This window comes from Micrococcus antarcticus (genome assembly GCF_044872765.1).
In the GTDB taxonomy this organism is placed as follows: Bacteria; Actinomycetota; Actinomycetes; order Actinomycetales; family Micrococcaceae; genus Micrococcus.
On record NZ_CP085253.1, the window covers coordinates 1,423,631 to 1,646,792 of the forward strand.

At 72.5% G+C, this 223,162-nt stretch carries 215 protein-coding genes, 6 pseudogenes and 1 other annotated feature (2 of these 222 cut by a window edge); of the genes and pseudogenes, 108 read left to right on the forward strand and 113 right to left on the reverse strand.

All coding sequences use genetic code 11. From position 1 onward, the window contains the following. Positions 1–748, forward strand: partial view of an alanine dehydrogenase gene (ald, locus tag LG274_RS06590; RefSeq protein ID WP_404463507.1) — the 3' portion only. The gene continues 395 nt to the left of window position 1, outside the view; the window shows 748 of its 1,143 coding nt (coding positions 396–1,143); the start codon falls outside the window, past its left edge; it ends in the stop codon at positions 746–748. 80 nt (positions 749–828) lie between these two features. Here ald and pdxT read toward each other — a convergent pair whose 3' ends face one another. From pdxT to LG274_RS06610, 4 genes are all read right to left on the reverse strand, one after another. Further along, positions 829–1,494, reverse strand: a complete 666-nt coding sequence (gene pdxT, locus LG274_RS06595; protein WP_298985209.1) for a pyridoxal 5'-phosphate synthase glutaminase subunit PdxT — start codon at positions 1,492–1,494, stop codon at positions 829–831. A gap of 39 nt (positions 1,495–1,533) precedes the next feature. Then, a complete protein-coding gene (locus LG274_RS06600; protein ID WP_404463509.1) occupies positions 1,534–2,646 on the reverse strand; it encodes a hypothetical protein in 1,113 nt (370 codons plus the stop codon). A 228-nt stretch (positions 2,647–2,874) separates the two neighbouring features. Further along, positions 2,875–3,819, reverse strand: a complete 945-nt coding sequence (gene pdxS, locus LG274_RS06605; protein WP_298712252.1) for a pyridoxal 5'-phosphate synthase lyase subunit PdxS — start codon at positions 3,817–3,819, stop codon at positions 2,875–2,877. A gap of 133 nt (positions 3,820–3,952) precedes the next feature. Next, positions 3,953–4,798: a CoA ester lyase gene (locus LG274_RS06610; RefSeq protein ID WP_248117393.1), complete on the reverse strand. Its 846-nt coding sequence runs from the start codon at positions 4,796–4,798 to the stop codon at positions 3,953–3,955. A gap of 93 nt (positions 4,799–4,891) precedes the next feature. Between LG274_RS06610 and LG274_RS06615 the strand changes: the two genes are divergently transcribed. The 10 genes from LG274_RS06615 to LG274_RS06660 all read left to right on the forward strand — a co-directional run bounded on the left by LG274_RS06615 (position 4,892) and on the right by LG274_RS06660 (position 16,627). Continuing rightward, positions 4,892–5,995 carry a hypothetical protein gene (locus tag LG274_RS06615; RefSeq protein WP_404463512.1) on the forward strand — a complete coding sequence of 368 codons (1,104 nt, stop codon included), beginning with the start codon at positions 4,892–4,894 and terminating at the stop codon, positions 5,993–5,995. A gap of 67 nt (positions 5,996–6,062) precedes the next feature. After that, on the forward strand, positions 6,063–7,283 hold the full coding sequence (locus LG274_RS06620; protein ID WP_404463514.1) for a PLP-dependent aminotransferase family protein: 1,221 nt from the start codon (positions 6,063–6,065) through the stop codon (positions 7,281–7,283). A gap of 53 nt (positions 7,284–7,336) precedes the next feature. Next, a complete protein-coding gene (locus LG274_RS06625; RefSeq protein ID WP_404463516.1) occupies positions 7,337–8,986 on the forward strand; it encodes a fumarylacetoacetate hydrolase family protein in 1,650 nt (549 codons plus the stop codon). Between the two features lie 19 nt (positions 8,987–9,005). Further along, complete coding sequence (locus LG274_RS06630) at positions 9,006–9,707, forward strand: GntR family transcriptional regulator (protein WP_404466023.1); 702 nt, start codon at positions 9,006–9,008, stop codon at positions 9,705–9,707. Next, positions 9,704–11,245 carry a 5-carboxymethyl-2-hydroxymuconate semialdehyde dehydrogenase gene (gene hpaE, locus LG274_RS06635; protein ID WP_404463518.1) on the forward strand — a complete coding sequence of 514 codons (1,542 nt, stop codon included), beginning with the start codon at positions 9,704–9,706 and terminating at the stop codon, positions 11,243–11,245. Before LG274_RS06630 ends, hpaE begins: the two co-directional genes overlap by 4 nt. Positions 11,246–11,540: 295 nt before the next feature. After that, the gene (gene hpaD / locus LG274_RS06640; protein ID WP_298712238.1) at positions 11,541–12,707 is read left to right on the forward strand and encodes a 3,4-dihydroxyphenylacetate 2,3-dioxygenase; all 1,167 of its coding nucleotides are present in this window, start codon (positions 11,541–11,543) and stop codon (positions 12,705–12,707) included. A 227-nt stretch (positions 12,708–12,934) separates the two neighbouring features. Beyond that, positions 12,935–13,321, forward strand: coding sequence for a cupin domain-containing protein (locus LG274_RS06645; RefSeq protein ID WP_319074424.1), 387 nt, complete (start codon positions 12,935–12,937; stop codon positions 13,319–13,321). 91 nt (positions 13,322–13,412) lie between these two features. Then, complete coding sequence (gene hpaH, locus LG274_RS06650; RefSeq protein ID WP_298712230.1) at positions 13,413–14,198, forward strand: 2-oxo-hept-4-ene-1,7-dioate hydratase; 786 nt, start codon at positions 13,413–13,415, stop codon at positions 14,196–14,198. A 15-nt stretch (positions 14,199–14,213) separates the two neighbouring features. Next, positions 14,214–15,065, forward strand: coding sequence for an HpcH/HpaI aldolase/citrate lyase family protein (locus tag LG274_RS06655; RefSeq protein ID WP_404463521.1), 852 nt, complete (start codon positions 14,214–14,216; stop codon positions 15,063–15,065). 50 nt (positions 15,066–15,115) lie between these two features. Next, positions 15,116–16,627, forward strand: coding sequence for a YdiU family protein (locus LG274_RS06660; protein ID WP_404463523.1), 1,512 nt, complete (start codon positions 15,116–15,118; stop codon positions 16,625–16,627). 6 nt (positions 16,628–16,633) lie between these two features. On the opposite strand, the gene LG274_RS06665 is transcribed toward LG274_RS06660, so the two are convergent. From LG274_RS06665 to LG274_RS06680, 4 genes are all read right to left on the reverse strand, one after another. Then, positions 16,634–17,938, reverse strand: a complete 1,305-nt coding sequence (locus tag LG274_RS06665; protein ID WP_404463525.1) for an NAD(P)/FAD-dependent oxidoreductase — start codon at positions 17,936–17,938, stop codon at positions 16,634–16,636. Continuing rightward, on the reverse strand, positions 17,935–18,264 hold the full coding sequence (locus LG274_RS06670; RefSeq protein ID WP_298712694.1) for a bifunctional 3-phenylpropionate/cinnamic acid dioxygenase ferredoxin subunit: 330 nt from the start codon (positions 18,262–18,264) through the stop codon (positions 17,935–17,937). The genes LG274_RS06665 and LG274_RS06670 overlap by 4 nt, the downstream gene beginning before the upstream one ends. Positions 18,265–18,766: 502 nt before the next feature. Next, positions 18,767–19,897, reverse strand: coding sequence for a histidinol-phosphate transaminase (locus LG274_RS06675; protein ID WP_404463527.1), 1,131 nt, complete (start codon positions 19,895–19,897; stop codon positions 18,767–18,769). A 30-nt stretch (positions 19,898–19,927) separates the two neighbouring features. Next, positions 19,928–20,698, reverse strand: a complete 771-nt coding sequence (locus tag LG274_RS06680) for an IclR family transcriptional regulator (RefSeq protein WP_404463529.1) — start codon at positions 20,696–20,698, stop codon at positions 19,928–19,930. Positions 20,699–20,909: 211 nt separating this feature from the next. Between LG274_RS06680 and LG274_RS06685 the strand changes: the two genes are divergently transcribed. Continuing rightward, entirely contained in the window at positions 20,910–22,823 is a 1,914-nt protein-coding gene (locus LG274_RS06685; protein ID WP_298712210.1) for an FAD-dependent monooxygenase, read from the forward strand. A 10-nt stretch (positions 22,824–22,833) separates the two neighbouring features. On the opposite strand, the gene LG274_RS06690 is transcribed toward LG274_RS06685, so the two are convergent. After that, positions 22,834–24,507 (reverse strand): hypothetical protein, encoded by a 1,674-nt coding sequence (locus LG274_RS06690; RefSeq protein WP_404463531.1) that lies wholly within the window; start codon positions 24,505–24,507, stop codon positions 22,834–22,836. Then, on the reverse strand, positions 24,504–24,956 hold the full coding sequence (locus LG274_RS06695; protein ID WP_298985243.1) for a hypothetical protein: 453 nt from the start codon (positions 24,954–24,956) through the stop codon (positions 24,504–24,506). The genes LG274_RS06690 and LG274_RS06695 overlap by 4 nt, the downstream gene beginning before the upstream one ends. Before the next feature lie 223 nt (positions 24,957–25,179). Between LG274_RS06695 and paaA the strand changes: the two genes are divergently transcribed. From paaA to LG274_RS06745, 10 genes are all read left to right on the forward strand, one after another. Then, entirely contained in the window at positions 25,180–26,187 is a 1,008-nt protein-coding gene (gene paaA, locus LG274_RS06700; protein ID WP_298985245.1) for a 1,2-phenylacetyl-CoA epoxidase subunit PaaA, read from the forward strand. 3 nt (positions 26,188–26,190) lie between these two features. Then, positions 26,191–26,493, forward strand: coding sequence for a 1,2-phenylacetyl-CoA epoxidase subunit PaaB (gene paaB, locus LG274_RS06705; RefSeq protein WP_248117358.1), 303 nt, complete (start codon positions 26,191–26,193; stop codon positions 26,491–26,493). After that, positions 26,490–27,323 (forward strand): 1,2-phenylacetyl-CoA epoxidase subunit PaaC, encoded by an 834-nt coding sequence (paaC, locus tag LG274_RS06710; RefSeq protein ID WP_404463535.1) that lies wholly within the window; start codon positions 26,490–26,492, stop codon positions 27,321–27,323. Before paaB ends, paaC begins: the two co-directional genes overlap by 4 nt. After that, positions 27,320–27,829 (forward strand): 1,2-phenylacetyl-CoA epoxidase subunit PaaD, encoded by a 510-nt coding sequence (gene paaD, locus LG274_RS06715; protein ID WP_298712201.1) that lies wholly within the window; start codon positions 27,320–27,322, stop codon positions 27,827–27,829. Before paaC ends, paaD begins: the two co-directional genes overlap by 4 nt. Further along, positions 27,829–28,998 carry a 1,2-phenylacetyl-CoA epoxidase subunit PaaE gene (gene paaE, locus LG274_RS06720; protein ID WP_404463537.1) on the forward strand — a complete coding sequence of 390 codons (1,170 nt, stop codon included), beginning with the start codon at positions 27,829–27,831 and terminating at the stop codon, positions 28,996–28,998. The genes paaD and paaE overlap by 1 nt, the downstream gene beginning before the upstream one ends. A 49-nt stretch (positions 28,999–29,047) precedes the next feature. Further along, positions 29,048–29,833 carry an enoyl-CoA hydratase/isomerase family protein gene (locus LG274_RS06725; RefSeq protein WP_404463539.1) on the forward strand — a complete coding sequence of 262 codons (786 nt, stop codon included), beginning with the start codon at positions 29,048–29,050 and terminating at the stop codon, positions 29,831–29,833. Between the two features lie 251 nt (positions 29,834–30,084). Beyond that, positions 30,085–31,440, forward strand: coding sequence for an MFS transporter (locus LG274_RS06730; RefSeq protein WP_298985255.1), 1,356 nt, complete (start codon positions 30,085–30,087; stop codon positions 31,438–31,440). 374 nt (positions 31,441–31,814) lie between these two features. Further along, entirely contained in the window at positions 31,815–33,032 is a 1,218-nt protein-coding gene (locus LG274_RS06735) for a thiolase family protein (RefSeq protein ID WP_298985257.1), read from the forward strand. 2 nt (positions 33,033–33,034) lie between these two features. Further along, on the forward strand, positions 33,035–33,877 hold the full coding sequence (locus LG274_RS06740; protein WP_298712193.1) for an enoyl-CoA hydratase/isomerase family protein: 843 nt from the start codon (positions 33,035–33,037) through the stop codon (positions 33,875–33,877). Positions 33,878–33,885: 8 nt separating this feature from the next. Next, complete coding sequence (locus LG274_RS06745) at positions 33,886–34,773, forward strand: 3-hydroxyacyl-CoA dehydrogenase family protein (protein ID WP_404463542.1); 888 nt, start codon at positions 33,886–33,888, stop codon at positions 34,771–34,773. 120 nt (positions 34,774–34,893) lie between these two features. Here LG274_RS06745 and LG274_RS06750 read toward each other — a convergent pair whose 3' ends face one another. Beyond that, a complete protein-coding gene (locus LG274_RS06750) occupies positions 34,894–35,154 on the reverse strand; it encodes a hypothetical protein (RefSeq protein WP_298985261.1) in 261 nt (86 codons plus the stop codon). Then, positions 35,141–35,440 (reverse strand): helix-turn-helix transcriptional regulator, encoded by a 300-nt coding sequence (locus tag LG274_RS06755; protein ID WP_298985262.1) that lies wholly within the window; start codon positions 35,438–35,440, stop codon positions 35,141–35,143. The genes LG274_RS06750 and LG274_RS06755 overlap by 14 nt, the downstream gene beginning before the upstream one ends. A gap of 177 nt (positions 35,441–35,617) precedes the next feature. On the opposite strand from LG274_RS06755, the gene LG274_RS06760 reads away from it, so the two are divergent. After that, positions 35,618–36,136 (forward strand): SRPBCC family protein, encoded by a 519-nt coding sequence (locus LG274_RS06760; protein ID WP_298985264.1) that lies wholly within the window; start codon positions 35,618–35,620, stop codon positions 36,134–36,136. 131 nt (positions 36,137–36,267) lie between these two features. On the opposite strand, the gene LG274_RS06765 is transcribed toward LG274_RS06760, so the two are convergent. The 3 genes from LG274_RS06765 to LG274_RS06775 form a co-directional block, all read right to left on the reverse strand. After that, on the reverse strand, positions 36,268–37,158 hold the full coding sequence (locus tag LG274_RS06765) for an SDR family NAD(P)-dependent oxidoreductase (protein WP_404463545.1): 891 nt from the start codon (positions 37,156–37,158) through the stop codon (positions 36,268–36,270). 156 nt (positions 37,159–37,314) lie between these two features. Further along, positions 37,315–37,752, reverse strand: a complete 438-nt coding sequence (panD, locus tag LG274_RS06770; RefSeq protein WP_404463547.1) for an aspartate 1-decarboxylase — start codon at positions 37,750–37,752, stop codon at positions 37,315–37,317. Between the two features lie 194 nt (positions 37,753–37,946). Then, positions 37,947–38,930 (reverse strand): endonuclease domain-containing protein, encoded by a 984-nt coding sequence (locus tag LG274_RS06775; RefSeq protein ID WP_404463549.1) that lies wholly within the window; start codon positions 38,928–38,930, stop codon positions 37,947–37,949. Between the two features lie 325 nt (positions 38,931–39,255). Between LG274_RS06775 and paaZ the strand changes: the two genes are divergently transcribed. The 4 genes from paaZ (at position 39,256) to LG274_RS06795 (ending at position 44,578) form a co-directional block, all read left to right on the forward strand. Continuing rightward, entirely contained in the window at positions 39,256–41,394 is a 2,139-nt protein-coding gene (gene paaZ / locus LG274_RS06780; protein WP_404463551.1) for a phenylacetic acid degradation bifunctional protein PaaZ, read from the forward strand. A 133-nt stretch (positions 41,395–41,527) separates the two neighbouring features. Next, entirely contained in the window at positions 41,528–42,460 is a 933-nt protein-coding gene (locus LG274_RS06785; protein ID WP_298712171.1) for a 3-hydroxyacyl-CoA dehydrogenase, read from the forward strand. Positions 42,461–42,538: 78 nt separating this feature from the next. Further along, on the forward strand, positions 42,539–43,585 hold the full coding sequence (locus LG274_RS06790; protein ID WP_298712169.1) for a hypothetical protein: 1,047 nt from the start codon (positions 42,539–42,541) through the stop codon (positions 43,583–43,585). Positions 43,586–43,669: 84 nt separating this feature from the next. Continuing rightward, positions 43,670–44,578 (forward strand): hypothetical protein, encoded by a 909-nt coding sequence (locus LG274_RS06795; protein ID WP_298712167.1) that lies wholly within the window; start codon positions 43,670–43,672, stop codon positions 44,576–44,578. A gap of 21 nt (positions 44,579–44,599) precedes the next feature. On the opposite strand, the gene LG274_RS06800 is transcribed toward LG274_RS06795, so the two are convergent. From LG274_RS06800 to LG274_RS06810, 3 genes are all read right to left on the reverse strand, one after another. Further along, complete coding sequence (locus tag LG274_RS06800; protein WP_298712165.1) at positions 44,600–45,229, reverse strand: TetR/AcrR family transcriptional regulator; 630 nt, start codon at positions 45,227–45,229, stop codon at positions 44,600–44,602. 126 nt (positions 45,230–45,355) lie between these two features. Next, positions 45,356–46,708: a phenylacetate--CoA ligase family protein gene (locus LG274_RS06805; protein ID WP_298712163.1), complete on the reverse strand. Its 1,353-nt coding sequence runs from the start codon at positions 46,706–46,708 to the stop codon at positions 45,356–45,358. Between the two features lie 35 nt (positions 46,709–46,743). Then, positions 46,744–47,142, reverse strand: coding sequence for a PaaI family thioesterase (locus LG274_RS06810; protein ID WP_298712691.1), 399 nt, complete (start codon positions 47,140–47,142; stop codon positions 46,744–46,746). 381 nt (positions 47,143–47,523) lie between these two features. Between LG274_RS06810 and purB the strand changes: the two genes are divergently transcribed. The 5 genes from purB to LG274_RS06835 are packed head-to-tail and all read left to right on the forward strand — an operon-like array spanning position 47,524 to position 53,754. Further along, positions 47,524–48,966 (forward strand): adenylosuccinate lyase, encoded by a 1,443-nt coding sequence (purB, locus tag LG274_RS06815; RefSeq protein ID WP_404463555.1) that lies wholly within the window; start codon positions 47,524–47,526, stop codon positions 48,964–48,966. Positions 48,967–49,004: 38 nt separating this feature from the next. After that, positions 49,005–50,186, forward strand: a complete 1,182-nt coding sequence (locus LG274_RS06820; RefSeq protein WP_298712159.1) for an ATP-binding protein — start codon at positions 49,005–49,007, stop codon at positions 50,184–50,186. 57 nt (positions 50,187–50,243) lie between these two features. Further along, positions 50,244–51,155 (forward strand): trimeric intracellular cation channel family protein, encoded by a 912-nt coding sequence (locus LG274_RS06825; protein WP_298712157.1) that lies wholly within the window; start codon positions 50,244–50,246, stop codon positions 51,153–51,155. Between the two features lie 28 nt (positions 51,156–51,183). After that, complete coding sequence (locus LG274_RS06830; protein ID WP_298712155.1) at positions 51,184–52,185, forward strand: trimeric intracellular cation channel family protein; 1,002 nt, start codon at positions 51,184–51,186, stop codon at positions 52,183–52,185. Between the two features lie 21 nt (positions 52,186–52,206). Further along, positions 52,207–53,754, forward strand: a complete 1,548-nt coding sequence (locus tag LG274_RS06835) for a DUF1846 domain-containing protein (RefSeq protein ID WP_404463558.1) — start codon at positions 52,207–52,209, stop codon at positions 53,752–53,754. Between the two features lie 170 nt (positions 53,755–53,924). Here LG274_RS06835 and LG274_RS06840 read toward each other — a convergent pair whose 3' ends face one another. The 4 genes from LG274_RS06840 to LG274_RS06855 all read right to left on the reverse strand — a co-directional run bounded on the left by LG274_RS06840 (position 53,925) and on the right by LG274_RS06855 (position 58,538). After that, a complete protein-coding gene (locus LG274_RS06840; protein WP_404463560.1) occupies positions 53,925–54,866 on the reverse strand; it encodes an HNH endonuclease in 942 nt (313 codons plus the stop codon). Positions 54,867–54,930: 64 nt separating this feature from the next. Then, positions 54,931–56,025, reverse strand: coding sequence for an LD-carboxypeptidase (locus LG274_RS06845; protein ID WP_404463562.1), 1,095 nt, complete (start codon positions 56,023–56,025; stop codon positions 54,931–54,933). A gap of 29 nt (positions 56,026–56,054) precedes the next feature. Beyond that, positions 56,055–57,602, reverse strand: a complete 1,548-nt coding sequence (locus tag LG274_RS06850; RefSeq protein WP_404463564.1) for a long-chain fatty acid--CoA ligase — start codon at positions 57,600–57,602, stop codon at positions 56,055–56,057. A 186-nt stretch (positions 57,603–57,788) separates the two neighbouring features. Then, positions 57,789–58,538, reverse strand: coding sequence for an SDR family NAD(P)-dependent oxidoreductase (locus LG274_RS06855; protein ID WP_404463566.1), 750 nt, complete (start codon positions 58,536–58,538; stop codon positions 57,789–57,791). A gap of 129 nt (positions 58,539–58,667) precedes the next feature. On the opposite strand from LG274_RS06855, the gene LG274_RS06860 reads away from it, so the two are divergent. Continuing rightward, positions 58,668–59,231 carry a DinB family protein gene (locus LG274_RS06860; protein ID WP_404463568.1) on the forward strand — a complete coding sequence of 188 codons (564 nt, stop codon included), beginning with the start codon at positions 58,668–58,670 and terminating at the stop codon, positions 59,229–59,231. Between the two features lie 40 nt (positions 59,232–59,271). Here the strand turns inward: LG274_RS06860 and LG274_RS06865 are convergent, their stop codons facing one another. The 6 genes from LG274_RS06865 to LG274_RS06890 all read right to left on the reverse strand — a co-directional run bounded on the left by LG274_RS06865 (position 59,272) and on the right by LG274_RS06890 (position 68,340). Then, positions 59,272–60,825: a long-chain fatty acid--CoA ligase gene (locus LG274_RS06865; protein ID WP_404466026.1), complete on the reverse strand. Its 1,554-nt coding sequence runs from the start codon at positions 60,823–60,825 to the stop codon at positions 59,272–59,274. Between the two features lie 66 nt (positions 60,826–60,891). Beyond that, complete coding sequence (locus LG274_RS06870; RefSeq protein ID WP_248117293.1) at positions 60,892–62,073, reverse strand: acyl-CoA dehydrogenase family protein; 1,182 nt, start codon at positions 62,071–62,073, stop codon at positions 60,892–60,894. Positions 62,074–62,153: 80 nt separating this feature from the next. Continuing rightward, entirely contained in the window at positions 62,154–63,053 is a 900-nt protein-coding gene (locus LG274_RS06875) for a CoA transferase (protein WP_404463571.1), read from the reverse strand. Further along, positions 63,050–65,278 (reverse strand): 3-hydroxyacyl-CoA dehydrogenase NAD-binding domain-containing protein, encoded by a 2,229-nt coding sequence (locus LG274_RS06880; RefSeq protein ID WP_404463573.1) that lies wholly within the window; start codon positions 65,276–65,278, stop codon positions 63,050–63,052. Before LG274_RS06880 ends, LG274_RS06875 begins: the two co-directional genes overlap by 4 nt. 49 nt (positions 65,279–65,327) lie before the next feature. Further along, on the reverse strand, positions 65,328–66,542 hold the full coding sequence (locus tag LG274_RS06885) for an acetyl-CoA C-acetyltransferase (RefSeq protein WP_248117288.1): 1,215 nt from the start codon (positions 66,540–66,542) through the stop codon (positions 65,328–65,330). 94 nt (positions 66,543–66,636) lie between these two features. After that, positions 66,637–68,340, reverse strand: coding sequence for a long-chain-fatty-acid--CoA ligase (locus LG274_RS06890; RefSeq protein ID WP_248117286.1), 1,704 nt, complete (start codon positions 68,338–68,340; stop codon positions 66,637–66,639). Between the two features lie 111 nt (positions 68,341–68,451). On the opposite strand from LG274_RS06890, the gene LG274_RS06895 reads away from it, so the two are divergent. Together LG274_RS06895 and LG274_RS06900 are read left to right on the forward strand one after the other, a co-directional pair. Continuing rightward, positions 68,452–69,075: a TetR/AcrR family transcriptional regulator gene (locus LG274_RS06895; RefSeq protein WP_248117285.1), complete on the forward strand. Its 624-nt coding sequence runs from the start codon at positions 68,452–68,454 to the stop codon at positions 69,073–69,075. Between the two features lie 76 nt (positions 69,076–69,151). Continuing rightward, on the forward strand, positions 69,152–69,607 hold the full coding sequence (locus LG274_RS06900) for a luciferase family protein (protein WP_319075834.1): 456 nt from the start codon (positions 69,152–69,154) through the stop codon (positions 69,605–69,607). Between the two features lie 79 nt (positions 69,608–69,686). Here LG274_RS06900 and LG274_RS06905 read toward each other — a convergent pair whose 3' ends face one another. The 4 genes from LG274_RS06905 to LG274_RS06920 form a co-directional block, all read right to left on the reverse strand. Then, on the reverse strand, positions 69,687–70,334 hold the full coding sequence (locus LG274_RS06905; RefSeq protein ID WP_404463576.1) for a helix-turn-helix domain-containing protein: 648 nt from the start codon (positions 70,332–70,334) through the stop codon (positions 69,687–69,689). After that, positions 70,318–70,701, reverse strand: a complete 384-nt coding sequence (locus tag LG274_RS06910; RefSeq protein ID WP_404463578.1) for a hypothetical protein — start codon at positions 70,699–70,701, stop codon at positions 70,318–70,320. Before LG274_RS06910 ends, LG274_RS06905 begins: the two co-directional genes overlap by 17 nt. A 192-nt stretch (positions 70,702–70,893) precedes the next feature. After that, a complete protein-coding gene (locus tag LG274_RS06915) occupies positions 70,894–71,529 on the reverse strand; it encodes an energy-coupling factor transporter transmembrane component T family protein (protein WP_404463580.1) in 636 nt (211 codons plus the stop codon). Continuing rightward, positions 71,526–72,302 (reverse strand): energy-coupling factor ABC transporter ATP-binding protein, encoded by a 777-nt coding sequence (locus LG274_RS06920; protein WP_404463582.1) that lies wholly within the window; start codon positions 72,300–72,302, stop codon positions 71,526–71,528. Before LG274_RS06920 ends, LG274_RS06915 begins: the two co-directional genes overlap by 4 nt. A 39-nt stretch (positions 72,303–72,341) precedes the next feature. On the opposite strand from LG274_RS06920, the gene LG274_RS06925 reads away from it, so the two are divergent. Next, complete coding sequence (locus LG274_RS06925; protein ID WP_298712132.1) at positions 72,342–72,800, forward strand: acyl-CoA thioesterase; 459 nt, start codon at positions 72,342–72,344, stop codon at positions 72,798–72,800. 37 nt (positions 72,801–72,837) lie between these two features. On the opposite strand, the gene LG274_RS06930 is transcribed toward LG274_RS06925, so the two are convergent. Beyond that, positions 72,838–73,479, reverse strand: coding sequence for a biotin transporter BioY (locus LG274_RS06930; protein WP_298712130.1), 642 nt, complete (start codon positions 73,477–73,479; stop codon positions 72,838–72,840). A gap of 269 nt (positions 73,480–73,748) precedes the next feature. Here LG274_RS06930 and LG274_RS06935 point away from each other — a divergent pair, with 269 nt between their 5' ends. Then, positions 73,749–74,282, forward strand: coding sequence for a GNAT family N-acetyltransferase (locus tag LG274_RS06935; protein WP_298985339.1), 534 nt, complete (start codon positions 73,749–73,751; stop codon positions 74,280–74,282). Next, positions 74,279–74,896: a bifunctional 2-polyprenyl-6-hydroxyphenol methylase/3-demethylubiquinol 3-O-methyltransferase UbiG gene (locus LG274_RS06940; protein WP_298985341.1), complete on the forward strand. Its 618-nt coding sequence runs from the start codon at positions 74,279–74,281 to the stop codon at positions 74,894–74,896. Before LG274_RS06935 ends, LG274_RS06940 begins: the two co-directional genes overlap by 4 nt. Before the next feature lie 544 nt (positions 74,897–75,440). Here the strand turns inward: LG274_RS06940 and LG274_RS06945 are convergent. Next, positions 75,441–76,106: an HNH endonuclease family protein gene (locus LG274_RS06945; protein WP_298985343.1), complete on the reverse strand. Its 666-nt coding sequence runs from the start codon at positions 76,104–76,106 to the stop codon at positions 75,441–75,443. 163 nt (positions 76,107–76,269) lie between these two features. Between LG274_RS06945 and LG274_RS06950 the strand changes: the two genes are divergently transcribed. Both LG274_RS06950 and LG274_RS06955 read left to right on the forward strand, forming a co-directional pair. Next, on the forward strand, positions 76,270–78,414 hold the full coding sequence (locus LG274_RS06950) for a site-specific DNA-methyltransferase (protein ID WP_298985345.1): 2,145 nt from the start codon (positions 76,270–76,272) through the stop codon (positions 78,412–78,414). Between the two features lie 5 nt (positions 78,415–78,419). Then, the gene (locus LG274_RS06955; protein WP_298985347.1) at positions 78,420–81,005 is read left to right on the forward strand and encodes a DEAD/DEAH box helicase; all 2,586 of its coding nucleotides are present in this window, start codon (positions 78,420–78,422) and stop codon (positions 81,003–81,005) included. 39 nt (positions 81,006–81,044) lie between these two features. Here the strand turns inward: LG274_RS06955 and LG274_RS06960 are convergent, their stop codons facing one another. The 5 genes and pseudogenes from LG274_RS06960 to LG274_RS06980 form a co-directional block, all read right to left on the reverse strand. Beyond that, entirely contained in the window at positions 81,045–81,143 is a 99-nt protein-coding gene (locus LG274_RS06960) for a helix-turn-helix domain-containing protein (protein ID WP_350749962.1), read from the reverse strand. 109 nt (positions 81,144–81,252) lie between these two features. Continuing rightward, a pseudogene (locus tag LG274_RS06965) lies at positions 81,253–81,618 on the reverse strand (recombinase family protein); the annotation flags it as partial. Positions 81,619–81,823: 205 nt separating this feature from the next. After that, entirely contained in the window at positions 81,824–82,300 is a 477-nt protein-coding gene (locus LG274_RS06970; protein WP_101966244.1) for a hypothetical protein, read from the reverse strand. Positions 82,301–82,435: 135 nt separating this feature from the next. Then, on the reverse strand, positions 82,436–82,759 hold the full coding sequence (locus LG274_RS06975) for a multidrug efflux SMR transporter (RefSeq protein WP_144819320.1): 324 nt from the start codon (positions 82,757–82,759) through the stop codon (positions 82,436–82,438). Beyond that, on the reverse strand, positions 82,759–83,115 hold the full coding sequence (locus LG274_RS06980) for a multidrug efflux SMR transporter (RefSeq protein ID WP_020626388.1): 357 nt from the start codon (positions 83,113–83,115) through the stop codon (positions 82,759–82,761). The genes LG274_RS06975 and LG274_RS06980 overlap by 1 nt, the downstream gene beginning before the upstream one ends. Positions 83,116–83,366: 251 nt before the next feature. Between LG274_RS06980 and LG274_RS06985 the strand changes: the two genes are divergently transcribed. Beyond that, the gene (locus tag LG274_RS06985; protein ID WP_020626389.1) at positions 83,367–83,603 is read left to right on the forward strand and encodes a type II toxin-antitoxin system RelE/ParE family toxin; all 237 of its coding nucleotides are present in this window, start codon (positions 83,367–83,369) and stop codon (positions 83,601–83,603) included. Positions 83,604–84,351: 748 nt separating this feature from the next. Here LG274_RS06985 and LG274_RS06990 read toward each other — a convergent pair. The 3 genes from LG274_RS06990 to LG274_RS07000 all read right to left on the reverse strand — a co-directional run bounded on the left by LG274_RS06990 (position 84,352) and on the right by LG274_RS07000 (position 86,975). Continuing rightward, positions 84,352–84,753, reverse strand: a complete 402-nt coding sequence (locus tag LG274_RS06990) for an L-lactate permease (RefSeq protein ID WP_298714757.1) — start codon at positions 84,751–84,753, stop codon at positions 84,352–84,354. Between the two features lie 678 nt (positions 84,754–85,431). Next, positions 85,432–86,358, reverse strand: a complete 927-nt coding sequence (locus LG274_RS06995; RefSeq protein WP_298714754.1) for an AraC family transcriptional regulator — start codon at positions 86,356–86,358, stop codon at positions 85,432–85,434. Between the two features lie 143 nt (positions 86,359–86,501). Further along, positions 86,502–86,975 (reverse strand): MarR family winged helix-turn-helix transcriptional regulator, encoded by a 474-nt coding sequence (locus LG274_RS07000; RefSeq protein WP_184241636.1) that lies wholly within the window; start codon positions 86,973–86,975, stop codon positions 86,502–86,504. Between the two features lie 60 nt (positions 86,976–87,035). Here LG274_RS07000 and LG274_RS07005 point away from each other — a divergent pair, with 60 nt between their 5' ends. Then, the gene (locus LG274_RS07005) at positions 87,036–88,283 is read left to right on the forward strand and encodes a multidrug effflux MFS transporter (RefSeq protein ID WP_200969764.1); all 1,248 of its coding nucleotides are present in this window, start codon (positions 87,036–87,038) and stop codon (positions 88,281–88,283) included. Positions 88,284–88,333: 50 nt separating this feature from the next. Continuing rightward, a complete protein-coding gene (locus tag LG274_RS07010) occupies positions 88,334–88,987 on the forward strand; it encodes an NAD(P)-dependent oxidoreductase (protein ID WP_184241647.1) in 654 nt (217 codons plus the stop codon). Here the strand turns inward: LG274_RS07010 and LG274_RS07015 are convergent. After that, the gene (locus tag LG274_RS07015) at positions 88,929–89,348 is read right to left on the reverse strand and encodes a hypothetical protein (protein ID WP_298714751.1); all 420 of its coding nucleotides are present in this window, start codon (positions 89,346–89,348) and stop codon (positions 88,929–88,931) included. The two genes, LG274_RS07010 and LG274_RS07015, sit on opposite strands and share 59 nt — an antisense overlap. A 416-nt stretch (positions 89,349–89,764) precedes the next feature. On the opposite strand from LG274_RS07015, the gene LG274_RS07020 reads away from it, so the two are divergent. Next, positions 89,765–90,664, forward strand: a complete 900-nt coding sequence (locus LG274_RS07020) for a GNAT family N-acetyltransferase (RefSeq protein WP_023190123.1) — start codon at positions 89,765–89,767, stop codon at positions 90,662–90,664. A 418-nt stretch (positions 90,665–91,082) separates the two neighbouring features. On the opposite strand, the gene LG274_RS07025 is transcribed toward LG274_RS07020, so the two are convergent. Continuing rightward, positions 91,083–91,718, reverse strand: coding sequence for a hypothetical protein (locus tag LG274_RS07025; RefSeq protein WP_404463590.1), 636 nt, complete (start codon positions 91,716–91,718; stop codon positions 91,083–91,085). A 17-nt stretch (positions 91,719–91,735) separates the two neighbouring features. Here LG274_RS07025 and LG274_RS07030 point away from each other — a divergent pair, with 17 nt between their 5' ends. Further along, entirely contained in the window at positions 91,736–92,731 is a 996-nt protein-coding gene (locus LG274_RS07030; protein ID WP_404463592.1) for an IS481 family transposase, read from the forward strand. Positions 92,732–93,050: 319 nt separating this feature from the next. Next, positions 93,051–94,409 (forward strand): hypothetical protein, encoded by a 1,359-nt coding sequence (locus tag LG274_RS07035; RefSeq protein WP_271438102.1) that lies wholly within the window; start codon positions 93,051–93,053, stop codon positions 94,407–94,409. 397 nt (positions 94,410–94,806) lie between these two features. On the opposite strand, the gene LG274_RS07040 is transcribed toward LG274_RS07035, so the two are convergent. Both LG274_RS07040 and LG274_RS07045 read right to left on the reverse strand, forming a co-directional pair. Then, on the reverse strand, positions 94,807–96,039 hold the full coding sequence (locus LG274_RS07040; protein WP_023190119.1) for an MFS transporter: 1,233 nt from the start codon (positions 96,037–96,039) through the stop codon (positions 94,807–94,809). Then, positions 96,036–97,688: an ABC-F family ATP-binding cassette domain-containing protein gene (locus LG274_RS07045; RefSeq protein ID WP_248194529.1), complete on the reverse strand. Its 1,653-nt coding sequence runs from the start codon at positions 97,686–97,688 to the stop codon at positions 96,036–96,038. The genes LG274_RS07040 and LG274_RS07045 overlap by 4 nt, the downstream gene beginning before the upstream one ends. A gap of 427 nt (positions 97,689–98,115) precedes the next feature. On the opposite strand from LG274_RS07045, the gene LG274_RS07050 reads away from it, so the two are divergent. Continuing rightward, positions 98,116–99,054, forward strand: a complete 939-nt coding sequence (locus tag LG274_RS07050) for a hypothetical protein (protein ID WP_404463595.1) — start codon at positions 98,116–98,118, stop codon at positions 99,052–99,054. A 41-nt stretch (positions 99,055–99,095) separates the two neighbouring features. Here the strand turns inward: LG274_RS07050 and LG274_RS07055 are convergent. Beyond that, a pseudogene (locus tag LG274_RS07055) lies at positions 99,096–99,993 on the reverse strand (IS5 family transposase). Positions 99,994–100,482: 489 nt separating this feature from the next. Between LG274_RS07055 and LG274_RS07060 the strand changes: the two are divergent. From LG274_RS07060 to LG274_RS07085, 6 genes are all read left to right on the forward strand, one after another. Then, on the forward strand, positions 100,483–101,016 hold the full coding sequence (locus LG274_RS07060) for a GNAT family N-acetyltransferase (protein ID WP_404463597.1): 534 nt from the start codon (positions 100,483–100,485) through the stop codon (positions 101,014–101,016). Positions 101,017–101,075: 59 nt separating this feature from the next. After that, positions 101,076–101,630 (forward strand): class I SAM-dependent methyltransferase, encoded by a 555-nt coding sequence (locus tag LG274_RS07065; RefSeq protein WP_404463599.1) that lies wholly within the window; start codon positions 101,076–101,078, stop codon positions 101,628–101,630. 357 nt (positions 101,631–101,987) lie between these two features. Continuing rightward, positions 101,988–103,237 (forward strand): IS3 family transposase gene (locus LG274_RS07070; RefSeq protein ID WP_144862608.1). Its coding sequence is split into 2 segments (ribosomal slippage): positions 101,988–102,297 and positions 102,297–103,237, totalling 1,251 coding nucleotides; the frame shifts between segments, so codons are not numbered across the junction. Positions 103,238–103,433: 196 nt separating this feature from the next. Further along, a complete protein-coding gene (locus LG274_RS07075; RefSeq protein ID WP_400345810.1) occupies positions 103,434–103,721 on the forward strand; it encodes a hypothetical protein in 288 nt (95 codons plus the stop codon). Between the two features lie 275 nt (positions 103,722–103,996). Further along, positions 103,997–104,464, forward strand: coding sequence for a hypothetical protein (locus LG274_RS07080; RefSeq protein ID WP_404463601.1), 468 nt, complete (start codon positions 103,997–103,999; stop codon positions 104,462–104,464). A 543-nt stretch (positions 104,465–105,007) separates the two neighbouring features. Continuing rightward, positions 105,008–106,078: a GNAT family N-acetyltransferase gene (locus tag LG274_RS07085; protein ID WP_298986032.1), complete on the forward strand. Its 1,071-nt coding sequence runs from the start codon at positions 105,008–105,010 to the stop codon at positions 106,076–106,078. A 23-nt stretch (positions 106,079–106,101) separates the two neighbouring features. Here LG274_RS07085 and LG274_RS07090 read toward each other — a convergent pair whose 3' ends face one another. Then, positions 106,102–106,722: a LysR family transcriptional regulator gene (locus tag LG274_RS07090; RefSeq protein ID WP_404466029.1), complete on the reverse strand. Its 621-nt coding sequence runs from the start codon at positions 106,720–106,722 to the stop codon at positions 106,102–106,104. Between the two features lie 71 nt (positions 106,723–106,793). On the opposite strand from LG274_RS07090, the gene lysE reads away from it, so the two are divergent. After that, complete coding sequence (lysE, locus tag LG274_RS07095) at positions 106,794–107,408, forward strand: L-lysine exporter (protein ID WP_404463604.1); 615 nt, start codon at positions 106,794–106,796, stop codon at positions 107,406–107,408. 15 nt (positions 107,409–107,423) lie between these two features. Here lysE and LG274_RS07100 read toward each other — a convergent pair whose 3' ends face one another. The 4 genes from LG274_RS07100 to LG274_RS07115 are packed head-to-tail and all read right to left on the reverse strand — an operon-like array spanning position 107,424 to position 112,156. Beyond that, entirely contained in the window at positions 107,424–108,455 is a 1,032-nt protein-coding gene (locus LG274_RS07100; protein WP_298714542.1) for a methionine synthase, read from the reverse strand. Then, positions 108,452–109,498 carry a DUF1852 domain-containing protein gene (locus tag LG274_RS07105; protein WP_404463606.1) on the reverse strand — a complete coding sequence of 349 codons (1,047 nt, stop codon included), beginning with the start codon at positions 109,496–109,498 and terminating at the stop codon, positions 108,452–108,454. The genes LG274_RS07100 and LG274_RS07105 overlap by 4 nt, the downstream gene beginning before the upstream one ends. Next, positions 109,495–110,805 (reverse strand): cystathionine gamma-synthase, encoded by a 1,311-nt coding sequence (locus LG274_RS07110; RefSeq protein WP_362324170.1) that lies wholly within the window; start codon positions 110,803–110,805, stop codon positions 109,495–109,497. Before LG274_RS07110 ends, LG274_RS07105 begins: the two co-directional genes overlap by 4 nt. A gap of 1 nt (position 110,806) precedes the next feature. Next, on the reverse strand, positions 110,807–112,156 hold the full coding sequence (locus LG274_RS07115) for an O-acetylhomoserine aminocarboxypropyltransferase/cysteine synthase family protein (protein WP_404463609.1): 1,350 nt from the start codon (positions 112,154–112,156) through the stop codon (positions 110,807–110,809). A 293-nt stretch (positions 112,157–112,449) separates the two neighbouring features. Between LG274_RS07115 and LG274_RS07120 the strand changes: the two genes are divergently transcribed. From LG274_RS07120 to LG274_RS07145, 6 genes are all read left to right on the forward strand, one after another. Beyond that, positions 112,450–113,178, forward strand: a complete 729-nt coding sequence (locus LG274_RS07120; protein ID WP_404463611.1) for a class I SAM-dependent methyltransferase — start codon at positions 112,450–112,452, stop codon at positions 113,176–113,178. 188 nt (positions 113,179–113,366) lie between these two features. Continuing rightward, on the forward strand, positions 113,367–113,780 hold the full coding sequence (locus tag LG274_RS07125; protein ID WP_135101203.1) for a VOC family protein: 414 nt from the start codon (positions 113,367–113,369) through the stop codon (positions 113,778–113,780). A 144-nt stretch (positions 113,781–113,924) separates the two neighbouring features. After that, the gene (locus LG274_RS07130) at positions 113,925–114,398 is read left to right on the forward strand and encodes a GNAT family N-acetyltransferase (protein ID WP_404463614.1); all 474 of its coding nucleotides are present in this window, start codon (positions 113,925–113,927) and stop codon (positions 114,396–114,398) included. Between the two features lie 211 nt (positions 114,399–114,609). Further along, complete coding sequence (locus LG274_RS07135) at positions 114,610–114,822, forward strand: hypothetical protein (protein WP_298986007.1); 213 nt, start codon at positions 114,610–114,612, stop codon at positions 114,820–114,822. Between the two features lie 56 nt (positions 114,823–114,878). Further along, positions 114,879–115,484: a hypothetical protein gene (locus LG274_RS07140; protein ID WP_404463616.1), complete on the forward strand. Its 606-nt coding sequence runs from the start codon at positions 114,879–114,881 to the stop codon at positions 115,482–115,484. 10 nt (positions 115,485–115,494) lie between these two features. Beyond that, positions 115,495–115,908 carry a DUF805 domain-containing protein gene (locus LG274_RS07145; protein WP_298986003.1) on the forward strand — a complete coding sequence of 138 codons (414 nt, stop codon included), beginning with the start codon at positions 115,495–115,497 and terminating at the stop codon, positions 115,906–115,908. A gap of 24 nt (positions 115,909–115,932) precedes the next feature. Here LG274_RS07145 and LG274_RS07150 read toward each other — a convergent pair whose 3' ends face one another. Then, positions 115,933–116,448, reverse strand: a complete 516-nt coding sequence (locus tag LG274_RS07150; protein WP_404463619.1) for a hypothetical protein — start codon at positions 116,446–116,448, stop codon at positions 115,933–115,935. A gap of 80 nt (positions 116,449–116,528) precedes the next feature. Between LG274_RS07150 and LG274_RS07155 the strand changes: the two genes are divergently transcribed. The 7 genes from LG274_RS07155 (at position 116,529) to LG274_RS07185 (ending at position 120,797) form a co-directional block, all read left to right on the forward strand. Next, positions 116,529–117,491: an endonuclease/exonuclease/phosphatase family protein gene (locus LG274_RS07155; RefSeq protein WP_404463621.1), complete on the forward strand. Its 963-nt coding sequence runs from the start codon at positions 116,529–116,531 to the stop codon at positions 117,489–117,491. Positions 117,492–117,656: 165 nt separating this feature from the next. Then, positions 117,657–118,766 (forward strand): NAD(P)H-binding protein, encoded by a 1,110-nt coding sequence (locus LG274_RS07160; protein WP_404463623.1) that lies wholly within the window; start codon positions 117,657–117,659, stop codon positions 118,764–118,766. 146 nt (positions 118,767–118,912) lie between these two features. After that, the gene (locus tag LG274_RS07165) at positions 118,913–119,074 is read left to right on the forward strand and encodes a hypothetical protein (protein WP_153239435.1); all 162 of its coding nucleotides are present in this window, start codon (positions 118,913–118,915) and stop codon (positions 119,072–119,074) included. A gap of 136 nt (positions 119,075–119,210) precedes the next feature. Further along, on the forward strand, positions 119,211–119,390 hold the full coding sequence (locus LG274_RS07170; protein WP_158184041.1) for a hypothetical protein: 180 nt from the start codon (positions 119,211–119,213) through the stop codon (positions 119,388–119,390). A gap of 61 nt (positions 119,391–119,451) precedes the next feature. Continuing rightward, positions 119,452–119,982, forward strand: coding sequence for a DUF2812 domain-containing protein (locus LG274_RS07175; RefSeq protein ID WP_404463625.1), 531 nt, complete (start codon positions 119,452–119,454; stop codon positions 119,980–119,982). 69 nt (positions 119,983–120,051) lie between these two features. Beyond that, on the forward strand, positions 120,052–120,249 hold the full coding sequence (locus tag LG274_RS07180; protein WP_404463627.1) for a hypothetical protein: 198 nt from the start codon (positions 120,052–120,054) through the stop codon (positions 120,247–120,249). Continuing rightward, on the forward strand, positions 120,246–120,797 hold the full coding sequence (locus LG274_RS07185; protein ID WP_404463629.1) for a hypothetical protein: 552 nt from the start codon (positions 120,246–120,248) through the stop codon (positions 120,795–120,797). The genes LG274_RS07180 and LG274_RS07185 overlap by 4 nt, the downstream gene beginning before the upstream one ends. 52 nt (positions 120,798–120,849) lie before the next feature. On the opposite strand, the gene LG274_RS07190 is transcribed toward LG274_RS07185, so the two are convergent. The 3 genes from LG274_RS07190 to LG274_RS07200 all read right to left on the reverse strand — a co-directional run bounded on the left by LG274_RS07190 (position 120,850) and on the right by LG274_RS07200 (position 122,640). Then, the gene (locus tag LG274_RS07190) at positions 120,850–121,365 is read right to left on the reverse strand and encodes a GNAT family N-acetyltransferase (protein WP_404463631.1); all 516 of its coding nucleotides are present in this window, start codon (positions 121,363–121,365) and stop codon (positions 120,850–120,852) included. Positions 121,366–121,505: 140 nt separating this feature from the next. Further along, a complete protein-coding gene (locus LG274_RS07195; protein ID WP_098094167.1) occupies positions 121,506–121,946 on the reverse strand; it encodes a hypothetical protein in 441 nt (146 codons plus the stop codon). A 124-nt stretch (positions 121,947–122,070) separates the two neighbouring features. Then, positions 122,071–122,640, reverse strand: a complete 570-nt coding sequence (locus LG274_RS07200; RefSeq protein WP_298985973.1) for an adenylate kinase — start codon at positions 122,638–122,640, stop codon at positions 122,071–122,073. A gap of 59 nt (positions 122,641–122,699) precedes the next feature. Here LG274_RS07200 and LG274_RS07205 point away from each other — a divergent pair, with 59 nt between their 5' ends. Then, a complete protein-coding gene (locus LG274_RS07205; RefSeq protein ID WP_404463634.1) occupies positions 122,700–123,317 on the forward strand; it encodes a hypothetical protein in 618 nt (205 codons plus the stop codon). Further along, positions 123,314–124,087 (forward strand): class I SAM-dependent methyltransferase, encoded by a 774-nt coding sequence (locus LG274_RS07210; protein WP_404463636.1) that lies wholly within the window; start codon positions 123,314–123,316, stop codon positions 124,085–124,087. The genes LG274_RS07205 and LG274_RS07210 overlap by 4 nt, the downstream gene beginning before the upstream one ends. Positions 124,088–124,118: 31 nt before the next feature. Here the strand turns inward: LG274_RS07210 and LG274_RS07215 are convergent, their stop codons facing one another. Next, a complete protein-coding gene (locus tag LG274_RS07215) occupies positions 124,119–124,583 on the reverse strand; it encodes an NUDIX domain-containing protein (protein ID WP_010080015.1) in 465 nt (154 codons plus the stop codon). Positions 124,584–124,682: 99 nt separating this feature from the next. Between LG274_RS07215 and LG274_RS07220 the strand changes: the two genes are divergently transcribed. Both LG274_RS07220 and LG274_RS07225 read left to right on the forward strand, forming a co-directional pair. Further along, positions 124,683–125,219, forward strand: coding sequence for a DUF2243 domain-containing protein (locus LG274_RS07220; RefSeq protein WP_404463638.1), 537 nt, complete (start codon positions 124,683–124,685; stop codon positions 125,217–125,219). After that, positions 125,212–126,045, forward strand: coding sequence for a cytochrome c oxidase assembly protein (locus LG274_RS07225; protein ID WP_404463640.1), 834 nt, complete (start codon positions 125,212–125,214; stop codon positions 126,043–126,045). Before LG274_RS07220 ends, LG274_RS07225 begins: the two co-directional genes overlap by 8 nt. A gap of 97 nt (positions 126,046–126,142) precedes the next feature. On the opposite strand, the gene LG274_RS07230 is transcribed toward LG274_RS07225, so the two are convergent. Next, entirely contained in the window at positions 126,143–126,574 is a 432-nt protein-coding gene (locus LG274_RS07230) for a MarR family winged helix-turn-helix transcriptional regulator (RefSeq protein WP_298710198.1), read from the reverse strand. Positions 126,575–126,695: 121 nt separating this feature from the next. Here LG274_RS07230 and LG274_RS07235 point away from each other — a divergent pair, with 121 nt between their 5' ends. Then, a complete protein-coding gene (locus LG274_RS07235; protein ID WP_404463642.1) occupies positions 126,696–127,124 on the forward strand; it encodes an organic hydroperoxide resistance protein in 429 nt (142 codons plus the stop codon). Here LG274_RS07235 and LG274_RS07240 read toward each other — a convergent pair. Then, positions 127,106–127,567 (reverse strand): DUF805 domain-containing protein, encoded by a 462-nt coding sequence (locus tag LG274_RS07240; protein ID WP_298710196.1) that lies wholly within the window; start codon positions 127,565–127,567, stop codon positions 127,106–127,108. The two genes, LG274_RS07235 and LG274_RS07240, sit on opposite strands and share 19 nt — an antisense overlap. 82 nt (positions 127,568–127,649) lie before the next feature. Here LG274_RS07240 and LG274_RS07245 point away from each other — a divergent pair, with 82 nt between their 5' ends. Further along, positions 127,650–128,321: an SGNH/GDSL hydrolase family protein gene (locus LG274_RS07245; RefSeq protein WP_404463645.1), complete on the forward strand. Its 672-nt coding sequence runs from the start codon at positions 127,650–127,652 to the stop codon at positions 128,319–128,321. 160 nt (positions 128,322–128,481) lie between these two features. Next, positions 128,482–129,276: a hypothetical protein gene (locus LG274_RS07250; RefSeq protein WP_404463647.1), complete on the forward strand. Its 795-nt coding sequence runs from the start codon at positions 128,482–128,484 to the stop codon at positions 129,274–129,276. Between the two features lie 123 nt (positions 129,277–129,399). Here the strand turns inward: LG274_RS07250 and LG274_RS07255 are convergent, their stop codons facing one another. Next, on the reverse strand, positions 129,400–130,881 hold the full coding sequence (locus LG274_RS07255) for a hypothetical protein (protein ID WP_404463649.1): 1,482 nt from the start codon (positions 130,879–130,881) through the stop codon (positions 129,400–129,402). A gap of 219 nt (positions 130,882–131,100) precedes the next feature. Here LG274_RS07255 and LG274_RS07260 point away from each other — a divergent pair, with 219 nt between their 5' ends. After that, complete coding sequence (locus LG274_RS07260) at positions 131,101–132,468, forward strand: acyl-CoA dehydrogenase family protein (protein WP_404463651.1); 1,368 nt, start codon at positions 131,101–131,103, stop codon at positions 132,466–132,468. A 1-nt stretch (position 132,469) separates the two neighbouring features. Further along, on the forward strand, positions 132,470–133,765 hold the full coding sequence (locus LG274_RS07265; protein ID WP_404463653.1) for an acyl-CoA dehydrogenase family protein: 1,296 nt from the start codon (positions 132,470–132,472) through the stop codon (positions 133,763–133,765). 33 nt (positions 133,766–133,798) lie between these two features. Here LG274_RS07265 and LG274_RS07270 read toward each other — a convergent pair whose 3' ends face one another. Together LG274_RS07270 and LG274_RS07275 are read right to left on the reverse strand one after the other, a co-directional pair. Continuing rightward, complete coding sequence (locus tag LG274_RS07270) at positions 133,799–135,055, reverse strand: aminotransferase class I/II-fold pyridoxal phosphate-dependent enzyme (protein ID WP_404463655.1); 1,257 nt, start codon at positions 135,053–135,055, stop codon at positions 133,799–133,801. A 156-nt stretch (positions 135,056–135,211) separates the two neighbouring features. Then, complete coding sequence (locus tag LG274_RS07275; protein WP_298710182.1) at positions 135,212–138,613, reverse strand: SNF2-related protein; 3,402 nt, start codon at positions 138,611–138,613, stop codon at positions 135,212–135,214. A 127-nt stretch (positions 138,614–138,740) separates the two neighbouring features. Here LG274_RS07275 and LG274_RS07280 point away from each other — a divergent pair, with 127 nt between their 5' ends. Continuing rightward, the gene (locus tag LG274_RS07280; protein ID WP_298710180.1) at positions 138,741–140,474 is read left to right on the forward strand and encodes an SDR family oxidoreductase; all 1,734 of its coding nucleotides are present in this window, start codon (positions 138,741–138,743) and stop codon (positions 140,472–140,474) included. Here LG274_RS07280 and LG274_RS07285 read toward each other — a convergent pair. From LG274_RS07285 to LG274_RS07325, 9 genes are all read right to left on the reverse strand, one after another. Further along, positions 140,471–141,229 (reverse strand): glycosyltransferase family 2 protein, encoded by a 759-nt coding sequence (locus LG274_RS07285; RefSeq protein WP_298710178.1) that lies wholly within the window; start codon positions 141,227–141,229, stop codon positions 140,471–140,473. The two genes, LG274_RS07280 and LG274_RS07285, sit on opposite strands and share 4 nt — an antisense overlap. Beyond that, positions 141,226–141,891 carry a hypothetical protein gene (locus tag LG274_RS07290; protein ID WP_298710176.1) on the reverse strand — a complete coding sequence of 222 codons (666 nt, stop codon included), beginning with the start codon at positions 141,889–141,891 and terminating at the stop codon, positions 141,226–141,228. The genes LG274_RS07285 and LG274_RS07290 overlap by 4 nt, the downstream gene beginning before the upstream one ends. 1 nt (position 141,892) lies before the next feature. Next, complete coding sequence (locus LG274_RS07295; protein WP_298710174.1) at positions 141,893–142,228, reverse strand: lycopene cyclase domain-containing protein; 336 nt, start codon at positions 142,226–142,228, stop codon at positions 141,893–141,895. Beyond that, positions 142,225–142,548: a lycopene cyclase domain-containing protein gene (locus LG274_RS07300; RefSeq protein WP_298710172.1), complete on the reverse strand. Its 324-nt coding sequence runs from the start codon at positions 142,546–142,548 to the stop codon at positions 142,225–142,227. Before LG274_RS07300 ends, LG274_RS07295 begins: the two co-directional genes overlap by 4 nt. Next, positions 142,545–143,426, reverse strand: coding sequence for a prenyltransferase (locus LG274_RS07305; protein WP_298710170.1), 882 nt, complete (start codon positions 143,424–143,426; stop codon positions 142,545–142,547). The genes LG274_RS07300 and LG274_RS07305 overlap by 4 nt, the downstream gene beginning before the upstream one ends. Next, complete coding sequence (gene crtI / locus LG274_RS07310; protein ID WP_298710168.1) at positions 143,423–145,078, reverse strand: phytoene desaturase family protein; 1,656 nt, start codon at positions 145,076–145,078, stop codon at positions 143,423–143,425. The genes LG274_RS07305 and crtI overlap by 4 nt, the downstream gene beginning before the upstream one ends. Next, entirely contained in the window at positions 145,075–146,037 is a 963-nt protein-coding gene (locus LG274_RS07315) for a squalene/phytoene synthase family protein (protein ID WP_298710166.1), read from the reverse strand. Before LG274_RS07315 ends, crtI begins: the two co-directional genes overlap by 4 nt. Further along, positions 146,034–147,245 (reverse strand): polyprenyl synthetase family protein, encoded by a 1,212-nt coding sequence (locus tag LG274_RS07320; RefSeq protein ID WP_404463660.1) that lies wholly within the window; start codon positions 147,243–147,245, stop codon positions 146,034–146,036. Before LG274_RS07320 ends, LG274_RS07315 begins: the two co-directional genes overlap by 4 nt. Positions 147,246–147,480: 235 nt before the next feature. Further along, entirely contained in the window at positions 147,481–148,074 is a 594-nt protein-coding gene (locus LG274_RS07325; RefSeq protein WP_298985948.1) for a hypothetical protein, read from the reverse strand. A gap of 152 nt (positions 148,075–148,226) precedes the next feature. On the opposite strand from LG274_RS07325, the gene idi reads away from it, so the two are divergent. Beyond that, positions 148,227–148,799, forward strand: coding sequence for an isopentenyl-diphosphate Delta-isomerase (gene idi, locus LG274_RS07330; protein WP_298710159.1), 573 nt, complete (start codon positions 148,227–148,229; stop codon positions 148,797–148,799). Positions 148,800–148,826: 27 nt separating this feature from the next. On the opposite strand, the gene trxA is transcribed toward idi, so the two are convergent. Both trxA and LG274_RS07340 read right to left on the reverse strand, forming a co-directional pair. Next, the gene (trxA, locus tag LG274_RS07335) at positions 148,827–149,243 is read right to left on the reverse strand and encodes a thioredoxin (RefSeq protein ID WP_404463663.1); all 417 of its coding nucleotides are present in this window, start codon (positions 149,241–149,243) and stop codon (positions 148,827–148,829) included. A 154-nt stretch (positions 149,244–149,397) separates the two neighbouring features. Then, the gene (locus LG274_RS07340) at positions 149,398–150,216 is read right to left on the reverse strand and encodes an aldo/keto reductase (protein ID WP_404463665.1); all 819 of its coding nucleotides are present in this window, start codon (positions 150,214–150,216) and stop codon (positions 149,398–149,400) included. 181 nt (positions 150,217–150,397) lie between these two features. Between LG274_RS07340 and aroQ the strand changes: the two genes are divergently transcribed. Then, on the forward strand, positions 150,398–150,853 hold the full coding sequence (gene aroQ, locus LG274_RS07345) for a type II 3-dehydroquinate dehydratase (RefSeq protein WP_298710155.1): 456 nt from the start codon (positions 150,398–150,400) through the stop codon (positions 150,851–150,853). A gap of 107 nt (positions 150,854–150,960) precedes the next feature. Next, positions 150,961–151,443, forward strand: coding sequence for a pyridoxamine 5'-phosphate oxidase family protein (locus LG274_RS07350; RefSeq protein WP_298710153.1), 483 nt, complete (start codon positions 150,961–150,963; stop codon positions 151,441–151,443). Between the two features lie 160 nt (positions 151,444–151,603). Here the strand turns inward: LG274_RS07350 and rlmN are convergent, their stop codons facing one another. Further along, positions 151,604–153,001, reverse strand: coding sequence for a 23S rRNA (adenine(2503)-C(2))-methyltransferase RlmN (rlmN, locus tag LG274_RS07355; protein ID WP_404463668.1), 1,398 nt, complete (start codon positions 152,999–153,001; stop codon positions 151,604–151,606). A 411-nt stretch (positions 153,002–153,412) separates the two neighbouring features. Here rlmN and LG274_RS07360 point away from each other — a divergent pair, with 411 nt between their 5' ends. Then, positions 153,413–153,688, forward strand: a complete 276-nt coding sequence (locus LG274_RS07360; RefSeq protein WP_366371540.1) for a three-helix bundle dimerization domain-containing protein — start codon at positions 153,413–153,415, stop codon at positions 153,686–153,688. 12 nt (positions 153,689–153,700) lie between these two features. Here LG274_RS07360 and LG274_RS07365 read toward each other — a convergent pair whose 3' ends face one another. Then, entirely contained in the window at positions 153,701–154,954 is a 1,254-nt protein-coding gene (locus LG274_RS07365) for an isochorismate synthase MenF (RefSeq protein WP_404463670.1), read from the reverse strand. 146 nt (positions 154,955–155,100) lie between these two features. On the opposite strand from LG274_RS07365, the gene LG274_RS07370 reads away from it, so the two are divergent. From LG274_RS07370 to LG274_RS07385, 4 genes are all read left to right on the forward strand, one after another. Further along, complete coding sequence (locus LG274_RS07370; RefSeq protein ID WP_404463672.1) at positions 155,101–155,826, forward strand: low molecular weight phosphatase family protein; 726 nt, start codon at positions 155,101–155,103, stop codon at positions 155,824–155,826. Between the two features lie 181 nt (positions 155,827–156,007). Beyond that, the gene (locus tag LG274_RS07375; RefSeq protein ID WP_248115718.1) at positions 156,008–156,367 is read left to right on the forward strand and encodes a metal-sensitive transcriptional regulator; all 360 of its coding nucleotides are present in this window, start codon (positions 156,008–156,010) and stop codon (positions 156,365–156,367) included. A gap of 92 nt (positions 156,368–156,459) precedes the next feature. Next, the gene (locus LG274_RS07380) at positions 156,460–156,678 is read left to right on the forward strand and encodes a heavy-metal-associated domain-containing protein (RefSeq protein ID WP_404463675.1); all 219 of its coding nucleotides are present in this window, start codon (positions 156,460–156,462) and stop codon (positions 156,676–156,678) included. Positions 156,679–156,681: 3 nt separating this feature from the next. Then, the gene (locus LG274_RS07385; protein WP_404463677.1) at positions 156,682–159,213 is read left to right on the forward strand and encodes a heavy metal translocating P-type ATPase; all 2,532 of its coding nucleotides are present in this window, start codon (positions 156,682–156,684) and stop codon (positions 159,211–159,213) included. 8 nt (positions 159,214–159,221) lie between these two features. Here LG274_RS07385 and LG274_RS07390 read toward each other — a convergent pair whose 3' ends face one another. Then, positions 159,222–159,641, reverse strand: coding sequence for a DUF4259 domain-containing protein (locus LG274_RS07390; protein WP_248115720.1), 420 nt, complete (start codon positions 159,639–159,641; stop codon positions 159,222–159,224). A gap of 74 nt (positions 159,642–159,715) precedes the next feature. On the opposite strand from LG274_RS07390, the gene LG274_RS07395 reads away from it, so the two are divergent. Continuing rightward, on the forward strand, positions 159,716–160,297 hold the full coding sequence (locus LG274_RS07395) for an SRPBCC family protein (RefSeq protein ID WP_404463679.1): 582 nt from the start codon (positions 159,716–159,718) through the stop codon (positions 160,295–160,297). Between the two features lie 31 nt (positions 160,298–160,328). Here the strand turns inward: LG274_RS07395 and LG274_RS07400 are convergent, their stop codons facing one another. Both LG274_RS07400 and LG274_RS07405 read right to left on the reverse strand, forming a co-directional pair. Then, the gene (locus LG274_RS07400) at positions 160,329–160,649 is read right to left on the reverse strand and encodes a putative quinol monooxygenase (RefSeq protein WP_248115722.1); all 321 of its coding nucleotides are present in this window, start codon (positions 160,647–160,649) and stop codon (positions 160,329–160,331) included. After that, positions 160,646–161,086 (reverse strand): hotdog fold thioesterase, encoded by a 441-nt coding sequence (locus LG274_RS07405; protein ID WP_248115723.1) that lies wholly within the window; start codon positions 161,084–161,086, stop codon positions 160,646–160,648. The genes LG274_RS07400 and LG274_RS07405 overlap by 4 nt, the downstream gene beginning before the upstream one ends. A 49-nt stretch (positions 161,087–161,135) precedes the next feature. Between LG274_RS07405 and LG274_RS07410 the strand changes: the two genes are divergently transcribed. After that, the gene (locus tag LG274_RS07410; protein ID WP_404463680.1) at positions 161,136–162,038 is read left to right on the forward strand and encodes an alpha/beta fold hydrolase; all 903 of its coding nucleotides are present in this window, start codon (positions 161,136–161,138) and stop codon (positions 162,036–162,038) included. Between the two features lie 154 nt (positions 162,039–162,192). Here LG274_RS07410 and adhP read toward each other — a convergent pair whose 3' ends face one another. The 4 genes from adhP to LG274_RS07430 all read right to left on the reverse strand — a co-directional run bounded on the left by adhP (position 162,193) and on the right by LG274_RS07430 (position 166,826). Beyond that, positions 162,193–163,224, reverse strand: coding sequence for an alcohol dehydrogenase AdhP (adhP, locus tag LG274_RS07415; protein ID WP_404463682.1), 1,032 nt, complete (start codon positions 163,222–163,224; stop codon positions 162,193–162,195). 52 nt (positions 163,225–163,276) lie between these two features. Next, positions 163,277–164,800: an aldehyde dehydrogenase family protein gene (locus tag LG274_RS07420; protein ID WP_404463684.1), complete on the reverse strand. Its 1,524-nt coding sequence runs from the start codon at positions 164,798–164,800 to the stop codon at positions 163,277–163,279. 122 nt (positions 164,801–164,922) lie between these two features. Further along, positions 164,923–166,392 carry a GAF domain-containing protein gene (locus LG274_RS07425; protein ID WP_404463686.1) on the reverse strand — a complete coding sequence of 490 codons (1,470 nt, stop codon included), beginning with the start codon at positions 166,390–166,392 and terminating at the stop codon, positions 164,923–164,925. Next, on the reverse strand, positions 166,389–166,826 hold the full coding sequence (locus LG274_RS07430; RefSeq protein ID WP_336265240.1) for a DUF779 domain-containing protein: 438 nt from the start codon (positions 166,824–166,826) through the stop codon (positions 166,389–166,391). The genes LG274_RS07425 and LG274_RS07430 overlap by 4 nt, the downstream gene beginning before the upstream one ends. Positions 166,827–167,121: 295 nt before the next feature. Between LG274_RS07430 and LG274_RS07435 the strand changes: the two genes are divergently transcribed. Then, positions 167,122–167,682 carry a GNAT family N-acetyltransferase gene (locus LG274_RS07435; protein WP_404463688.1) on the forward strand — a complete coding sequence of 187 codons (561 nt, stop codon included), beginning with the start codon at positions 167,122–167,124 and terminating at the stop codon, positions 167,680–167,682. 37 nt (positions 167,683–167,719) lie between these two features. Here LG274_RS07435 and LG274_RS07440 read toward each other — a convergent pair whose 3' ends face one another. Then, positions 167,720–169,375 (reverse strand): thiamine pyrophosphate-dependent enzyme, encoded by a 1,656-nt coding sequence (locus LG274_RS07440; protein WP_404463690.1) that lies wholly within the window; start codon positions 169,373–169,375, stop codon positions 167,720–167,722. Between the two features lie 159 nt (positions 169,376–169,534). Here LG274_RS07440 and LG274_RS07445 point away from each other — a divergent pair, with 159 nt between their 5' ends. Continuing rightward, positions 169,535–170,368: a CGNR zinc finger domain-containing protein gene (locus tag LG274_RS07445; RefSeq protein ID WP_319075927.1), complete on the forward strand. Its 834-nt coding sequence runs from the start codon at positions 169,535–169,537 to the stop codon at positions 170,366–170,368. A 75-nt stretch (positions 170,369–170,443) separates the two neighbouring features. Further along, on the forward strand, positions 170,444–171,457 hold the full coding sequence (locus LG274_RS07450) for an L-lactate dehydrogenase (RefSeq protein WP_248115728.1): 1,014 nt from the start codon (positions 170,444–170,446) through the stop codon (positions 171,455–171,457). A 50-nt stretch (positions 171,458–171,507) separates the two neighbouring features. Here LG274_RS07450 and LG274_RS07455 read toward each other — a convergent pair whose 3' ends face one another. From LG274_RS07455 to LG274_RS07470, 4 genes are all read right to left on the reverse strand, one after another. Further along, the gene (locus LG274_RS07455) at positions 171,508–171,903 is read right to left on the reverse strand and encodes a hypothetical protein (RefSeq protein WP_248115729.1); all 396 of its coding nucleotides are present in this window, start codon (positions 171,901–171,903) and stop codon (positions 171,508–171,510) included. 133 nt (positions 171,904–172,036) lie between these two features. Beyond that, positions 172,037–172,618, reverse strand: a complete 582-nt coding sequence (locus LG274_RS07460) for a hypothetical protein (protein WP_248115730.1) — start codon at positions 172,616–172,618, stop codon at positions 172,037–172,039. An 84-nt stretch (positions 172,619–172,702) separates the two neighbouring features. Next, positions 172,703–174,043 carry an MATE family efflux transporter gene (locus LG274_RS07465; RefSeq protein ID WP_404463694.1) on the reverse strand — a complete coding sequence of 447 codons (1,341 nt, stop codon included), beginning with the start codon at positions 174,041–174,043 and terminating at the stop codon, positions 172,703–172,705. Next, positions 174,040–174,897, reverse strand: coding sequence for a CPBP family intramembrane glutamic endopeptidase (locus LG274_RS07470; RefSeq protein WP_298985900.1), 858 nt, complete (start codon positions 174,895–174,897; stop codon positions 174,040–174,042). The genes LG274_RS07465 and LG274_RS07470 overlap by 4 nt, the downstream gene beginning before the upstream one ends. A gap of 137 nt (positions 174,898–175,034) precedes the next feature. Between LG274_RS07470 and LG274_RS07475 the strand changes: the two genes are divergently transcribed. Together LG274_RS07475 and LG274_RS07480 are read left to right on the forward strand one after the other, a co-directional pair. Next, a complete protein-coding gene (locus LG274_RS07475) occupies positions 175,035–175,448 on the forward strand; it encodes a VOC family protein (protein WP_248115733.1) in 414 nt (137 codons plus the stop codon). Positions 175,449–175,612: 164 nt separating this feature from the next. Beyond that, positions 175,613–176,710, forward strand: a complete 1,098-nt coding sequence (locus LG274_RS07480; RefSeq protein WP_404463697.1) for a metallophosphoesterase family protein — start codon at positions 175,613–175,615, stop codon at positions 176,708–176,710. Between the two features lie 234 nt (positions 176,711–176,944). Here the strand turns inward: LG274_RS07480 and LG274_RS07485 are convergent, their stop codons facing one another. The 12 genes and pseudogenes from LG274_RS07485 to LG274_RS07540 all read right to left on the reverse strand — a co-directional run bounded on the left by LG274_RS07485 (position 176,945) and on the right by LG274_RS07540 (position 189,432). After that, on the reverse strand, positions 176,945–178,462 hold the full coding sequence (locus LG274_RS07485; RefSeq protein ID WP_404463699.1) for a SulP family inorganic anion transporter: 1,518 nt from the start codon (positions 178,460–178,462) through the stop codon (positions 176,945–176,947). Between the two features lie 73 nt (positions 178,463–178,535). Then, a complete protein-coding gene (locus LG274_RS07490) occupies positions 178,536–179,630 on the reverse strand; it encodes a permease (protein WP_404463701.1) in 1,095 nt (364 codons plus the stop codon). 16 nt (positions 179,631–179,646) lie between these two features. Further along, positions 179,647–180,291 (reverse strand): ABC transporter ATP-binding protein, encoded by a 645-nt coding sequence (locus tag LG274_RS07495; protein WP_404463703.1) that lies wholly within the window; start codon positions 180,289–180,291, stop codon positions 179,647–179,649. Next, on the reverse strand, positions 180,288–181,343 hold the full coding sequence (locus LG274_RS07500; protein WP_404463705.1) for a hypothetical protein: 1,056 nt from the start codon (positions 181,341–181,343) through the stop codon (positions 180,288–180,290). The genes LG274_RS07495 and LG274_RS07500 overlap by 4 nt, the downstream gene beginning before the upstream one ends. After that, on the reverse strand, positions 181,340–182,068 hold the full coding sequence (locus LG274_RS07505) for a hypothetical protein (RefSeq protein WP_135030879.1): 729 nt from the start codon (positions 182,066–182,068) through the stop codon (positions 181,340–181,342). The genes LG274_RS07500 and LG274_RS07505 overlap by 4 nt, the downstream gene beginning before the upstream one ends. A 13-nt stretch (positions 182,069–182,081) precedes the next feature. Then, positions 182,082–182,408, reverse strand: a complete 327-nt coding sequence (locus LG274_RS07510; RefSeq protein WP_135030880.1) for a hypothetical protein — start codon at positions 182,406–182,408, stop codon at positions 182,082–182,084. Positions 182,409–182,700: 292 nt separating this feature from the next. Next, positions 182,701–182,949, reverse strand: a pseudogene (locus tag LG274_RS07515) (integrase core domain-containing protein); the annotation flags it as partial. Next, positions 182,933–184,003, reverse strand: coding sequence for an IS110 family transposase (locus tag LG274_RS07520; RefSeq protein WP_371506737.1), 1,071 nt, complete (start codon positions 184,001–184,003; stop codon positions 182,933–182,935). The pseudogene LG274_RS07515 and the gene LG274_RS07520, both read right to left, overlap by 17 nt. 262 nt (positions 184,004–184,265) lie before the next feature. Beyond that, a pseudogene (locus LG274_RS07525) lies at positions 184,266–185,056 on the reverse strand (IS3 family transposase); the annotation flags it as partial. Continuing rightward, positions 184,866–184,997 (reverse strand) — a sequence feature (AL1L pseudoknot). Its footprint overlaps the pseudogene before it by 132 nt. Positions 185,057–185,095: 39 nt before the next feature. Then, a pseudogene (locus LG274_RS07530) lies at positions 185,096–185,269 on the reverse strand (transposase); the annotation flags it as partial. A 411-nt stretch (positions 185,270–185,680) separates the two neighbouring features. Beyond that, positions 185,681–187,669: an ABC transporter ATP-binding protein gene (locus LG274_RS07535; RefSeq protein WP_404463708.1), complete on the reverse strand. Its 1,989-nt coding sequence runs from the start codon at positions 187,667–187,669 to the stop codon at positions 185,681–185,683. Then, positions 187,666–189,432, reverse strand: a complete 1,767-nt coding sequence (locus LG274_RS07540; RefSeq protein ID WP_404463710.1) for an ABC transporter ATP-binding protein — start codon at positions 189,430–189,432, stop codon at positions 187,666–187,668. The genes LG274_RS07535 and LG274_RS07540 overlap by 4 nt, the downstream gene beginning before the upstream one ends. Positions 189,433–189,870: 438 nt before the next feature. Here LG274_RS07540 and LG274_RS07545 point away from each other — a divergent pair. After that, positions 189,871–190,717, forward strand: a pseudogene (locus LG274_RS07545) (acyl-CoA thioesterase). A gap of 131 nt (positions 190,718–190,848) precedes the next feature. On the opposite strand, the gene LG274_RS07550 reads toward LG274_RS07545, so the two are convergent. The 7 genes from LG274_RS07550 to LG274_RS07580 all read right to left on the reverse strand — a co-directional run bounded on the left by LG274_RS07550 (position 190,849) and on the right by LG274_RS07580 (position 197,043). Continuing rightward, on the reverse strand, positions 190,849–191,040 hold the full coding sequence (locus LG274_RS07550; RefSeq protein WP_404463712.1) for a hypothetical protein: 192 nt from the start codon (positions 191,038–191,040) through the stop codon (positions 190,849–190,851). A gap of 133 nt (positions 191,041–191,173) precedes the next feature. Further along, positions 191,174–191,452 carry a metal-sensitive transcriptional regulator gene (locus tag LG274_RS07555; RefSeq protein ID WP_248115742.1) on the reverse strand — a complete coding sequence of 93 codons (279 nt, stop codon included), beginning with the start codon at positions 191,450–191,452 and terminating at the stop codon, positions 191,174–191,176. Positions 191,453–191,563: 111 nt separating this feature from the next. Beyond that, a complete protein-coding gene (locus LG274_RS07560) occupies positions 191,564–192,322 on the reverse strand; it encodes a sulfite exporter TauE/SafE family protein (protein ID WP_404463714.1) in 759 nt (252 codons plus the stop codon). Between the two features lie 3 nt (positions 192,323–192,325). After that, positions 192,326–192,979, reverse strand: a complete 654-nt coding sequence (locus LG274_RS07565; RefSeq protein WP_404463716.1) for a rhodanese-like domain-containing protein — start codon at positions 192,977–192,979, stop codon at positions 192,326–192,328. Positions 192,980–193,027: 48 nt separating this feature from the next. Next, positions 193,028–194,503, reverse strand: a complete 1,476-nt coding sequence (locus LG274_RS07570; protein ID WP_404463718.1) for a rhodanese-like domain-containing protein — start codon at positions 194,501–194,503, stop codon at positions 193,028–193,030. Positions 194,504–194,811: 308 nt separating this feature from the next. Then, positions 194,812–196,074 (reverse strand): phosphatidylserine/phosphatidylglycerophosphate/cardiolipin synthase family protein, encoded by a 1,263-nt coding sequence (locus LG274_RS07575; RefSeq protein ID WP_298985865.1) that lies wholly within the window; start codon positions 196,072–196,074, stop codon positions 194,812–194,814. Between the two features lie 9 nt (positions 196,075–196,083). After that, the gene (locus LG274_RS07580) at positions 196,084–197,043 is read right to left on the reverse strand and encodes an acyl-CoA thioesterase (protein ID WP_298985863.1); all 960 of its coding nucleotides are present in this window, start codon (positions 197,041–197,043) and stop codon (positions 196,084–196,086) included. A 44-nt stretch (positions 197,044–197,087) separates the two neighbouring features. On the opposite strand from LG274_RS07580, the gene LG274_RS07585 reads away from it, so the two are divergent. The 3 genes from LG274_RS07585 (at position 197,088) to LG274_RS07595 (ending at position 202,480) form a co-directional block, all read left to right on the forward strand. After that, complete coding sequence (locus LG274_RS07585; RefSeq protein WP_298985861.1) at positions 197,088–197,696, forward strand: hypothetical protein; 609 nt, start codon at positions 197,088–197,090, stop codon at positions 197,694–197,696. A gap of 8 nt (positions 197,697–197,704) precedes the next feature. Then, positions 197,705–198,958 carry a methyltransferase domain-containing protein gene (locus LG274_RS07590; RefSeq protein WP_298985859.1) on the forward strand — a complete coding sequence of 418 codons (1,254 nt, stop codon included), beginning with the start codon at positions 197,705–197,707 and terminating at the stop codon, positions 198,956–198,958. A gap of 141 nt (positions 198,959–199,099) precedes the next feature. Continuing rightward, complete coding sequence (locus LG274_RS07595) at positions 199,100–202,480, forward strand: HAD-IA family hydrolase (RefSeq protein WP_404463722.1); 3,381 nt, start codon at positions 199,100–199,102, stop codon at positions 202,478–202,480. A gap of 128 nt (positions 202,481–202,608) precedes the next feature. On the opposite strand, the gene LG274_RS07600 is transcribed toward LG274_RS07595, so the two are convergent. Together LG274_RS07600 and LG274_RS07605 are read right to left on the reverse strand one after the other, a co-directional pair. Then, entirely contained in the window at positions 202,609–203,349 is a 741-nt protein-coding gene (locus LG274_RS07600; RefSeq protein ID WP_404463724.1) for a histidine kinase, read from the reverse strand. Between the two features lie 71 nt (positions 203,350–203,420). Continuing rightward, positions 203,421–204,875 (reverse strand): L-lactate permease, encoded by a 1,455-nt coding sequence (locus LG274_RS07605; RefSeq protein ID WP_404463726.1) that lies wholly within the window; start codon positions 204,873–204,875, stop codon positions 203,421–203,423. Between the two features lie 63 nt (positions 204,876–204,938). Here LG274_RS07605 and LG274_RS07610 point away from each other — a divergent pair, with 63 nt between their 5' ends. From LG274_RS07610 to LG274_RS07625, 4 genes are all read left to right on the forward strand, one after another. Then, positions 204,939–206,090 carry a nitronate monooxygenase gene (locus tag LG274_RS07610; protein WP_404463728.1) on the forward strand — a complete coding sequence of 384 codons (1,152 nt, stop codon included), beginning with the start codon at positions 204,939–204,941 and terminating at the stop codon, positions 206,088–206,090. Between the two features lie 94 nt (positions 206,091–206,184). Then, on the forward strand, positions 206,185–207,546 hold the full coding sequence (locus LG274_RS07615; protein ID WP_404463730.1) for a sensor histidine kinase: 1,362 nt from the start codon (positions 206,185–206,187) through the stop codon (positions 207,544–207,546). 135 nt (positions 207,547–207,681) lie between these two features. Beyond that, entirely contained in the window at positions 207,682–208,392 is a 711-nt protein-coding gene (locus LG274_RS07620; RefSeq protein WP_298714293.1) for a response regulator transcription factor, read from the forward strand. 191 nt (positions 208,393–208,583) lie between these two features. Further along, a complete protein-coding gene (locus tag LG274_RS07625) occupies positions 208,584–208,880 on the forward strand; it encodes a hypothetical protein (RefSeq protein ID WP_404463732.1) in 297 nt (98 codons plus the stop codon). A 7-nt stretch (positions 208,881–208,887) separates the two neighbouring features. Here LG274_RS07625 and LG274_RS07630 read toward each other — a convergent pair whose 3' ends face one another. Next, the gene (locus tag LG274_RS07630) at positions 208,888–209,454 is read right to left on the reverse strand and encodes a TetR/AcrR family transcriptional regulator (protein ID WP_404463734.1); all 567 of its coding nucleotides are present in this window, start codon (positions 209,452–209,454) and stop codon (positions 208,888–208,890) included. A gap of 122 nt (positions 209,455–209,576) precedes the next feature. On the opposite strand from LG274_RS07630, the gene LG274_RS07635 reads away from it, so the two are divergent. The 7 genes from LG274_RS07635 to LG274_RS07665 all read left to right on the forward strand — a co-directional run bounded on the left by LG274_RS07635 (position 209,577) and on the right by LG274_RS07665 (position 218,434). Beyond that, complete coding sequence (locus tag LG274_RS07635) at positions 209,577–210,458, forward strand: ABC transporter ATP-binding protein (protein WP_404463736.1); 882 nt, start codon at positions 209,577–209,579, stop codon at positions 210,456–210,458. Between the two features lie 2 nt (positions 210,459–210,460). Continuing rightward, positions 210,461–213,037 (forward strand): FtsX-like permease family protein, encoded by a 2,577-nt coding sequence (locus tag LG274_RS07640; RefSeq protein ID WP_404463738.1) that lies wholly within the window; start codon positions 210,461–210,463, stop codon positions 213,035–213,037. 125 nt (positions 213,038–213,162) lie between these two features. Next, positions 213,163–214,035, forward strand: a complete 873-nt coding sequence (locus tag LG274_RS07645; protein ID WP_404463740.1) for a VOC family protein — start codon at positions 213,163–213,165, stop codon at positions 214,033–214,035. A gap of 144 nt (positions 214,036–214,179) precedes the next feature. After that, positions 214,180–215,493 (forward strand): histidine kinase, encoded by a 1,314-nt coding sequence (locus LG274_RS07650; RefSeq protein WP_404463742.1) that lies wholly within the window; start codon positions 214,180–214,182, stop codon positions 215,491–215,493. Further along, positions 215,490–216,221, forward strand: coding sequence for a response regulator (locus LG274_RS07655; protein ID WP_404463744.1), 732 nt, complete (start codon positions 215,490–215,492; stop codon positions 216,219–216,221). The genes LG274_RS07650 and LG274_RS07655 overlap by 4 nt, the downstream gene beginning before the upstream one ends. Positions 216,222–216,368: 147 nt before the next feature. After that, positions 216,369–217,253, forward strand: a complete 885-nt coding sequence (locus LG274_RS07660) for an ABC transporter ATP-binding protein (RefSeq protein ID WP_298985836.1) — start codon at positions 216,369–216,371, stop codon at positions 217,251–217,253. Beyond that, the gene (locus tag LG274_RS07665; RefSeq protein ID WP_404463746.1) at positions 217,250–218,434 is read left to right on the forward strand and encodes an ABC transporter permease; all 1,185 of its coding nucleotides are present in this window, start codon (positions 217,250–217,252) and stop codon (positions 218,432–218,434) included. Before LG274_RS07660 ends, LG274_RS07665 begins: the two co-directional genes overlap by 4 nt. Before the next feature lie 84 nt (positions 218,435–218,518). On the opposite strand, the gene LG274_RS07670 is transcribed toward LG274_RS07665, so the two are convergent. The 3 genes from LG274_RS07670 to LG274_RS07680 are packed head-to-tail and all read right to left on the reverse strand — an operon-like array spanning position 218,519 to position 221,772. Continuing rightward, entirely contained in the window at positions 218,519–220,387 is a 1,869-nt protein-coding gene (locus tag LG274_RS07670) for an ABC transporter ATP-binding protein (RefSeq protein ID WP_404463748.1), read from the reverse strand. 58 nt (positions 220,388–220,445) lie between these two features. Further along, entirely contained in the window at positions 220,446–220,916 is a 471-nt protein-coding gene (locus LG274_RS07675) for an NUDIX domain-containing protein (RefSeq protein ID WP_298714325.1), read from the reverse strand. Positions 220,917–220,941: 25 nt separating this feature from the next. Further along, positions 220,942–221,772, reverse strand: coding sequence for a LysE/ArgO family amino acid transporter (locus LG274_RS07680; RefSeq protein WP_404463750.1), 831 nt, complete (start codon positions 221,770–221,772; stop codon positions 220,942–220,944). Between the two features lie 69 nt (positions 221,773–221,841). On the opposite strand from LG274_RS07680, the gene LG274_RS07685 reads away from it, so the two are divergent. After that, positions 221,842–222,765: an ArgP/LysG family DNA-binding transcriptional regulator gene (locus tag LG274_RS07685; protein WP_298714331.1), complete on the forward strand. Its 924-nt coding sequence runs from the start codon at positions 221,842–221,844 to the stop codon at positions 222,763–222,765. A 93-nt stretch (positions 222,766–222,858) separates the two neighbouring features. Here LG274_RS07685 and LG274_RS07690 read toward each other — a convergent pair whose 3' ends face one another. Then, positions 222,859–223,162: the 3' portion of a WGxxGxxG family protein gene (locus tag LG274_RS07690; RefSeq protein WP_404463752.1), read on the reverse strand. The gene runs 83 nt beyond the window's last position; only the last 304 of its 387 coding nucleotides appear in the window; its start codon lies off the right edge, out of view; its stop codon occupies positions 222,859–222,861.

Below are 223,162 nucleotides of genomic sequence, written 5' to 3' on the forward strand. Positions count from 1 at the left end.
GTCCCAGGTGGCCGGTCGCCTCGCCCCCACGGCCGGCGCCTACCACCTCACCCAGGCGCAGGGCGGCTCGGGCGTGCTGCTCGGCGGCGTGCCCGGCACCCGCCGCGGACGCGTGGCCGTGATCGGCGCGGGCGTCGCGGGCGAGAACGCGGCCGTCGTCGCCGCGGGCATGGGCGCGGACGTGACCGTGCTGGACATCAACCTGGAGCGCCTCGCTCAGCTGGACGCCACCCACAACGGGCGCTTCCGCACGCTGGCCTCCTCCCACCTGTCCATCGCCGAGACCGTGGCGGACGCGGACCTCGTGATCGGCTCCGTGTTGATCCCCGGCGCGACGGCCCCCAAGCTGGTCACGGCGGAGATGGTGGAGGCGATGCGCCCGGGCACCGTGCTCGTGGACATCGCGATCGACCAGGGCGGCTGCTTCGAGAACTCCCGCGCCACCACGCACCAGGACCCCACGTACCGCGTGGGCGAGCAGGTCTACTACTGCGTGGCCAACATGCCCGGTGCCGTGCCGCAGACCTCCACGGCCGCCCTCACGAACGCGACCCTGCCCTACATCCTGAAGATCGCCGACGCCGGCTGGCGCGCCGCCCTCTCCTCCGACGAGGGATTCGCCGCGGGGCTCAACGCCCACGAGGGCTCCCTCACCCTGCGCTCCGTGGCCGAGGCGCTCGCCGACCCGCTCGGGCTGGACGCGGACAGGGACGTGCACGCGACGTCCGAGGTGCTGGCCGGGGCCTGACCCTCGACCACGCGGGGCCAGGATGGTCTGATCCGTCCGGGCCCCGCGCCGTCCAGGCTCACTGCCCGAGAGCGTCCGGCTCAGAGCCCAGCGAGGAACTCCCGGTGGAAGGACCAGTCGCCGGTGACCTCGGGGTGGAAGCTCGTGGCGAGCAGGCGCCCCTGGCGCACGGCCACGGGCAGGCGCGCGTCGTCGTCGAGCCCCAGCCCCGCAGGGTCCACGGACAGGCGCGAGGCCGGCACGCTCGCCAGGACCTCGACGTCGGCGCCGGCGGCCAGCACTGCGGGCGCGCGGATGAACACGGCATGCACCGGGTCCGCCGAGACGGCGGGGACGGCGAGGTCCTCCTCGAACGAGTCCACCTGCGCGCCGAACGCGTTGCGCCGCACCGTGACGTCCAGGACGCCGAGACTGCCCTGGCCCGGGGCAGGGTTCTGGATCCCGTCCGCCAGCATGATGAGGCCGGCGCACGTGCCGTAGGCCGGCAGGCCGGCGCGGAGGGCCGCGGCGAGCGCGTCCTTGAGCGCCATGATCCGCGCGAGCCGGTCCATCACGGACGACTCCCCTCCGGGCAGGACGATCCCGTCGAGCCCCTCGAGGTCGGCGGGGCGCCGCACCAGCCGGGTCTGCGCGCCGAGCGCCTCGAGGACGTGCACGTGCTCGCGGACGTCGCCCTGGAGCGCGAACACCCCGACGAGCCTCCCGTTGCTGGAACCCTGGTCGCCGTCCGGCCGCGTCGTCGTCATTCCCCTGATGCTAGCCCGCCCCCTCCCCCGAACGAGGTGTCACGAATCGTTGGCATCCGGGCCGCATTCCAACGATTCGTGACAATTCGTCTGCGCGGAGAGGACGGCGCCGCGGCGGAGGAGGGCGGCGCGCAGGTCGGCCGCCATCCGCTCGAACCCCGACGGCGTCCACACGTCCCCGGCCACCCGCAGACAGGTCCAGTCCGACGCCTCGAGACGGCGCACGCGGCTGATGTCCTCCCGGAACTGGGCGACGTCCGTGCGGTGGTGGTCGCCCTCGTACTCGAGGCACACGCGCGACTCCTCCCACACCAGGTCCGGCATGATCCACGACCCGCCCCGGAGCGTGACCCGCACGTTCATCCGCGGCTCCGGGAAGCCGGCCCCCACCAGCCGCAGCCGCAGCCGGCTCTCCGCGGGCGATCCGCTGCCGTCCCGCAGCAGCGGCAGCGCTGCCCGCATCAGGCGCACCCCGCGCACGTTCCGCCGCTTCCCGACGACGGCGGCCAGTTCCGCTCGCGTGCATCGCGGGTGCTCGCCGGGCTCCTCCCTGGCGGCCGCCCCGTGCGCGGACTGGAGCAGCGACTCCCCCGCCACCACGAGGTCCTCGAGGGCACGCTCCTCCACGAGGGGCGGGACGGACCGTGGGTCACCCCACGGGACGAGCTGTGTGGCCAGGTCAGTCCAGGTCCATGCCGCCGACGTCACGGGGACGCCCGCGAGACGGGTGACGGGGGCGGCCGGGGGAAGCGTGTGGGGACGGACGCCGCGAGGACGGGGGCGGCCGCCGGCGTCGATGCGCTTGGACAGATGGAGCGGGGAGAGCGGGTCCAGCGCCGACGGCAGCCAGATCCCCCAGACCCACGCGGCGGTGGCGTGAGTGACCACGGCGTCCCCGGGCGTGAGGTCCGTCAGCGCTCGCAGGTGACCGATCCGGTCGACGGGACCCGGTCCGATCGCCCGCAGACCCCACGCCGGGGCCGCGAGGTCGGACGCGCGCAGGCGCTGGGCCGTCGCACCGGCGGCCCGCAGAGCGCGGACGGTGGACACCGGTGCCGCGCCGGAGGTGAGCAGGCGCCGGGGCACGGGGGCGTCCTCGTGGTCGGGTGGTGGGGAGACGGCGGGCGGGAGCCGTCGAGGGGGACGGGTCATGCCCCCAGTGTGGCGACCGCCGCGCGCGAGGGGCGGGCCGTCGTCGTCGTCGGTGGACGAGGCGCGCCCGCTTGGCACGTGTGCAGGAGCAGCCCACCCCCACATACCCACACGCACCCACACACCCACCCACACGCAGATGAGGTGTCACGAAGTGTTGGTATCCGTGGCGGATACCAACACTTCGTGACACCTCGTTCGGAGGGGAGGGAGGGGGGTGGGGTCAGGTCACCAGCCGCGCTCGGCCAGGCGGTGCGGGGCTGCGAGGTCGGAGACGTTGATGCCCACCATGGCCTCGCCGAGGCCGCGGGAGGCAGCGGCGATCGCGGCGGGGTCATCGAACTGGGCCGTCGCCTTGACGATGGCCTCGGCACGCTGGGCGGGGTTGCCGGACTTGAAGATGCCGGAGCCCACGAACACGCCGTCGGCGCCCATCTGCATCATCAGGGCCGCGTCCGCCGGGGTGGCCACGCCGCCCGCGGTGAACATGACGACCGGCAGGGTGCCGGTGGAGGCGACCTCGGCCACGAGCTCGTAGGGAGCCTGCAGCTCCTTGGCGGCCACGTACAGCTCGTCCTTGGCCAGGCCCTGCAGCGCCGCGATCTCCTTGCGGATGGTGCGGATGTGCTTCACGGCCTCGGAGACGTCGCCGGTGCCGGCCTCGCCCTTGGAGCGGATCATGGCCGCTCCCTCGGTGATGCGACGCAGCGCCTCGCCCAGGTTGGTGGCGCCGCACACGAACGGCACGTCGAAGCCCCACTTGTCGATGTGGTTCACGTAGTCGGCCGGGGAGAGCACCTCGGACTCGTCGATGAAGTCCACCTTCAGGGACTGCAGGACCTGCGCCTCCACGAAGTGGCCGATGCGCGCCTTGGCCATCACGGGGATGGACACGGCCTCGATGATCCCGTCGATCAGGTCCGGGTCGGACATGCGGGCCACGCCGCCCTGCGAGCGGATGTCCGCGGGCACGCGCTCGAGCGCCATGACGGCCACGGCGCCCGCGTCCTCGGCGATGCGCGCCTGCTCGGGGGTGACCACGTCCATGATCACGCCGCCCTTGAGCATGTCCGCCAGGCCGCGCTTGACGCGGGTGGTGCCGGTGCCGCGCGCGCCGTCGTCGGCCGCGGAGATGGTGGAGGCGGAGAAGCTTGCTGCGGGTGCGTCGCTCATGGGAGTCCTTCGAGGAGGCGGGATGCGGGAGATCCCGCCGCGGCCGGGCCGGGCGGGAAGCGGGGTCAACTCTAGTGGCCCGCGCACGACGGCGGCCACGGCGCCGGCCGCGGCACGTCACGCCGCGTGCCGCTCACGCGTTCCAGAGGCCGTACGAGTCCGCGAGGTCGGCGATCTTCTCGGCGCGCTTCAGGCGCGGCAGGTAGGAGCCGTCGCCCACGGCGGCGCCCGCCCTGTGCTTGTCCAGCAGGTCCTTGGCCCACGAGAGCTCGTCCTCGGACGGAGACAGCGCCCGGTTCACCCAGTCCACCTGGCCGCGGCTGAGCACGAGGCGCCCGGTCATCCCCATCGAGGCGGTCACGGCGCTGGACTCGCGCACGGAGTCCTCGGCGTCGGCGTTCCCCGGCGGGCCGTCGATCGCGCCGGGCAGCCGTCCCACGCGCGAGGCGATCACCATGCGGGAGCGCGCGTAGGCCATGGCCAGCGGGTCCTCGCCCACGCCCACGTCCTTGCGGAAGTCGTTGACGCCGAACGCGAGGCGGAACGTCCCCGGGGCCTTGGCCACCGCCGTGGCGTTCTCGATGCCCAGGGCGGACTCCAGCAGCGCGATCACGGGCGTGCCCGCGCGCAGGCGCATGGCCGTGAACGTGACCTGTTCGGGCTCCTCGGTCTCGGCGAGCACCACGCCGCGCACCCCGCTCAGGCGCGCGAGCGCCTCGAGGTCCCGGGCCCAGTGCTCGGTGGAGGCGGCGGAGATGCGCACCCACGCCGTCATGCCGCCGGAGAGGGCGTCCACCACGTTGGCGCGCGCCGCCTCCTTCTCCTCCTCGGGCACGGCGGCCTCGAGGTCGAGGATCACGGAGTCCGCCTCGGAGGCCAGGGCCGGCGCGAAGTCGTCGGAGCGGGCCGCGTTCACCAGCAGCCAGGAGCGGCTCAGCTTGGCGGGCAGGGCGGCGGCGCGGCGGTTTCTCACGGGCATGCCTCCAGCCTAGCCTCCCGGCAGGACGCGATTCCGGGGAGCGCTCTACCATGAGAGGGCTCACCCGACCCCGCCCCGACACCAGGAGCCCGCATGCGCCATCCCCTCGCCCCGCGGGCCGTCCTGCTGACCGGCCTGGGCGTACTGGCCGCCGTCGGCACCGGGTGCATGGCCGCGCCGTCCGAGCCCGCGGCCTCCTCCGCGCCGGCCTCCTCCACCGGGGTGCCCGCCCCGGACGTGGCGGGCTACGCCCCGCTGACCGTCCACCTCGTGGTCCCGGCGGACGCCGCGCCCGAGGGAGCCTCGGGCCGCGCCATCGGCTGCGGGGACCTGCTGATCCCGGTGGAGACCTCCCCCGCCGACGCCCCGGACCGCGCCGCCTACGCCCTGGACTTCCTCCTCAGCGACGGACGGGGCTCCCACGGCGACCCGCCGCTCTACAACGAGCTCGTGGAGACGGGCAGCACCCTCGTCTCGACGGGGCATCGCCGCGAGGGCGACACCGAGGTGTTCACGTTCTCCGGCACGCTGAGCACGGAGGGCGAGTGCTCCGCCGCGCGCGTGCGGGCGCAGCTGCAGGAGACGGCCCGCGCCCAGACGGACGCCGCCCACGTGCGCCTCGAGGTGGACGGCCGGGACCTCGACGAGCTCCTCGGCCTCGCCCCGCTCGCCCTCGGCCCGGAGCCCTCGGCCTCCCCCGACGACGACGCGGCGGCCTCCGCCGGCGCCTCGCCGTCACCGACGGAGACGGCGGCGCAGGACGGCTCCGCCGAGCAGGCCTCCTCGTCCGCTCCCCCGGCGACTGCCTCCGCGACGCCGACCGTGGAGGCCTCCCGGGCCCCGGAGACCACGGAGACGGCGCCCTCGGCCGCCGAGACGTCGACGCCGGCCGCGGAGGGGGCTGCAGGGACGGAGGGTGCGGCGGGGACGGAGGAGACGCCGGGAGGCGCCGGCGCCGGCGGCGCGGGCTCCACGTCTGAGGGCTCCACCGCGGAGAACTCCTGGGCTCCCTCCTCCAGGTCCTCGTGGGCGTCCACCGCGTCCTCCTCCGCCCCCGTGGCGGATCGGGCCGAGGGCACGTCGCCCGCGGGCGACGCGGGGGAGGAAGCCGCGTCGACCACCGTCGGCACCCCCGGGGCGGGAGCGGCGGAGGGCGCCGCGACGTCGGGAGCGGCGGAGACCCCCACCACCCCCTGACCGCCCCGGTGAACCGCGTGCCCCTCCCCTGTCCGGCGGGGGGCGGCCCTTGCTAGGGTGCGGACTCGTGCATCCTCGTCGTGAACTCCTCGCCCAGCGCGCGCTCGGCGTGACCCAGTCCGCCGTGCGCGACGTCTTCGACATCGCGATGGACCCGAACCTCGTCTCGCTCGCGGGCGGCAACCCGTGGCTCGCGGACCTCCCGCTCGAGGAGCTCTCCCGGATCGCCGCGGACCTCGTGGCGCAGCACGGCACCGAGTCGCTGCAGTACGGCCCGGGCCAGGGCCTCGAGGAGATGCGCCAGGCGGCGGCCGCCGTCATGGCCGCGGACGGCATCCCGGACGCCGACCCCGAGCTCGTCGTCATCACGCCCGGCTCCCAGGCCGCCATCGACACCGCGTGCCGCACGTTCGCGAACCCGGGCGACGTCGTCGTGGTGGAGGACCCCACCTTCGTGGGCGCGCTGACCACGTTCAACACCTGGGAGCTGGATCCGGTGGCCACCCCCACGGACGAGCAGGGCCTCGTCCCGTCCGAGCTGGATGCCACGCTGACCGCGCTGGCCGCCGAGGGCCGACGCGTGGCCTTCCTCTACACGATCCCCTCGTTCGCCAACCCCTCCGGCGCCCTCCTCCCCGAGGAGCGCCGCGAGGAGGTGGCCGCGGTGTGCAAGAGGCACGGCGTGCTGATCGTGGAGGACAACCCGTACGGGCAGATCGCGTTCGACGGCGACCCGCTCACCCCGATCGCTGCGAAGCACCGGGACAACGTGGTGTACCTGGGCACGATGTCCAAGATCTTCTCCCCGGGCGTGCGCATCGGCTGGGCGCTCGTGCCCTCCGCCCTCAAGCGCGAGTTCTACCTCGGGGCGGAGTCCGCGTTCATCCACGCCTCCACGTACTCGCAGATGCTCTCCACCGCGTTCGTCACGCAGCTGGACTGGCAGGGGCACGTGCGCGCGGTGACGGGCCTCTACAAGGAGCGCGCCGAGGCCCTGGCGTCCGCGGTGCGCGAGCACTGGGACCCGGCCGTGGACGTCATCACCCCGCGCGGCGGCTTCTTCCTGTGGGCCACTCTCCCCCAGGGCGTGAACACGCTCGAGCTCATGCACCGCGGCATCGAGGCCGGCGCGGTGTTCGTCCCCGGCGCCGCGTTCACGCCGGTGGACGGGATCCACTCGACCCTGCGCCTGGCCTACCCCTTCGTGGAGTCCGAGAAGCTCGTGGAGGGCGCGCGCCGCCTGGCCCCCGTGGTGAACGAGGCGGTGGCGGCGAACCGCTCCCGCTGAGCCGCGCGCGGAGCCCCTTCCCCGGCCCCGGGTGATCGTATACGATCGCTGGCATGACGCAGAGCACACCCGAGATCTCCGGCCCGCAGCCCTCCGGCACCCCCACCGTCACGGAGCACGACTTCGCCGCGCGCGGCGCCCGTCCCGGCAAGGTGGTGGCCCTCCACCTGAACTACCCCTCGCGGATCGCCCAGCGCGGCCGCTCGCCGAAGTTCCCCGGCTACTTCCTCAAGGCCGGCACCTCGATCGCCCGTTCCGGCGACGTCGTCGAGCGCCCCGTCGGCACCGAGCTCCTCGCCTACGAGGGCGAGATCGCGCTCGTGATCGGCACCGCGGCCCGCCGCGTGAGCCCGGACCAGGGCTGGCGGCACGTCGCCGGCGTCACCGCCGCGAACGACTGGGGCCTCTACGACCTCCGCCACGCGGACAAGGGCTCCAACGTGAAGAACAAGTCGGGCGACGGCTACACGCCGCTCGGCCCGGCCGTCATCTCCGCGGACGGCCTGGACCCCGAGGCCCTGCGCGTGCGCACCTGGGTCAACGGCGAGCTCGTGCAGGACGACACCACCCAGGGCCTCGTCTTCCCGTTCGGTCAGCTCGTGGCCGACCTCTCCCAGCTCATGACCCTCGAGCCCGGCGACGTGATCCTCACCGGCACCCCCGCCGGCTCCTCCGTGGCCCAGCCCGGCGACGTCGTCGAGGTGGAGGTGGACGCCCCCACCGCCCCCGGCGCGCCCTCCACGGGCCGCCTGGTCAGCCGCGTGGCCGAGGCCGAGCAGCCGATGGCCCCCTACGGCCACGGCCCCCAGGTGGACGACCTCCAACGCGAGGAGGCGTGGGGCTCGCGCGCGGCCGCGGGCCTGCCCCCCGTGACGGAGGACGCCACGGACGCGGGGGCCGCCGACGCGGCCGGCACCCCGGCCGCCGAGGCCCCCAGCGCCGACGCCGCCTACCGCTGGGTGCCCTCCGAGCCCCGCCCGGACCGCACCCTGCTCACGGACGAGCTGAAGGCGAAGATCGCGGAGTGCGCGGTCGCCACCATCACCTCGCAGCTGCAGAGGCGCGGCATCCAGAACGCCACCATCGACGGCGTGCGCCCGATGCACCCCGGCCGCCGGATCGTCGGCTATGCCCGCACCCTGCGCTTCATCGCCAAGCGCGAGGACCTGTTCACCGAGTTCGGCGGCGGGTTCAACGCGCAGAAGCGCGCCATGGACGCCGTCCAGCCCGACGACGTGGTGGTCATGGAGGCCCGCGGCGAGGCCGGCACCGGCACCCTCGGCGACGTCCTCGCGCTGCGCACCCAGGTGGCCGGCGGCGTCGCCGTGGTCACCGACGGCGGCGTGCGCGACTCCGCCGCCGTGGCCGAGGTGGGCCTGCAGGTCTACAACGCGGCCGTCCACCCGGCCGTGCTCGGCCGCCGCCACATCCCGTGGGAGGTCGACGGCACCGTCACGTGCGGCGGCACCGCGGTGCAGCCCGGCGACATCGTGATCGGCGACGACGACGGCGTGGTGGTGGTGCCTCCGGCACTGCTGCAGGAGGTCATCGACGACGCGTGGGAGCAGGACCGCCAGGACGCGTGGGTGTACGAGCAGGTGCAGTCCGGCCAGCCCGTGGACGGCCTGTTCCCGCCGAACGCCGAGTGGAAGGCGCTGTACCAGCAGTTCCGCGAGGCCCAGCGTGACGCCGTCGAAGGCTGACGCCGCCTACCAGGCGATCATGCGCGGCATCCAGGAGCAGCGCTATGAGCCGGGCGACCGGCTGGTACTGGCCCAGATCGCCGAGGAGCTGGGGATGTCCGTGGTGCCCGTGCGCGAGGCGATCCGGCGCCTGCAGTCGGAGAGCCTGGTGGAGTTCCGCCGCAACGTGGGCGCGACCGTCGTCGGGATCGACCCCGTGGAGTACCGCTACACGATGGAGACCCTGGCGCTGGTGGAGGGCTACTCCACCGCGCAGTGCGCCCCGCACATGACCGCCGCCGGGATCGCGCGGGCGCGGGAACTCAACGCCCTGATGCGCATGCTGGTCACGGGTGAGGCGGACTGGGACGCCGTGCAGTTCACGGACCTGAACCGCCGCTTCCACGCCCTCCTGTTCGAGCACCACCAGAATTACCACGTGCAGGACCTGGTGCGCCGCGGCTGGAACCGCCTCTCGGCCCTGCGCGCCTCCACGTTCGCGTACGTGCCCGGGCGGGCGGCCGCCTCGGTGCGCGAACACGAGGAGCTGCTGCGGCTGATCGAGGGGCGGGCGGAGTTCGCCGCCGTCGAGCACGCCGCGCGGACCCACCGGCTCAACACCCTGCACGCGTACCTGGACCACCAGGCGTCCCTGGAGGACGCCCACACCGAGACCCCGTCCCCCGCCGACACCCCGGCGACGACGTCACCCACCCGAGCACAGCTGGAGAGGACACCATGAGCGAGAACACCGTCTCCCACCGCAGGCCCGAGGGCCTCCCGGACGTCATCCGCCACTACATCGACGGCCGGCTCGTCGACTCCATGGACGGCGACACCTTCGACGTCCTGGACCCCGTCACCAACACCGCGTACATCAAGGCCGCCTCCGGCAAGTCCGCGGACGTCGACCGCGCCGTGGCCGCCGCGAAGGCCGCCTTCGAGGGCGGCGAGTGGGCGCAGGCCATGCCGCGTCAGCGCTCCCGCGTGCTGCACAGGATCGCCGACATCATGGAGACCCGCGGCGACCAGCTCGCCGAGATGGAGTGCTTCGACACCGGCCTGCCGATCAAGCAGGCCAAGGGCCAGGCCGCCCGCGCCGCGGAGAACTTCCGCTTCTTCGCGGACCTGATCGTGGCCCAGCACGACGACGCCTTCAAGGTGCCCGGCCGCCAGGCCAACTACGTGAACCGCAAGCCGATCGGCGTCGCGGGCCTCATCACGCCGTGGAACACCCCGTTCATGCTCGAGTCCTGGAAGCTCGCCCCGGCCCTGGCCACCGGCAACTCCGTGGTGCTCAAGCCGGCCGAGTTCACCCCGCTCTCGGCCTCCCTGTGGGGCGGCATCTTCGAGGAGGCCGGGCTGCCCCAGGGCGTCTTCAACATGGTGCACGGCTTCGGCGAGGAGGGGTTCGCGGGCGACCCGCTCGTGAAGCACCCGGACGTCCCGCTGATCTCCTTCACCGGCGAGTCCCGCACCGGCCAGATCATCTTCGGCAACGCGGCCCCGTACCTGAAGGGCCTGTCCATGGAGCTCGGCGGCAAGTCCCCGGCCGTCGTCTTCGCGGACGCGGACCTGGACACCGCCATCGACGCGACGATCTTCGGCGTGTTCTCCCTCAACGGCGAGCGCTGCACCGCCGGCTCCCGCATCCTCGTGCAGCGCGAGGTCTACGACGAGTTCGTGGAGCGCTACGCGAAGCAGGCCGCCAACGTGAAGGTCGGCCTGCCCTCCGACCCCACCACCGAGGTCGGCGCGCTCGTGCACCCCGAGCACTACGAGAAGGTCATGTCCTACGTGGAGATCGGCAAGGGCGAGGCCCGTCTCGTGGCCGGCGGCGGCCGCCCGGAGGAGTTCCCGGAGGGCAACTTCGTGCAGCCCACCGTGTTCGCGGACGTGGCCCCGGACGCCCGGATCTTCCAGGAGGAGATCTTCGGCCCGGTCGTGGCGATCACCCCGTTCGACACGGACGAGGAGGCCCTCGAGCTGGCCAACAACACCAAGTACGGCCTGGCCGCCTACATCTGGACCAACGACCTCAAGCGCGCCCACAACTTCGCTCAGGACGTCGAGGCCGGCATGGTGTGGCTGAACTCGAACAACGTGCGCGACCTGCGCACGCCGTTCGGGGGCGTGAAGGCCTCGGGCCTCGGCCACGAGGGCGGCTACCGCTCGATCGACTTCTACACCGATCAGCAGGCCGTGCACATCAACCTCGGCGAGGTGCACAACCCCGTGTTCGGCAAGCAGGAGCAGGCCGCCTCGAAGATGGACGGCTGACGCGCCGGGCCTCCGCCGTCGTTCGCGAAGCGGGGCCCCACCTCCGCTTCCCTTCGCAGAGCGGGAGGCTGAGGCCCTCTGCCCACCGACGGCGCCCGCACCCTCCTCGTGAAGGCACGGGCGCCGTCGTCGTGCCGGGGGCGCATCCGTTGCGGCACGGACGCAGGGGTGGGCGGGAATGCCCGTCCCGCCCTTCCCCCCGGGCCGCGTGATCGTATACGATCGAGCCAGTGACCGTGTCCCAGGCCACAGCGGGGCGTCACCGCCGACACCCCACCTCAGCGAAGGAGCATCGATGACCAACCTCGAGAGCCGCCAGAAGACCTCGTCCGGCTTCTACGTGACCAAGGAAGCCCCCATCACCCCGGAGAACCCCCTCCCCACCCCGACGTCCGAGGCGCCGGACATCCTGCGCTGCGCGTCCATGGAGCTCGTGGTCACGGACCTGGAGCGCTCCCGCAGCTTCTACGTGGACGTGCTGGGCCTCGTGGTGACCGAGGAGGACGACGAGGTCATCTACCTCCGCTCCATGGAGGAGTTCATCCACCACAACCTGGTGCTGCGCAAGGGCGAGATCGCCGCCGTCGCCGCGTTCTCCTACCGCGTGCGCACCCCCGAGGACCTGGACAAGGCCGTGGCCTTCTACGAGGAGCTCGGCTGCCGCGTGGAGCGCAACAAGGACGGCTTCGTGAAGGGCGTCGGCGACTCCGTGCGCGTCGAGGACCCGCTGGGCTTCCCCTACGAGTTCTTCTACGAGACCGAGCACGTGGAGCGCCTGGCCTGGCGCTACGACCTCTACACCCCCGGCGCGCTGGTGCGCCTGGACCACTTCAACCAGGTGACCCCGGACGTGCCCCGCGCCGCGAAGTTCATGCAGGACCTGGGCTTCCGCGTCACCGAGGACATCCAGGACGAGCAGGGCACCGTGTACGCCGCGTGGATGCGCCGCAAGCCCACCGTGCACGACACCGCCATGACCGGCGGCGACGGGCCCCGCATGCACCACGTCTGCTTCGCCACGCACGAGAAGCACAACATCCTCTCGATCTGCGACAAGCTCGGCGCGCTGCGCATGTCCGACCACATCGAGCGCGGCCCCGGCCGCCACGGCGTCTCGAATGCGTTCTACCTGTACCTGCGCGATCCGGACGGCCACCGCGTCGAGGTCTACACCCAGGACTACTACACCGGCGACCCGGACAACCCCGTGGTCACCTGGGACGTGCACGACAACCAGCGCCGCGACTGGTGGGGCACCCCGGTCGTGCCGTCGTGGTACACGGACGCCTCCCTCGTGCTCGACCTCGACGGCAACCCGCAGCCCGTCGTCGCCCGCACGGACGAGTCCGAGATGGCCGTGACCATCGGCGCCGACGGCTTCTCCTACACCCGCGAGACCGAGGGCGAGGAGTCCATGCCCGAGTGGAAGCAGGGCGAGTACAAGCTGGGCAACCAGCTCTGATCCGCTGAGCCGGACCGCCGGTGCGCGACACCACCGCTGTGCCGGACCGCCGGCGCATCAGCTGGGCGCAGTACTGCCAGGTAACCCCCAGGGTTACCTGGCAGTACTGCGCCCAGCTCATCCAGTGCCTGTGTCGCGGGAGGCCTTTGCCGCGGGGAACCTGGGGGCCTGGGGGCGGGGGCGGGGACCGCAGACATGGCGGACGACACCCGGACTAGCCTGGCGGCATGGACGAGACGAACGCGCCGACCCCTGAGGCGCCCCGCGTGCTGGCCGACGTCGCCGCGCTGATGGACGGGCTGGCCGCGGCGGAGCCCGGCGCGGCCTGGCGTCTGAAGGACGACCCGCGCGACCTGGACGTGAACCTCGTGCGGCTGCCCGCAGGCGGGCGCAACGAGCCGTTCGAGGGCCCCGGGCTGGACATCCTGGTGCACGTCGTCGCCGGCTCGGGCGTGCTCCACACCGACGGCGGCGACGTTCCCATCCGCGCCGGCCAGCTGCTGTGGCTGCCGAAGAGCTCCCGCCGCGGCTTCACCGCTGGAGACGAGGGCCTCGCCTGGCTGACGGCGCACCGGCGGAAGCAGGGGCTCGCGATCGGACACCGGCCGGGCTGAGGCCCGCACCGCCGTCGTGAGCGGGCCCACACCCGGGCGGATCGCAACGTATACGATTGGCGCAGCCCGCCGTCGCACCCCGAGGAGCACCATGCTGGACCACGAGACGCACGTGAAGATCGCCGACGAGCTCTTCGAGGCCGGCCGCACCGGCACCCCCGTGCCCCTGCTGACCGCCCGCCACGCGGGCATGGAGATCGAGGACTCCTACGCTGTGCAGCGCATCTGGGCGGAGCGCCGCGTGGAGGCGGGGCGCCGCGTCGTCGGGCACAAGATCGGCCTGACCTCCAAGGCCATGCAGGCCGCCACCGGGATCACCGAGCCGGACTACGGCGTGATCTTCGACGACCAGGTGTTCGAGTCCGGCCACGAGTACGAGACCGCGCGCATCACCAACCCCCGCATCGAGATGGAGCTCGCCTTCGTGCTCAAGGAGGAGCTGCGCGGCCCGAACGTGACCCTCTTCGACGTGCTGCGCGCCACCGAGTACGTGGTGCCCGCGCTCGAGGTCCTCGACGCCCACGTGGAGCTGCAGGGCCGGACCATCGTGGACACCATCGCGGACAACGCCGCGCTCGGCTCCATGGTGCTCGGCGGCCGCCCCGTGGCCCCCGACGCCGTGGACCTGCGCTGGGTGGCCGGGACGCTCTCCCGCAACCAGACCATCGAGGAGACCGGCGTGGCCGCGGGCGTGCTGAACCACCCGGGCAACGGCGTGCACTGGCTGGCCAACCGCCTGGCCGAGCACGGCGACGCGCTCGCCGCCGGGGAGATCGTGCTCGCCGGCTCCTTCACCCGCCCGATGCACGTCAGCGCCGGGGACACCGTCACCGCCGACTACGGGCCGCTCGGCACCGTCACCTGCCGGTTCGCCTGAGAGGACCCCCCCGCCATGCCCGTGCGCCACCACCCCCAGCCCCTCGTGAGGGACCTGTTCACCGCGGAGGCCCGCGCCGCTCGCGGCGGCCGCCCCGCCGCCGGCATGTTCCTCAGCTCCGGGGACTGCACGGCCGCGGAGATCTGCGCCGGCGCGGGCATGGACTACCTCCTGATCGACGGCGAGCACGCCCCGCTCTCGCTCGAGACCGTCCTCGCGCAGCTGCGCACGATCGCCGGGTACGGCGTGCCCGTGATGACCCGCGTGCCCGCCCTCGACGTGGTGCTGGTGAAGCAGTTCCTGGACCTCGGCGCCCAGACCCTGCTCGTGCCGATGGTGGACGACCCCGAGCAGGCCGCCGAGGCCGTGCGCGCTGTGCGGTATCCGCCGCAGGGGGTGCGCGGCGTCGGGTCGGCGCTGGCGCGGTCGGGGCGCTGGAACCGGATCGAGGGGTACCTGCCGCAGGCGGCGGACCACGTCAGCCTGTTCGTGCAGATCGAGACGGCGGCCGGCGTCGAGAACGCCCGGGCCGTCGCGGAGGTCGACGGCGTGGACGGTGTGTTCGTGGGCCCCTCCGACCTGTCCGCGTCGATGGGGCTGCTCGGTCAGCAGGCCCACCCGGACGTGGTGGCCGCTGTGGAGTCGGTGATCACCGAGGTGAAGACTGCCGGGAAGGTCGTCGGCGTCAACGCGTTCGTGACGGCCCAGGCGCAGGCCTACGCGGCCGCCGGGGCGGACTTCGTCAACGTGGGGGCCGACGTCGCCCTGCTGGCCCGTGCCGCCGAGGCCCTCGCCGAGACCTGGTGCCCCGCCCCGGAGGCCGGCGATCCAGGCGACGGCGAGGGCACGCCCCGCGCGTCGTACTGACAGGCGCTCTGACCGGGCCGGACCCCCGGTCACCGTGCCACCCTGGATCCATGCCCACCCCCGGTTCGAAGACCCCGCGCCTCACCCACCGCTTCGCCGACACGTTCCCCGAGCTCGCCCTGCCGTGGGAGGCCCAGGAGACGCCCGCGCCTCAGCTGGCCCTGCTCAACAACGAGCTCGCCGAGCTGCTGGGCATGGACGCGGAGTGGCTCGCCACCGACGACGGCGTCCGGTTCCTCACCGGCGAGCAGCCCGGCCCGGACGCCCGCCCAGTCGCGCAGGCGTACGCGGGGCACCAGTTCGGCGGCTACTCGCCGCGGCTCGGCGACGGCCGCGCCCTGCTGCTCGGTGAGATCGCCCCGATCCTTCCGGGCGCCGACTCCCCCGCCGCAGCCCGCGCCCTGCGCGACCTCCATCTGAAGGGGTCCGGCCGCACCCCCTTCGCGCGCGGCAACGCGGACGGCCAGGCCGTCCTCGGCCCCATGCTGCGCGAGTACGTCGTGGCCGAGGCGATGCACGCCCTCGGCGTGCCGACCACGCGCGCGCTCGCCGTCGTCGCCACGGGCGCCCAGGTGCTGCGCGAGGACCTGCTGCCCGGGGCCGTGCTCGCGCGCGTCGCCGCCTCCCACCTGCGGGTGGGCACGTTCCAGTACGCGGCGGCGCTCCCGGACGCGGAGGCCTCGAAGGACCTGCTGCGCCGGCTCGTGGACGAGGCCGTCGCCCGCCACCACCCGCACGCCGCCGACGCCGAGAACCCGGCGCTCGCGCTCTACGAGGCGGTGGTCGGCGCGCAGGCCGAGCTCGTGGCGCGCTGGATGCTCGTGGGGTTCGTGCACGGCGTGATGAACACGGACAACGTGACGCTCTCGGGCGAGACGATCGACTACGGCCCGTGCGCCTTCATCGACGCGTTCGACCCCGGCGCCACGTTCTCCTCGATCGACGTGCAGCACCGCTACGCCTTCGGCAACCAGGGCCCCATCGCGGCGTGGAACCTCGCCCGGCTCGGCGAGACGCTGCTCCCCCTGCTCGACGACGACCCGAACCGGGCCGTGGAGCTCGCCCAGGAGGCCCTCGCCGGGTTCCAGGCCCGGCACCTGGCCGCGTGGCGCGGCGGGCTGCGGCAGAAGCTGGGGCTGAGCACGGACGTGCCGGACGAGACCGTCGCCGAGCTGACCGACCGGCTCTTCGTGCAGCTGACCGAGGCGAGCACGGACTGGACCTCGTTCTGGGTCCGCTTGGCGGACATGGCCGAGGCCGATGCGGAGGCCGATCGCCTCATCCCGGGCGCCCGCACCCCCGACGAGGTGGCCGCGTGGCTGCGCGACTGGCGGGCCCTGAGCCCGGACGCCGCCGCGATGCGCCGCGTGAATCCGGTCTACATCCCGCGCAACCACCTGCTGGACGCCGCACTCATGGCGGCCGAGGACGGGGACCTCGCGCCCGTGCGCGAGCTGCTCGAGGCGGTCACGGACCCGTTCGCCCCACGCCCCGGCTTCGAACGGTACGCGGAGCCGGCCGCGGTGGACGGCGCCCCGTTCGTCACCTACTGCGGGACCTGAGCGCCGTCACCCGCGCGCGAGAGACCTCACGGGCACCGCCGGATCCGCGAGGGCCTCCGGGTCCACCCGGATTGCGCGGTCGATGATCCGCCGCGCCGCCTTCACGGCCATCGGATCGTCCACGGACGCGGCCCCGCGCATCGTGCCGTCCGCGGCGAGCGCGAAGCTCGCCACCGTCCGGCCCCGCACCTCGCGGTGGACGTGCCGGCCGCCGTCGGGAAGCGCCATGTCCCCCACGGCCTCGACGTGCGCGCCGTGCCGGTCCGACCAGAACCACGGCGCGCCGGGCGCGGCCGGCTCCTCGCCCATCAGGGCCGCGGCGGCCGCGACGCCCGCCTGCATGGCCGGCTCCCAGTGCCGCGACGCCGGCCAGGCCGAGTCCCGCAGCCGCGCGACGTCGCCGACGGCGAGGATCCCCGGCACGGACGTCCGGCCCGCGGCGTCCACCAGCACGCCGTCCGCGGTCTCGATCCCAGCCTTCTCGGCGAGTGCGGTCTCCGGGACGGTGCCCGTGGCCAGCACGACGACGTCGGCGTCCACGGTGCGGCCGTCCTCGAGATGGACGCGGTGGGCGGTGGGGAGTCCGCCGCCGGGATCGTCCACCGCCTCGTCCGCGTGCTCGATCCGCGCGACGCGCCCGACCTCCAGCTCGACCCCGTTCTCGGCGTGCATGCGGTGCAGGCGCGCGGTGATCGCCGGTCCGACGGCGGTCAGTGAGGGCGTCTCGGTGCTCGTCACGAGCGTGACGTCGGCGAAGGCGGCGCGGGCCGACGACGCGGCCTCGGCGCCCGTGAACCCTCCGCCGATCACCGCCACGCGCGCCCCGAAGTGCAGCCGGGCCACGAGTGCGTCCGCGTCGGCGCGGGTACGCAGGGTGATCAGCCGCGCATCGTCGGCGCCGGGCACCGCCAGCGGGCGCACCCGACCGCCCGTCGCGAGGACCACGACGTCCGCCTCCCGGGCCTCCCCCGTGTTCAGCCGCACGCGGTGCCGCACGTCCGCGCCGCCGGGCTCGAGCGCCTCAGCCCGCGCGGTCACGACCTCCACTCCGTGCTCGGCGAACCACGACGGCGGGGCGAGGAGCAGCCGGGGCCCGTCCGTCTCCCCGGTCAGGTAGTCCTTTGACAGCGGCGGTCGGTCGTAGGGCAGGCCCTCGGGGTCCGCGATCGTCAGCGCGCCCGCGAAACCGCGACGGCGCAGCTCGCGCACCAGGGAGAACCCGGCCAGCCCGCCGCCGAGCACGAGCACGGAGGCGGAAGCCCCGCCGGGAGCCCCGCCGTCGTCCGCCACAGGCACGAGGCCCGCGCTCATTCGCCCGGCGTCAGGTAGAGCTGACCGTCCCGCGCCTCCACCGCATGCGTGCCGACCGGCTTCGTGGCCGGCAGGCACAGCGCCTCGCCGGACCTGAGGCAGAACTCGGCGGAGTGCAGCGGGCACTCGACCTTCGTCCCCTCGAGCCACCCCTCGGCCAGGGATGCGTCCTCGTGGGTGCAGGTGTCGTCGATCGCGTAGAACGCGCCGTCCTCGGCGTGGAACACCGCGACGTCGTCGCGCGTGCCCGCCGTCTGCGCCGGGATCACGCGGGACTCGCCCTCCGGGATGTCCGCCGCCGCGCCGATGTGGATGGGCTCCGCCATGTGCTGCCTCCGTGCTCCGCCGGCCCACGCCGGCTCCTTCAGGGTCTGCACGCCACGGTATCGCGCGGGCGTCAGAGGACCTCGACAGCGCGCACCGTCCCGTCCGCGCAGCGCCTCGAGCGGGGCGGGGGCGGTGGCCATGTCCTCGTCCGAGCGGACGGGGACGTTCAGGAGCACCCAGAGCAGCGCCGTCGTGACCAGGGTGATCGAGGTGACCTTGCGCAGGCAGCCCTTCGCCGAGGCCCACATGGAGGTGAGCACGGTGCGGGCACGCGCATCGCGATCAGCAGCACGTAGACCGGCAGGCTCGGCCGGTCACGTCGCGCTCGCGCAGCGCGCGGGTCACGGGGAGAAGGAGGGCCATGGGGTCCTCGCCTGGGGTGCCGTGCCCCGGACCGGCGGTCCGGGACGCTCGGTGCCGTCACCGGAATGACGTCTGACGGGCGTGAGCTACGGGGGGCCTTACTCCCCTCGGCGGCGACGCGCACCTCCCCCGATCGACTCAGGACCGGAACGCGCGCGCCACCTCGAGGAAGCGGTCGTTGGCCTCGACCTCACCCATCGTGACGCGGACGCCCTCGCCCGCGAACGCCCGCACCGAGAGCGCTCGGGCCTGGGCTGCCTCGGCGAACGCGGCGGTCTGATCACCCAGCGGCAGCCACACGAAGTTGGCCTGGGTCTCGGGCACGTCCCAGCCGGCCTCCTGCAGCGCGGCGACGACGCGCACGCGCTCGTCCACCACGGTCTGCACGTGGCCGAGGACCTCGTCCAGGTGCTCGAGCGAGGCGACGGCGGCCTGCTCGGCGAGCGTGGAGACGGCGAAGGGCACGGCCACCGTGCGCAGCGCGGAGGTGATCTCCGGGTGGGACACGGAGTAGCCGACACGGAGGTTGGCCAGGCCGTGGGCCTTGGAGAAGGTGCGCAGCACCACCACGTTGCGGTGCTTCCGGTACATCTCCAGGCCCTTGACGGCGTCCTCGTCCCGGATGAACTCCACGTAGGCCTCGTCGATCACCACGAGGATGTGGGAGGGCACCTTCGCCAGGAAGTCCTCCACCTCGGCCGTGGTGAGCGCCGGGCCGGTGGGGTTGTTCGGGGTGCACAGCAGGATCACGCGCGTGCGGTCCGTGATGGCGTCCAGCATGGCCGGCAGGTCGTGTCGGTGGTCCGCGGTGAGCGGCACCATGACGTCCTTCGCGCCGGCGCTGCGGGCCACGATCGGGTAGGCCTCGAAGGAGCGCCACGCGAAGATCACCTCGTCCGGCTCGGTGCCCTCCCCCTCGCCCGCGAAGGCGGTGATGATCTGGGACAGCGCGCCCAGCGAGCCGGCGCCGGTGACGATGTCCTCGGCCGGGACGTCCAGGTGGGGGGCCAGCTTCTCACGCAGCTCCGTGGCGAGCGGGTCCGGGTAGCGGCACAGCAGGCTCGGGGCGCCCTCGACGCCGGCCACGATCTCGTGCACGCGCTCCACGACGCCCGGCACCGGGGCGAACGGGTTCTCGTTCGAGGAGAGCTTGTAGGGGGCGAGTCCGGGGACGGCCACGGGCGGCTTGCCGGCCGCGTACGGCGGCAGCTTGCCGACCTTGGCGTGGGCACGGACGACGGCGGGGCTGGGCTGAGCGGAGTCGGTCATGTGGCACAGGATACGGCGGTGACGAGGCTCTCAGCCGTCGCCGAGGGCGGCCGCCACCCGCTGAGCGGCGGCGGACAGGCGGGCCCCGATCGCCTCGAGGTCCTCCGCCCGGGTCGCGAAGACGACGGCGAGCGCCGCCGGGAACTGGCCCCGCACCGCGAGCGGCACGGCCACCGAGGACACGCCGGTGATCACCTCGTCGCGGCTCGAGGCCCAGCCGCGCGCGCGGGCGCCGGCGACCTCCGGACGTTCGGCGCCGTCGTCGTGCGAGCCCACCCCCTGCCCGCCCTCGGCGCGGCGGGCGCGCTGCGCGGCCCACTCCGCCTCCGGCATGGCGGCCGCGAGGGCGATGCCCGGCGCGCCGACCCCCAGCGGGTGGCGCGTGCCCGGCCGCTGGGTCACGAGGTTGCCGCGCGGGGGCTCCACCGTGGCGAGGGTGAGGCAGTCCGCGCCGTCCCAGACCACGAGGAAGGCGGTCATGTGGAGGTCGGCCGAGACGGAGGTGAGCTCGGGCAGGGCCGCGGCGCGCAGGTCCGGCTCCACCCGGCCCGCAAGCACCGCGAGGCCCGGGGCGACGAGGACGCGGCCGGCGTCGTCCCGGCGCAGGAGGCCGTGCTCCTCGAAGGTGCGGAGCATGCGGTAGGCCACCGAGCGGTGGACGCCGAGGCCTTCGGCGAGCTCGGCGATGGTGGGCGGCGTGGGCGCCTCGGCCACGGCCTCGAGCATCGTGAGCGCACGGGAGAGGGTCTGCGACGGCGCCTCGGCGCGCACGGGGCGGGAGCGGGACGTCTCGGGGGGCATCGTGCGCTCCTTCGCTCAACGGGGCCGGGCGGAACGGGGTGGACGGACCGCGCCGGGGCACACCGGACGGCGTGTGGGCGCCCCCACGCGGGGTTGTGAAGCCGGTCACGCCCGCGTACAGTCTGCCACAGGCGTGTTCCCTCTGGGAACGACGCGTTCTCTGAGCGAACAGGCGCCGGGTGCCATCCTCGGCCGCAGCGAAAGGTCTCCCATGCTGTTCCACCACCACGGCTACGTCTCCACCGATCCCCGCGTCCAGCCCGCCGCCGGCACGGGCCTCACCCGCCCCGCCGAGCTGCCGGACGAGATGGACGTGCTGATCGTCGGCACGGGCCCCGCCGGCATGATCGCCGCGGCCCAGCTCGCGATGTTCCCGGACGTCCACGCCCGCATCATTGAGCGCCGCCCGCACCGCCTCGAGATCGGCCAGGCCGACGGCATCCAGGCCCGCTCCGTGGAGACCTTCCAGGCGTTCGGATTCGCGAACCAGATCATCGACGAGGCCTTCGACCTCACCTCGATGGCCTTCTGGAACCCGGACCCCGAGAACCCGGCGGACATCGTCCGCACCCAGCTCGCCGAGGACGACCCGGAGGGCGTCTCCGAGTTCCCGCACCTGATCGTGAACCAGGCGCGCATCCTGGACTGGTTCGCCGAGTTCATGATGAACGCCCCGGCCCGCATGGCCCCTGACTACGGCTGGGCCTTCGAGTCCCTCGACGACTCCGGCACCGGCGCGCACCCCGTCTCCGTGACCCTGCGCCGCACGGTGGACGCCGAGGGCAACGCCCTGGAGAACCCGGAGGACGGCGAGCTGCGCACCGTGCGCGCGACGTACGTGGTGGGCGCGGACGGCGCCGGCTCGCGCGTGCGCAAGGCGATCGGCCACTCCCTCTCCGGCGACGCCGCCAACCACGCGTGGGGCGTCATGGACGTCCTCGCGGACACCGACTTCCCGGACATCCGCACGAAGTGCTCGATCCACTCGCAGGCCGGCTCGATCCTCCACATCCCCCGCGAGGGCGGGCACCTGTTCCGCATGTACGTGGACCTGGGGGTGGTGCCGGAGGGCGACGGCCACACCATCCGCAAGACCCCGCTCGAGGAGGTCATCAAGCGCGCCCAGGCGATCCTCCACCCCTACCGCCTCGACGTGAAGGAGACCGCCTGGCACTCGGTGTACGAGGTCGGCCACCGCCTGACCTCGGGCTTCGACAACCGCGAGCGCGTGGGCCAGCCCACCGTGTTCCTGCTCGGCGACGCCTGCCACACCCACTCCGCGAAGGCCGGCCAGGGCATGAACGTGTCCATGCAGGACGGCTGGAACCTGGGCTGGAAGCTCGGCCACGTCCTCTCCGGCCGCGCACCCCAGGAGCTGCTCGCCACCTACGCGGACGAGCGCAAGGACATCGCCAAGAACCTGATCGACTTCGACAAGGAGTGGTCCACGCTCATGGCGAAGCCCGTCTCCGAGCTGGGTGATCCGAACTACGTGGCGGAGTTCTACACGAAGACCGCTGAGTTCCCTGCGGGCTTCATGACCCAGTACCAGCCGTCCATGCTGACCTCGGGCACCGCGCACCAGGACCTGGCATCCGGCTTCCCTGTGGGCAAGCGCTTCAAGTCCGCCCTCGTGGAGCGCTCATGCGACACCAACGTGAAGCACCTGGGCCACCTGCACCGCGCGGACGGCCGCTGGCGCGTCTACGTGTTCGCGGACTCCGCGTCCCCCCGTTCAGCGGACTCGCAGGCGGCCGCCTGGGCCCGGGCGATCGCGGAGGACCCGCAGTCCTTCCGCAACCGCTTCACCCCGCCCGGCGCGCCCGAGGACACCGTGTTCGACGTCAAGGTCGTGTACCAGCAGCAGCAGTCCGAGTTCGACTGGACCGACGCGCCCGCCGTGTTCGTGCCGACCACGGGCCCGCTCGGCCTGCGCGACCTGAACAACGTGTTCGCCACGTGCCGGCCCAAGCACGGCGAGGACGTCTTCGAGGCGCGCGGCATCAGCCGCGACGGCGCCGTCGTGGTCGTCCGCCCGGACCACTACGTGTCCGGCGTCTTCCCGCTGGACGCCCCCGCGATGGTGAACGAGTTCTTCGCGGGCGTGCTGTCCGACCGGGCCTGACCCGACCGGCTCAGCGGCTGCGCGGCGTGCGGGCGATCTCCTCGGGCGCCTGGCTGACCACCCCCGCCCGACGCCGCGCGTCGGCGTCCTCGACGCTCCGCCGCAGGCGCACCGTCCGGCTGGAGAGCACGGCGCCCGTGGCCAGCCCGGCGAGCGCGGCGTGCACGCCGGCCACCTCGGCGCGAGCGGCGGGGTCGGCGGCCTCGAAGTCCTCGATCATGCGGGTGTAGTCCCCGAGCGCGTGGGCACGGTCCAGGTCAGTCCCGACGGCCTCCGCATCCTGTCCCAGGCGCGAGGCGAGCCCGGGCAGGTCGTGGGGGTCCAGCCGGTCCGGCCCCAGCCGCTCGAGCCCGTCCTCCCATCCCGCCTCGGACGAGGTCCCCGGGGCGAGCAGCGCGGGTGCCTCGTCCGGCCCCTCGGGGTGGAAGGTGACGGTGGCCCGCTGGAGGCCGAGGGGGTTCGGGCCGCCGTCGGCCGCGGTGTAGAGGTCACGGTCCGTGGCGAACTCGAGGATCGGCACACCGGCCGGCGCGGACTGGTTCCCGTTCGGCGCACCCACGGTCATGACGCCGCGCACCGAGTAGGCCTGGGAGAATCCGGGATCGTCCGCGAGGTTGACCGCGTGCACGCCGCCCTGGCTGTACCCGGCCAGCAGGAGGTCGGCGCCCGTCGGCACGCCCGCCGCCGCGAGGGCCTGCGCGATGCCGGACGCCGTCCGGCGCGAGTCGTTCCCCAGCGCGTCGAGGTTGCCCCCACCGTCCGCCCAGTTGTCCAAGCGATGCTGCGGCAGCAGCCCCTCCTGGGTGCCCGGCAGGCCCACGAGCCACACGTCCGCGCCGTCCGCGCCGCGGATCCGGGTGACGGTCACCGCGCCCTCGCCGTCGCTGTGCCGCGGGATGAGGTGCGCGACCTCGGACAGGTGGCCGGTGAGACGCCGGGGCGCCTCGAGGTGGTCCACAGGCTCCCCGGCGACCTCGAGGGGATCAGCGTTCGTGGGGTCCAGGAGCGGGTAGACCTCGGCGATGAGCCGCCACGCGGCCGCGGGCGTGAGGCGCAGGCTGGGGTCGATGTCCCCCAGGCGGTCCGCCGCCCACTCGAGCTCACCGCCCAGCTCCCCCACGGCGCACTGCCCCGCCACCCAGTCCCGCACGGGCCCGCCGAATCCACCGATGGCCGCGATGCCCCCGTCCACCGCCGTCCCCACGGGGAGGCCGAGCAGCTGGGCCAGGAGCGCCTCCCCCACGACCTCCGTGCCCGCACGCACGAGGAACTCCGCCTCCTCGACGGACAGGCCGTCCGCCGCCCGCGCCTCGAGCGCGGCTCCCAGCACGGCCGCCCGCGGGTCCTCCGCGTCCATGACGCCGGCCGCCCCCTGCTCGGCCCGGCGGTACGCCTCCGCAGCCCGCCGCAGGTCCTCCCGGTTGCGGGCGAGCGCGTCCGTCAGGCCCTGGAGACGGCGGGCGCCCTCGCGCAGCGCCTCCCGCAGGCGGGCCGCCACGCCCGGGCCGGAGGCGGCCCGGTCCACGAGGGACGCCGCGTGCTCGGCGTGGAACACCAGGACGCGGGTGACGTCCGCGGCCTCGCGGAACCGCTCGGCGGCCGCGTCGATGCCGTCCAGGTCCGCGTAGACGGACCCCGGACCGCCCTGGGTGCTGAAGCGGACCACGCCTCCCACGCCGCTCACACCCCCGCCACGCTCAGCAGTGCGGCCCGGGCGGACTCCTCCACCTGGCGGATCCGCTGCTCGGCGGCGAGCCGGGCGTCCTCAGCCTCCCGCTCGGCCGCGGCGAGCAGGGCCAGCCACTCCTCGGCGGAGGCGACGAGCGCCCCCGCCTCGGCCAGCAGCGCCTCGGCCCGGGCCAGGTGCTCCCGCGCCGCGCTCGACCGCCACTCCACCTCGAGGGTCGCGCGGATGATCCCCTGCGCCGCCAGGAGCTCCCGGAGCAGCCCCTGGAGGGGATCCCACGCCGCGCGCAGCACCGTAGCGGCCCCCAGCGCGTCCTCGAGATCGTCCTGCGCGCCGCTGAAGCGGCCGGCGAGGGACGCGACGACGTCGTCCAGGCCCACGGCGCGCAGCAGCGGGACCGGGGAGGGAGGGAGGAGGGGCGCGGAGATCAGCTCGGCGACGGGCATGGCCCCACGGTAGGGAGGGCGCGCGGCCACGTTCCCCGGGCGAGGGGCCGGCCGGGGACGGGGGCCCGTGCGTCGTGACCTGTGCAGGAGGAGCCGGGCGGGCGGGGGTGTTGACCCACCTCACACCCTCCCCTATCCTGAACGAACGGTCAGTAATTCGATCCGCCGCGCGCGGACCCCGGCCACGGACCATCAGCCCGCACTCTCACGTGAGGTGAACCCCATGACGCAGACCAGCTCGACCACCCCCCTGGCCTCCGTCCCGTCCCCCGAGGATGCGGCCGGCCAGGAGAACTTCGATCGCCTGATCGCGGAGGACTCGCGCATCGAGCCTCGCGACTGGATGCCCGAGGCCTACCGCAAGTCCCTGACCCGCCAGGTCTCCCAGCACGCGCACTCCGAGATCATCGGCATGCAGCCCGAGGCCAACTGGATCACGCGCGCCCCCTCGCTCAAGCGCAAGGCCATCCTCATGGCCAAGGTGCAGGACGAGGCCGGCCACGGCCTGTACCTGTACTCGGCCGCCGAGACCCTCGGTACCCCGCGCGACGTGCTCAACCAGCAGCTGATCACCGGCCGCGCCAAGTACTCCTCGATCTTCAACTACCCGGCCCGCACGTGGGCGGACATGGGCGCGATCGGCTGGCTCGTGGACGGCGCCGCGATCTGCAACCAGGTGCCGCTGTGCCGCGCCTCCTACGGCCCGTACGGCCGCGCGATGGTGCGCATCTGCAAGGAGGAGTCCTTCCACCAGCGCCAGGGCTGGGAGATCCTCTTCGAGCTCTCGAACGGCACCCCGGAGCAGAAGCAGATGGCCCAGGACGCGGTGGACCGCACCTACGGCCCTGCCCTGCAGATGTTCGGCCCGCCGGACGCCGACTCCCCGAACTCCCAGCAGTCGATGGCGTGGAAGGTCAAGCGCTTCTCCAACGACGACCTGCGCCAGCGCTTCGTGGACATGATCGTCCCGCAGGCCGAGGCCCTCGGGCTGACCCTGCCGGACCCGGACCTGAAGTGGAACGAGGAGCGCGGCCACTACGACTACGGCCAGCTGGACTGGGAGGAGTTCAACGCCGTGATCAAGGGCAACGGCCCCATGAACACGCAGCGCCTGGCCCGCCGCATCCAGGCCCACGAGGACGGCGCCTGGGTCCGCGAGGCCGCCGCCGCCTACGCCCGCCGCCAGGCCGAGCAGCACGCCGCGGCCGACACCCAGCTGATCGGAGCCTGATCCATGACCGAGAACACCTCCGCCTCGAACGAGTGGCCCCTCTGGGAGGTCTTCGTCCGCGCGAACCGCGGCCTCTCCCACGTGCACGCGGGCTCGCTGCACGCCCCGGATGCCACCATGGCGCTGCGCAACGGCCGTGACCTCTACACGCGCCGCAACGAGGGCACCTCCGTGTGGGTCGTCCCCGCGGACGCGATCGCGGCCTCGGACCCGGACTCCAAGGGCGGCTTCTTCGAGTCCGCCCAGGGCAAGTCCTACCGCCACGCCACCTACTACCAGAAGTCCGAGGGGGTGCCCCACCTGTGAGCTTCGCGACCAACGACTCCGCCACGAAGCACTCCGCCGGCGTCGCCATCACCGCGGAGGAGATCTCCTCCGGTGAGCAGAAGGCCTCGGACGAGGTGGCCCGCTACGCCGTGTACCTGGGCGACGACTCGCTCATGCTCGGCCAGCGCCTCTCCTGGTGGATCTCCCGCGCCCCGGAGCTCGAGGAGGACATCGCCCTCGGCAACATCGCCCTGGACCTCGTCGGCCATGCCCGCTTCCTCCTCTCCTACGCCGGCACGGCGTGGGGGAAGGGCGAGGACGACCTGGCCTACTTCCGCGACGAGGAGGAGTTCCGCTCCGTCCGCCTCGTGGAGGCCGAGAACGGCGACTTCGCCAAGACCATCGCGCGTCAGCTGTACTTCTCCTTCTACGCGTACGAGCTCTACTCGCGCCTGAAGGAGTCCACGGACGCCACCCTGGCCGCCATCGCGGACAAGGCGCTCAAGGAGGTCCTGTACCACCAGGACCACGCCGCCGAGTGGCTCAACCGCCTGGGCCTCGGCACCGAGGAGTCGGCGCGCCGCATGCAGCGCGGCCTGGACGAGCTGTGGCCCTACGTGCCCGAGCTCTTCCACGACGACGACCTCACCCGCTCGCTCGCGGAGGAGGGCGTCGCGGTGCTCCCCTCCTCCCTCGAGGAGCCCACGATGTCCCGCCTGACGTCCGCCATCACGGCGGCCGGCCTGCAGGTCCCCGCGACGGGCACCGCCCGCGGCGGCGACCGCTCCGGTGAGATGAGCGAGCACCGCGGCTACATCCTGGCCGAGATGCAGTCCCTGGCCCGCCGTCACCCGGGGGCCACCTGGTGACCACCGCCAGCGAGCTGCGCCCCGCCGACCCCGCCGACGCGCGGGTCTGGGACGCGGCCTCCACCGTGCACGACCCGGAGATCCCCGTGCTGTCCATCGCGGACCTGGGGATCCTCCGGGACGCGCACGCGGAGGGCGAGAAGGCCGTCGTCGTCATCACCCCCACGTACTCCGGCTGCCCCGCGATGGAGACGATCTCCACGGACGTGACCCGCGCGCTCACCCGCGCCGGGTTCGCGGAGGCGGAGGTGCGGCTGGTCCTCCAGCCGGCGTGGACCACGGACTGGATGACGGACGAGGGCAAGGCCAAGCTCAACGAGTACGGGATCGCCCCGCCGTCGGCGCGCGCCGACGGCGGCCCCGTGCGGATCGGGCTGACCGTCAAGTGCCCCCGCTGCCACTCCCTGAACACCCGCGAGATCACCCGCTTCGGCTCCACCTCGTGCAAGGCGCTGTACACCTGCAACGAGTGCCTCGAGCCCTTCGACTACTTCAAGGTGCACTGATGACCGAGACCACCGCCGCCCCCGCCGCCGGCAAGCGCCGCGCCGCCTTCAACACCCTCGAGGTGACCGAGCTGCGCAGGCTCACCGAGGACTCCGTGGAGGTCACCTTCACGGTGCCCGAGGAGCTCGCGGACGACTACGACTACGTGCCGGGCCAGTACGTCGCCCTGCGCAAGGAGCTGGAGGGGCAGGAGGTCCGCCGCTCGTACTCCATCTGCGCCGTCCCGACGCGCGGCGAGATCCGCGTGGCCGTGAAGAAGGACTTCGGCGGCCGGTTCTCCACCTGGGCGAACGAGCAGCTGCAGGTGGGCGAGAAGATCGACGTGATGAACCCGCAGGGCGCGTTCACCTCGCGCTCGCACATCACCTCGCTCAACGACGCCGAGAAGGTGGCCGCGGAGCAGGTGGCCAAGAAGGGCAACGCCCACCTCGTGGCGTTCGCCGCGGGCTCGGGCATCACGCCCATCATGGCGATCGCGAAGGCCGTGCTGGCCGCGTCGGAGACCTCGCGCTTCGACCTGGTCTACGCGAACCGCTCGGCCATGGACGTGATGTTCGCCGAGGAGCTCGGCGACCTCAAGGACAAGTACCCCGCCCGCTTCTCCGTGCACCACGTGCTCTCCCGCGAGCAGCGCGTCTCCCCGCTGCTCTCCGGCCGCATCGACGCCGAGAAGCTCGAGACCCTGCTCAACCAGGTGATCGACGTGGACGGCACCGACGAGTGGTTCCTCTGCGGGCCGTTCGAGCTCGTGCAGCTCATGCGCGACACGCTCGCGAAGCGCGGCGTGTCCGAGGACGACATCCGCTTCGAGCTGTTCACCACCGGCAAGCCGGAGAACCCGCAGGGCCAGTCCGGCCGCGTGGTCGAGGTGGACCCCTCGGGCAAGAACGTCACCATCGAGTTCAACCTCGACGGCCTCACCGCCAAGGTCGACTCCCCCGCGTCCGCGCACGAGACCATCCTGAACGCCGCCCTGCGCGTGCGCTCGGACGTCCCGTTCGCGTGCGCCGGCGGCGTGTGCGGCACCTGCCGCGCCAAGGTCACCGACGGCACGTACGAGATGGGCGAGAACTACGCCCTCGAGAAGGACGAGGTCGACGCCGGCTACGTCCTCACGTGCCAGACCCGCCCCACCTCGGACGCCATCACCGTCGACTTCGACGCCTGATCCGCGCCCGCCCCGCCTGAGCCAGACCGAGCCGCCCGAAGGAGCCCCCGTGATCCAGCTGAGCATCGCCGACGGCGTCGCCGAGATCGTCCTCGACGCGCCCCAGAAGATGAACGCCCTCGACGAGGCCGCCCTGGCCGAGCTCGGCGAGGCCTATGCGGAGGCCTCGGCCGGCGTCGAGACCGGCGAGGTCCGCGCCGTGCTGCTGCGCGGCGAGGGGCGCGGGTTCTGCGCGGGCCGGGACATCTCCCACGTCACGCCCGCCGACGACGACGCCACCGCGTACCTGCGGGACAGGGTCACCCCCGTGCTGCGGACGATGTCGGAGATCCCGGTGCCGACGTTCGCGGCCGTGCAGGGCGCGTGCCTCGGCGTGGGACTCGGCCTCGCGATCGCCACCGACGTGGTCTACGTGGCCGAGAACGCCAAGATCGGCTCGCCGTTCGCCAACCTCGGCGCCACCCTGGACTCGGGTGGCCACTGGCTGTTCACCGAGCGCCTGGGCGCGCACCGCACGCTCGACCTCATCTACACCGCCGAGCTGATCTCGGGGGCCGAGGCCGTGCAGGCGGGCCTGTTCTCCCGCGCGGTCCCGGCCGAGGAGCTGCTGGAGTTCACCCGTGCCAAGGCCGCCCAGGTGGCCTCCGGCGCGACGCTGGCTTTCCGCGCGTCGAAGGAGCTGGTCCGCCAGATCCGTGACGAGCGCGTCGGCCTGTGGGAGTCCCTCGACGCGGAGAACGTGGCGCAGGGCGACCTGTGCGGCACCGCCGACTACGCGGAGGGCTTCAAGGCCTTCCAGGAGAAGCGCAAGCCGGAGTTCACCGGCCGCGGCTGAGCCCTCCGTCCTCCACAGGCCCCCGCGACACCCAGACCACGGCGCCGCCTGCCCCCTCCGTGAGAGGGGGCGGGCGGCGCCGTCGAGCGGGCCGTGGGGGACGTCACAATCACGACATCCCTCGAGGGCGTGGCGCGAGTCACACCACATCGTATACGGTGACCTGTGTCACTTCCCGACCGAACGGTCGGTCACATGCGTCTCTCGCCGTCTCGCACCGCAGGCCGCAGCCCCTCACCCCAGGAGCACCCATGAGCCATACCGTCGCCTCCCCAGCCGCCCCGGCCGCCCGCGACCCCCGAGAGGAGCGCAAGGTCCTCGCCGGCACCCTCGTCGGCACCACCATCGAGTGGTACGACTTCTTCATCTTCGCCCAGGCCACCGCACTGGTCTTCGCCGCCCTGTTCTTCGCCCCGATGGGCTCGACCGGCTCGCAGATCGCCGCCTGGGTCACCCTCGGCATCTCGTTCCTCGTGCGCCCCCTCGGCGCCATCATCGCGGGCCACCTCGGCGACAAGTTCGGTCGCAAGATCGTCCTGTCCTTCACCCTGATCGGCATGGGCGTGGCCACCACGCTCATCGGCGTCCTGCCCACCTACGCCCAGATCGGCGTGTGGGCCCCCATCCTTCTCGTGCTGCTGCGCCTTCTCCAGGGCTTCTCCGCCGGCGGCGAGTGGGGCGGCGCGGCCCTCCTGGCCGTCGAGCACGCCCCCAAGGGCAAGCGCGGCCTCTTCGGCGCGGCCCCCCAGGTCGGCGTGCCGCTCGGCATGATCCTGGCGACCGGCGCGCTCTTCCTGGTGCGCTCCAACATGACCGAGGAGGCCTTCCTCACCTGGGGCTGGCGCATCCCCTTCCTGATCTCGATCATCCTGATCGTGGTCGGCTACTTCATCCGCAAGGCCGTGGAGGAGTCCCCGGTCTTCAAGGAGATGCAGCAGCTCAAGGCCAAGGAGTCCGCCCCCCTGGGCGAGCTGTTCCGCGGCCACACCAAGGAGGTCATCCTCGCCGCCGTGATCTTCGCGGCCAACAACGGCGTGGGCTACCTGCTGATCGCCTGGTTCTCCAAGTACGGCGGCCCCAAGGGCCTGGGCATGACCTCCACAGAGGTGCTGACCGCGAGCCTCGTGGGCGGCCTCGGCTGGTTCATCTTCACCCTGTTCGGCGGCTGGATCTCCGACAAGATCGGCCGCAAGACCACGTTCGTCGTCGGCTACGCGATCCTGATCGCCTGGGCGTTCCCCCTGTTCAGCCTGCTGAACACGGCCTCCCTGCCGCTCTTCGCCCTGGCCCTGTTCGTGCTGACGATGGGCCTCGGCCCCTCGTACGGCCCGCAGTCCGCCATGTACGCCGAGATGTTCCCGGCTCGCGTCCGCTTCTCGGGCGTCTCCATCGGATACGCCCTCGGCACCATCATCGGCGGCGCCTTCGCCCCGCTGATCGCCGATCTCCTCGTCAAGAACGGCTGGGAGTACGTCGCCTGGTACATCGTGGGCATCTCCGCGATCTCCCTGATCGCCGTCCTCCTGGTGCCCAAGGGCATCCAGGACCGCGAGCTGCACGACGAGGAGGTCGTCGCGACCCGCTCCACCCCGGTGGTCTCCGCCTGATCACCCTCCGCTGACGGGCTCCGCCCGCCACACACGACGACGGCGCCTCCTCCTCCACGGGAGGAGGCGCCGTTCGCTGTGCCCGGCTCGGCACCTGACGAGGTGAGGTGGTCGGGTCCGCGGGTCCCGTGCGTCGGGCCCTCTGGGGACGCGGCCCACGGCGAGGAGACGCCCGCCGCCGTGAGGGCGCGCGCGAGCGGCACGGCGGCGCCGGCGACGGCGTCCATCACGTCCTCGCCCCGTCACACCCCGCGCCCTGGTTGACCCCCGTCACACCGGGCCGGGATACTGATACCTGAACGCACGGTCGGTAATTCGGTGCGCCCCTGGCGCCCCACTCCCCGGCGCCCGCCCGCAACGCAAGGAGACCCCGCATGTCCACCCCTTCCCAGGCCCTGCTCGTCGGAGGTCGCCGCACCCCGGTCGGCCGCTACGGCGGCGCCCTCTCCTCCGTGCGCCCGGACGACCTCGCCGCGCTGACCATCAAGGCCGTGATCGAGGACGCCGGCATCGACCCGTCGGTCGTGGACGACGTCATCCTCGGCAACGCCAACGGCGCCGGCGAGGAGAACCGCAACGTCGCCCGCATGGCCTGGCTGTTGGCAGGCTTCCCGGACACCGTCCCGGGCATCACCGTGAACCGCCTCTGCGCCTCGGGCATGTCTGCCATCGGCATCGCCACCGCCATGGTGCGCTCCGGCATGGCCGACGTCGTCGTGGCCGGCGGCGTGGAGTCCATGTCCCGAGCCCCCTGGGTCATGGAGAAGCCGACCACCGCGTTCGCCAAGCCCGGCGCGGCCTTCGACACCGCGATCGGCTGGCGTTTCGTGAACCCGCGTTTCGCGGACGGCGAGTTCGGCGAGAAGTTCACCTTCTCCATGCCGGAGACCGCCGAGGAGGTCGGCGAGGTGGACGGCATCACCCGCGAGGACGCCGACGCCTTCGCCGCCCGCTCGCACGAGCGTGCACTGGCCGCCATCGAGGCCGGCCGCTTCGCGGACGAGATCGTGCCCGTCGTCGTCACGAGCCGCAAGGGCGCCGAGACGATCGTGGACACGGATGAGGGCCCCCGCCCCGGCTCCACCCCCGAGGTGCTCGCCGGCCTGCGCCCGATCATCAAGAAGGACGGCGTGGTCACCGCCGGCAACTCCTCCTCCCTGAACGACGGCGCCTCCGCGATCCTCGTCGTCTCCGAGCGGGCCGCCCAGAAGTACGGCCTGACCCCGCGGGCCCGCGTCGTGGAGTCCACCTCGGCGGGCCTGGCTCCCGAGATCATGGGCCTGGGCCCCGTCCCGGCCACCGAGAAGGCCCTCGAGCGCTCCGGCTGGTCCGTGGCGGATCTGGGCGCCGTCGAGCTCAACGAGGCCTTCGCCACCCAGTCCCTGGCCTCGATGCGTCGCCTCGGCCTGGACCCGGAGACCGTCAACGCCGACGGCGGCGCGATCGCCCTGGGCCATCCGCTGGGCTCCTCGGGGTCGCGCCTCGTGGTCACGCTGCTCGGTCGGATGGAGCGCGAGGGCGCGGACAGGGGCCTGGCCACGATGTGCGTGGGCGTGGGCCAGGGCTCCGCGATGCTCGTGGAGAAGGTGTGAGCATGGCCGAGACCCGCGAGACCCCTCAGGCCGAAGCGGATCCCGACGTCGTGGGCCCGCGCCTGGCCGCGGCGGACTTCACCGCCCTGCGGATCGAGGAGCGCGAGGACCGGCTCCACGCGCGCATGGACCGCCCCGCGGTGCGCAACGCGATCGACGCGACCATGGTGGACGAGTTCCACGCGGTGTGCGCACACCTCGAGCAGAACCCCAAGATCCTCATCATCTCGGGCACGCAGGTGGAGTCGAAGAAGGCCCCCGGCACGTTCTCGGGCATCTTCGCGTCCGGCGCGGACATCGGCCAGCTGCGCGAGCGGCGCCGCGACGACGCCCTGCGCGGCGTGAACTCGCAGGTGTTCGACCGCATCCACCGCCTGCCGATGCCCGTCATCGCCGCGATCGACGGCTTCGCCCTGGGCGGCGGCGCCGAGCTCGCGTACGCGGCGGACTTCCGCATCGCCACGCCCTCCCTGAAGATGGGCCAGCCGGAGACCGGCCTCGGCATCACGGCTGCCGCGGGCGCGCAGTGGCGCCTCAAGGAGCTCGTCGGCGAGCCGGTGGCCCTCGAGCTGCTGCTGGCCGGCCGCATCCTGGACGCCCAGGAGGCCCTGGACCTCACGCTCGTCACCGAGCTGCACGAGCCGGACCACCTGGAGGACGCTGCCCACGCCCTGGCGGACCGCATCGCGCAGCAGGACCCCCTGGCGGTGCGCCTGTCCAAGCGCGTGTTCCACCTGCCCCGCGAGGCCCACCCCCACGTGGACGAGATCGCGCAGGCCATCCTGTTCGAGTCCGAGGCCAAGTTCGAGCGCATGCAGGCGTTCCTGGACCGCAAGAAGAAGTGAGGACTTCCATGACCGAGACCCAGAACACCCCTGACACCTCCCGCGCGTCCGTGCCCGACGTCGTCGGCGTCCTCGGCGGCGGCCGCATGGGCGGCGGCATCGCCCACGCCTTCCTCACCTCCGGTGCCGCCGAGGTGATCGTGGTGGAGCGCGACGCGCAGTCGGCCGAGGCAGCCAAGGAGCGGATCGAGGCGGACCTCGCGAAGTCCCTCGAGCGCGGCAAGCTGGACGGCAACCTGGACGTGTGGGCCGAGCGCCTCACGATCTCCCTGGACCGCGCCGACTTCGCCCGCTGCGGGCTCGTGGTGGAGGCCGTCTTCGAGGACATGCAGGTCAAGATCGACGCCCTCACCGACGTCGAGAAGCACCTGGCCGAGGACGCGTGGCTCGCCACGAACACCTCCTCGCTGTCCGTGGACGAGATCGCCCGCCACCTGCAGCGCCCCGAGCGCTTCTGCGGTCTGCACTACTTCAACCCGGTTCCGGCCTCGAAGCTCGTGGAGGTCGTCATCGGCGAGCAGACCGGCGAGGAGCTCACCGCCCTCTCCACCGAGTGGGTGCGCGGCCTGGGCAAGACCCCGGTCGTGGTGAAGGACGCGCCCGGCTTCGCGTCGTCGCGCCTCGGCGTGGCCATCGCGCTCGAGGCCATCCGCATGGTCGAGGAGGGCGTGGCCTCCCCCGAGGACATCGACGCCGCCATGGTGCTCGGCTACAAGTTCCCCGTCGGCCCGCTCGCGCTGACGGACATCGTGGGCCTGGACGTGCGCCTCGGAATCGCCGAGTACCTCGAGTCCCAGCTCGGCGAGCGCTTCGCCCCGCCGCAGCTCATGCGGGACATGGTGGCCCGCGGCGAGCTCGGCCGGAAGTCCGGCAAGGGGTTCTTCGACTACCGCTGAGCGCCGCCGGGGCGGATCGGCCGGGCCTGGCCCGGCGCTCCCGCCCCCGCAGACGACGACGGCCCCCACCGGTTCGGTGGGGGCCGTCCTCGTGCGCGGCGCGGGCCGCGTCAGGTGAGGTCAGGCGGCGTGCGTGCAGGTGGCGCAGGTGCAGTCCTGGCAGGTGCACGTGGCGCAGGAGCAGGCGGTGCCCTCCGCGCAGTGGGTGCAGGAGCAGGTGTCGCACTCCTCGACGTGGTCGCCGTGCACGTGGTGCAGGTGGCCGTCGTGCTTGTAGTCCACGTGGTCGCCGTGCTCGACGGGCTCGTGGCCGCAGGACGGGCCGTGCGCGTGGTCGTGCTCGGGGTGGACGGCGTGGGTGGTGTGGTCAATGGTCGTCATGGTGAGCCTCCTCGGCTGCGTGGTGGACCGCGTCCCGCACGATGTGGGACACGTGGTCGTCGGTGAGCGAGTAGGTGCGGGTCTTGCCGTTCAGCTCTGATCGCACGAGGCCGCTCATCCTGAGGACGCGCAGATGCTGGGACATCAGCGTGTGCGTGACCCCCGCGTCGTCGGCCAGCGCGGAGACGCTCGCGGGCGCCTGCGCCATCCGCACCAGCGCGGCGACGCGCACGGGGGAGGCGAGGACCTTGAACAGCTCCGCTGCCTGAATGATCTGGGGGTTCACGTTCTTCAGCATACCTGCACAGGTCTTCATGTGTGCACCCGTCGCGCGCCCCGTGGGGTCGCCGCGCCTAGACTCGGCCCCGGCTCCCGCCCGCCCCGCTCCCGCCTGTCCCGCCCGGCCCGCCCGCACCGCTCCCGCCTGTCCTGCCCGTCTTACCCCCCCCCCCCCGGAGGACGCATGCCCCCGCACCCCGCCCGCCGTCGTGATCGGCCCTTCGTCTTCTCGCACGCGTGGTCGGTGCCGCTGCCGGCCGCCGAGGCGATGGACCTGCTGGGCGACCCGCTGCGCTACCCCGAGTGGTGGCCGGCCATCCCGGCCGCGTGGGACGTCACGGACCGCACGCGCGGCGACGTCGTCCCCGGCGGCGTCGGCGAGCGCGCGGGGATCCGCCTGATCGGCTTCGTCCCCGTGCGCCTGACCATGGAGCGCGTGGTGGACGACCGCGCGCGCGGCGTCCTGCTCGCGCGCCTCAAGGGGGACCTGGAGGGCACGGTGCGCGTCGAGGTCCACGACGACGGCGTCCGCCCCGGCACGCGCTGCACCGTGGCGTGGCACCAGGAGGTGGTCCTGGGCACCCCGTGGATGCGCGCCGTCGCCGCGGTGCCGGGCGCGCGGGCGGCGATGCGCGCCAGCCATGCGACGGCGATGCGCGCAGGCCGGCGGTCGCTGGGTGCGGTGTCCCTGCCGGCGGGGTGAGACGCCGCCCGGTCCACCGGACCCTCGAACCCCCGCGCAGGCGTCGACCCTCTCGTCCCGCCCCTCCCCCCGCGCCAGGCGACGGCCCCCACCGAACCAGGGGGGGGCCGTCGTCGTGCGTGGGGCGGGTGTCAGCCGAGCAGGGCCGCCATCTGCTTGGCGATCATGTCCGTGGCGCGCTTCGGGGACAGGCGGGAGATGCGGTCCATGGTGGTGGAGTCCTTGCCGGCGGTGACGCGGTAGGCGCCCTTCTCCACCGCGTTCTCCACGATGATGCGGGCCGCCTCCTGCGGGGTGATGGTCTGGGGCTCGGCCTGCTTCTTGCCCTTGCCGTCCGTGGGCTTCGCGGCTCCCGCACCCGGGGTGGGCGAGCCCGCCGCGGCCTCGGTGGCCACCTGCTCAGGCGGTGCGCCCGCGCCACCGGGAGCCGTCACGCCGGAGTTCTCGGTGATGGAGGTGGAGACGCCGCCGGGGAAGACGACGGAGACGTCCACCTTCGTGTCGCGCAGCTCGGCGTAGAGGCCCTCGGTCAGCAGCTTCACGGCGGCCTTGGACGCACCGTAGAGGGTCTGGCCGGGCACAGGGACGAAGCCGCCCATGGAGGAGACGTTCACGACGCTGCCGGCCGGGCGGGCCAGCAGATGCGGCAGGAACGCGTGGCAGGTGTTCACGGTGCCCCAGAAGTTCACCTCCATCACCCGACGCATCTCCTTCTCGTCGAGCTCCTCGAACGTCACGAACTTCTGGATGATGCCGGCCACGTTGACCAGGCCGTCCACCTGGCCGTGCGCGGCGAGGACCTGCTCGGGCAGGGCCCCGACCCCGTCGTGGTCGGTGATGTCGAGCGGGTGGGCGGTGAAGCGGTCGCGGGCGCCGGCGAGGCGGGCGGTCTCCTCGAGGGACCCGGCGCGCAGATCGACGCCGGCCACGCGGCCTCCGCGGCGCAGCAGCTCGAGCGTCACCTCGCGTCCGATGCCGTTGCCCGCTCCGGTAACGACGAAGACCTTGTCCGTGATCTGCATGGGGCACTCCTTCGGTGGGGGCGTCCGGGGGTGTCCCTGCGCCTCACCGCCCACGCTTCCGCAAACCGCCGCGCGCGGCAAGGGGGCCGCGGGTCAGGGATGCACAGCCGGGGCCCAGCGGGCGAGGGACCGGCGTCGAGGGCCGGAGCCTCCCGCTCAGAGCTCGGCCTGCGCCTCGTCCCAGCCACGGGAGAGCGGGGCACGCGCGACGCCGTCGAGCAGCGCCTCCGCGGGGTCGGAGCCGAGCTCCTTGATGCGGTTGGCCTCGTCCACGTGGACGACGCGTGGCTTGAAGGAGCGCGCCTCGGCGTCGTCCATCTGCGCGTAGGCCATGAGGATCACGATGTCGCCGGGGTGCACGAGGTGGGCGGCCGCGCCGTTGATGCCGATGACGCCGGAGCCGCGCTCGCCCGCGATCGTGTAGGTCTCGAGGCGGGCGCCGTTGGTGACGTCCACGATGCTCACGAGCTCGCCCGGGAGGATCTGGGCGGCGTCGAGGAGGTCCTGGTCCACGGTCACGGACCCCACGTAGTGCAGGTCCGCCTGGGTCACGGTGGCCCGGTGGATCTTGGCGTGGAACATGGTGCGCAGCATGCGGTGAGGAGCTCTCCAGGTGGGGGCGGGGTGTGTCCCAGGGACGGGGACGAGTCTACGCGGGGTCTGCGCGGCGGCCGATGAGTCGTCCGGACGGGGCGGGGCAGTGGGGCGGTGGGGCGAAGCGCGGAGGCAGTCGTACACGCCGCTACGTGAATCGGTAGCGGCGTGTACGACTGCCTCCCGGGATGTGGTCACCGCGCGCCCCCTCCCACGGGCGATCGCCGGGCGAGGTGTCCCCGCAGCTGCCACAGGAACGTCTCCAGATGCGCCGGCCGGAAGACGTCCGCCGTCACGCGGATCACCTCCCACCCGTCCGCCCTCAGGTTGGCGTCCCTCTCGACGTCCTCCCGCCACTGACGCTGATCCGTGCGGTGCTGGTCGCCGTCGTACTCCACGATCACCTTCGCATCGAGCCAGGCCAGGTCCACGCGCAGCCACTGCCCCGTGGACAGGACGATGCGCGGATTCACCTCAGGCTCGTCGACGCCGGCCAGGACGACGGCCACCCGGAGGCGGCTCTCCTGGGGCGAGCCGGATCCCGAGCGGACGAGGTCGAGCGCCTCGCGCGCCGCGCGGATGCCCTTGACCCGCGGCCGACTCGCCACGCCCTCCCTCAGCTCCACCAGCGTGCCCACGCCGGGCGGCAGCTCACGACGGCGGCGTTCCGAGTGAGCCACCCTCACGATGCTGTCCCCCAGCGCGACGAGGGCGTCCAGATGCGCTCCACCCTTCGCGAGGTCCACGAACGTCCACGGGGAGGTGGTCACGCGGACGCCGTCGACGACCCGCACCGGCGCGTCCGGCGGGAGCCGATGGCACCGCAGGCCCGGGCGCTGCGTGCCCCCGCCGTGATGCCGGGGCTCCGCGAGATGGATGACAGCGCCAGCCCCCAGCCGCCCGGTCAGCCACAGCCCGAGCACCCTCGCCGCCGTCGCATGGGTGAACACCCCCTCCGGGTGGAGGTCCTGCAGGGCGCGCAGCAGATCCAGCTGCGCAGGCTCCACCTCGCGCAGCCGCCACAGTCCGTACCCGAGCGAGACGAGGTCGCCGCGCCGCAGGCGGCTGGCCGACACCCCCGCCTCCTGCGCCGCCGGAGTGGAGAACACCGTGGGAGTGCGCTCTTCGTCGCTCAAGCCGCATCGCATGGGCGGCAGCGGGGCGGGGGCGCGGGGCATGCCCTGAGCGTGCCCGACGGAGGGGGCCCGTCGTCGTCGGGACGGCAGATCTGTGGAGAACGCCCGCACCCACCCCTCAGCGAGGCAGGCACACGCGCCGCTACGAATATGCGTAGCGGCGCGTGTGCCTGCCTTGGCGCATGGGCGGCGACGGCGCCCCGGGTGGCAACCGCCCGCGCCGGCACCGCGTCACGACGACGACCGCGTCACGACGACGACGGCGCCCCCGCCCCCTCCCGCGTGATGCGCGTCTCGGCTAGGCTCGAGCCCAATAACCGACCGATCGGTCGGGACCCATCCGCGCCCTCGACGTCAGGAGACCCACGTGACCGTCACCGCACCGTCCTCCGCCCCCGCCCTCCCCCAGATCCTGCCCAGCTACGTCCGCGGCGCCTGGTGGACCCCGGAGAGCCCCTCCACGGTCACGCCCGTCGCGGACGCCAACACCGGCGAGCACCTCACGGACGTCTCCACCGAGGGCCTCGACACCGCGGCGGCCATCGACTACGCCCGCTCCGTCGGCCAGAAGAGCCTCGGCGAGCTGACCATCCACGAGCGCGCCCTCAAGCTCAAGGAGCTCGCGCTCTACCTGAACTCCCGCATCCAGGAGCTCTACGACCTCTCCTTCGCGACGGGCTCCACGCAGCGCGACCACGCCTTCGACGTCGACGGCGGCATCGGCACGCTCTTCACCTTCTCCGGCAAGGGCCGCCGCGAGCTTCCGAACGCCAACGTGATCATCGACGGCGACGTCGAGCCGCTCTCCAAGGACGGCTCGTTCATCGGCGAACACGTCTACCAGCGCGTGCCCGGCGTCGCGGTGCAGATCAACGCGTTCAACTTCCCGGTGTGGGGCATGCTCGAGAAGTTCGCCCCCGCCTTCGTGGCCGGCGTCCCCACGATCGTGAAGCCGGCCACCCCCACGGCCTACGTCACGCAGAAGTGCGTGGAGCTCATGGTGGACTCCGGCATCCTCCCCGAGGGCTCCATCCAGCTCATCGCCGGCTCGGCCCGGGACCTCCTGGACCACCTCGACTACCGCGACCACGTGGCCTTCACCGGCTCCGCCCACACCGCCCAGACCCTGCGCAAGCACCCCAACGTGATCGACGGCGGCGTGCGCTTCACCGGCGAGACCGACTCCCTCAACGCGGCCATCCTCGGACCGGACGCCACCCCGGACACCCCGGAGTTCGAGGCGTTCGTCAAGGTGGTCTTCCAGGAGATGACGGTCAAGGCGGGTCAGAAGTGCACGGCCGTCCGCCGCGTGATCGTCCCCGCCGCCATGGCCGAGGCCGTCACCGCCGCCCTCACCGAGCGCCTCTCCGCGAAGGTGGTCCTCGGCGATCCCCGCAGCGAGGGCACCACCATGGGCGCGCTCGCCTCCAAGGAGCAGCAGTCCGAGGTCCGCAAGGCCGTGCAGCGCCTCGTCGACGCCGGCGGCCAGGTCCGCCTCGGCGGTCCTGACGGGGACACGGGCACCGCGGACGCCGAGGCCGGCGCGTTCTTCGCCCCCACCGTGCTCTCGTTCGCCGACGCCCGCACCCCCGAGGTGCACAGCGTCGAGGCGTTCGGCCCGGTCGCCTCGGTGCTGGGCTACGCCGACGTCGACGACGCCGTCGAGCTGGCCGCGATGGGCTGCGGCTCGCTCGTGGCCACCGTGGCCACGAACGACGGCGAGACCGCCCGCGCGTTCGCCGCCGGGATCGGCGCGCACCACGGCCGCGTGCACGTCCTCAACCGCCAGACCGCCAAGACCACCACGGGCCACGGCGCCCCCGTGCCCGTGCTCGTGCACGGCGGCCCGGGCCGCGCCGGCGGCGGCGAGGAGCTCGGCGGGATCCGCGCCGTCAAGCACTACATGCAGCGCACCGCGATCCAGGGCTCCCCGGACATCCTCACCGCCATCACCGGCGTGTGGCACCCGGGTGCCGCGGCGGACACCGCCACTCGCGAGCAGGTGGACGCCGGCGCCAAGAAGCACCCGTTCTACAAGTCGCTCGAGGAGCTGAAGGTCGGCGACCAGTTCGCCTCCGGCCTGCGCACCGTGACCCTCGAGGAGATCACGGAGTTCGCTGAGAAGACCGGGGACAGGTTCTACGCGCACACGGACGAGGAGGCCGCCATGGCCAACCCGTTCTTCCCGCGCCGCGTGGCCCACGGCTACCTGCTGGTCTCCTGGGCCGCCGGCCTCTTCGTGGCCCCGGATCCGGGCCCGGTGCTCGCCAACTACGGCCTGGAGCACCTGCGCTTCATCACGCCCGTCACCTACGACGACGCGATCCGCGTGACCCTCACCGCCAAGAGGATCACCCCGCGTGTGACGGACGAGTACGGCGAGGTCGCCTGGGACTGCCGCCTGCACAACCAGAACGACGAGCTCTGCGCGCAGTACGACGTGCTGACGCTCGTCGCCAAGACCTGGCCCATGGCCGGGGACCAGGCGGCCGACGTCCGGGCGTGAGTCGGCAGGCCCCCGACGCCCCGCGCGTGAGCCGTCCGCCCGAGGCACCGGCCGCGGCGGCCGGGAACAACGCGGCGGCACGCTCCGTTGTGCCTGATGTCCCCCACGGACCATTGAGAGAGAAGGTCATCCCATGTCCGAATTCACTCGTTTCGAGCAGGTGACGGTGCTGGGCACCGGCGTGCTGGGCTCGCAGATCATCATGCAGGCCGCCTACCACGGCAAGAAGGTCATGGCGTACGACGCCGTCCCCGCCGCCCTCGAGAACCTCGACAAGCGCTGGGCGTGGATCCGCCAGGGCTACGAGGCCGACCTGGGCGAGGGCTACGACGCCGCCCGCTTCGACGAGGCCATCGCCCGCATCACCCCGACGTCGGACCTGGCCGAGGCCCTGGCGGATGCGGACATCGTGATCGAGGCCGTCCCGGAGAACCTGGAGCTCAAGCGCAAGGTGTGGGCCCAGGTGGGCGAGCTCGCCCCCGCCACGACCCTGTTCGCCACGAACACCTCCTCCCTGCTGCCCTCGGACTTCGCCGACGCCAGCGGCCATCCGGAGCGCTTCCTGGCCCTGCACTACGCCAACCGCATCTGGGCGCAGAACACCGCCGAGGTCATGGGCACCGCCGCGACCTCGCCGGAGGCCGTCGCGGGAGCACTGCAGTTCGCCGAGGAGACCGGCATGGTCCCCGTGCACGTGCGCAAGGAGATCCCGGGCTACTTCCTCAACTCCCTGCTCATCCCGTGGCTGCAGGCCGGCTCCAAGCTGTACATGCACGGGGTGGGCAACCCGGCGGACATCGACCGCACCTGGCGCGTGGCCACCGGCAACGAGCGCGGCCCGTTCCAGACCTATGACATCGTGGGCTTCCACGTGGCCGCCAACGTCTCCCGCAACACGGGCGTCGACTGGCAGCTCGGCTTCGCTGAACTGCTCGAGAAGAGCATCGCCGAGGGCCACAGCGGCGTGGCCGACGGCCAGGGGTTCTACCGCTACGGGCCGGACGGGGAGAACCTCGGCCCGGTGGAAGACTGGAACCTGGGCGACAAGGACACGCCGCTGGGCTGATCCCCGCCTCATCACGACGCCGGACCGTCCGGTGCGCATCCTGCGCGCCCGGGCGGCTCGTCGTCGTACAGTCGCCCCATGACGCTCCGGACCCCCTTCTCCCGCCGCGTCCTCGGCTGCACCCTCGCGGCGGTCGCCCTCGCCCTCACCGGGTGCGCGGGCGACGGCGCCCCGGCCGCCGCGTCGTCCTCCGCCGGCGCCACCTCGGCCGACGGGTCCGCCACGCCGATCCCGCCCACGCCTACGGAGACGACGGCCACCGCAAGTCCGGCCTCCTCCGCCCGGGCTGACAGCTCCGCCTCCAGCGCGTCCTCGCCCGCCGCGTCCGAGGGGAACGGCTCGACATCCCCGGCGGCGACGCGCCCACTGGACGAGACCGATCCGCAGGCGTATGTCGACGCCCTCCCCCTCACCGTCGACGAGATCGACCGGCGGGCGGAGGCCCTGTGGGAGACGTTCGACGCGGTGGGGCTCCCCGCGGCCGATCTCCTGACGCCCGCGGACCGCCTGGAGATGACCCTCGCGGACCTCGACGAGCTGCCTTCCGACGCCTCCCTCGTGGTGGGTGAGGAGGAGTGCGTCGCCGCCGTCCGCGCGCGGTCGGACCACGAACTGTCCACCCCGGTGTGGGAATACGAGGTGACCCTCGAGGACGAGATGATCGCCGACGACGCCGGGCTGGACTTCAAGGACAGCGTGCTGGAGTCGGTCCTGTTGAGCGAGACAGACCGGGCGGCGGATCTGCGCCGGCACGTGGAGAACCTGGACGAGGAGTTCCACGCGTGTGCCGACGTCCAGGCCACCGGTGCTCTCGGCGCTGCCGACGAACGCCCGTTCACGGCGGACGGCGTCACCTTCGAGTCCACCTCCCACCCGGGGCTGGCCTTCGAGGAGGGAGAGGTCTGGTGGTCCCTGGACGTGGCGAGGGGCTCCCGCCGGCTGGCGTACCTGTACACGGGCGACCCCGGCTCGCTCACCCGAGAGGACTTCGAGGAGGCAGCCGCCCGCCGGCTCCTCGACGTGGCCGACGCGCTCCCTCCCGAGTGGCCTCCGGCCCAGGAGACGGCGACGGCGGCGGACGTCCCCGGCCGGGCGGCCTCCACGGAGGCACGCACCTCCGCCTGACCCGCGGCCTCGCGCCTCCGCCCGACCTGCGTCCCTCAGCGGGCGGCCTTGTGGGACGCGTCACGGTCGCCCTACAGTTCGGTCATGACGACTCCTCGCACCACCGCCCGCCGCCTGTCCCGGCTCGGCGTCGTCGCCGCGAGCGCCCTCGCCCTCGCCGGATGTGCGGGGAACGGGGACGCCGGCGCCTCCTCGACCTCCTCCCCCGCGGGCGTCATCTCGTCCGGCGCAGCCCCCGCGTCCACGGGCCCGACGAGCGGGTCCGCGACCCCCTCAGGCTCCTCCCGCGCCCTCTCCCTGGACATGCCCGCCGCCCTGGACGCGGAGCACGTCAAGGCCGTGAAGCAGGCCGTGCTCCTGGCCGCCGGCCCCGGCGCGGAGGTCGGCCTGAGCAAGGCCTCGCCGCCCGAGCGCCAGACCGAGCTCCGCCGGGCTGCGGAGGACATCGAGCAGACCGCGGCCGCCGGAGCCTCGCCTGCGCCGTCGTGGAGCCCGGAGCAGCGCACTTGCCTGGACGCCACGCGCGGCGCCTTGGAGCGCTCGGCGGACGCGGACGCCGCCTGGGTGGACTTCATCGTCCAGCCCACCACGGCGGCCACCGTCGGTGGGGCGTCGACCGCCTCCCCCGTCCCGTCCATGACGGCCTCTCCCAAGGCGGAGGTCACGCCGATGGGCGTGCGGGTGGAGTCCTTCCCGGACGAGGCGGCGGCGCGCGCCGACATGGAGCAGGCCCGCACGGCCGCCGCGGCCTGCGCCGGGGCCGACCTGCCCGGGACGGGCGTGCGCGAGCTGGAGGATGTGGCATGGGAGGGCGGCACTGCGTACACCGCACGACCCGTGGGCTCGGTCTACAGCCACGTCATGGCCGTGCAGGACGGCAGCCGGATCATCTCGGTGAGCCAGGGGACCACCGAGGGCGACGCCCCCGCGGACGCCGAGAGGCGAGCCGCCTCGATCGTCAGGAACGTGAAGGCCGCGCTCGACGGCACATGACGTCCCGGGCGTGGACGCCGGTCAGCCCCGCAGGCCGCCCAGCACCACGCCCGTGACGGCCTCCACCATCTCCTCCACGGACTTGTGCCCGGGCTGGGCCCCGTTCGGCCGGTACCAGTCCACGATCGAGTTGATCATGCCGAGCATGAGACGGGCGAGGTTGCGCGGTGTCACGTCCGAGCGCACCGTCCCCTCGGCCTGAGCGGCCTCCACGAGCTCGCCGAGCCGCCGGGTGATGGCTCGCCGCCGCTCCATCGCGGCCAGCTCCACGTCCGAGTTGCCGCGCAGGCGCAGCAGCAGCGTGACCTCGGGCATCCTGGCCACGAGGACCCGCAGGGTGCCGCGCACCGCCGCCTCCACCTTCTCCCCGGGCGCACCGGGACCGGCCTGGACGGCGTCGATCGAGGCTTCGAGGGCGCCCAGCGCGTCGTCGAGGGCCTGGCCGAGGATGGCCTCCTTGGACTGCACGTGGTGGTAGATCGCGGACTTGGAGATCCCCAGGTGCGTGGCCAGCATCCCCATGGACGTGGCCTCGTAGCCGTGCCGGTTGAACACGTCCACGCACACCGCCAGCAGCGTCTCGCGGTCGTAGCCGGGGCGCCCGCGGCGGGGCAGGCCGGCGACGGCGGCGTCGGGCTGGGGGTCGGTCACGGTGTCCTCTCGGGGCCTGGCATGCGGGTCGGCTGACCCAGCGTAGCCGCCGCGCGGGGACGGACGACGACGGCGGGCGCGGGCCGCCGTCCGCCTCCGACGGGCGCGGGCCGGGCTCCGGCCGGATCAGGCCTTGTCGCGCAGGTCGTAGACGCGCTTGAGCTTGCCGGAGGAGCGGGTCAGGGTGTCCGGCTCCACGACGTTGATGGCACACGAGGAGCCGATCTTCGTCTTGATCTCCTTCTGCAGCAGGCGCGCGCCCTCCTGGGCGGCCTCCAGGGTGGCCTCCACGCGGCGCTCGATGTTCACGGCCATCTCGTCCATGCGGTTCGGCCGCGTGATCTCGAGGGTGAAGTGCGGGGAGAGCGTGGGAATCTGGAGGGCGAGCTCCTCGATCTGCGAGGGGAAGAGGTTCACGCCGCGCAGGATGATCATGTCGTCGGAGCGGCCGGTGATGCGGCCCATGCGGCGGTGGCCCGGGTGCGAGGTGCCGGGCAGCAGGCGGGTGAGGTCGTGCGTGCGGTAGCGGATGATCGGCAGCGCCTGCTTGGTGAGCGAGGTGAAGACGAGCTCGCCGGGGCGGCCGGTCTCCAGCACCTCGTCCGTGAACGGGTCGATGATCTCGGGGCGGAAGTGGTCCTCCCAGATGTGCAAGCCGTCCTTCGTCTCCACGGACTCGCCGGCCACGCCGGGGCCCATGACCTCGGAGAGCCCGTAGATGTCCAGCGCGTCGATCTCGAAGGTCTGCTCGATCTCGCGGCGCATCTCCTCCGTCCACGGCTCGGCGCCCAGGATCGCGCGCTGGAGTGAGCTCTTGCGCGGGTCCAGGCCGAGCTTGCGGAAGCCGTCGGCGATGGTGAGCAGGTAGGTGGGGGTGGAGAGGATCGTCGTGGGCTGGAAGTCCGTGATGATCTGGACCTGCTTCTCCGTCTGCCCGCCGGACATCGGGATCACGGCCGCGCCGATGCGCTCCGCACCGTAGTGGGCGCCGAGGCCGCCCGTGAACAGGCCGTAGCCGTACGCGTTGTGCACGATGTCCCCGGGGCGCACGCCGGAGGCCCGGAAGCAGCGGGCCACGAGGGTCGCCCAGGTGGCGAGGTCGTCATCGGTGTAGCCGACCACGGTGGGCTGGCCCGTGGTGCCTGAGGAGGCGTGGATGCGGCGCAGCTCGGAGCCCTTCGCCGCGAACGCCTTGAAGGGGTAGTTCCTCCGCAGGAACTCCTTGTCCGTGTACGGGAACTTCCTGAGGTCCTCGAGCTCGGTGAAGTCGGAGGGGTGCACGCCGTGGGCGTCGAAGTGCTCGGTGTACGCCGGGACGTTCTCGTAGGCGTGGTGGAGGGACCAGCGGAGGCGCTCGGTCTGGAGCGCCTCGATCTGGTCGCGGCTCATCGTCTCCTCCGGGTCCTTGGCGCCGCGCGCCTCCGGGTCAGCCGGGACGGGTGCGGGCGTGTACGGATTCGGGATCGAGGCCTCGAGCATGGCGTTCTCCTTGGGATGCGGGGCAGGTGGTCGGGTCAGGCGGCGGGCTGGGGCGCCGGGATCGTCCGGGAGCGGCCGCGGAACACGGCGACGACGGCGCCGTCCTCGGCGGTGACCGTGATGTCGTAGACGCCGGAGCGGCCGGACTTCGCCACGAGCCGGCCTTCCGCGGTCAGCGTCTGCCCGGCACGGGTGCCGGCCAGGAAGTTGACGTCCACGCCGGAGGCGACCGTGATGGTGCTGCCGTCCCCGCGCGGATCGTTGCAGGTCAGGGCGAAGCACGCGTCCGCGAACGCGAACACGGCACCGCCGTGAGCCATGCCGAAGCCGTTGTGGTGGTCCTCGGTCAGGGTCATCCGGATGCGGGCGTGATCCTTCTCCGCCGCCTCGAGGGTCACGCCGAGCCACTGCGCCACACGGTCGCCCGCGAGCATCGGGTGGTGCGGGGCGGCTGTCTGCCGGGCGTTCTCGGTCACGTGGGCACCTCCCTGTCGGGGCGCACGGTCGGTCGAGAGCAGAGGCCGCGCGAATTACTGAACGATCATTAGGTAAGTCCAGGTAACTCCGTCGATGTGACCTGCGTCAAGTCCGGGGCGGCATGTGACGGTCCGCCCACGGCGGAGACGCCGACTCCTCTGCGGGCCCGGGCTCCTCCGTCCTCCGTCCTCCTCCGTCTCCGGGCCATGCGGGCCACGCGGGCGACGCCCTCCACGGACGCCACGTGCCGCGGCGGGTCCCCGTTCGGCTGCTCCGCGGCCCTCGAACAGCAGCCCGGCGTCAGCCCGCGCGACGTCCGCGATGGAAGAATGGACCCCATGACCTCGCAGCCCTCCGCCACCGCGCCCGCGTCCACCGCCCACCGCCGTTCCCTCGCCGAGGCCGGCATCGCCCTCGGCCCCCTGGACGGCCGCTACCGTGCGGCGGTGGAGCCGCTCGTGGAGCACCTCTCCGAGGCCGCGCTCAACCGCAACCGCGTGCACGTGGAGGTGGAGTGGTTCCTCCACCTGGCCGAGCGCTCCGTGCTGCCGGGTCTGGAGCCGCTCACGGCCGAGCAGCGGGCGGGCCTGCGGGCGATCGTCACGGACTTCGACGCGGACTCCGTGGCCGAGCTCGCCGAGACCGAGCGCGTCACCGTGCACGACGTCAAGGCGGTCGAGTACTTCATCGCCGCCCGCCTCGAGGGGCTGGGCCTGGGCCGACTGAAGCCGCTCGTGCACTTCGCGTGCACCTCCGAGGACATCAACAACCTCGCCTACGCGGTGGGTGTGCGCGACGCCGTCGAGCAGGTCTGGCTGCCGGCTGCCCGCGCCGCCGTGGCCACCGTCTCCGCGATGGCCGCCGAGGCCGCCGAGACCCCCATGCTCTCCCGCACGCACGGCCAGCCCGCCACGCCCACCACGCTCGGCAAGGAGATGGCCGTGTTCGTGCACCGCCTGGGCCGCCAGATCGCGCGCGTCGAGTCCCAGCCCTACCTCGGCAAGATCAACGGCGCCACCGGCACCTACGCCGCCCACCTGGCGGCGGCTCCGCAGGCGGACTGGCAGGACGTCGCCCGCTCGTTCGTGGAGCACCTCGGCCTCACCTGGAACCCGCTGACCACCCAGATCGAGTCACACGACTGGCAGGCGGAGCTGTACGCGGACGTCGCCCGCTTCAATCGGATCCTGCACGGCTTCTGCGTGGACGTGTGGTCCTACATCTCGATCGGCTACTTCGCGCAGATCCCCGTGGCCGGCGCGACCGGCTCCTCCACCATGCCGCACAAGGTGAACCCGATCCGCTTCGAGAACGCCGAGGCCAACCTCGAGCTCTCCTGCGCCCTGCTCGACTCGCTGGGCGCCACCCTCGTGGAGTCCCGCTGGCAGCGCGACCTCACCGACTCCACGTCGCAGCGCAACATCGGCGTGGCCCTGGGCCACTCGGTGCTCGCGCTGAGCAACGTCACGAAGGGCATGGGCCAGCTGCAGGTGGCCGAGCCGGTGCTCGCCGACGACCTGGACCACAACTGGGAGGTCCTCGGCGAGGCGATCCAGACCGTGATGCGCGCCGAGGCGATCGCCGGCGTCGCGGGCATGGACAACCCGTACGAGCGCCTCAAGGAGCTCACCCGTGGCCAGCGCGTGGACGGGGACCGCATGCGGGAGTTCGTGGCCGGCCTCGGCCTGTCCGAGGGCGCTCAGGCCCGCCTGCTGGCGCTCACGCCGGCCTCGTACACGGGCATCGCGGCCGAGCTGGCCGCCGAGTTCGGCAGGCGCTGACGGGCCGGCCGAACAAAAAGAACAAATACGATGTGAGCATGCGCTATCCCGTGCCCGGCCCGGACCAGCCGAACAGCCCCTTCACGCCGGGGTACGGGCGTCGCCCCCTCGTGTTCGGCGGCCACGAAGACCTGCTCCGCGACATGGGCAGAGTCTTCCAAGACCATGACTTCGGCGAGAACCAGTCCGTCCTCCTGTCCGGACTGAGGGGAGCCGGAAAGACCTCCATGCTGCAGCGGATCGAAGACCTCGCCCGGGATGCCGGTTGGCTCGTGATCAGCGAGGATGCCAGCGCGGGCCTCCAACGCAGGCTGGTGGAGAGCACGTTGCCAGACGTCGTGAACTCCCTGCCCCGGCAGACCAAACGTGAGCTCAAGGAACTGGGGCTCTGGCACTTCTCCGCCGCGTGGGAGGTCACAGAGCGTCCCTCTCGTCCCCTCATGCGCAATGATCTGGTGACCGTTGCCCGACATGCCGGGGTGCGCGGAATCCTCATCACGATCGACGAGGTCTCCTCGGGCAAGACGCGCCTACGAGAGGTCAGCGCCGTCGCACGGGAGGTCTCCCATGCAATCAGCCGCGGAGCGGACATCGTGGTGGCTTTCGCCGGCATCAAGGTCGACCTCGATGAGCTCGTACGACAGCAGCACACGACCTTTCTCCGCCGCTCCCGGACCGCCGACTTCCACCGACTTTCCCCGAGGGAGACCCGCCACGTCCTCGCGGAGACGGCACGCCTCGGCGGCCGGGAGTTCACCGCAGAAGCCCTGGAGATGCTGATCGCCGCGGCCCAGGGCTACCCCTACCTCGTCCAGCTGCTGGGCGACTACGCGTGGCGACACCGCCCGGACCATCCCCGGATCGACCTGTCCGCCGCCGAGGCAGCCCGCGACCGGGGGCTGCAGGCGGTGATGGACCGTGTGATGTCGAAGGTCTTCAACGACCTCTCCGCCAAGGATCAGGAGTTCCTCCGCGCCATGGCTGTCGACGAGGAGCGATCCCGCATCGGCGACATCACCGCGCGCCTCGGCTCCTACAGCCAGTATGTGAATCAGTATCGGAACCGACTCATCGACAGCGGCTACGTGCAGCCGGACGGACACGGGTACCTCCGCTTCGCCCTTCCCTATCTCGGCGCCTACATCCGCTCTCTGACCGACAGGGGCCCGGCGTCGGCTCCGGACGACGACTGGAGCGCCTACCCGCCACCCCTGACATGAAAGGTGCCGACCCGGGCCGCGGGGACACCACAGGAGCGTCCCCGCTACCGTGACCCCATGCTGACCTCCTCCGTCGCCGCCTGGCTGCTGACCACGTCCCCCAAGAACCCGGAAGAGCTCCAGCGCGACCTGCCCTCCGCCGTCGACGAGACCGGCCAGGTGGCCCAGGCCGTCACCCAGATCGTCACGGCGGTGGACCTGGTGGGCGTGTTCTTCTTCGCGATCTCCGGCGCCATCCTGGCCGTCCGGAAGGGGTACGACATCGTCGGCTCGCTACTGCTGGCGCTCATGGTGGGCACCGGTGGCGGCGTGATCCGCGACCTGATCGTCAACCAGGACGTCCCGTCCGCCTTCCGCAACCCGTGGTATCTCATCCTGCCCGTGCTGGCGTCCCTGGCCGTGTTCTTCAAGGTCTTCGACGGCGAGCGCGGCAAGAACGCCGTGATGCTCGTGGACGCGGTGGGCCTGGCCGTGTACTGCGTGGTCGGCACCCGGATCGCGCTGCTCGGGGGCCTCTCCCCCGTCTCGGCCGCGGTGCTCGGGCTCGTCACGGCGGTGGGCGGCGGCCTGCTGCGCGACGTGGTGGCGGGCGAGCCTCCGGCCGTGTTCGGCGGGCGCGGCTGGTACGCCGTGCCTGCGCTGATCGGCGCCGCCGCCACCTCCGCGCTGGGCCAGGCCGAGTGGCTGAGCATCTACACGATGCTCGCGGTGATGCTCGTGGTCCTGACGCTGCGCGCGGTCTCCCTGCGCAAGGAGTGGATGGCCCCGGGCGCGGAGATCACCGGGGAGACCCAGCGCCAGCGCATGGACCCGGACGGCGCCCCGCCCGTGCCGGACGTCCGGGACCAGGGCAGCCCCGCCGACCCGCCGCGCGAGAGCGGCCAGGAGCCCACCACGCCCACCCCGCAGGTCGAGGAGAGCGCCATGGACCGCGCCGTCGAGGGCGACGACGGCGCCTACCGCCACTGATTCCCCCTCCCCCTGGAAAGGAGCCGCCGTGGACCTGCAGCAGCTGTTCGCCGAGCTGGCCGACGTCCCCTGGCTGCTGACCGTCCTGGACCTGGTGGGGGTGTTCTTCTTCGCGGTCTCCGGGGCGCTGCTGGCCGCGCGCAAGGACTTCGACCTGGTGGGCTCCGTGGCGTTGGCCCTGTTGGCGGGCCTGGGCGGCGGCATCACCCGGGACATCGTCCTGGACCGAGGCCTGCCGGCATCGCTGCAGGACCCGATCTACCTGGCCCCGCCCGTGCTGGTGTCCCTGCTGGTGTACGTCAAAGTGATCCACCCGAACCGCCTGAACCTGACCATCACGCTGTTCGACGCGGCGGGCCTGGCCCTGTTCACGGTCTCCGGCGTGATGATCGCCCACGCGATGGGCGTGCACCCGGTGTCCGTGGTGGTGGTGGCCACCGTGGGCGCCCTCGGCGGCGGGGTGCTGCGGGACATCGTGGCCAACGAGGTGCCGTCCATCTTCGACCCCCGCGGCGTGTACGTGATGCCCGCCGTGGTGGGGGCGGCCGCGGCGGAGCTCGTGGCGCAGCGCGGTGCCCTGAACGCGTTCACGGGCTTCCTGATCGCGCTCCTGGTCTTCACGGTGCGCATGCTCGCGTACCGCTACCAATGGCGCCTGCCCGGCGCGGACGTCAGCCAGGACAAGGACCGACTGGACCGCCTGCGCCGCCTCGCGGAGCAGGCGCAGAAGGCGGCCGTCCGACGCGCGGCCCGCGCCCGGGAGCGGGGGCCGCGGGCGGCCTTCGGCCCCGCCGAGGAGTACGAGGGCCAGGTGCGCGTGGAGGACTGGGACCCGGACACCCAGGCCATCACGGTGGTGGACGAGGCGACCCGCCAGTCCGTTCGTTACCACCCGGAGACCGGCATCATGGACGTCACGGACCTGCGCACCGGCCGCACCCGGTCCTACGACGACCCGGACGACGACTGGGTGGTGGACACCGGCTCGGCCGAGGGCGCGGACGCGGACCGGGACGACGCCGGCCGGTGAGACGGTCTATGCTGGAGGTCCATGACCGGCACCGCAGACAGCGTCCCCACCATGGCCCCCTCCACCTCGGACTCGACCTCCCGCCCCCTCGGGTTCGACCGGGAGAAGTACATCGAGCTGCAGTCCCAGCACATCCAGGAGCGCCGCCGGCAGATCGGCGGGAAGCTGTACCTGGAGATGGGCGGCAAGCTCTTCGACGACCTGCACGCCTCCCGCGTCCTGCCCGGCTTCACCCCGGACAACAAGATCGCGATGCTCGACCGCATCAAGGACGAGACCGAGATCCTGGTGTGCTTCAACGCCAAGGACCTCGAGCGGAACAAGGTCCGCGCCGACCTGGGCATCACGTACGAGGACGACGTCCTGCGCCTCGTGGACGTGTTCCGGGAGCGCGGGTTCCTGGTGGAGCACGTGGTGGTCACGCAGCTCGAGGACTCCAACCACCGTGCGCTGGCGTTCCTGGAGAAGCTCGAGCGCCTCGGCCTGAAGGTGGCCCGCCACCGCGTGATCCCCGGCTACCCGCACGCCATGTCCACGATCGTCTCGGAGCAGGGCTTCGGCGCGAACGAGTGGTCCGAGACCACGCGGGACCTCGTCGTCGTGACGGCCCCCGGCCCGGGCTCCGGCAAGCTGGCGACGTGCCTGAGCCAGGTGTACAACGATCGGCAGCGGGGCATCCCGGCCGGCTACGCGAAGTTCGAGACGTTCCCCATCTGGAACCTGCCGCTCGAGCACCCGGTGAACGCCGCCTACGAGGCCGCCACCGTGGACCTGGACGACATCAACCTGATCGACCCGTTCCACCTGGCCGAGTACGGCGAGCGGGTGACGAGCTACAACCGCGACGTCGAGGTGTTCCCGCTGCTGTCCGCGCTGCTGGAGAAGGTCACGGGCACCACCCCGTACAAGTCCCCCACGGACATGGGCGTGAACATGGCCGGCGCGGCGATCGTGGACGACGAGGTGTGCCAGGAGGCCGCGAAGCAGGAGATCATCCGGCGCTACTACAAGGCCCAGGTCAACGAGGCCCTGGAGGGCGCGGACGACACCGAGTCCGAGCGCGTGGCCCTGGTGATGTCCAAGCTGGGTCTGAGCTCGGAGGACCGCCCGGTGGTGGGTGCCGCGCAGCTGGTGGCCGAGCGCACCGGTGAGCCCGGCGCGGCCGTGCAGCTGGCGGACGGCACCCTGGTGACCGGCAAGACCTCGGAGCTGCTGGGCTGCTCCGCCGCGGTGCTGCTCAACGCCCTCAAGGTGCTGGCCGGCATCGAGGACGACGTGCACCTGCTCTCCCCCGCCTCGATCGAGCCGATCCAGACGCTCAAGACCGTGCACCTGGGCTCCAAGAACCCGCGGCTGCACACGGACGAGGTGCTGATCGCCCTGTCCGTGTCCGCGGCGACCGACGAGAACGCGAAGGCGGCCGTCGAGCAGCTGGCCAGCCTCGAGGGCTGCGACGTGCACACGACGACGATCCTCGGCTCCGTGGACGAGGGCATCTTCCGGTCCCTGGGGATGCTCGTGACGAGCGAGCCGAAGTTCCAGAAGAAGGGGCTGTACCGGAAGCGGTGAGCTGAGGCGCAGCTTCCGCTCGCACACCACGGACGGCCGGCACGCTTTCGCTGACGCGACGAGACGGCTGCCGAGGGTGGTGGGCGGACCGGTCAGGAGGCCCCGGCGGCGCGCCGGGGCCTCTGCTCGTCCACGACGGCGATGATCTGCTCCGCGACGACGGCCCTGGTTCAGGCGACGTCCTCAACCGTCGCCGAGAGAAACCGTTCGTAGGCCCACACCAGGTTGTTATTCCCGGGGCGGTCGGTCCGACGGGCGGGAACCTTCATCAGAGGCTTGCCGTGAAGTTCCTGGAGTCCGTGCCGCAGCATGGGACCGTCGACCTCATCCAAGAGATCCTGGCGGATCTCGACGATTGGCACGTCCTTTGTGGGCCGAATCCCGAGAAAGCGCCGATCAAATGCCGCGTGATGAATCTTGCACAGCGCCATACCGTTCGTGACGTCAGGGACGCCCTTATCCTCAGAATCCGGGATGATATGGGCTGCATCCAGGAGCTCCGGGTGCGCGAAGTTGCAGACAGCGCAGTGGTCCTCATACGCCACGAGCACGGTAGAGCGAAACACGGGCTGATGCAGACGCACGACAGTTTCCCGCTTCATGTAACGCCGCAACGCGGTCACCAGTTCTGAACCCCCGTCGCGCTCTGGAATTTCACTCGCGTCTTCGAGCGGCGCCAGGACAAACTGCTGGCGGTCACGCTCCTCGTTGACGATGTAAACGGGGGTCGTCACCTGGTACTGGGGCGGCTTCCCTCCAACACCCGTGAACCAGATGATGGGCAGCTGCTGTTCCATGGCGCGCCGTAGACCCGCATTCTCCGGGTGATTGGGGTTGTCGCCACGCCACTTGTAGCGATGCAGGCCATCCTCACCGAGAGCGTCGTTATAGGGACGTTCCTTCCCGGGGGCGCGGTAGGTCGTCACGATCGAGAGCGTCGCCTCAAATGTGGCCGGCTTCCATATGCCCTGGTAGGAGGGAATCAGGCGGAACGGTTCTCCCTGGAACCGAAAGTCCGCGATCTCATCGCGGGTCAGAGAAATCTGACGGTCAAAGGTGCGCTGCTCGAGCCATGCGATCGCTGCGTGCCGCAGGCCTTCCGGTTCAGCCATAGATACCCCCTCGTCAGTGGAGCCTCATGACCGGCCACCGTATGAGCCGCAGGCTATCAACAGCTCACCCGAACTCCGCCCACACCCGCCGCTCGCCCCCGTCCACGGTCATCACCCCGCCGTGCGGCAACACCCACTGCGGCCGGGTGTGGCCGAACGGAACGCCCACGCACACCACCGCGTCCGGGTTGTAGCGCCCGACCTCCTCCAGCACCACATCACCCTGCTCCTGGCGCAGCCGCGCCCGCTCCTCCGCACCGCGCGGCGCCTCGAAGGAGCTCGTCGGCGGGCGGGCCGCCAGCACGGCGGCCACCGCGCCGAGCACCCCGCGCTCGCCCAGGATCCGCAGCAACCGCCGCACTTCCCCCGCCGACGGCAGCTCCTCGCTCGTCTCGATCAGCAGCACGCCACCCTCCAGCGCGCCCAGATCAGAGGGTCCGCGGCCGGCCGCCATCACCCACGGCAGCACCTCGAGGCAGCCACCCCATGTCCGGCCGGTCACCGCGCGCCGCGGCCCGGCCCAGCGCCACGGTGAGGCGCCCGCGCCGGGCGCGCCGCCGTCGTCGTCATGGGGACCCGGCACCGGCTCCCGCTCCCCGAACTCGCTCAGCGCGCGCGGGTCCAGCCAGTCGACGCCGTGGTCCTCCGACTCCCCCGGCTCCGTGATCTCCAGCCGCTCCCCCGTCAGCAGGGCGGCCCGCAGGGACGCGGCGTGCACCTCATCCACAGCCGGTCCCGGCCCCAGGTGCACCTGGGTGGAGCCGCCATAGAAGCTCGCCACGCCGTTCGCCCACAGCCACTGGTGGAGGTTGGTGTTGTCGCTGTAGCCCAGGAACGGCTTAGGGTCCGCGCGCAGGGCCTCGGCGTCCAGGTGGCCGATCACCGTGATCTGGTCCTCCCCGCCCACCGTGGTGATCACCGCCCGGATCTGGGGGTCCGCGAACGCCGCGTTGAGGTCCCGCGCGCGGTCCTCGGGGCTCGCCCCGAGCTGCCGGGTGGTCGGGTACTCCACCGGCACCAGGACGGTCACCTCGGCCAGTCGATGCATCGCCTGCTCGTGCACGGCGGGGGCGAAGCCGGGAGCCGCGAACGACGGCGAGACGACGGCGATCCTGTCGCCCGGCTGGGCCTTGGGCGGGTGGACGAGCGGCTGAGTCATACCGGGAGCGTAGCCAGCCCCGGCCGCCCTCACCGCAGGGGATGCTTCATGATCTTCCCGGTGGTGTTCTTCGGCAGACCGTCCAGGACCGTCACCGACTGGGGGCACTTGTAGGCGGCCAGCCGCTCGCGCACGAACTCCAGCAGCTCGCCGTCCTCCACGCTCGTCCCGGCCTCGAGCGAGACGTACGCCACGACCTCCTCGCCGAAGCGCTCGTCCGGCAGGCCGACCACGGCGGCCTCGGCCACGGCGGGGTGCTCGTACAGCACCTCCTCCACCTCGCGCGGGTACACGTTGTAGCCGCCGCGGATGATGACGTCCTTGAGCCGGTCCACCACCAGGTAGTAGCCGTCCTCGTCGCGACGGGCGAGGTCGCCGGTGCGGAGCCAGCCGTCGTCGTCGAAGGCCGCGGCCGTGGCTTCGGGCAGGCCCAGGTACCCGGACATGATGACGTCGCCGCGCATGCGCAGCTCGCCGGCGGTCTCGGTGTCCCCCTCGGGCACCTCCACGCCCTCCGACGTCACCAGGCGGAACTCGACGCCGTCCATGGGCAGGCCCACGGTGCCGGGGCGGCCCGGGCGGTCGATCGGGTTGAAGCTCACCGCGCCGGAGCCCTCGGAGATGCCGAACCCCTCCCGCAGCGGCACACCCCACGTCTCCTCGGCGGTGCGCAGCGTCTCCACGGGCAGGCTCGCCCCTCCCGAGATCAGGAAGCGCACGGCGGAGACGTCCAGCGCCTGGCCCTTGGCCCGGCGCGCGCGGACGGCGCTGACGAGGGCGCCGTGGATGGTCGGCACGCCCGGGATCACGGTGACGCGGTCCCGCACGATCTGGTCCAGCGCCTCCTGCGGCGCGAACCGGGATGTCACGGACATCATGGCGCCCATGTAGATCGCCGAGTTCAGCACCACGGACAGCCCGAACACGTGGAAGAACGGCATCACCGCGAAGAGCGTGTCCTCCCGCCGGACCCGGGTCATCGACTCGACCGTGGCGATCGCGTTCGCCCGCACGTTGGTGTGGGTCAGCTGCGCGCCCTTCGGGCGGCCCGTGGTCCCGGACGTGTAGATCACGACGGCGGCGTCGTCCCCCTCGCCCCGCGGCGCCTCGAGGACGGGTGCGACGTCGGCGACGAACGCGGTGATCGCGTCCGGCGCCGTCGTCACCAGCGGGATCCCGACGGCGGCCGCGGCCTGCGCGCCCGCGTCCATGCCGGGCAGGGTCCACAGGAGACTCGCACCCGAGTCGGTGAGGTAGTACTCGAGCTCGCGCGCCGTGGAGAGCGGGTTCAGCGGCACGACGACCGCCCCGAGCCACGCCGTCCCGTAGAACACCGCGGGGAACACGAGCGTGTTGGGCACGAGCAGGGCGACGCGGTCGCCGGGGCCGACGCCCATCGAACGCAGATTCCCGGCGGTGCGCTGGGCGAGGTCCAGGAGCTCGGCGTAGGTGAGCTCCTGCTCCCCCTGCCGCCAGGCCAGCTTCTCGGGCACGTCCGCCGCGGTGCGCGTCAACAGCTCGGCGATGTGGCCGGCGCGGGCCATGGGGCTCGCGGAAGGATCGGGGGTCGTGCTCATACGGGTGCTCCTGACGGGTCTGTCCCCGCGGGCGAGGCGCGAACTTTTCGCTTCACCCTACGGGCCGTGTGCCCGCGGGGACCGCTGGAGGTGCTCCGCGGACACAGACGCGCCCCGCGATGCCGCGGGGCGCGTCGGTCATGCCGGGGCCGGACGGGACGACGTCGTCCCTCCGGCTCACCTGGATCACGGCGCCGTGTAGCCACCGTCCACCAGGTGGTAGGAGCCGGTGATGAAGGAGGCCTTCTCGCTGAGCAGGAAGCTCACCAGGTGGGCGACCTCTTCGGGCCGGCCCAGGCGGCCGACCGGGTGCTTGGCCACGAGGGCGTCCTTGACCTCGGCGGGCAGGTTCGCCAGCAGCGGGGTCTCGATGTAGGCCGGGCCCACCGCGTTGACGCGCACGCCGCGCGGGCCGTAGTCCACACCGGCCTGCTTGGTCAGGCCCACCACGCCGTGCTTGGCGGCGGTGTAGGCGGAGGCGCCCACGCCGGTGGCCACGGAGCCGTGGATGGAGGACATGTTCACGATCGCGCCGCCGGCCTTCTCGATCTCCGGCAGCTGGTACCGCATGCCGTAGAGCACGCCGTTGAGGTTGATGTCGATGACCTTGTCCCAGTCCTCGAGCGCCAGGTCGCCGGCGGCGTCCGGGCCCGCGCCCACGCCCGCGTTGTTCACCGCCAGGTGCAGCCCGCCGAACTCCTGCACGGCGAACTCCACGGCCTTCCGGTTGTCCTCCGGGGAGGCGGAGTCCAGCTTCGTGGCCTTGGCCTTGCCGCCGGCCTCGGTGATCTCCCGGGCCACCCGCTCGGCGGCCTCCAGGTTGATGTCCGTGACCACGACCTTCGCGCCGTTCTGCGCCATGTCCTTGGCGCACGCCTCGCCGATGCCGGAACCGGCGCCCGTGACGAGGGCGACCTTGCCGTTGAACTCCACCATGCTGCTCACTCCTTGAAGCCGTCGGGGATGTCTGCGGACCCGGACTCCGGACCCGTTCCCCGCGCTAGGGCGAGTCGTCAAAACCGGCCAGGCCCCGTCATCGCCGGCAGGACCACCTAGGCTCGGCCCATGACCACCGTGTTCTACGACGACCAGGGCCGGCCCGAGCCGCCGCTGTCCGCGAGCGAGGTGCAGACCCTCCTCGGGTTCCTCGACTTCCAGCGGGCCACGCTGCAGTGGCGAACGAGCGGCCTCGACACGGGAGCGCTGCGCCGCCGGCTCGACGGCCATCCCTCCGAGATGACGCTCGGCGGGCTGCTCAAGCACCTGGCCTACGTGGAGTTCCACTGGTTCGAGGAGTGCGCCCTGGCCGAGCCGACCTCCGAGCCGTGGGTCTGCGTGGACTGGAGCGAGGACGAGGACTGGGACTGGCACAGCGCGGCCCAGGACACCTCGGAGGAGCTGCACGCCCTGTGGGAGCGCGCGGTGGACCGTTCGCGGCAGATCGTGGTCAGGCTGATGGCCGAGGCGGAGGACGACGACGACGCGCTCGCCGCCACCCACGACGCCTGGGGCGGCCGCGCCCAGGTCTCCCTGCGGTGGATCCTCACGCACATGATCGAGGAGTACGCGCGCCACAACGGCCACGCGGACCTGCTGCGCGAGCAGATCGACGGCCAGACCGGGGAGTAGCGGGCCCGACGCCCCGATGGCACCGCGGCGCCCTCCGGCGTCAGCCCCTCAGCTCGCGGCGCAGGATCTTGCCCGTGGCGTTCTTGGGCAGCCCGTCCATGATGGTCACCGTCCGGGGCTGCTTGTAGCGGGCCAGCCGCTCCGCGGCGAAGGCCTGCAGCTCGTCCTCCGTGACGGCGCTGCCCGGCGCCACGGACACGAAGGCCGCCACCTCCTCGCCGAGGCGCTCGTCGGTCACGCCCACCACGGCCGCCTCGACGACGTCCGGGTGCTCGTAGAGGACCTCCTCCACCTCGCGCGGGTAGACGTTCATGCCGCCGCGGATGACCACGTCCTTCAGCCGGTCCACGATCAGCACGTACCCGGCCTCGTCCCGGCGGGCGAGGTCGCCGGTGCGGAACCAGCCCTCGTCGTCGAACGCCGCCGCCGAGTCCTCCGGCCGGCCCCAATAGCCCGCCATGACGCCCTCGCCGCGGATGCGCAGCTCGCCGGCGGTCTCGAGGTCCTCCTCGGGCACCACGGTCCCGTCCACGGTGACGATCCGGGCCTCGAAGCCGTCCACGGGCCGGCCCACGGTGCCCGGGCGGATCGGGGCGTCCACGGGGTTGAAGAAGCACGCACCCGCGTTCTCGGACAGCCCGTAGCCCTCCAACACGGGAACGCCGTACAGCTTCTCCGCCGCGCGCAGGGTCTCCACGGGCATGCTCGCCCCGCCGGAGAGGGGCAGGCGCAGGCGGGAGAAGTCCGCGGGCTCGGCCCCGGCCTCGCGGCGGGCCCGGGCGACGGCGAGGAACGCGCCGTGCATGGTGGGCACGCCGGGCAGGAACGTCACACCGTGGTCCTGCAGCTGCTGGAAGGCCCCGTCCGGAACGAAGCGCGGCAGGAGGGACAGGGCGGCGCCGGCGAACACCGCGCCGTTGAGCACCACCGAGAGCCCGAACACGTGGAACATCGGCAGCGCCGCGAACACGACGTCGTCCGGGCCGAGCCGGCCCAGGCCGGTCGCCGTCGCCATGGCGTTGGAACGCAGGTTCGTGTGCGTCAGCCGCGCGCCCTTGGGCCGTCCCGTGGTGCCGGACGTGTAGAGCAGCACGGCGTCGTCGTCGGGGTCCCGCGGGGTGATCTCCGTGACCGGGGCGATGCCCTCGACGGCGCACTCCCGCCCGACCGCTTCGAGGTCCAGGGTGACCACCTCGACGTCGACGTTCCCGGCCACCTCGTCCACGGCCGGCAGCCCGGGCATGGCCCAGAGCATGCGCGCCCCGGAGTCCTCGAGGAAGTACTCCAGCTCTCGGGCGGTGAACAGCGGGTTGAGCGGCACCATCACCGCGCCCAGGCGCATGAGCGCCTCGTAGACGGCCACGAACGTCGGGACGTTCGGCAGCATGACGGCCACCCGGTCCCCGGCCTGCACGCCGCGGGCGCGCAGCCAGCCGGCCGTGACGGCCGTGGCCTGGTCCAGTTCGCGGTAGCTCATGCGGGCGTCGCCGATCAGCAGGGCGACGGTGTCCGGCTGGCGGGCCACCGTGGCGGCGAGCAGCTCGGCGACGTGGCCGCGCCGCTCGGTGGGCCGGCCGGCGGCGTCGAGGGTCATGGCGGAGGTCTCAGGGGTGTCGGAGGTCGTCACGGTGGCTCCTGGTGCTCGTCGGGACGGGTCGGGTCAGAGGAAGGCGGAGTGGCCGGTGAGCCCGCGGCCCACGATCAGCGAGTTGACCTCGTAGGTGCCCTCGTACGTGAAGATCGCCTCGACGTCGCAGAAGAAGCGGCCGAGACCGCGGTCCGCGAGGATGCCGTTGCCGCCCATCAGCTGACGCCCCAGAGCGGCCGACTCGCGGCACATCTGCGAGGTCTTGAGCTTCACCAGGGAGGCCTGGGTCATGGACACCTCGCCCTCGGCCTCGAGCTGGACGGCGCGGTGGGCCATGCCGAGCGTGGCGGCCAGGTTGCCGGCGATCTGCACGAGCAGGGACTGCACGAGCTGGTGGGCGGCGATCGGACGGCCGAACTGCGTGCGCTCCAGGGCGTAGTTCCGGGCGATGTCCAGGACGGCCTGCTGCGCGCCCACGGCCTGCCAGCCCAGCCCGTTGCGGGAGCCGAGGAGGATCACGTTGGTGTCCGCGAACGAGTTCGCCTTCTCCAGCTTGTTCTCCGCCGGGATCCGCACGTCCGTGAAGGTGATGTCCGCGTTCTGCACGATCTTCACGGCGGTCTTGTGCTCGATCTTGGTGGCGCTGTAGCCCGGGCGGTCGGTCTCCACGATGAAGCCCTTGACCTGGTCGTCCGCCTCGTCGCGGGCCCACACGATCGCGATCCGGGACATGGTGCCGTTGCCGATCCAGCGCTTGGCCCCGTTGATCACCCACTCGTCGCCCTCGCGGCGGGCGGTGGTCGCCATGCCGCCGGCGACGTCGGAGCCGTGCTCCGGCTCGGTCAGCCCGAAGCAGCCGGTGTACTCCATGGCGTAGAGCCCCGGGAGCCACTTCTGCTTCTGCTCCTCGGAGCCCAGGTGCTCCAGGGTCGCGCCCACGAGGTCGTTGTGCAGGGCGAAGTAGACGCTGAGGGAGATGTCCGCGCGGGACAGCTCGGCCATCAGGCAGCCGCGGAACAGCGGGTCGGTGGTCATGCCGTTCAGGTGGTTGAAGCCGAGCTCGCCCACCTGGCGGGCGATCTCGTGCGGGAACTCGTCCCGGCTCCAGGCCTCCGCCACATGCGGGGTGACGATCTCGGCCAGGGCGGCGCGGATCTCCGCGAGCTTCTCCTGCTGCTCGGGCGTCAGGAGGCGGTGGTACTCGAGGACGTCGACGTCGATCAGCGGACGGCTCCGGGTGTCAGCGGCGGTCATGGGGGTTCTCCTCGGGATCAGGGGGTGTCTGCGTCAGGGGGCGCAGCGCCGGGGTGGGCGTGGGGTGTCGGATGAGCGGCTCAGGCGGTCGCCGCGGCGAGGGCGGTCAGCGGGAGGCCCCGCTCCTCGCCCCAGGCCTGCCAGTGGGCGGCGTCGTGCTCCAGGAGGGCGCCCGCGATCTGAGCGCGGACGTCCCCGTCCGGGTCCAGCCCGAGGCCCTCGAGGAGCGCGGCCGCGAAGTGCGGCTCGAGCGCGCCGACGGCCACATGGCCGTCGGCGGCCGGGTACACGCCGTAGTGGGGCGAGGCCCCGCCCAGGGGGCTGCGGCGGTCCGTCATGCGGTGACGGTTCGGCAGGGCCAGGGCGTGGGCGGCGTCGGCCAGTGCCACGACGGCGTGCCCGCCCGCCCCGTCCGCGCCGCGGGACCACAGGAGGGCCAGGGCCGCGGAGACGGCGCGCTCGGCCCCGTGCAGGTCCGCCGCCAGGATCCGAGGCGGCGGCCCCGGCTCCAGCAGGCCCGCCTCGGCCTGGTAGTTGATGTCATGACCGGGGACGTCCGTCCGGTCCCCGGCGAAGCCCGTGACGTCCACCTGGCAGATCCGCGGGTGACGGGCGCGGACGGCGTCGGCGTCCAGGCCGAGGCGGCGCAGGGCCCCCGAGCGGTGGGACGTGAGGAACACGTCCGCCGCGGCGAGGATCCGCTCCATCTCGGCGGCCCCGTCCGGGGACTTCATGTCCACGGTGCGCACCTGCTGGCCGCGATGCAGCTCCTCGTAGAGGGCGGGCACCAGCGTGGCCACGGGGTCCCCGCCGGGCGGGAGCACGGTGACGACGTCGGCGCCCAGCTCCTGCAGGCGGGCCGCTGCGACGGGCCCGGGCAGGTTCAGGGCGATCGTCACCACGCGCACGCCGACCAGGGGGCCGGAGGCGACGGCGTCGCCCCCGGCGGCGGTCTGCGAGACGGTGTCCTGCGCGCTCATACGAGGCCCTTCCCCGAGGCGGCGCGCGCGCGCAGCCACTCGGACGGGCGGAAGCGCTCGCCGTAGGCCTCTGCGAGCTCGTCCGCGCGCGCCACGAAGTCCGCCAGCCCGTTCTCACGGTTGGTCATGAACGTGGCCGGGCCGCCGGTGTGCGGCGGGTAGCCGATGCCCAGGACGCCGCCGATGTTCGCGGACGCGGTGTCGGTCAGGACGCCGTCCTCGAAGCAGCCGGCCGTCTCGATCGCCATGCGGTAGAGGAAGCGGTCCTGGAGATCCTGCTCCGGCACGTCCACGTCCGAGGTGAAGTGCTCACGCAGACCGGGCCACAGGTGCTTGGGGCCCTCGGCCGGGTACTCGTAGAAACCGGCCCCGCGGGCACGGCCAGGGCGCTCGAACTCCTCCACCATGCGGTCCACGATCTGCTCGCCCGGCTGCACGACGCGCTCGGTGCCGGCGGCCGAGGCGGCCTTCTCCTCCTCTCGGCGCACGTGCTGCGTGAGGGTCAGCGAGACCTCGTCCAGCATGGCCAGCGGCGCACCCGGGAAGCCGGCCTGGCGCGCGGCGCGCTCGACGCGCTGCGGGTCCACGCCCTCCTCCACCATGGCGGCGGCCTCCAGCACGAGGGTGCCGAACACGCGGGAGGTGTAGAAGCCGCGGCCGTCGTTCACGAGGATCGGGACCTTGTGGATCTGCTGGACCAGGTCGTATGCGCGCTCCACGGCCTCCTGGGAGGTCTGCTCGCCACGGATGATCTCCACGAGCTGCATGCGGTCCACGGGGGAGAAGAAGTGCAGGCCGATGACGTCGGCGGCGCGCTCCCGCGGCTCCTGCAGCAGCGTGATCGGGAGGGTGGAGGTGTTGCTGCACAGCAGCGTGTCCTTCCCCACCACCTTCTCGACCTCCGCGAACACGCCCGTCTTGAGCTCGAAGTCCTCGAAGACGGCCTCGATGACGGCGTCCACGCCGGCGAGGTCCGCGTAGTCCTCCGTGGTGCGGATGCGGCCCAGCACCTCGTCCGCGGCGGCCTGGTCCATCCGGCCCTTGGCCACGGCCTTGCCCAGCAGGTCCGCGCAGTGGGACTTGCCGCGCTCGGCGTTCTCCACCGAGACGTCCTTGAGGACCGCCTCGATGCCGTTGACGGCGAGGGCGTGGGCGATCCCGGCGCCCATCATGCCCGCGCCGAGCACGGCCACGGAGCCGACGGTGTGGCGCTCCGTGGCGCGCTCGCCGAGGGCCGCGCCGGAGCGGATGTCGCCCATGTCCGTGTGGAACGCCTGCACCATCGCCGTGGAGACCCGGCCGGTCACGAGGCTCACGAAGTAGCGGGTCTCGATCCGCAGGGCGGTGTCGAAGTCCACCTGCGCGCCCTCGACGGCCGCGGCGAGGATCGCCTTCGGCGCCGGCAGGTCCGCGCCGTGCAGCGTCTTGTGCAGCGTGGCGGGGAACGCGGGCAGGCGGGAGGCCATCGCCGGCTGCTGCGGGGAGCCGCCGGGCAGGCGGAAGCCCTTCTGGTCCCACGGCTTGACGGCGTAGGAGGGGGCGCCGAGCGCCTCGTCGGTCTCCTCCGGGCCGCCCTCCTGGGCCTTCGCCGCCGCGGCCCCCTGCTTGAGGATCCAGCGCCGCGCCGCGGGCAGCAGCTCGTCCTGCGAGGAGACGAGCTCGTCGATGACGCCCTTCTCCTTCGCCTGCGCGGGGCGGTACTGGGTGCCCTGGAGCAGCCAGTCCATCAGGGCCTTCTCCAGGCCCAGCATCCGCACGAGGCGCGTGATGCCGCCGCCGCCGGGGAGCAGGCCGAGGGTGACCTCGGGCAGGCCTACCTTGATGCGGGCGTCGTCCACGGCCACGCGGCGGTGGCACGCGAGGGCGATCTCCAGGCCGCCGCCGAGGGCGGCGCCGTTGATGGCGGCGACCACGGGCCGGCCGAGCTTCTCGAGTCGGCGCAGGACGGACTTCACGTGCTCGGTCATCGCGAAGACGTCCGCGGCCTCGTCCGGGCCGGTGGGGCCCAGCTGGTCCAGGTTGCCGCCGGCGAAGAAGGTGCTCTTCGCGCTGGTGAGGATGACGCCGGCGATCGACTCGCGCTCCTGCTCGAGCCGCTCCACGGTGGCCTCCATGGAGTCCCGCCAGAGGTCGTTCATGGTGTTGACCTTGGCGTTGGGGTCATCCATGGTCAGGGTGACGACGCCGTCGGCGTCCTGGTCCCAGGTGATCATGTTCTCAGTCATGGCTGCTGTGCTCTCTCTGCCGTCGGGCGGAACTCGGGGTCGGAGGCGCTCAGACGCGCTCGACGATGGTGGCGACGCCCATGCCTGCGCCGATGCAGAGGGTGGCGATGCCGGTCTGCAGGTCGCGGCGCTCGAGCTCGTCCACCAGGGTGCCCAGGATCATGGCGCCGGTGGCGCCGAGCGGGTGGCCCATGGCGATCGCGCCGCCGTTGACGTTGGTCTGCTCCTCGCTCCAGCCCAGGTCCCGCATCAGCTGGAGGGGCACGGCCGCGAACGCCTCGTTGATCTCCACGAGGTCGATGTCGCCCGCGGTCATCCCGGCGACGTCGAGGGCCTTGCGGCAGGCCGGCGTCGGACCGGTGAGCATGATGGTGGGCTCGGAGCCGACGACGGCGGCCGAGACGATGCGGGCGCGCGGCGTCAGGCCGGCACGGCGGCCCGACTCCTCGCTGCCCACGAGGGTCAGCGCGGCGCCGTCCACGATGCCGGAGGCGTTGCCCGGGTGGTGGACGTGGTGGATCTGGTCCACGTCCGTGTAGCGGTCGAGCGCGACGGCGTCGAAGCCGGCCTGCTCCCCCATCGCGGCGAAGGAGGGCTTCAGCCCGGCCAGGATCTCGAGCGAGGAGTTCGGTCGGATGGTCTCGTCCCGGTCCAGGACGGTCAGCCCGTTGATGTCCTTCACGGGGATGACGGACTTGTCGAAGCGGCCCTCGGCCCACGCCTGGGCGGCGCGGTGGTGGCTCTGGACGGCGAAGCGGTCCAGGTCCTCCCGGGTGAAGCCCTGGCGGGTGGCGATGAGGTCCGCCGAGATGCCCTGCGGCACGAAGTGCAGCGCCAGCGCGGTGGCCGGGTCCGTGGCCCACGCGCCGCCGTCGGAGCCCATGGGGACGCGGGACATGGACTCCACGCCGCCGGCGATCAGCATCTCCTCCCAGCCGGAGCGGATGCGGGCCGCCGCCTGGTTGACGGCCTCGAGGCCGGAGCCGCAGAAGCGGTTGAGCTGCACGCCGGCCACGTTCTCCGGCATGCCGGCCTTGAGGGCGGCCACGCGGGCGATGTCCGCGCCCTGGTCCCCCACCGGGCTGACGACGCCGAGCACGACGTCCTCGACGGTGGCGGGGTCCCACTCGGGGTGGCGCTCGCGGAGCGCGTCGAAGAGGCCGCCCAGGAGATCGATCGGCTTGACCTCGTGGAGGGAGCCGGTGGGCTTGCCGAGTCCGCGGGGGGTGCGGACGGCGTCGAAGAGGTAGGCGTCCCGGGTCACGGGGATCTCCTTCGGTGTGGGGGGTCAGTGGGTTCGGATGTTCGGGGGGTCTGCGGGTCTGGGGCGGTCTCGGCGGGGCCGCCGGGGCCGCGCGTCAGCCCTGCGGCGCGGACGGGCCGTCGCCCTCGGCGAGCGCGTCGGCGTAGGCCTGCCGGAGGCGCTTCTTGTCCAGCTTGCCCACGGAGGTGCGGTCCAGCTCGTCCACGAAAAGGACGCGGTCGGGCACCTGCCAGGAGGCGAAGCGGGCGCGGAGGGCGTCCTTGACCTGCTCCTCGGTGACGTCGGCGCCGGGGGCGCGCACCGCGAGGGCGAGGGGGCGCTCCTGCCACTTGGGGTGGGGGACACCGACGACGGCGGCCTCGGACACACCGGGGACCGTGAGCATGTGGTTCTCCAGGTCGATGGTGGAGATCCACTCGCCGCCGGACTTGATGACGTCCTTCATCCGGTCGGAGACCTTCAGGTAGCCGTCCTCGGAGAGGTAGCCGACATCGCCGGAGCGCCAGTAGCCCTCGTCGTCGAAGCCCTTCTCCGTGGCCTCGGGATCGTCCCCGTAGGAGCTGGTGACCCACGGACCGCGGACCCGGATCTCACCGACGTTCTGCTCGCCGGGCGGCAGCGGCTGGCCCAGGGGGTCCACGATCTTGACGTCGACGCCGGTGACGACGAGGCCCTGGTACCGCTTCAGGTCCCACTGCTCGTCCTCGGTCAGACCCGCCTTGAGGGCCGGGCGCAGGCGGTTCACCGACACGATGGGCGAGGTCTCCGTGGCCCCGTAGGCGTGGATGATCTCGGCCCCCATGAGGCGGTCGAAGCCCTGCATCAGGGCCACGGGGGGCTCCGAGGCGCCGCAGAGGAACCGGAGGCCGGGCAGGTGCGGCGTCTGCGCCATCTGCTCGAGGTGATGGAGCATCGGCAGCAGGATGGCCGGAGCGGCCGGAGCCAGGGTGACGCCGTGCTCCACCAGCGCGTCCGTCAGCAGGGGGGTGTCCTGCAGCGTGAAGCGGCCCGGCAGCACGATGCGGGCGCCGACCGCCACAGCCGCGTAGGGCAGGCCCCAGCACTGGGCGTGGAACATGGGGGTCAGGAGCATGACGGTGTCGTCCATGGTCATGCCGGTGCTCGCGGCCACCGCAAAGGAGTGCAGCCACGTGGACCGGTGCGAGTAGTACACGCCCTTGGGCCGACCGGTGGTCCCCGTGGTGTAGCACGCGCCGGAGGCGGACCGCTCGTCCATGTCCGGGGCGTCCTCGATCGGCTCGTGCCCGGCCACCAGGTCCTCGTACGAGACCGCGTCCGCCCGGCCGGCCCAGGCCTCAGGGAGATCGCCGTCCGAGGCCACGATCCACCGGGTGCCCTCCGGCAGGTGCGGGGCCAGCCCCTCGGCCAGCGGCAGGAGCGTGGCGTCCACGATCAGCGTGCGGGCGCCGCTGTGCCGGATGACGTAGGCCAGGTCCTGCGGGGCGAGGCGGAGGTTGAGCTGGACCATGGTGGCGCCCGTCAACGGCACGGCGAAGTAGCACTCGAAGTGCCGCAGGTCGTTCCAGAGGAGCAGGCCGACGCGGTCGCCCGGGCCGATGCCCTGCGCCGCGAGGCCGGCGGCCACGCGCTGCGTCCGGCCCCAGGAGGTCGCATAGTCTGTGACCTTCCACTCGCCGGCGAGGGTCCGGTGGACGATCTCCTGGTCCCGGTAGGTGCGGGCCGCGTCCCGGATGAGGCGCGTCGTCGTCAGCTGCTCGACGTCGCCCATGGTGGAGGCGGTTCCCATGACGGGTGAGGTGGCGGGAGTGGCGTTCATGGTGATCCTCACGATCCGTGGCGTGCGTGCTCGTCGTCACACGTTCTGGCATCAGTGAATCATTCATTGCACGATCGCACAACACCCTCCTCGATCCGCTAGCCTTGCGCGGTGAACACGGCCAGACCCCTCACCCGCGAGGACCTCTCCTCCGCCGCCCGCCTCCGCCTGAGCGCCCTCGAGCTGTACGCGGAGCGGGGCGAGCACGCGACGAGCGTCCGGGACGTCGGCAAGAACGCGGGCGTGGCGCCCGGGCTTGTCCGGCACCACTTCGGCAGCAAGGACGGCCTGACCCGCGCGGTGGACGACGACATCATCGACCTCGTCCGCGCGACCCTCGAGGCGGTCCCCCTGGAGGGCACGCCGCTCGAGATCTCCGCGGCCCGCGACGCGGCGTTCCAGGAGCTGCTCCGTGAACGCCCCCTCATCGGCGGCTACCTGGCGCAGGCCCTCACGGCGCCGCGCGCCTCGGGCGAGAGCCTCCTGGACCGGCTGGTGGACCTCTCCGTGGAGCAGACGCGCCAGCTGATCGACCGCGGCCTGGACCCTCGCCGCGGGCTGCGCGCCTCGGTGTTCACCACAGTGGTCCGGCAGGTCACGCTGTTCGTGGTGATCCCCGCGGCCGAACGGGTGTGGGAGCGGCTCGGCGGCACGCTGGAGGGGGCGTCCGCCGACGCCGCGATGCCGGCCGTGCGCGTCGTCGTCGACGCCGCCCGGGATCAGGACGCACGCTGAGGCGGATGCCTCCCGCTGCGTGTGCGGAGCGGCCTCCGGGCTGAGGAGCGCCCGAGAGGCCGCGTAGCCTGACCGCATGATCAGCACCCCGCGGCCCGGCGTCCGCCCCACCACCTCCGACGACGGACCCCACCGCCAGCTCGACCAGCGGGCCTCGCCGGCACTGTGGGGTGAGCTGACGGCCCGCGTGTTCGCGCTCGACGGCGTGGTCGAGGGCCACAGCCAGGTCTCGCCGGCGTCGTCGCGCGGGGTGTTCCTCGCCGACATCGACGTGGAGCGGGCACCCGAGACGAACCTCGCCCCCGGCCGTCGCCTCGAGCCGGTGCACCTGCACGGCGTGGCCGACACCTCCGTGCACCTCGTGCTTCCGGCCGAGCGCGGAAGGCGGCTCGTGGAGCTCGGCTGGGCGGAGCCGCATCAGTACGCCGACCACGGCACGGAGTTCATGGTCTACGGGCCGCGGGACGAGGTGGAGCTGGCCGTCGTCGTCGGGATCGTGGAGGAGGCGCTGGCGTTCGCGCGGGGCGCCTGACCGGCTCACCCCGTTCCGCGCCCTCCCGGACGGCGGCGTCGATGCTCAGCGAGGTGCGCCTGCCTCTGCTGCCAGTGCATCACAGGGGCCACTGCTCGAGCTCGTCGGAGATCCGGACGCTCAGTCCGGACACGCGGCCCCTCGGACCGATGAGCACGTGCACCACGGGGTCCGTGTCCTCCCCGGACACCACACCGCGCACGACGACAGCCCGGCGCCGCCCCGCGCGGACCTCGCCGCCGGGTGCCGATGCGTCGTCCAGCGACCCGGCCGCACTCAGCAGCTCGCCCGCGAGGTCGTGCACGCCCGTGACCCGCGCGTCCCCCAGGGGGCCGGCGAGGTCCTCCACCTCGAGCATGACCCGGCGCAGCGCGGACTGCGGCAGGCCCGCGCGCGCGGTGCTGGTCATGTGCGCGTGGACGGCCGCGACGTCGCCGCGCAGCCACGCGGCCACGGCCCCCATCGCGGTGGCGCGGGCCTCGGCCCACGGGTCACCCGGGGAGGTGCGGCAGCCGCGGCCGGGGCCCGTGCCGACGTCGTCGTCGGCCAGGGCGGGCGCGGAGTGGAAGCGACGGTGGGCGGCCTGACGCGTGACGCCGAGCGCCTCGGCGACCTGCGCCCAGCTCCACCCGTCCGACCGCGCGGCCTGGACGGCGGCGTGCAGACGGCGCTCGGCGGCGGCCTGGTCACGCAGCGCTGCGGCGATCCGGTCATGCGGGTCGGGCATCCTCCGATGATGCCCCATCCGCGCCGTTGCCCGGCACCGGGACGAGCGCACCGACGAGGCACGCCGCGATGATGCCGATGATCGCGGGCACCCCGCCGTCGAACAGGTCCAGCAGGAGGCTCACGGCGACCGCCGCCCCCGCCACGAGGAGCTGCACCGCCTTCGGGCCGTCCCACCGGGACTGCCAGCCGCCGAAGAGGGTGCCTCCGTAGGGAGTGCCGGACTGGAACAGGGGGGCACACCACGCGCCGACGAGGCAGACCAGGCCGGAGAGCAGGCCCACAAGCCATGTGCTGGCGTCCGTCAGCACGGTGACGAGGAGGATCAGGAGGACGACGACCGCGGAGGAGATCAGGGACTTGCTCATGGATTCAGCGTCGAGCACGGGAACGCACGTGTCAATGCCGTGCTGACATATCGGGCCTGGCGCACCGAGCCCATCCGCGCCAGACGCCTGACTCGCCGGACTCGCCGGACTCGCCGGACTCCTCCCAGAGTGGTCGCAACACGCCGTCTGCCGAAGTTCGACACGGCGTGTTGCGACCAGGCTGGCGCGCCCCTACTCCACCCCGCGGGCCGCGAGCGCATCCCCGACGTCGTCGGCGTGCTTGAGGGAGAGCACCAGCAGCGGCAGGATCCACGCCCACGGGGCCATCCTCACGCCGCGGCTGGCCTGCGCGTGGCGCACCTGCTCGGCCAACCCGCGCAGGTGACCGATCGAGCTGAGCACCAGGCCCATCGCCAGCCCCACGCGCTCCGGCCGGAACCCCGCCCGCGCGAGCTTCGGGCCGAGCCACGGAATGCGGTTCACGGGCCCCAGCGCGGCCTCGGCCACCCCCACCATGTCCGCGATCCGCGTGGTGCGGGTGAGGATCTGCGCCGTCAGCACCACGCCGAGCACGCGGGTCACCATGAGGGCGGCGGAGAGGAGGTCCACGAAGATCCACTGCGCGGCGAAGAGGAACGCGTAGAAGATCCAGAGCCCGCGCAGATCGCGGCCGAGCATCCCCAGCCCGCGGCGCGCACCGAAGCCCACGGTGTAGGCCAGCCCGGCCCCGACGACGGCGGCGCCCGCCGTCCACACGGTCGGCGGCAGGAGCGTGAGCGCCAGGACCCACACCGCGAGCAGCGCGACCTTGAGGCCGGCCGGGCAGCGGTGCAGGGGCGAGCCGCCGGTGACGTAGAGCGAGATCACGCGTCGAACTCCGTGGCCACGGCCTCGTCGAGGAAGGCCTCGTACGCGCCGATCACGTCACCGGCCGGACCGACCTCACGCACGCGGCCGTCGTGGATCCACACGGCCTCGTCGCACCGGCGGGCCAGCTCGAGGTCATGGGTGACGAGCAGCAGCTGGAAGTCCCGTGCCGCGAGCAGGCGCTCGGCGATGATCCGCCGGTGCCGGCCGTCGAGCAGGGAGGTCGGCTCGTCCGCGATCACCAGCGACGGCGACGCCGCCATCACGGAGCACATCGCAAGCCGCTGCGCCTGGCCGCTCGAGAGCGCGAGGCAGGGCCGGTCCGCGATCTCGGCGAGCCGGTGCTCGGCCAGCGCCGCGTCCACGCGCGCGGTGACCTCGGCCCTGCCGAGGCGGGCGCCGTCGTTGTGCCGCAGGGACTTCACGGTGAGCTCCACGTCCTCGCGGACGGTGGGCATGATGGCCTGCGCGGCCGGGTTGGCGAACACCATGCCCACGGTGCGCCGCAGCCCCTTCACGTCCCGGACGGCGTCCACGCCGTGCACGGTGACCTCCCCCGCCGCGACATCGGCCAGGCCCGCGATCGCCCGGGCCAGCGTGGACTTGCCGGATCCGTTCTCCCCCACCACGGCGACGCGCGGGGCGCGGAGCGTGAGCGTCACGTCCTCGAGGAGCGTGACGACGCCGTCGGGCCCGTCCGCCTCGGCACGGACGCCGTCCAGGGCGAGGACGCGCTCCGGAGCGCCGGCCGAGTGCCGTGTCATCTGCCGCATGCTCTTCTCCTGACTCCTCCCACGCCCTAACGTGGGCGAATGGACACCACTGACGCCGCCACCCCCTCCGCCGACCATGCCGCGCACTCCGACGACGTCACCTACCGCACCCGTAAGTGGGTCAAACCTGAGGACCTGAACGCCAACGGAACGCTCTTCGGCGGATCGCTGCTGCGCTGGATCGACGAGGAGGCCGCGATCTACGCCATCATCCAGCTCGGCAACCCGCGCTCCGTGACGAAGCTGATCTCCGAGATCAACTTCCGCTCCTCCGCGGAGCAGGGCGACATGATCGAGATGGGCCTGCGCGCCGTGGAGTTCGGGCGCACCTCGCTGACCATGCGCGCCAAGGTCCGCAACATCATCACCGGCGAGGTGATCCTCACGATCGACAAGATCGTGTTCGTCTCTCTCGACGAGGAGGGCCGCCCCGAGCCGCACGGCTACACCGACATCACGCTCGACCGGGACCGGCTGCCGTACGGCATGAACCGCTGAGGCGGGGCCGCGGGCGCTGGGCACGCCCGGCGCCCGCTCAGCGGAACGCGCGCGGGTAGGCCTTCCAGAGGCCGGCGGCGAGGAGCGCGGTCACGACGACCTTCACGAGGTCGCCGGGGACGAAGGCCGGGAGCATGGCGAACGCCGCGGCCGGCTCGGTGCCGGCGATGAGGATGAAGCCCAGCGCGCCGCAGGCGTAGAGCACCCCCATGGTGCCGATGAGGCTGGCGACGAACGCCGCGACACCCACGCGGCCGGTGCCGATGCCGCGGCGGGCGCGGCCGGTCATGGCCCAGAAGATCAGGCCGACGACGAACGCCGCGGGGATCCAGCCCCAGATGAATCCGGCCGTCGGGCCGACCATGACGCCGAGGCCGCCGCGGCCACCCGAGAGCAGGGGCAGGCCGAGCGCCACGAGCGCGTTGAAGAGGATCATGGCTGCCGCGCCGCGCCACGGGCCGAGGATCACGCCGGCCAGCATGACGGCGATGTTCTGGGCGATGATCGGCGCCGGGATGCCGGCCACCGGGATCGGCGGGACCATGCCGAGGACCGCCATGAGCGCGGCCAGCACGGCGATGCGGGCGAGGCCGCCGCCGGAGGAGCCGCGGGTGGGGCGGGCGACGGCGGGGCTGGTGCCCCGGGCGGTGTGCGCCGTGGACGAGACAGGGGTGGCCATGGGGCGGCTCCTCCAGGGTGGTGCGGGTGACGGGGGGCCGTGGGGCGCGTGAGACGCGTCCTGAACGGTGTTCAAGAGTGTAGCGGGCCGGGCCGGATCCTGGATCTGCAGGCCAAGAGGTTGTCGAGATGCAGCTGTCGAGATGCAGCGAAGATTTCACAAACGCGCCAATTTGATTCATACGCCGCTCAGGGTCTGAAGGGTTGACACCGGCTCCTCCTGCCCCTCGCTTGACCAGTGCACGGGATCACGGTCGCTACGCTCGATCCATGCCCGTCCGTCTGCGCCCTGCCGTCCTCGACGACGCCGAGGCCCTCGCCGCCCTGGCACGGAGCCAACGCGAGCACTTGGCCCCGTGGGAGCCGGAACGTCAGGCCCGTTGGTTCACGGAGGCCGGCCAGCGCGAGGCCCTCGAACAGGCAGACCGTGACCGGGCCGCCGGCCGCTCCTACGCCTTCGTCATCACCGACGACACCGGGCACCTGTTCGGTCGTCTCACCCTGGCCAGCGTGGTCCGCGGGGCCGGGCAGTTCTGCTCGATCGGCTACTGGGTCGCGCTTGAGGCGACGGGACGCGGCGTGGCGACCGCCGCCGTCGGGCAGGCCCTGCAGATCGCCTTCGGCGAGCTCGGACTGCACCGGGTGCAGGCTGAGATCCTCCCCCACAACCACGCCTCCCGCCGCGTGCTGGAACACCGCGGGTTCCAGCGGTACGGCCTGGCCCCGCAGTACCTGCGGATCGCCGGCCGCTGGCAGGACCACGAGCTCTGGCAGCTCCTCGCGCCAGCGGAGGGGCAGCGGTGACCCCTGACGACGCCGCCCGGGAAGGACTTTCCACCAGCCCGGCCGCCTATGGCGCCCGCGCGGACGAGTACACCAAGCTGCTGGGCACCATGGACGCGGTGGCCGAGGACGACAGGCTGCTGGTCGAAGCCTGGGCCGACCGGGTGGATGGGGTTCTGGCCGACGTCGGCTGCGGTCCGGCCCACTGGACCGCGCACCTGGCCTCGCTGGGCCATGAGGTGACGGGCATCGAGCCGGTCGAAGAGTTCGTCACCCACGCACACCGAACCCACCCGGAGGTAGGCGTGGAGCCGGGCTCGTTCCAGACCCTGCCCGTAGCCGCCTTCAACGGGATCCTGGGCTGGTACTCAATCATCCACACGCCGCCGGTGGAGATGCCTGCCCTCCTGCAGCGCGCACACCAGGCACTGCGCCCTGGCGGGTCACTACTGCTGGGGTTCTTCGCTGGCGAGCACGTGGAACCGTTCGATCACGCCGTCACCACGGCGTGGTACTGGCCGGTAGATGAGCTCGCGGGCGTGATGACCGCGGCGGGGTTCACCGTGGTCGACCGCGGCACACGGCAGGACGCCGGCGTACGCCGCCACGGATGGATCGAGTCCAACCGGAGCTGAGGCGTCTGGCGCTCTCCGCCCCAAGCCTTCTACGGAACCGTCCTTCGCGATTCGCGTGCGATCTTCGCCGCGTCTGGACAGTCAGCGAGCGCTCCCCCTCGAGCGCCGCGAACCGTCGTTTGTGGCCGGCGTTCCGGCCCTCCTGCCGCGGGCCGCCCCGACTCCACGCGTCCTGCACCGCCACCTTCCCAATGCCGACAACGACGCCCCCGACCCGCACGGTGAAGCGGTCCCCCGCCGCGAGGTAAGGCCCCCGTAGCATGTTCGCGCTCTCCGGACGACCGGAGCTCCAGGACCATGCCTGCTCAAGACGGCAGAAGCCCCATACGGCGGGTGCCTCGAGACCTCTGGACAGGGTGGCGGGGGTAACCGACGGGCACGCAGCGGGAAGCAGACGCCTCGACTCCCGGCAAGCTCTAGGAGAGGGGTGGCCATGGCAGACAAAGTACGAACACAAGTCCTCGAGCCAGCCCCCGGGCAGGCCAGTGCCCACACCCGCAGCCGTCAACGAGTAGGGGATGGGCACCATTGCGGCCGTGCAGCCTCAGTACCGGGTCACCTTAAGGGTGGTGTTCGCGCAGGACGCGGCCTTCTTCACCAGAAACGCCTTCTCCGTGGCATCAGCCTTCAACCCCCAGCGGATCTTCACCGCGGTCCAGTCAGCGATGTACTGGCACTGGTTCTTCGGCGGCAGCCACTGCTCCGGACCGCGGGCCTGCTTGGCCGAGTTCAACGCCGAGGTCTGCGCGTTCAGCGACCGGGCATCCCCCAAGTCGTTGTAGAACGCCACCCGCTTGGCCTTGGTCCAGTACCGGGCGCCCGAGCCCCACGCCTCATGCACGGGCACCATGTGATCGATCTGCACCGTCGAAGCAGACGTGTGCGTACGCAGATCCCAGCTGCTCACCCACTTGCCCGTGGCCACCGTGCACTTACGGGCCGTCGTGAACTTCGGGGTGGTCTTGGACTCTGCGATCAACACCTCTGCCCGCGTGTTCTGGCAGTCCCTGTTCGCATCCTTCCAGTCCCCGAACTGGGCGGCCCGGTCATAGCCGGCATTGTTCTCCGCCGCCACCGGCAACGACGCCACAGCCATGCGCAGCGGGGCTGAGTACGTGGTGCCGGCTGCCGCCGGGCCCGCACCCCCCAGGACAGCGGTGGCGACGAAAGCAGCAGCAGTGGCCAGAGAAGCCAAAGAGCGTCGTGACATGGGCGAGTTCCTTGCTCGAGCGGATGACGCGATGCGAAGTCGCATCGCAGCTGATCCTAAGCTCGCGGGAAGCCCCTGCTCGGCACGAGATCCCCGGTCCCTAGGATGGGCAGGATTAGCGCGGACAGCGCCCCATGCCACTTGGCCCAAAGAAAGAACACCCGTGTCTCGACTGACTGACCTGCTCGCCCAGGCCCGCAAGACCGACCCACAGCTGGCCGCAGACCTGGAAGCTGAGTTCCGCCAGCTCACCCAGCGCAGCCAGTTCGGTCTCGTGTTTGAGCGTCACCAGCCCGAAGCTGTGGAGCTGCCCGGCCGCCCCGTGCGCCGCGGAGACACCGTCCGCGTACTCCCCCCACGCGGGAGCCTCACCATCGGAGACACCCGACACTGGGTCGTCACCGACATCGAACGCACCCAAGACGGCAAGCAAGCCCACCTGACCGAAGCAGACGTCGACCCCGAGGTCCGCGAGCCAGCCACCTCAACGGCCGCACTCGAGGACCTGGTGGTCGTCGCCCGCTTCGAGGACCCGATCTACCCGGGCCTGGTCGAGACAGGCCGCGTCGAGAACGGCGGGCCGGACAAGCCGTTCCACACGGTCATCAACGCCGAGAACTTCCACGCTCTCGAGATGCTCACATACACCCACCGCCACAAGGTGGACTGCATCTACATTGACCCGCCCTACAACACCGGAGCGAAGGACTGGAAGTACAACAACGACTACGTCGAGGAAGACGACGACTACCGCCACTCCAAGTGGCTGTCCTTCATGGAACGCCGCCTCCAGGTTGCCCGTGAACTCCTGAACCCCCAAGACTCCGTCCTGATCGTCACCATCGACGAGAAGGAGTACCTACGGCTTGGGATGCTCCTGGAACAGACGTTTCCCGAGGCGCGCATTCAGATGGTTAGTACCCTCATCAACCCGAAGGGTTCTTCTCGGAGTGGGCAATTTGGACGTTCGGATGAATATATATTCTTTGTTGCATTGGGGGGAGCATCGCCTAGCCCCCAGCCGCTCACGAGCGAGTGGCAGGGGTCGCGGGCGACCACGACGGACAAGCTTCGATGGGTAAGCATGATCCGTTCTGGCACCGGAGTTTCCCGCCGCGACCGCCCAAGCATGTTCTACCCCGTGCTAATTAACGCGCATGACGGAGCCATTACCACCATTGGCGATCCGCTTCCCCTCGACTCGGATAGAGCCTCATACTCAGCGCCCCAGGGAACGGTCGCAGTGTGGCCGCTCCGTGACGATGGAACGGAGGGGCGCTGGCAGGTCGGTGCTGAGACTGCACGCCTCCTGCTCATGGAAGGGTTCCTGCGTTCCGGACGCCTCAAGGGCGATAGGACGGCTATCTCGTACCTGAAGTCAGGGGAGCAGAAGAAGGTCCTGGAAGGCGCGTTTGGAGAGGTCAGTAAGGACGAGAGAGGCGTCATCAGCGTTCAGGGGCAATCTACAGTGACCGCAAGCCGAATTCCTACCACGCAGTGGGCACTAGCAGCGCACTCTGCTTCTGAGCATGGAACAAGACTCCTCAGTGGATTTTTACCTGGCCGACGATTCCCATTCCCCAAATCGCTCTACGCAGTAGAGGACTCCCTTCGCTTTTACGTGAAGGAGAAGCCGGGCGCTGTCGTACTGGACTTCTTTTCCGGCTCGGGCACGACGGCTCATGCCGTCATGCGCCTAAACAAGCAGGACGGTGGGCGCCGTCAGTGCATCAGCGTGACGAACAACGAGGTGTCCGCCGATGAGCAGGTGGGCCTGCGAATGCAGGGGCTCCGTCCCGGGGATGCAGAGTGGGAGCAGTGGGGCATCTGCGACTACGTCACCAAACCTCGTATCACCGCTGCGATCACCGGTAGGACTCCGGCTGGCGACCCGATCAAGGGCGAGTACAAGTTCACTGACGAGTTCCCCATGGCCGACGGCTTCGAGGAGAACGCGGCGTTCTTCACCCTGACCTATGAGGCGCCCCGGCAGGTGCGCCGCAACCGTGCCTTCGCCCGGATTGCGCCGATGCTCTGGCTCAAGGCCGGCTCTCGCGGTCGCATCATCTCCAGCCTTCCGGAACGGGGCTGGGATGTGGCTCAGGCCTACGGGGTGCTCGAGGACATAGACCACGCCCCCGAGTTCTTGGCCGCCCTAGAGGCTGACCCCCAGGTAGGGATGGCGTTCATCGTGACCGACTCCGAGGTGGCCTTCCAGTCCGTGGCCCGACAGCTGCCTCAACACACCACCGCGGTGCGCCTGTACGAGTCCTACCTGCACAACTTCCAGATCAACCGGAGGGCCTGACCCCCATGCGTTACACCCTCAAGGACTACCAGGCCCAGGCCGTCGAGCAGGTCCTGAACCGGCTGCATCGGGCCAGGAAGAACTACCAGGACGACGGCGTCCTGTCCCAGTTCTCCCTGGCCGCGGCCACCGGGGCCGGCAAGACGGTGATGGCCGCGGCCATCATCGAGGCCCTGTTCTTCGGCTCCGACCAGTACACCGAGGACATCGCCCCCGACCCCGGCGCCACCGTTCTCTGGTTCTCCGACGACCCAGACCTGAATGATCAGTCCCGCGCCCGGATCCATGCCGCATCCTCCGAGCTCGACGGTCGGCTGCGCACCGTGGAGAACTCTTTCGCCGAGACCACCTTCGCCCCCGGCCAGGTGTACTTCCTCAACGCCCAGAAGCTGCGCGAAGGAGCCCGCCTGGTGCGCGGGGCCCAGGACCCCACCAACGCTGCCACCCCGGTGATGGCCGCCCCCGACATGGCCCAGCGGACCATCTACGACGTCATCGCCAACACCGTGGCCACCCCCGGACGAACCCTGTACTTCATCTTGGACGAGGCCCACCGGGGCATGAAGACCACCAAGAAGAACGACCAGGAACGGGCCACCATCGTCCAGCGCCTGATCAACGGCACCGCCCTGGCCCCGGCTATGCCGATCGTGCTCGGGATCTCCGCCACCGTGGAACGCTTCACCCAGGCCATGGCCCACGCCACAGACCGGGACGCGCTCTCCCCCGTGCAGGTCGACCCCGCGCTCGTGCAGACCTCCGGGCTGCTCAAGGACGATGTTGTCCTCACCATCCCCGAGGAAGCCGGCGCCTTCGACACCACGCTGTTGCGCGAGGCCGTGGCCCGCACGAAGGCCTCCACCAGAGCCTGGGCGGCCTACGCCGCCGAGCAGGGCGAACCGAACCCGGTGGTGCCGCTACTGGTCGTGCAGGTCGCAGACAAACCCAGCGACGAGCACCTCTCACGGATCCTGGATGTCATCCACCAGGAGTGGCCCGAGCTACGGCCCCAGGACATCGCCCACGTCTTCGGCACCCACACGGACCGGCACCTGCCCGGCCAGATCGTCAACTACATCGCCCCACAGCGCGTGCAGGAGACCACGCACGTCCGGGTGCTGCTGGCCATGGAGGCGATCTCCACCGGATGGGACTGCCCCAGGGCGGAGGTGCTGATGTCCTTCCGCACCTACAAGGACGCCACCTACGTCCACCAGCTGCTGGGCCGGATGGTCCGTACCCCCCTGGCCCGACGCATCCCGGGCAACGAAGTGCTCAACTCCATCGACTGCTTCCTGCCCCACTTCGACAAGACCACCTCCACCGCCATCGCCCAGACCTTGATGCGCGGACAGTCCGACATGGACGACACCACTTCCGATCCCGCCGGCGCATCCGCCCGGCGGGTGCTGTTCGACCCGGTCACCCTGACACCGAACCCGGCGGTGGGAGAAGACGTGTGGGCGGTGTTCGACGCCCTGCCCTCGATGAACATCCCCCAGGGCGCCACCAAACCGCTCAAGCGCCTGGACATCCTGGCCAATGCCCTCTCCCACGATGGGCTGCTGCCCGGGGCGGTCAAGACCGCCGCGCACACGATGTGCAAGCTCCTGGACGGATGCAGGGTCCAGTACTCCGAGCAGATCGCCGCGGCCCGCCAGGATGTGCTCACCCTGTCGGCCCAGCGGCTGACCGGCCGAATGGGAACCACAACCCTGAGCACCACCAGCCTGGAACTGTTGGCCGATGACCGGGCCATCGAGGAGGCCGCTGCCGCGGCGGCCCGCACCCTCACCGGCTGGATCGCCGGGGCCTACATCGATCACATCGTCCCCGAGGACGAAGAGGATCTCGACCTGCGCGAAGGAGACATCATCATCGCCTCCCTGGCCCGCACCTCCGAGGTCGTCGCCGATCTGGAGGCCAAGGCCGACAAGCTCGTGCAGGACTGGCTGAGCCAGTACCGCGTGCAGATCAACGGCCTGACCGATGAGCGCCAGGCAGTGTATGACCGGGTGCGGGAGATGGCCCGTCGGCCTGAACGTGTGGACCTGACCCGCCCGAGGTTGACCCAGGCCGACCAGCAGGAGCGCCTCCCTGATGGCAGCGAGCGTCCTCTGCAGAGACGCACCCTGCATTTGATGGCCGCCGAGGACGGCACCATGCCTGTGGACCTGAACACCTGGGAGCGGCAGGTGCTGGACTCCGAAGCCGCCGAGCCCTCCTTCCGGGGCTGGTACCGCAACCCCTCCCGGGCCTCCAAGCAGTCTTTGGCGATCCCGTTCCAGGACGGCACCGGCCAGTGGCAGGCGCTACGACCGGACTTCCTCTTCTTCCACGCCAACCAGGACGGCACGATCCGCGCCGACATCGTGGACCCCCACGGCACGCACCTGGCCGACGCCTTGCCCAAGCTGCGGGGCCTGGCCGAGTACGCCCAGGCCCACGGGGATGCCTTCGGTCGGATCGAGGCCGTCGCTGAGATCGAGGGGCAGCTGCGGGTGCTGGACATGAAGAACGACGTCGTCCAGGCCGGCGTCCACGCAGCCCAGGACGCTGAATCCCTGTACAAGGCCGCGCCCACGTACTGAAGCAGAAACTCAAGGGACGCCGGCGGCCGAGGATGGGGTTCAGTCTGAGGCTTGCCGGCGCAACGAGGTGTACAGGGTCTGCCGGCTCACCCCGAATGTGCGCGCCACTTCGGCTTTCGGGATCCCCATCTGAATCATCACGCGCGCCTGCTCCACGTCGAGGTCCGAGAGCTTCGGGGGCCTGCACGTACTTGCCGCGGGCCTTGGCCAACGCGATGCCTTCGGCCTGACGCTCCTTGATCCGCCGACGCTCGAACTCAGCGAACGCGGCCAGGATGCCCAGCATGAGCCCGTCCACCGGGGAGGTGCCGGACTTGTCCACGGTGATCCGCTCGGAGATGAACTGCACCGCACACCCCTTGTCGGTGAGCTCGTCCACGATGGCGTACAGGTCCCGCGTGTCCCGGCCCAACCGGTCCATCGAGGCGACCTTCACCAGGTCCCCCTCCCGCACGTACCTCATCAGCTCGGCCAATCCGGTGCGCTTGGCGCGGGAGCTGCCGGAGATCTTGTCTTCGAAGATCCGGTCGCACTCCCCCACCGCTTCGAGTTGGCGGTCCAGGTTCTGCTCCGCCGAGCTCACCCGCACATAGGCCACCGTCTGTCCAACCACGTTTTGGACCCTCCGTCAGGTGTGTCCAACGGGTCCAAAATGGACCCACTCTGACGTGATCCTTTCGTGGCGGCGGGGGGTGTGTAAAGGGGTATACCCGACTGGACACGGACCCAGAGAGACCCCTGCACCGCCGGGGCCCCGTCCGAAACGTGCGCATCCCCGGGACGAAGGAGGGCCCGGGCCCCTGACCCCGAGGAACGGATCAGGACCGAGCCCATTCCCTCATCTGGGCTGGAAGAGCTCCGAGTCGAGACTCCCACCAGTCGAGGTCGGCCTGGCAGCCCCTGCCCTGCGAACGGGGACGCAACGTGACCTGGGCTCGGAACTCCTGCGCCCCTGCCTCCTCCACCACCCGCAGGCGAAGCCACGCCACCTCGGGGGAATACTCCGGGAACAGCTCGAGGGAGAAGCACCGGTCCGGCCACGCCGGCCGCCCGCGGCCGAAGTCCTCCCCCACGAGACCGATCTCCTGGAAGTTGAGATCCTCATACCGGACCGGCTCCTGGGCATAGGCACCCTGCACCTTGAACGTCTCCCCCGGCACCCCCCACGACAGACCGACACAGGGCAACCCGAGCCGCTCCACACTCCATGGCCACATCATGGATTTCAGGCACTCCTGCCCCAGAATCGAGTCCCCATGCACACGGACGCTGACGGACTGCGCACCCCCGCTCATGCGCCGCACGCTAGTCACTAAACCGGCGCGGAGGAAGGTGGCACCCCACTGATCCGCGCCGATCGGCCACGATCAGACGTTGCGCGTGACATCACCACCTTGGCGATGAGTGCGCGGCGCGGCCACCGCCGCAGGTCAGTGGGAGCTGGAACCGATTTCGATGACCAGCACACCGGCCATGATCAGCAAGATCCCCAAGATCATGGTGCGGGTCAGGGGTTCCTTGAATAGGACATGGGACGCGATCGCGGTCAAGGCAACCCCCGCGGCGGCCCAGATCCCGTAGGCGACACCGAGCCCGATCCCGACGCGCAGCGCGAGGGTCAGGAAGACAAAGGCCAGCACGTAACCGACGGCCACGGCCGCGTAGAACCCACGACGGCCGGCGGCCGCCACACGCAGGCACAGGGTGGCAGCCACCTCGGACAGGACGGCCCCGGCTAGGAATAGCCACTGCATCACGCTGCCCCCGCCTGCTGCTCGTCGGTGTCGGGGGTATGGTGCGATCCCAGTTCAACCATCAGAACGCCGGCGATCACCAGGGCGATCCCAATCCCCATCATGGCCGTGATCCGTTCGTCGAACAGGACGGCGGACAGCACCGCCGTTGCGGCGACACCCAACGCGCCCCAGATGCCGTAAGCGACACCGAGGGCCATTCCGCGCTTCAGTACCAGGGTGAGGAAGGTGAAGGCTGAGACGTAGCCCAGCAGGACGACCGCGTACAGCGCGGGGTGGGTGAGTGCTGCCTTGAGTGACAGCGATGCGATGACTTCGCTACCGACGGCGCCGGCGAGCAGGAACCATTTGGTCATGGTCTCTCCTGGAAGGGGCGAGCGCCTGCATGCGGCTCGGCCGTGTCTGTTCATGATTCTACCGGCTGGACGCTGGTGTCCCCGCGTTTCCGAGAGGCGTGCTTCGTGGATGCACCGCCATACACGCGCTCATGCCGCTGTTTGCTGGGCCCACCTGCTCGGTTTTCAGGTGTCGATTCCTGCTCGCGTTTCAGCAGTCATTGACAACAACTCTCGCCAGCAAGCCCGGGCCGACCCTGGACCGACCGTTGGTGGACACACTCACCGGCTCCAGGCACAAGAACCTTAAGGAGCTGCACCCCGGCTCGAGCGGGCGCAGCGAGATCCGGATCCTCTTCGCCTTCGACCCCCGCCGGCAGGCAATCCTGTTGGTGGCCGGGGACAAGGCCGGGGCCTGGAAGAAGTGGTACGCCACGAACATCCCCCTGGCCGAGGAACGCCTCGACGCCCACCTCCACGCGCTCCGCAGCACCCCACCCGGTGCTTAAGAGCGAAACCGTGAACCTGAGCAGCACCCCTGAGACCAGCACTGCTTACATCTCACCCCCAGCACCCAGGAGAGCCCCCATGCACACCCTCGACCAGCTCACCGCCCAGCGGTCCCCGCACGCAAGGACCCCCATGAACAGCTCCTCGGCCCGCCCTGACGTCATGTAGATGCTCCTGGCCCCCACCTGCCCCCGAACCTCGGCCCCCACCCCCACCTGCCCCCGAACCTCGGCCCCACCCCCCATCAACTACGACCTGGACACCCTGGCCGACAAGGTCCTCGTCGAGCATTAGGGGACGTGGTCGATTCGAGAAGGCATCGACCCGCACTCCCTCGCCTTTCAGCAGCTGTGCACGGCGCCCTCCACCCCTGCCCCGCCGAGGGCAGTCCCCCACGGCAACGGGGCAAACCCCGCACGTCGCCAGCTGGTCCACGCACCCCCGGCATGACAACGAGATGCCGCTGAACCTTGAAGCCCACCGTGCCGCAGATGACCACCTTCCGGAGGCGCGACGACCGCCACACCCGCCCACCCAGTGAGGCGTCGCTCCGATACTCGGCACAATCGGTCGTTTGTGGCAGACCTGATCCTCGCCACAACCCTCGCCGACACGTCGTGGTGGTGGCCCACCCATACCCACTTTGACACCGGGCCCTGCGGGGGCCTCCTGTCGGCAGCGCCCACCAATCCGATTCATCGAGAGGGGCTTTCCGTAAGGGTGGATGCTGGACGGGGTCTGCTCGGTTCAGCGCACCGTAGCCAGGACCAGCAGTGCGGCCAGGCAGACGACCATGGTCAGGTCCACGAGCAGAACCCGCGGTTCCGCTAGGCATCCGATCTTCGCGTTGGGACGGAGCTGGGCGGCGAGCTCGACCTTCGCCGGGGTCCCCATGAGCAGGAGCGAGGATGCGACGTTATGGACGGCCATCGCCGGCAGCTGGGAGAGTTCAAGAGTGGTAGCGATCTGCGCCTGGGGTGCGGCGAGCATGGCGTTGGCGGCACTGTTCGACCCGGTCAGGTAGCCCCCGAGCGCGGCGATGAACGGCAACGCGACGACGTTGACGGGCCCGAGGACTGCGACGCCCTGGGCCAGGGCTGCCGACATGCCCGAGGCGCCCGCCGCCAGCGTGTGCATCCGACCGCTCACGCGCCGGCACCTGCATCCAGGCCAGCGACTCCAACAGCCCCGCCCCGCTCGTGCGCGGATCGTGGGCCACCATGCAGCTGAACTATTCCGCATCATCGGATGATTCGAGCACCTGACGGACTTCGAACCGGCCATCGGGCAACGCGGTCACCGGCGTGCATATCCGGGGATGATGTGAGGCCCCCTCCCAGCGAACCGAGAGGGGGCCTCGTGGAAGCAATGGAGCGTTGTGGGAACAGGCGACCTCGGGTCGAGAGGCTGGTTTCCGCGTGGAATCAAGGGGTTTGCGCGGATGCAGAGTCCGACGGCGAGGCCGACGACCCGTTGATTGGCGCGTCGGCGGAACCAAAGAAACGACCTCGAACACGCCTGACCGACGAGGAAGTGGACGCTATGCGAACAGCCCGCGCACAGGGCATCAGCGTGAACGCCGTGGCTCGTCAGTTCGGGGTGCACCGGGGCACGGTGTGGGCGAAGACGCGGTGATGAACCCGACGGCGACGCGGGAGTTGAACTGACCTCGACCCCCTCGCGCCTCGAATCTCGGCGGGGCGTTCTGCCGCATAAAATCAACGATCTACGGCGTCTAGATTGTGGATAACTTCACCGTAGTACCCCGACATACACGTTGCTTAGCACTTTCGTTAGCACTTTTCAGCACTGCCGGGGCTCCGTGATTCACCATTCCGAGGCGGCCGTGGGCGGCCCGTAGCGTCGGTAGCGGGCGGGAGTGACGCCGACGTGTCGTTGGAAAATTTCCGCGGCGTGGCCTCGGCTGTTCCAGCCGACGCGACCTATCGCCACGGTCACGGGCACTTCGGTCTCGCGCAGCAGCCGGGCCAGCTCTGCGACGCGAAGCATCGTGAGGTATCTGTGCGGGGTGCTGCCGTAGGCGTCCTCGAAGACGCGCACCAATTGCTTATCCGATAGGTGCACGTGTTCACAGAGCAGGGCCAGGTTCCACCGCTTCGCTATGTTTCCGCGCAGCAGCGCTTCGACCGCGAGGGCTTCTCTGCGGGCGGGCCGAAACTCTCGCCATCGTGCGGGGCTCTCGACTGATCGCCGTCGCTGATGGACGGGAACGGGCAACGCATCCGGAGCCGCGCGTACGTGCGGAGCGAGCGTGCCCAACAGCATCGAGAGGCGTGCTTGCAGCCAGAAGTACGAGGCCGGGTACTCGCGTCTTTCGTAGAGGGTCGTCATCTCATCGAGCACGAGGATCAGGCGAGTGGCGTCCTCACCGTTCACATGGAGCACATGAGCGGCATCCGGAAACAAGGCCCCGGCGTACTGTCTCACGACGTAGCGATCCGCGAACACGTCGGGATGCTGCCAGTAGAGCTGATCGAGCATGTAGTCCACGTCGACCAAGAGCGTCGTCAGGGTGGCGGTGCCCTCGGGCTCGTAGGTGAAGACCGTACGCGGGGCAATCAGCACGGCGTGACCAAAAGCGATCGGGTGTTGACGCTCCCCGACGGTGAGAACCACCGAGCCATCGCGGACGACGAGGAACGCCACGCAGTCGAAGACGAGCAGGCCGACCTGCTTCCGAGACTGCCTCGTATCCACCGCGAACGGCTGGAAGAGCGCCGCCCCTTTCAGCACTGCCAGTGAAGCCTTGTGTTAGCCGCAGCGTTCCGCTGCCCGCTTCTCGGTGCGGATGAAGACTGGTCATACGACCACGGGTTCACCTCGAAATGAGAGTGCCAGAGGCTCCAACGGTAGTCGCCTGCGCCTTGCTCCATAACTCAGCTCCGTGCGGGGTCGCTCAGGGCGGTGTCGATGGCCTGGAGAGTGCGCACAGTGGTCAGGACATCTTCGGCAGGCAGGTCGAGCGAGCCGAGCAGATCGCGGTACATGCCCCGCACGATCCCCACCGACCGTGCCGCTTCCTCGGTCAGATGCAGGCGTGCCGCGCGGCGGTCCGCCGGGTCGGGGCGGCGCTCGATCTGCCCTTTGGCGATGAGTCCGCGCAGCGCCGTGCTCGCGTTGCTCGATGTCAGCGACAGGCCCGAGGCCAGCCCCGAGGGGGCCACGCCGGGGTTGGCGTCGATGTGCAGCAGCACCAGGCACTCCAACGGTGACAACGGCGCGACCGCGGGGTCCTGCAACGGGTAGGCGCGCAGCTTCCGCTCCACATGCAGCACCGCGTCCGCGAGCCGCACCAACGGGTCCGCACCGGTTGGTGCCGGCCCGCTCACCGGCTTCTCGTCTTGTCGCATATGCTTATGCTAACATAGCGTTGTTTTCATAACTATAGTTTTAGAAGGAGCCGGGCGGGGATGACCGACACGGGAACAGGGCGACAGGCAGCGGGCACGCCCGTCCAGGCGACGGGCAAGGCGATCGGTGCGGGGCTGTTGTCGACGCTGGCGCTGCTGATGGGGCTCGCCTCGTTCGGGATCGACCTGTACCTGCCGGCGTTCCCGGTGATGACGACGGAGCTGTCGACCACGGCGACCGGGGTGCAGCTATCGCTGACGGCGTTCCTGATCGGCGCTGGGGCCGGGCAGCTGGTGTTCGGGCCGTGGTCGGATCGCGCCGGCCGGGTGGTGCCGCTGGTGTTCGGGGCGGTGCTGTTCGTCGCCGCGAGCGTGACCGCCACGCTCGCAGGCAGTATCGAGCTGCTCGTGGCCGCCCGGCTGGTCCAGGGCCTGGGCGGGGCGGCGGGGATGGTGATCGGCCGGGCGATCATCCTTGACCGTGCTCGCGGCACGGAGGCGGCACGGGCGTTGAGCATCATGATGCTCATCGGCGGGATCGCCCCGATCATCGCCCCGGTCGCCGGCGGTGCCCTGGTCGGCCCGGTCGGATGGCGGGGCCTGCTCGGGATCGTCACCGGCCTGGGCGTGATCGCCCTGGCATGCGTGCTCGTGTTCGTGCGGGAATCGCTGCCCCGCGAGATCCGCAGAGCCCGTGCGGGCACGGCGCGGCGCGGTGGCTGGCGGGGCCTGATCTCGCGGGCCTATCTGGGGAACACGGCCGCGTATGCGTTCGGGATGGCGATCATGATGGCCTACATCTCCGCCTCACCGTTCGTCTACCAGGACATGATCGGCCTGAGCGCGGTCGCCTATGGGATCGCGTTCGCGATCAACGCCGTCGGCCTGATGATCGCCACCACTGTCGCGGCCCGTCTTGCCGGTCGCGTCTCGCTGCGCGGGTTGACCCTCACCGGCCTGACGATCAGCCTGGCCGCGGTCGTCGCGATCGTGATCCTCACCCTCACCGACGCACCCGCCGGGTGGCTGATGGTGCCCCTGTTCGTCGCGATCGCCCCGCTCGGGCTGGTGTTCGGCAACGCGACCGCCCTGGCCATGTCCGCCGTGCCCCCGGCCGCGACCGGCGCAGGGTCGGCGCTGCTCGGGGCGGTGCAGTTCGCCCTCGCCGGCCTCGTCGCCGCCCTGGTCGGCATCGCCGGCGAGCACACCGCCATCCCCCTCGGGGTGACCATGCTCGCCGCCGCGATCATCGCGCTCCTCGGCCTGCTCCTGGCCACACCCCGACCACGGCGGGAACCCGCCGCCTGACCCCCGGCGGCCCTCTATCCATCTCGTTCGATCCATAAGGAGAAGAAACCATGACTCGCATCCATGTCCTCGGCGGCACCGGGTACGCCGGCAGCCGCATCGTCCGCGAGGCCGCCAAGCGTGGCCACCAGGTCGTCTCGTACAGCCGCTCCATCCCCGACAAGCAGACCCCGGGCGTCGAGTACCGGGCCGGTGACGTGCAAGACCCCGCGTTCCTGGCCTCAGCATTCGAGCACACGGACGTCGTGATCTCGGCACTGTCCACCCACGGCGGGCTCGCCGGCAAAGGCCGCCTCCGCGCCCTGCTGTCCACGGCGGCAGGGCTCGCCGCGGAACGAGGCGTGCGCTTCGGGGTAATGGGCGGGGCCGGCTCGCTCCTGATCGCACCAGACGGGCCCCGCCTGGTCGACACCCCCGGCTTCCCCGAGGTCGCCAAGCCCGAATCCCTCGAACTCGCCGGAGCCCTCGACGACCTCCGCGCGAACACCGACGACCGCCTCGACTGGTTCCTCATCAGCCCCGCCGAGAACTTCGGCAAGCACGCCCCCGGCACCGCCCGCGGCCACTACCGCATCGGTGGTGACATCCTCCTGCGCGACGAGAACGGCGTCTCGGAGATCTCCGGCGACGACATCGCCCTCGCCATCACCGACGAGATCGAGAAGCCCGCCCACCACCGCACACGCTTCTCCGTCGCCTACTGACCACCGAAGAGCGGACGCTCTCCACCGACCCCAGGCCGCAGGCCGCGTCGGTGAACGAGGCGAACCCTTGCTGGAACAGATCGGGCATGATCCAGGTCGGCACGTCGTGGCCGACCACGCGCGCACGCCCGCGCCCGGTCGGGTCCGGCTGATCCGCACGGACCGCCCGCCACAGGCGCGCGGCAGTCGTCCAGGTCTGCACGGGAATGCGATCCATCCATGCGGTGTCCTCGTGCATCGGGCCGGGCTCGGTGGCCGCGATGGTCGGGGCCAGGTAGGCGCGGATTTCCTCGTCATGCATGTACACGTCACGCAGGGCGGCGATCACGTCGGGGCGGAAGCGGGAATCGGTGGTGCTCATGGTGGTTCTCCAATCGGTGAGGGTGCTTTGAGTGTGACCACTGGCCCAGACGGGCTAGCGGCGGAATCGGTCGTTTGTGGCGAGGGACCCCGCCATGCGCCGTGCGCGCCACATCCGACCCTGTCCGCCCGCCACATGACTCGCCACAACCGACCCGCCAGAGCGGCAGCCGCCCGTACGTTTCTGGCGGGCCCTGGGGCGCGCGGGAGCACCCACCTGGACACCCAGATTTCACGCCGACCGGATCCCACCCGATATGCGAAGAGTGCGCCGCGCGTCGTGTGGAATCTGGGCTGCATCTCGACATCCGTTGACGCCAAGGCGGATCCCCACATCAGTGACATCGGGGCAAGGCACTCCCCGAGGGGAACCACGGTCAGCCCCTCCCCGCCTCGAGCTGGAGGCAGGATGGCCCCATGACCCTCTCCTTCGAGACCCCAACGTGCGATCAGCTCGTGGAGCTCGCCGAGGAACTCGCGCAGTGGCAGCAGATCCCCTGGGCCGGACAGCTGCACCCCGGCGACCTGGGGTGGCACTCCTCGGTCGGCGCCGAACGTTTGGCCGGCGATCTGCGCGTCTGGAAAAACGGCACCCGCCCGGTGGCTTTGGGGATGCTGGACGGGCCAGGGCTGATCCGCTTTGCCATCGCCCCCGACTGCACGGCCGACGAGTCCCTGGCTCACGCGATGGCCGGCGATCTCGAGAACCCGTCCGGCCTGTTTCCCGACGACCCCGTGAATGTGGTCGAGGCCCGCGGCGCCACGGCCCTGCAGGCAGAGCTGCGTCGGCGCGGCTGGGCCGAGGACGAGGAGTGGACGCCCCTGGTCCTGGAACTGGCCGGCGAGCCGCGGTGGGAGCAGCTGGAGCAGAGCGGCCTGCGCATCGAGATCGTCGGCGCCGAAGAGGCCGCCGAGTGGACCGCCGTGCACTGGTCCTCGTTCAAGGGGACCCCCTACACGGACGAGGCCCGGGAGGGATTCGTGCGGCGGTGGTCCACGCTGATGACCAGCCCGCTCGCCGATCACGCGCAGAGCCTCATCGGATACGACTCCACTGGTGCGGCTGTGGCGGTGACGACCGTGTGGAGTGCCGGCGAAGGCCGACCCGGACTCGTGGAACCGATGGGTGTGCACCGGGACCACCAGGGCAAGGGCTACGGGGTGGCCATCACCCAGGCTGGCGCCCAGGCACTGCACCAGGCCGGAGCCAGTGCCGCTGCTGTGGTTGCGGAGAACTCCAACCCCGCCGCTTTGGCGACCTACACGGCTGCCGGCTTCACCGCGGGGGCATCCGTGAGCGACCTGGCACGCCCGTAGTCCCGGGGGGCATGGACTTGCGCAGCCTGCACTGTGAGTCGTGCGCAGGCCACTCTGCATCCCGACGGGCACGCCCGGCCGGTGCGGCGGCTGCCTTGGCCCTGTTCAGTCTGTCCCCGGGCGACCTCGTAGAGCGGTATCCCCACCTCGTGGCCTCCTCCCGGCCAGGATGGGCGGCGGCCACCCTTGCGCGACGCATCTCACGAGGCCCGGGTACACGGATCGGTGGGAGTGGGCCGGGCTGGGCGTTATTAGTTCACGAATGCTTCCGCGTGAGCTGCGTGCGCAGGGCTCGGCCAGTGTGGGTCTCCATGGCGGGCAGGTTGGCGGCCGGGCCTTTTGGATGCCGCATGCGACGCATCTGCACGACGCTCACCAGAGGGCGATCTCCGCAAATGGCAAGGTTAATCAACCGGTGTCACGATGCCGTGGAATGCATACGACCTTGGGGGTTCCGGCGGTTGGTCACCATCGTTACCTCATCCTCAGCAAAGAGGCGCATAATTCGAACGAGTTCACGAAGCGGGATGAAAGTCAAATGCTGGGTACTGGACTTGTCGGAAGCGACCAGCCATCCAGCCAGTTCGTCCGGGGTGCACTCGACGCGAGGATCACTCTCGTCTAGGGCCCACCAGTCGCCAAGGGCCAGAGATTCGAGGGTCCACGCGAAGCGCATGATGAGGCTGTGGATGAAGAGGTTACAGACCTCGTTTGCCGTGACCACCACCTCCGCGGGTGCCTCCATGTCGTACATGTCGAGATCTCCAAGGGCATCCCAGACGTCAGGCGTCTTCGCGCCCACCCGCAGGGGGTAACGGACCACTCTTGCCTTTGTCTCCCTTGTTGCTTTGGTGACCTTGGACGGCATCCCGAGCAGGCGTCGGACGGCGAAGGCTCCGTTCATGACGTCCCGCTCAACAAGGTAGAGCGCTTCTATCTCCGCCTCATACGAATCCGCGCCATCTAGTTGTGATGTCCAGGGACGTTGTTGCGTGAACAGCTGACAGGCGAAGGCCTCCTGTTGCGAGAGTGGAGTTGTCGAGAAACCGCTCACGCGAACAGAAGGCCTTCATGTCCCACGCTAACGCCGCCCTGACCCCTCGCGCCCGCCTACGCCTGGCCAAGCTCATCGTCGAGGAACACTGGCCGGTCGCCACCGCGGCCAAGATGTTCATGGTCTCCCCACCCACCGCACGCAAATGGGCCACACGCTTCCGGGCCGAGGGACCTGCAGGGATGGCAGACCGGTCCAGCCGGCCGTCCACGATGCCGACCAGAACACCGCAGGCGGTGGTGAAACAGATCGTGGCCGCCCGATGGCGCCGACGCCTGGGGCCGGCACAGATCGCCGGAGAACTCAGGATGCCGGCCTCCACCGTCCATGCCGTGCTCGTGCGCTGCCGGATCAACCGCCTCGCCCGTCTGGACCGGGTCACCGGCGAGCCGATCCGCCGCTACGAGCACCCCCACCCCGGCTCGCTGATCCACGTCGACGTCACCAAGTTCGGGCGCATCCCCGACGGGGGCGGACACCGATTCGTCGGGCGCCAGCAGGGCCTGAAGCACCGCGCGGCGACCGCAGACCGTGAAGGAACCCGTGATGCCCGATACCAGCCCCGGCTCGGGGTGGGCTTTCTGCACACCGTGATCGATGATCACTCCCGCTTCGCCTATGTCGAGATGCACTCCGATGAACGCAGCCAGACGGCCATCGCGGTGTTGCGCCGCGCGGTCGCCCACTTCGCGCGCCTGGGCGTGGAGGTGGAGCGGGTGCTCTCGGACAACGGCTCGGCCTACCGCTCGCATGCCTGGCGTGATGCCTGCACCGAGCTCGGGATCAAGCCCAAGCGGACTCGGCCCTACCGGCCGCAGACGAACGGGAAGATTGAGCGGTTCCATCGCACGCTCGCTGACGGGTGGGCCTACGCCCGGTTCTACAGCTCAGAGACGGAGCGCAGGGCCGCGTTGCCTGGATGGCTGCACTTCTACAATCATCATCGCGTCCACTCCGCGATCGGCGCCGTGCCTGCCACCAGGCTCAACAACCTCCCTGGACATCACATCTAGTTCTCCATCGACGGCCTGGTCTAAGACCGCAGGGAGGCCCAGCCGGGCCCGTTCCAAGCGCTCGGCAGCGTTGGCAAGATCGCGCTTCCACGGCCACGACTCGTTGAACATGGACACACCATACGAGCCCGCTGGCCGGATTGATCTACCACGGTGGCCCTGTTGGAGGGGGCACTCACGCTGCTGCTAAGGGGTCGATCAACGCGTTCGGTCAGTCGACCTGGTGCCCACGAGGCTGTGCCCCCATTTCGACATGGCTGGTGTGCTATAGGGATGGGGTTCACATAAGTGGTCCGTGGAGCTCGGTTACGGTAGAAGCATGGGCGCATGGTGGCAGCTTGAAGCAGGGAGCCGGCTGACACCGTTGACCGGCAAGAACACGGTTCCAGATGAGTTGATGCTCCTGTTCACGGACGCGGATCACTTCGTCGATGAGGCCCAAGTTGAAGCGCTGTCCGAGCTCGAGGACGCACCGGAAGAGTTCGACTCCGATGAAGAGCCCTGGCCCCGCAGGATGGTGGGTTATTCGGCGACAGCGGGGACGCTGCGAGCCAGACTGGAGCTGCAAGGGTTCGGAACCCTACGGGTCCACGCGCTGTGCGCGGCTCTCTTCGACGATGATCTGGAACCCGACCCCGAGTTTCCCAGCCTCGACATGCGTGAACGCTGGCCAGAAGGGCGATCGACCTATTCGGACGGCTCCGCCGTGGTCGACGCACTCGCCACACGTCGCGGGCAAGACCTCATCAGTAGATACCGCCAATATCGGCCCAGAAGTTCTGAACAAAAATTTCTGGAGCACATGTGGGAATTGATGCAAGAGAGCTTCGATGACCCTCGGTTCGAACTCGCACTCATTCTCTCGCGAACAAACCCATCGACCCGTGTGACCCTTGACCTCACAGATGTAGTAGTAGGCGGCTACGTATCGCTCGAGGAACAGCTACATCTTTCGGCGAGAACTCGTATGGCGACAGCAGTCGCAGCAAGCGGGCCGATCATCGTGATTACCGAGGGTTCGAGCGATGCCAGGTGGCTCCGTCACGCCCTTCGGCTGGCTGCCCCAGATACTGAGCACCTGTTCGAGTTCCTAGACTTCGACCAGACTAGGGCTCCTGGCGGGGTCGATCGGGTTGAGTCGCTGACGAAGGGCATGGCCGCCGCAGGCGTCATGAATCGCATCATCGCAGTCTTCGACAACGATACTGCCGGCCGCGAAGGCGCTCGGCGATTGAGTTCTCTTGACCTGCCAACCGGGGTGCGGGTCGTCTGCTTGCCCGATGTGCCATACGCGCAGAACTATCCCACCCTCGGCCCAACTGGCCCGGCTCCGGCAGACATCAATGGTCGAGCGTCATCTATCGAGTTCATGTTCGGCGAAGACGTTCTCCTCAGCCGAAACAACGAACTGTATCCCGTTCAGTGGAATTCATTATTAACCGCTAGCGGGGCTTATCAAGGCAGTCTTTCCGCAGAGCACAAGAGGGCGGTAAACGCCAGACTCGATGACATATTTGCGACTTCAGGGACACAGATCGTGCCTAGTTCGGTACTTGAAGGATGTCGGCGACTGGCCGAGACCTTGCACGCCGCCGCAGCTCCGTCGCCGTACGTGCCCGGATCCGAGTACTCGGAACTCAGCGCGCAGTGGCGAGCCCAAGAGTCAGCTGAACCTTGACGCACCTGCAGTGAAGGCAGGGCGGAACCTCGCTAGATGTACTGGCCGGCGACTTTGGTCGCACCGCGGGTGGTTCAGGGCTACTTTTCGCCGACCCCGTTGAATGTTTTGCTCTGTGAAAGGTTCAGCGAGTGTCCTGCGAAATCTTCGCTGCATCTCGACAATTTCACAGACGCGCATCTATGTTTCATAGAACAGCGCACACCTCGCCTCTTGACGGAGCGTGATGTGACCAGCAATGAACTTGGTGCCATCGTGCGACTACGCGCCGTGAGGGCCAGGGGACGCACGCGGGCCTCCTGAGTGGGCGCGTCGATTGAAGCGTCGGAACAGCAGGGGGCGCCCCCTGCCGCGTGGTGGGGCCGAGCCATCGCCCGACCCCGCCGCGAGGCACGAGTCACGCCGCGTGGGGCTCGTCGGAACGCAGTTGCCCGGCCAGTGCCAGGACGCCGGCCAAGGCCAGCGGGACCATCCCCGCGGCCACGAACAGTGCTCCTGGGGCGACGGTGGCGGAGACCGCCCCCACGAGCCCGACGGACAGCGGCATGAACGCGATCGAAACGAAGAAGTCCAGGCTCGCCACCCGTCCGAGCATGTCCAAGGGCACGTGCGCCTGGAGGACGGTCCCCCAGATCACCATGCCCACTCCGATGCCGGCCCCGTAGAGCATCAGACCGGCCCCGATGATCCAGGGGTTCAGCGTCCAAGCAGGCAGGGCCAGCGGGACACATGCCAGAGCCCAGACTCCCACCATTACGGGCAGGAACCGCCGCGGCGCCTCCATGCCGCCAGCAATCAGCGAGCCGACCAGCCCGCCGACGCCCAGCGCCGCCAGCACCGCCCCGTAGACCGCGGCACCGTTCTCGTGGCCGTCGCGCAGCAGCACCGGCAGCAGCACCTCGAGGACGCCGGTCGTCACCAGGCCCATGACGGCGGCGAACAGGACGCTGCTCCTCACCCAGCGCGTCCGGAGGACGTACGTGAATCCCTCGGCCAGGTCCCGGAACGGGTGCTGAGGCGCCGCATTCGTATCTGGAGGGCCCACCGCAGGCAGGCGGGCGGCCAGCACCGCGCCGGCCGCGAGCGAAAGGGCAATGAGCAGCCCGCCCGCAGGAGGTGTCGTCGCACCGATGACCGCCCCGGTCAGGGCTGGTGCCAGGGCCTGACCGACGACGGGCCGCGTCGCCCCCTCGAGGCCGTTCACGGCCATCAGCTGCTCCTCCTCGACGAGCAGCGGCACCAACGCCGTGTAGGCCGGGAAGAAGAACGCCGTCGATGCCCCGACGATCAGTGCTGACAATCCCAGGAGCCAGTACTGAGCGGCCCCCATCGTGGCGAGGCCGGAGACGACACCGGCCGCCACCGCATTGACGACCAGGACGGCCACCAGGATCCCCTTCTTCGACAGGCGATCGGCGACGACGCCGGCCGGCAGTGAGGCAGCCAGCAGGCCGACGCCGCTCCACATGACGACGCCGGCCAGCGTCGGCGGATCAGCTCCGAGCTCCAGCACTTGCATGGCCAGGTACAGGTTCCAGGCACCCTGGCCGAAGATGGCCAGCACCATCGCCAGGAACAGCGGCCGATACCGGGGAGAGGACAGAGGTGCCAGTGCGGTGATCGAGGTCAACGGCTCACCCCCTCGGTGCTCAGCTCGAGACGCGGCCAGTCGGTCAGGTCTCGGAGCATCTGGCGGTCGTGAGTGGCCACCACCACGGCCGCCCGGGTCTCCCGGATGGCGTCCGTGAGCTCGTCCACCAGCGCGGCGGAGAGGTGGTTGGTCGGCTCGTCGAGCATCAACAGGTCCGGCTGTTCAGCCAGGCACAGCGCCAGGTGGAGCCTTCGCTGCTGCCCCTGAGACATCCGCCCAACGGGCGTGTCCAGGCTCCGCGGTTCTAGCAGGCCCAATGACCCGAGTGACGGCACACCGTTGTTCCTCGCCATCAGACCGTTGCGGTGCAGGTGCGCCTCGAACGCCTGCCGCGCCGTGTGTCGCGGGTTCCATGCGGGCACTTCCTGGGCGAGCAGCGCGATCTTCGCGCCCGTGTGCCGCAGGATGCGGCCGGCAGTGGGCTCGAGGATGCCGGCGAGGACCTGGAGCAACGTGGACTTGCCGGCGCCGTTCGGGCCGGTGAGCAGCAGGCGATCCCCGCCGTGGAGCTCGACGGAGGCCGGCCCGTGGAGGCGGCCGGCCAGGCCGACCCCCTCCGCACTGAGCAGTGGCCGGCCTGCCCTGGTCGTCGAGGCCGGCCACGTCAGGGACCGGGGCGGGTCCGGCACGGTGATCTCGTGCGCCGCCAGATCCCGCATCCTGCGGTTCAAGGTTTGGACCACGCCGCCGGCGCGAGTGGCCCGCTGGTGCTTGCCCGTCCCCTTGTCCGGACGCCACCGGTCCTGGAGACGTCCGCGGGCGGCCTCGGCCGCGCTGGTGAGGGCGGCGTGTTCGGCCAGCTGCTGCTCATGCTCCTGTTCCCAGGCGGCCCGCTCGGCACGCCGCCCCTTCTCCCAGGCCTCATAGCCTCCGGTGTACTGCCGGGGGCGACCGTCACGAGTGGGATCCAGGTCGAGGAAGACGTCGGCGACGTCCTTCATCAGTGCGCGGTCATGGGTGACCACGGCGAACCCCCCAGCGTGCTCCCTCAGTGCCCGTGTCAGGTACTCCAGGGCCCCGGCGTCGAGATGGTTGGTGGGCTCGTCCAGCAAGAGCAGGTCCACCGCAGAGCCCAGGACGACGGCCAGCCGGACGCGGTACCGCTGTCCGACGGACAGTGCCCGCAGCGGACAAGCCCGATCCGTGCAGGCGGACAGGCCGTGCAACGCGAGGTCGATGCGCCGCTCGGCGTCCCAGGCGTCGAGGGCGGTGGCCGTCTCCAGCGCTCGGGCGTAGGCGTCATCGGCTCCAGGCCTGCCCTCTGCCATGGCGAGGGTGGCCTCCTCGAGGCGGTCCAGGACACGGAGGGACTCGCCGATGGAGTCGTGGACGAGGTCACCGACCGTGCGGTCGTCGTCCACGTCGAGGTCCTGTTCGACGAGGGCGACCGTCCCTGCGCGGGTCACGGTGCCGGAGTCCGGCATCAGGGTGCCGGCGAGCACATGCAGCAGCGTGGTCTTGCCGCGGCCGTTCTCACCGACGACGGCCAACCGGGATCCGGCGGAGACCGTGACGTCCACGTCGTTCAGCACGGTTCGATCGCCCAGGGTGAGGGTGATGCTCTCGGCTCGGATGTGGGCGGCGCTGCCTGCAGGCAGGGCAGGGGTGTTCAGAGGGGTCAGGGTCATCGTGGTCTCTCAGCTCGTCATGGAGCCGGGCAGCACGAGAAAGCCGCCCGGCAGGGTGCCAGGACGGCGAGCGGGTTTCGTCAGGAGTGGTCCGCCGCCGTCAGCGAGCGGAGCGGAGCTTCATCGACGCGATGCCTCTGTACATGGACTCGACGATATCAAACGCGGCAGAGGAGTCCCGGATCGCCACAGACCTGTATGCCGAGCTATCGAGCGTCCCGGGGAGGCAGAGACTGGAAAACTGACGAGCGAGAGAGTCATGGTTTGGCCTCTGCGGCCCCGTCAGAGGTCTGCGGCTCGATAGAAGGCCCTCGCAAGCCTCTTGAAGCCTCAGCCTTGCCCATATGCGACCGTTTCACGAAAAGTTCTAGGACTGTCCACGTGCCACCGTCTGCCACGTCCGCCACACCGATTGGTGCTTTTTCTGATGACTTTCACTATCACTCGCGCAATTGAGACCTTGTCAGATCCGAATGTGCAGATCGAACACGCATTGCGGCAATGTCTGGTAGTGGCAAAGCGAATCCAGTCCGACCCTATGGTGGAATGGGTGAAGGGCGAGCTTCAGGGGTACGGGTCACCAGACGTTAAATCTCCGAACTATCGCTCAACTCTCTTCGCTCCATACAGGCTCACATTCCATGGTCCGATGGGCGCCTCGTTGCGTCAGTCACTCAGTCGTTCGGACATCCCAGAGTCATTACGAGTACCCGCAGAAGCAGACTTCCTACGCCAGCCCGTGGCGGAGGTCAGCGCCCTGACCCGAGACCGGGAGAACTCACCGGAGCTTAGCCTTCCTCTCATTTGGGTCGATGAGTTCCGTCGCCTCGGCAATGAAGGCAAAGCGCCCAGAGTTGAGATGATGGAGCTCGCATCGGCCTGCAGAGTCCTGCCCCGGACGCATCTGGAGGGCATCGTCGATCGTGTGCGCACCTCTGCCCTAGAGCTGCTGTTGGAGCTCGAAGCCATTGATCCATCAGTGGGCGATGTCGGCAAGGATGCGGAGGGCACACGGGGAGAAGCACGCAGCGTCTCTCTTCAAATCATCACCCAAAACATCTATGGCGACCGGGCATCGGTGGTCTCACAAGGGCAGGTTGACGGCGCCGCCTCAGTTGCAATTGACGCTCGCGTGACTCCTGGAGATCGTGAGGGACTTTTGGATGCTGCCGCCAAGCTTCTCGAGCCCGATCAGGTTGCAGATCTTCGACAAGCTCTCGATGAGGACGGCAATACGGTCGGTGAGTCCACACGCTCGTTTCTGACAAAATTGCGCGACGGGGCCGCCGAAGCTTCCGGCCAAGCTGCCGTGAGTGGCCTCACTGCACTACTGACCCAGTTCTTGGGCGGCACGTTTCCCTGGTGAGAGGAGCACGGCCCCCACTGATCGCCTACTAGGGCGTGTTGCTAAAGGATGGTAGTCAGCCAGTGCAGTGTCGCTGCGAGGCTGAGTCCGGCGTGATAGTTCCGGGCGTACTTGTCCGAACGCATCGCGATCCCTCGCCACTGCTTGAGCCGGTTGAAGCACCGCTCCACGACATTGCGTCCCCGGTAGCGCTGGCGCTGGTCTTCACCGAAGTCGATCGGCCGGCCCGGGCGTCTGCGCCGGTGCGTGATCTGATCGGCCCGCTCGGGGATCGTGGCCGCGATGCCATGCCGGCGCAGCCAGGCCCGGTTCGCCTTCGAGGGGTAGCCCTTGTCCGCAATCAGGCGGTCAGGCCGTGTCCGGGGCCGCCCACGGGCCCCGGCAACGCTGATCAGCTCCAGCGTGGTGGCCAACATCGAGGTGTCCGCGACCTGCCCGCCGGTCACCACGAACGCCAGCACCCTGCCCTTGCCATCACAGACCAGATGATTCTTCGTCGTCAGACCGCCGCGGGAGCGTCCGATGGCATGATCAGCCGGCTCGTCCGCTGATTTCTTGTAGTTCATCCAGGCCCCCTGTGGGGCGGGGCAGGGTCGCCCCGTGCTGGTGGACGCGCACGATCGTGGAATCGATCGAGGCCACCCAATCCAGCTCGCCGGCCTGCTGTGCCATGGACTGAGTACGCTCGAGCACCTGCTCCCACACGCCTTGGGCGGCCCAACGGTTGAAGTTCTTGTAGATCGTGTTCCAGTTCCCGAACCGCTCGGGCAGGTCCCGCCACGGAGCCCCGGTGCGGAAGCGCCACGCGGTGGCCTCGACCACCGCGCGCCGATCCACCGGCGGCCGACCCGTGGACTTCGGCGCGGGGAACAGCGGGCCGATCACGGCCCAGACCTCGTCCGAGATGACATCACGCGACATGACCCCAGACTCGCGCATCCACGTCCCCGAATCCTTTATCAACACGCCCTAGGACACCCTGCCGCCGGACGTGGCAGATGGCGATCCAGTAGCAACTCTTAGACATGCAGAGTGTTCGGAGTGGGCGTGGATGCGCTCGTGCGACCCGCAGGAAGTACCGCGGCTCCAGTCTGGAGGCGCCTTCTACGCACCCAGGCGAATTCGCACGGCCCCGTCCTGGATGCCCTTCTTCACTCATCTCCAGCTCGGCCTACTTTGCAGAGACGAACGTGTGGCGCGTGTTTGTGAACTCTTGGCCGCGCGTCGTGTGAAATCTTCGCTGCATCTCTACAGCAGCGAAGAGTTCCAAAACGCGCCAATTTGATTCATACGCTGTCGAGATGCAGCGAAGAGTTCCAAAACGCGCCAATTCGATTCATATGCTGGTCAGGGTCTGAAGGGTTGACGCCGGCTCCTCCTGCCCCTCGCTTGACCAGCGCACGGGATCACGGTCGCTACCCTCGACCCATGCCCGTCCGTCTGCGCCCTGCCGTCCTCGACGACGCCCCAGCTCTCGCGGCGCTGGCCGTGTCGCAGCGCGCACACCTGGCCCCCTGGGAGCCGGAGCGCCCCGACCGATGGTTCACCGAGGCCGGCCAACGCGAGGCCCTCGAGCAGGCAGACCGTGACCGCGCAGCGGACCGCTCCTACGCGTACCTCATCACCGACGCGGCGGGCTCGATCCTCGGCCGCCTCACCCTGGCCAGCGTGGTCCGCGGTGCCGGGCAGTTCTGCTCACTCGGCTATTGGGTCGCCCGCGAGGCGACGGGCCGCGGCGTGGCGACCGCTGCCGTCGGGCAGGCCCTGGAGATCGCCTTCGGCGAGCTCGGCCTGCACCGCCTGCAGGCCGAGATCCTCCCCCACAACCACGCCTCCCGCCGCGTGCTGGAACACCACGGGTTCCAGCGGTACGGCCTGGCCCCGCAGTACCTGCGGATCGCCGGCCGCTGGCAGGACCACGAGCTCTGGCAGCTCCTCGCGCCGGCGGAGGGGCAGCGGTGACCCCTGACGACGCCGCCCGGGAAGGACTTCTCACCAGCCGAGCCGCCTATAGCGCCCGGGTGGCCGAGTACACGGAGCTGCTGGGGACCATGGACGCCGTGGCCGAGGACGACAGGCTCCTGGTCGAAGCCTGGGCCGGCCGGGTGGATGGGGTTCTGGCCGACGTCGGCTGTGGGCCGGCCCACTGGACCGCACACCTGGCCTCGCTGGGCCATGAGGTGACGGGCATCGAGCCGGTCGAAGAGTTCGTCACCCATGCGCGCCGAACCCACCCGGAGGTACGCGTGGAGCCGGGCTCGTTCCAGACCCTGCCCGTAGCCGCCTTCGACGGGATCCTGGGCTGGTACTCAATCATCCACACGCCGCCGGTGGAGATGCCTCTCCTCCTGGAGCGCGCACACCAGGCACTGCGCCCTGGCGGGTCACTACTGCTGGGCTTCTTCGCGTCAGACCAGGTGGAGGCCTTCGATCACGCCGTCACAACGGCGTGGTACTGGCCGGTCGACGAGCTCGCGGGCGTGATGACCGCGGCGGGGTTCACCGTGGTCGGCCGCGGCACACGGCAGGACACGGGGGCCCGCCGGCACGGGTGGATCGAGGCTGTCAGGGAATGAATCGTCTGGCGCTTTCCGCCCCCAATTTTCCAGGGAACCGTCCTTCGCGATTCGCGTGCGATCTTCACCGCGTCTGGACAGTCAGCGAGCGCTCCCCCTCGAGCGCCGCAAACGGTCGTTTGTGTCTCGCAAGATTCAAGCCACAAGTCTCGCCACCACATCGCCGTGGGACGAGAGACGGCGAGGTCCTACTGGAAGACAGCTCCAAACGCCCTCAACCTGCCGGCCCGGCCTCCCCCTTTTCCCGTCGCAAGTGGCTTCCAGGTTTTAGACCTATGACGAGCGAGGTGGGTGCTTGACCCCTGATCTTGGACACGCTGATTCCAACACGATGATGGGGAAGCGAGAATCCGAGGGATGGCTAGGAAGAACTACACGGACGAGTTCCGGCAGCGGGCGGTGGACTTGTACGAGTCGACGCCCGGTGCGACGTTGAATGGCATCGCGGCGGACCTCGGGATCTCCCGCGGTGCGCTGCGGGAGTGGGTCGAGAAGCACGGCTCGGGCACGACGACCGCCGGCACCATGTCGCCGCCCACGTCGGGGCGGTCGGAGTCGCAGGCGGCGAGGATCGTGCGGCTGGAGGCGGAACTGGCGGCGTCGAAGGCGGAGAAGCTGAAGCTCGAGACGGAGCGGGACATCCTCCGTCAGGCGGCGAAGTATTTCGCCGGGGAGACGAACTGGTGAACCGCTTCCAGTTCGTCGAGGACCACAAGGACGCCTACGGCGTGAAGCGGTTGTGCGAGATCGTCGAGATCGCGAGGTCGTCGTTCTACGCCTGGCTCGCGGCGGCTCCGGGACGGGCGGCGAGAGCGGCCGAAGATACAGCCCTCGCCGCACGGATCAGGGTGCTGCAGGACCCCGCCCAGGGCGGCGACCGCGCCTACGGGGCACCCCGGATCACCGCCGACCTCAACGACGGCGTCACCACCGCCGCCGAGCGGGTGAATCACAAGCGCGTCGCCCGCGTGATGCGTGAGCACCAGCTGGTGGGGATCCGGCTGCGACGCCGGGTGAAGACCACGATCCCGGACCAGTCCGGGAGGAAGTTCCCCGACCTGATCGGCCGGGACTTCTCGATCGGGGAGCCGAACCGCCGGTACGTCGGCGATATCACCTACCTCCCGATCGCAGACGGGTCGAACCTGTATCTCGCGACGTGCATCGACCTCGGCTCCCGCAAGCTCGCGGGCTGGCAGGTCGCCGACCACATGCGCACCGAACTCGTCGAGGACGCACTCCGCGCCGCGGCCCGCGACCGCGGCAGTCTCGCCGGCGCCGTGTTTCACAGCGACCACGGCAGCGTCTACGCCTCGAAGGCCTACGCGGCCCTCTGCGAGCAGCTCACCGTCGTCCAGTCCATGGGTGCGGTGGGCACGAGTGCCGACAACTCACTCGCGGAGAGTTTCAACGCCGCGCTCAAGCGGGAGCTACTCGAGGGCCGGGCCGCATTTCCAGATCAGGCCACGGCCTACCGGGCCGTGTTCCGATGGGCGAACCGCTACAACACCCGCCGACGCCACTCCACGATCGGCCAGGTGAGCCCAAATAGCTACGAGAACGCCTACGACGCCGCGAGGTCAGCTACCCTCACGGAAGCGGCATAACCGAACCGACACCGTGTCCACGATCAAGGGTCAAGGCCCGTGGTACGACACGCGCGGCCTTATCCGGGGCATAGACGGGCCAGATTTGGGACAGTAACGTCTGTCACATCGCTGTGAGGCACTTTGGCCCATACCGCCGAGAGTGCATCACCCAGGCGGCACTCGCCGGCCCTGGATCATCCGTTGAGGAGCCCAGATGAGCAGCACGACAGCAGCAATGGTCAAACCCATCGAAGACAACGGCCTCGTCCGTGCGCTGATCATGACCCAGGGCGTCGTAACGGTGCTGATGGCATTCGCCTTCCTTCCGCTCGGCGTTGCAGGGATGCTGGTAAACGCAGCCCTCGCCTTCGGCTCGCACGGAGAGAACCGTCGCCTGTTCGCAGGATTCGCCATCGCCGCAGCCGTCGCCTGCGCATGCGTCGGGCTGTTCCTCTTGCCCGCAGGAGCCAGCTCGTCCTCCACAAGCGCTCCGGTCGGCTGAACCGCGCTGGCCTTCCCTGCCCACGCCGCCCCGGGCCGACGCCCGTGACGTGACCGTCCGGACTTCTCCCCAGGCTGCTCACCTCGCGCATGCCAACCGAAATGGCCGCCCCTCGCGGACCTGGCAGAACCGGTCGTCTCCACCGTGCTCGGTTCTCGCCGGCGGCGATCCTCAGAACAAGGCGCCTGGACGTGATAGACGGGTCACCTCCAAGCTCGCGCACTGCTCACAGACTGGCGCAGTCCAGTCCTCGTCCCGGACACCAGGAGCAACTAATGACACGCAGAGCAACCCTCTCATTCACAGCAGTACTTGCCGCCGTCGCGCTCTGCGCCACCGGGTGCGGCCCGGACCGCCCGGGAATCTCACTGATCGACGACGCCGGCACGCGACTCCTCGTGGCGGACGAGCCTTGGGTGCAACGTTCGGGCGAGTCCAGTCAGCTCGTGACCGGCCGCCTGGAGCTCACCGACGGCGGATGCCTGGTGGTAGCGGAAGAGGACACGGTCAGCGCACCGGATGCCACATCCGATCCCGTGGCCTTCCCCGCCGGGTCGCGGATCGAGCGGGAAGACGACCGGGTGGTGGGCGTCCGCACCCCGGACCGACTCATTCGCCTCGGTGAGAGCCGTGGCTACACGGGCGGCAGGGTCATCCTCGAAGACCTGAAGCCCGAGGTGCGGACCGCCGTGAAGGGATGCCCAACACGGCACAACGTGTTCGTGACCGACGCAGCGGGGTGACCAAGGCACCCACGGAGGGATCAGTCGTGGATGGACCACGAGAACGTCCGACCCACTGCGGCTAGGGCCCGCCTGTTAGTCATGCTCGGGCCTAGGCTGAGTGACTTTGCGCCCGGAAGGGGCCGGCGGCGCTAACGGTCGTTTGTGACAAGGGGCCCCGCCATGCGCCGTGCGCGCCACCTCCGGCCCTGTCCGCCCGCCACATGACTCGCCACAACCAACCCGCCAGAGCGGCCGCCGCCCGTACGTTTCTGGCGAGCCCTGGGGCGCGCGGGGCGCCCGCCTGGACACCCAGTTTTCACGCCGACCGGATCCCGCCCGATATGCGAAGAGTTCCCCGCGCGTCAGGTGAAATCCGCGCTGCATCTCGACGACAAAGGCCCTTGCCCACCGATCCGCGTCGTGACACAGTTCACCCCATGATGCAGCAGCAGTGACCCCGTGGGTCCGACGACCCACCACCGGCCTCCCCGCGCGCCCGTCTCGAGCACGGCTCGAAGGGTGCCTCTGCGCCCACCCCTTTCTTCAGAAAGCAGTCACCGCATGCCTGACATCATCGAATTCCCCCTGCCCGCCTCGTCGGACGACCCCCACTGGCGGGCCTACTGCCGCCTCGGAGATGAGTACAACCACGAGCTGATCGGCACGACCGAGTGGGACGAGACCCCCACGAACGCGCTCATCCAGGCCGCCGCCGAGACCGACCACACGCAGCGCCGCTACCTGGCGTACGTCGACGGCGAGGCGGTCGGCTACGCCCGCGTCCTGATCAACCACGTCGACGACCCTGACGCGGCCGCCCTCAATGTCTACGTCCACCCGCGGCACCGCGGACGGGGCCACGGCCGCGCACTGGCCGAGCGGCTCGTCCAGGACACCGCCAGCCTCACCCGTTTCGAGACCTGGCCGCTGACGCCGCGGCCGGTGGCCGGGCAACGGGCGCTCACCCCGCCCAACGGCGCCGGCGCGGTGCCCGCCGAGCATCCGGGTGTGCATCTCGCCCAGTCCTACGGCTTCGCGCTCGTCCAGATCGAGCGGGTGAGCCGGTATGACTTCGCCGATCCGGGGATCGACCCCGCCGTCGCCCTGGCCGAGGCCGAAGGCGTCTCGGCGGACTACGAGCTCCACGCCTGGGAGGGCGCGGCCGACGCGTCCCTGCAGGACGACCTCGCCGTCCTCAAGGCCCGCATGGCCACGGACGTGCCATCCGGGGAACGCACCGTGGTGGAGCAGGTCTGGGATGCGGCCCGCGTGCGTCGCATGGACGAGCAGATCCTGACGACCGGGCGGCTCTTCCGCGCGGTGGCGCGGCACCGTGCCACCGGTCGGATCGTCGCCCTGAGCGAGCTGGTGGCGCCCCGCTCGCGCCCGGACGGGCTGATCGACCAATGGGACACCATCGTGCTGCCCGAGCACCGCGGCCACCGCCTCGGCATGCGCGTAAAGGCGGCGAACCTCATCGCCGTGCGCGACGCGCTGCCCGAGGCCCGCGCGATCATCACGTGGAACGCCGAGGAGAACCGGCACATGCTCGACGTGAATGAGGCGCTGGGCTTCCGGCCTGTGCTGGCCGAGGCGTCCATGGAGGCGTCGGCACCGCTGCGACGTCGCTGACGGTCCGCGACCTCGGTGCCGCCTCACCCCCGCTCGAGCGTCCGCTGGGCCGCCTCCCGCACCGCCTGTGTGAGCCTCACCAGGCGCGTCACGGGCAGCGTGGCCGCCTGCCAGTACAGGGGCACGAGGACGTCGTCGAGCCCGGGCACGCGGACCAGCCGGCCGGCGCGCACGTCCTCGACGGCCTGGGCGTCCACGAGCATCCCCCACCCCAGGCCGGCCCGGACGGACCGGTGGAACCCTTCGAACGACGGCGCCAGGTGCGTGGGCGGGGCGACGTCCAGCCCGGCGCCGCTCAGCGCGAGGCGCTGCAGGTCGTCCTTCGCGTTGTAGCGCATCATGGGCATCGCGCCGAGGTCGACGACGTCGCCCGCCGCGTGTCGCGCGAGCAGGGCGGGCGAGGCGAGCGGGACGTAGCGCATGCTCCCCAGCGGCTCCGCCGCGCACCCCTGCACCGGCTGCGGCTCCGTGGTGACGGCGGCCAGCACCTCGCCGCGCCGGAGCAGCACCTGGCCCGCCTCCCGCTCCAGGGCGCGGATGCGCTGGCTGACCGCGGAGGCGCTGACGCCGAGCTCGTACGCGGCCGCCTCGAACGAGCCCTCATCCGCGATCGCACGCAGCGCCTGCAGCTGATCCAGGTTCATGAAGCAGAGCTGAGGCACCTGCAGTTCTCTTCGTTTGGCTCAGGCCCGGCCGGGCCCTAGCGTCCTCACCCATGTGGACCCTCGCCGGCACCGGCCTGCTCACCGGACTCGCCCTCATCGTCGCCATCGGCGCCCAGAACGCCTTCGTGCTCCGCCAGGGCGTGCGCCGGGAGCATGTGGGCGCCGTCGTGCTGGTGTGCATGGCCTCGGACGCCGTGCTGATCCTGGCCGGGACCGCCGGGGTGGGCGCGCTCGTGCAGGCCGTGCCGTGGCTGCTCGAGGTGCTGCGCTGGGGCGGCGCCCTGTACCTGCTCTGGTTCGCGGTCTCCTCCCTGCGTGCCGCCCTGCGCCCGCAGGGGCTCGTGGCCGAGCAGGCGCCGCGCACCGCGGGTTCGGTCGTCGCCGCCACGCTCGCGCTGACCTGGCTCAACCCGCACGTCTACCTGGACACCGTGGTGCTGCTGGGCAGCCTCGCCAACCAGCACGGTCCCGACGCGCGGTGGGTCTTCGCCGCCGGCGCCGTCGCCGCCTCGGTCCTGTGGTTCACCGCGCTCGGCTACGGCGCGCGCCTGTTGGCCCGGGTGCTCGCCGACCCGAAGGCGTGGCGCGTGGTGGACGTGGTGATCGCGGTGGTCATGGCGGTGCTCGCGGTCCGGCTCATCACCGGTTCCGACGTGTGGGGCTGAACCGACACCGCCCCCTCACTCCCCGCCCAGCTCCTCCCGGAGGATCCGCGCGCCGGCCACGAGCGCCGCCGTCTTGTCCCGCGCCACCGATCGAGCCAGCGGCGCCATGCCGCAGTTGGTGCTCGCGATCAGCTTGTCCGCGTCCACGAACTCGAGGGTCTCCCGGAGGGTCGCCGCGACCTCCTCGGGCGTCTCGATCTCGTCGCTCGCCACGTCGATCGCGCCGACCATCACCTTCTTGCCGCGCAGCAGGCCGATGAGCTCCGCCGGCACCCGGGAGTGGTGCCGCTCCAGGGCGATCGTGTCGATCGTGGACTCGCGCAGCAGCGGGAACGACGTCTCGTACTGGCGCCACTCCTCCCCGAGCGTGGCCTTCCAGTCGTTGTTCGCCTTGATCCCGTAGCCGTAGCAGATGTGCACGGCCGTCTCACACGTCAGGCCCTCGGCCGCACGCTCGAGCGTCGCCACGCCCCAGTCGCGGACGTCGTCGAAGAACACGTTGAACGCGGGCTCGTCGAACTGCACGACGTCGACGCCCACCGCCGCCAGCTCCCGCGCCTCCTCGTTGAGGATGCGCGCGAACTCCCACGCGAGCTTCTCGCGGCTGCCGTAGTGGCGGTCGGCGAGGGTGTCGATCATGGTCATCGGCCCGGGCAGGGTCCACTTGATGGGCCGGTCCGTCCGCGCGCGCAGGGCCTTCGCGTCGTCCACGAACACCGACGACGGTCGGCCCACCTCCCCGACGACGGTCGGCACGCTCGCGTCGTACCGGTCGCGGATCCGCACCGTCTCGCGCCGGTCGAAGTCCACACCGCCGAGGTGCTCGATGAACGTGGTGACGAAGTGCTGGCGGGTCTGCTCGCCGTCGCAGACGATGTCGATGCCCGCACGCTCCTGGTCGGCCACGGCGAGGGCGAGCGCGTCGAGCTTGCCCTCGCGCAGCCGCTCCCCCTCGAGCTTCCAGGGCGACCAGAGCGTCTCCTCCTCGGCGAGCCAGCCGGGCTTCGGCAGGCTGCCGACGAGGGCGGTGGGGATCAGGGTGGTCATCGGGTCTCCTCGGTGTCTCGTGCGGCGTGGGCGGCGGCCCAGCGCTCCAGCAGGTCGCGGTGCGGGCCCACGAAGTGCTCCTGCGTGTACTCCCCCTGCTCCCGGCCGAGGCGGGCCCGCTCCTCGCGGTCGTAGACGATCCGCGTCAGCGAGAAGTCGCCGTGGTCCAGGCGCGGCCGGTAGACCTCACCGGCCCCGGCGTTCGCGTTGTAGATCTCCGGCCGGTAGATCCTCTGGAAGGTCTCCATGGTGGCGATCAGCCCGGCCAGGGAGAGGTTCGCGTGGTCGTTGAGCAGGTCGCCCCGCGAGTAGAACGCCAGCGGCGCCACGGACCCGCACGGCAGGAAGCACCGGATCCCCAGGCCCATCCGACCGAAGTAGCGGTCCGTGCGGGAGGCTTCGTCCTGGCGGTACTCGACCCCGAGCACCGGATGCTCGTTCGTCAGCCGACGGTAGGTGCGGCTCGTGGACACGCTGATGCAGATCACGGGCGGCTGCGGGAACCGCTCCCGGTACGCCTGCGAGTCGAGCAGGTGCCGGAACAGCCGCCCGTGGAGGTCGCCGAAGCCGTCAGGCTCCTCGGTCCCCGGCGATGTCGCCGCGTGCGCGGGCAGCACCACGGAGAAGTCGTGGTCGCGGACGTAGGAGGAGAAGTTGTTCCCCACACTGCGGCCGAGCACGGCGCCCGTCGCGCGCTCGACCACCCGCACGTCGAGCATCTCCATGAGCGGGAAGTCGACGTCCGCGCCGTCGTCGGCGGTGAAGTGCACGTCGATCGAGACGATCTCGATCCGTGCCGCGTAGCGGTCCCGCTCCGGGTTGTCCCAGGGGGCGAGGTCGTTGAGGCGCCCGTCGATCATGGCCAGGGCGGCGCGCAGGTTCTCCCGCCGGTCCGCGCCGCGAGCGAGGTTCGCGAAGTTCGTGGTGGCGCGCGTGCTGGCGGCGGGCGTGTAGTCCTCGTCGAACGGCGTTGTGTGGATGCTGAACGTCAGGTCGTCCACGCGGGTGGGCACGGTGCTCGTGACAAGGGTGGCGTGGCTCATCGGGTCCTCTCCGGGGTGCGGGCGCGGGTGGTGCGGTGGTGGGCGGGGGCGGGACGGGGCACCGCGGACGACGACGGCGCCCCGCGGCCGGCGGCGACGCGTGCGGCGCACTCGAGGCCGGCCTCGAGGTCCGCCTGCAGGTCGGCCACGTCCTCGATGCCGACGGAGAGCCGGACCAGGTCCGTGGGGACGGCCAAGGGCGTGCCCCGCACGGAGGCGTGGGTCATCTCGGAGGAGTAGCAGAGCAGCGATTCGACCCCGCCGAGGCTGACCGAGAGCGCGAACAGCTCGGTGGCCTCGGCGAACGCGCGGGCCGCGGCCTCTCCCCCGGCCAACCGGATGGAGACGATGCCGCCGAAGCCGTCCATCTGCCGCGCGGCGAGCTCGTGGCCCGGGTGGTCGGGCAGCCCGGGGTAGAAGACCTGGGCGACCTCGGGGCGGCCCTGCAGCCAGCCCGCGAGCGCGGCGGCGTTGGCGCCGTGCCGGTCCATGCGCAGGCCGAGCGTCTTGAGGCCGCGGGCGGCGAGGTAGGAGTCCTGCGGGCCGGCGACCGCACCGGCGGCGAACTGCTGGTAGGCCACCGCCTCGGCCAGCGCCCGGCCGCGGAACTCGCGGTCGGCCACCACCACGGCGCCGCCGAGCACGTCCGAGTGCCCGCCGATGTACTTGGTGGTGGAGTGCACCACGACGTCCGCGCCGAGGTCGAGGGGCCGCTGGAGGTAGGGCGAGGCGAACGTGTTGTCCACGACCAGCAGCGCGCCGGCGTCGTGGGCGATCTGCGCCCAGGCGGCCAGGTCCGCGATGCCGAGCAGCGGGTTGGACGGCGTCTCCACCCACAGCAGCGCGGTGCGGCCGGGGCGGACGGCCGCGGCGACCGCCGTCGGGTCGGTGATGTCCACGGGGGTGTTGGACACACCCCACGGCTCGAGGACGGTGGTGATGAGGCGGTGGGTGCCGCCGTAGCCGTCACCGCCCAGCACGATGTGGTCGCCGGGGCGCAGCACGGCCCGCAGGAGGGCGTCCTCGGCGGCGAGCCCGGAGGCGAACGCGAACGCCCGGTCGCCGTGCTCGAGGGCGGCGAGCTGGGTCTCGAAGCCGTTCCGGGTCGGGTTGGAGCCGCGGCTGTACTCGTGCCCGGCGCGCAGCACGTTGATGCCGTCCTGCACGAAGGTGCTGGTCTGGTAGATCGGCGGCACCACGGCGCCGGTCAGCGGGTCGGGCTCCTGCCCGGCGTGCACGGCGGTGGTGGTGAAGCCGCGGACGGCGGGACGGGAGACGGAGCGGGTGGTGTGGTGGACGGCGGTCATCTCAGCGCACCTCCTGGGTGACGGCGGCGGTCTCGGGGACGGCGGGCGTGGCGGCGGGGACGGCCGGCACGGCGGCGGTCACCACGGCCAGGGCACGGTCCAGGTCCGCGATCAGGTCGTCGGGACACTCCAGCCCGATGGAGAGCCGGACGGTGGTCTCGGCGATCCCGGCGGCCTCGCGCTGCTGCCGCGTCAGGCGACAGTGCGTCATGGTCGCCGGGTGGGAGACGAGGGACCGGGCGTCGCCGACGTTGACCACGAGCTGGAACAGCTCGAGCGCGTCGAGGAACGGGGCCACGGCCTCGCGGCCGCAGGCCAGGTCGAAGGAGAACACCGAGCCGACGCCGTCCGGGAAGTCGCGGGCGGCCAGCGCCGCGCTGGGATGCCCGGCCACGCCGGGGTGGTGCACCCGCGCGACGGCGGGGTGCCCGGCCAGGTGTTCGGCCACGGCCAGGGCGGTGGCGGTGTGGCGGGCCACGCGCAGGTCGAGGGTCTCGAGCCCCTGGATGAACTGCGCCGCGCTCGCGGGGGCGAGGGTGGGGCCGAGGTCGTGCAGGAACTTGCTGCGGGCCAGCGTCAGGTAGGCGCCGCGGCCGTGCCGCTCGACCAGCGTCTGCCCGCCGTAGCGGGCCTTGGGCCGGGCCAGCTGCGGCCACCGGTCGGGCGCCGCGCCGTAGTCGAACGTGCCGCCGTCCACGATCGCGCCGCCGAGCACCGCGCCGTGCCCGCCGAGGAACTTGGTGGCCGAGTGCACGACGACGTCGGCGCCGTGCTCCAGCGGCCGGTAGAGGGCCGGCGTCGCGAGGGTGCTGTCCACCACCACGGGCACCCCTGCCGCGTGGGCGAGGTCCGCGAGCGCGGGCAGGTCCGGGAGGGTGGCGAGCGGGTTGGTGATGGCCTCGAGGAAGAACGCGCGGGTGTCGGGCCGGACCGCGGCCGCCCACGCGGGCGGGTCCGCCGGGTCCGCGAAGGTGACCTCGATGCCGAAGTCCGCGAACGTGTCCGTCAGCAGGTCGACGGTGCCCCCGTACAGCTGGCTGGAGGCGACCAGGTGCTTGCCGCCCTGCAGCAGCGCCAGCAGGGACAGCGCGACGGCGGCCTGGCCGGTGGCCGTGGCGATCGCGCCGATGCCGCCCTCCAGTGCGGCGAGGCGGTTCTCGAACACCGCGACGGTCGGGTTGCCCGTGCGGCTGTAGGTGAAGCCGGGGGTCTCGAGCCGGAACATCGATGCCGCCGTGGCGTGGTCCGGGAAGCGGAACGCCGTGGTCTGGTGGATGGGCGGGACGACCGGCCGGTGGGGTGCGGCGGGCTCGTAGCCGGCGTGGACTTGTTGCGTGGCGTGACGGGGCATCTGCTCTCCTCCATCGGTCCTGGCGGTAGCACCGGGCCTGCCGTTCCCGGGGTCCGGGGCGGCGGGCGGGTTGCTGCGGCGTCGTCGAGCCAGATCTCTCGGCCGCTCTGGATGGGTGGTGAGCCCATCCCACGCGGCGGGCCGCCGCGAGTCCAGCGGACGGCCGGCTCGCGCGTCATATGAGCCGCCACCGCGCCATCCGGGACCGGCCGGAGCCTCTCCGGGGCGCGGCGGGCCGGGGCAGACCCGTGTGACGGACTGGCGTGGAGGGGCGGTGTGTCACACTCCCGGGCATGACACAGAGCACACCGGGCGGACCGGCCACGGACCTGCCCGACTTCCGGCCCTCGGGCAACCAGGGCGTGGACCCGGCGCTGTACGAGATCGAGAACGCGGCCATGGACCGTGAGGGCGCCCTCTGGGCGGCGCTGCAGGAGGCGGCGCCTTGGGCCGGGCGGACGCTGCTCGACCTCGGTGCGGGCACCGGCTTCTGGCTGCCCCGCTACGCCGACGCGGCCGAGACGATCGCCGTCGAGCCGGACGCGCGCCTGCTGGGGGCCGCCCGCGCCCGCCCCGGCGGGGCTCGCGTGCTGTACGGCTCGACCGAGCGGATCCCGCTGCCGGAGGCGAGCGTCGACGTCGTGCACGCCCGGTTCGCGTACTTCTTCCCGCACCCGCGCTGGGACGTCCGACCCGGCCTGGACGAGGTCACCCGGGTGCTGCGGCCCGGCGGCGCGCTCGTGGTGATCGACAACGACACCGAGCGCGGCCAGTTCGCCGAGCTGCTGCGGGCGAGCACGAACGCCGCGGCGCAGGGCGAGGACACGTACGCGCGCGAGTGGTGGGCCGGCGTCGGGGCCGAGACCCGTGAGGTCATGAGCTCGTGGACCTTCGACTCCCGCGCCGACCTCGAGGCCGTCCTGCGGCTGGAGTTTGAGCGAGGGGTCGCCGACGCGTGGCTCGCCGAGCACCCCGCAGCGACGTCACTGAGCTACGGCTACCTGCTCCACGTGTGGCGGTGAGCACGAACCCGCGTCGTCAGACGCCTACCCCCCGCGGCCCTGACACTGGGACGCCCCCGCCGCCGGAAGGACGGGCGCGGTGGCTGGCCGCCGTCGGGCCGGCCGCGCGGTGGGTGGATGCGGGGCGCGACGACGTCGACTGAGGCCGAGACGCTGACGCGGACACCGAGGTCGCTTAATGTGTGGCCATGGTCAGCCTCCCCGTGCTCCAGCAGCCGGTGATCGACGCCGTCGACATCCGTTCCGTCGCGGAGTTCTACCGCGAGCTCCTCGGCCTCCACTACCGCGCGGGCGACGAGCTCGCGGACGGCCGCGAGCCGGACAGCGCGGACTGGCTCGTGCTGCTGGACGACGACGGCCGCCGCGTCCTGACATTCCAGCGCACCGAGGAACTGAAGCCCAGCACGTGGCCGTCACCCGAGGTGCCGATGCAGCTGCACCTGGATTTCACCGTGCCGGACCGAGATTCCCTCGACGCGGCCCACGACCACGCCCTGCGCCTGGGCGGACGCCTCGTCCTGGACCGCTCCGACGACGAGGACGAGCCCCTGTACGTGTTCGCGGACCCGGCCGGCCACCCCTTCTGCGTCTTCGTGGGGTGAGCGCGGCAGACCACGGCGACGGCACCGTGGTGACCGCGGCGGGGGTGGTTTCACGCACATATCGAAGACAAGAAGCCGGTTCAGTGCCGTCGGTAAGGTTGTCGGGTGATCCCGCAACCCACCGATCGACTCACGTTCCGGTGCATGACCGACGCTGACCTCGACGACATGTGCCGGCTCCTCGGAGACGCGGAGGTCATGCGCTACTACCCGCGAGCCAAGTCGCGCAACGAGGTGCAGCGGTGGATCACCTGGTCGAAGGACAACTACGCCAAGCATGGGTTCGGCCTGTGGGTCATCGAACACCGGGCCACCGGCGACTTCATCGGTGACTGCGGCCTGACCTGGCAGAACGTCGACGGCCAAGAGGTCCTCGAGGTCGGCTACCACGTCCTGCCCGAACACCAGGGACAGGGACTGGCAACCGAGGGGGCCTCTGCCTGCCTGCGATACGGGTTCGAGACACTCGACGCAACGATGGTCACCGCGATCATCAACCCCGACAACATGGCTTCCCGTCGCGTGGCCGAACGAATCGGCATGACCGTGTGGAAGAGCACGCATGACCCCAGTGGAGCGCCGATCGTGGTCTACAGTAGCCGCGGCCACGAGGCATGACGCACTGAACTGCCGCAATGGGTGCCTGCCCGTTGAGAAGACACGCCCTGCGCCCAGCCGGCCAGGCGCTTCTGCGTCTTCGTGGCGTGGGCGGCCGGGCCACGGCACGGCTCAGCGGTGACGGCGCTGGCTCAGCCCTCGAGTCGCTGGTCGAACTCCTCGTGGTCCAGCTGGCGGTGCATGCGGTCATCTTCAAGATACGGTGCCGTCCATGCATCCGGACCCGGCCGAGGCCATGCTGCGCGTCGCCCGGGCGCGCCCCAGCGGGGGCCGCGTCGAGTGGCGGCGGGGCACCGCGGAGCTGATCGAGCCGGCGTCGGCGGACCTGGCGGTGGGCCGCGTCTGGAGCGACTGGCACGGCCGCCCATTCGACGCGGCGGAGCACCCGTTGATGATCATCGGGGCCTGTCCACAGGGGGCCTGACCCGTCCACCCGTCATGGCAGGATGACGCATGCCAGACGTGATGTGACGGGGAACCATGACGGACACGACCACGGCCCGCCCCATGCGGCCGACCCACCACGACGACGACCCGCCCGTCCGCGGGACCGGCCACCTCCGGCACCCGGTGGTGTCGGGCGGGCTGATCGGGGTGGTCGGCGGCGGCGCCTTCCTGTTCGGCTGGATCGCGGGGCTGCCGGCAGAGCACCAGGGCACGCTGCGGGGCGTCGCCATCTCGCTCATCAGCTTCACCCTGGTGGTGGTGCTGCTGCGCCGGCGGATGTTGCCCACCGTGCCGACGCCCGCCCGCGGCGCGCTGCGCGTCTACGGGATCGCCGTCGTCGCGATGCTGGCGCTCCTCCCCGTGACGCACGTGGTGGCACTCGCGCTCGACGCACCGACGGCGCAGATCGCCCTGGTGGCCGCCGTGGTGGGCGGCCACTTCCTCCCATTCGCCCGGGCATTCCAGGCCCCGGTGTTCTGGTGGATCGGCGGGGCGATGGCCATGCTGGGGCTCACCGGTGCCGTACTCGCGGCTCTCGGCGATCCCGTGGCCGGGCCCGCGGGGGCGGCCGCAGCGGGAACTGCGATGCTCGTGATCGTCGCGGCACAGGGGCTGCTGGCGTCCCCTCGGCAGGACTGAGGGCCGGACCATGAACATGCTTCAGGCCATCCGCCGCTACTACGCCGGCTACGCGCAGTTCAGCGGGCGCGCCTCCCGCGCCGACTTCTGGCTCGCGGCGCTCTACGTGTGGCTCCTGCAGGCCGTCGTTCACTTCGTGTCCACCGTCCTGGACGTGTTCCTCCTCGGCTCCCCGGACCTGTCCCTCCGCGACGCGGCCGTCCTCCTGGTGGGGATCACGCACGCACTCCCCTCGCTCGCCCTGCTCGCCCGGCCCCTCCACGACGCCGGCTTCAGCCGCGCGTGGCTGTTCCTCGGGCTGGTGCCGTTCGTCGGCCCGCTCACACTCCTCGTGTTCGCGCTCCAGCCGTCCACCCCGCGCCTCGGACACCCCGCCGCTGCGTCGGACCCGGTTCCGGCGGGGGCCACGGCCGCGCGGCGCTGACCCCCGCAGCCGTGTCCGGCCCGATCAGTGATCGTGGTCGGCGTGCTCGTCATGGCCGGACTCGGCGTCAGCGGCCTCCTCGGGCTTCACGGACTCCGGCTGGCCGGTGACCACGGCCATCTCGACCGGGGAGAACTCCAGGTCCTTTTCCAGGACGGTCTCACCGGTCTCCAGGTCGACGGCCACGAGCTCTTGGGCCTCCGCGTCGCTGACGTAGGCGGTGTTCCCGGCCACCTTCAGGATCGGGCCGGGCTCCTGCCACTCGTCCTTCTCCTTCCACGGCTCGATCACCGGGTACTCGGCGGTGACCTCACCGGTCTCCTCGTCGATCACGTTGACCTCGCCGTCGTAGGTCAGCACGACCGCGGAGCCGTCCTCAGCGCGGCCGAGCGAGCGGAACCAGTAGGACGAGCCGAGGTCCACGGTGGTGAGCTCATCGGTGCGGGTGTCGATGAGGGCGATCTCCGTGGGCCGCTCGACGGCTTCCTTCGGCTCCTCCTCGACCTTGTGATCACCCAGGACGATGGGTGAGTCATGCAACCCGAACAGGTTCCCGGAGCGCTGGTACTCGGTCTCGGAACGAAACCCAGGGCGCTTCACTCACCCTTGCCCTGGGCGTGGTGACCGTGTTCGCACCCCAGAGCGCCTCAGGGCAGTGGCTGAGCACCCGCCTCATGCTCGCCCAGGCCCTCGCCTTCCCCGGAGTGACGGCGGCAGGTCTCGTCCTGCTCGCCGTGGGAGCGCTCGCGCTGCGCCGGTGGGCGAACGCGCGCTGGAGGTCGGGGGCCGGCGTCGTCGCGGTGGTGCTGGTGAGCCTGGGCGCGGGCCTGCTGGCCTGGCCGGACGGCCCGCCGTGGGCGGCGGAGCCTGCCACCGCGGTGGGGAACACGGGGCGCGACGTGCGGGTGACGGTGTTCAACAGCCTGGACACCCTCACGGCGGCGGATGTGCGGCACCTCATCGACGTCGCCGACCCGGACGTGCTGGTCCTGCCCGAGGCCACGCCGGCGCGGGTACGGGAGGCCGTGGCCGGGACCGCCCTGGCCCAGGGGGTGCACGAGGGCGCCGACGACGGCTTCAGCCAGGGACGTCCCCGCGGAGTGGCGCCGACGACGGTCGTGGTCCACCCCCGCATGGGACACTACCGGCCCGCGCCGCCGACACCGACGACGTTCGGTGCCGTGCGCCTGGAGCCGATGCCGGGAACGGACGGCCCCGTGGTCGTCGGCGTCCACACGGCGCCTCCATTGCCGCGTCTGATGGACGCCTGGCGCGCCGATCTCAGCCGACTGCAGGCGACGGACCGGGCGGGGGCGGAGGGCTGCATGATCCTGGCCGGGGACCTCAACGCCACCCTGCGTCACGGGCCGCTGGCGGAGCGCACGCACCTGGCGGACACCGCCCGGCGGTGCCCGGACCCCACGGACGGCACATGGCCCGCGAGCGCTCCCCCGTGGCTGCAGGCTCCCATCGACCACGTCCTCGTCACCGGCGACGTCGAGGTGCTCTCCTGCAGCGCCGTCCGGGTGGGTGCGTCCGACCACCTGGCCTACTCGGCAGAGCTGCGCCTGCCCCGCCCCTGACCGGGGGCGGGGCGCGCCCGCGGCCGCGCCCGAGGGTGCCGCCTCTCACACCCGCCTGCCGGGACCGGTGCTCTTGCCCCGGCCCGCCCCGCTTGGTGGACTGCCCTCACCCTTCCGCCTCCCCTTCCGGCCCCACCCCGCCGAAGGGCCTCCGATGAGGACGGCATGACCATCTCAGCATCCCCCTCCCCCGCCGCCGCGTCCCGTGACACCGCCCCGGACGGCGACTCCCGACTCATCCTGGTGACCGGCGCCAGCGGGTACGTCGGCGGCCGCCTGGTCCCGAAGCTGCTCGACGCCGGCCACCGCGTCCGCACCACCCGCCGCGACCAGTCCAAGGACCAGCCGTGGTGGTCCGAGCGGGTCGAGACAGTCACCATGGACGTGAACGACGCCGACCAGGTCCGGGCCGCCTGCGAGGGCGTCGACGTCGTCTACTACCTCGTGCACGGCATGGGCGGGGACGACTTCATGGAGAAGGACCGCGAGGCGGCCCGCATCATGCGGGACGCCGCGGACGAGGCCGGCGTCGAGCGCATCGTCTACCTCTCCGGCCTGATCCCCGAGGAGGCGCCCCGCGAGGAGCTCTCCGACCACCTGGCCTCCCGCCTGGAGGTGGAGGAGATCCTCAGCCAGGCGCAGGCCGGCGTGATCACCCTGCGCGCGGCGGTGCTGATGGGCAGCGGCTCGACCTCCTTCGAGGTCATCCGCCAGATCAGCGAGCGCAAGCCCCTGCAGACCGTGCCGACCTGGATGGACCACCTTGTCCAGCCCATCGCGATCGTGGACGCGCTCGAGGCCCTGGTGGCCTCCGCCGACGTCGACTCCCCCACCCGCAGCTACGACATCGGCGGCCCCGAGCAGCTGCGCTACCCCGAGCTGCTCTCCCGCTACGCCGAGCTGGCCGGCCTCACCCGGCCCCAGGTGGACGTCCCGCTGCTGCCGACAAAGCTGGTGAGCGTCCTCGCCGGGCGCATGACGGACGTGCCCGCCCCTGTGGTGGAGGCCCTCCTCGACAGCCTGCACCACGACATGGTCTGCCAGGAGCAGGACTTCGTGCGGGACCTGCTGCCGCAGGGCTACGAGCTGATGGGCCTGGACGAGTCGATCCGCCGGTCCCTGGCGGACCCGCGGGAGACCGAGCCCGCGGACCCGGACGCGGCCGATCCGATGGGCCCGATGCCCCACGACCCCTCCTGGGCCGGCGGCGGGGACCAGTCCCTGCTCCAGCGCGCCGCCGAGACCGCCCGTGACGTGCTGCCCGGCAGGGACTGACCGGGGCCCGGCCGGAGGACCAGGGGTGGGCGTGTCTGCCTGACCCTTGCTTGACTTGTGACGACGTCGGCCCACCCCACCCCGGGCGCCGTCGGACAGGGGGCGCTCACCCGGCGCCCCTCCCACCACGCCTGAGGAGGGCACCCATGGCTGATCAGCAGATCCCCGAGACGAAGAACTCCGACGCCCCCGGCGACCAGGACCAGGCCGCGCAGCAGGCGCCCGCCGAGGTCGACGGCCTCGCGGCCAAGGCCGAGCAGTCCGAGAAGGAGACCGAGGAGAACGACGAGGGCGGCTACGGCCACTGACCGACCACCTCGTCCCACCGACGACGCCCCGGGTGCCGCGCGCATCCGGGGCGTCGTCGCGCCCGGGGCGTCGTGGTGCCCGGGGGCGTCGAGGTCGGCATCCGATGCCCCATCCCCTTGCACCCGCCGGCAGTCGATGACTGAGTGTCACTCAGAGATATATCCCTCAATGATTCTCGGGGAGTGGCGGGACCCCGATGATCCGCATCTCCACACCACGTTGAAGAAGCTCAGGGATGCCGGGTTCATCGAGGAGTTCGACGGCGACGACGCCCGACGCGTCCATCGCCTCACCCCCGGGGACGCGGCGTCCTGATGAGCGACATCGAGCGCCGGCGCGGAATCCTGGCGATGGCCGACCAGATCATGGAGACGACATGAGCACCACACGCATGAGCAGTGGGCCGGCCTTCACCCCGGAGAAGGACCTCGCGAGGTTCGAAGACACGGCCCGCCGCGGCCAGCGGCTGACCGGGTTCTCCCTGGCCGCCCACGGCTGGCGCTTCGAGGATGCCGAGCCCGAGGACGTCGTCTTCGACATGTCCTACGAGACCGACCCCGACGACCACCACTTCGACCTCTTCCGGGCCGCCGGCTGGACGCCCGCGCTCACCTACGGCCACATCCGCCTCTTCGCTGCCGCCCCCGGTACCACCCCCGTCCACACCGGCACGGAGTCACGACTCGAGGAGGCGCTCGGCAACCGCGCCCTGTTCCTGCGGTACACCGCAGTGACGATCGCCGCCGCGCTCCTGGTGGTGCTGGCGATGGCGGCCGCCGACTGGCCTCTTGCGGCGATGATGGCGGCCGCGACGCTGAGTGCGGTGGCCCTGGTGTACACGAGCTTTACGCTCGTCGGCTATCACCGCCAGGTGCAGCGGCTGCGTCGCATGTCCGCGGTCTCATGACACCCCACCCCACCGCCCGCGGGCCGCACCCCTGGCCACCCCGCGATGCGCGCATGCTACGTTCCCTGCATGGCTGACACCGGGTCGAGACGGGTGTTCCTCGTGGTCATGGCGGTGCTGGTCATCCTGGGAGGTGCGTTCCTCGTGTCCTTCACGAGCTTCGAGTGGCGCGGTCTCCTCGGCTGGGGGCTCCAGCTTCTCGGACTGACCCTGCTCATCGTCGGAGCGGGAATGGGCAGGACGACGGCCCGAATCGGGCGCCGATGACCACCGCACCCGCCGAGGCGGAGCACACCGCCGTCGTCGAGCCGCCGCCCGGCTACGCGGTGCTGGGGTGGGCGTTGGTGTTCGTCACGGCACTCCCGTTGATCCTGCTCCCCCTGCTGGAGCCGGAACTGCGGTCGCCGGGCTACCTGGCGACCGGCGCCGCGAGCCTCGGGCTGGTCGTGTGGCTGAGCCAGGTGGCGTTCCTACGCGCCCGCATCGAGCTCGCGGCGGACCCCGCCGCCGGCGTACTCCGCCTCCGGGCCCCGCTGTACTCCCGCGAGCTGCCCCTGGACTCACTGGCCACGGTGGAGGTCCAGGACGACGTCGGGCCGGGCGGCGCCTACATCAACTGGCCAGTGACGGGGCGGGCCCGCTCCCGCCGCGGCGTGCGGCTGGACCTCGGCGGCCCCGCCGGGCTGGTCCTCACCACCCACGACGGACAGCGGTTCACTGTGGTGACCCCGGATCCAGAGACGGCCGCGGAGCTGCAGGCGACGGTGACCCAGGCGACGTCGGGCGGCGACGTCCGGAATCGACTGCAGAAGTGACCCCTCTGACGCCCGCTGACACCCCCAGAAGGGTCACTTCCGCAGTCGATTCTCAGGTGTGCGCGCGACGCCCGTCCGTCGCACCCGCCCCCGCCCGCCGCATCGGCACGTGCGGGATGCCGTCCTCGAGGAACTCCGGCCCGTCCGGCGCGTAGCCCCAGCGGGCGTACCAGTGCGCCAGGTGGGCCTGGGCGTCCAGCACGCTCGGCCGCCCGCCGATCCGGGCGACCGCCTCGTCCAGCAGCGCCCCGGCCAGGGCCCGGCCCCGCGCGTCGGGGTGGGTGACGACGCGGCCGATGCGGGCGACGTCGCCGTCGTCCAGCAGCCGCAGCGTGGCGACGGGCGTGCCCGCCTCGTCCTCGACCCACAGGTGGACGGTGGCCGACTCGAGGTCGCGGCCGTCCAGGTCCAGGTAGGGGCAGTCCTGCTCGACGACGAACACCAGCGACCGCAGCTGCCAGAGGCGGTAGGCCGTCGTCCGGTCGAGCTCGTCGAAGCCCGCGGCATGGACGGCAGGGGCGGGGCCGGGTGTGGCGGCGGGCGGCGTGGGGGCGGGGCGCTCGGGCATGAGCCGATGGTGCCACGGGAGCGTCCGACGCCCGGCGCCCGACGTGCTCCTGAGTGCTCCGGCGTCGCCGAATCCACTGCGGAACTGACCCTTCTGGCGACCGCCACCGCCCTCAGAAGGGTCACTTCCGCAGCGGATTCTCAGCCGTCCTCGCGGCGCAACGGCACCGGGACCGGTTCGGGCTGAGGCTCCCCGGTGGTGGTGGCCGCGAGCACGCCGTGTGCCGCCGCGGTCAGCACGGCGGCGAAGAGTCCCACACCCAGCGCCGTGGCGGCCCCGTCCGCGAGCAGGGGGATCACCATGCCCGGCACGATCGCGACCCCCACCATCACCACCGCGAACCACGCCGTACTCCCCCGGCCGGCGTAGAACACCTGACGCCCCGCCTCCTCCTGGTCCACCCGGTGGTGCACGTCGCGCAGGGCGAGGACCACGCCCAGGAGGCACGCCGTCAGCAGCCCGACCGCCCATCCCAGCCCCAGCTCGTGCCGCAGTCCGGACACGACGCCGGCGCATCCCACGAGCGCCGCCGCGACGGCGATCCGCACGTGCCAGACCTTCTCCCGCTCCATCCCGTCCATGGCCCCACCCTGTCAGAGCGCGGGACGAAGGGCGAGGCGGCCGCAGGACCTCCCCTTCTGCTCAGGACCGTGTCCTGAGGACGCGGTCCTGAGCACGACGTGAGGTCCGGAGGAGCAGCGTGCTTCAGGGAGCCTGCCGCCTGCCCTCCAGCCGGGCCAGCACCCACTCCCACTGCCGCGGCGTGCTCAGGCGCAGCACCGGCGCCCCCTCCGCCGCGGCCTCCCGCTCCCGGGCCCATGCCCGCTTGCGGTCGAACGTGGCGGCGTGCCAGCGCAGGATCGACTCCTCCCCGAGCACCCGACGCCAGGACTCGCGGTTGCCGTTGCACATCTCCCCCTGCCCCACCACCCGGCGGATCGTGCGCCGCACCAGGCGCGTGAAGGTCCGGGCCCGCGAGTAGTCCAGGGCGATGACGACGTCGGTCCGCTTCATGACCATCGGCCGGTAGAAGCCGTAGGCGGAGTCCAGCACCCAGGCCTCCCCCGCCGTGACCGAGTCCGCCAGGGCGGTCTGCTCGGCCTCCGGCCGCGGGACCCAGCCCGGCAGCCAGCCGAACTCCTCGTCCACGAGGGTGACCGGCAGGCCGAGCATAGCGCCGAGCCGCACGGCCGCGGTGGACTTCCCGGCCCCCGTGACCCCGTGGAACAGGACGCGGCGGGCCTGCCGCACGTGGTCGATCGAGGCGGAGGGCATGGGAGGAGGCTAACGGCCGTGACACGATGGCCCCGGTCGCACACAGCAGGAGGGGAACGATGACACAGGTGCACACAGGCAACGCTCACAGGCAGATCGTGGACGGCCAGCGCGTCCGCGGGATCAGCCGGGCGGGTCATCCGGTGGTCTTCGGCGGGCTGATCGGGGTGGTCGGCGGCATGGCCTTCCTGCTCGCCGGGATCGCCGGGCTGCCCGGCGACGCTCAGAGCATGCTCCGCAGTGCGGCGGTCGCCCTCGCCGTCTTCGCCGTCGCGGCGGTCCTGCTCCGCCGCCGGACCCTGCCCGCCCTGCCGCCCCCGGCGCCCGGGGCGATGCGGGTGTACGGGGCCGCCGTCGTCGTGATGCTGCTGCTGTTCCCGGTGACCCGTCTGGTGGCCCGGGCCGCAGACGCGCCGACGGCGCAGATCGCCCTGGTGGCGGCCGTGGTGGGCGCGCACTTCCTGCCGTTCGCGCGCGCGTTCGGCGCGCCGGTGTTCCGGTGGATCGGCGGGTCGATGCTGGTCCTGGGCCTGGTCGGCGCCCTGGCGGCGATGCTCCGCGTGCCCGCCGCGGGACCGGCCGGGGCCGCGGCGGCCGGCGCGGCGATGCTGCTGATCGTGGCGGGGCAGGCCCTGCGGCAGGGGGCGCCCGCCCCGGGTGACAGACTGCGCGCATGACCGACGCCCCCTCCCGCGCCGAGGCCAACCGGCGCACCTACGACGACGCCCGCCTCGCCGCGATCTACGACGTGGACAACCCCGCGGGCGAGGACCACGCGTTCTTCCGCCGGGTCGCGGACGAGGTCTCGGCCGCGCGGGCCAGGACCCGCATCGTCGACCTCGGCTGCGGCACCGGCATCCTGACGGTGACGCTCGCGGGCCCGGGGCGGGACGTTGTCGGGATCGACCCGGCCGAGGCCATGCTCGCGGCGGCCCGCGCGCGCCCGGGCGGGGACGGCGTCGAGTGGCGACACGGGGATGCGGGGCTGATCGCGCCGGACTCCGCCGACCTGGTGGTGATGAGCGGCAACGTGGCCATGCACCTGGTCGACGACGACTGGCACGCGTCGCTGCGGCGCATCGGTGCGGGGCTCGTGCCCGGCGGCCGCCTGGTCTTCGAGACGCGCAACCCCGTCCGGCGCGCGTGGGAGGGCTGGCAGCAGGACCCCACGGAGCGCACGATGCCGGCCGGGCGGGTCCTCGAGTCGGAGCGCACCTCCGCCCCGGACCGGCACGGGGTGGTGACGATGCGCGTGCGCACCGAGTTCCTCGACTCCGGGGAGGTGTCCGAGGTGGACCAGCACCTGCAGTTCCGCTCCGCGGAGCAGGTGCGCGCGGACCTGGCCGCAGCGGGGCTGCGGGTGGAACGGCTCTCCGGAGACTGGCACCGCACGGCCTTCGACCCCGCCGAGCACCCGCTCATGGTGGTGGAGGCGGTGCGGGACTGACCGGGCGGTGGACGGCGAGCCCCTATGCCCCTCAGCCCCCGAACCCGACCGCCGTGTCCGGGGTGAGGTCGCCGTCGCGCAGGCCCTCCAGCACGAGCCGCTCGTAGTCCGGAATCGGGCTCGGCAACGAATCCAGGGGGAACCACTCCAGGTGGGAGGCCTTGCCGGGCTCGCAGATCCGCGGCTCACCCGCCCAGGACCGGCAGGCCCAGAACCAGTCCACGCGCTGCTCGCGCGGGGTGTCCGTGCCGTCCGTGCGCTGCATGACGGTCAGCAGCTCGAGGGCAGCAGGCTCGATCTCGACGCCGAGCTCCTCCGCCGTCTCCCGGACCGCCCCCTGCCGGGCCGCCTCCCCCGGCTCCACGTGCCCGGCGGCGCCCGCCACCCAGAACCCGTCCATGTACCCGGTGTGATGCCGGCGCTGCAGCAGCACCTCCCGTCCCCGCAGCAAGAGGACGTAGGAGGAGGGCACGAGGGCGAAGGAGTGGGCGGCCATGGGCACCATCATCGCCTCACGGGACCGCCACTGCGGCCGGTGCGTGGATGACGCCCGTGACCTGGGCATTCGCTGGGAACTGCCGCTAGCGTGGGCGCCATGGCCTCCCCCTCCGTCACGGCTCGGCCCGTCGGCCGCCCCGCCCCCGACCTCCACCGCCGCCTGCTGCTGTCCGGGATCCTCTTCGGGGTGGGCGTGGCCGCCTTCGTCGACGAGGTCGTCCTGCACCAGCTCCTGCACTGGCACCACTTCTACGACCTGTCCACCGCGGCCGTCGGCCTGGTCTCCGACGGACTCTTCCACGCCTTCGGCTGGTTCGCCGCCGTGGCCGGGCTGTTCCTCTTCGCGGACGTGCGACGCCGCGGCGGCCCCGGCGTCGGCCGGTGGTGGCCGGCGGTGCTGATCGGCGCAGGCGCGTTCCAGGCGTGGGACGGCACCGTCCAGCACAAGCTCATGAGGACCCACCAGATCCGGTACGAGGTCATCCCCACGGAGCTGCAGGGCACCGGCCCGTACGCGCCCGTGGACGACATCCTCGTGTACGACCTCGTGTGGATGGCCATTGCGATCGCCTTCCTCGTGATCGGCACCCTGGCGTGGCGGCGCGGCTCCCGCCGGGCGGCCGCCCGTGCATGAGCACCCCGGCGGGATCGGGGCGGAGCTCGGCGCCCAGGCGGCGAGCGCCCCGTTCCCGCTGGCCGGCGTCGTCATCGGCGGCGGACTCCTGCTGTTCCTGGTCGCCTATGCGGCGCTGGTCCGCGCCGGACGACGCCGGGGCCGCGCCTGGTCCGACGCGCGCACCCTGAGCGCGGCCGCGGGGGTGGTGGCCGGCGTCGTGGCGGTGGGACCGCTGGGGGTGCTCGGCCACCACGACTTCACGGCCCACATGTGGGGGCACCTGCTGCTGGGCATGCTCGCCCCGCTGCTGCTGGTGCTGTCCGCGCCGGTGACCGTGGCCCTGCGGGGCCTGCCCGTGGCGTGGGCGCGGCGGCTGTCCCGGGTGCTGTCCACGCCGTACGTGCGGGTGGTCTCGCACCCGGTGGTGGCGGGGCTGCTGAACATCGGCGGGCTGTGGCTGCTCTACACCACACCCCTGCACGCCTGGATGCATGCCTCCGCGGTGGGGCATCTGCTGGTGCACGTGCACGTGCTGCTGGCCGGGTGGGTGTTCACCGCCGCGATCCTGCAGGTGGACCCGGCACCGCACCCGCACGGACACCCGCTGCGGGCAGGTGTGCTCGCGGCGTTCCTCGCGCTGCACGCGATCCTCTCCAAGCACGTCTACGCGCATCCGCCGGCGGGCGTGGGCGTGGCGGAGGCCCAGGCCGGCGCCCAGCTCATGTACTACGGCGGCGACTGGATCGACCTCGTGCTGATCGCCCTGCTCTGCCTCGACTGGTACCGGCGCGCCGCGCCGGAGCGGTCCGGGCGGGTCAGTGGGGTGGCCCGGGCGGCGTCCTGAGAAGACCGCTCGATGTGCTCAGGACCGCGTCCTCATGACGCGGTCCTGAGCACAGCAGGCGGTCGCGGGGATCCTGCGCCCCCGCCCGCGCCCCGGCTCAGTCGAGTCCCGCGGCCAGCTCGTCCAGGAAGGCCTTGAGCTCCTCCCGCTGTCCGGCCGGCCCGGGGTAGAGGTCGGCCATGCGTGCGGGGATGTCGGCGGCGGCCTCGCGCAGGTCCCGGCCGGCGGGGGCGAGGGAGATGAGGCGACGCCGCTCGTCGTCGGCGCTGCGGGCACGGGTGAGCAGGCCGGCGTGGTCGAGGCGGCGCAGCAGCGGGGTGAGGGTGCCGCTGTCGAGTCCCAGGCGCGCGCCGATGTCGTTCACGCCCACCGGCCCGTCCTCCTGCCAGAGCACCAGCATCACGAGGTACTGGGGGTAGGTGAGGCCCAGCTCCTCGAGCCGGGGCCGGTAGGCGCGGGTCACCGCCCGGCTGGCGCGGTAGAGGGAGAAGCACAGCTGGCGGTCGAGGTCGAGGGGGGTGACGTCCACCCGGACAACTTACCCCGCAGACAACTGGATTGCACACAACCTGATCGCGGACTACCTTGGACCGTGGCCGCCGTCGAGCGGCCCCCGGCACCCCGGGCCAGACACCGTCAAGGAGCACACCGTGATCGAGATCGAGCCCCTCTACACCACCGAGGCCATCGCCACGGGCGGCGGCCGCAACGGCCACGTCCGGACCGCGGACGGCCGCGTCGACATGGACCTGGCGATCCCCGCCGAGATGGGCGGCAACGGCGACGGCGCCAACCCCGAGCAGCTCTTCGCCGCCGGCTACGCCGCGTGCTTCCACTCCGCCCTGCAGAGCGTCGCCCGCCAGGCCAAGAAGAAGCTCGGCGACTCCTCCGTGGGCGCCCGCGTCTCGATCGGCAAGGCCGGCGAGGGCTTCGGCCTGGCCGTCACCCTCGAGGTCGTCATCCCGGACCTGCCCCAGGACGAGGCGCAGCAGCTCGCCGACGCCGCCCACCAGGTCTGCCCCTACTCCAACGCCACCCGCGGCAACATCCGCGTGGACGTTCAGGTCGTCGACGACTGACCGCTCGGCGCGGCGGCCTCCGCGGCCACCCGCGGATCCGAGGGCTGGAGCACCATCACCAGCAGGGCGATCGCACCGAGCACGGGCAGCAGCGCCAGGAGCAGCCAGGCGCGGCTGAGCCCGGCGTCGTGCAGGCGCCGGGCCGTCAGCGCCCAGGCGGGCACCAGATGGAGCAGGCCCCAGACCCCCGAGAAGGCCTGGTAGGCCTCGGTCATCGAGTCGACGGCGGGGACGCTGAGACCGCTGACCGCGAAGCCGGGGAACACGACGGCGGAGGGGGCGGCCGTCGTCGTGTCCGCCCCGAGGGCCCCGAACAGGAGGGTGATGCCGAGGGACGCGAGGGACAGGTACAGCACCACCCACCAGAACTCGGCGCGCCCGGCCCGGCCGCCGAACTGCGCGTAGCGTCCGTAGAAGCGGCCCACGGCCCGGAGGCACGTCATGGCCCAACCCTGGCCCATGAGGTGGCCCGAGTCGAGGCCCTCCCGCGTGTCCGCACGTCAGGGCGCCGGTAGCCTGGCGCCCATGCCCTCACCCCGTGGCTGGCAGGCCCAGCACGACGCCGACTACCGCGCTCACTGGCGCAAGCTCGCCGCCCGCGAGGACCCCGACGCACTCACGTGGGTGGTGCTGGGCGACTCGGCCGCCGTCGGGATCGGGGCCGAGTCCCTGGAGCGCACCTACGTGGCGCAGGTGGCCGAGCGGGTGGCCGCCGAGACCGGCCAGCCCGTGCGGGTGGTGAACCTCGCCGTCAGCGGGGCCATGGCGAAGGACGTGCTCGCCGACCAGCTGCCCCTCATGCCGGCGAGCGGGGTGGACGCGGTGACGTGCGTCGTCGGCGGCAACGACGTCACCTGGGCTTGGCGGTTCCGCGAGGCCGCCTTCGAGGAGCCCCTCGAGGCGATCGCCCGCGCCCTGCCCGCCGGCGCCACGCTGGGCCTGGTCCCGACGTTCCGCATCCCGCCGTTCGAGGCCCGCGTGCGCCGGGCGAACACGGTGGTGCGGCGGGTGGCCGCCCGGCACGGCCTCGGCGTGGCGGACGTGCACGCGGCCACGTGGCGGCGGAATCTGAGGCACCAGGTCAGCCGCCTGGCCCGGGACCTGTTCCACCCCAACGGCGCCGGCTACGAGGACTGGGCCGCGGCGGTCGCCCCCGAGGTGCTGCGGCAGGTGCGGGGTCAGGCACCGGCCGCCTGAGGACTCCTCCCCGCCGCGCGCGAAGCGCACATCCGGCGTCCCTCACACCGGGGGCTAGACGGGGACCCATGCGATGCATAGTCTCCCCTCACGCACTGCACGACGACCGGTCGGGCCGGCGTCCGGGAGCACGGGCTCCCTCGACCGACGGAGGTCCGCCTTGACCCCCTCACCCCCTTCCCTCCGCTCCGCCCGCCATGCCCTCCCGGCCACGACGGCGGCCCTGACCCTGGCCCTCACGCTCGCCGGCTGCTCCGGCGGCGGGGGCCCAGCGACGGCGTCCGGCACCACACCCTCCCCTGCGGCGTCCTCCGACACGACGCCGTCCCCGTCGAGCACGTCCGAGACCACCACGCCGTCCGCGGGCGGGCCAGCCTCCGGCACCACGGCGCCGAGCACTCCGGCGCCGGCCTCCGGGAGCGCCACGCAGGGTTCGGGCGGCGGCTCCACCGCCGGTGCCGGGTTCGTGCCCGAGGGCGCCGATCCCGCCAGGAACGGGGCTCTGCCGTTGAGCGAGGGCTTCCTCGCCGCCCTCCCGGAGGCCGCCGTCACGCACCGGGCGGGCAGTCCGACGGAGGACCCCCTGGCCCGGGCCCTGGAGGGCGTCGAGCTGCCCGGCACGCCCACGACGGACGTCAACGTGATCGCCTCCGAGCTGCAGGGCCCCCAGACCCCCGGGGAGGGGGGCGCGGCGATGGGCGGCGAACGCCCCGAGGGCACCCTGCGCCTGATGCTGCTGTGCGACGACCCGGACGCCGGCCCGTCCTCGGTGGGCATCCTCGGGGCGGACGGCTTCGCCGCCTACCAACCCCTGGGGTGGTCGGACCGCTGCGGCGGATACGTCGTCATGGTGCCGGAGTCGGACGCGGAGGACCTGGTGGTGAGCGCCGAGGTCCCCGAGGGCACCCGGTACCGCCTGATCGTGATCACGGACCACGATCCGGTGGCCGACTGACCCCACCATCCCCGGGCCGGCGGCAGGTGCCGGCCCTGGCCGTCAGCGTCCCCACGACGCCCCCGGCCGCCGACCGGGCACCCCTCCCCACGAAGGGCGCCCGGCCGGAGTCTCGTCACACGATCAATGGTCGTGCCCCTCGTGGCCCTCCGAGGGCTCGGCGCCGTGGTCGTGGCCCTCGTGGCCGTCGTCGTCGTGGTCCTCGTCACCGTGCGCGCCCTCCTCGGGCTTCACGGACTCGGGCTCGCCGGTGACCACGGCCATCTCGACGGGCGCGAAGTCCAGCTCCTTCTCGAGGACCTTCTCACCGGTCTCCAGGTCCACGGCCACGAGCCTCCGGTTCTCCGCGTCCGTCACGTAGGCGGTGTTCCCGGCGACCTTCAGGATCGGACCGGGCTCCTGCCACTCGTCCTTCTCCTTCCACGGCTCGATCACCGGGTACTCGGCGGTGACCTCACCGGTCTCCTCGTCGATCACGTTGACCTCGCCGTCGTAGGTCAGCACGACCGCGGAGCCGTCCTCAGCGCGGCCGAGCGAGCGGAACCAGTAGGAGGAGCCGAGGTCCACGGTGGTGAGCTCATCGGTGCGGGTGTCGATGAGGGCGATCTCCGTGGGCCGCTCGACGGCCTCCTCCGGCTCCTCCTCGACCTTGTAATCACCCAGGACGATGGGCGAGTCATGCAGCCCGAACAGGTTCCCGGAGCGCTGATACTCGGTCTCGACGTCCACCTTGTGGAACTCGCCGTCCCGGTACACGACGGGCCCGTTCTCGCAGCCCATCACGACGACGTCGCCCGCCTCCGTCGGCTGGGCCGCGGCCTCGCCGTGGCTGCCGGGGCAGTCGTCGGTCTCGGCCGTGACCTCGCCGGTCGTCGGGTCGATCACCTGGAGCGTGTTCCGGGAGTCCTCGGTGCCCTGCGTGGTGAAGAGGGTGCCGTCGGAGAGCTCGAGCGCCACGCCGTGGTGCGGGTCCTCGGTCTCGGCCTCCGTCATGACGGGCATGAGGTCCGGGGTCGCCTTGTCCAGGTGGGCCGAGTCGAAGGTGCGGATCGCGCCCGTGCCGTCCGTGAAGAGGGTGGTCCTGCCGTTGTGGGTGACGGCGTGGCCGGGGTGCTCACCCGGGAACGTCACGCCGGTCATGCCGGGCGCGGACTCGTAGTTGTGAAAGTGATCGCCGTGGGCCTTGGCCTGGATGCCGGTGGAGAACACCTCCCAGCCGTTCCCGGTGGTCACCAGGACGTCCTTGCCGTTGCCGGCGTTGCTCAGCCGCGTGAAGCCCGGGACGTCCTGCTCCTTCACCACCTCACCGGACTCGGCGTCGAGCAGCGTGAGCCCGTCCTCGTGCGAGAGCAGGATGCGCGGAGTCACCGCGGAGACCTCGGTGGTCTGGGTCGGGTCGACGCGGTCCTCCTCGGAGACGGAGGAGGCCGCCGTCGCCTCACCCGCCGGTGACTCGGAGCCACCCGAGGCGGAGGCGGGTGCCGACGTCGGGCCGGACGGGGTGGCGTCCCCGCCGCACGCCGTGAGGGCGACGGCCGCGGCGGCGAAGGTGGCGGAGAAGGCGGCGGTGCGCGTGGAACGGCGCTGCGGGGCGGAGTGGGACACGGGGGGCCTTTCACGAGGGCGGAAAGATGCGACTGATTCACAATAAAGACTGTTGCGGATGGTTCGCAATACTGCGGTGGACCCCGCCCCGTCATCCCGGCGGCGCCGACGGCGCGCCCCCGTCGCGGGAACCGGCGCGTGACGCCACCCGTCGACGGGCTGGGACGGGCCCGGGGCGGATGCCTACGGTCGGCCCACCTGCCCACGGAAGGACCGCTCATGACCACTCCCGTCCTCGACCGTCCCGCACCGACCTCCGCCGCCGACGCCCCCGACACCGCAGAACTCCGAGCCCGCTTCGCCCCCGTCTTCGCCCGGATCGCCGCGAACGAGGCCAGGCGGCGGGACACGGCCGTCGCGCCCCATGCGGCCGTGCGCCTGCTCGCCGAGACCGGCTTCACCGCCCTCCGGCTGCCGCGGGAGCGCGGCGGCTCCGGCGCGACCCTCACGCAGCTCCTCGACCTGCTCGTGGACCTCGCCGCGGCCGACGCGAACCTCCCCCAGGCCCTCCACGGGCACTTCATGTTCACGGAGCAGGTCGCCCGCGACGTCCACCCGCGTCTGACCGACTGGTGGTTGGACGAGGTGGCCGCCGGGAAGGTCTTCGCCAACGCACTCGTGGACCCGCCGGCCGCGACCGGCCTGCCGGGCGTCACGGCCCGCCGGGACCCGCGCGACCCGGAGGCGTTCCTGCTGACCGGCACGAAGCAGTACTCCACCGGCACCCTGCTGGCGGACTGGACCCTGGTCGCCGCCCACGACGACGCCGGGGCCCTGCAGCCCCTCGTCGTCGAGGTGGCCGGGCCGGGCGTCGAGGCCCGCGACGACTGGGACGGCATCGGCCAGCGGGGCACGGCCTCCGGCACCACCGTCTACACCGACGCATCCGCCCCCGCTTGGCGCCGCGTCGACCTGGAGCGCCCCGCCGCCGCCCCCGGCTACCCGTTCCTGTGGCTCATCCTCGCGGCCACCCAGGCGGGCATCGCCCAGCGCGCGCTCGACGAATTCGCCGAGATCCTCCGCCGCCGTTCCCGCTCCTACCAGCACGCCGCGAGCGCCAGCCCCGCCCACGACCCGGTCCTGCAGCACCAGCTCGGGGCCGCCGCCGCGCAGGTCCGCGCGCTGCGCTCCGTGGTCCTCGGCGCGGTCCCTGCCCTCGAGGCGGCGTACACCGCCGCGGCCGGTGCGGCTCCCGCGCTCGGCGCGGCCGAGTCCGAGTCCCAGGACGACGGCGCCGCGGAGGCCTTCGAGGCCGCCCACACGGAGGCCTGGGTCGCCGCGGCCTCGGCGTCCTCCGTGGCGGCCGACCTGACGCTGCGGCTGACCTCCGACCTGTTCGAGACGGCCGGGGCGTCGGCCGTCGTCGCGGGCCCGGGACTCGACCGCCACTGGCGCAACGCCCGCGTGCTGGCCAGTCACACGCCCCTGCCGCACCGCCGCCGCCAGATCGGGGAGTGCCTGCTGCACGGCACCCCCGCCCCGCACAGCGCGGACGCGGTCGAGACCGCATCGTCCACCGGCGCCGATCCGTCCCGCGACAGCGCCTCCCCGTCCCCCTCGACCCCCGCCGCCCCGAAGGAGCAGTGAGATGACGACGACCACCGACCGCACCGACACGATCTCCCGTCCCGCCGACGTCGGGACCACCGACTCGGGGGTGCCGACCACCGCGCACCCGGCCGACCGGCCCCAGTTCCTCGCCGCCCGCGCACGGCTGGCCCCCGTGTTCGCCTGGCTCGCCGAGACCGCCGCCGAGCGGGACCGTGAACGCGTGACCGATCGCGAGGCCACGGACCGCCTCGCCGCCGCCGGCTTCCCGGGGCTGCGTGTGCCCGAGGAAGCGGGCGGGGCCGGCCTGACGTTCCCGGAGGCCGCGCGCCTGTACGTGGAGCTCGCCGAGGCCGACTCGAACGTGCTGCAGGCCCTGCGGGTGCACGTGGTGAACGTGGAGACGGTGCTCGGCTCGCCGGCCGGGCCGCGCCGCGAGCGGTGGCTGCACCGCTTCGCCACGGGTGAGACGGTCGCGAACGCGACCACGGAGATCGGCAACCGCACCGGCCACTACGAGACCCGCCTGACGACGCGTCCGGACGGCTCGGCGGTGGTCAACGGTCGCAAGGCCTATTCCACCGGGACGCTGTACGCGGACTGGACGATCGTCGTCGTCGAGGACGAGGACGGTGCCGAGCGCGCGGCGACCGTGCGCTCGGACGCCCCCGGGGTGACCCTGCACGACGACTGGGACGGATTCGGTCAGCGGCTGTCCGCCTCCGGGACCACGGAGTTCACGGACGTGGTGGTGGATCCGGAGGAGCTCACGCCGTTGGGCCAGTCCCTGGACGACGGCTCGTCGATCTTCGCCTCGCAGGCGATCTTCCAGTTCGTCCACCTGGTGGGCCTGACGGGCATCGCCCGTGCCGTCGTGCGCGACGCGGCGGCCTATGTGGCCGGACGCATGCGCGGCTTCTCCCACGGGGCAGCCCCGCGGCCCGGTGACGATCCGCAGGTGCTGCAGGTGGTGGGCGAGCTGGAGGCCGCCGCGTTCGGGGCGCAGGCGGCGCTCGACGCCGTCGTCGGGCCCCTGGACCGGGCGCTGCGGGCCGAGGCGTCGGGCGCACCCCTGGCCGAGGCCGAGGTGGACGCGGTGTACACCGCCGTCTACGCCGCCCAGCAGGTGATCGCCCGGGCCGCCCTCGACGCGGCGACCCGCCTGTTCGAGGTGGGCGGGGCCTCCGCGACCCTGCGCCCGCGCGGGCTGGACCGGCATTGGCGCAATGCGCGGGTGCTCGCCAGCCACAACCCGCTGATCTACCGCGCCCGACTGCTCGGCGACCGGGCCGTCAACGGCACGCCGCTCGAGCGCCACTACCGGCTGGGCGGCTGAGGCGTCGGGCGATGCGGCGCGCGGCGGAGCCCCTCAGGCCAGGCCGCGCGCCGCATGCCAGGCGGCGATCCCCTCGAGCGCCTCGTGGACGGCGCCCGGGCCGGCGGCGAAGGAGAGGCGGACGAACTCGGGCCCGTGGACGGCGTCGAAGTCGTCCCCCGGGGTCAGTGCGACGCCGGCCTCCTCCAGCAGGGCGGCGCAGTAGCCGACGGCGCTGCCGAACTCCGCCAGCATGCCTGGGGCGAGGCGGGCCCACAGGTAGAAGGCGCCGTCGGCGGGGGCGGCGTCGGCCCAGCCGAGCCGGGGCAGGGCGGCCAGCACGACGCCGCGCGTCGCCGTGAAGCCGCCGGCCTGCTCGGCGCAGAACGCGTAGGACTCCTCGCTGAACGCGTGGACGGCCGCCTCCTGGGCCGCGGCGGGCGGGCAGAGGGCGACCGAGCCGGCGAGGCCGTCGACCGCGGCGGCGAGGTCGTCCGGCATGAGCATCCAGCCCAGCCGCCAGCCGGGCATGCCCCAGTACTTGGAGAACGAGCTGACCACGAGCGCGGTGCGGGAGGTGCGCCATGCGCAGGCGCCGGGCCCCTGCCCGTCCGCGTGCACGATGCCGTGGTAGATCTCGTCCGAGACGAGCCGCACCCCGCGTTCCTCGCACCAGCGGGCGAGCTCGGCGAGCTCGTCGGCGCTGACCATCGTGCCCGTGGGATTGGCCGGGGAGGCGAGCACGAGCCCCGCGACCGGGCCCTCCGCGAGCGCCGCCTCCAGGTGGGCGACCGTGGGCTGGTAGCGGGTGCCGGCGTCGACGTCCACGTCCACCACCTCCACCCCGAGCGCCGCGAGGATGTTGCGGTACGCGGGATAGCCGGGGCGCGGCAGGAGCACGCGGTCCCCCGGGGAGAACGCCGCGAGGAAGCCGAGCATGAACGCCCCCGAGGAGCCCGTCGTGATCGCGACCTGCTCGGGGCGGACGTCGAGCCCGTACCAGCGGCGGTAGTGGCCGGCGACGGCGGCCCGCAGCTCCGGCAGGCCCAGCGCCGGGGTGTAGGTGAGGGCACGGCCGGAGGCGTGGACGGCGGCGGCCGCGGCGTCGACGGCGGGCGGGGCGCCCCCGCCCGGCTCCCCCGCGCACAGGCTGACGACGTCGTGGCCGGCGGCGCGCAGTGCGGCGACCCGGCCGAGGATGCTCATCACCGTGAACGGCGGCACCTGCGACCGGGCGGACGGCGCGAAGGCGGGGGCAGGGGCGGCGGTGCTGGCGTGGGCGGCGGTGCTGGAACGGGACGGGCGACGCATGGCCCGAGGCTACCCCCCGTTTTCGTTCGGGAAACGGCGCCCCGGGGACGACTTTCGTTGACGAAACGGCCGGGCGGGCCGCCGTTTCGTCAACGAAAACGTCTCGACCCGCCGCCGTTTCCCGAACGAAAACGTCCGGCCCGCCCCGCGCGGCCCTCACTCCTCCGCGCCGAGCAGCTCCCGGATGTCGTCGGCCGTCAACGAGTCCGTGAACGCGCCCGCGCCGGAGTCGTCGGACTCGTCCACGAGCGCCCCGAACAGCTCGGCCTTGCGTCGCTGCAGCTCGAGGACCTTCTCTTCGATCGTCCCCTCGGAGACCATGCGGTAGACCACCACGGTGCGCTCCTGGCCGATGCGGTGTGCGCGGTCCACCGCCTGTGCCTCGGCGGCGGGGTTCCACCACGGGTCCATGAGGAACACGTAGTCGGCCTCGGTCAGGGTCAGGCCGAAGCCGCCGGCCTTGAGGGAGATGAGGAACACCGGCGCCTCGCCCTCCCGGAAGCCGCGGATCACCTCGGCGCGGCCGCGCGTGCCGCCGTCGAGGTAGGCGTGCTCCACCTCCATGGCGTCCAGCTCCTCGGCGATCACCTTGAGGAAGCTCGTGAACTGGCTGAACACGATCACGCGGTGGCCCTCGGCGAGGATCTCCGTGAGGTCGTCCAGGAACCGCTCCAGCTTCGAGGAGGGGATGGAGGCGTACTCCCCCTCCACGATCTGCGGCGCGAGCGCGAGCATGCGCAGCAGCGTGAGCGACTTGAAGATGGTGAAGCGGTTGCCGTCCACGTCGCTCAGCAGCCCCAGCACCTTGCGGCGCTCGCGCTGCAGCACGCGGTCGTACACCTTGCGATGGCTCGGCTCGAGCTCCACGCGCAGCACCTGCTCCTGCTTGGGCGGCAGGTCCTTGGCCACGAGCTCCTTGGAGCGGCGCAGCATGAACGGGCGCACGCGGCGGCGCAGGGCCGCCATCCGCTCCGGGTGCTCCCCGGACTCGATGGGCGTCACGTACGCCTCGCGGAACCGGCGGTGGCTCGGGAACAGCCCCGGCACGACGACGGCGAGCAGCGCCCAGAGGTCGCTGAGCGAGTTCTCCATGGGCGTGCCCGTGATGGCCAGACGGAACGGGGCGGGCAGGTCCCGGGCCACGGCGTGCACCTTGGAGGCGCGGTTCTTGAGGAACTGCGCCTCGTCGTAGACCACGCCGCCCCACGTCACCCTCCCGTACTGGGCGGCGTCGATCCGCAGCAGGGTGTAGCTCGTCACCACGACGTCGGCGCCGGCCACCGCCGTCTCCACGTCCGCTCCCCGCTTGCGCGTGGTGGTGTCCAGCACGCGCACGTCCAGGCCGGGGGTGAACTTGGCCGCCTCCGCGGCCCACACGGACACCACCGAGCTCGGCGCCACCACCAGGAACGGCGCGCGGCCGGGGTGCGCGGCGCGGGCGTGCGCCATGAGCGCGAGGGTCTGCACGGTCTTGCCGAGGCCCATGTCGTCGGCCAGGATCCCCCCGAGGTCCTGCTCGTACAGGAAGTGCAGCCAGCGCAGCCCCTCCTGCTGGTACGGGCGCAGGTCCGCCTGCAGCCCGGCGGGCTCAGGCGCCTCGGGCAGGCGCTCCATGGCGGCGAGGCGGCCGACGGCGGCGGTCCACGCGGGATCCTCCGTCGTCTCGTCGGCGAGCTCCTTGAGCTCCTCCCAGAACCCCACCTGATGCCGGGACACGGAGGGGTTCTCCGGGGTCCACTCCTGCAGCGTGGCGGCCTCGGAGAGCAGCGCGCGCAGCCGCTCGAACGCCGGATGGTCGAGGGAGAGGTAGGAGCCGTCGAAGAGGATCAGCGAGCTCTGCCCCTGCACGAGGGCGGTGAACAGCTGCGCGAACGGCAGCACGTGCCCGTCCACGGAGACCTGCACGCCCAGGTCGAACCAGTCGTTGCGGGCGGCGGTGGTGCTCGCCTCGATCCGCGGCGCCGCCGTCAGCTCGCGGTACTCGGGGCGCTCGCCGCGCACGTCCACGCGCACGTGGTCCAGCCGCTGCAGCTGCGGCAGCACGGTCTCGGAGAAGCGCGCCGCGGCCACACCCTCGAGCACCTGCTCCTCGGCCCGGCCCGCCCGGGGCCAGGCCTCGGCGGCGGCGCGCAGGACGGCGTCCTCATGGCGGACGTCCCGCAGGGTGTCCCCCGCCGGGTTCATCCCGAGCTCGCGGGGCGGGTCGAAGTACAGCCAGGACCAGCGCAGCACGAGGCGGTGGTCCTTCTGAAAGTCGGCGCGCAGGCGCAGCACGGGGGGCTCGAACTCGGGCAGCTCCACGGACGCGTCGGGGCTGGCCACCTCGAGGGCGGCACGCAGCCGCGGGTACACGCGGGTGAGGAACTCGTCCCGGTCGGCGGCGGGCACGCGCACGGGCTCGCCCGCGAGCACGAGCTGCTGCACGGCCTCCGGGACCGGGGCGACGGCGGGGATGAGGTGCAGGGTGAACCCGCCGTCGTCGTCGGTGACGCGGTAGAAGCCCACGCTGCCCACCACCTGCACCCCGGCCATGCCGCCGGGCATGGTGCTCAGCGAGGGGGCGACCTCGAGGCCGCCGTCCGGGGCGCGCGTCACGTCGAGGCCCACGGCGGCGGGATCGTCGAGGACGACCCCGGAGAGCAGGCCCAGCGGCACCAGCTCGACGCCCGCGGACTGCGCCTCGGCGAGGAGCTGCCAGATGCGCGGGGAGTCGAAGGCGTGCAGGCCGAACCAGGCGTCCGTGGGGTAGGAGTCCTCGGCCATGAGCTGGCGCCAGATGAGGCGCAGCGCCCGCTCCTGGGCCGGGGCGAACTCGGCGCGCGGGAACTGGAAGGCGCGCCACGTGAGCCCGCCCTTGATCCAGGTGCCCTTCGCGCCGCGCCTGAGGGGGCGGACGATCACGTACAGCGGGCGGCCCTCCCGCAGGTGCTCCTCGCCCGCGGGCGCCGGGCCCCACTGCTGGTACACGTTGCGGGAGGACTCGGCGACGAGCTCCACGCCGATCGCCAGGGGCGGCGGTGCACCCAGGCGGCGCGGGGCGTCCAGGCCGGCGAGGGGCTCCATCACGCGGCGCCAGTCGAGGCCCGTGCCGCGGGCGGCCGAGCGCTCCCGGGCCGCGGCAGCCACGGCGTCGGGGTCCGAGGAGGGCGGCACGGGCAGGGCGTCGGCCGTGGTGACCATGTCCGCGAGCTTGCGGCGGGCCTCGCCGAGCGCCTGGTCGGCGTCCAGGCGGACCACCTGGTAGAGCACCGCGGCCACGTGCTTGCAGTCGGTGCCCACGGGGCAGGTGCAGCGGCCGGTGACCGGCTCCACCTCGGCGGGCGCGCCGGGCTCGGCCGCGTAGACCTCCTGCACCTGCACGCGCACCCGGTAGGGACTCGGGGCAGTGCCGCGCACGGAGGCGTCGACCACGCCGCCCGCGGCGTCGTACCGGAGCCGGCCGACGGCGCCCCGGGCGGCGATCTCGAATCCGCGGTCCGCCATCGTGCTGCCGACGACCGCCCGGATTGCCTCCGTGCGCACGTGCGGCAGGACGTCTCCCGAATCTGCGATGGCCATACCCACCAGTTTCCCATGGTGGTCCGCCCGATGCCGCACACGGTGGGCGAGGAGCCGACGGGGTGAGATGCGGGCCACTGAGGCTCAGACCTCGTAACCGGTCCGGCCCCTTCCCTAGGCTGGCCCGATGAGCACCCCCTCCGTCGCGCGCGCCACTCCCGCATCCGCGTCCGCCGCCTCCTCCCCCGCCGACCAGCCCGGCACCGAGCCCGGCACCTCCGAGTCCCGCGCCCCCTTCGCCTCACCCCTCGGCCTGTCCCTGCCCGAGGGCCGCGGCCGCCGCGTCCTCGTCACCGGCGCCACCGGCTACGTGGGCGGCCGCCTGATCCCCGAGCTCGTGGCCGCCGGCTTCGCCGTGCGGGCCGTGGCCCGCAACCCCGAGGACCTCGAGGGCCGGCCGTGGTCGGACCGCGTGGAGATCATGAAGGCCGACCTCTCGGAGCCGGACGAGGTCCGCGCAGCGATGGAGGACGTCCACACCGCCCTGTACCTCGTGCACTCCATGGGCGGTGACGGTGACTTCGTGGAGCGGGAGCAGAAGATCGCCGACGTCGTGGCCCGCGCCTCGGACGACGCCGGCGTCACCCAGCTGGTCTACCTCTCCGGCCTGCACCCGGACGAGAAGCCCGTGGAGGAGCTCTCCGACCACATGCGCTCCCGCGAGCTCGTGGCACGCCGTCTGGACGAGGCCGCCGCACCCGCGCTGGTCTTCGAGGCCGGCGTGGTCATCGGCTCCGGCTCCACCTCCTTCGAGATGATCCGACACCTCTCGGACCGTCTCCCCGTGATGCCCGGCCCCTCGTGGCTGAAGAACAAGGTGGAGCCCATCGCCATCCGCGACGTGCTCTACTACCTGGCCCACGCGTGCGCCCTGCCCGAGCCCGTGCAGGCCCGCGCCCAGATCGGCGACGGCGTGGCCCAGCCCTTCGCCACCCTGCTGACGCAGTACGCCGAGGCTGCCGGCCTGTCCAAGCGCATCGTGATCCCGCTCCCGTTCCCGGCCTCCCACCTCTCCGGGTTCTGGATCGGCATGGTGACCCCGATCCCCGTGGGCGTGGCCCTGCCGCTCGCCTCCTCGCTGCGCGAGGACGCGGTGACCTCGAACCACACCGTGGCGGACATCATCCCCGACCCCCCGGGCGGCCTCACCAGCTACCAGGACGCCGTGCGCCGCGCCCTGCACCACGAGGAGTCCGGCCCGCTGGACGTCACGTGGGAGGCGGACGAGTACTCCGCCGTCGACCCGGCCGCGCCCCTGCCCTCGGACCCGGAGTGGGCCGGCAAGACCGTGTACAAGGACGAGCGGGAGCGTGAGTCCGACCTCTCACCCGAGGACGTGTGGCCCGTGATCGAGTCGGTCGGCGGGGCCAACGGCTGGTACTCCACGCCCCTGCTGTGGCAGATCCGCGGCGTCGTCGACAAGGCCGTCGGCGGGCCGGGCCTGGCCCGCGGCCGTCGCGACGCCGAGCACCTGCGCCGCGGCGACATCGTGGACTGGTGGCGCGTGGAGAAGATCGAGTACGGCCACCGGCTGACCCTGCGTGCCGAGATGCGCGCCGGCGGGCGCGCCTGGCTGCAGCTGGCCGTCGAGCCCCGCGAGGGCGGCGGGTCGGTGTACCGCCAGCGCGCGATCTTCATGCCCGACGGCCTGCTGGGCCGCGCCTACTGGACGGCCATCCTGCCGTTCCACGCCGTGGTCTTCCCGGAGATGGCCGCCAACATCCTGGCCGAGGGCCAGCGCCGCAAGACCGGCGGCGAGCGCGGCCGCACCCGCGGTCTCGTGCGCGCCCTGGCCGACCGGCTCCCCCTGCGCCGCAACCCGCTGGACCGCTCGAAGAAGGACGGCGCGAAGAAGGGCTAGTCCGCGCGCGGGCCCCGGGCCTGCTGCACCCGCCGCACCCAGCGCTGACCGGGCGGGAGGATCGCCCAGTTGGCGCGCAGGGTGGCGCCCGCCATGCGGCCCTGACGTGCGCGGGCGCCGAGCGAGTGGAAGATCCGCCCGGCGGCTCCCACGCGCACGTGCGGGTCGAACCGCACGATGTGCCCGGCGAGGGCGAGGTGGAAGGAGAGGTCGAGGTCGTCGTGCAGGTCGGCGCGGTGGCGGTGCACACTCCCCCGCACCGCCTGCCACGCCTCGGCGCGCAGGGCCAGGTTGGAGCCCCACAGCGGGGTGCCCGCGAGCGCGGCACCCGCTGCCCAGCGGTAGGCGTTCGTGTAGAGCCGGGAGCGCAGCACGCCGAGCAGGCCCGGCTGGTCGTAGAACTCGCCGGGGCCGGTGAGCGCATCCAGGCGCGGGTCGGCGGCGAAGCGCGCCGTGATCCGCTCGATCCAGTCCTCCGGCGCACGGGTGTCCGCGTCGCACCGGAGCAGGAGCGTGCCGACGGCGGCGTCGAACCCGGCGGCCGAGGCGGCGGGGATGCCCCGCTCGGGCTCGGTGACCACGCGGGCGCCGAACTCCCGGGCGACGTCGGCCGAGCCGTCCACGCTCCCGTTGTCCACCACCACGACCTCGTCCGCGGGCCGGGTCTGGCGGGCCAGATGCGCCAGGCAGACGCGAAGGTGGGCGGCGTCGTCGAGCACGGGGATGACCACGCTGACGGTGGGCTCCGGGGTCATCGGCTGCCCTGCCCGGCGCGGGAGGGGGTGGCCCCGCTGACGGCCACCGCGCCGGCGTCGGCCGCGCGCACCGCCAGCGCCGAGCCGACGAGCGCGCCCAGGCTGTCGGCGAGGAGGTCGCCGAGGGTGTCGTCGTAGCCCACGCCGATCTCCTCCGAGACGGCGTGGTGGGCCCACCACTCGGCGATCTCCCACACCACGCCGAGCGTCACCGTGAGCGAGGCGAGGGCGAGCACGGCCACCAGGGGCCCGACGGCGCGCACGACGCCGGCCGCGTCCGTCCGGCCGGGGATCCCTGCGGTGCGTCCGGGCTCGGCACCCGCGCCCATGCCGCCTGTGCTGCCGGCGCGGTGGCGCAGCCAGGCGCGCAGGCTGACGCCCACGAGCCCGGCCACCACGGCGGAGGCGGCCGCGTGGACCACGATGTCCAGGGTCGGCACTTGGTGGTAGAGGCCGACCACGCTGAACCAGCCGGCCGCCAGCAGCATGGCCTGCCCGGCCCAGTCCAGCAGGGTCCCTCCGCCGAGCCAGCGCAGCAGCCACTGCGCGCCGAACACGAGGAACATCACCGCCGCGGACGGCCAGCCCGCCGTGGCCCAGGCGAGCGGGATGAGGACCGGGCCGAGGGCGCGCAGCAGGTCCGCCGGGAGCAGGGGGAACACGTCAGCGCTCCCCGCCGCGGTCCCCGCCGGAGCGGTCCCGCCGCCCGGTGAGGAGCAGCCACAGCGCGGGCAGCAGGAGGGCGGATCCCAGGGGGTAGGCGAAGTCCTCGAGGGGCGCCAGGCCCAGGTAGACGCCGGAGAGCAGGTCGTGCCCGTAGTCGAACAGGCCCGCGGCGATCATGACGTTGTCGAAGATCGCGGTGAGCACCCACAGCGCCGCGAGCGCGAGGCCCAGGGCGGCCAGGTGCCGGCCGCGCAGGCGGCGCGTGAGCACGGCGGCGAGCAGCACGACGAGGGCGATCCCCACGAACACGACGTTCAGATCCCAGAAGCTCACGTGTCACGCCCCGCCCGGTGCTCCAGGATCCGCACCGCGCCCGTGAACAGGACCATGGTGAGGTAGCTGAGGAAGAGGAGGAAGAAGACCTCCTCGACCGGCAGCTGGGGGGCCACCAGCAGTCCGGTCATGTACGGGGACTCGCGGTGCAGGAACACGCCCGCCACGATCCCCCACACGTCCCACGCGAGGAAGTAGGCCAGGCCCACGGCCAGCACGAGCGCCCCGACGGCCGGGCGGCGCCACAGGAACAGGCGGAAGCGGCGGTCGAGCAGGGCCATGCAGCCGATCACGGCCAGGAGGCAGGCGAGGTAGATCACGCCGCACCCCCGCGGGCGAAGGCCCAGGCGATCAGCAGCATGGTCACGCCGAAGCCCACCCCGTAGTTCAGCGGCAGGAAAAGCCGCCAGCCGCGGTTGGCCTCCCCGGAGGTGGCGTCGGTGACCCCGCGGAAGCGCAGGGTGTTCAGCAGGTAGGGCACGGCCAGCAGGGCGGCGAGCGGGCCGGGCCACTCGGTGCCGAGCATCAGGAGGCCGGCACCGGCGTACAGGGCGGCGGCGAGCCACACGGTGGGCCGGGCGCCGAGCACGGTGGCCACGGAGGCGAGCCCTCCCTCGCGGTCCGGCACCACGTCCTGCACCGCGCCGAACATCTGGGAGGCCATGCCCCAGAGGAAGAACCCGGCCAGCAGCGCCCACAGCGCCGGCGTGAACGTCGCGCCCGCGAGCACGAGCCCGTACACGGCCGGGGAGACGAAGTGCGTGGCCGACGTCGCCGCGTCCAGGAAGGGGCGCTCCTTGAAGCGCAGCCCCGCCCACGAGTAGGCGACCACCGCGAACAGGCTCACAGCCAGCACGGCGACGGCGTCCCACTGCCCCCGGGCGATGGACCAGCCGGCCAGCACCGCGACGAACGGCAGCGGGAGCAGGCAGGACCAGAGCAGCACCGCGCGGCGGGACTCCCCGCCCACCACGGCACCCTCCACGCCGCCCTTGCGGGGGTTGCGGAGGTCGGACTCGTAGTCGAAGACGTCGTTGATGCCGTACATGGCGAGGTTGTAGGGCACCAGGAAGAACACGGTGCCCAGCACCACGAGCCACGTCGGGAGCCCGCCGGTGAGGATGGCGGCGGCGGCGAAAGGGAAGGCGGTGTTGATCCAGCTGACGGGCCGGGAGGCCTGGAACAGCGTGCGGATCACAGCGGGGCCCCTGGCCGCGGCACGGGGGCACCCAGGTGCTGGGCCACGGCCTCGCGGGCGATCTCGGCCGAGATCAGGCACATGGGCACGCCGATGCCCGGGCGCACGGACGAGCCGGCGTAGACCAGCCCGGCCACGTCGGCGTCGCGCACGGCGGGGCGGAACATGGCCGACTGGCGCAGGGTGTGCCCGGGACCCAGCAGGGAGCCGCGCCACGCGTTCACCTCGGCGGCGAAGTCCCCGGGGCCGTAGGTGCGCCGCACCACGATCCGCTCGGCGAGGTCCGGGATGTCCGCCCAGCGGGCGAGCTGGGCGAGGGCGCGGTCGGCCACGGCCTCCACCATCGGGTCCCCGGGGGTGTCCTCGTCCGGGGTCCGGACGCCGCCGCGGCCCCAGCCGACCTCGGCGGGGGCGGGCACGAGCAGGAACAGGGCCTCGTCGCCGTCGGGCGCGGCGCCCGGGTCCGTGGCCGAGGTGCGCGAGACGTAGACCGAGGTCTCCTCGGCCAGCTCGTCGCCCGCCTCGATGCGGCCGAAGTTGTCATCCCAGTCCGCGGTGAACAGCAGCGTGTGGTGCAGCAGCTGGGGCAACGCGCCGCGCACGCCCACGCACACCAGCACCCCGGAGGGGCCGGGGTCGCGGCCGTCCCACGCGGACTCGGGCACGCTCTGGGCCGCGGGAAGCAGGCGGGTCTGCACGTGGTGCAGGTCCGCTGCGGCCACCACGGCGTCCGCCGGCACGCGGTGCTCCGCGCCGGAGGCGTCCCGGTAGACGACGCCGGTGGCCCGCCCGGGGCTGCGGCGTCGCCCGCGGAGTCGGCCCAGCGCGCCGCGGGCCGGCGAGGGAGCCGCGTCCGCCACCTCGATGCGGGTGACCTCCGCCTCCGTGCGGATCTCGACGCCGGCCTCGCGGGCCAGGTCCGCCATCGCGTCCACCAGGGCGGCGAACCCGCCGATGGGGTGCTGCACGCCGTCCTCGAGGTCGAGGTGGCTCATGAGGTGGTACATCGCCGGGGCGCGCCGCGGGGAGGTCCCCAGGAACACGGCGGGGTAGCCGAGGATCTGGCGCACGCGGGGGTCCTGGAAGCGGCGGGCCACATGGCCGCGCAGCCCGCCCAGCAGCTGGGGGCCGAGCGCGGGCAGGGCGCGCAGCACCTCGGGGTGGGCCAGGGCGAGCGGGCGGCGGAAGTCGGTGTAGAGGAAGTGGCGCTTGGCCAGCGCGTAGATGCGGGCGGCGGAGTCCAGGTACGCGCCCAGGCGCGGGCCGGCTCCCGGCTCGAGGCGCTCCACCAGCGCGGTGGCCTCGGCGCGCCCCGTGACGACGTCGACGGGCGGCTCCTCCAGGTGCTCCTGCGTGTACACGCGGTAGGCGGGCTCGAGGCGGCGCAGGTCCAGGCGCTCGTCGGCGGAGGTCCCCATGAGGCGGAACCACCGGTCGATCACCTCTGGCATCAGGTACCACGAGGGCCCGGTGTCGAACGTGAAGCCCTCCGCGCTCCACCGCCCCGCGCGGCCGCCGAGCCCGGACTGGCGCTCGAGCAGGGTCACCTGGTGCCCGTCGCGGGCGAGCAGGCCCGCGGTGGCCAGGCCCGCGAAGCCGCCGCCCACCACGACGACGCGGCGCGGACGGGTGTCGGTCTGGTGCGTCCTCATGCGGTGCCTCCAGGGCGGATGGAGCGGGTGGAGCGGGTGGGATTGCGGCGACCCGCGCGCCGGGAGTGCTCGCCGTCGTCGCGGCGGGAGCCGGCCAGCACGCGCAGGGCAATGCGCGCCTTGACAGCGTCCGGCACGCGCACGCGGCGCTCTGCGAGCTCGGCGGCGGGGACGGCGGCGATGCGCCAGGCGAGCTCCGCGAAGAGCCCGTGGGCCAGGAGCACGGCGCGGCCGGCCCGCGGGTCGAGGGCGTGGATGCCGGGCAGGGCGGCGTCGAGGTCCGCCCACAGGTCCGCGAGCAGCTCGGCCTTGCGCTCCTCGGTGAGGGTGCCCGGACGCGCGTCGGCGAAGTAGGTGCGGCCCAGGCCGTCGTGGTCCGCGGCGAGGTCCCGCAGGAAGTTGACCTTCTGGAACGCCGCGCCGAGGCGGGAGGCGGCCGCGCGCAGCTCCTCCTGCTCGGCGGGGGTGTCCGCGCGGGTGCCGGGCAGGGAGGCGAACACGCGCAGGCACATCAGGCCCACCACCTCGGCCGAGCCGTGGATGTACTCGGCCAGGGAGTGCTCGCCGTGCTCGCTCGTCTCCAGGTCCGCGCGCATCGAGGCGAAGAAGGGGGCCGTCAGCTCGGGGGTGATCCCGTGGCGGCGGGCGACGTCGGCGAACGCGTGCAGCACGAGGTCCGCGGAAAAGCCCGTGGCCATGGCGTCCTCGCAGGCGGTCTCGTAGGCGTCCAGGGCGGCGCGCACCTGCGCAGGCTCCAGCCCGGCGGCCGCGGCCGGGCCGTCGACGATCTCGTCCGCCACGCGCACCATCGCGTAGATCGCGGCGATGTCCCCGCGGGCCTGGGCGGGCAGGGTGCGGCAGGCCCAGGAGAAGGAGGTGGAGTAGCGGCCGATCACGGTGCGGGCCGCGGCGTGCGCGGTGCGCGTGAAGAGGTCCAGTCCGGTGGTCGGGGCGCTCACGCGGGCTCCTCCGTCCCGAGGATGCGGCGGCAGGCCGCGGCGAAGTCCGCCCGCTCCGCGGCGCCCAGGGGCAGGGCCTCCAGACGGGCGAGCCCGCGGTCCACGAGTTCGGCGGCCAGCTCGAGGGCGTGCGTGCGCGAGCCCGCCTCCTCCAGGGCCGCACGGGCGGCGTCCACGGGGTGCGGGGCGCCGTCGTCGTGGGGTGCGGTGCCGTGCGGGGCGGTGCCGGCCGCGGTGCCGTGCGGGGCGGTGCCGGCCGCGGTGCCGGCCGCGGTGCCGTGCGGGGCGGTGCCGTGCGGGGCGGTGCCGTGGTGGCCCGAGACGCTGCCGGCCGGGGGCGCGGCGGCGGCGCGGTCCAGCAGCGCGGCGACGTCGGGATCCCGGCGCCCGTGGGCGGTGACGACCGTGGCCTTGCCCTCGCGCAGGTCACCCGCGTCGGGCTTGCCGGTGGCGTCCGGGGAGCCGAACACGCCGTGCACGTCGTCCACCACCTGGTAGGCGGCCCCGAGGTCGGCGCCGACGGCGGCGAGGGCCGCGGCCAGATCGGGGGTCGCGCCGGCCAGCAGGGCGCCGGCGCGCAGGGGGCCCTCGAAGGTGTAGGCGGCGGTCTTGAGGCGCTGCATCGCGAGGATCCGTGCGGGCTCCGGGTGCTCGCCCGTGTGGCGGGCCAGGCCGAGGAGCACGTCCTCCAGCTCACCGGCGGCCGAGGCCGTGGCCGCGTCCAGCACGACGGCGGCCACGGGGGCGGCCCGCACCGGGTCGGGGGTGCACGTCATGGCCAGGCGCAGGGCCAAGGTGAGGAGGGTGTCGCCCGCGATGACCGCGACGGAGAGGCCTGCATGGGCGTCCTCTCCGGCGGGGACGCCCACGCCTGCGAGGCGCCGGCGGTAGACCTCGGCCACGGTGGGGCGGCCGCGGCGGACGGTGTCCCGGTCGATCACGTCGTCGTGCACCAGGAGGGCCGTGTGCAGGAGCTCGAACGCGGCGCCGAGCCGGTCCACGGCCGCGCGGTCCGCCGCCGGGACGGGCACGCCGGCGGCGGCCCGGTAGCCGAGGTCCACGAGGCGCGGGCGGATGAGCTTGCCGCCCACGGTGGACTGCTGGAGGGTGCCGAGCAGCTCGGCGAACGCCTCGGAGCCGGGGGCGCTCTCCGCGGCGCCCGCGAGCGTCTGGGTGAGCACGGCGGAGACCCCGTCCGCGTCCTGCATGGGCCCTCCTCGGCAGCTGAGACGACGGCGCGACGGACCCCCCGCGAGGCGCGGGGGATCCGTGGTGTCGCTCGATGGTTCGATCGTCGAATGTCCTCTCCGAGGACGGTAACGGCCCCCGGTCCGGCCCGTCCAGCCGAGCGTACCCGTGCGACGCGGACGGACACGCCCGGCGGCGGACCGCCGGGCGGATCAGGAGGTGGCCGCCGGGCGCGGTGAGGGACCGCCGGGCGGATCAGGAGGTGGCGGCCGCGTTCTCCTCGGTGGCCTTCTCCAGGGTCATCTCGGGGTCCGCGAGCTGTCCCGTCCACTCGCCGGAGACGGCGTAAGCCACGCAGTGCGTCCCCTCGGAGCCGAAGGAGCTGAGCTCCGCGGCGGTGACGACGGCGCCGTTCAGGCGCTCCTCCTCCTTCGCCAGGCGGGCACCCTCGGCCTGGCAGACGGCGGCGGTGGTGGAGGCCGTGTCGGCCGGGTCCGCGGCGGGGACGGCCCAGAGGTACTCCGCGGTGTGCTTCTCGGCGCAGTCCACGGGGGTGAAGTTGCTGAGGTCGCGCACGCCCACGTCCGCGGTGAAGCAGGCGCCGGGCGAGTAGTCGGCCGCGGCGGCGGTGCTCGAAGCGGAGGAGGAGGACTCGGTGGCCGACGCGGAGGCGGAGGCCGACGTCGAGGACTCGGCGGAGACGGACGGGGTCGTGGAGGTGGACGACGCGGAGGTGGACTCGGAGGACGTAGGAGCGTCCGAGCCGCCGCACGCGGTCAGGGCCAGGAGGGCCGCAGCGGAGAGGGCGGCGAGGCCGGCGGGACGCGCGAAGGCGGGGGTACGGGTCATGGGTCTGGTGTCTCCTGGGATCAGAACGGGCGGCCGCCCCGGATGGAGGCGTCGAAATCGGATTCTATCCGCCCAGGTCAGGGGCTGCGGCCCGCCGGTCGCGGTCCCTGGTCACCCCGGTGCACGGCCTCCGCGCCTGCCACACTGGGGGGATGGAGACGTCCTCGCCCCGCACCCCCGCCGCCCCGTCCGCCGTCGAGCTGGTGGTGCTCCTGGGTTCGGACGGCGTCCCCGTGGGCACCGAGCCCAAGGCGACGGTGCACCGCCGCGTGGACGAGGGCGGCACCCCGCTGCACCTGGCGTTCTCCTGCCACGTGTACGACGCGGCCGGGCGCTTCCTGCTCACGCGGCGCGCCCTGGGCAAGAAGGCGTTCGGCGGCGTGTGGACCAACGGTTTCTGCGGCCATCCCGGCGTCGGGGAAAGCCCCGCCGCGGCCGTGGTGCGGCGCGCCCCCCAGGAGCTGGGCGTGGGCGTGCGGGACGTGACGCCGCTGCTGCCGGACTTCCGCTACCGCGCCGTCGACGCCGGGGGCATGGAGGAGCACGAGGTGTGCCCCGTGTTCCGGGCCGAGATCGACGGCGACCCCGCCCCGGAGCGGGACGAGGTCGCCGAATGGTGCTGGGTCACCGTCCCCGAGCTGACGGCCGCGCTGGCCGCCGTGCCCCGAGCGTTCAGTCCGTGGCTCGTGGAGCAGTGGGAGCAGGGGGCGTTCAGCGCGCGTTGAGGTCGACGCGCGTCGGGCTGGACGCGGTCAGCGCGCGTTGAGCGCGTCGGGCTGGGCGGACTCGTCCGCGCCGGCCTCGGCGCCGTCCTCACCCTCCTGCGCCATGCGGCGCACCTCCTCGACGTCCAGGCCCTTGACCTGCTCGAGGAGCTGATCGAGCGCCGAGCCGGGAAGGGCGCCGGCCTGGGAGAACACGAGCACGCCGCCGCGGAACGCCATCAGCGTGGGGATCGAGGTGATCCCGGCCATCGCGGCGAGCTGCTGCTCGGCCTCGGTGTCCACCTTGGCGAACACGACGTCCTCATGCTTCTCCGAGGCGGCCTCGAAGACCGGGGCGAACTGGCGGCACGGGCCGCACCAGGAGGCCCAGAAGTCCACCAGGACGGTGTCGTTCTCGGAGACGGTCGAGCCGAAGGCGTCGAGGGTGAGATCGGCGGTGGCCATGGGAGGTCCTTTCATCGGTGGCGACGTCGGCGCCCGAGCGGGGCGGCGCCGTCAGTGGTTCACGGGGTGGAACAGGCCGTCGAGCGCGGCTATTCCGCCCCGCGCCTCTGTCCCCGCGCGCGGGACCCCCGGCACCGCGCCGGTTCCGGCGCGTTCAGTGCCCGAACGTCTCCGGGTGCTGCCGGGGGCCGGAGCCGTCGTCGAGCGCGTCGATCCCGGCCATCTCCACGGGCGTGAGGGAGAAGGAGAGGAGGTCCAGGTTCTCGGCCTGGCGCGCCGGATCCGCCGACTTGGGGATGACGACGCGCCCGTGCTGCAGGTGCCAGCGCAACACCACCTGCTGCACGGTGCGCCCCGTCCGGGCGACGGCGGCCGTGATCGCCTCGCGGGTCTCGATGCCGAGCTCGGCGCGGCCGATGGGCGAGTAGGCCGTGACCACGGCGCCGTGCGCGTGGACGGCGGCCTGCCAGCCGGGGATCGCGGCCACGGGGTCCACCTGGATCTGGTCGACCGGGGCCCGCAGTCCGGCCTCCGCGAGGCGGTCCAGGTGCTCGGCCGTGAAGTTGGAGACGCCCCACGCGCGGATCAGGCCCGTCTCCACGAGGCCCGCGAGCGCGGCCGCCGTCTCCACGTACCGGTCCTGCTCGGGATTGGGCCAGTGGATGAGCACGAGGTCGGCATGGTCCACGCCCAGGCGGCGCAGGGAGGCCTCGACGGCGGGCCGCACCCGCTCCGGGCCGCCGTGGTGCTCCCTGTTGAACTTCGTGGTGAGGAACAGCTCGTCGCGGGTGAGCACGCCCTCGGCGAGGGCCCGGGCGACGGCGAGGCCCACCGCGTCCTCGTTCCCGTAGTTCTCCGCCGTGTCGACGTGGCGGTAGCCGGCCGCGAGGGCCGCGTGCACCGCGTCGGCGCCCTCCTCCCCGGCCAGGCGCCACGTGCCCAGCCCGATCCGGGGCATCTCGACGCCGGCCACGCCCGTGCCCGTCAGCGTGACGGTGGCGGGGACGTCGGCGCCGAGGTCGGGGGCGGCGGCGTGGGGGCCGCGCGCGAGTCGCGGACGACGCCGGCGACGTACGCTCGCAGGGGACGCCGCCGTCGCCGTCCGGCCCCGTCCGCCCGCCCCGCCCTCCCCTCCGACACCCCCAGGAGACGCCATGACCGACCAGAGCGCCCGCACCGTGTTCGTCCTCAACGGCCCGAACCTGAACCTGCTCGGCACGCGCGAGCCGGAGGTCTACGGGACGGCCACCCTCGACGACGTCCGCGACCTCACCGAGGCACGCGCGGCGCAGCACGGCCTCGCCGTGGAGTTCCGCCAGTCCAACCACGAGGGCGTGCTGATCGACTGGATCCACGAGGCGCGGGAGGCCGCCGTCGGGATCGTGCTGAACCCGGGCGGCTTCACCCACACGTCCGTCGCGATCCGGGACGCGCTGTCCGCCGTCGAGATCCCGGCCGTGGAGGTGCACCTGAGCAACGTGCACGCCCGCGAGCCGTTCCGGCACCACTCCTACCTCTCCCCCGTGGTCGAGGCGGTCATCGCCGGTGCGGGCGTGCACGGCTACGCGTACGCCGTGGAGCAGATCGCGCACCTCGCGTCCGAGGACTGAGGCACGACGCCGGCCGCCGTCGTCCGGCGCGCGAGCCTGGCCGAGCCCCGGCGCAGGGGCCTAGCGTCGGGGTCACGCACTGACCGTGAGACCGAAGGAGAGCCGTCATGGCTGAGAAGGACCCCCGCACCCACCTGCTCGAGAGGCTGGCCGACGTCCGTGTCGCCATGCTCACCACCTCTGAGGCCGACGGCCGCCTCGTGACCCGCCCCATGGGCCTGCAGGAGGCCGAGCAGGACGGCACCCTGTGGTTCATGACCCGCGCGAGCTCCGACGTCGCCGACGAGGCCGCCCAGCGTCCCGTGAACGTGGCGGTCCAGGAGAGGTCCTTCTGGGCGTCCGTCTCCGGCCACGGCCAGGTGGTCCGTGACGACGAGCGCAAGAGGAAGTACTGGAGCGCCGTCAACGAGTCCTTCTTCGGTGAGGGCTCGACGCCCGAGGATCCGCAGATCGTGCTCGTGCGCGTGGACGCCGAGTCCGCGCAGTACTGGGAATCCGCGGGCGCGGTGGCCACCGCGGTCGAGGTCGTGAAGGCCAAGGTCACCGGTGGCACCGCCGAGCCGGGCGACTCGACGACCGTGGAGTTCTGATCCGCTGAGGGGCGGATTCGGCAAGGCCCCGAGCTGGAGACCGACGACGGCGCCCCGCACCTCTGGGAGAAGAGGTGCGGGGCGCCGTCGGGTGCGGGTGCCCCCGTTCCACGAGTGCGAGTGACCGGTAAACCCCGTTCCGTCAGCGAAAGCGCCGGGGTCAGTCCTCGTCCTCGGCCGCGAGCTGGCCGCATGCGCCGTCGATCTCCTTGCCGCGGGTGTCGCGCAGCGTCGTGGGGATGCCGGCCGCGTTGAGGCGGTCGACGAACTCGCGGGTGACGTCCCGCTCCGAGGCGGTCCAGATGGATCCCGGCGTCGGATTCAGCGGGATGGGGTTCACGTGCACCCAGCCCTTGCCGCGCGCGTTGAGCTTCTTGGCCAGCAGGTCGGCGCGCCACGCGTGGTCGTTCATGTCCTTGATGAGGGCGTACTCGATGGACACGCGCCGGCCGGTCTTCACGAAGTAGTCGTAGGCGGCGTCGATGGCCTCGTCCGCCTTCCACCGCGAATTCACGGGGATGAGCTCGTCGCGCAGCTCGTCGTCGGGGGCGTGGAGGGAGAGCGCGAAGGTGAGCGGGATGCCCTCCTCCGTCAGCTTGCGGATGGCCGGCACCAGGCCGACCGTGGAGAGCGTGACGTGCCGCGCGGACATGCCCAGGCCCTCCGGTGCCGGGTCCACCATGCGTCGCACGGAGGCGATCACGCGCTTGTAGTTGGCCAGCGGCTCGCCCATGCCCATGAAGACGACGTTGGTGACGCGGTCGGCGTCGTGCCCGCCGTCCTTGCGCTTGCCGCCGAGGCCGCCCGCGGCGATCACCTGGTTGGCGCGCACGATCTGCTCCACGATCTCGGCCGTGGACATGTTGCGGGTCAGCCCGGCCTGGCCCGTGGCGCAGAACGGGCAGTTCATGCCGCAGCCGGCCTGGCTGGACACGCACAGCGTGACGCGGCCGGGATAGCGCATCAGCACGGACTCCACGAGCGCGCCGTCGAACAGGCGCCACAGGAACTTGATCGTGTCCCCCCGGTCGGTCTCCATGCGGCGGACCTCGGTGAGCAGCGGCGGGAAGAACGCCTCGGCGATCGCCTCCCGCTTGTCCTTGGGCAGGTCCGTCATCTGCTCCGGGTCCGTGGTGAAGTGCTCGAAGTAGTGCACGGAGAGCTGCTTCGCGCGGAACGCGGGCAGGCCGATCTCCTTCGCCTTCTCCTGGCGCTCGGCCAGGGTGAGGTCGGCGAGGTGCTGCGGCGGCTGGGAGACCCGCGGCTGCTTGAACTGCAGCTGCGGGCGTCCGTCCGGTCCCATGGGCTGGGCCCAGCCCTCGGTCTTGGGCATCACCTGGGGGCGCTCGGCGGCCGCGGCCTCGCGGCGCTTCGGCGCGGAGAGCTGGTGGCCGACCCCGGCGCGGTGCATGCGCTCGCGGTCCTCGGCGAGCTGGCGGGCCTCGGACTCGTCGATCATGCCGCGCTCGGGCCGTTTGAACGCAGGCTTGCCGGTGCGGTCCGTGCGATGGGCGGGGGCGGGCTTCGAGCCGGGGCGGCGGGGCTGGTAGTCAGACATCCCGTCCATTCTCCCAGACGGGGCGGCGGTCCCGGCGGGTCGGTTCCCGACGACGTCGGCAGCCCCCGCAGGATCCGGCGCGCCACCGCGCCCCGCCGGCCAGGACAGGGGCACCATGGCTGCGTTCACCTTTCGTTTACCTTGCGCCCGAGGTCTCGCCGACCAGGGACCCATCGCCCGGATCCGCACGATTCCGGCATCGTCTGGACCTTGGAGGGACCTTGCGAGGGTTCGACGGACGCTCCGGACCACCGGCGAAGACTTGCCAAATCCCGCCGCCCGAGTAGGCTGGTTAACAAGTTGTTCACCTTTCGTTCACTTTGGAAGGGTGGGACACATCGATCCATCCGGCGGGGCCCGCCCCGCATCAGCCGCCGAGTGTCACGCCCGGCTCAGAGAGGAGTCATCCCCATGACCACCCCGAACACCGACCACCACCTGCCCACCGCCCCCAGCCCCCTGATGCAGCGCCACGTGCTGGCCCGCGTCGAGAACAAGCTCGCCCAGCGCTTCGCGGACGAGGTCCCCGCCGACGCCGTGCGCGCCACCGTCCGCGCGGTCGTCGCCGACCTCAAGGCCGAGGCCCGCCTGACCACGTTCCTGCCGGCCCTCGCCGAGCACGAGGCCGGCCGCCGCCTGCGCGAGGCCGCGCATGCCGCGGCCCCCGGGGTCGCCCAGGCCGCCTGAGCCGCCCCGGGGTCAGCGGAGCCCGAGCGCCCGCCGCATCGGCTGGAGCTTCACGCCGACCTCCACGACCTCCTCCTCGGGCACCGCCCCGGGCACCATGCCGCCGCCGGCGTGCAGCCGGATCCCGCCGGACACCTGCTGGCCGCAGCGCAGGGCGAGCGCGATCACGCCGTCGCCGGTCTCGTCCATCCACCCCACGGGCCCGGCGTAGCGGCCGCGGTCCACGGGCTCGACCTCGGCGATCAGCCGCACGGCCGCCTCTCGCGGCGTGCCGCCGACCGCCGCCGTCGGGTGCAGGGCCGCCACGACGTCCAGGACGGTGCCGCCCCCGTCCCGAAGCCGCCCGCGCACGGCCGTGGCCAGGTGGTGCACGTTGGGCAGGGTCAGCACGGTGGGCGCCGGATCCGCGTCCTCCAGCTCCACCACCGGTGCGAGGGCGTCCACCACCGATCGAGCAGCCCAGCGGTGCTCATGGCCGAGGCGCTCGTCCGCGGCGAGGCGGGCCCGCAGCGCGGCGTCCTCGGCCGCCGTCGCACCCCGCGGCAGGGAGCCGGCCAGCACGCGCGAGGAGACCTCGCCCGCGTGGCGCGTCGCGAGGATCTCCGGGGTGGCCCCCACGAGCCCGCCGACGGCGAACACCCACGTCTGCGGGTAGTCCGCCCGCAGCGCCTCGACCGCGCGCCACAGGTCTGCGTCCTCGGCCGGCACCGTCAACGTGCGGCTGATGACGACCTTCTCGAGCGGCTCCCGCCCGGCCCCGTCCCCGTGGCGCGCCAGGCGTTCCAGGACCTCCCGCACCCCGGCGGCGTAGCCGACGTCGTCCCACGCGTGCTCCGCGGTGTCCGCGGGCAGGGGGAAATCCTCGCCTGTCAGCAGGCGCGCGTCCGGATCGGCGGCGGCGGCCGCGGCGAGCGCCGCGCCGTCCGCGTGCTGCTCGATGCCGCGCACCCCGTCCGCATCCGCCCGGGCGAGCCGCTCGGGCACGCGGAGGACGGCGGGCTCGGCGGAGTCGTCGGCGAAGGTCGAGGAGATCCAGCCGCGCACGGGCGCCGCGGGGTCCGGCCGTCCCGCGACGGCGGCCTGCCACAGCGCGGAGAGCCGGCGCAGCCGATCCCGCCCCGTCAGGAGCACCGTCCACCCGCCGGTGCCGCGCCATGCGACGTCCCCCTGCGCCCAGACCACCGCGTCTGCGAACGGCGAGGCGGCGGCGTCGAGCACGCCGGCCACGGCCGGGCCGACGTCCGGGAGGGCGGATCGGGCACACATGGCGTCCATTCTCTCCCACGGCCGGGCCGTCGCGAACGGCCCCGCCCGGCCGCACCGCCGCCTCCTCGCAGACGCGATGCACTAGCGTGGAGGGGTTCGTTAGCCCCGCGTTCACCTCGAACGCCCGCCCACCCGAGGTCCTTCCCATGTGCCCCATCCCCCCGGATCCCGACGCCGCTCCCCGCGCCCCCGAGGACGGCGCCCCGCTCGACGCCGTCGCCGACCAGCCCTCGGAGGCGGCGCCGCACGGGATGCCCGCCCGCGTGCTGGAGCGCGAGGCCGTGCGCCTGCACGCGCGGTACCCGGAGGTGGGCGACGTGGCGACGGCGCGCACCGTGCTGGCCGAGTCCTACGCCACGCTGTCCGCCACGAGCCGTCACCCGGAGATGCTCGCGACCACCTCGGTGCGCCACGCGGCCGACCGGCTGCGCGCCATGGCGATCGCGCAGGGCAGCATCGAGTCGCGCCACCCCCGCGTGCTCTTCGTGTGCCACGGCAACGCCGGCCGCTCGCAGATGGCCGCGGCCCTGCTGGAGAACCGCTCCGCCGGCGCGGTGAAGGCCCGCTCCGCCGGCACCTCCCCCGCGGGCGAGATCATCCCCACCGCGCTGGACGCCATGACCGAGGCGGGCATCCCCCTGCACCACGCCTACCCCAAGGGGCTGGACGAGGACGTCCTGCGGACGACCGAGCTGGTGGTGCTCTTCGACGGTGCGGACCCGTTCGAGATCCCCGCGGGCGCGGAGGTCCGCCGCTGGCCCGTCCCCTCCATCCGCGGCCTCGGAATCGAGCAGGTGCGGAGCGTGCGCGACGCCCTCGACCTCCAGGTGCGCGAGCTGATCGCCGACCTGGAGGAGCGGGCCGCCGCCTGAGCGTCGCCCCTGCCCTCCCCCACGGCCGCCCGGCCGCTCGCCGGGCGGCCGTTGCCGTCGCACGAGCCGGCACGGAGGCGCGACGGGGTCGCGCGGCCACGGCGACGCCGCGCAAGGACACACCGCGCGCGGCGGGATCGGCCCATGGACGGCATACCCACAGGGGGTATATGGTCCAGGGGTGAACAGCGAATCCGCCGGCACCTCCGCGTGCCACGCCGTCGACCCGTGCGAGGGCCCCGAGCCGCCCCACGCCGTCCACCGTGACAGGGACGCGCACCTGAAGCGGCTGCGCCGCATCGAGGGGCAGGTCCGCGGCATCCACCGCATGGTGGAGGAGGACGTGTACTGCATCGACGTCCTCACGCAGGTCGCCGCCGTCACCAAGGCCCTGCAGGCCCTGAGCCTCAACCTCACCTCGGAGCACCTGCGCCACTGCGTGGCGGAGGCCGCCGTGCAGGCGGAGGCGCAGGGGCGCACCGACCTCATCGACGAGAAGGTCGCGGAGGCCACGGCCGCCATCGGGCGGCTGCTGCGCTGACGCGCATCGCCGTCCGCGCCCTCACCGCCCAGACCTCAGACACCACCGGAACCACCGGAACCACCGGAACCGCCCACCCGAAGGAGCACCCCATGACCACCACCGACCTGAAGATCACCGGCATGACCTGCGGCCACTGCGTCGCGTCCGTGACGGAGGAGCTCGCCGAGCTCCCCGGCGTGACCGCCGTGGACGTGGACCTCGTCAAGGGCGGCGCGTCCACCGCCACCGTGACTTCCGAGTCCGACCTCGACCCCGCCGCCGTGCGCGCCGCCGTCGAGGAGGCCGGCTACCAGATCGTGGAGGGCTGACCCGTGACGGAGAATCGCACCCGCACTCCCGCGCAGGCCGCCGCCGATGTGCTCAGCACCGGCGGGCGCCGCGTGGACCTCGACGTCTCCGGCATGACGTGCGCCTCGTGCGTCGGCCGGGTGGAGCGCAAGCTCGGGAAGATCGACGGCGTCGAGGCCTCGGTGAACCTGCCCCTCGAGCGGGCCACCGTCACCGCGCCCGAGGGCGTGAGCGACGCCGAGCTGATCGCCGCCGTCGAGAAGGCCGGATACACGGCGCGGGTGCGCGAGGACCCGCACGCGCGGCCCGCCGTCACCACGGCCCCCACCCCGGGCGCGGAGCCGACCGCGGACGCCGGCGCCATGGAGGACGCGGGGCACGCCGGAGGCCCCGCGGGTTCCAGCACCGGCCACCACGCCGCTCGCGGCGATCGCCCCGGCCACGCGGACCACGACCACGTGAACCACCTGGAGCACGGCCCGCGGGAGGACGTGCTGCGCCCACGGCTGATCGGGGCGGCCCTGCTGAGCCTGCCCGTCCTGCTGATCTCCATGGTCCCGGCGCTGCAGTTCCCGCACTGGGGCTGGGCGGCGCTCGCACTCTCCGCGCCGGTGGTGTTCTGGGCGGCCTGGCCGTTCCACTCCGCCGCCGTCCGCGCGGGCCGCCACGGCAGCTCCACCATGGACACCCTCGTGTCCGTGGGCGTGCTCGTCTCGTGGGGCTACTCCGCGATCGAGCTGCTGCTCGACCCGGGCATGACCGCCCACGTGGGCGGCGGCATGGCAGCGATGATGCACCACAGCCTCTACTTCGAGACCGCGGCGGTCATCACCACCTTCCTGCTGCTGGGCCGCTGGCTCGAGGCCCGCGCCAAGCGGGAGGCCGGCGCCGCCCTGCGCGCCCTCCTGGACCTCGGCGCGGCCCAGGCCACCCTGCTCCCCGGCTGGGACAGCGCCGACGCCGGCGACGGCCCCTCCGGCGCCCGCCTCGCCGAGCGCGTGGTCCCTGCAGAGCAGGTAAACCCCGGCGACGTCGTCGTGGTCCGCCCGGGCGAGAAGGTCCCCTCCGACGCGGTGGTGCTCGAGGGCACCTCCGCCGTGGACGCCTCCCTGCTCACCGGCGAGTCCGTGCCCGTGGAGGTCGGCCCCGGGGACGAGGTCACGGGCGCCACCCTGAACACCTCCGGCCGCCTGATCGCACGCGTCACCCGCACCGGCGCGGACACGACGCTCGCCCAGATGGGCCGCCTCGTCTCGGACGCACAGACCGGCAAGGCCCGCGTCGCCCGCCTGGCGGACCGCATCTCGGCCGTGTTCGTGCCCGTCGTCCTGGCGCTGGCCGTGCTCACGTTCGCCGTGTGGCTGCTCGTCACCGGCGGCGACGTGGCCCCCGCCCTGCGTGCCGGCGTCGCCGTGCTGGTGATCGCGTGCCCGTGCGCGCTCGGCCTCGCCACCCCCGTTGGACTGCTGGCCGGCACCGGCCGCGCCTCCCAGCTGGGCATCCTCATCCGCGGCCCCGAAGTCCTCGAGGACACCCGCACGGTGGACACCCTCGTGCTGGACAAGACCGGCACCGTGACCGAGGGCCGCATGCGCCTGGCCGCCGTCCGCCCCGTCTCCGTGGGCGAAGCGGAAGCCTCTCCAGACGCCTCCGTGCGCGGGACGGGAGCCCCCGGCGCCGCCGCGCACCCGGCCGAGGACCGCGTCCTCGCGCTCGCCGCGGCCGTGGAGACCGGCTCCGAGCACCCGATCGCCCGTGCGATCGTCGACGGCGCCCGCGAGCGCGGCCTCGATCTCGCCGCCGTGCAGGACTTCGCCTCCACCCCGGGCGGCGGCGTGACCGGCGTGGTCGAGGGCCGCCGCGTGGCCGTGGGACGTGGATCCGTGGTCGACGACGCCCTCGGCGGCCCGATCCCCGCCGAGCACGCGGAGGCCTTCGCGGCCGCCGAGTCCGCCGGCGCCACCGCCGTGTGGGTGGCCGTGGACGGCCGGCTCGCCGGGATCGTCTCCGTGACGGACACCGTGAAGCCCTCCTCCGCGGCCGCGATCGCCCGGCTCAAGGACCTGGGCCTGCGCCCGCTGCTGGTGACCGGTGACAACGCCGCGGTGGCCGCCCAGGTGGGCGCCGCCGTCGGGATCGCACCCGAGGACGTGGTGGCCGGCGTCCGCCCCGAGGACAAGGTGGACGTGGTCCGCCGCCTGCAGGCCGAGGGCCGCGTGGTCGCCATGGTGGGCGACGGCGTCAACGACGCCCCCGCGCTCGCCGCCGCGGACATGGGGATCGCGATGGGCTCGGGGACGGACGTGGCCCGCGAGGCCGCGCAGATCACCGTGCTCGGCGACGACCTGGACCAGGTGGTGCAGGCGCTCGAGCTGAGCCGGAGGACTCTCGCCATCATCCGGATGAACCTGTTCTGGGCGTTCGCGTACAACGTGCTCGGCATCCCGATTGCGGCATTGGGCCTGCTGAACCCGATGATCGCCGGCGGCGCGATGGCGGCCTCGAGCGTGCTCGTGGTGCTGAACTCCCTGCGGCTCACGCGCTACGGGCGCTGAGCACCGGCTCAGTTCGGGACGGCGGCCGCGCGGGAGACCGCGAGCCACTCCTCGTGCTCGCCGGACTCCTCCCAGCGCTCGAACAGCTCGGAGGAGGCCGGCTCGCGCAGCACGACGCCGATCAGCTCGTGCAGGGTCAGGACGTCCTCGTCGGAGAACTGGGCCCGGAAGGTGGAGAGGTCCAGCTCGTCCGTGCCGGCGATCTCCTCGAGGGCGGCTGCCGCGGGGGCCTCGGAGTCGTCCGCCACCCGCAGGATCGCACCCATGGCGAGGAGCCGGGCGCCGGGGTCCGCGGGGATGAAGTCCTCATCCTCCTCCGAGCGGAAGGTGCCGCGGTACTCGTCGAGCCGGAAGGTCCCGTCCAGGACCTCGTCCACCAGCTCCTGCGCGGCGTCGTTCTCGAAGACGTGGATTCCCCAGGTGCTCATGGAGCAACACTAGGCCCGCCGCGCCGCCGGGGCCAGGACTCCGGCCGGTTCCCAGGGGTTCCTAGACTGGCCGCATGAGCACCGAGCCGACCCCCTCCGCGAGCCCCGAGACCCCCGCGACCTCCCCGTCCGAACAGAGCGAGCCGGGCGCACCGTCGTCGTCCGCCGCCCTGCCCCGTGCCGCGGCGCAGGCGGCGTGGCCCACGCGCGTCGAGGTCGGCGAGCGCCAGGTGGCCTACCGGCTCACCGTGGACGCCCCCGCCGAGGAGCTGTGGGCTGCGCTGGCCGACCCGCACCGGCACCACGAGGTGGACGGTTCGGGGACCGTGAAGCCGAAGGTCAACGGGCCGCACCGGCTGGCCGTGGGCGACCGGTTCACCGCCGCCATGAAGAAGTACGGGGTGCCGTACCGGATGACGCTGACCACCACGGCCTCCGAGCCGGACCGCCTGATCGAGTGGGCGCACCCGGGCGGGCACCGCTGGCGCTGGGAGTTCCTGGACAACGGGGACGGCACCACGGAGGTCACCGAGATCTTCGACTACTCCTGGACGCGCCCCGCCGTGGGGAAGGCGCTCGAGACGCTGCGGCTCACCAAGGACAACGCCCGCGGCATCCAGGCCAGCCTCACGCGGCTGGCGGCCCGCCACCTCTGAGGGGCCCCGTCGTCGTCGAAGGGGGGGGTGCTCAGAAGGCGCCGTGCGCCGTCGTCCAGTGCGTGGCCGCCGGCGGCTCCGCCAGGTGCGGTGTGACGAGGGCACGCCAGGCCGGGAACGCGTCCGACTCGCGGAAGCCCACGGTGTGGTCCTCGAGGCGGCGCCACCCGATGATCAGCCGGTAGCACAGGGGGTCCTCCACCTGTCGGACCAGCTCGAAGGACGTGGCGTCCCTGTCCCGGAACAGCGCGGCGGCCTCGGCGACGGCGGTCTCGAATGCCTCCTCGGCACCCTCGGCCACGTGCAGCTCGACCATCTCGCGGACCGGCCCCGACGGCGTCGCGGCGCTCATGCGCGCGGCCTCGGGCTCGTGGAGTGGCCGGTGAACCAGGCGACGAGCTGGCCGTCCGCCTCGATGCGGACCTCGATCATGCGGTCCCGGCCGAACTCGACGGACTGTCGGGCGGTGGCGGTGAGCCGCGCGCCCAGGCGGGCCGGCGCCACGTAGGTGATCTCCGCGCGCCGGGTGACGGGAGCGGCGCCGAAGGTCGCCACGCAGTACGCCAGCGCCGAGTCCGCGAGGTGGAACAGGAAGCCGCCGTGGCAGATCTCGTGGGAGTTCACCATGTCCGCAGTGACGTCGCGGTGCAGCACCACGCGGCCCTCGGCCACCTCGCCGAGGGTGACGCCGTGCTCGCGCACCGCGGGGTCGTTCGCGTAGATCTCCTCGAGGCGGGCGAGGATCTCGTCCCGGCTCTGGCCGGGCGAGCTCTGGGGGGTCTCAGTCATGGGCCCATTGTGTCGCAGGTCGCGCCGCCCCCGCGCCTAGGGTGGCGGCGTGACGCAGACCACCTCCACCCCCGTGCGCCTCCGCGCCCGCGACGGCTTCGTGCTCGCGGCCCGCCACTTCGCCCCCACGACGACGCCCCCGGCCCGGCCCGCCGGCGCGGTGGTGATCGCCTCGGCGACCGGGGTGAAGGCCACGTACTACCGGCGCTACGCCGAGTTCCTCGCCGGCCACGGGTTCCACGCGGTCACGTTCGACTACCGGGGTGTCGGGGAGTCCCGCGAGCCGTTCGCCGTGGCCCGGCGGGCGCGGTGGGCGGACTGGGGCGCCCTCGACACGGACGCCGTGCTCGGCTGGGCCCGGACGCACCTGCCCGGCCCCCTCCTGACGGTGGGCCACAGCTACGGCGGGTTCGGCATCGGGCTCGCGGAGGAGGCGCGTCACGTGGCCCGGCACGTGGCCGTCGGCGGGCAGCACGCCCACTGGCGGGACTACCGGGCGCGGCCGGGGAGGGCGCGGATGTGGGCGCGGTGGCACGCGGCGATGCCGGCGATCACGCTGGCCCGCGGTCACTTCCCGGGGCGGCGGCTCGGCTGGCTCGAGGACCTGCCGCGCGGGGTCGCCCTGGACTGGGCGCGCAGTCGCCGCGACTTCACCGCGAGCGCCCGCACCGCCGCCGGCCGGGACGAGCTGCGCCGTCGTCTGGCCGCGTTCACGGCGGACGCGCTGATCGTGGCGCCCGTGGACGACGACTTCGGCACCGACGCCGCCCTCGACCGCGCGGACGCCTACTCGCCGGGTCGGCGGACGGTGCGCTGGCGGGTGCGGCCGGAGGAGCTCGGTGTCGCGGAGATCGGGCACTTCGGACTGTTCCACGCGCGGTTCGCGCCGACCTTCTGGCCGGCCACGCTGGAGTGGCTGCGCGACGGCGTCGTCCCGGCCGCGGCCCGCTGAGGCTCGCGCACCGGAATCGCCGCGGCCCGCCCCGTCCCCGCGACGACGACGGCGGCCGCCCCGGCCCGGGTCTCCGGGCGGGACGACCGCCGTCGCACTGGTGCGTGTGATGTGTCGACACTACCCCGCGCCCAGCCGACGCCCAGGCGACACGTCAGTCCTGCATCGCGTAGTCGATGACGACGCGGCCCTCGATCTTGCCGTGGCGCATCTCCTCGAACACGTCGTTGATCTCGGTGAGCGGGCGGGTGTGGAACGTCGGGTGGATCTTCCCGGCCGCATAGAACTCGAGCGCCTCGACCATGTCCTGACGGGTGCCCACGATCGAGCCGCGGATGGTCAGGCCCTTGAGGACGATGTCGAAGATCGGCGCGGGGAAGTCGCCCGGGGGCAGGCCGTTGAACACGATGGTGCCGCCGCGGCGGGTCATCGCGATGGCCTGGCCGAACGCCTGCGGGTGCACGGCCGTGACGAGCACGCCGTGGGCGCCGCCGATCTTCTCCTGGATCTCCACGGAGGGGTCCGCGACGTTCGCGTTCACGGTCAGCTCCGCGCCGTGCCGGGAGGCGAGCGCCAGCTTGTCGTCCGCGACGTCCACGGCCACCACGCGCATGCCCATCGCCACGGCGTACTGCACCGCGATGTGCCCCAGGCCGCCGATGCCGGAGATTACGACCCACTGCCCGGGCCGCACCTCGGTCTGCTTCAGCCCCTTGTACACCGTGACGCCGGCGCACAGGATCGGGCCGACCTCCATCGGGTCCGCACCCTCGGGGATCAGGGGCGCGTAGCGGGCGTCCACGAGCATGTACTCGCCGAAGGATCCGTTCATGGAGTAGCCGCCGTTGACCTGCTCCTCGCACAGGGTCTCCCACCCGGTGCGGCAGTACTGGCAGTGGCCGCACGCGCCCCCCAGCCACGCGTTGCCGACCATGTCCCCGACCTTGAGGTTCTCGACGTCGGGTCCGACCTCCTCGACGATGCCCACGCCCTCGTGGCCCGGGATGAACGGCGGGGTCGGCTTCACCGGCCAGTCGCCCTCCATCGCGTGCAGGTCCGTGTGACAGACGCCCGAGGAGATGAGCTTCACGAGCGCTTGGTGCTGGCCGGGCGTCGGGCGCTCGACCTCCTGGACGTCGGCCTCTGTGCCGAACTGGGTGACGACGGCTGCCTTCATCGTGGTCATGGGGGATCACCTTTCGTGGAGTGGGGAGGGGGCGTGCAGTGCCGGCGTCGGCTCAGAAGAACCCGAGCTTGTCCTCGGAGTAGGAGACGAGCAGGTTCTTGGTCTGCTGGTAGTGGTCGAGCATCATCAGGTGGTTCTCGCGGCCGATGCCGGAGGACTTGTACCCGCCGAACGCGGCGTGGGCCGGGTAGGCGTGGTAGTTGTTCACCCACACGCGGCCGGCCTGGATCGCCCGGCCCGCACGGTAGGCGGTGTTGCCGTTCCGGGACCACACGCCGGCGCCGAGGCCGTAGAGGGTGTCGTTGGCGATCCGCATGGCGTCGTCGAAGTCGGTGAACGTGGTCGTCGAGACCACCGGCCCGAAGATCTCCTCCTGGAAGATGCGCATCGAGTTGTCCCCGCGGAAGATCGTGGGCTGCACGTAGTAGCCGCCGGCCAGTTCGCCCTCCATCTCGGCGCGGGCGCCGCCGATCAGCACCTCGGCGCCCTCCTGACGGCCGATGTCCAGGTAGGACGTGATCTTCTCGAGCTGGTCGTTGGAGGCCTGGGCGCCCATCATCACGTCCGTGTCCAGGGGGTTGCCGGTCACGATGCGCGAGGTCCGCTCCACGACGGCGTCGAGGAACTTCTCCGCGATCGACTCCTGCACGAGCGCACGCGACGGGCACGTGCAGACCTCGCCCTGGTTCAGCGCGAACAGGGTGAAGCCCTCCTGCGCCTTGTCCCAGTAGGCGTCGTCGGCCGCCATGACGTCCTCGAAGAAGACGTTGGGCGACTTGCCGCCCAGCTCCAGGGTCACCGGGATGATGTTCTCCGAGGCGTACTGCATGATCAGCCGGCCCGTCGTCGTCTCGCCCGTGAACGCGATCTTGCGGATGCGCGGCGACTGCGCGAGCGGCTTGCCGGCCTCGAGGCCGAAGCCGTTGACCACGTTGACGACGCCCGGCGGCAGCAGGTCCGCGATCAGCTCGATGAACACCATGATCGAGGCAGGGGTCTGCTCGGCGGGCTTGATCACGACGGCGTTGCCCGCGGCCAGCGCGGGTGCCAGCTTCCACACCCCCATCAGCAGCGGGAAGTTCCAGGGGATGATCTGGCCGACCACGCCGAGCGGCTCGTGGAAGTGATAGGCGACGGTGTCCTCGTCCACCTGGGACAGGCCGCCCTCCTGCGCGCGGATCGCGCCGGCGAAGTACCGGAAGTGGTCGATGGCCAGCGGGACGTCCGCGTTGAGGGTCTCCCGGACGGCCTTGCCGTTGTCCCAGGTCTCCGCGACCGCCAGCATCTCGAGGTTCTCCTCCATGCGGTCCGCGATGCGGTGCAGCACGAGCGCCCGCTCGGCCGCCGAGGTGGCGCCCCAGGCCGGGGCGGCCTTCCAGGCGGCGTCGAGGGCGGCGTCGATGTCCTCGGCCGTGCCGCGGGCGACCTCGCAGAACACCTTGCCCGTCACGGGCGTGACGTTCTCGAAGTACTGGCCCTTGACCGGGGGTGTCCACTCTCCGCCGATGAAGTGCTCGTAGCGGGACTTGAACTCGACCTTGGCTCCCTCGGTGCCCGGGAATGCGTAGACGGTCATGGTGCTGGCTCCTTTGCCTGCGGTTGCCTCGGCGCCGGGTGGCGCCTTGCCGTGGCTGTGACCCTAGTCACAAGGAGGTTGCACGAAGGTTGCAGCCGGGCGCGGGCGAGGGGCGGGCCGGGTCAGGCCAGGTCCCGCTCGATCCGCTCGAGCGTGGCCACGGCGAGCGCACGCCGCGGCGAGTCCGTCGGCAGCAGACGCAGGGCGGCGCCCCAGAGCTCGACGTCGTCGCGGGCCTCGGGGCGGCCCAGGTAGGCCCAGAGCTGTTCGACATCCGCGTCCTGGGCGACGGCCTCGCGCAGCGCCTCCCCCAGCTCCACCCGGATCGAGGCGACACCGGGGGACACCGACCGCGGCAGCACCGGCCCGGCCGCCGCGTGCAGCGCACGGTCCAGATCCCCGGCGCGCAGCGCCTCCCGCGCGCACAGCAGGTCCGCGCGCACCTCCCCCACGAGCCGGTACGGCCGGGACAGCAGCGCCACCGGCGCCCCCACGTCCTGCAGCGCCCGGCGGAGTCGATGCACCTCGGCGCGCAGCGAGATGGCGCGGGCGGGGGCGTCGCCCGGCGCGGGCCGGTGCCCGGCGGTCTCCTCCGGATACAGCGCGACCTCGAGCTCGGCGCCGGTCAGACCCGGGCCGTGCCACGCGAGGAGGGTGAGGATCTCGGCGTGCCGGCGGGTGAGCTCGACCCCGTCCAGCGTGGGCGGCAGGTGGCCGGTGACGCGCAGCAGGCCCGCGGCGGCGTCGTGGCGGTGCGGCGCGGCGGCGGGGCCCGGCCCCGGCGAGGCGGACGGCGGAGCCGAGGGGCCCGGCGTCGTGAGGGTGCCGCGGGGACGGCCCCGGGACGGGGCGGGCAGGTCCCGCCAGGCGGCGTGCACGGCGTCCACGGTGGCCTGGAGCAGCGGCAGGGCGAGGTGGCTGACGGCTTCCTCGCCGCCCGTGAGGTCCAGGACCCCGACGAGCCGCCCGGTGGCCGGGTCCGTGAGCGGGACGGCCGAACAGCTCCACGGGTGCACGCGCGGGCTCAGGTGCTCGCCGCGGCTGACCTGCGTGGGGGCTCCGGTCGCGAGGACGATGCCGGGGGCGGAGGTGCCCATGGACGCCTCGGACCAGTCGGCGCCGGCCACGAAGCCCATGGTCTCGGCGTGGCGCACCGCGGTCCGTTCGCCCTCGACCCACAGCAGGTGGCCGCGCGCATTGCCGATCGCGGCGAGCATCCCGGCCTCGGCCGCGGGGTGGATGAGCATGCGGCGGACCACCGGCAGGGCCACGGCGAGGCGCTGCTCGCGGCGGGCGGCGGCGAGGTCGTCGTCGGCGAGGGTGGCCGGGTCGCTCTGGCCGGGCACCCCGGGGGCGGTCGCGGACGCCCCCGCGTCGAGGGCTGACCCCGCGGGGGTGAGGGCGCCGAGGGAGCGCAGCCAGGACTCGCGGACCTCCCGGCGCAGCCCCTGGAGGGCGGCGCGCAGGCCCTGGTCCGCGCCGGTCGGAGCGGTGGGCGACGCCGGCGCGAGCGACAGGCGGACCGAGGCGAGGGACTCGTGGGCCCGGTCCACGGCGCGTCGGTAGGCGCCGGTCGCGAGGGTCGAGCTCATCCCGAGCCGGCCATCAACCGCGAACGGATCAGGAACCGCTTGCCCTCGGGGGCCTCGACGGAGAAGCCGGAGCCGCGCCCGTCCACCACGTCCAGGGTGAGGTGGGTGTGCTTCCAGTACTCGAACTGGGCGGCGGACATCCAGAACGGGATCTCCCCGGCGGCCTGGTCCCCCTCGGCGGGCAGGGCGAAGGTGCCCAGCAGGACGTCGGCGGCGCCGGTCGTGAAGTCGCCGGCGGGATAGCACATGGGCGCGGAGCCGTCGCAGCAGCCGCCGGACTGGTGGAACATGAGCGGGCCATGGATCGGGAGGAGTCGGCGGATCAGCTCGAGTGCCGCGGGCGTCATGGCGACGCGGGACACGGTCTCGCCCGGCAGCTCGGGGCGAGCTTCGAGCGCGGGCGCGTGCTCCGCCGACGAGGACGGCACGGTCATCGCGGCCTCCTGGGGATGGGCGATCGTCGGTCCCCCCACCCTAGCCCCCAACGTGACCCACGTCACCCCAGCTGGCGTCAGGGGCGGCGGCCCGGAGGGTGCACCGGGGGCTGTGCCGTGGGCTGGGTCGCTCGCGGGGCCACGTGCTCCGCCGCGAGCCAGACGTTTCGGCTGCAATCAGGGGCTGATCACCACCGAAACATCTGGCTCACGGCGCAGGGGTGGGGGGAAGAGGGCTGGGGCGGCGGGCGGCTTACTCGGCCGCGCCCGGCGTCCACCCTCGTACACTCGGCGCATGCTCCCGGACCCCAGCCCCACCGTCACCGTGGACGGCCTCCTGCTGCGCCCGCTGCGCGCCGCGGACGAGATCGCGGCGCGCGAGGCGGACGCCGAGCTGCACCGGGAGGGGTTCGACTTCCTGATGGCCGGCACCCGCTCCTTCCCCGCGATCCGCCGCGCGTTCGCCGCCGAGGCGCGCGGCGACGTCGAACCCGGCCGGGTGCCCGCCTCCTTCTACGTGGGCGTGGACGAGGCGGGCGAGCTGGTGGGCCGGGTGTCCGTCCGATGGGAGCTGAACGAGGCGCTGCGGCACGTCAACGGACACGTGGGCTACGCGGTGCGCCCCGCGTTCCGGAGGCGGGGGCACGCCGCGCGCCTGCTGCGCGGCGCCCTGACGCTGCTGGCCGCGCGCGGGACGCCCACCGCCCTGCTCACGTGCGACGAGACGAACACCGCCTCCGTGGCCACGATCCGCGCGTGCGGGGGCGTGCTGCGGGACCGGGTCGAGACGGACCTCGACGGTGCGCCCTTCCCCGAACCGAAGCTGCGCTTCGACGTCCCCACGACGGCGGCCTGACCGGAGGGGCGGCGCGGACCGCGCCGCGCCGCCGGCCTCAGTACGCCTTGACGCGCTGCTCCACGATCAGGTGGATGAGCGCGAAGCGGCCCTCCTCCTGCACGGCTTTCAGGGCGGCCTCGACGGCCGCGGGCACGTCCGCGTCCCGCTCCACGCGCACGCCGAACCCGCCGAACGCCTGCGCCATCTGCGCGAAGTCCGGGTTCTTCAGCTGCGTGCCGGAGATGCGCTCGGGGTACTGCTTCTCCTGGTGGGTGCGGATGGTGCCGTACTCCTGGTTGTCCATGACGACCACGAGGGGCGTGGCGCCGTACTGCGCGGCGGTCGCCAGCTCCTGGCCGTTCATGAGGAACTCGCCGTCGCCGGCGATGGTCACCACGGTGCGGTCCGGGAAGTTCAGGGACGCGGCCACGGCGCCCGGCACCGAGTAGCCCATGGAGCCGTTGCGGGCCGAGATCATGGCCCGGTAGCCCTCGGTCGGGAAGTACCGGTGCGCCCAGTTGGTGTGCTCGCCCGCGCCGAGGGAGACCATCGAGTCCTTCGGCAGCTTCGGCACCAGGTTGGCCATGAGCGTGGCCATCCTCGCCTGACCCTCGGACGGCTCGGCCGGGGGCAGGGCCGCGAACTTCTCCTGCTCGCCGCGCATGCGGGCGGTCCACTCCTCCCACTCCGGCTTGACCTCGAGCTCCATGCGGACGAGGTCGCGGACGAACACGTCCGGCTTCGCGACGATCTGGTGGGACACGGGACCGGAGCGGCCGCGCAGCGAGGGGTCGATGGTGACGAGGAAGTTCTTCTTGTCCCAGTTCTGGCGGATCGTGAAGCCGTTGGTCACGACGTCGCCGGGCACGGTGCCCACGAAGACGATGAGGTCGGTCTCCTCGAGCAGGTCGTAGGTGGGCTTGGGGCGGCCGTAGCCGATGGGCCCCACGTAGGAGGGCGAGGAGAACGGCACGGTGCCCTCGGTGCGCCACTCGGCGGCGGCCGGGATCTTGTGGTCCTCGAGCCACTGGGTGAGCTGCTGGGCGCCCTCGTCCGTGAAGTCGTTGCCGCCGGTGATGAACAGGGGCTTCTTCGACTCCTTCAGCGCCGCGTGCAGGGACTTCCAGTCCTCCACCGGCATGCCGCCCGGGGCCACGGGGATCTGCGGGTGCACGTGATCCTCGACCTCGACGCGGATGACGTCCTCCGGCAGGCCGACGACGACGGGCCCAGGGCGCCCGGAGGACGCGGCGAACATCGCCTCGGCCACGATCTCGGAGGCGCGCTCGGGGTGGTCCAGGACCATGACGCGCTTGGCGCCGCTGCCGAACCAGGCGTGCGGGTCGAACTCCTGGAAGGCCTCGCGGTCTCGGTGCTCGAACGGGATGAGGCCCACGAACAGCACCATGGCGGTGGAGTCCTGCCACGCGGTGTGCAGACCGACGTGGGCGTTCGCGGCGCCGGGACCGCGGGTCACCATGGCGACGCCGGGCACCTCGTTCATCTTGCCCTCGGCCTCGGCCATGTAGGTGGCCCCGCCCTCATGGCGGCACACCACGTTCTCGATCCCCGAGTCGTGCAGGCCGTCGAGGACGTCGAGGTAGGACTCACCGGGCACGGTGAACACGCGCTTCACGCCGTGCGACTCCAGGGTCTTCACGATCACGTGGCCGGCGCTCAGTCGCTCGGCGGCCTCGGGGTTCTGCGTCATGGGGGCTCCTGTCGGCGTGCTCCGGGAGCGCCCTCGCACCCCGGTCGGTCCGGCCCCGGCACTGGGATCGAGGGGCCTGCGGTCACAGTAGTTGACGACGCGCGGGCCGGGGAGGCGTGCCACGCGGTGTGACGTGGCACTCCCCCGTACAGTTGGCCCATGCTCTCCGCCCGCACCCTCACCCTGCTCTCCTCGATCGCCGCGTTCCTCAACACCGCGCCCGGCCCGCGAGGCGGTGCCGAGCAGCCCGAACGCCTGACCGCCGGCGCCCAGCTCGCCGACCTCGTCCCGGCCCTGCAGGAGGGCGACGCCCGCCTGCGCGTGGCCGCGGCCGCCGTCGTGCGCGCGAAGGACCTGCGCGAGCGCCTCACCTCCGCCTGGGCGCTGGCCGCCACGAACGAGGCCGCCGCCACCGAGGGCGTCAACGAGCTGCTGGCCACGGTCGGCCCCCTGCGCCTCGTGGCCGGGGAGGAGGCCGTGGACTTCGCGCCCGCGGACACCCCGTCCGACGCCGTCGAGCGCCTCACCGCGCTGGCCGCCCTCGCGATGGCCGAGGCCGCCGTCGACGGCGAGCTCTCCCGCCTGCGCGTGTGCGCGGGCGAGGACTGCGAGAACGCGCTCGTGGACGCCAGCCGCAACCGCTCCAAGCGCTTCTGCGACGCCGCCAACTGCGCCAACCGCACGCACGTGCGCAGCTACCGCGCGCGCCTGGCCGAGGAGACGGCGGAGACCCCAGCGCCCGAGGCGGGCGGGAAGGCGGAGCCCGTGAAGGAGGACGCCCCGGTCGAAGAGCCCGTGAAGGCCGAGGAGGGCAAGGCCGAGGAGGGCAAGGCCGAGGACGCCGCCAAGGCCGAGAAGAAGGCGGCCAAGGAGGCCGAGAAGAAGGCCCGCAAGAAGGCGGAGAAGAAGGCGGCCAAGGAGGCCGAGAAGGCCGCCAAGAAGGGCAAGAAGGACAAGAAGGCGAAGAAGGACACGGAGAAGTCCGACGACTGACGCCCGTCTGAACTCCCGGTGACGGGGCGCGCGGCCCCCTTCTGCGCGGCGCGGGTCGCCCCTACGCTGGCGCCCATGAGCGACCAGCGCGACCCGGCCCCCTCCCCCGCCCCGTCCCCGTGGGCGGTCAGCGACCCCGGCGTCCCCGCCCACCGCAAGGTCGGCGTGGTGGGAGCCGGCGGCGTCGGGACGGCGATCGCGTACGCCACCCTGATCCGCGGCGTGGCCCGCGAGGTCGCGCTCTACGACATCGACGAGCCCAAGGTGCGCGCCGAGGTCCTCGACCTCGCCCATGGCACGCCCTTCACCTCCGCGGACGCGATGACCGGCGGGGCGGACCCCGCGGTGCTGGCGGAGGCGGAGATCGTGGTGGTCACGGCCGGCGCGAAGCAGAAGCCGGGCCAGACCCGCCTGGACCTGGCCGAGCGCAACGTGGCGATCCTGCACGACCTGCTCCCCCGGGTGCAGGCCGCGGCGCCGGACGCGCTCATCGTGCTGGTGACCAACCCCGTGGACGTCCTCACCCTCGTGGCGCAGCGGATCACGGGGCTGCCCGCCGGACGGGTGATCGGCTCCGGCACCCTCCTGGACACCTCACGCCTGCGCTGGCTGCTGGCGGGTCGGGCGGGGGTGCACACGTCGTCGGTGCACGCGTCCATCCTGGGCGAGCACGGGGACACGGAGTTCCCGGCGTGGAGCTCCGCGCGGATCGGGCCGATGCCCATCCTCGAGTGGCCCGACGCCGCCGCGCCGCTCTTCTCGCTCGCGGACCTGGACGCCATCGCCCACACCGTCACGAACGCGGCCTACGAGGTGATCCAGGGCAAGGGCGCCACCACCTACGCGGTGGGCGTCGCGACGACGCGCCTGCTCGAGGCGGTCCTGCGGGACCAGCACGCCATCCTGCCGGTCTCCACGGTGCTCGACGGCCCCCACGGGCTGCACGACGTCGCGCTCTCGCTGCCGGCCGTCGTCGGGCGGGCGGGGGTGGAGCGGGTCATCCCGCTCGAACTGGACGCGGCCGAGACCGCGAAGCTGCAGGCCTCGGCCGCCGCGCTGCGGGCGACGGCGGCGCGGTTCGGCTTCTGAGGGGCGGTCCGGCTTGTGAGGCGCGGGCGGGGGTCCTCCAGCCGGCGAGCTCAGCCCTGCGGCCCACGCTCCTTGGCGGCGCGCTCGGCGGCCGCCTTGGCGCGGCGCTCGGCGGCCGCCTTGCGGAAGGTCTCCTCGGAGGAGAGGTTCACGCCGGAGCCATGGGAGAGGCGCGGCGGATTCTCGCGGGTGGAGAGCTGCAGCATGGCGACCACCACGAGCGAGGTCATGAAGAACACGCCGAAGGCGATGAGGCCGATGTCCACGCGCAGCGGGTTCGAAGTGCCCCCCGAGGCGGTGAGGGCGGCGATGACGCCGCCGACGAGGCCGAGCACGGCGGAGAAGATCAGCGGGCCCTTGACCGTGGTGCGCAGCCCGCCGCGTGCCGGACGGCCGGCACCGGTGCCGGCGCGGTCGTGGGACGGACGGGGGGACGGTGCGCTCACGGTGCGCCTCCTACGGGCTCGGGTGGCGTGCGCGCGGGCGCACGGGGGTGACGGCGACGTCGGCCCGGGCGGGATCCTCCCCGCGGGCACGACGACGGGCCGCCCTCAGTCTACGCCGGGTGGCCGAGCCGGCTCAGAGGCCGCGGGCGCTACCGCGATCCCGGCGCACCTCGTGGTGGAAGCCGAGTCCGGAGATGAGCAGGAGGACGCCGATGATGATGGCGCCGCCGCCCACGATGCCGAGCTGGCCGTGGGGGTTGAGCCCCTGAAGGGCGCCGACCGCGAGGCCCAGACCGGAGAGCAGGCCCACGGCGCCCGTCCAGAGCTGGTCCCGGGCGGGGATGAACTCCCGGCGGTGCCGGGCCCACGCCACGAGCTCGGCCGCGCCGCCGGCCACGAGTGCGACCGCGACGGTGACGCCGATGGCCGAGGGAGAGCCCAGGAAGAGCATGACGATGGTCCCCAGCATCCACGCCGCGGCGGCGAGGGAGAGCGGGGAGCGCATGGCCACGGGCACGGGTTCGCGGCGCAGATACTCCCACATCGCGGAGCCGGAGAACACCAGGTAGAGCGCGAAGGCCACCTTCATCCAGGTGACGCCGGGGTTCGGCACGAACACGGTGGACAGGCCGAACACGAGCGCGACGACGGCGCGGACGAGGATCGGCTTGAACACCACGGAGGAGATCTCGAGGGGGGTGGTCACGGCAGGCACCGCATCAGTCTAGGCGCGGTCGTCCCGGGGGCGCGGGGACGGGGCGTGAGGAGGGGGCGCGGGCGACCGTGCCGCTGTCGGGGCTCAGCCCGTCCCGAGCCTCATCCACGCGCCGCCCCGGGCGCGCAGGCCCAGGGTGAGCGCGCGCATGCCGAGGTACACGACGCCGAAGCCGACCCACAGCGCCACGACCCGCGTGCCGGCGTCGGGGGCGGAGAGCAGGGGTCCGGAGCGGGCCAGGAGCCACAGCACGGGGGCGTAGACGGCGAGGTTCACCAGCCCCGCGAGCGCGAGGTAGCGCGCGTCCCCGGCGCCGATGAGCACGCCGTCCAGGACGAACACGAACCCGGCGAGCGGCTGCGTGATCGCGAGGACCCAGAGGCCGGCGGTCGCGGCGGCCTGGACCGCGGGGTCGGCGGTGAAGAGGGAGGGCAGCCACGGCGCGACGGCGGCCAGCGCCACGCCGGTGAGCAGGCCGAAGCCCAGCGACCAGCGGACCATGACCGCGGTGAGGCGGCGGGCGGCGTCGGGACGGGAGGCGCCGAGCTCCGCGCCGATGAGGGACTGCGCCGCGATGGCCAGGGCGTCGAGGGCGAACGCGAGCGTGGAGAACAGCGTGAAGACGAGCTGGTGCGCGGCGAGCACGGTCTCCCCCGCGCCGGTGGCCGCGACCACGGTCAGCAGGATCGCGGCGCGCAGGCTGGCGGTGCGCAGCAGCAGCCACGAGCCGACCTGCGCCGTGGCCCGCATGCCGGCCGCCGTCGGGAGCCAGCCGGTGCCGGCTCGCCGGAAGCGGGGCGCGAGCACCACGAGGTAGGCGGCGAGCATGGCCCACTGGACGATCGAGGTGCCGAGCGCGGAGCCGGCGACGCCCATGCCCGCCCCGTAGACGAGGGCGAGGTTGAGGCCGATGTTCGCGGCGAACCCCACCCCGGCGACGACGAGCGGGGTCACCGTGTCCTGCAGTCCCCGCAGGACACCGGTGGCGGCCAGGACCGCCAGGAGCGCGGGCAGTCCGGGCATGGACCAGCGCAGGTAGGCGACGGCGTGGGCCTGCACCTCGCCTGTGGCGCCGAGCGCTCCGGTCAGGGCGGGGGCGGCGGCCCAGCCGAGCACCCCGAGGACCGCGCCGAGCAGGAGGCCGAGCCCGACGCCGTCGCGGCCGCGGGACATGGCCGAGGCGAGGTCCCCCGCCCCGACCAGGCGGGCGACGGCGGGTGTGGTGGCGTAGGCGAGGAAGATGAGCAGCCCGGCGGCGGTGTGCAGGACGGTGGTGCCGATGCCCGCACCCGCGAGCTGCGCCGTGCCGAGGTGTCCGACGATCGCGGTGTCCGCGAGGAGGAACAGCGGCTCCGCGATGAGCGCGCCGAACGCGGGGACCGCGAGCGCGAGGATGCGGCGGGCGAGGGCGCGGGAATCCCTCATCCGACGAGCGCGGTGAGGAACGGCAGGAACGCGGTGGGCGCCACGGGCTGGGGGACCTCGGGCAGGAGGGGGGCCACGAGGTAGAGCATGGCGATCGCGATGCCGTTGTTGGTCATGTGCAGGAGCACCGCGTACCCGAACGACTTCCCCATGAGGATGTAGGACACCGTGATGGCGACCGCGAGGGTCACGTACGGGATGGTCTCCACGAGGTCGAAGTCCCCGCCCGTGCCGAGGAAGTGCAGCAGCGTGAACGCCAGGATGGACACCACGGCGCACACCCACACGTTCACGTAGCGCGACAGCTTGCCCACCAGCAGGTGGCGGAAGAGGTACTCCTCCACGAGCGGGGCGGCGATCACCGTCATCAGGACCATGAGCAGCGGCGGGGCCTGCGTGGTCATCTCCTCGAGGGCGGCCTGGTTGGCGCTGGTCTGGGCCTGGCCGAGCAGGCTGAGGACCAGCACATTCACGACGATGCACGCGAACCAGGTGGCCGGCAGCAGCAGGATCTTCCACCACGTGCCCGTGCGGAACACGCGCAGCGAGGTGACGAGCGGGCGCCACGCGACGGCGACCACGAGCAGGACGAGAACGGCGTAGCTGAGCAGGTTCACCCGGAAGGCGTCCAGGACCTGGAAGTCCTCCTGGTTGGCCGGGACGAGGTCCAGCGCGATGGCCGCGAAGAGGCCGAGCCCCAGGATCATGAGCGCCCCGTAGGCGAGCACCACCGCGAGGTCGCCCCAGTGGAAGCGGCCGGGGGTCCAGTCGGGGGTGGTCCGGGCCGCGGGGGCGGGGCGGCCGGGCCAGCCCGAGGGCGGCCAGCCGGCGGGCGGGGCGGGGGGAAGGCTCATGGCGGCCACGCTACCAACGGGGGCGGACGCGGGGACGGATACCCGAGCGGCCACCGGAGCGCACGCAGCCCCGGCCGACGGGGACCGGTGGGCGGCCGGTTGGCGAGGGGCGAGGCGGAGGGTCTACGGTGCACGTCATGGCCCTGTTCTCCCAGCCGGTGTTCATCAACCTCCCCACGACGGACGTGGAGCGCATCCGCGACTTCTGGACGTCCCTCGGCGCGACCGCGATGGACGACTACTCCGACGAGTACTCCGTGTGCATCGAGCTCACCGAGTCCACGTACGCGATGTACCTGAGCCCCGGCTACTACACGGACTTCATCGGCGACCGCGAGATCGCCGACTGCATGACCACCAACGCGGCCCTGATGGCGCTCACCGTGGGCGACGCCGCCGCCGTCGACGCCCTGGCCGACCGCGCGGTGGAGGCCGGCGCCGAGGAGGTCCCGCTCCCCGCGGACCTGCGCGACGAGATGGCCGGCTCCGGCATGCACTCCCGCGAGATCGTGGACCCGGACGGCCACCAGTGGGAGTTCATCACCGCCTGAGCGGGGCACGTTCACGACGACGACACGCACCGCTCGCCCGCACGTCACCCGGGACGCGGGACGCCGTCACCCACGGCTCCTAGCCTGACGCGGCCGACAGCCGTCGGCGCCGTCAGCCCGGCCCCGCCCTCCCCGGCGCGGCCACCGGATCCAGGAGCACCCCCATGCGCACTTCGCACCGCACGCTCGCCCTGCTCGCCGCCGTGAGCCTCGCCTCCGGCGCAGCCGCCCCCGCCCAGGCCGCCTCTGACCACGGCACCGGAACCGGAACCGGCAAGCCCGCCCACTCCGCCACCGCCACCGCCAAGCACGCCTTCGAATTCGGCGTCATCGGCGACGTCCCCTACGGCCAGGCCCAGGTCGACCGCTTCCCCGCCATGATCGACAAGCTCTCCGCCCAGAGCGACGAGCTCGAGTTCCTCGCCCACGTGGGCGACGTGAAGGCCGGCTCCGCCGTCTGCTCGGACGAGTACTTCCAGATGATCCGCGGCGAGTTCGACCGCCTGACCCTCCCGCTGGTCTTCACCCCCGGCGACAACGACTGGGTGGACTGCCACCGCCCCAACAACGGCGCCTACAACCCGCTCGAGCGCCTCGACTCCGTCCGGGACATCTTCTTCCCCGTCGCCGACCGCACCCTCGGCGTCCCCATGAAGGTGGACTCCCAGGACGAGCTGGGCCTGCCGGAGAACCAGCGCTTCCGCGAGCAGCGCGTGGAGTTCGTCGCCATCGACGTGCAGGGCTCCCACAACTCCACCGACCCGTGGGCCGGTCTCGGCCTGACCGTCCCCACCCCCGAGCAGCTCGCCGAGGTCGCCCACCGCGACGCCGCGAACATCGCCCAGGTCAGCGAGGCGTTCGACGACGCCCGCCGCACGAACGCCCGCGGCGTCGTGATCTTCACCCAGGCGGACATGTTCGAGCCCCGCCTCGCCGCCGCCGGCATCACCGAGACGGACGTGGCCGCGTTCCGCCCGATCGTCGGCGCCATCGCCGAGCAGGCCCGCGCCTTCGACGGCCCGGTCTACCTGATCAACGGCGACTCCCACCGCTACAACGCCGACGAGCCCCTCGCCGCCGGCTCCCCCTGGGTCGACGCCTACGGCGTGGGCGCCGTCGAGAACCTGCAGCGCGTGACCGTCGAGGGCGACGCCACCTCCAACGAGTGGACCCGCTTCACCGTGGCCCCGAACAGCGCCGGCAAGGGCAAGAACGCCGCACAGGAGCTGCTCACCTGGGAGCGCGTGCCCTACACCTTCTGAGGTCTGGAGCGTGAGTGAGGCCCCGCCGTCAGAACCACGACGGCGGGGCCTCGCCTCGTCCACGTCCGCACCGGCTGTTCTGGGCGATTTTCCCCTACAGCCCTCAGGATTCTGGGCGAACATCCCGCCCAGAATCGAGTTATGGGCGTGTCTGTCGGCAAGACACGCCCAAAAACCCGAGCGGGACCGAGCCAGCCCGAGCCGACCCGAGCGGGGCCGAGCCAGCCCCCCCGCTCACGCCCCGAGGCGGCCCGTCAGCCGGCCGTGCATGTCGGCGCTGGCCTGGTTCAGCCCCCGCACCTTCACCTGCACCCCGTGCCGCGCGTACTTGGTCTGCACCGCGTCGAGGGCCGCCACCGTGGAGGCGTCCCACACGTGGGCCTCGCTCAGGTCCACCACCACCCGCGCGGGGTCGAGCGCGTACTGGAACTGCGAGTACAGGTCGTCCGAGGAGGCGAAGAACAGCGCACCCCGCACGCGGTAGACGGCGGTGCCGCCGTCGTCGTCGAGCTCCCGCTCCACCGTGACGAGCCGCGAGACGCGCTGCGCGAAGAGCACGAGCGCGGTGAGCACGCCCACACCCACGCCGACCGCGAGGTTGTGGGTGGCCACGGTCGCGATGACGGTGACGAGCATGACCGCCGTCTCCGAGCGGGGCATGGCCCGCAGCGTGGAGGGGCGCACCGAGTGCCAGTCGAAGGCGGAGGCGGCCACGAAGATCATCACGCCCACGAGCGCGGCCATGGGGATCTGCGCCACGACGTCGCCGAGCACCACCACGAGCAGCAGCAGGAAGACGCCCGCGAGGAACGTGGACAGGCGCGTGCGGGCGCCGTTGGCCTTGACGTTCATCATGGTCTGGCCCACCACGGCGCAGCCGCCCATGCCGCCGAACAGCCCCGAGACCACGTTGGCCACGCCCTGACCCCAGGATTCGCGGGACTTGTCCGAGGGGGTGTCCGTGATGTCGTCCACGAGCTTGGCCGTGAGCAGGGACTCCAGCAGCCCCACGAACGCCACCCCGACGGCGAAGGGCAGGATCGCCTGGAGGGTCTCCCACGTGAGGGGCACGTGCGGGGGCGCGAACACCGGCGGGGCGTCGGGCAGGGCGCCGCGGTCGCCCACGCGGGGCACGTCCAGGGCGGCGGCCACCGCCAGCACGGTCACGACGACGATCGCCACGAGCGTGGACGGCACCGCGGTCGTGAGGCGGGGCAGGGCGAGCACCACCGCCAGCGAGAGCGCCGCGAGCGGGTAGACCAGCCACGGCACGCCGATCAGCTCGGGCAGCTGGGACGTGAGCACCAGGATGGCCAGCGCGTTCACGAAGCCGACCATCACCGAGCGCGGCACGAACCGCATGAGCCGGGCCACCCCGAACACGCCCAGCAGGATCTGCAGCGCCCCGCCCAGGATGACGGCGGCGATCAGGTGGTCCACGTCGTGCGACCGGGAGAGCGGCGCGACGACGAGCGCCACCGCGCCCGTGGCCGCCGAGACCATGGCCGGGCGCCCGCCCACGATCGCGATGGTCACGGCCATCGTGAACGAGGCGAACAGCCCCACGCGCGGGTCCACCCCCGCGATCACCGAGAACGCGATGGCCTCCGGTATGAGCGCCAGCGCCACCACGAGGCCCGCGAGGACCTCGGTGCGCAGCCAGCGCGGGGTGCGGAGCGTGCGCAGGACGGACTGGCGTTCCAGGGGCGTGGGCGCGCGGTCGGGCGTGGCCACGGAGGCGGAGGAGGGCATGCGTCGAGGGTAGCGGTGGTCGCTGGGGGTGATGCGGGTGACCAGGGCGCGCGTTGAGGCCACCCGACGGGCCTCATGCGGTGCGCATCACCCGCACGGGGTCCCGGAACGCGGCGAAGGCCGCCGGGAGCAGGCTCGCCACCACGGCGGTGAGCGCGGCGAGCACGGCCACCCCCGCCACGAAGTCCAGCCCCAGCGCCCCGCCCTGCCCCACGACGACGGCGTAGCCCGTCCCCGCACCCACCACCGCCCCGAGCACCGCCGGCGCGGCGGTGCGGACCGCCACGAGCAGCACGAGGTCCGCGCGGCCGATGCCCAGGGTGCGGCGGCGGCCGAGGTCGCGGCGACGGATGAGCACGTCGGCGAGCACCACGATCGCCACGAAGAAGGCGCCCGCCCCGAGGATGAGCAGCAGCAGGGATCGGCCCAGTCCGGCCAGCTCCCCGGTGATCGTCTCGTTCCCGGCGGCCAGCGCCCGCGCGGTCTGCACCTGCGAGGAGCGAGGGTCGGGGTCGATCACGGCCAGGGCGGAGTCCTGCATGGCGCGGGTGCCGGCGGTGTCCGGGGCCAGGACGCGGACCTGCTGGACCACGAGGGAGGCCGGGGCGGCGGGCACGGCGAGCGCGTACCCGTCGAGGTCCTCGAACGGCGTGCGCGCCTCGAACGCGCCCACCACGGCCCACTGACGTCCGTCTCCGGACTCGAGCGCCCCGGAGGGCTGGGCCAGGCCCAGCTCGGCCAGCTTCGCCTCGGGCACCACCACCTCCCCGGGGCCCGGCAGGCGGCCGCGCGTGAGCTCGACGCCGCGGTCGACGGTGCCCACCACGTGGGTCACCGCCACGCGCGTCCCGCCCGCACCGATCGCGGCGTTCACCGTGTCCACGGGCATGTCGCGGGCCAGGGCGGCCTCGGCGGCGTCGAGACCGGCGAGGGTGGTGACGGTGGCGCCGGTGAGGAAGCCGGTGCCGCCCGAGTCCGTGACGGTGAGCACGCGCGCCGCGGGCCCGGAGAGCTCCGCGGCGACGGCGGCCTCCGTGGCGGCCTGACGGCCCACCGTGGCGACGGCGGCGAAGCACATGGCGGCCACCACCAGCAGCACGAGAGCGGAGGGCACGGGCGAGGTGCGCGCGGCGGTGAGGGCCTCGCGCAGCAGGGTCCTCAGGTTCACGGGCGGGCCTCCGGGTTCACAGTCGCACCACCTCGTCCGCACGGGCGACGACGGCCGGGTCGTGCGTGGCCACCACCACGGTGCGCCCCTCGGCGGCCGTCTCGGCCAGTGCGTCGAGCACGAGGGAGGCGTTGTCCGGATCCAGGTTGCCCGTGGGCTCATCGGCCAGCACCACCGCGGGAGTGTTCACGAGCGCCCGGCACACCGCCACGCGCTGGGCCTGGCCGCCCGAGACCTGGCCCGGCCGGTGCTCGGCCCGGTGTCCCAGGCCGAAGCGCTCCAGCAGGATCCTGGCCCGGCCTTCGAGCTCGCGACGGGACAGGCCGGCGTAGAGGCCGGGCTCCACCACCGAGTCCAGGATGGGCCGGGACGGGTCCAGCTCGGCGTCCTGGAACACGAACCCCACGGACGTGGCCCGCAGCCGCGCCCGGCGCCGGTCCGGGAGGGCGGAGGCGTCGACGTCGCCCAGGCGCACCACGCCCGCCGAGGGCGTGAGCATAAGCCCCAGCACGTACAGCAGCGTGGACTTGCCGCGTCCGGACGGGCCGGTGAGCGCGGTGACGGCGCCAGGGGTGAAGCGGTGGGTCAGGCCGTCGAACAGCTCCTCCGCGCCGCGCGTGTACGCGAAGCGCAGGTCCGCCACGGAGAGCTCCGCGTTCACGGGGCGCCGTTCAGCACGCGCACGGTCTCCCCGGCGTCCACGCCGTCCACCACGGCCAGTCCGTCCGCGGAGCCGCGGACGGTGACGGTGCGCTCCTCCTGGACGCCGTCGCGAACCACGGTGACCCTCGCGGCGCCGTCAGGCTGGGTGCGCAGCGCGGACACGGGGACCACGGGCCCGGTGACGGGCGGGACCACGTTGACCTTCGAGAGCAGGGAGGTGGAGGCCTCGGCGGGCAGGGAGTCGCAGTCCGCGCCGCACACCGCGCCGCCGTCGGGGGCGGTCAGGGGGATGCGGATCAGCCCTTGGTCGTCCGCGGTGGACTCGCCGGCCACGGCTTCCCACTCGTGCTCGCCGTGGGGCACGGTCACCGCGGTGCCGGCCGGGATCATGGCGGCCTGGTCCTGGTTGACCTCGATGGCGAACGTGGGCTCGTCGCCGGGGCGGGCGACGATGGTCTCGCCTCCCGCGAGCGCGCCGCCGACGGCCGTTGCCTTCGCGTCCACGCTGAGTGCGGCGGGGAGTGATTCCAGCACCACGAGCTGGCCCAGCTCCACGGTGCCCGCGGCCGGGTAGTCGCGCTCGGTGAGCCAGCCGTTCCAGGCGACAGCGGTGGCCTCGTCCCAGGTGCCGGTGACCTCCACCTTCGCCCCCGTGGCGGCGAGCATTCGCTGGAACGCGGCGACATCGCTGCCGGTGGCGCCCTCGTCGAGCGCCCGCCACTGGGGCAGCTCGCCCTGCACGGCGATCACGGGCTGCTGCGCGACGGCGTACAGCACGTCCCCGGCGGCCACCTCACCGGACTCCCCGGCCCGGGTGACGACGCCGGACAGCGCGTTCACGGCGGCCGGCGCCTGCTCGCGGGCCACGGACACGCCGAGGGTGATGACGCGGCCGAGCTCCTGCTCGGCGACGGTGACGACGGCGTCCTCGGACGGACGCTGATCGGCCTGGGCCGGAGGGGTGAGCGTGGCCCGGCCGGCCCAGAAGGCGAGGGCGGCGACGAGCACGAGCGTGAGGACGAGAGCGGCCCAGCGGGTGACCTTGCTCATTCGGAGTATCCGAAGAGCATCGAGTCCGGGGGCTGAACCGGACAGGCTTCCGAGACCTCGGCGGAGCGCGCGTCCGTGAGGCCCATGATGGAGTCTTGCACGGGCCACCAGCTGATCCGCTCCGGCGTGTTGAAGGCCGCCAGCCATGTTTCCTTCGAGGGCCGCTGGGATGTGTCCACGGTGATGCCATGGTCCTCAAGACACGGGATGGCGTACTGGTCCCAATAGTCGTAGAGCAGGCGCAACTGAGCGTCAGAGAACTCCTGGTCCAGGCTCGGATCGATGGGGAACAGGGCATCGCAGGTCCATGAGACCAGTTTCACGGCCGCCTCCTGCGAGGGCGGCGGAGTGTCATACGTCACCCCCACCATAACCTCGTTGTACGTGGCGGGAACCCCTCGCTCGGTCATGCACTGCGCGGACCATCTCGCCTGCTCTTGCCTGGAGGTGGCCCACCCGCGACGGGTGACGGCCGGGGGGTTGCTGATGCCCAAGAAGGCGGCGTTTCGTGCGAGCTGTGACTCATACCAGCGCTCCCGCTCGTCAGCCTCGGTCATCCGCCGCTCGATCTTCTCGGTGGGCGTCCAGGTCTCGGGATCCCACACCTTCTCTGTAGGGGAACCGGTCGCCGCGGCGCTCGTGGACGGAGCAGTGGTCGCACATCCAGACAGAGTCAGAACAGCGGTCACCGCCGCGGCGGTGACCGCTGCGAACTTCGTCTTCATCTTGGGCTCAACCTCAGTAGGGGTAATAGCAGTAGCCGTAGGTGCCCGACAGCAGAAGCGAGGTCGATGACCCCGTCCAGGTCTGCGTCATGCGGAGTCCGGAATCCCATCCATATTTGTATAGCCCAGGCTTCTTGGTGGTCTTTCCGCCGACGTTGTAATACATCGTGTCCGTATACCGCTGCTGCTCCACCTGCAGGCCGACATACCCGCCTCCGGCACTGCAGTCCTTCCTGCCAGTCTCTGACAACGCTTGCGCTGGCGCCGCTCCAGAGACCGCCAGCAATCCAGCGACAGCCACGCCAGCGCCTACCCTGCTGGCCCACTGCTTCACACCCATGATGTTCCTCCTCCGATCTAAAGCCCCTTGTGAGGTGCGTCACACGCTATGGCGTGGCCCGCTCAGCGTCAAGAGTTTTCTCAGATGCTTCACACACCCACGTTTGACCTTGCACCGGAATGCGCCCCGGCACGGCCGTTCCGCCGCGCGCTCGTAACAAAGGGCGCGGGGTGAGGTGGCCCAGCGGACGGGGCGGTTCATCCGTCGAACCCGTAGAGGACGGAGTCAGAGGGCACCTCGGGGCAGGCCTCCATGATCTCGGCGTTGAAGTGCCCTGGGTTTCGTTCCGAGGTCAAGACGCAACGGGCGCTGAGTCCTGGTCGTGAGTGTAGGCCGCCTCGACCTCCGCGGGGGTGAGGTAGTCCAGGGCCTCGTGGAGGCGGGTGGTGTTCCACCAGTGCACCCACCCCATGGTGGCCAGCTCGACCGCCTCGACGGACTCCCAGATCCGCTTGGCGTGGATGAGCTCGGCCTTGTAGAGCCCGTTCACGCTCTCGGCCAGGGCGTTGATGCTCCTATAGTTGTCAACTCGCGATCTGACCGGTGCGAGGGTTGGTCTTCACGAGGTGGTAGACCTCGCGGATCACGTACCTCTTGAGGCAGCGAATGATGTCTCGCTTGGACTTGCCCTCCGCGGTGCGTCGTGCCACGTAGGCGATCGTGGGCTCATGGAAGCGCATCCGCACGATGACTGTCCTGTAGATGGCTGCGTTCAGCTGACGGTGACCGCCATGATTGATCCGATGTTTTCCGCTGGTCATCCCTGAGCCTGTAGGCACGGGGCTGATGCCGGCGAGCTTGGCGAATGCTGCCTCGCTCTTGATCCGTTCGGGATTGTCCCCGGCCACGATGAGGATCTCCGCTGCCGTGTCCACGCCGATCCCGAACTGGTCGAGCAGGTGCGGCGCACGCGCGATCACGAGCCCCTTGATCATGGCCTCGAGCTCGAGGATCTCCTCGTTTAACGACAGCCACCGCCTGGCCAGCGACCGGAGCACATGACGATTGGCCTCCTCCGGCGTGCTCAGCGCGCGGGGGCGCAGGGAAGCGCAGTGGCGGGCGATCATCTTCTGCGTCTTCCCCTGCAGTACCTTGCGTAGATTTTCTTCGGCGTGCACGAGCATCGCCTTCAACGTGATCATCGCTGCAGAGCGGTCTTTGACCGCAGTGTCGTGAGCGACTTTGAGCTGACGGATCATTTCCACGCTCCCGTCGGCGCTCTTGGGCGTGGCGGTGGCGAAACCCGCGAGGACTGCGCGGGCCGCGTTCTCAGCGTCCAAGGTGTCGGACTTCCCGTTCAACCGACGCAGGCGTCGGTCTGGGCGCGAGACTTCCACGACCTTGTGCCCCTGGCGACGGATGTACGAGGCCAGACCAGCCCCGTAGGAGCCTGTGCCCTCGATGCCGAACGCGATGATGGTGCCGTAGTCCGCGGCCCATTCCAGAAGCTGCTGGTAACCGGCACGGTCGGTGGCGATCGTGCCGGTCGCGAGAATCCCACCGATCGAGTCCATGACGGCGGCCACGTGGATGTGCTTGTGGGTGTCCACGCCGATCACGACGTGACCGGAACGGGTGGGGGCGATCTGGCTCATATACGAGGCTGTCCTTCGGCTACGGGTGCGGGGGCGGCACCGACGCCGGTGGGCGGACAGGACTGTCACGGGGACACGGTCACGAAAATGCTCCAGGCTCCTATCAGGTCACGCCCGGACCGGCGGCAGTGGTCGTACGTGCCCGGCCGCGGGCCCGACAGATCAACGCTAAGACACCATGTGGGTCAATCGTAGAGATGGGTCAGAGCACCACGGCCAGGACTTCCTCATCCTCGCGGAATCCGGCCCTCAGAGACTGACAGTCGTAAGAGTCGCCCACGGTGCCCACTGAGGCGCTCACCCCGGCGGTGATGAGCGCATCCGAGCAGGCCAAGCTGACTACCGCGATCCGAGTGGTGCACCAGGCCCTGGCGGCCACGGCTGGCGCCAGTGCTCAGCAGCGCGCGCTCCAAGGCCAGCAGCGGCAGCCCCACGGTGTGAAGGCTGCCCGAGACAGCCCATCCCACGATGCGCCGGGAGTAGACGTCGGTGATGAACGCGACGTAGCAGAACCCGCCCAGGATCCTGACGTAGGTGATGTCAGCGACCCACAGCTGGTTCGGCCGCTCGGCGGTGAAGCAACGTTCCACGAGATCAGGGCGGGCGTCTGTCTCTCCTGCAGGGCGGGTCGTGATCGGCTTGCGGCCACGGCGGATTCCCTGCAGGCCGGCGGTACGCATGAGACGGGCGACCTGGTCCCGGCCGATCTCCCACCCGGCGCGGGCCATCGCATGGTGCATCTTGCGGACGCCGTAGACGCTGTAGTTCTCCATGTGAATCCGGCGGAGTTCCTCGAGCAGCAGGACGTCTCGCAGGGCCCGCGCGGAGGCCGGTCGTGTCTTCGCGGCGCGGTAGCTCACGTCGAGGTGATGAACCCACATTCCGTCGCACGAAGGGTGCGGCAGATGGCCTCGACCCCGAACTGATCGCGGTGTTCGTCGATGAACGCGATCATCTCGTCGTGGGGCGGTCGAGCTCCGCTGCGAAAAAAGCCGAGGCGGCCTTGAGGATCTCGTTCGCGCGCCGCGCCTCGGCCAGCTCGCGTTTGAGCCTGCGGATCTCCTCCGCAGGGGTCTCTGAGACGGGTGCCTGAGCTATTTCGTGGCCGTGGCGTTGGCACCACATCCGCAAGGTCTCTTCGCTGACATCGAGCTGCGGGGCTACCGCCCGGATGGAATGCGAACGGGGCCCTCCTTGCGTGGCTTGGCGTTCCAGGACCATCCTGACCGCGCGCTCACGCAGCTCGGGGCTGAACTTCTTGGGCATGTTCCGATTCTCCTTCGTTGGGATCGGAACGAAACCCAGGGCGCTTCACTCTCCGCTGCACGCGAGGAGGATCCGTGATGCGGAGCGTCTGGGCCCGCCGTTCGAGAGCGGAGCGGTAGGCCGCTTCCTTCTCGGCCTCCGCCGTCAGGACCGGTTGAATCGCGACTGGCGGCGTCCACCGAGATGGACTCCATTCCTCCGGCGCTGTCGCGCCTGCGCAGTCAGCGACGTCCTGTCCTGCGGATCCGCCTTCATCCCCGCACGCGGCGAGATCGACAGTGAGCGCAAGCCCGACTGCCAGACCCCGGCCACGTCTCCCTGTGATGTCAGGCCCGCTCATGACCAGAAGCCCTCTGTCCCATGACGATCCTCCTCAGGCCGTCCCGAGTCCCTTCACGCTCGCTGCAGTCATCACCGGGCGTCTTCTCCCGAGGCCGCACCGCCGCCGTCGTCCTCCCCGCCCTTGAACTGGCTCATGTAGAGCCGGTGGTAGGCGCCCCTGGCCGCGAGGAGCTCGGCGTGGTTGCCCTGCTCCACGATGTCGCCGTGCTCCATCACGAGGATCACGTCGGCGTCGCGGATGGTGCTGAGGCGGTGGGCGATCACGAAGCTCGTCCGGTCCGAGCGCAGCGCCGCCATTGCGCCCTGGACCAGCACCTCGGTGCGGGTGTCCACGGAGGAGGTCGCCTCGTCCAGGATCAGCAGCGAGGGCTGCGCCAGGAACGCGCGGGCGATGGTGATGAGCTGGCGCTCGCCCGCGGACACGTTGGAGGCGTCCTGCTCGATGACGGTGTCGTAGCCCTCGGGCAAGGTGTGCACGAAGCGGTCCACGAACGTGGCCCGCGCCGCGGCGACGACCTCCTCGTCCGTGGCGTCCTGCCGGCCGTAGCGGATGTTCTCCCGGATGGTCCCGCCGAAGAGCACGGCGTCCTGGAGCACCATTCCCGTGTGGGAGCGCAGCTCCTCCCGGCTCACGGTGCGGGTGTCGACACCGTCCACCAGGATGCGGCCGCCGTCGACCTCGTAGAAGCGCATGAGCAGGTTGACCAGGGTGGTCTTGCCGGCGCCGGTCGGGCCGACGATGGCGACCGTCTGGCCCGGCTCCGCCACCAGGTTGAGGTCCGTGATGAGGGGCTTGGCCTCCGAGTAGGAGAACCGCACGTGCTCGAACTCCACCCGCCCGCGCACCGGCTGCGGCAGGTGCGCGGGGGCCGCGTCGCGGTTCTCCTCGTCCTCGTCCAGCAGCTCGAAGATGCGCTCCGCCGAGGCGACGCCGGAGATGAGCATGTTGGACATGCCCGCCACCTGCCCCAGCGGCTGGTTGAACTCGCGCGAGTACTGGATGAACGCGGTCACGGCGCCCAGGGTCATCTGGCCGCTGGCCACGCGCAGGCCGCCCACGACGGCGATGCCCACGTACCCCAGCCAGTTCACCCACTGCATGATCGGCATGATCATCCCGGAGAAGAACTGCGCCTTGAACGCGGACTCGTAGAGGGCGTCGTTGCGCTCGTCGAAGCGCTCGGCCATGTCCGCCTGGCGGCCGAAGACGGTGACCAGCTCGTGGCCCGTGAAGGACTCCTCGATGTGGCCGTTGAGCTGACCCGTCTCGCGCCACTGCGCGGTGAACAGCGCCTGGGACTTCTTGCCGATCACGCCGACGACGACGCCGGCCACCGGCAGCGCGATGAGCGCGATGAGTGCCAGCTGCCAGGAGAGCCAGAACATCATGCCGACGATGCCGATGATGGTCAGCACCGAGTACACGAGCGTGGCGAACGCCTGCTGCATGGCCTGCTGGACGTTGTCCACGTCGTTGGTGGTGCGGGAGAGCAGGTCGCCGCGCTGGCGGGTGTCGAAGTAGCTCAGCGGGAGGCGGTTGAGCTTGGCCTCGATCTCCTCGCGGAGGCGGAAGACGATGCGCATGACGATGTCATTGAGCACACGGCCCTGGAGCCACATGAAGGTCTGCGCCACCAGGTACATGCCCAGGACGATGAGGATCAGCCGCCCCAGCTCCGCGAAGTCGATCCCCGCGCCGGGCGTGAACGCCATGCCGGAGAGCATGTCCGCGGCCTGGCCCTGACCCTGCGCGCGCAATCCCTCGATCACCTGCTCGCGGGACACCCCGGCGGGCATGTCCTTCGAGACCACGCCCCCGAAGATCACGTCCATGGCCTGGCCGAGCACGTGGGGCGCCCACACGTTGAACACGACGGCGACCAGCACCATCAGCGCCACGAGCACCACGCCCGCGCGCTCGGCGCCGAAGAGGCCCAGGAGACGCTTGGCCGAGGGCCAGAACGCCTTCGCCTTGCGGCCGGGGCCGCCGCCCCATTCGTCGGTGGCGCCCGACTCGTGGATGTCGGCGATCTCGGCGTCGGTCAGTTCGGCGCTCATGCCAGCTCCTCCTCGCGGATCTGGGAGTCCACGATCTCCTGATAGGTCCGGTTCGAGGCCAGCAGCTCGGCGTGGGTGCCGCGTCCGACGACGCGCCCCTCGTCCAGCACGATGATCTGGTCCGCGTCGGTGATGGTGGCCACGCGCTGGGCGACCACGATGCGGGTCGTGTCCGCGGCGGCGTCGTCCAGGGCGGCGCGCAGGCGCGCGTCCGTGGTGACGTCGAGCGCGGAGAAGGAGTCGTCGAAGACGAGGACGCGCGGCGTCGCCACGAGCGCGCGCGCGATGGAGAGGCGCTGGCGCTGGCCGCCGGAGACGTCCGTGCCGCCCTGGGAGATGCGCGAATCCAGGCCGGACACCTCGCCCTCCTCGGGGGCGGGCGCCGGGGTGGTGCGGGCCCGCACGAAGTCCGCGGCCTGCGCGGTCTCCAGCGCGGCCCAGATCTCCTCGTCCGTGGCGTCCGGGGCGCCGAAGCGCATGTTCTCCGCGACCGTGCCCGAGAACAGGTACGGCCGCTGCGGGACGAGCGCGACGGCGTCGGTCAGCTCGGCGCGAGCGAGGTCGGTGACGGGGACGCCGTCGACCAGGACCTGCCCGGACGTCGCGTCGTAGAGGCGCGGGACGAGGCTGATGAGCGTGGACTTGCCGGAGCCCGTGGGGCCGATGATCGCCGTCGTGGTGCCGGGGGCGACGGCGAAGCTCACGCCGTCGAGCACGGGGGCCTCGGCGCCGGGGTAGGCGAAGGTGACGTCGCGGAACTCGACCGCGCCGGCGCGGCGCGCCGGGGTCACGGGGTTCGCGGGCTCGACGACGGTCGGGACCGTGTCCAGGACCTCGCCGATGCGGCGGGCGGAGATCACGGCGCGCGGGAGCATCATCATCATGAAGGTGCCCATCATGACCGCCATGAGGATCTGCAGCAGGTACTGCATGAAGGCGGTGAGGGAGCCGATCTGCACGAGGTCCTGGTCCACGCGGTGGCCGCCGAACCACAGCACGGCGGCGGTGGCCAGGTGCAGGATCATCGTGATCACGGGGCCGAGCAGCACGAACAGCCGGCCGATGCGCACGGAGGTGTCCGTGAGGACGGCGTTGGCGTCGCTGAACCGCTGCGCCTCGTGGCGCTCGCGCACGAAGGCGCGGACCACGCGGATGCCCATGACCTGCTCGCGCATGACGCCGTTGACGTCGTCGATGTTGTCCTGCATGCGCTGGAAGAGTGGCATGAGGCGGCTGACGATCCACGCCACGATGACGAGCAGCACGGGCACGGAGACCCACACGAGCCAGGAGAGCCCGGCGTCCTCGCGGATGGCCATGACGATGCCGCCGATGGCCATGATCGGCACCGCGACCATGAAGTTCAGGGCCATGAGCGTGAGCATCTGGACCTGGTTGACGTCGTTGGTGCCGCGCGTGATCAGCGTGGCGGCGCCGAAGCGGCCCAGCTCCTCCGCGGAGAAGCCGTCCACGCGGGTGTAGATCGCGCGGCGCAGGTCCCGGCCCACGCCCATCGCGGCCTTCGCCCCGAACCAGACGGCGGAGATGGCCGCGACGACCTGCACGAGCGCGACGCCGAGCATGACGAGCCCGATGCCCCAGATGCGGCCGGTGTCGCCCTTCGCGATGCCCTCGTCGATGATGCGGGCGTTGAGGCTGGGCAGGTAGAGCATGGCCAGCGTGCTGACGAGCTGCAGCACGAGCACGGCGAGGATCGCCCCGAGGTACGGGCGGCCGTGGCGGCGCAGGAGGGTCCAGAGCATGGGGGTCCTAGGGGTGGCTGGTGCGGGACGGATCGGGGCGGATCGGGTGGCGGCGGCGGCGCGCCTGGTGAGGCCTTGACGAAGGCGCCGCGGGCGGCGGGACGGGGCGCGTCGTCGGGCCCCGTCGATCTCCATTCTGCACCCGGCGGCGGACGGGCCAGGACGGGCCGCCGTCGTCCGTGCACCACCCCGTTCCTCGCCTCGCGCAGGCTTCGGGACTCACCTCGTCCAGGCCTCGCCGTTCACCTGCGACGACCCGCACTTGGGGACCGCGACGCACGGTCCGAAGCGGCTGAAAGGCACGGGCGAAGCGCGGGTCGGGGTCCTGCATCCCGTCGGACCGACTCCTGTTCACGGAAACGCCCCCATAGGGCTCGGTCGAGTGAAGAAGAGTCGGTGGGTCGAGATCCCCCGGCCGGGCCCTGCGAAATCTCGTCCATGACCGAGACCCCTCGCCACGAAGTGACCCTCCGCTTCCTCGCCGCCCCCACCGACCAGGGCCACTCCGGCACCGTCGACGCCGGCCGCGTGCTCGAGTGGGTGGACAAGGCCGCGTTCGCCGCCGCCACCGCCTGGGCGGGGACCTACTGCGTCACCGCGTACGTGGGCAACATCCACTTCCGCGAGCCCGTGACCGTCGGGCAGATGGTGGAGGTCACCGCGAGCGTCCTCTACACCGGGTCCAGCTCGATGCACATCAACACCGTCGTGCGCTCGGGCGACCCCAAGACCGGTGAGCTGAGCGAGGCGACGCGGTGCCTCGTGGTGTTCGTCGCCGTCGAGGACGGCAAGCCCGTCAAGGTGCCCGAGTTCGTGCCCCGCAGCCTGGAGCAGGAGCTGGCGCGCGAGTACGCGATCTCCCGCATCGCCGTGCGGGACGAGATCACCGCCGCCATGAAGGAGCAGGTCTACTCCGACGCCGGCACGGCCGAGCGCGTGGTCCTGCGCTTCCTCGCCGCGCCGACGGACGTGAACTGGGGCGGCAAGGTGCACGGCGGCATCGTCATGGAGTGGATCGACACCGCCGCCTACCTCTGCGCGACGCGCTGGGCCGGGCGGGACACCGTGGCGGTGTTCTCCGGCGGCGTGCGCTTCTACCGCCCGCTGCACATCGGCGACCTGGTGGAGGTGGAGGCCCGGCTGATCCACACCGGCAACAAGGGCATGCATGTGGCAGCACGTCCGCGACCTGCTCGAGATCCGCGCGAAGGCCCCCGGCAACCGCCTGCCCGACCACCTGCTGGGCGCCGGCGGGTCCGGCGCAGGGGAGGCAGGCAGCGCGTGACCGGCACAGCTGGCGCGTGACCCATGGTTTCAAGCCGCTACAGGGGTGACGTTGCGGCTCGAAAGTATGGGTCGGTGGAAGGTGAGGCTGTGCCCGGGCCGAGCTGGCCCGGGCACAGCTTCCGGTCGGCGTCAGCGCCGGAAGAGGCGCGCCAGGAAGCCGGGCCCCTGGCCGCCGGCGCGGGCGGCCGCACGCTCGGCGTCGGTGTGACGGCCTCCGCACCACTGGCCGGCGGGCACGGTGGCCTTCACGGAGTCGATGTGCTGGCCGCAGCCGGCCCAGGTGGTCTTGCCGCAGACGTCGCACCTCGCAGGACGGCACATGATGAGGTTCCTCTCGATCGGGGATGTCAGGGGTTCAGCAGTCGGCGAGCTGTATCCGGAGACCGCTATCCAGGCCGGATAACGGTCTCCAGGTACGACTCAGCCGGAAGGCAGGGGCCGGAGGTGGGGCCGCTCAGGCCAGGCTGAGGAAGAGCTTCTCGAGCTCCTCCACGGTCAGCTTCTCCTCGGACTCGGCGGCGCCCTCGGGGTCGCTCACGCAGTACTTCATGGCGGAGGAGACGATCGCGAAGCCGGCCCGGTCCAGGGCGGTGGAGACGGCGGAGAGCTGGGTGACGACGTCGCGGCAGCTCCCCTCCCCCTCGACCTCGCGGATGACGGCGTCGAGCTGCCCGCGGGCGCGCTTGAGGCGGTTGAGGATCTTGCGCTGGGTCTCGGCGTCGGCGGCGCGCATGGCGGGTCCTTTCGGGGACGGTCAGAGGACAGGAGAACGGTGAGTCGGGGCTTGGCCAGGCCCACGCAGGTCGGCGCTCAGGATACCCCCGGGGGTGTCTCGGGCGACGTGTCAGGCCACGAGGCCGGCGATCTCCGCCGCCAGCACTCCGACGCCCATCAGGAGCACGAACCAGCCGAAGCCGATCCGCAGGGCCCGGTCCGGCACCCGCTTCCCGAGCGCCACACCGATCAGCGCGCCGAGGACCGCCATGCCCGTCAGGGCCAGCAGGAGCCCCCAGTCCAGGCTCACGCCGGGCAGCTTGCCGGCGAACCCGGCGAGGGTCTGCGCCGCGATCACCATGAGCGAGGTCCCGACGGCGGCGCTCATCGGCAGCCCCGCCAGCAGCACCAGCGCGGGGACGATGAGGAAGCCGCCCCCGGCGCCCACGAGGCCGGTGATCAGCCCGACCCCCAGCCCCGTGGCCAGCAGCCGGCCCACCCGGACCTTCCTCTCACCCTCGGGCTCCCCGCCGCCGCGCCGGCCCCGGATCATGCCCCGCGCGGTCAGGAGCATCATCACCGCGAAGCCGATCGTGAGGACCGGCCCCGGCAGGAGCGAGCCCAGCGTGCCGCCCAGCACCGCGCCGACCATGCCACCGGCCGCAAAGAGGCCGCCCGTGCGCCATCGCACGGTGCCCCGACGGGCGTGCAGGCCCACGGAGACGAGCGAGGCGATGCCCACCGCGAAGAGCGAGCTCGCGATCGCCGCGTGCGGCTCCAGCCCGGCCACATACGTCAGCAGCGGCACCATGAGGATGGATCCGCCCCCGCCGAGCATGCCCACGAGCATGCCCACGACGAGCGCCAGGGCGATCGCGAGCCCGGTCATCGGTCAGGCCCGCCCGGTGACCGAGGGGACGGCGGTCCCCGGGGCGACGGCGGCGGCACGGCCGGCACCGGAGGCGCCCGATGTCGTCGGGAGGCCGCCCAGGACGTCCGCGGCGGAGCGCTCGACGGCGGGCCGGTTCCACGGCATCTTCGACAGCACCGAGGCCATGGCGCACGTGTTGGACACCGCGGACCACGTGAGGCCCGCGCCGATGGCCGCGGGGATGAGGCCGAAGCGCCGCGAGCCGAGCTGGGACGCCACGGCGCCGGTGAGCGCGATGGTGCCGGCGGTCATGCGCACCTGGCGCTCCATGGCCCAGCCGGAGCCGCGGCGGACGACGTCGCCGCCGGCCTGGGCGTAGGCGCCGATGCCGCCGGAGAGCACGGCGGCCTCCCGGAAGCCGGCCGCGGCGAGGCGCTGCTGCGCGTCGGAGGCGCGGGCCCCCGAGGCGCAGACGAGCACGACGTGCCCGTCGAGGCGCTCGGCGACGTCGCGGGCGTGCTCCTTCAGGGTGTCCAGCGGGACGTTGTAGGAGCCGGCGATGTGCTCGGCCTCGAACTCGCCGGGGGTGCGCACGTCGAGCACGAACGCCTCGCCGGCGGCGATGCGCTGGCGCAGGGTCTCAGGGCTCACGGGAGTCAGGGTCGTGACGGTCATGGTGGTCTCCATTCTGGGGCGTGTCAGGGATGCGTGGCGCGGGGCGGCTCAGCCGCGGACGCGATACTGCCAGGCGTTGTACGAGCCCTCGAGCTCGACGACGCGGAAGCCGTCACGGCGCAGCGCCTGGGCGGCGACGACGTTGCGCAGCCCCGACTGGCAGAACGTCACGAGCGTGGCGTCCTTCGGCAGCTCGTCCTCGTGGAAGGCGACCTTGCCGGCGGAGAGCTGGGCGGCCCCCGCGTCGTCACCGTCCGCGCCCGCGCTGACCGGGATGGTCCCGGCGGCGTGCTCGGAGCGGTTCCGGACGTCGAGCAGGGCGAGGCCGTCCTGGCCGGGCGCGGCGCCGGGAACCGCGGGGACGACGTCGCCGGCGGCGATCCTGCGCTCGAGCTCCTCCGCCGTGATGGTGGCCGGGGCCTCGACGTCGAAGCCCTCCAGGCTGGTGACGAAGGCGTCCGCGGCGTCCACCCCGACGCGGATCAGGTGGTCGCGGATCCGGCCGGCGTCGTCGGCGTCGTCCGCCAGCAGGATCATGGCGACGCCGGCGTTCCGCTCGGCCTCGGGGTCGAAGGCCCAGCCGCCGTGGGTGGCGGCCTTGTCCTTGGCCGGGAGGGCGATCGAGCCGGGCACGGTGCCGGCGTGGATCTGGTCGACCGGGCGCGTGTCGGCGAGGACGTCCCCGTCCGCCACGCGGGCCGCGGCCGCCTCGCCGCTGAGCTCCGTGAGCGGGGCCAGCTCACCGAGGACGGCCGGGCCCTGCTTGTTCTGGCGCTTCATGCGGGCGAAGTAGGCGTGGGCGTCCGGCTGGCCGTCGAGCAGCTCGTCGACGAAGCCCTGCTCGTCGTCCTTCTCGACGTAGGGCGCCCACCAGGCGTAGGCGCGCTCGTAGCCCACCGTCGTCGAGGGCAGCGCGCCGAGCGCCTTGCCGCACGCGGAGCCGGCACCGTGGCCGGGGAAGACCTGCACGTGGTCCGGCAGGCTCACGAACTTCTCCTTCAGCGAGGCGAAGAGCTGCTTCGCGCCGAGGAAGCGGGTGTCCTGGCCGCCGGCGGCCTCGTCCAGGAGGTCGGGGCGGCCGAGGTCGCCCGAGAAGACGAAGTCGCCGGTGAGGTAGTAGCCGGGGCCGTCCGCGAACGCGCCGTCCTGCACGAGGTAGCTCAGGTGCTCGGGGGTGTGCCCCGGGGTGTGCTGGGCGGTGACGGTGATGTTGCCCAGGCGGATCTCGTCGCCGTCGTGGAGGAGGTTCCCCTCGAAGCCGTAGGACCAGTCCTCGCCGCCCTCGCCGGAGAGGTGGATCTGGGCGCCGGTGCGCGCGGCCAGCTCCCGGGTGCCGGAGAGGAAGTCGGCGTGGATGTGGGTCTCGGTCACGTGCGTGATGGTCATGCCGTGGTGCGCGGCGAAGTCCAGGTAGACCTGCACGTCGCGGCGGGGGTCCACCACCATGGCCTCCTTCTTCGCCTGGCAGCCGATCACGTAGCTGGCCTGGGCCAGGTCCTCGTCGTAGATGCGCTCGAGCAGCATGGGGTCCTCCTGGGATCGGGGCTGGGGCGACGACGGCGGGCGACGCCGGCGCTATACCCCCTGGGGTATAGCGGAGGTCAGCGTAGAACATACCCCTGGGGGTATGCAAGCAGGAGGGCGCCCCACAGCGCGAGGGACTCGCAGCGGTCGAAACGGAGGGGTCGCGCAGGGGGGCGGGGGCGCCGGGCTGGGGGGGGGAAGGACTGCGACGGAGAGCCGGCGGCCGACGCCCCGGGTCGGCGCCCCGGATGCTCGGCGCCTCAGTGCCTCAGTGCCTCAGACGTTCGGCGCCCCGGAGGCCCTGCCCGTCAGAGCAGCGGGCGCAGCGGCACGAGCAGGGTCTCCACCACGCGGGCGATGCCGTGGCGGTCCTCCCAGCGCGGCGAGGTGACCACGTCGCAGTGGGCGGCGTCGGCGCGGAAGATCTCCTCCATGCGGGCGGCGAACTCGGCACCCACCACGGAGAGGTTCGTCTCGTAGTTGTAGCCCAGGGAGAGGCGGTCGATGTTGGCGGTGCCCACGGTGCCCCACTCACCGTCCACCGTGGCGGTCTTGGCGTGGATCATGCTCGCCCTGTAGAGCAGGACCGTGATGCCGGCCTCGAGCATCTCGGCGTAGAACCCGCGGGAGACCCAGTCGGCCACCACGTGGTTGGAGTCCTTGGGCAGCATGACCTGCACGTCCACCCCCCGGCGTGCGGCGTCCTTGAGCGCCTCGAGGATCTGCTGGTCCGGGATGAAGTACGGGGTGTTGATGTAGATGTGGTCCCGCGCCCGCTCGATCGCCTCGAGGTACACGCGGCGGACCGGGTAGACCAGCTGGATCGGCAGGTTGGAGGCCACGGTGACGGCCTGGTTCCAGGAGTCCGGCGTGTGCCACTCCATGCGCTCCTCGGGCGCGTGGCCTGCGTTCCACACGGTGGCGATCGAGTGGTCCAGCCCCCAGACCGCCGGCCCCACCTGGCGCACGTGCGTGTCCCGCCAGTGGTGGGCGTAGTCGTCGCCGATGTTGTAGCCGCCCACGAACCCCACCTCGTGGTCCACCACGAGGATCTTGGAGTGGTTGAAGCCGGTGTGCCGCACGATCCCCCGCCAGTACGGGCGGGTGAAGGCCGGCATTCGGTACACCTGCACGGCGGGATGGAACTGCCGGTAGAACCGGGGGCTCACCACGAGGTTGGCGAAGCCGTCGTAGGAGATCCACACCCGCACGCCGCGCTCGGCCGCCCGGTTGACCGCGTCCATGAACCGCTGGCCGGTCTCGTCGCCCTTCCAGATGTACGTCTCGAGCTTGACGGACTCGCGGGCGTCGTCGATCGCGGCGATCATCGCCTCGAAGAGCTCCTCGCCGGAGGTGAAGATGCTCACGGAGGACTCCCCGGCCTCGACGTGGAACGTGCCCGGCCGCTGGGCGGGACGCTGCTTTCGTCCGCGGCGCTTGACGAGGTCGATCCCGGTGAGCGCGACCGCGGTCACGGTGGGGAGGACGACGAGGGCGGCGGCTCCGGCGGTGAGGCCGCGGACCACGAGCCGGCGGAGGGCGGGGCGTCCGAGGACGGGGATCTCGTTCATCCGCGCATTCTACGGACGGGCGTACGTCCAGGCCGCCCCCATCTCGGAGCGCAGGCGCACGAGCTCGACCGCGGACTCCTCGAGCCGCCGGGCGGCCTCGCTCACGGGCACGTAGCGCCGCACGACGCCGGCGCGGCCCTCGTCTGAGACGTCCACCATCACCGAGATCGAGTGGGCCACGAGCCGGGGGCGTCGGCTCGTGCGACGCCCGGCGTACACGCGCAGAGCCACGTGCATGGAGCGGTCCGTGGTGTGCACCAGGAGGGCGTCCACCCGCACGAGGTCGCCGACCCGCACGTTGCGCACGAACCGCACGCCGCCGGCGAACACGGCCACCACGTTCTCATGGCCCGTCCAGCGTGCCGCACACACGCCCGCGGCCTCGTCCACCCAGCGCATGACCGCGCCGGCGTTCACGGTGCCGCCCACGGTGGCCTCGGACGTGGGGGCGAGGAAGGAGAGGGTGGTCATCTCCTCGAGGTCCGCGGCGGAGGCGGGGAAGGGCAGCTCGGCCATCCCCCGCTCCACCTCGCGCCGGGCCACGGTGGAGCGCCGGGCCTGCTCGTCGCGCTCGACCTGGTTCGGGGTGGCGGGGACCCACTGGGGGACGGTGAGGCGGGTGCCGCCCTCCTCGGCCGAGTACACCGCGATGGAGGAGGTGCAGACCGTGGGGTCGCCGGCGGCGTCGGGGATCTCCGGCAGCATCAGGCGCGTCTGCACGTGCACGTCGGAGCCGTCCGTGTGCACGACGCGCGCCTGCACCGTGGCCTGCGTGTCCACGGGCACGGCGTGGCGGAACTGCATGTTCCCCATGTAGCGGGCGCGCACGAAGGAGCCGGACCAGCTCGCGGCGACGGCATAGCAGACCTTGTCGATCCAGGAGATCGCGGTGCCGGCGTCCACGATCCCGGAGGGATGGTCGAAGCTGTCCGCCCGGAAGTCGAGGGACAGGGCTCCGATGTGCTTCATGTCACCGAACGTATCACCGCCCCGGACAGCGGGAGAATGGGCGCATGACCCCCCGCGAACCCCTGCCGCTGCCCGCGCAACCGCAGACTCCCCTGAACCGCCTCTCCCGCCGCGTGGCGCGCGCCGTGGAGGAGCGCGGCGAGGCCGCCGTCGTGGGTGTGGCCACGCGCCTGCTGGACGGTTCCAGCACCCCGGAGGACGTCACCTCGGGGGCGGCCCAGGCCATCCTGGGCGACGACGACGCCCTCACCCCCGCCGCGGCCGGCGCCCTGGCGCTCACGCGCGCCTGGCACCGCCGGGCCCTGCCCGCCCTGGTGGCCGCCCTCGACGCCCCCGAGCCCGAGGTGCGCTCCGCGGTGCACCTCGTGCTGGCCGCACGGGCCGACGCCCTGCGCGCCGACGCCGCGGTGGACCACGCGCTCGTGGAGCGCGTCGGCGCAGGGTGCTGCGACCCGGACCCTGAGGTCCGCGCGTCGGCGGCCTCTGCCCTGGGCGCCCTGGCCGGCCCGAACGACCTCGAGGCCGCCGTGCCCGTGCTCTCCGCCCTGGTGATGGACGTGGATGCGGACATCGCTGCCGCGGCGGAGCTCGCCCTGGACCACCTCGCCGAGCGCCTGGACCGCCCCGAGCTGCGCGCGAGCACGGACTTCTGAGCCGCGCCGTGGACTCGCCCGTCCTTCTCTGCCACCACTACGACGCCGGCCGCTGCCGCTCCTGCACCCTCCTGGGCGTGCCCTACGCCGTGCAGCTGGCGGACAAGGCCGCGGCGGTGCGCGAGCGCCTCGCGGACGTGTCGGACGCCGGGACCCGGTGGCTGGACCCCGCGCCCTCCCCCGCGGCCGGATTCCGCAACAAGGCCAAGCTCGTGGTGACCGGCACGGCCCAGGACCCGCGCCTGGGCATCCTGGACCCGAACCAACACCCCAGGCACCACGACGGCACCGGCTGGGACCTGCGCGACTGCCCCCTGTACGAGCCCGGGATGGAACGGATCGCCGCCGCCGTGGCGGACACGGTGCGCGCCGCGGACCTGACCCCCTACGACGTGGCCGCGCGCACCGGCGAGCTGAAGAACGTGATCGTGACGCTCTCCCCGGACCGCGAGGCGATGGTGCGCTTCGTGCTGCGCTCCCGTGACCGACTCGACGCGCTGCGGGCCGCGGTCCCCGCGCTGCGGACGGCGCTCGAGGAGGCCGGCACGCCGGCGAGGGTGGTGACGGCGAACCTGCTGCCCGAGCACGTGGCCCTGCCCGAGGGCCGCGAGGAGGTCCACCTCGCCGGGGACGCCACCCTGCGCATGGAGCTCAACGGGATCGGGCTGCGCCTGCGTCCGCAGGGCTTCTTCCAGACCAACACCGCCGTGACCCGCGCCCTCTACGCGACGGCGGCGGCGTGGCTCGCCGAGGCCCGCCCCGCGAGCGCGTGGGACCTGTACTGCGGCGTGGGCGGCTTCGCGTTCCACCTGGCCCGTCCCGTGGCCGACGGCGGCGCCGGCGTGGCCGAGGTCTGGGGGATGGAGACGAGCGAGGACGCGATCGCCGCGGCACGGCTCACCGCCGTGGAGCTGGGCCTGGCCGACCGCGTGCACCTCGACGCCGGCGACGCCACCCAGGCGCTGTCCTCGGCGAGACGGGGCGAGGGCCCGCACGCCGCCGCCGACCCCAGCCGGGTCGCCGGTGCGCCGGTGCCGGACGCCGTCGTCGTGAACCCGCCGCGCCGGGGCATCGGCCCCGAGCTGGCGGCGGGGCTGCAGGCCTCGGTCGTGCCGCACGTCCTCTACTCCAGCTGCAACGCGGCCTCCCTCGCGAAGGACCTCGCGGCCCTGCCGGCCTACCGCGTGGAGCGCGCCCGGGTGTTCGACATGTTCCCGCAGACCGGGCACGCCGAGACCCTCGTGCACCTCGTGCGCCGCTGACGGCTCCGCCCCGTGAGCGGGTTCACCGGAAGTTCGCCCCGCGAGGGCGGGACGCGCGCCGACCGCTCCCCCTAGGCTGTCTCCCAGTGCCCGAGGCCACCCGCGGCCTCTCCCCGACCAGCGCAAAGGCCCCTCCCGCTCATGACGCAGACCCTCACGCCCGCTGCCTCGCAGGACCTGAACGCCCGCCGCCACCGGCTGCGCCGCTACCGCGCGGTGATCTTCGACATGGACGGCGTCATCACCGACACGGCCGGCGTCCACGCCGCGGCGTGGAAGGAGCTCTTCGACGAGGCGCTGCCCGCCGTCGGCGCCCTGGAGGCCAACGAGGCCGCCGTCGCCGCGGACCCGGAGCGCCTGCGCCCCTTCGACGCCGCGGGCGACTACCTGCACCACGTGGACGGGCGCCCCCGCGAGGACGGCGTGCGGGCCTTCTTCGCCTCCCGCGGCCTGCGCGTGCCGGAGGCCGACGCCCCCGAGGCCGAGTCCGCCCCGGAGCTGACCGTCCTCGGCCTGGCCGAGCGCAAGCAGGGCTACTTCGAGGCGGTCCTCGAGCGCGACGGCGTGCGCGTCTTCCCCGAGGCGCTCGACCTGCTGGAGAAGCTGCGCCGCCGCGGCGTTCCGGTGGCCCTCGTGACCAGCTCCAAGAACTCGCGCGCGGTGCTCGGTGCCGGCGGGGTGCTGGACTTCTTCCCCGTGATCGTGGACGGCAACACCGCCGTGGAGCGCGGCCTGCCCGGCAAGCCGGACCCGGCCATGTTCTGGGAGGCCGCGCGCGAGCTCGGCGTGGACGTGGCGGACGCGATGGTGCTGGAGGACGCCGTCTCCGGCGTCAAGGCCGCCGCGGACGGCCGCTTCGGCCTGGTGATCGGCGTGGACCGCGAGCCGGACCTCGGCCGCGGCCGCCTCAAGGACGCCGGCGCCCACCTGGTGGTGGAGGACTACGGCACGCTCGCGCTGGACGAGCGCACCGCCGCCCCCTTCGACGCCGCCTGGGTGCTGCGCTGGACCGACTTCGACGCCGCCGCCGAGGGCACGCGCGAGGTGCTCTGCACGATGGCCAACGGGTACTGGGGCACGCGCGGCGCCATCCCCGGCACCGTCATCACGGACGTGCACTACCCCGGCACCTACATGGCCGGCGTGTTCAACCGCCTGACCTCCATGGTCCAGGGCCGCGAGGTCGTCACCGAGCACATGGTGAACATCCAGGACTGGACGCCGCTGGTGGTCATCCCCCGCGGCGGCCGCCCCCTGCTGCCGAGCGACGAGAACCTCGTGGAGTTCATCCAGGAGATGGACCTGCGCCGCGGCGTCCTCTCCCGCACCATGACGTTCGAGGACGGGCAGGGCCGCCGCACCACCCTGCACACCCGCCAGTTCCAGTCGCTCGCCAACCGCCACATCGCGGCCATCGAGCTCACCGTGGTGGCCGAGAACTGGTCCGGCGACCTCACCGTGCGCTCGCTGATCGAGGGCCGCGTGGCCAACCTCAACGTCTCGGACGACCGCACGCTGGCCAACCACCACCTCGAGCCCTCGCAGGCCCGCGAGATCGACGGCGAGACCGTCCTGCTGGAGACCGTCACGAGCCAGTCCCGCATCCACGTGGCCGTGGCCGCCCGCACCCGGCAGGTGGCCCCCGTGGGCCACCACCAGCCGATCCGCCGCCCCGTGGACGACTCGCCCCTCGTCGCGGGCCAGGACATCCGCCTCCACGTGGAGGAGGGCGTGCCGCTCGTGCTGGAGAAGACCGCGGCCGTGGCCACCACGCACGACCACGCCAACGCCTCCGTGTGGGAGTCGGCGGTCAAGACCGTGCAGCGCGCGCAGAACTTCCGCAACCTGCTGACCCTGCACGAGCAGCGCTGGGGGATGAACTGGGACCGCTTCGCCGTGCGGATCGACCTCGCGGACGCGCACCGCAACCAGCGCCGCTCCACGGCGCAGCTCGCCGAGGGCGACGAGTACGAGACCCCGGTGTTCGAGGCCGGCCGTTCCGCCTCCGTGGGCTCGGCCGTCACGGTGGGCAAGGACGGTGCCTCCCTGCGCCAGCAGCTGGCCCTGAACCTGCACACCTTCCACGTGCTGCAGACGGCCTATGGCCGGCGTCGGGACCTGGACGCCTCCCTGGGCGCCCGCGGCCTGCACGGCGAGGGCTACCGCGGGCACATCTTCTGGGACGAGATCTACGTCTACCCGATGCTCACGCTGCGCCGCCCGGAGATCACCCGCGGCCTGCTGATGTACCGGTTCCGCCGCCTCGGCGAGGCCCGCGCCAACGCGCAGGCCGAGGGCTGGGCCGGCGCCATGTTCCCGTGGCAGTCCGGCGCGGACGGCGGCGAGGAGACCCCCACCGAGCTGTGGAACCCGCGCTCGCGCATGTGGATGCCGGACAACTCCCACAACCAGCGCCACGTCTCCCTGGACATCGCGTACTCGGTGCTGCGGTACATCGAGATCACCAAGGACGCCGCGTTCATCTCGGACTACGCCGCCGAGATGCTCGTGGAGATCTCCCGCTTCTTCGTGTCCATGACCCTGCACAACGCGGAGACGGACCGCTATGAGATCCACGGCGTCATGGGCCCGGACGAGTTCCACGACGGCTACCCGGAGACCCCCGGCTCGGGCCTGCGCAACAACGCGTACACCAACGTGCTGACCTCATGGGTCCTGGCCGAGACCGCACGCCTGGTCCGCTGGCTGGACACCCTCGACGACGGCCTCACCGAGGTCATGGAGGTCACCGAGGAGGAGATCGAGCGCTGGGAGGAGATCAGCGCGAGGCTCACGGTCCCGTTCTTCACCGAGGGCGAGGAGGCCGGCATCCTGGCGCAGTTCGAGGGCTACCAGGACCTGGAGGAGTTCGACTGGGACGCCTACCGCGCCACGTACGGCAACATCGGCCGCATGGACCTGATCCTGCAGGCGGAGGGCGACGCCACCAACCGGTACAAGCTCTCCAAGCAGGCCGACACCCTCATGCTCGGCTACCTGTTCTCCGCCGAGGAGCTCGACGAGATCCTGCGGCGCATGGGCTACGAGCTCCCGGAGGAGGCCTACCAGCGGATGGTGGCCTACTACGAGGCCCGCTCCACGCACGGCTCCACGCTCTCCCGTCTGGTGCACGCGTGGGTGGCGGCCCGCACAGACCCGGACCGCTCGTGGGACCTCTTCACGGAGGCGCTCGAGTCGGACCTCTCCGACACCCAGGGCGGCACCACGAAGGAGGGCATCCATCTCGGCCTCATGGCCGGCACCGTGGACACCGTCATCCGCTGCTACGCGGGCCTGGAGACGCGCGACGGCGTCGTGCGCCTCTCCCCGCGCCTGCCCTCCCAGCTGCCCGGCGCGCGCTTCACGATCCGGTGGCACCAGCAGCCGGTGGAGATCCACATGGCGCAGACGGAGGTGACCGTGCGGGCCGGCGACGGCATGTGGCATGAGGTCCCCATGGTCATCGCGGGCCAGGAGCACACGCTCTGCCCGGGCCAGGAGATCACGGTCCCGCTGGGCTGAGTCCTCCTCCCCCGGGCGCCAGGACTTTCGCGAGGGAAATCGTCGTCTCCATCCCGATCCGCTGGGAGGGAGACGACGATTTCCCTAGCGAAAACGCAGGGTCGCAGGGGGGCGGGGCGGGGTGCAGGTCAGCGGGTCGGCAGGACGGCCCGCACGGTCCAGCCGTCGCCCATCGGGCCGGCGGTGAGCGCGCCGCCGAACACGGCCACGCGCTCGCGCATGCCCGCCAGGCCGAAGCCGGAGGGGATGGCCGAGACCACCCGGCTGGCCCGCGGCTCGCCCGTGGTGAGCGGGCTGGTCACCTCGAGGACGAGGTGGCCGTCGTCGTCGAACCGGGAGCACAGGTGCACCGTGCCGCGGCGCGGAGTGTGCTTGAGGATGGTGGTCACGGACTCCTGCACCACGCGCAGCACCGTGAGCTCCATGGAGCGGGGCAGACGGTCGAGGTCCGCGAGGGTGCGCTCCACGGCGAAGCCGGCCGCGTGCAGGTGCGACTCGAACTCGTCGAAGCGGGCCGGCAGATCCACGGCGATGTCGCCCTCGGCGGTCTGCGCGTTGCGGTCCGAGCCGCGCAGGGCCGTGAGCATGCGCCGCAGGTCCACGAGGGACTGGCGAGCGGCCTCCTCGATCGCCGTCTCCGAGGCGGCGCGCGCTGCGGGGTCGGTCTGGGTGGGCAGCATGGCCGCCTGCATGGTGATCACGGTGAGGCCGTGCGCGACGACGTCGGGGATCCGGGCGCGGGCCAGGTCCAGGGCCTGGAGGCCGTCCTCGGCGGAGCCGACCACCTCCATGTCGTCGGCCTGCGCCACGAAGTGCTCCAGGGCGGTGCGCATGAGGGTCTGGTCGTCGGCCACGACTACACGGATCATGCCGTTCAGCCTAGGTGCGCGAGCGGGGCGGGCGCCTCCGCCGAAGGTCGGGACGTGGGCCCGCCTGCCGCTCACCGCGGCAGCAGGAACCAGCCCATCACGGACATGAGAACGATGCCGGCCAGCATGGTGGGGAACAGCACCGCGAACAGGGCGCCGCGGCTCACGGCCCAGCCGGGCATCTCCGAGGTCTGGGAGCCGGCGGCCATGCCGTGGGCCACCTGGATGCGTGCCGGGCCCGGGATGATGCCCCAGCCTGCGGCGGCGTTGTGGAGGCCGTTGGTCCATACGGGCGGCACGCCCAACGCGGCCCCCGTGTCCATCTGGAGCGGGCCGAAGAGCGCCATCGCGCCCGTGTTGGACGCCGTGATGAACCCGCCCAGGGCCGCGATGAAGGGGACGGCCACCAGGTAGGACTCCCCCATGCCGCTGAGCGCGCCCGCCAGCGCGCCGGAGACCCCGCCCGCCGAGAGCGTCAGGCCGAACGCCACGTACAGCGCGTTGGGAATGGCGGTGCCCACCCACAGGCGCGCGGCCTCCCCGGGCACGGCGCGCCGCCCCGCGGCGTCCAGGTGCAGCAGGCGCACCCCCACGCCGACCGCCACGAACGCCCACAGCGCCGGGGTCCCGACGACGGACAGCGGCCCGCTCAGCGCGAGCGCGGACTCCGCCGTGGTGCCGATGACGGTGCCCACCATGAGCGTGAGGTACGGGACGACGTCGCGCCCCGGTCCGGGCGTGAGCCGGCCCCGACGGACCACGAGCAGCCAGGCCGCGGTGAGCACGAACGTGCCGAGGGCGCCCGCCGGCGCCGTGCCGACCAGCAGGTTCGCCCCCAGGATGAGCGCCCACTGGGCCACGCCCGAGAGCAGGGCGACCCCGATCCACGGGGCGAGACGGGCCGGGCCGGCGTCGAACCGCGTGCCGCGTGACCCCCGGAGCAGCAGGACCGTGACCACGCCCGCGAGCAACGAGGCGGGGAGGTTGAACACCGCCGTGGTGACGCCGAGCTGCTGGAAGTCCAGGTGCCCCAGCCGGGCGCCCAGCAGGGTTCCCGGCGCCATGGACCCCCACGGCCCGATGGTGAGGGCGAGCACGGCCATCACCGCGGACCGGAACGCCGTGTACCCCAAGCCGATCAGCAGCGGCACGCCGACGATCAGCGAGACCCCGAAGCCCGTGACCGTCTCCAGGAACGGGATCACGCCGTGCACCATGAGCAGGCCCGTGGCGATCGAGGGACCCGCCCCCGCGGAGAGCCACTGCCCGAGGCGCTGGTGCGCACCGGTGTACTCCATGACGCGGGAGAGCGTGATGCCGCCGGCGATGATCGCGAGGATCTCCAGGACCGTGGGCACGCCGCCGGCGACCGCGACTCCGAGCGCCCCCGGGTCCACGCCGAACACGGTGGGAGCCAGGACGGCGGCCAGCAGCGCGCCGGCGGCCGGGGCCACCCACGCGGGCAGCTTCGTCAGCAGCAGGGCGAGGGTGAGGAGGATGGGGGCCAGCGACCACAGGACCTGCACACGCACCCCCTCTCCCGGGCCTCGGACCCACCCACTGTAGGCCCCTCCTCCTAGGCTGGCGGCATGGCCATGACCCCCGTCTCCCCGCATGACGTCCTCTCCCCCGCGGTGCCCGTGTTCGCCGCCCCGATGGCCGGCGGGCCCTCGACGCCCGCGCTCGTCGCCGCCGTGCTGCGCGCGGGCGGGGGCGGCGTCCTGGCCGGCGGGATGCGAGCCCCGGAGGAGGTCCGCGCGCAGGTGGACGAGCTGCGGCGTCTCCTGACCGCCGGATGCCGGGGGGAGGAGCACTGGGGCGTGAACCTCTTCGTCCCGGACGCGGTCACCACCGCCGTCCCGGCGGGTGCGCGCACCGCCGCCGCGCGCGCCCGCCGGCGCGACGACGTCGCCGCCTACCGCGAGCGCCTCGCGCCGGTGGCGGAGGAGCTCGGCGCGGCCCTGCCCACGATCGAGGACGCCACCCCGGACTCGGACGCCGAGCGGGACGCCTTCGAGGCGATGCTGGCCGCGGCCGAGGAGCAGGCCTGGCCGATGGTGACCTTCACGTTCGGACTGCCCGCCGCAGAGGTCTTCGGCCGGCTCGCCGCCGCGGACATCGTGGCCGGGGTCACCGTGACGAGCACGGCCGAGGCGCGCGCGGCCGTGCGGAACGGGGCGGCGTTCCTCGTGGTGCAGGGCCCGGAGGCGGGAGGCCACCGCGGCACACTGGACCCGGCCGCGGACCCGGGGACCACGGGAGCCGTCGCCCTTGTGGCGGAGGTGTCCGCCGCCGTCGGGCCGGGCATGCCGCTCGTGGCGGCGGGCGGCGTCGCCTCCGCGGCGCCGGTCCGCACCCTCCTCGGCACGGGCGCCACCGCCGTGGCCGCGGGCACCGCGTTCCTGCTCACGCCCGAGGCGGGCACCTCGGCGGTGCACCGCGAGGGCCTGCGGCAGGCCGCGGCGGGCGTGGCCTTCACCGGCGACGACGGCGCGGCCGACACCGCCGTGACCCGCGCCTTCACGGGGCGCTGGGCACGGTCCCTGCGGACCCCCTTCATGGCGGCGTTCCCGGACGCGCCGGCTGCGTACCCGGAGGTCAACGTGCTCACGACGGGGCTGCGCGCCGCGGCCGCCCAGCGCGGGGACCTGGGCCGCGTGCACCTGTGGGCCGGCACCGGCGCGGGCCGCGTGCGGGAGGCGGACGCCGCCGCCGTGCTGGCCTCCCTCGACCCCCGCTGAGCGCCCCCGAGGCCCGCTCCGAGACCCGTCGTGCCGGGGGCGTCATCCCCCGGACTGACGCGCGGCGAGCGGCCACGCCCCTAGGCTGGCCCGCGTGAACCCCCTGCACCGGATCGACCAGTGGATGCGCGCCCACCCGGTGCGCACCGACGTGATCGCCACGGTCCTGCTGCTCCTGGTGTTCGGCGCGGGGCCGTGGGTCATGCTGGGCACGCTCGCGGGCCCGGCTCCGGTCGAGGCCGCGATCGCCATCGTGCTCTCCGCAGGGATGGTCCTCCCGTGGGCGGCCCGCCGCACGCGGCCGGTCGCCTCGGCCGTCGTCGTCGTGGTGTTCGCCGTGCTCCACCTGCTGTTCGGCCCGGAGTTCAGCGCGGTGCTCGTGCTCGTGCCGATGACGGTCTACAACCTCGCGGCCAACGCCCCGCGGTGGGTCTCCTTCGCGGGCCTGCTGACCGCGCTCGCGGGCGGCCTGCTCTACGGCCTGCGCGTATGGCTGTTCCCCGCGGCGTTCACCGGCGCCGAGGGCGTGCAGTCCCCGCCCACGCTCGAGGCGTTCGTCATCATGACGATCGGCTGCGGCTCCGTGGTGCTGACGGCGTGGGCGTTCGGGGACACCGTGCGCCACCGGCGGCTGGCCCTGCGCGCTCTCGAGGACCGCGCCCGCCGGCTCGAGACGCAGGCGCGCCAGGAGCGCCAGCTGGCCGCCGCGGACGAGCGCAACCACATCGCCCGGGAGATGCACGACATCGTGGCCCACTCGCTGCAGGTGATCATCTCCCAGTCCGACGGCGCCCGGTACGCCGCGGCCGCCAGGCCCGAGATCGCCGTGCAGGCGCTCGGCACCATCGGGCAGACGGGCCGCGCGGCGCTGGCGGACATGCGCCAGCTGCTCGGCGTGCTCCGGGAGACCGGCCAGACCGTGGCCGGGGTGCCCGGCATCGCGGAGTCCGGGACGGGCGCGGGGACCGTGGAGCCCTCCGCGCCGTCGACGCCCCGCGCCCCCGGCCCCGCCGCCTCGACCGGCGGCCTCGGCTCCCGTCCCGTGGAGCACCGCCCGCAGCCCCGACTGGCGGACGTGCCCTCGCTCGTCGACACCATGCGCCTCTCCGGCCTCGAGATCTCGCTCCTGGAGACGGGCACCCCACGCCGTGCGCTCCCGGCGGGCGGTGAGCTCACGGCGTACCGGATCGTGCAGGAGGCGCTCACCAACACGCTGCGGCACGGCGGCCCGCGGGCGCGCGCCTTCGTGACCCTCGCGTGGACCGCCCGCGGGCTGGACATCCAGGCCGACGACGACGGGCGGGGCGCCGGCGCCGACCCCGCCACGGCAGGCTCGGGCCAGGGGCTGCGCGGACTCGCCGAGCGCGTGACCCTGTTCGGGGGCACCGTGGAGACCGGCCCGCGCGTCGGGGCCGGGTTCCGCGTGAGCGCGCACCTGCCCTACTCCGCGGTCTAGAGCCCGCCGCCGAACACCCGCCGCCGAACACCGCCCGCATCTCTGCCGGGCGCAGTACTGCCAAGCAACCACGGGGGTCAGGTGGCAGTACTGCGCCCGGCGGCATGAGAGCCGTCCGTCTGAGAGGATCCGAGCATGAGCACTGCCCCCGAGCGCACCGACCCGTCCGACGCCCCGATCCGCGTGGCCCTCGTGGACGATCAGGCCCTGATCCGCGGAGGGCTGGCCATGCTCGTGGACTCCCAGCCGGACCTCACGGTCGTGGCCGAGGCCGGCAGCGGGCGCGAGGCCGCTGGCTCGGTCGCCGTGGCGGGCGCCGACGTCGTGCTCATGGACGTGCGCATGCCGGAGATGGACGGCATCGAGGCCACGCGCGCCCTCCTGCGCCTCCCCCACGCGCCGCGCGTCGTCGTGCTGACCACCTTCGACCTCGACGAGTACGCGCTCGAAGCGATCGAGGCCGGCGCGAGCGGCTTCCTCCTCAAGGACGCCCCGCCCGAGCAGCTGCTCTCCGCGATCCGCACCGTGCACCGCGGCGACGCCGTGATCGCACCGTCCACCACACGCCGTCTGCTGCAGCACATGGCGCCCCGCCTGCGCACGGACCAGGCCCGCACCTCCGAGTGCGCCGCGGAGCAGACCGCCGTCGACTCGCTCACCCCGCGCGAGCGCGAGGTGCTCGTGCTCATGGCCCAGGGCTCGTCCAACCTGGAGATCGCCGCGCAGCTCGTGCTCTCCGAGGCCACGGTGAAGACCCACGTGGGCCGCGTGCTCGCCAAGCTCGGCGCGCGGGACCGCGTGCACGCGGTGCTCACGGCGCTCCGCGCGGGGCTCGTGCAGTACTGAGGCCGCCGCGTCGGACCGGCGCCGGCGCCCGGCCGAGCCGCCGCAGCGGACGGCCCTCACCGTTCATACCCGGGTATGACACCCACCCGAGGGGAAGTCATCCGGACGGCGGTCCCGCCCGCGCACCGCGCCCCGGATGATGGAGTCACAGCGCCCCGATGGGCCTGTCTCGTACCCGGGGAGTGACCGCCATGACCACGATGCACACCGAGCCCCAGCCGACGGAACCGCACGAGTCGGCACCGACCAGCGCCGCGGCGCCCACCCGTCCCACCAGCCCCGCCGGCCGCGGGAGCACCTCCACGGTCAGGGACGAGCGCGACGGCGACTGCCTCGTGTTCTTCGTCTGCCTCGTCACCGGCGCGCTGGCCATGCTCGGCCTCGCCCTGCTCACCGACCTCGAGGGCCTGCCGCGCCTCCTGCTCACCGGGGCCATCACCACGCTGGCCGGGGTGAGCGTCTCCGTGCTCTGCCGCACGGAGGACTGAGCCGCGCTCAGCCCGCCGTGGGCCGCAGCCCGCGCAGGTACACGTCGAGCAACCAGTCGTTCTGCTCGGGGAAGCGGTCCAGCACGTCCGAGGTGAGCGGCCTCGTGAGCGTGAGCAGCCCCATGAAGTAGTGCCGGGCCGTCAGGTCCTCCCCCACGAGGCCCGCCTCGGCCGCCATCGCCACCGCCCGGTCGGCGAGGTCGAGGATCTCCTCCTCGGCCTCGTCGAAGAGGTCGTGCTGTGGGAGGTCGCGGGCCGTGACCGAGTCCAGCGCGGCCAGCATGGACGTCAGGTTCGCCTCGGCCAGCTCGCTCGCCAGCCGGCGCCACCGCTCCTGCGGGTCCCCCACGCCCGCGATGAAGCGGGTGAGGATGCGGCGGATGCGCACCACCACCTGCTCGAGGACGGCCGTGAGCAGGTCGCGCCGGGTGGGGAAGTGCCGGTACAGCGTCCCCACGCCGAGACCGGCCTCCTGCGCCACGGCGCGCAGGGACATCCCGGCGCCCTGCTCCTGGAGCAGGTGTGCGGCCGCGGCCAGCAGGTCCTGGCGGTTGGCGCGGGCGTCGGCTCTCATGCCCCCATCCTCCCATCCTCCTCAGGTCAGGTGCCGGTCCACCCCCGGTATGACCCGAGGCGCGCCGCAGTCCATCCCGTGCTCCGATCCCGTGCGGGCGCTGCCCGCGGGAGGGTGGGCCCATGAGCACCGCAGCCGCCTCGCCCCGCGACCACACCTCCCCCACCGCCGGCCACGCCGTCGCGTCCTCCCCGCTCGCCACCCGTGCGCCCGGACCCGCCGCCACCACGACGACGGCGCACGCCGTCTCGGCGCGCGCCCTCACCCGCTCCTACGGGAAGGGCGACGCGCAGGTGCACGCCCTGCGGGGCGTGGACGTGGACTTCGAGACCGGCCGCTTCACCGCGATCATGGGCCCGTCCGGCTCGGGCAAGTCCACGCTCATGCACTGCCTCGCGGGCCTCGACACCCCGACCTCCGGGTCCGTGATGCTGGGCGGCACCGAGATCACGGGCCTGGACGACACAGCGCTGACCCGCCTGCGCCGGGACCGGGTCGGCTTCGTGTTCCAGTCCTTCAACCTCGTCCCCACCCTCACCGCGGAGCAGAACATCGTGCTGCCGCTCGAGCTGGCGTCGAAGAAGCCGGACCGCGCGTGGCTCGAGGAGATCACCGCGACGCTCGGCCTCACGGACCGCCTGAATCACCGCCCGCACGAGCTCTCGGGCGGCCAGCAGCAGCGCGTCGCCGTCGCCCGCGCCCTGCTCACCCGCCCGGACGTGGTGTTCGGCGACGAGCCCACCGGCAACCTGGACACCGCCGCCTCCGCGGAGGTCATGGGCCTGCTGCGCCGCTCCACGCGGGAGATGGGCCAGACCATCATCATGGTCACGCATGACCCCGTGGCGGCCTCCGCCGCGGACCGCGTGGTGCTGCTCGCCGACGGCGTGCTGGCCGGCGAGCTGATCGGCCCCACGGTGGAGTCCGTCACCGAGGCCATGACGGCGCTGTCCACGGGTGCGGCGCAGGGCGCCTCGGCCTCCGTGCGGGGCGGGGTGCGCTGAGCATGTGGACCGTCGCCCTCTCCCAGCTGCGGACGCAGCCGCGCCGCTACATCTCCGTCATCCTGGCCATCCTCATCGGCACGATGTTCCTGGCCGCCTCCTTCCTCGTCTCCTCGAGCGGCCAGGCCACCCTGCGCACCACGCTCGGCAACACGTACGCCGCCGGCGACCTCGTGGTCCTGCCGAAGGCCTCCGACTCCTCCGCCGAGGACCCCACGGCCGCCTTCCCCGGCCTGGCCGGCACGGTGGGGCAGCCCGGCCCGCTCGGGCGGATCGAGGGCGTCGAGGAGGCCTACTCCACGCAGCTGACGTGGGCGACCGCGACCACGGGGGACGCGGACTTCGGCGCGATCGTCCAGCCGGTGCCCCGCGACTCCTCCCTGATCGCCGTCTCCCTCACGGAGGGCTCCTACCCCGCCCCCGCCGATCCGCGCGGCATCACCCTGGACACCTCCACCGCCGAGCGGGAGGGCGTGGCCGTCGGCGACGTCGTGACCCTCTCCGGCGATCCGGTGGGCGGCACCAGCGAGGCCACCGTGACCGGCCTGACCACGCCCTCCCCCGATCCCACCCTCTCCTCGGGCGGGCAGATCTGGGCGGGAGGGCCCACGGTGGCGGCCGTGCAGGAGCCGCAGGTCGGCGATGCCGGCGCCGTGGACGCCTACAGCCCCCACGTGCTGCTGCGCCTGACCGACGGCGCGGACCGGGACGCTGTCGCCTCGGCCGTCACCGGCGTCCTCACGGAGCGCGGCGTGTCCGCCGAGGTCCGCACCCCGGACGACGCCGCACGCGCCACCCTGGCCGACGCCAGCGGCGGCACGGACGTCTTCGGCTGGATCCTCGGCGGCTTCGCCGCCCTGGCCCTGCTGGTCACGGCCCTCGTCATCGCCAACACCTTCCAGGTGCTCGTCGCCCAGCGCACGCGTGACCTCGCGCTGCTGCGCACCCTCGGCTCCACGGCGGGGCAGGTCCGCACCTCCGTGCTCGCGGAGGCGCTCGTGGTGGGCCTGATCGGCTCCGTGCTCGGCGTCGTCCTCGCCGTCGCCGCGACCGCGGGCCTCGTGGCCGCCGTCCGCGCGATGTTCGAGATGAACACCCTCACCTTCGCCGCCGATCCGGTGACCCTGCTGGTCACCGTCCTGGTCGGCGTCCTCGTGACGCTCGCCGCCGCGATCGCCCCGGCCCTCGCCGCCACCCGTGTCTCCCCGCTGCAGGCCCTGCGGCCCGCGGAGGAGGTCCGCGCGGCCTCCCGCGGCGGCGTGGTGCGCACCCTGATCGGCACCGTGCTGGCCGTGGGCGGCACCGCCCTCATGCTGTTCGGTGCGTTCGCCCCCGAGCCGCTGTCCGCGATCGGCGGCGGAGCGCTCTCCTTCCTCGGCGTGCTCCTGCTGGCCTCGCTGTTCGTGCCGGCCGCCGTGCGCGGCGCGTCCGTGCTGGCCCGCCCGGCCGGCGTGCCCGGCCGCCTCGCGGGCCTGAACGCCACGCGGCACCGCTCGCGCACCGCGGCCACGGCCGCCGCCCTCCTGGTGGGCACCACCCTCGTGGCACTCTTCCTGACGGGCGGGCGCACCGCGCAGGACACGACCAACCTGGCCCTGGACGCCGCCTACCCCGTGGACCTCGTCGTCTCGGTGCCCGCCGGCGCGGACGCCGCAGCCGCCGCCGAGCGCGTGCGCGGGGTGGACGACGTCGGCGCCGTGGCCCTGGCCGTGCCGGTCGGGACGACGGAGAACGGCTCCACCGTGCTCGCCGCGCCGAGCGCCGCCCTGCGTGGCGCCGTCGCCGACCTGCCCCCGGACGAGGAGGCGCGCCTCGGCCAGCCGGGCACCGTGTTCGTCCCCGAGTGGGTGGAGGGCGACGTCCCGGCCACCGTGGCCGGCGCCGAGCGGACCCTCGCCCCCGTGCGCGGCGGCTCGCTCGGCTCGGGCGTGTACGTCGCCGAGGAGACCGCGCGCGCCGCCGGGTGGGACGGGGCGCCCGTGGCCTTCGACGGCGGGGTCACCGTGCCCAGCCAGCTGCTCGTGGCCCTGTCGGGCAACGTGCCCGTGAACGGGCTGCAGGCCCTCGCCGACGACGTCACCGAGGCGGCCGGCTCCGGCGCCGTCATCATGGACGGCGGCGCCCCGACGCGCGCCGTGTACGCCCAGATCATCGACGCGATGCTGTGGATCGTGGTGGCGCTGCTGGCCGTGTCCGTGCTGATCGCGCTGGTCGGCGTGGCCAACACGCTGAGCCTCTCCGTGATCGAGCGGACGCGCGAGAACGCGCTGCTGCGGGCCCTGGGCCTGACGCGGGGCGGGCTGCGCGGGATGATCGCGATCGAGTCCGTGCTGATCGCCGGGGTGGCCGCCCTGCTGGGCTGCGCGCTCGGCGTGTTCTACGGATGGGCCGGCTCCCAGCTCATCCTGGGCGACCTGCTCGCGAACTCGGGCGGATCCTCCGTGGTGCGTCCCACCGTTCCGTGGCTCGAGCTGGCCCTCATCGTGCTGGTGGCCGCCCTCGCCGGACTGGTGGCGGCGCTGCTGCCCGCTCGTCGGGCGGCGAACCTGAGCCCCGTGGAGGGCCTGGCGGCCGTGTGATGCGGGCCCGGCCGCCGGGCGCTCCGGGCCCGGCGGCCGGGTGGCCCGCGAGAGACGCCCGGGGCTCCCCGGCGGCGCGCCGCCGACTGCAGACAGGCTCGGCGCCGCCGTCTAGCGTGGGCCCCATGAGCGAGACCTCCGTCACGAACCTCTCCGCCACCCCCGATCAGCCCGCCGTCACCGTCGGCTCCCCCGTGTGGATCGACTACACCGCCGTCGACTTCCCCGCACAGCGCGCCTTCTACGAGGCGCTGTTCGGCTGGACCTTCGAGGACCAGGGCGAGGAGTACGGCCACTACATGATGATCCGCAAGGACGACGCCACCGTGGGCGGCGCGATGGACGCGGCCGACCTGCCGCCCGCACCCGAGGGCATGCCGCCGGCCGTGTGGACGGTGTACCTCAAGACCGAGGACATCGACCGGACGATGGAGCTCGTGGCCGAGCACGGCGGGACCGTGGTCAACGAGCCGATGGACGTGGGCCCGCTCGGCCGCATGGCGATCGTGGAGAGCGCCGGCGGCGAGGCACTGGGCTTCTGTGAGCCGGGCGAGTTCCCCGGCCACGACCTGCCACTGACCCCCGGCACCTCCGTGTGGTTCGAGGTGATGTCCACGGACGTCGCCGCGGACGCCGCGTTCTACCGGAACGTGGCCGGCTGGGACGTGGTCCCGATGCGCGGGGACGCCCCGGACGACGGCGCGGCGGGCGACGTCGACCCCGGTGCCGCCGGCGAGGGCCCCGCGTACGCCACGAACTTCGCCGACGAGGACTCCACCGCTGGCCTGTGCGACGCGACCCAGTGGCTGCCCGAGGGCACCCCGAGCTTTTGGCGCCCCTACTTCCAGGTCACGGACATGGAGGAGGCCGTGCGCGTCGTGGCGGAGCACGGCGGCCGCGTCGTGGACGGGCCGATGGACTCGCCGTTCGGCGTCGTCGCCTCGGTGCTGGACCCGGCCGGCGCGACGTTCCAGCTGAACCAGCCGCCGCGCGGATGAGGGCGGCGCTGCCCGCCGCTCCTCCACGACGCACCCACTCCACCCCCTCGTGGTGACCCGCCGCGTCGGCGGCACGCGCGCGGCGCCGGATCTCCCCCGCGCGGGGGAGGTGCCCCCGCCGCACCCGTCGCTAGGGTGGGGCGCATGCCCGCCACCCCTGCCGTCGACGTCGTCCCGAGCCCCCCGGACGTGGCCGTCGGCGGCGCCACCGCCGGCGGCGGGCGCCCCCTCGTGCGCGCGCTGTCCCCCCGCTGGCGGCGCGCAGACGCGATCCTCGCCGCGGTGCTCGTGGTGGCCGGCGTCGAGCTGGCCTACCTCTCCGACTTCCTGGGCTCGATGCCGTGGAGGCAGGACGTCGGCTGGGTCGCCCTCGGCGCCGTCGCCCTGGCCCTCCCCCTCGCGTGGCGCCGGCGCTTCCCGGTGGCCGTCGCCGCGGTCGTCTCGCTGACGTACTTCGCGGTCTCCACGTGGGTGGGCGTCGAGCTCTACGCCTCGCAGGTGGTGCTGTTCCTCGCCTTCTACACGGTGGGGGCGTGGTGCCCGGACCGGCGGCGCGCGTTCTGGGCACGCACCGGGATCGCGGCGGTCATGGCCGTGTGGCTCGCGTGGGTCATGGTGGACGGCTTCAGCGACCCCGAGGTCGGCGAGCGCGGCGTCAACGCGTACTTCGCCATGGCCGGCATCCAGACCCTCGTCAACCTCGCCTACTTCGGCGCGGCGTGGCTCTTCGGGGACCGCGCGTGGCGCCAGGCGCTCGCCCGCCAGGACCTCGAGGCCGCCCATGCGGAGATCCGCGCCCAGCAGGAGCGGCTCGCCGAGCAGGCCGTGTCCCTCGAGCGGCTGCGGATCGCCCGCGAGCTGCACGACGTCGTCGCACACCACGTCACCGCCATGGGCGTGCAGGCCGGCGCGGCACGGCTCACCCTGGCCGCGGACCCCGACGCCGCCGCGCGCCACCTGCACGGCGTCGAGTCCTCCGCCCGCGAGGCGGTCGCCGAGCTCAAGACCATGGTCCACACCCTGCGCGACGACGCCGGCGCACACTCCGCCCTCCCCACCCTCGAGGACCTCGAGGGCCTCGTGGAGGAGGCACGGTCGGGGGGCCAGGACGTGCGCCTCACGCGGATCGGCCCCCCGCCCTCGCTCACCCCGCCCGCCGAGCTCGCCCTGTACCGGGTGGCGCAGGAGGGCCTCACCAACGCGCGCAAGCACGCGGGGCCGCGCGCCGCCGTCGAGGTGCGGCTGCGCACAGAGCCGGACCGCGTGGAGCTCGAGGTCAGCGACGACGGACGGGGCGCCCGCTCGGCCGGCCTCGCCTCCGGTGCCGGGCTGGGCCTGGTGGGCATGCAGGAGCGCGTCGCGTCGGTGGGCGGCGCGGTGCAGGCCGGACCGAAGGACTCCGGCGGATGGCTCGTGCGGGCCGAGGTGCCCGCCGTGATCGAGGAGGAGACCCCATGACCCTGCGCGTCCTGCTGGTGGACGACCAGCCCCTGATCCGCGTGGGCTTCACCGCGATCCTGCGCTCCCAGCCCGACCTGGAGGTGGTGGGCGAGGCCGGGGACGGGGAGGACGCGCTCCGCCTGGCCGCCGAGACGGACCCCGACGTGATCTGCATGGACGTGCAGATGCCGCGGCTGGACGGCGTGGAGGCCACGCGTCGGCTGGTGGCGGGCGGCACGCGGGCCGCCGTGCTCATCCTCACGACCTTCGACACGGACGAGGCGCTCTTCGCCGCCCTGACGGCCGGGGCCGCGGGCTTCCTGCTGAAGTCGGCCGGGCCGGAGGAGCTGATCGAGGCCGTGCGCGTGCTCGGCCGCGGCGACGCCCTGCTGGACCCCCAGGTCACGCGCCGGGTGCTGCAGCGCATGACCGCCGGGGCCGGGGCGGCGCCGCCCCCGGCGGACGCGGCTCCCGCGGCCCCGGCACCCGCGGACCCCCTGCCCGCCGGGCCTGCGCGCGGCGTCGGGTCCGGAGCCGGGGCTGGGGACGGCGTCGGGCTGACGGCCCGGGAGGCCGAGGTGCTGCGCGCGATGGCCCGCGGGCTCTCCAACGGGGAGATCGCGCGCGAGCTGTTCGTGGGGGAGGCGACCGTGAAGACCCACGTGTCCAACGTGCTCCTGAAGACCGGCGCCCGGGACCGCGTGCACGCGGTGATCTGGGCGTTCCAGCGCGGGATGGCGGGCTGACGGGCGCGCCCCCCGACGCCTCCCCCGATGCGGACGGGCGGCTCCCGTCCGGCGGCCCCCTCCCCCGCCCGGGGGAGAGGCGTCCCCGGCCGAAGTTCACCCCGGCGGCGGAGGCGCCGGCCGGCGTCGTCTCCCTAGCCTGATGCCATGATCAGCGTGACAGGCGTGAACAAGTCCTTCGGCGCGGCCCACGTGCTCAAGGACCTCTCCTTCGACATCCGCCCGGGCCTCATGACGGGATTCGTCGGCGGCAACGGCGCGGGCAAGACCACCACCATGCGCATCCTGCTCGGCGTGCTCACGCCGGACTCGGGGAGCATCGACGTGGACGGCGCGCCCATCACCGCGGACTACCGTGCGGGCATCGGCTACATGCCGGAGGAGCGTGGGCTGTACCCCAAGATGGCGGTGCTGGACCAGCTCGTCTACCTGGGGCGGCTGCACGGGATGGGCGGGGCGGCGGCGAAGGCCCGCGGGCTGGAGATGCTCGAGCGGCTCGGCCTCGCCGAGCGCGCCGGGAGCCGGCTGGAGGAGCTCTCCCTCGGCAACCAGCAGCGCGCCCAGATCGCGGCGGCGCTCGTGCACGAGCCCGTGGCCCTCGTGCTCGACGAGCCGTTCTCCGGCCTCGACCCGAACGCCGTCGCCACCACCCTGCAGGTGCTGCGCGAGACCGCGGACACCGGCGTGCCGGTGCTGTTCTCCTCCCACCAGCTCGACGTGGTGGAGCGCCTGTGCGACGAGCTGGTGATCCTGGCGGACGGCCGCGTCCGCGCCGCCGGCACCCGCGCACAGCTGCTCGCCGCCCACGCCGAGCCCGAATGGGAGCTCGTCGCCGACACCGACACCGGCTGGGTGCGCGGGATGCAGGGGGTGGAGGTCCTCGCCTTCGACGGCGGCCGCGCCCGCTTCCGCGCCGTCGACGAGGCCGCCGCGCAGTCCGTCCTCGGCGAGGCCGTCACCCGGGGCGGCGTCCGCCGCTTCGGCCCCGTCCCCCGCACCCTGCACGAGATCTTCACGGAGGTCACCCGATGAGCGCCGCCCACCCCGCACCGATGCCGGCCACGGGCCCGTCGCACCAGGTCGCCGGAGTCACCCCGACGTCCGCGCCGCGGCTCCGCCGATCCCGCCGCACCCCGTTCTGGGCCGCCGTCGGCACCGTGGCCGCCCGCGAGATGCGGGTCAAGGCCGCTTCCAAGGCGTTCGTGATCACGACGCTCATCGTGATCGCGGCGGCGCTGGCCGCGACCCTGCTCGCCCCGCGACTGGGCGAGCTGCTCGCCGGCGACGCGACGCCCGTGGCCGCCGTCGAGCCGACCGCCCCGGCGGTGGGCGCCCTCGGCGAGGGCTACGAGACGCGGACCGTGGGCGACGTGGCCGCGGCGCGGGCCGCGGTGGAGAGCGGGGAGGTGAGCGCCGCCGTCGTGCCGGACCCGCAGAGCCCGTCCGGACTGGGCGTGCTGGCGATGACCGACGTGCCCACCGACCTGGTGCAGGCGCTGTCCACCAGCCCGTCGGTGGCGCTGCTGGACCCGACCGCGCCGAGCCCGCTGCTGCGCTCCTTCATCGCCCTGGGCTTCGGGCTGGTGTTCTTCATGGCCGCGGTGACGTTCGGCCAGCAGATCGCGGTGTCCGTGATCGAGGAGAAGCAGTCGCGGATCGTGGAGATCCTCCTGGCCGCCGTGCCCGCGCGCGCCATGATGGCCGGCAAGGTGCTGGGCAACGCGGCGATGGCGATCCTGCAGGTCGCGCTCGTGGCCGGGGCCCTGCTGCTGGGGATGCAGATCAACGGCGACGTGCTGCCGCTGGACGGCCTGGGCGTGCCGATCCTGTGGTTCGTGGTGCTGTTCAGCATCGGCTTCGTGATGCTCGCGGCGCTGTACGCGGCGGCGGCGTCCATGGTGTCGCGGCAGGAGGACATCGGCTCCACGTCCATGCCCGTGATGCTGATGATCATGCTCCCGTACGTCGGGGTGATCATGTTCAACGACAACCCGGACGCGCTGCGGATCATGAGCTGGATCCCGTTCTCGGCGCCGGTGGCCGTGCCGCTGCGGATCTTCCTGGGGCAGGGGCAGAGGTGGGAGCACGTGCTCTCGCTCGGGATCCTCGTGGCGGCGACCGCCCTGGCCATCTGGCTCGCGGCAGCGATCTACGAGAGGTCCATCCTGCGGACCGGCAAGGCGCTGACGTGGCGGAAGGCGCTGCGGGGCTGACGCGCGGGGTGAGGTCGCCGCGCACCACGACGTCGTCCGGAGCGGTCAGGCGCGAGGCGCGGAGCGCGGGGCGCCGCCTCGGGCTCAGCCGTGGATGCCGTACTCCTTGAGCATCCTCTTGGCCTCCTTGGTGCCAGCCTGCTGCAGCTGGAGCAGCTGGGCGTAGATGCCTCCGCTGCGCGAGAGCTCCGCGGGCGTCCCGATCTCCTCCACGCGACCGGCGCGCAGCGTGACGATCCGGTCCACGGAGGCGATCGTGCTCAGGCGGTGCGCCACGATCAGGCTCGTCCGGCCCACCATGAGCTCCTCGAGCGCGGCCTGCACGAGGCGCTCGGAACGGGTGTCGAGGGCGGACGTGGCCTCGTCCAGCACCAGGATCGGCGCGTCCTTGAGCACCGCCCGCGCCACCGCGATGCGCTGCTTCTGCCCGCCGGAGAGCCGTAGGCCGCGCTCGCCGATGATCTGCTCGTAGCCGTGGTCGAAGCCCTCCACGAACGAGTCCGCGTACGCCGCCTTCGCCGCGGCGCGCACCCGCTCGTCGGTGGCGTCCGGGTCGGCGTAGGCGATGTTCTCCCGCACGGTCCCGGAGAACAGGAACGGCTCCTGGAACACGGTGGCGATCGAGCCGCGCACCGCGGCCAGGTCCAGCCCCGCGACGTCGTTCCCGAACACCTCGATCCGCCCGTCTCCCACGGGATAGAGCCCCATGAGCAGGTTCGTGATCGTGGACTTGCCGCCGCCGGACTCCCCCACGAATGCGATCTTCTCGCCCACGCCCGCCTCGAAGGTGACGCGGTCGAGCACGGGGCGGGCGGCGTCGTCGTCGTAGGCGAACGTCACGTCCGTGAAGCGGACGGCGGGGACGTCCGCGGGAAGCGGCACTGTCTCGCCCTCGACGACGTCGGCGCGCGCCTCCGCCGGCCCGTTCGGGACAGCACGCACCTCCCCCGCCTCGAGCGCCCGTCCGCCCGCGCGCTCCCGCTCCTCCTCGAGCACGGCGAAGTAGTCCTTCGACCCGGCCACGGCGCGCTGCGCGGAGTCCACGAGGTAGCTCATGGAGAAGATCGGCTGGCGGGCCATGTTCATCAGCTGCAGGAGGATCACCATGTCCCCCACCGAGAACAGCCCCTGCGCCGTCCGCACGAACACGATGAGGTACATCAGCCCGAAGACCACGTTCATGGCGAGCCGGCGCCACGCATCCATGCCGTGCCAGAACCGGGACTGCGTGCGGGTGAGCCCCACGGTCTTGGTGAACCGCTCGCGGAACCCGGCGAGCTCGTGCTCCTGCCGGTTGTAGGCGCGCACCACGGCCATCTGGGAGACCACCTCGGCGAAGCGTCCCGAGGCGACGTCCACCTCGGTGTTCTTCTCCCCCTCCCACACCTGCCACTTCGTCGAGGTCTTGGCGGTGAGCCACATGTACACGGGGAACACCACGGCCAGCAGGACCGCGAGGGGCCACCAGTAGAACCCCGTGATCACCAGGACCGCGGCGGTGGTGATGAGCATGGTGAACGCGTTGTTCGCGAAGAACTGCAGGAACTGGGTGAGCTCCGTGATGGAGCGGTTCAGCCGGTTGGTGATGCGGCCGGTGAGCGCGGTGTCGAAGTACCGCTGCGGCAGGTGCAGCAGGTGCTCGAAGTACCGCGTGGAGAGGACGGTTCGCATGCGCGCGGCCATCACGTCTCCCCAGTAGCCGCCCACGCTCACCACCGCGGTGGCGGCCACCTCGACGGCGAGGAACGCGACCGCCAGCCAGGTCACCGCGGTGACGGCCTCGGCCACACCGGTCCGCCCGGCCACGGCGTCCACGATCCGGTCCGTGGCCGCGCCGATGAGGAACGGGGTGGCGAGGCTGAGCAGCGCGGCCAGCACGGAGCTGACGGCGATGCCGAGGTAGAGCGGGTTCAGCTGGGGCGCGAAGCGCAGGATGCGCAGCAGGGAGGTCACCGGGCCAGGCTAGTGGCCGGGGCGGGCATCGGCGCGGGCCGGTCGGCCCGCGCCGACGTCAGAACGGGGGCGTGGCGGCGACGGCGGCCAGCACGGGGTGCAGCAGCGGGGCCACGCCGTGCCCGCCCGGTGCGGCCGGGGCGGCGGGGTCCATCCAGTGCAGCTCGACGATCTCGTCCGTCGGCTCGGGGACCTCGTGCCGGGCGACGGGCCGCCACAGCGCGAACACCTCCGAGTGCAGGGCGGCACCGGGCTCGTTGGCGGCGGCGGTGTCCCACGCGCCCAGGCGGGTCAGCTCGTCCGGGCGCAGGCACAGCCCGGTCTCCTCGGCCACCTCGCGGACGGCGGTGACCACGGGGGCCTCGCCGGGCAGGTGCTTGCCACCGGGGAACATGAACATGGCGGTGCCAGCCTTGCGGACGGTCAGCACGCGACGGTCCGGGCGGGCCAGCACGACGGCGGAGACGCGGATGACCTCCACGGCCGCGACGGTCGGCGTGCGGGCGGAGTCGGAGGGGGAAGGACTCATGCCCCCATCATCCTCCCCGGGCGGCTCAGAGGAGCGTGAGCCCCACCTTCACGGCGATTCCCAGCATGAGCACGCCCACCACGGCGTCCACGATCCGCCACGTCCGCGCCGAGTCCATGGACGGGGCGAGCTTCGTGCCGCCCCAGCCGAGCGCGGTGAACCAGACCAGCGAGGCCGCCACCGCGCCGCCCACGTACGTCCACTTCGCCGCCCCGAACGTCTGCGCGAAGGTGCCCATCATGACCACGGTGTCGAGGATGGCGTGCGGGTTCACCAGGGAGACGGACAGCGCCAGCAGGATGATCCGCGGCAGCGGCGTCTGCGGGCGGTCCAGCGCCACGCGGCGCGGCTGCACGCGCTGCCGCACCGCCACCGAACCGCCGCCCGAGGGGGCGCCGAAGCCGGGCGCGGCGTCGTCGTGACGCCCGACGCCGGCCCCGGCCGGCTCGCGATCGGCCAGGCGGCCGGTGGCCGGGTCGATCAGCGGCAGCTCGCCGGTGAGGACCGCGAGGTCGATGCGGTCGGGGCCGTGCCCGGTCCCCTCGACGTCCGCGGCCGCGGTGGTGAGGGTCCGGTCCCCGCGCCAGGCGGAGCGCAGCGCGCCCGCGGCGAAACCGAGGAGGTAGACCACGCCGGCCACGGTCAGCACGGGCACGAGCCACGGCCAGCGCTCGGCCACCACGCCCACGCCGCCGGCGCCGAGCACGAGCAGCGCCACATCGGCCACGAAGCACACGGTCAAGACGGTCCACACGCGGTCGCGTCGGACGATCTGGCGCAACAGGAACAGGGTCTGCGCGCCGATGGCGACGATGAGGGCGAGGTAGGTCAGGAATCCGGTGGCGAAGATGGTCACCGAGCGAGGATAGGAGCCGTCCCGCGTCCGTGCCATCGCGATCTTCTTCAAGATCTGAAGACATCCTTCATGACCACCCCTACCCTGGACCGCATGAACTCCGACCACCTGCGCGCCCTCGTCGCGGCCGTCGACCACGGCACCTTCGACGCCGCCGCGGACACCCTGCGGATCTCCGGCTCGGCCTTCTCGCAGCGGATCAAGGCCCTGGAGCGGCAGGTGGGCCAGGTGCTCCTGGCCCGCACCGTCCCCGTCCGGCCGACCGCGGCCGGAGAGCGCCTGCTCCGTCTCGCCCGGCAGGCCCTCGCGCTCGAGGACGAGGCGCTCGCCGCGCTCGGCCACGGCGACGGAGGCCGCGTGCCGCTGCGCGTGGCCCTCAACGCGGACTCACTCGACACGTGGTGGGAGCCCGTGCTGCGCGAGGCGGCGACGTGGGACGACGTCGTCCTGCAGATGCAGTCCGAGGACCAGGAGCACACCGCCGTCCTGCTGCGGGACGGCGCGGTGGTGGCCGCGGTGACGGACGACCCCACGCCCGTGGCGGGATGCACCTCCACCCCGCTGGGCACGATGCGCTATCACGCGGTGTGCGCGTCCTTCCTGCTGGAGCTGCACCGCGACGCGCGAGGCCGGGTCGACTTCGGCACGCTGCCGATCGTGGACTACGGCCCCCGCGACGGCCTGCAGCACACGGTGCTGCGCCGCGTCACCCGCGGCCGGCCCGTGGCCGACCCGCCGACCCACCTCGTACCCTCCGTGCACTCCTATCTGCGGGCGGTGGAGCTCGGGCTGGGCTGGGGCATGCTCCCCTCGGTGCAGATCCCGCCGGGCGTGCTCGAGGGCCGGCACCCCGATCTCGAGCCGATCCCGGCCCTCGGCGCGGTCGACGTGCACCTGCACTGGCAGCGCTGGACGGCCGGGACCGCAGCCCTGGACCGGCTCACCGACGCGGTGCTTCGCGCCGCGCCCTCGGCGGGGGACACGGCGGACTGAGGGGCGGAGTCGAGACCCGCCCGGACGCACCGCGACCCCCGCCTCAGGGGCGGGGGTCGCAGTCGCGGGCCGCTCGGGGCGGCCGGGGTCGGGTCAGCGGGCGTCGCCGGTGCCCGGGCGGCGGGTGTCCGCGCCCTCGGCGCGCACGTCGCCGGCGCGGTCGTCCACGCGGTGCACGTCATGGTCGCGGTGCGCGCCGCCCACGTGGTGGTCGCGGCGCACGGGCTCGGCGTGCACCTCACGATTGCGGCGGCCGGCCAGGCCCGCCAGGCCCAGCAGGCCGGCCAGGCCCCACAGGCCCCAGTTGCCGTTGTCGTCCTTCTCCTCCTCCTGGGGGGCGGGCGACTGCGAGGCCGGGGCCGTGGTGGCGGTCTCGGTGGCCGGGGCCGTGGTCTGC

Excerpts from the sequence above, each read along its gene's own strand:
- LG274_RS07205 (WP_404463634.1), top strand. The coding sequence starts at position 122,700 with ATGACACAGGTGCACACAGGCAACGCTCACAGGCAGATCGTGGACGGC.
- LG274_RS07075 (WP_400345810.1), top strand. The coding sequence starts at position 103,434 with ATGAGCAGCACGACAGCAGCAATGGTCAAACCCATCGAAGACAACGGC.
- LG274_RS07370 (WP_404463672.1), top strand. The coding sequence starts at position 155,101 with ATGTGCCCCATCCCCCCGGATCCCGACGCCGCTCCCCGCGCCCCCGAG.
- LG274_RS07625 (WP_404463732.1), top strand. The coding sequence starts at position 208,584 with ATGACCACGATGCACACCGAGCCCCAGCCGACGGAACCGCACGAGTCG.
- LG274_RS07100 (WP_298714542.1), bottom strand. The coding sequence starts at position 108,455 with ATGACCACCCTGATCCCCACCGCCCTCGTCGGCAGCCTGCCGAAGCCC.
- LG274_RS06920 (WP_404463582.1), bottom strand. The coding sequence starts at position 72,302 with ATGCGGCAGATGACACGGCACTCGGCCGGCGCTCCGGAGCGCGTCCTC.
- LG274_RS07050 (WP_404463595.1), top strand. The coding sequence starts at position 98,116 with ATGACTTTCACTATCACTCGCGCAATTGAGACCTTGTCAGATCCGAAT.
- LG274_RS07325 (WP_298985948.1), bottom strand. The coding sequence starts at position 148,074 with ATGACCCGTACCCCCGCCTTCGCGCGTCCCGCCGGCCTCGCCGCCCTC.
- aroQ (WP_298710155.1), top strand. The coding sequence starts at position 150,398 with ATGACCGACCAGAGCGCCCGCACCGTGTTCGTCCTCAACGGCCCGAAC.
- LG274_RS06890 (WP_248117286.1), bottom strand. The coding sequence starts at position 68,340 with ATGAACGCCACTCCCGCCACCTCACCCGTCATGGGAACCGCCTCCACC.
- LG274_RS07485 (WP_404463699.1), bottom strand. The coding sequence starts at position 178,462 with ATGCCCTCCTCCGCCTCCGTGGCCACGCCCGACCGCGCGCCCACGCCC.
- LG274_RS07620 (WP_298714293.1), top strand. The coding sequence starts at position 207,682 with ATGAGCACTGCCCCCGAGCGCACCGACCCGTCCGACGCCCCGATCCGC.
- LG274_RS06810 (WP_298712691.1), bottom strand. The coding sequence starts at position 47,142 with ATGCTCGCGGGCGACCGTGTGGCGCAGTGGCTCGGCGTGACCCTCGAG.
- LG274_RS06785 (WP_298712171.1), top strand. The coding sequence starts at position 41,528 with ATGTCCGAATTCACTCGTTTCGAGCAGGTGACGGTGCTGGGCACCGGC.
- LG274_RS07245 (WP_404463645.1), top strand. The coding sequence starts at position 127,650 with ATGCCCTCACCCCGTGGCTGGCAGGCCCAGCACGACGCCGACTACCGC.
- LG274_RS06835 (WP_404463558.1), top strand. The coding sequence starts at position 52,207 with ATGACCGGCACCGCAGACAGCGTCCCCACCATGGCCCCCTCCACCTCG.
- LG274_RS07260 (WP_404463651.1), top strand. The coding sequence starts at position 131,101 with ATGACCACTCCCGTCCTCGACCGTCCCGCACCGACCTCCGCCGCCGAC.
- LG274_RS07090 (WP_404466029.1), bottom strand. The coding sequence starts at position 106,722 with ATGAACCTGGATCAGCTGCAGGCGCTGCGTGCGATCGCGGATGAGGGC.
- LG274_RS07675 (WP_298714325.1), bottom strand. The coding sequence starts at position 220,916 with ATGAGTCCTTCCCCCTCCGACTCCGCCCGCACGCCGACCGTCGCGGCC.
- LG274_RS07575 (WP_298985865.1), bottom strand. The coding sequence starts at position 196,074 with ATGAACGAGATCCCCGTCCTCGGACGCCCCGCCCTCCGCCGGCTCGTG.
- LG274_RS07505 (WP_135030879.1), bottom strand. The coding sequence starts at position 182,068 with ATGAAGACGAAGTTCGCAGCGGTCACCGCCGCGGCGGTGACCGCTGTT.
- LG274_RS07600 (WP_404463724.1), bottom strand. The coding sequence starts at position 203,349 with ATGATCCGTGTAGTCGTGGCCGACGACCAGACCCTCATGCGCACCGCC.
- LG274_RS07405 (WP_248115723.1), bottom strand. The coding sequence starts at position 161,086 with ATGACTGAGACCCCCCAGAGCTCGCCCGGCCAGAGCCGGGACGAGATC.
- LG274_RS07285 (WP_298710178.1), bottom strand. The coding sequence starts at position 141,229 with ATGACCCCGGAGCCCACCGTCAGCGTGGTCATCCCCGTGCTCGACGAC.
- LG274_RS07465 (WP_404463694.1), bottom strand. The coding sequence starts at position 174,043 with ATGAGGGATTCCCGCGCCCTCGCCCGCCGCATCCTCGCGCTCGCGGTC.
- LG274_RS07420 (WP_404463684.1), bottom strand. The coding sequence starts at position 164,800 with ATGACCGTCTACGCATTCCCGGGCACCGAGGGAGCCAAGGTCGAGTTC.
- LG274_RS06850 (WP_404463564.1), bottom strand. The coding sequence starts at position 57,602 with ATGAGCACGACCCCCGATCCTTCCGCGAGCCCCATGGCCCGCGCCGGC.
- LG274_RS06980 (WP_020626388.1), bottom strand. The coding sequence starts at position 83,115 with ATGACCAAATGGTTCCTGCTCGCCGGCGCCGTCGGTAGCGAAGTCATC.
- LG274_RS06795 (WP_298712167.1), top strand. The coding sequence starts at position 43,670 with ATGACGACTCCTCGCACCACCGCCCGCCGCCTGTCCCGGCTCGGCGTC.
- purB (WP_404463555.1), top strand. The coding sequence starts at position 47,524 with ATGACCTCGCAGCCCTCCGCCACCGCGCCCGCGTCCACCGCCCACCGC.
- LG274_RS07635 (WP_404463736.1), top strand. The coding sequence starts at position 209,577 with ATGAGCACCGCAGCCGCCTCGCCCCGCGACCACACCTCCCCCACCGCC.
- LG274_RS07440 (WP_404463690.1), bottom strand. The coding sequence starts at position 169,375 with ATGACGCAGAACCCCGAGGCCGCCGAGCGACTGAGCGCCGGCCACGTG.
- LG274_RS06820 (WP_298712159.1), top strand. The coding sequence starts at position 49,005 with ATGCGCTATCCCGTGCCCGGCCCGGACCAGCCGAACAGCCCCTTCACG.
- LG274_RS07240 (WP_298710196.1), bottom strand. The coding sequence starts at position 127,567 with ATGACGTGCCTCCGGGCCGTGGGCCGCTTCTACGGACGCTACGCGCAG.
- LG274_RS07115 (WP_404463609.1), bottom strand. The coding sequence starts at position 112,156 with ATGCCCCGTCACGCCACGCAACAAGTCCACGCCGGCTACGAGCCCGCC.
- idi (WP_298710159.1), top strand. The coding sequence starts at position 148,227 with ATGGAGACGTCCTCGCCCCGCACCCCCGCCGCCCCGTCCGCCGTCGAG.
- LG274_RS06615 (WP_404463512.1), top strand. The coding sequence starts at position 4,892 with ATGCGCCATCCCCTCGCCCCGCGGGCCGTCCTGCTGACCGGCCTGGGC.
- LG274_RS06625 (WP_404463516.1), top strand. The coding sequence starts at position 7,337 with ATGACGCAGAGCACACCCGAGATCTCCGGCCCGCAGCCCTCCGGCACC.
- LG274_RS07450 (WP_248115728.1), top strand. The coding sequence starts at position 170,444 with ATGAGCGACCAGCGCGACCCGGCCCCCTCCCCCGCCCCGTCCCCGTGG.
- LG274_RS06735 (WP_298985257.1), top strand. The coding sequence starts at position 31,815 with ATGTCCACCCCTTCCCAGGCCCTGCTCGTCGGAGGTCGCCGCACCCCG.
- LG274_RS06695 (WP_298985243.1), bottom strand. The coding sequence starts at position 24,956 with ATGCCCGTCGCCGAGCTGATCTCCGCGCCCCTCCTCCCTCCCTCCCCG.
- LG274_RS07120 (WP_404463611.1), top strand. The coding sequence starts at position 112,450 with ATGACACAGAGCACACCGGGCGGACCGGCCACGGACCTGCCCGACTTC.
- LG274_RS07475 (WP_248115733.1), top strand. The coding sequence starts at position 175,035 with ATGGCCCTGTTCTCCCAGCCGGTGTTCATCAACCTCCCCACGACGGAC.
- lysE (WP_404463604.1), top strand. The coding sequence starts at position 106,794 with ATGTGGACCCTCGCCGGCACCGGCCTGCTCACCGGACTCGCCCTCATC.
- LG274_RS07005 (WP_200969764.1), top strand. The coding sequence starts at position 87,036 with ATGACCGACACGGGAACAGGGCGACAGGCAGCGGGCACGCCCGTCCAG.
- LG274_RS06865 (WP_404466026.1), bottom strand. The coding sequence starts at position 60,825 with ATGACCCTCGACGCCGCCGGCCGGCCCACCGAGCGGCGCGGCCACGTC.
- LG274_RS07540 (WP_404463710.1), bottom strand. The coding sequence starts at position 189,432 with ATGCTCTGGACCCTCCTGCGCCGCCACGGCCGCCCGTACCTCGGGGCG.
- LG274_RS07510 (WP_135030880.1), bottom strand. The coding sequence starts at position 182,408 with ATGGGTGTGAAGCAGTGGGCCAGCAGGGTAGGCGCTGGCGTGGCTGTC.
- LG274_RS06775 (WP_404463549.1), bottom strand. The coding sequence starts at position 38,930 with ATGCCCCGCGCCCCCGCCCCGCTGCCGCCCATGCGATGCGGCTTGAGC.
- LG274_RS07085 (WP_298986032.1), top strand. The coding sequence starts at position 105,008 with ATGCCTGACATCATCGAATTCCCCCTGCCCGCCTCGTCGGACGACCCC.
- LG274_RS06970 (WP_101966244.1), bottom strand. The coding sequence starts at position 82,300 with ATGAGCGGGGGTGCGCAGTCCGTCAGCGTCCGTGTGCATGGGGACTCG.
- LG274_RS07270 (WP_404463655.1), bottom strand. The coding sequence starts at position 135,055 with ATGCGTCGCCCGTCCCGTTCCAGCACCGCCGCCCACGCCAGCACCGCC.
- LG274_RS06670 (WP_298712694.1), bottom strand. The coding sequence starts at position 18,264 with ATGGCGGAGCCCATCCACATCGGCGCGGCGGCGGACATCCCGGAGGGC.
- LG274_RS07365 (WP_404463670.1), bottom strand. The coding sequence starts at position 154,954 with ATGTGTGCCCGATCCGCCCTCCCGGACGTCGGCCCGGCCGTGGCCGGC.
- LG274_RS07445 (WP_319075927.1), top strand. The coding sequence starts at position 169,535 with ATGCTCTCCGCCCGCACCCTCACCCTGCTCTCCTCGATCGCCGCGTTC.
- LG274_RS06740 (WP_298712193.1), top strand. The coding sequence starts at position 33,035 with ATGGCCGAGACCCGCGAGACCCCTCAGGCCGAAGCGGATCCCGACGTC.
- LG274_RS07655 (WP_404463744.1), top strand. The coding sequence starts at position 215,490 with ATGACCCTGCGCGTCCTGCTGGTGGACGACCAGCCCCTGATCCGCGTG.
- LG274_RS07640 (WP_404463738.1), top strand. The coding sequence starts at position 210,461 with ATGTGGACCGTCGCCCTCTCCCAGCTGCGGACGCAGCCGCGCCGCTAC.
- LG274_RS06930 (WP_298712130.1), bottom strand. The coding sequence starts at position 73,479 with ATGGCCACCCCTGTCTCGTCCACGGCGCACACCGCCCGGGGCACCAGC.
- LG274_RS07165 (WP_153239435.1), top strand. The coding sequence starts at position 118,913 with ATGGCTGATCAGCAGATCCCCGAGACGAAGAACTCCGACGCCCCCGGC.
- LG274_RS07595 (WP_404463722.1), top strand. The coding sequence starts at position 199,100 with ATGACGCAGACCCTCACGCCCGCTGCCTCGCAGGACCTGAACGCCCGC.
- LG274_RS07110 (WP_362324170.1), bottom strand. The coding sequence starts at position 110,805 with ATGACCGCCGTCCACCACACCACCCGCTCCGTCTCCCGTCCCGCCGTC.
- LG274_RS06910 (WP_404463578.1), bottom strand. The coding sequence starts at position 70,701 with ATGAGCAAGTCCCTGATCTCCTCCGCGGTCGTCGTCCTCCTGATCCTC.
- LG274_RS07570 (WP_404463718.1), bottom strand. The coding sequence starts at position 194,503 with ATGCTGCTCGAGCGCATCTACGACGAGGACCTGGCCCAGGCCAGCTAC.
- adhP (WP_404463682.1), bottom strand. The coding sequence starts at position 163,224 with ATGACCACGATGAAGGCAGCCGTCGTCACCCAGTTCGGCACAGAGGCC.
- LG274_RS06750 (WP_298985261.1), bottom strand. The coding sequence starts at position 35,154 with ATGACGACCATTGACCACACCACCCACGCCGTCCACCCCGAGCACGAC.
- LG274_RS07170 (WP_158184041.1), top strand. The coding sequence starts at position 119,211 with ATGACTGAGTGTCACTCAGAGATATATCCCTCAATGATTCTCGGGGAG.
- hpaD (WP_298712238.1), top strand. The coding sequence starts at position 11,541 with ATGACCAACCTCGAGAGCCGCCAGAAGACCTCGTCCGGCTTCTACGTG.
- LG274_RS06655 (WP_404463521.1), top strand. The coding sequence starts at position 14,214 with ATGCCCGTGCGCCACCACCCCCAGCCCCTCGTGAGGGACCTGTTCACC.
- LG274_RS07180 (WP_404463627.1), top strand. The coding sequence starts at position 120,052 with ATGGCTGACACCGGGTCGAGACGGGTGTTCCTCGTGGTCATGGCGGTG.
- LG274_RS07175 (WP_404463625.1), top strand. The coding sequence starts at position 119,452 with ATGAGCACCACACGCATGAGCAGTGGGCCGGCCTTCACCCCGGAGAAG.
- LG274_RS07215 (WP_010080015.1), bottom strand. The coding sequence starts at position 124,583 with ATGGCCGCCCACTCCTTCGCCCTCGTGCCCTCCTCCTACGTCCTCTTG.
- LG274_RS07030 (WP_404463592.1), top strand. The coding sequence starts at position 91,736 with ATGTCCCACGCTAACGCCGCCCTGACCCCTCGCGCCCGCCTACGCCTG.
- trxA (WP_404463663.1), bottom strand. The coding sequence starts at position 149,243 with ATGGCCACCGCCGATCTCACCCTCGACGCCTTCGGCTCGACCGTCTCC.
- LG274_RS07390 (WP_248115720.1), bottom strand. The coding sequence starts at position 159,641 with ATGAGCACCTGGGGAATCCACGTCTTCGAGAACGACGCCGCGCAGGAG.
- LG274_RS06840 (WP_404463560.1), bottom strand. The coding sequence starts at position 54,866 with ATGGCTGAACCGGAAGGCCTGCGGCACGCAGCGATCGCATGGCTCGAG.
- LG274_RS07080 (WP_404463601.1), top strand. The coding sequence starts at position 103,997 with ATGACACGCAGAGCAACCCTCTCATTCACAGCAGTACTTGCCGCCGTC.
- LG274_RS06730 (WP_298985255.1), top strand. The coding sequence starts at position 30,085 with ATGAGCCATACCGTCGCCTCCCCAGCCGCCCCGGCCGCCCGCGACCCC.
- LG274_RS06875 (WP_404463571.1), bottom strand. The coding sequence starts at position 63,053 with ATGAGCGCGCAGGACACCGTCTCGCAGACCGCCGCCGGGGGCGACGCC.
- LG274_RS07400 (WP_248115722.1), bottom strand. The coding sequence starts at position 160,649 with ATGAGCGCCGCGACGCCGTCGGGGCCGGTCCGCGAGATGGTCGAGCTG.
- LG274_RS07185 (WP_404463629.1), top strand. The coding sequence starts at position 120,246 with ATGACCACCGCACCCGCCGAGGCGGAGCACACCGCCGTCGTCGAGCCG.
- LG274_RS07350 (WP_298710153.1), top strand. The coding sequence starts at position 150,961 with ATGGCTGAGAAGGACCCCCGCACCCACCTGCTCGAGAGGCTGGCCGAC.
- LG274_RS07555 (WP_248115742.1), bottom strand. The coding sequence starts at position 191,452 with ATGCGCGCCGCCGACGCCGAGACCCAGCGCAAGATCCTCAACCGCCTC.
- LG274_RS06660 (WP_404463523.1), top strand. The coding sequence starts at position 15,116 with ATGCCCACCCCCGGTTCGAAGACCCCGCGCCTCACCCACCGCTTCGCC.
- LG274_RS06745 (WP_404463542.1), top strand. The coding sequence starts at position 33,886 with ATGACCGAGACCCAGAACACCCCTGACACCTCCCGCGCGTCCGTGCCC.
- LG274_RS06790 (WP_298712169.1), top strand. The coding sequence starts at position 42,539 with ATGACGCTCCGGACCCCCTTCTCCCGCCGCGTCCTCGGCTGCACCCTC.
- LG274_RS07320 (WP_404463660.1), bottom strand. The coding sequence starts at position 147,245 with ATGCAGGACGCGGACGGGGTCTCCGCCGTGCTCACCCAGACGCTCGCG.
- LG274_RS07045 (WP_248194529.1), bottom strand. The coding sequence starts at position 97,688 with ATGACCCTGACCCCTCTGAACACCCCTGCCCTGCCTGCAGGCAGCGCC.
- LG274_RS07275 (WP_298710182.1), bottom strand. The coding sequence starts at position 138,613 with ATGGCCATCGCAGATTCGGGAGACGTCCTGCCGCACGTGCGCACGGAG.
- LG274_RS06880 (WP_404463573.1), bottom strand. The coding sequence starts at position 65,278 with ATGACTGAGAACATGATCACCTGGGACCAGGACGCCGACGGCGTCGTC.
- LG274_RS06855 (WP_404463566.1), bottom strand. The coding sequence starts at position 58,538 with ATGGTGGAGTTCAACGGCAAGGTCGCCCTCGTCACGGGCGCCGGTTCC.
- LG274_RS07130 (WP_404463614.1), top strand. The coding sequence starts at position 113,925 with ATGACCGACGCTGACCTCGACGACATGTGCCGGCTCCTCGGAGACGCG.
- LG274_RS07500 (WP_404463705.1), bottom strand. The coding sequence starts at position 181,343 with ATGAGCAAGGTCACCCGCTGGGCCGCTCTCGTCCTCACGCTCGTGCTC.
- LG274_RS06825 (WP_298712157.1), top strand. The coding sequence starts at position 50,244 with ATGCTGACCTCCTCCGTCGCCGCCTGGCTGCTGACCACGTCCCCCAAG.
- LG274_RS07210 (WP_404463636.1), top strand. The coding sequence starts at position 123,314 with ATGACCGACGCCCCCTCCCGCGCCGAGGCCAACCGGCGCACCTACGAC.
- LG274_RS07140 (WP_404463616.1), top strand. The coding sequence starts at position 114,879 with ATGACGGACACGACCACGGCCCGCCCCATGCGGCCGACCCACCACGAC.
- LG274_RS07060 (WP_404463597.1), top strand. The coding sequence starts at position 100,483 with ATGCCCGTCCGTCTGCGCCCTGCCGTCCTCGACGACGCCCCAGCTCTC.
- LG274_RS06665 (WP_404463525.1), bottom strand. The coding sequence starts at position 17,938 with ATGAGCGCGGGCCTCGTGCCTGTGGCGGACGACGGCGGGGCTCCCGGC.
- LG274_RS07020 (WP_023190123.1), top strand. The coding sequence starts at position 89,765 with ATGACCCTCTCCTTCGAGACCCCAACGTGCGATCAGCTCGTGGAGCTC.
- LG274_RS07430 (WP_336265240.1), bottom strand. The coding sequence starts at position 166,826 with ATGACCGTGCCGTCCTCGTCGGCGGAGCACGCGCCCGCGCTCGAAGCT.
- LG274_RS07195 (WP_098094167.1), bottom strand. The coding sequence starts at position 121,946 with ATGGACGGGATGGAGCGGGAGAAGGTCTGGCACGTGCGGATCGCCGTC.
- hpaH (WP_298712230.1), top strand. The coding sequence starts at position 13,413 with ATGCTGGACCACGAGACGCACGTGAAGATCGCCGACGAGCTCTTCGAG.
- LG274_RS07610 (WP_404463728.1), top strand. The coding sequence starts at position 204,939 with ATGGCCATGACCCCCGTCTCCCCGCATGACGTCCTCTCCCCCGCGGTG.
- LG274_RS07190 (WP_404463631.1), bottom strand. The coding sequence starts at position 121,365 with ATGCCCGAGCGCCCCGCCCCCACGCCGCCCGCCGCCACACCCGGCCCC.
- LG274_RS07015 (WP_298714751.1), bottom strand. The coding sequence starts at position 89,348 with ATGAGCACCACCGATTCCCGCTTCCGCCCCGACGTGATCGCCGCCCTG.
- LG274_RS06645 (WP_319074424.1), top strand. The coding sequence starts at position 12,935 with ATGGACGAGACGAACGCGCCGACCCCTGAGGCGCCCCGCGTGCTGGCC.
- LG274_RS07125 (WP_135101203.1), top strand. The coding sequence starts at position 113,367 with ATGGTCAGCCTCCCCGTGCTCCAGCAGCCGGTGATCGACGCCGTCGAC.
- LG274_RS07660 (WP_298985836.1), top strand. The coding sequence starts at position 216,369 with ATGATCAGCGTGACAGGCGTGAACAAGTCCTTCGGCGCGGCCCACGTG.
- LG274_RS07035 (WP_271438102.1), top strand. The coding sequence starts at position 93,051 with ATGGGCGCATGGTGGCAGCTTGAAGCAGGGAGCCGGCTGACACCGTTG.
- crtI (WP_298710168.1), bottom strand. The coding sequence starts at position 145,078 with ATGAGGACGCACCAGACCGACACCCGTCCGCGCCGCGTCGTCGTGGTG.
- LG274_RS06905 (WP_404463576.1), bottom strand. The coding sequence starts at position 70,334 with ATGCCCGACCCGCATGACCGGATCGCCGCAGCGCTGCGTGACCAGGCC.
- LG274_RS06680 (WP_404463529.1), bottom strand. The coding sequence starts at position 20,698 with ATGCCCCCCGAGACGTCCCGCTCCCGCCCCGTGCGCGCCGAGGCGCCG.
- LG274_RS07425 (WP_404463686.1), bottom strand. The coding sequence starts at position 166,392 with ATGAGCTCGACCCTCGCGACCGGCGCCTACCGACGCGCCGTGGACCGG.
- LG274_RS06975 (WP_144819320.1), bottom strand. The coding sequence starts at position 82,759 with ATGCAGTGGCTATTCCTAGCCGGGGCCGTCCTGTCCGAGGTGGCTGCC.
- pdxS (WP_298712252.1), bottom strand. The coding sequence starts at position 3,819 with ATGAGCGACGCACCCGCAGCAAGCTTCTCCGCCTCCACCATCTCCGCG.
- LG274_RS06600 (WP_404463509.1), bottom strand. The coding sequence starts at position 2,646 with ATGACCCGTCCCCCTCGACGGCTCCCGCCCGCCGTCTCCCCACCACCC.
- LG274_RS06805 (WP_298712163.1), bottom strand. The coding sequence starts at position 46,708 with ATGCTCGAGGCCTCGATCCCGAATCCGTACACGCCCGCACCCGTCCCG.
- LG274_RS07265 (WP_404463653.1), top strand. The coding sequence starts at position 132,470 with ATGACGACGACCACCGACCGCACCGACACGATCTCCCGTCCCGCCGAC.
- LG274_RS07480 (WP_404463697.1), top strand. The coding sequence starts at position 175,613 with ATGCGCACTTCGCACCGCACGCTCGCCCTGCTCGCCGCCGTGAGCCTC.
- rlmN (WP_404463668.1), bottom strand. The coding sequence starts at position 153,001 with ATGTCTGACTACCAGCCCCGCCGCCCCGGCTCGAAGCCCGCCCCCGCC.
- LG274_RS07380 (WP_404463675.1), top strand. The coding sequence starts at position 156,460 with ATGACCACCACCGACCTGAAGATCACCGGCATGACCTGCGGCCACTGC.
- LG274_RS06900 (WP_319075834.1), top strand. The coding sequence starts at position 69,152 with ATGATCAGCACCCCGCGGCCCGGCGTCCGCCCCACCACCTCCGACGAC.
- pdxT (WP_298985209.1), bottom strand. The coding sequence starts at position 1,494 with ATGACGACGACGCGGCCGGACGGCGACCAGGGTTCCAGCAACGGGAGG.
- LG274_RS07580 (WP_298985863.1), bottom strand. The coding sequence starts at position 197,043 with ATGAAGCACATCGGAGCCCTGTCCCTCGACTTCCGGGCGGACAGCTTC.
- LG274_RS06685 (WP_298712210.1), top strand. The coding sequence starts at position 20,910 with ATGCTGTTCCACCACCACGGCTACGTCTCCACCGATCCCCGCGTCCAG.
- LG274_RS06960 (WP_350749962.1), bottom strand. The coding sequence starts at position 81,143 with ATGATTCAGATGGGGATCCCGAAAGCCGAAGTGGCGCGCACATTCGGG.
- LG274_RS07010 (WP_184241647.1), top strand. The coding sequence starts at position 88,334 with ATGACTCGCATCCATGTCCTCGGCGGCACCGGGTACGCCGGCAGCCGC.
- LG274_RS07105 (WP_404463606.1), bottom strand. The coding sequence starts at position 109,498 with ATGAGCCACGCCACCCTTGTCACGAGCACCGTGCCCACCCGCGTGGAC.
- LG274_RS07565 (WP_404463716.1), bottom strand. The coding sequence starts at position 192,979 with ATGACCGTCACGACCCTGACTCCCGTGAGCCCTGAGACCCTGCGCCAG.
- LG274_RS07145 (WP_298986003.1), top strand. The coding sequence starts at position 115,495 with ATGAACATGCTTCAGGCCATCCGCCGCTACTACGCCGGCTACGCGCAG.
- LG274_RS07665 (WP_404463746.1), top strand. The coding sequence starts at position 217,250 with ATGAGCGCCGCCCACCCCGCACCGATGCCGGCCACGGGCCCGTCGCAC.
- LG274_RS07220 (WP_404463638.1), top strand. The coding sequence starts at position 124,683 with ATGGCCTCCCCCTCCGTCACGGCTCGGCCCGTCGGCCGCCCCGCCCCC.
- LG274_RS07470 (WP_298985900.1), bottom strand. The coding sequence starts at position 174,897 with ATGAGCCTTCCCCCCGCCCCGCCCGCCGGCTGGCCGCCCTCGGGCTGG.
- LG274_RS06765 (WP_404463545.1), bottom strand. The coding sequence starts at position 37,158 with ATGCAGATCACGGACAAGGTCTTCGTCGTTACCGGAGCGGGCAACGGC.
- LG274_RS07585 (WP_298985861.1), top strand. The coding sequence starts at position 197,088 with ATGACCCCCCGCGAACCCCTGCCGCTGCCCGCGCAACCGCAGACTCCC.
- LG274_RS07535 (WP_404463708.1), bottom strand. The coding sequence starts at position 187,669 with ATGAGCGCCGAACTGACCGACGCCGAGATCGCCGACATCCACGAGTCG.
- LG274_RS07550 (WP_404463712.1), bottom strand. The coding sequence starts at position 191,040 with ATGTGCCGTCCTGCGAGGTGCGACGTCTGCGGCAAGACCACCTGGGCC.
- hpaE (WP_404463518.1), top strand. The coding sequence starts at position 9,704 with ATGAGCGAGAACACCGTCTCCCACCGCAGGCCCGAGGGCCTCCCGGAC.
- LG274_RS07200 (WP_298985973.1), bottom strand. The coding sequence starts at position 122,640 with ATGCCCTCCGCCTCGATCGACCACGTGCGGCAGGCCCGCCGCGTCCTG.
- LG274_RS07685 (WP_298714331.1), top strand. The coding sequence starts at position 221,842 with ATGACCACCCCTACCCTGGACCGCATGAACTCCGACCACCTGCGCGCC.
- paaB (WP_248117358.1), top strand. The coding sequence starts at position 26,191 with ATGACCGAGAACACCTCCGCCTCGAACGAGTGGCCCCTCTGGGAGGTC.
- LG274_RS07630 (WP_404463734.1), bottom strand. The coding sequence starts at position 209,454 with ATGAGAGCCGACGCCCGCGCCAACCGCCAGGACCTGCTGGCCGCGGCC.
- paaE (WP_404463537.1), top strand. The coding sequence starts at position 27,829 with ATGACCGAGACCACCGCCGCCCCCGCCGCCGGCAAGCGCCGCGCCGCC.
- LG274_RS06845 (WP_404463562.1), bottom strand. The coding sequence starts at position 56,025 with ATGACTCAGCCGCTCGTCCACCCGCCCAAGGCCCAGCCGGGCGACAGG.
- LG274_RS07395 (WP_404463679.1), top strand. The coding sequence starts at position 159,716 with ATGAGCACCGAGCCGACCCCCTCCGCGAGCCCCGAGACCCCCGCGACC.
- LG274_RS07560 (WP_404463714.1), bottom strand. The coding sequence starts at position 192,322 with ATGACCGGGCTCGCGATCGCCCTGGCGCTCGTCGTGGGCATGCTCGTG.
- LG274_RS07135 (WP_298986007.1), top strand. The coding sequence starts at position 114,610 with ATGCATCCGGACCCGGCCGAGGCCATGCTGCGCGTCGCCCGGGCGCGC.
- paaA (WP_298985245.1), top strand. The coding sequence starts at position 25,180 with ATGACGCAGACCAGCTCGACCACCCCCCTGGCCTCCGTCCCGTCCCCC.
- LG274_RS07160 (WP_404463623.1), top strand. The coding sequence starts at position 117,657 with ATGACCATCTCAGCATCCCCCTCCCCCGCCGCCGCGTCCCGTGACACC.
- LG274_RS06630 (WP_404466023.1), top strand. The coding sequence starts at position 9,006 with ATGCGCGGCATCCAGGAGCAGCGCTATGAGCCGGGCGACCGGCTGGTA.
- LG274_RS06925 (WP_298712132.1), top strand. The coding sequence starts at position 72,342 with ATGGACACCACTGACGCCGCCACCCCCTCCGCCGACCATGCCGCGCAC.
- LG274_RS07360 (WP_366371540.1), top strand. The coding sequence starts at position 153,413 with ATGACCACCCCGAACACCGACCACCACCTGCCCACCGCCCCCAGCCCC.
- LG274_RS06860 (WP_404463568.1), top strand. The coding sequence starts at position 58,668 with ATGACCACCGTGTTCTACGACGACCAGGGCCGGCCCGAGCCGCCGCTG.
- LG274_RS06760 (WP_298985264.1), top strand. The coding sequence starts at position 35,618 with ATGCCCCCGCACCCCGCCCGCCGTCGTGATCGGCCCTTCGTCTTCTCG.
- LG274_RS07435 (WP_404463688.1), top strand. The coding sequence starts at position 167,122 with ATGCTCCCGGACCCCAGCCCCACCGTCACCGTGGACGGCCTCCTGCTG.
- LG274_RS06610 (WP_248117393.1), bottom strand. The coding sequence starts at position 4,798 with ATGCCCGTGAGAAACCGCCGCGCCGCCGCCCTGCCCGCCAAGCTGAGC.
- LG274_RS06945 (WP_298985343.1), bottom strand. The coding sequence starts at position 76,106 with ATGTCACGACGCTCTTTGGCTTCTCTGGCCACTGCTGCTGCTTTCGTC.
- LG274_RS06935 (WP_298985339.1), top strand. The coding sequence starts at position 73,749 with ATGCCCGTCCGTCTGCGCCCTGCCGTCCTCGACGACGCCGAGGCCCTC.
- LG274_RS07645 (WP_404463740.1), top strand. The coding sequence starts at position 213,163 with ATGAGCGAGACCTCCGTCACGAACCTCTCCGCCACCCCCGATCAGCCC.
- LG274_RS07520 (WP_371506737.1), bottom strand. The coding sequence starts at position 184,003 with ATGAGCCAGATCGCCCCCACCCGTTCCGGTCACGTCGTGATCGGCGTG.
- panD (WP_404463547.1), bottom strand. The coding sequence starts at position 37,752 with ATGCTGCGCACCATGTTCCACGCCAAGATCCACCGGGCCACCGTGACC.
- LG274_RS06870 (WP_248117293.1), bottom strand. The coding sequence starts at position 62,073 with ATGACCGCCGCTGACACCCGGAGCCGTCCGCTGATCGACGTCGACGTC.
- LG274_RS06675 (WP_404463527.1), bottom strand. The coding sequence starts at position 19,897 with ATGACCGACTCCGCTCAGCCCAGCCCCGCCGTCGTCCGTGCCCACGCC.
- LG274_RS07650 (WP_404463742.1), top strand. The coding sequence starts at position 214,180 with ATGCCCGCCACCCCTGCCGTCGACGTCGTCCCGAGCCCCCCGGACGTG.
- LG274_RS07280 (WP_298710180.1), top strand. The coding sequence starts at position 138,741 with ATGAGCACCCCCTCCGTCGCGCGCGCCACTCCCGCATCCGCGTCCGCC.
- LG274_RS06955 (WP_298985347.1), top strand. The coding sequence starts at position 78,420 with ATGCGTTACACCCTCAAGGACTACCAGGCCCAGGCCGTCGAGCAGGTC.
- LG274_RS07000 (WP_184241636.1), bottom strand. The coding sequence starts at position 86,975 with ATGCGACAAGACGAGAAGCCGGTGAGCGGGCCGGCACCAACCGGTGCG.